The sequence below is a fragment of the Cupriavidus necator genome (assembly GCF_040578825.1).
In the GTDB taxonomy this organism is placed as follows: domain Bacteria; phylum Pseudomonadota; class Gammaproteobacteria; order Burkholderiales; family Burkholderiaceae; genus Cupriavidus; species Cupriavidus necator_E.
Window position 1 is genome coordinate 56,353 of the sequence record NZ_JBEFLI010000001.1, and the last position, 230,432, is coordinate 286,784.

Consider the following 230,432-nt stretch of genomic DNA (forward strand, 5'->3'; position numbering starts at 1 on the left):
TCGGACGACCATCTGGGGTAAGGGTGAAAAGCAATTCGCCCTCGATGGGGAGGGCCGCGCGCCGGGTACTCCAGGCCTGTAGGACCGGTACCGCGAAGCTAGCCAGGTGCATCGTGCGGGCGTCCCGGGGCCCATGTGCCCGCACGACGAGGTAGGGTGGGGTCGCGTCCAGCCTCAGATCCGCACAATGGGCAGCGCGCGCTTCCGCCGCGGTGATGCCGGTACCGAGGAATGCCGCGACGATTGCCTGGCTGCGCAAACTGGCCAGATCGACAGGAGGCAATTTGAGATACGCCTGCAGCCGCCCATCCTCAGCTTTGCTCAGGAACTGAGGCGTTGGTTCCTGGTCTGGCCAGCGTTCAGCTGTGAGCAGCGTAGCGGCAGGGTTGTCCTGCCGTACGCCGGCGAAGACCAGATGTCGGCACAGCCGGTCCAGCAGCTTCACATACCGCATACGGGTGGCCTGCGAGTATGTGCGGCCATTGGGGGTTTGCCAGAACGCATCGACGTCGGCCGTGCCAAAGGAGGCAATGGTCGTGCCTCGTGCCAGCAGGTGCCGACGAAAATGCTCGAACATTGCCTGATGCTGGATGATCGAGCGCGCCGAGAAGGGGCGGCGATCAGCGCCGGCCGCTTCGCGAGCCTGCCAGTCCTGGTACGCCTGGGGTGGGTTGCTGAACCAGAGGGAGTCCATTTGTGTCATGCACCCTGTTATATACTGAATTTGCCTCATCTCACACCACCGGCCACCGCTTCGCGGCGGATATCGCTTGCAAATAAGGGGGGCAGAACCGCGGCCGCCCATAAAGGTTGCGGCGCGCGGCGAGTCTTGCGCAGGTGCAGGCGTAGCGAGGGTAGGTGGCGTCCAGCATGTCCGCGATCCGCTCCAGGCGGTCCGCCTGCGTGAAGCAGCACGCAAGCAGGCATTCGCCGGCGCAGTAACGCATGACTTCTTGAAGTAGTGCATACCGCTTTTCGGGAGGGAACTGCAGATTGCCGACCTTCGCCCACGCTTTGAGCCCTGCATGGGCGAGCGCCACGAGTTTGTCGGGTGTTACCGGCCCGGTTTGGCAAAGCTCAACCGCATCCCGATGTAGCTGTCGGTCAAGATCACTCATGCCGGCACCTCGGTGGAAGGATGGAGATCCCGGACGCTGACCCAACGCTGGCAGACTTTTGCGCGGCCGCGCACGAAGTCTTCCACTTCAACGTCGGCGGTGGGGCCGTTCGGCCCCCTGAAGACCGAGAGCACGCGAGCCTGGCGCGAGGGAAGAGCGGGAGCGGCCCGGTAGAGCAGGGTGGCGAGGGCGCCGGCGTGGATCCATCCGTACGCGCGATAGAGCGGTGTGCCGTTAGCGTGCTGGCCGGTTTGGTCACGGAAGGCCGGCTTCAAGCGGCCGAGGAAAGCGCCGAGTTGCGACCGCTGCATGCCGATGCCACCAGTGGTTTCTTGCAGGGCAGGCAGTTGGGGACCGTACCGCGGGCCAGCGCGGCGCGCATGACGCGTCGATACTCGGCGCCGCCCGCCAGCATCACCAAGCCGACACGGTTTGGCCAGGCAGCGGGCTGCAGGTAGCGCGGCAAGTCGGCCATCATCTGGTCGGCGCGTTGCCGCGTCATGCGCACATCATAGGGTGCAGCCGCGTTTCTTCTGCCAGGCGCGGCATCCTCCGGTACCGCCAGCAGGTGTCAGCCAGGCGTCAGGTGTGGTGCGAGCATGTCGGCAGCAGTCAAGGGCAACCGTCCTGCGACCGTCATCCGGTCTCACGTATAATTTCACGATGGTGAAAGAAACGAGGGCCCGCCTTCTTGCTGGCTTTCCTTCCGCAATGAACATGCCCCATGCTACGACCACTCCCGGATCCGACACCGCCGTCACGCGCAACCATTCGTACCATTCTGCAACTGGGTAATCGCATTCGCGCCACGCGAGCAGGGGAAGGGATGCCCAATGACCAGGCAGCAAGGGGTTGCTGTGTGTCTGTGGGCATGCTGTCGAAGCTCGAGAACGGCAAGGGCGTCAATCTTGAGCAGGTCCTGCGTGTGCTGGACGGTTTAGGTTTGACGATGTTGGTCGTTCCGAAGGCGCATGGCCCTTGGCTCGAGCAGGCCGCTACCCATGCGGCCAAGCGCGGTGACGAGTCAGTGTGGGAGCCCCACGATTAACGGCCGGATGGATGGCGGGAGCAGCAGGGCGGGTTGCAGCGCCTCTGAGCCGTTGGGATCGCGCTTGCGGCGCCTTCTGGCTGGCAGTCTCTGTGCGCTCTTGTATCGACCGAGAGACCGCGGTGTGCTACCTGCCAGATTCACCCGCGATGAATCCTTGATGAGGCAAGCCCGGTAACGGTGGCGGCACCAGCCCGATTTCCATCACCAGCCTCGCCCCACGTCGCGAGACGGCTCGCCGTCGAACATACCAATGGGTCACTTTCGATGAGGGCCATGCTACCTTATAAAGTGTTGCGCTGCCAAGGAACTGATGCAGGGCCAGGGAGATGATTTAGGCGGCGGTGTCTGGAAGAAGCGCCTGGACAAGAACAAGCACCGCTCGATCGTTCTCAATAAAGTAGGAAAGCGGTGGATATTCACGTTCCTGTTCGCAAAGAAGGACCGGGACAACATCAGCGACAAGGAGTTGGTCGCGTTCAAGAAGCTCTCCAAGCATTACGCAGAGGCTTCAGCTCAGCATATGGCCGAGCTGATCCAGGACGGGGAGTTACTGGAGATTTGCCATGACTGCTAAACGATTCAAGAGGGACGCCTTCGAGGCAATTCACAGCGCTGCATCCGGTCTTCGCAAGGCGAAGGTCATCGACACGAAGACGATGCGGGAATATGAAGATCTCTGTCTGGAAGAGCCCCCTCACTTTGAGGCCAAGGACATCGTGCACATTCGTAAGGCGGCCAAGGTTAGCCAGCCCATCTTTGCCTTGTACCTCAACACCAGCACATCGACAGTTCAAAAGTGGGAAAGCGGCCAAAAGCAACCCAGCGGTATGGCTGCCAGGCTCCTGCAGGTAGTCAAGAAGCATGGCCTAGATGTACTCACCTGAACTGGTCATCGGCTCTGACAATGCGGGGCTGGGATGGGGTGGGGCGATCGGTGGAGGAGGCCTTGCCATGCGGACTCTGCTTAATTCGGTCGTTCCGCGGGGCGCGCGTGTTCGGTTCGTTTGCGCGACCTAGCGTACGTTCAGGCCTCGCCGTGCGACACCGCGTTTCGCATCCGTAGGCGAACGCAGGAGGCAAAGGGATCGTGGCAGCGTCAATCTGGTTGACATCGGATGAAGTGGCGTTCCTGAGCAATGAGATGACACCGATTCGTAACATCGAACTCATTGGTGAGGGCAACCACAATATCGATCTGCCCGGTTTGGCGTGCGAGCGGTGAGACACGGTCGGCTGCACGACGATGACGCACGTGTATCTGCATGTCGGGCGGACAAGAGAGATGAAATAGACAAACCACAGGAGTCACTCAGCATGAAACCGTCTCTTGCTCTCTCATCTCATGGGGAGGCCATTCGGCGCGTAGTGGCGACGCACCGGGCCAGTAATCCGCGCGTCTTTGGTTCGGTCGTTCATGGCGAGGACACCGAGGGCAGCGATTTGGACCTTCTCATTGATCCGACGCCAGACACGACGTTGCTCGACATCGGCGCGATTCGCCACGAACTACTTCAGTTGCTGGGTGTGCCCGTCGATGTGTTGACGCCAAAGGCCTTGCCGGAAAAATTCCGCGCCACCGTGCTTGCCGAAGCGGTGCCGGTATGAGACGCGCGATAATCCATAAAGTGCTTTATAAATAACATTTCGCATAACAATCGTTATGTTCAATGATAACTATCGTTGGGAGTGGTATCGCCACATGGAGAAAGCGACATATGCGACACCACAGGATGTGAAGGCAGAACTACGGACAGCCAGCATCCTCAAGGGTGGTCGCGTGGTATTCAATATCGCCGGGAACAAGTATCGCGTGATCCTGGCAATCGACTATGAACGCCAAATCGGGTGGGTCCGTTTCGTTGGCACCCATGCCCAATACGACAAAGTTGACGCGGAGAGCGTGTGATGGATATCAAGCCCATTCGTACCGAACAAGACTACGACACTGCAATGGACCGTATCGGCCAGCTATGGGGCGCGCCGGTCGGCTCGCCCGAAGCCGATGAGCTGGAAGTCTTGTCGATCCTCGTGGAACGCTACGAGGAAGAGCATTACCCTATTCCGCCATAAGCCGTTCATTGGTTCCAGTGGTCGCGTGTCTGAGGTTCTGAACCGCAAGCGCAAGCTCAGCCTGAGCATGGTCAAGCGCTTGCATGATGGCCTGCGCATCCCCTATGAAAGCCTGCTGTCGTAGGAGCGCGAGCGAAAAACAAAATCATGAAAACCGACGCGTCGCGGCCCTCAGAGGCCAAACCAGTTCGTCAGCCGCAAACCAGCCAATTCCGCAAAATCCTTGGTATTACGCGTCACCAGGGTCAGCCCGTGCGCGATCGCAACCGATGCAATCTGCCCATCCACGAATGGCAATGTGAATCCAGCCCGCTCGCGCGACTGGCGGAGCTCTGCGTGGATCCGCGCCGCGGCACCGTCATAAGGCAATATGGGCAACGTGCCAACGACGTCTTGCACAAAACGGCCAACAGCGTCCTTGCGTTGGCCCTCTGGCATGCGCAACCAACCATAGCGGAGCTCATGCCAGACTGGGGCCGGAATGGCTAGCTCACCATCGTAGCGGGCCAAATTCTCCATTACCGCGACCTCAGGTCTCGGCCGCATAGCCTCTGAAATAATGTTGGTGTCCAGCAACCAACTCACGGCGCTCACCATGAGAATTCCCTTCCTCCATCGGGTTGACGTAATTGCTCAAAGGGATCGCCCTCATCTTCCTCTGCTGCATAGCTTTTGCGCCACTCCGCTAAGCGCGCAGAAAAGCCAGATGACGAGCCAACAAGCTGCCGATATTGCGACCAAGACATCAAGACCCCGGCCGCCTGTCCGCGTCTGGAGATCATTAGTGGCTCTTGCGACACTTCCACGCCCCGGAGCGCATCAGCGAGGTGCGCTCTTGCCTCAGAGAATGGGATCGTTTGCATGGGATGGCGCTCCTTGCCAGAAATGTACATTTCAATTGTACATGCAGCGCGAGCAGAAGTCCCGAATCAACGGCCGATTATGCGGGCTGGCGGCGTAATCTTATTTTCGCCCTGCGACTCATCCAAGCCTTTCGGTAAGCCAATCTGGGGCGATGCGATAACAAAATGGGAGTGCAATCCTCCCAAAACGAGAGTGTCAAAGAACGACAGCCCGAACGCTGACCCGCGGTGGATCTGTCCTTCGTGCGCAATCGGGAACGCGCCAGTTGTTTCCCCAGCGACGCAGGCGCCCGACACAGTTAACCTGTTTCGTTGCGGTCTCGGCAAGTCGGGACGCTATTCAAGAAGTTTTCCTCGATAGTGGCCACGGCGCACGCGCCGAGACCGAAGAAGCGGCACGAACGATTACCCGGATAAGCTGTGGATTCGTGGTGATGACCGTGGAAAGCTCGTTGCACTCCCATTGCTTCGATGAGCGTGTCAATCGCATCGAACCCGTGCGGGTGGCAAGCCGGAGCTTCGTGGCTTACCAGTACATCCGCACGCTGACTTAATAGCGCGTTGTACGTCTGCGGGAAGATCGTGCTGCGATGGCGCCGCGGCAGAACGCCATGGACGGCCAGCGCAATGAGGCCATCGTCTACTTCGCGTTCGACCTGCCCTACTGGGAAGGCCGCGACCTGCGCAACGTACCGCTGGTGCAGCGCCGGGCAAAGCTGGCCACGCTGGTCGCGGACCACACGGAGCGAGTGCGCTTCAGCGAGGCCTTCGACGCGCCGCCCGCGCAGATGTTCCAGGCCGCCTGCCAGCTTGGTCTGGAAGGCCTGATGTTCAAGTGGGCAGAGTCCCCCTATGAATCGGCGCGCACCCAGAGCTGGCTGAAGGCGAAGTGCAAGCTGCGCCAGGAGTTTGTCATCGGCGGCTTCTCCGACCGTGAAGGTTCCCGCACCGAGATCGGCAGACTCTATCTGGGCGTCTACGCCGACGGCGAGTTGCGCTACGCCGGCGGCGTCGTGTTCGCATGACGACTCCGGATGCGACAGCAGCGCGCCCGCTGGTTTGTGATCGACGTGCTCGCCGGGCCTAGCCTTCAATCCCTTGCCCCGCTTCTACCCAATGTCTCCCATCGTCGTCCCGCTTCTGCTGAATTCCCTTTTCCCCCTTGACATCGTTCTCCCTTCGCCTAGACTAATGTAATCGATTGCATTTGCCAGTTTGGCCACCGCTCTGCGACTGTGCAATATTTTTTGAACTTAAATGTAATCGATTACATGCGACGAAAACCACGAAGGAGATATCGACATGCAGGAACGCCGTCGGAAGTTTTATGGCTGGGGCTACGAAGGGGACACCGTCACGCCGGAGGAAATCTCCGAGTTCGAGGCCGCGTGGAGCCGCCTGCTAGGCGTCGAGCATTTCGAGGCCATGCCCTTCCCCACTGCGGATGAAATCGAGCTCCGCGCCCCGCGCGTCCAGCCGCCTGCAACGCTGCGCGAGATCTGCACGACAGACCACTACGACCGCCTTTATCACACCTACGGCGCCGGTACGGTGGACGTGGCGCGGGCCATTCGGAAGGAGTTCCCGAACCCGCCAGACGTCGTCGCGTATCCCAAGACCGAGCAGGACATCGTCGATCTCTTCGACTGGTGCGGCCGCCAACAGCTCGCCGTCGTACCCTACGGCGGCGGCTCCAGCGTGGTCGGCGGGGTGACCCCCCCGGAGCACGACCGCTACCGAGGCGTCCTCACACTCGACCTAAAACATTTCGACAAGGTGCTGGAAGTCGACCAGACCTCGCAAGCCGCACGCATCCAGGCCGGCGTGCTCGGGCCGAGCCTGGAACGTCAACTCAAGCCGACCGGGCTGACCATGCGCTTTTTCCTTCAGGCATGGGAGTTCTCGTCGCTGGGGGGCTGGATCGCGACCCGCGCCGCCGGGCATTTCGCCACCGCCTACACGCAGATCGACGACCACATCGAAAGCCTCAAGGTCGTGACTCCCGCGGGCAATATCGAGTCGCGCCGCTTTCCGGTATCGGGCGCGGGCCCCAATCCCGACCGGCTGTTCCTGGGCTCGGAGGGCGCGCTTGGCATCATTACCGAGGCCTGGGTCAAGCTGCACCGCCGCCCGGTCTTCCGCAAGCAGACCACGGTGCGCTTCCGCGATTATGCGAAGGCCGTGGAGGCGACACGGCTGCTGTCCCAGTCTGGCCTGAACCCCGCGAACGCGCGGTTGGTCGAGCGCGAGGAGGCAGCCTACACCGGCTCCAGCGACGGCACCTACGACATCCTCGTGCTGGGCTTCGAGTCGGCGGATCACCCGGTCGATGCGTGGATGGCACGCGCGCTGGAGATCTGCGCTGAATGCGCCGGCGAGTGGGATACCGCTGCGGCAGCCAAGGAGGAAGGCGCCGATTCGGCTACGGCAAGCTGGCGCAACAAGTTTCTGCGCGGACCCTATCTGCGTGAGTACGCCATTGCGCGCGGCGTCATGCGCGAAACCATGGAAACTGCCGTCACGTGGGACCGCTTCGCCGCGCTTCACCAGCACGTCAAGGCCGAGACTCATCGCATCATCCGCGAAGTGACGGGCCGCCCGGGCTCGGTGACCTGCCGCTTCACCCACCTGTATCCGGACGGCCCTGCGCCCTACTTCACCTGGTTTGCCTATGGGGACAAGTCCCGCATTCCCGAGCAGTACATGGCAATCAAGCGGGTGGCGGAACAGGCCATGGTGGACGCCGGCGGCACCGTCACGCACCACCACGCGCTCGGACGGGACCATCGGCCCTGGTATGACAAGGAGCGGCCTGAGCTCTTCTGCACCGCGCTGAAGGCGGCCAAGCAAGCGTTCGACCCGAAGCAGATCCTGAATCCCGGCGTGCTGTTCGACCCGAGCTGAAGCTCTGCCATTCACAGGAGACAAAACCATGGCAGGACCTTTGGAAGGCATCCGGGTGCTCGACCTGAGCCGCATCCTTGCGGGACCGTGGAGCACCCAGTTACTGTCGGACCTCGGTGCCGACGTGATCAAGGTGGAGCGGCCCGGCAGCGGGGACGATACGCGCGCCTGGGGGCCGCCCTTCCTTGCCCGGGAAGACGGCACCCCGACGGCTGACTCGGCCTATTTTCTTTGCGCCAATCGTGGCAAGCGCTCGATCACCTTGGACGTCAGCAGCGAGGAGGGACAGGCCGTGCTGCGCGAACTGGCGAAAACGGCCGATGTCTTCGTCGAGAACTATAAATGCGGCGACATGCGGCGCTATGGTCTGGACTACGACACGTTGGCGGAGCTCAATCCACGCCTGGTCTACTGTTCGATCACCGGCTTCGGGCAGACCGGGCCGTACAGTCACCGGGCCGGCTACGACTTCGTTGTGCAGGCCATGGGCGGGCTCATGAGCATCACCGGCGAGTGCGATGACCTCCCCGGCGGAGGGCCGCAGAAATGCGGCGTACCTATCTCGGACCTGATGACAGGGATGTACGCGTCGGTGGCCATCGTCAGCGCCTTGTTCGAACGGGTCGAGAGCGCACGCGGCCAGTACATCGACATGAGCCTGCTCGACACGCAGGTCGCGTGGCTTGCGAACCAGGCTTCCAACTACCTGGTAGCGGGTTCCGAGCCACGACGTTGGGGTAACGCCCATCCGAACCTCGCGCCCTACCAATCGTTCGCGACCAGCGATGGCGCGCTGATCGTTGCAGTCGGCAACGACCGGCAGTTCGGCGCCCTGTGCGGCGCACTGGACCTGGGCGAACTGGCACGCGACGAGCGCTACGCGACCAACGCCGCGCGCCTGAAGCACCGCGACAGCCTGGTGTTCTTGCTGGCTGACCGATTTCGTGGCCGCGACACGGCAGCCTGGCTGGTCGTACTGGAAGCCGCCGGCGTGCCGTGCGGACCGATCCACTCGATTCCGCAGGCCTTGTCGGATCCGCAAGTGCGGTCGCGCGGCATGGTGTTCTCGCTTCCCCATGGAAGCGGAGCGATCGCGCCGCAGATCGCCAACCCGATCAAGTTTTCCCGCTCCACCGTCGAGTATCGGCGTGCCCCGCCAGTGCTCGGCGAGCATACGGACGACATCCTGAGACGCGACCTCGGCTTGTCCGCGGACCGGATTTCGGTATTGCGCAAGAGGGGAACGATTTGAACCGCAGGTAGCACAAGCGCGTATCCCGAAGCAGGATCGCATCAGGAGACAGGAGACCCCATCATGCATCGATATCTACGACAAGCGTCCGCCGCCCTGCTTTGCCTGGCAGCGATCTCAGGGTGGCAGCACGCTGCGGCCAAGGACTGGCCCGCCCAGCCGGTCCGGGTGGTCTTGCCCTATCCGCCCGGCGGCGCTTCGGATGTCACCGCCAGGCTGCTGAGCGCAAAGCTTAGCCAGGCTTGGGGAGAATCGGTCGTCATCGAGAACCGGCCGGGCGCCAACGGCATCATCGCTAACGAACTCGTGGCAAAATCGGCTGCGGACGGATATACGGTGCTGATGGCCAACCTTGGTCCGAACGCGATCAATCCTGCGGTTTATTCGAAATTGCCTTATGACCCGGTCAAGGATTTCGCGCCCGTGATCCTGGTGACCACGGTTCCGCTGATCATCGTCACGGCGGCGAACTCGCCCATCAAAGATCTGAGGCAACTGATCGCCATGGCCAAGGATAAGCCTGGCGAGATCACCTTCGGCTCGGCAGGCAACGGGGCGAGCAACCACCTCGCGGGCGAGCTGCTCAATACCATGGCGGGCATCAAGATGGCGCATGTCCCTTACAAGGGCGACGTACCCTCCTTGACCGACGTGCTGGGCGGGCAGATCCATGTCGCGCTGCCGACGGCCCTGGCCGGCATGCCGCAGGTCAAAAGCGGCAAGCTGCGCGCGCTTGCGGTCACCAGCAAGAAGCGCCTCCCGTCCTTGCCGGATGTTCCCACGGTAGACGAAGCACTGGGCATTAACGGCTATGAGGCCGTATCCTGGGGCGGCTTCATGGTGCCGACGGGCACGCCGCCGGTCATCATCACCAAGATGAATGCTGAGTTCAACAAGGCGTTGCAATATCAGGACATCCGGGAGAAGCTGCTGGCTCAGGGCGCCGAGATCGTCGGCGGCACGCCGGAGTCGTTCGACGCCTTCCTTCGCGCCGAACTCGCCAAATGGAAAAAGGTTGCGGACTCTGCGAAGGTGAGGCTCGACTAGCCGCGGCAAGCGCCGGCCGCATTGCCGCGACCGGCGCTTGCGTGGCGTTCCTGACCAGCGGACTCGCCCCCAGCGATACAATGCGTCGTCAGGCTGGGCCGCCAAGCCACCCCTGGACAGGCTCATCCTTCACTCCAACCTTGCTCTTCCCCCCGTTTTCGAGGCATGCCGAATATGGTCAACGTGAAACAGGTCGCTCTCCTTGCCGGCGTGTCTTCCGCCACCGTATCGCGCGCGTTGTCGGCACCGGAACTGCTGCGGCCAGAGACCCTCAAGCGTGTGCAGGAAGCGATTGCCAGCCTCGACTATGTGCCCTTTGCCGCTGCCCGGATCCTGCGTTCGGGACGGACCATGTCCATCGGCATCATTGCGCCGACGCTGATGAACGAACTGTACGCAAGAGCGGTGGACACCCTGGAGATGCAGCTCGAAGCGCTAGGCTATACCGTTGTTCTGACTTGTCATCGCGACAACAGCGAAATCGAATTGCGCTGTGCGCGGGAACTGCTGGAGCGGCGCGTGGACGGCATGGCCATCATCGGCTCGCAGCACCACCCCGACGTCTTCTCTCTTATCCATAAGCACAATGTCCCCTATGTGCTGATGTGGGCAACGGATCGCGAAGGCAGCCATCCGACGGTCGGCTACGACAACCGGCTCGCGATGCGGCGGCTGACCGCCTATCTGGTAGGCCTTGGGCACCGCGAATTCGCCGTCCTCCCGGGGCCGCTGAACACTCAGCATCTGTCGGTCCAGCGGCTGGAAGGCGTCAAGGACGTGCTCAGCGAACACGGCATCGCATTGCGCGAGGAGCTGGTCCTGCCCACTCCCTATGAGGTCGAGCCGGCCCGCGCCGCGGCGCGCGCCTGTCTGACCAGTCCACATCGGCCTACCGCACTGATCTGCATAAACGACTTCATCGCGGTCGCCGCCATCGCCGAGTGCCGCGCTCTGGGCCGGTCCATTCCGGCCGATATCTCCGTGACCGGTTTCGGGGACTGGCAGGTCGCGGAACTTATCACCCCTACCCTGACAACCATGCGGTCGAATCCCGTGCGTATCGGCGAACTGACAGCGAGGAACATCATTGCGCAGATAGAAGGCACGGCACGGCGGGAAGACCTGCAGAACGAGTTCGAGCCGGAGCTGATCGTTCGGGAAAGTGCGGCCCGCCTGCAGGCATTACCAAGGAGCCCCGGCGTCTCGCTTCCGCCATTGGCAAAACCATGAAACAGGGGCGCGGGCGGCGTGAAGTTGGGCTCGGCAATGGTTACGGCTAGCGGCCCGAAGTCGATTCGCCGGCATCGTCGGCATAGCGCCGTGCAACAGGCGGAGTGGTGTGGCCAGGCATGCCATTTCTCCCGCCAAGGCAGTCGCGGCCGTTTCGATGCTAAAGACTCTAGTTGGCGGCGGCGCATACGGAATTCTGCAACGCTCCTCGGAGGCCCAGTCCCTGCGCTTTCCAGAGTACCACGTGGCGGCGGGCCAAATCCGAGGGAATCCAACAAGGGCCCTTCGGCCCATAATCCACTAACAGCTGGGCCGGGATAGCAGCGATGCATTCCAAGCCGGAAAGACGCGACCGACTGTCCCCGGAGCGCTGCCGGCCAGCAGCCTCGATCCGCTAATACAGACCCCGACACAACGTTCGGTGCGCCAGAGCATGGCGTGACGCGCCGTTTCACGGCCGGCAATGTCAAGCGCTGGATGTCGCGCTCTCATCCCGCGACAACCTCACGCATGAGCAGTACAACACAAATTGATTGATCCAATGTATTGACAATAACCATCAATGTAATACATAAATGGCTACGTATTCATTTTTACGGTCCGCAAAGACCGAATGGGAAGGTCAATTATTGTGCGGCGCACCAAACTAGCGAGGGTCCGGTCATGGTATGCAGGGGAAACTACAGGCGATCAGCCAAAAAAGTACTGTGCCTGCCGACTCTCCCCAGTGGCGCGATCTGGTTCGTGAAGCGAAAGCCGCTTCTATTCGGCTTCGGTTCTGCCACCTTCCGCAGCACGCCGTATCACTGTCGAAAGGTCGGCGCCCGCAAGTCTCTGCGCGGCAGTTCGGCAATCGCCGGTCCAGAAGTCCCGTTCAGCAGTGAGAATCCGCTCCTCCGTATTGCGCATGTGGAGGAAGGCCGCTTGGCGGGCACGTTGCGGATCCTGGGTTTCGATCGCGGCACAGATCTCCGCATGCTCGTTGCGGACATGCGAAGCAAGATCACTTCGCCTTGCTTCATTGCCGCGCGTGAGACGAATTGCATCTCTCAAAGCCCGCGTCAGCATGCCGAGTAGCTCGGTGTAATGGGGATTGCCCGTGGCACGGGACACCGCAAGATGGAACGCCAGGTCTTCTTCGACGCCGTCGCCGCCCGCGCGCACTGCAGAGTCGATCTCGCGCAAGGCGTTCCGGATGTCGTCCATTTGGCTTTCGCTACGGCGCTCCGCAGCAAGTGCGGCCATTTCCGCTTCAATCCCACGGCGCAGTTCCAGGATTCGCACGACACCCAAGGCTGGGTCAGAACCGCCACGTCCAAGGCGGAATACCTCTGCGGTCGCAGGGTTGAGCACAACCGTACCGCTCCCCTGCCGGCTTTCCACCAGCCCCTCGGACTTGAGGCGGGAAATGGCTTCACGAATCACGGTGCGGCTCACGCCGTATTGCTCGGTCATGAATTTTTCCGTCGGCAGGCGAGCATTTACAGGGTACATGCCGCGACGGATCTGCCCAGCGAGGTGTTCGGTGACGCGATCGGCCAATGTAGGCTCAAAACCGCTTTTCCCCACCGGCTGCTGCTCTGTTGCTCCCAGATTTTCTGTCGTGCTCTGCAAGGTAATGCTCCACATGTCGTTGGCTTGGGCTGCGCGTCGGAGCCGCGGCATCGTCAGTACATCATAGCACCACGAACAAATTAGCTTGACAAACTAATCATATGAATTTGTAATACAAATCATAAGAACACAACGACTTCGTGCGACGCTGTCGCGAACCAACGAGGAGACTGCATCAATGACGGCCCAGGATCACAATCAGTCGCTTGAAAATGCTTACGTATGCAGACGCATGCCTGCGGAGATCGAAGCCGCACTGAAAGAGCGCTTCGTCGTAAAGCTGAACGAAAGCGATGAACTGACGGATTCCGCCACGATCATCGAGCGCGCGAAAGGCGCGAGCGTTCTGCTCGTGACCGCGACGGAACGCATCGACGGCAATGTGTTGCGCGCTCTGGCGCCAACCCTCAAAACGGTGGCCACGCTTTCGGTGGGTTACGACCACATCGACCTGGCCACGGCTCGGGAACTCGGCATCGAGGTTATGCATACGCCTGACGTCCTAAGCGATGCATGCGCCGAAGTCGCGCTGATGCTCCTCCTCAATGCCGCGCGGCGGGGTTATGAAGCGGATCGCATGGTCCGCAGCGGCCAATGGCCCGGTTGGGCACCCACTCAACTGCTGGGCAAGGGGCTGGTCGGCAAGCGGCTCGGCATATTCGGCATGGGGCGCATCGGCCGAGCCATCGCGACGCGTGCCCGCGCGTTCGGCATGCAAATCCACTACCACAACCGATCCCAACTCGGGCCAGACGACGCCGAGGGCGCCATCTACCACGCCACCCTCGATAGCCTGTGCCGACACAGCGAGATGCTGCTGGTCGCGGCACCGGGTTCACCACAACTCAAAGGGGCGCTCGATCAAACGCACATCCGCGCGCTGCCACCTGGCGCTGTCGTCGCCAATATTTCCCGGGGCGACATCGTCGACGACGATGCGCTGATCGAAGCGCTGAACAACGGCCATGTCTTTGCTGCTGGGCTCGATGTCTTCGCCAACGAGCCGAACGTCGATCCGCGTTACCGCGCGCTCGACAATGTCTTTCTCAGTCCGCATATCGGCAGCGCGACAGAGGAAACGCGCAACGCCATGGGATGGCTTCTGATCGACGGGATCGCGGCACTACGCCACGGCGAGCGACCTGCCAACCTGCTTTCCTGATTCTCCCTTTCAAGTCAAAGCGACCGGAGTTCCTTTTCATGCAGATCCAGAATGCTTTTCTCTTCCGCCAACAGTGCCACGTGAATGGCCAATGGGTAGACGCGGCTGACGGCGAAGTGGTGCCCGTCACAAATCCTGCAACAGGGCAACCGCTCGGTACTGTGCCTCGCATGACGGCCATCGACGTCCAGACAGCCATCGCCGCCGCGGACCGCGCTCTTCCGGCATGGCGCGCAACCAGCTCGCGCGAACGCAGCCGTCTGCTGCGTCGATGGTTCGATCTCTGCATGGCCAACCACGAGGACCTGGCAACGATCCTGACGCTTGAGCAAGGCAAACCGCTTAAAGAATCCCGTGGCGAGATTGCCTACGGGTCTGGCTTTATTGAATGGTTCTCGGAGGAAGCTCGTCGAATCTATGGCGACGTGATTCCTGCGCCGTCATCGGACCGACGCATCATCGTCATCAAGCAGCCCGTCGGCGTCGTCGCCGCCATCACCCCATGGAATTTCCCCAATGCGATGATCACGCGCAAGGCTGGCGCCGCTTTGGCTGCAGGCTGCACGATCGTGATCAAGCCAGCCTCTGCCACGCCCTTCTCTGCGCTGGCGCTCGCCGCCCTGGCCAAGGAAGCAGGCATCCCTGATGGGGTACTGAATGTGGTCACCGGTTCCGCCTCCGTTGTGGGCGGTGAGCTCACATCGAGCCCCGTCGTGCGCAAGCTGTCTTTCACGGGTTCCACCGATGTTGGCAAGACTCTCCTTGAGCAATGCGCCGGTACGGTGAAGAAAGTTTCTATGGAACTGGGCGGCAACGCACCATTCCTCATCTTCGACGACGCGGACCTCGACGCCGCCGTCGCTGGCGTCATGGCCTCGAAGTTTCGTAATGCCGGGCAGACCTGCGTCTGCGCGAACCGGATCTTCGTCCAGGACGGCGTCTACGACGCGTTCGCCGAGAAGCTCAGGATCGCAGTGGAAGCTCAAGTCGTTGGCGATGGCATGGCGCCCGGTGTAGATCTCGGACCGCTGATCGACGACGCGGCGATCGAAAAGGTTCGTCAACATATCGAGGACGCGGTCTCTCTGGGTGCTCAAGTGTTCACGGGCGGCAAGGGCCACCCCCTCGGCGGCCGCTTCTTCAAGCCGACGATCCTCACGGACGTTTCTCCGAAGGCGAAGCTTATGAACGAGGAGACTTTCGGTCCGGTGGCTCCCCTCATCCGCTTCAAGACCGAGGAAGAAGCCATCGCAATGGCAAATGACACGCCCTTCGGACTGGCTGCCTATTTCTACACCACCAACTACGCCCGCTCCTGGCGCGTGGCAGAAGCGCTCGAATGCGGCATCGTGGGCCTGAACGAGGGCCTGATCTCCACCGAGGTGGCACCGTTCGGCGGCGTGAAGGAATCGGGTGTTGGCCGGGAGGGATCCAAATACGGCATCGAAGACTACATCGAGGTCAAGTACATCTGCGCTGGCGGCCTGGCACTGCGCTAAGCCACAAGCCAACAACAGGAGACAGAAATATGAAAACTGTGGGCATGATTGGCATTGGCATGATGGGCCATGGCATCGCGACGAATGTTGCAAAGCATGGCTATCCCTTGGTGGTCCTCGAACATCCCGGTAACCAGCCAGTCGACGCGCTGCTGAAGGCGGGAGCAAAAACGGTACCGGCTATCTCGCAACTCGCCGGCCAAGCGGACATCGTCATTCTCTGCGTCACCGGCACGCCCGAGGTCGAGGATGTGCTTTTCAGCGCCCAAGGCCTCCTCAGCGCCTTGCGGCCCGGTACTATAGTCATCGATTGTTCGACCGCGATCCCCTCCTCGACCGAGCGCATCGCTGCCGCCGTGCAGCAGGCCGGTGGCAGGTTCATCGACGCGCCAATGACGCGCACGCCCAAAGAAGCCGCCGAGGGGCGACTGAACCTGATCGTCGGCGGCGACGAGTCGCTCTACCGAGAATGCCTGCCACTGCTGCAGAGCTTCGCCGAGAACATCACGTTCGCCGGGCCGGTCGGCTCCGGACACCGACTCAAGCTGCTGCACAACTTCGTGTCTCTGGGTTTCTCCGCGGTCCTGGCAGAGGCAGCCGCCTGTGCGGCACGCGCTGATGTCAGCCCAGAGGTCCTTGTAGACGTGCTGGCCAAGGGCGGCGGTGCCGGTGTCATCCTGGAACGCCTGCGTCCCTTCATCGAGCGGGGCGACAGCTCCGGGTTCCGCTTCACCATCTCCAACGCGCTGAAGGACATGACCTACTACGACACGATGGCGAGTGAAGTGGGCGCCAGTCACGCGACCGCGTCAGCGATCCGCGATACCTATGCCGGCGCCTATGGCCAACGGTCCAACGGCACCGTGCCGGAGCTTGTCGCGCTGCTGGCCGAACCGGCATCCGTTCGCTGACAGTCCACGGGAACCGCCACCATGATCACAAACCAGCAGTACAAGATCGCCGTCATTCCTGGCGATGGCATTGGCAACGAAGTGGTCCCCGAGGGCATTCGGGTTTTGGAGGCCGCCAGCGCAAAGTTCGGCTTCAAGCTCGCCTTCACGACCTATGACTGGAGCTGCGCCCGCTACCACGCTCAAGGAAGCATGATGCCGCCCGACGGCATCGAGCGACTACGCGACTCTGACGCCATCTTTCTCGGAGCAGTCGGGTTCCCCGGAGTGCCGGACCACGTATCGCTGTGGAATCTGCTCATCCCGATCCGTCGTGAATTCGACCAGTACGTGAATCTGCGACCGGTCAGGCTTCTGCCCGGTGTTCCCTGCCCGCTCGCCAACAAGGAGCCGGGCGACATCGACTTCTGGATCGTGCGCGAGAACACCGAAGGCGAATACTCTCAAGTTGGTGGACGCATGTTCGCCGGCACGGAACATGAATTCGTCACGCAGGAGGCCATCTTCACTCGTCGAGGGACCGATCGAATCATGCGCTATGCGTTTGATCTTGCGAGGAAGCTCGGGCGGAATCACGTTACATCGGCAACAAAGTCCAACGGCATCTTCCACTCCATGCCCTTCTGGGACGAGCGATTTTCCGCAGTGGGTGCGGACTACCCCGACATCCGCACCGACCAGTACCACATCGATATCCTGGCAGCGCGGTTCGCGATGTCCCCAGAGCGCTTCGACGTGGTGGTTGGATCGAACCTGTTCGGCGACATCCTCTCCGATCTCGGCCCGGGTATCACGGGGACGATTGCAGTGGCGCCGAGCGCAAACATCAACCCTGAGGGGAAATTCCCATCGATGTTTGAACCGGTGCATGGCTCTGCCCCGGACATTGCCGGACAAGGCATTGCGAATCCTATCGGTCAGATCTGGTCGGGCGCAATGATGCTGGAACACCTCGGACAGGCTGAGGCAGCAGCCGCGATCATGAAGGCCATCGAAGCTGTCCTTACGCATCCGGATCGCGTACATACGCCAGACCTGGGTGGAAGGGCCAGTACACAGGAAATGGGCGCCGAGATCGCGAGGGCGGTGCTCGCATGACACAAGCCTCCAGGGTAGCCAGTCGCCCGCTTGTACTTCTGACTGATCCCATCGCCCCAGAGGCGCACGCTCGACTGGCGGCTGACGCTGACGTCGAGTTACTGCCTCCAGGACTGATCGGCGAGGCAAGTGATCAAGCCCTTCGAGATCGCATTGCGCAGGTTGACGGTCTGATCGTCCGGCGACAACTCCCTGGCGACCTGTTCGAGCGCGAGCATCGTCTTCGTGCCGTCGTTCGCCATGGCGTTGGCGTGGACTTTATTCCGGTAGACCGCGCAACGGCTCACGGCATTCCAGTCGCCAATACGCCGGACACGAACTCGAACGCCGTTGCTGAATATGCGGTCTCTGCCATGCTCGCAATGACCAGAAAGCTGGCAAATTTCGACGATGCAGTGCGTAACGGGGATTGGAATCGCCGCATGATCGCGGGAGAGCAATCCAGGGAGCTTCGCGGCTCCACACTGGGGATAATTGGCTTCGGTTCCATCGGCCGCCGCGTCGCGGAGATCGCAGGCGCGGGCTTCGGTATGAAGCTGCTTGCGCACACGTCGACACCATCGAAGCTCCCGCTACACGTCGACCCGGCGGAACTCACCGAGTTGTTCGCGCGCAGCGATTACATCGTAATCGCGTGCCCTCTTCTCCCTGCAACAAGAGGCATGGTGAACAAGACGCTTTTGGGTCATGCGCGTCCGACAACTGTACTCGTCAACGTGGCACGGGGGCCGATCATCCAGCAGGCGGATCTGATCGATGTTCTGAGCAGCGGCACCATAGGCGGTGCCGTACTCGATGTATTTGAACAGCATCCGCTCCCAGACGACAGCCCGCTTCGAGCTCTGCAGAACGTCTTTTTGACACCGCATATCGCAGGTCTGACCCAAGACGCCTCCAGGGCCATGGGCCTGGCCGCCGTCGAGACGATGCTCGCCCTGCTGCGGGGCGAACGAGCACACAACATCGTCAACCCCGAATTCAACGCCGTCAACCAGGAGACAACCAAATGAAGATCACCCGCATTACCGCAATCCCCTTGTCCTATCGTCTGCCGGAAGGCAAAACGGTCACCATGGGCGTGGGCAGTACGCTCAAGCGTGACGCGATCATCATCCGCGTTGAAACGTCCGAGGGCATCGTCGGCTACGGCGAGTCGCATCCCGGGCGCAGTCCTGGCGCCATCACCAGCCTTATCCACAACACGCTGTCGCCGCTGCTGGTTGGCATGGACGCCACGGACGTCGTCGGCACCTGGCAGCGCGTGCACCGCATGCAGTTCTCCAGCCACGGTCTTGGCGCCGGCGCCGCGCTAGCGCATTCGGGCATCGACATGGCACTCTGGGACATTCGCGGCAAGGCGGCGAACATGCCGCTCTACAAGCTGCTTGGCGGCTCGCGTCGTCGAATTCCCGCCTATGCCGGCGGCATCGCGCTCGGATACCAGCCGGCGGCGTCCCTGGCCGAAGAGTCCCAGTCCTATATCGAGCAGGGCTACAAGGCCGTCAAGCTGCGGATTGGCGACTCGGTCAAGGCGGATATCGAACGCGTACGGCATGTGCGCCGCGTGGTCGGCGATGACATCGACATCCTGACCGATGCCAATACGGCCTACACGATCGCCGACGTGCGCCGCGTTATGCCTGTGCTGGCGGAAATTCAAGCGGGGTGGCTCGAAGAGCCGTTCGCCTGCAACGATTTCGCCTCGTATCGTGAGGCAGCCCGGATTTCTCCTGTCGTACCGATCGCAGCAGGCGAGAATCACTTCATGCGATTCGAATTTGCGCAACTGCTGGAAGCCGGGGCAGTCCAGGTCTGGCAACCCGACCTGTCCAAGACGGGCGGCATTACGGAAGGCATGCGCATCGCTGCTATGGCCTCGGCGTTCCGCATCCCCATCAACGCCCACAGTTCCGCTACGGGCCTCAATCATGCCGCGACGCTGCATTTCCTCGCTGCAACCGAGAACGCCGGCTACTTCGAAGCCTGCGTTTCCCATTTCAATCCGTTCCGGGACATGTTCGGCAAGACCTTCGAAATCGGCAGCGATGGTTGCGTGGTTCCGCCGGAAGAACCGGGCCTGGGCGTCGAAGTCGAAGAGGAGATCTTCAAGCAGTACCCCTTGATCGACGGTCCCGGTTACGTCGTCAAGTTCTGAGCAACTACGCTCTGCAGACACCAATCCACCACATATAAAAGATGGTGAAGGAGACAAACATGCCTAGCAGAAGAACCGCGTGCAAAAGGATTCTGTCTTCGCTGGCGGGCGCCGCTGGCGCGACTGCCTTCGGTAGCGCCATTGGCGCTGCGAGCGATGCATACCCGGACAAGCCCATTCGAATCGTCGTGCCATATACCCCCGGCGGCTTTAACGACACCCTCGCCCGCACCGTCGGAGAGAAGCTGACTAAACTCTGGAAGCAGCCGGTAGTCGTTGACAATCGACCAGGCGCCAACACATTGATCGGCAATTCAATGGTTGCGAAAGCCGCCCCCGATGGCCACACGTTGCTAATTACCCCCCTGCCGTTCGCCGCACTCCCCGCGTTATATGGCACGAAACTTCCCTACAACGCGACGAAGGATTTTTCGCCGGTCATCTGGGCGGCTAGCACCCAAAACGTGCTGGTGGCGCGCAACGACCTTGGATTTGCGACCATCAAGGAAATAGTCGATTTTGCCAAGAAGAATCCCGGCAAGCTGAACTATGGGTCCACTGGAGCCGGCTCCTCCAATCATCTGTCGATGGAACTCTTCGAGAAGATGACTGGTACAAAGCTGACGCACGTCCCGTATAAGGGCAGCGGACCGGCAGTTGTTGCTCTACTCGGCGGTGAAATCGACGTGCTGTTCGACAACTTGCCCAATGTGATGAACCAGATCCGGGCCGGCAAGCTCAAGCCTGTTGCCGTCACTGGTCAGCAGCGATCCACGCTGTTGCCAAACGTGCCGACCATCGCTGAATCGGGGGTGCCCGGCTACGAGGTCAACGTGTGGTTTGGCATTCAGGCACCCGCTGGCACGCCAAAGGAGGTCGTCCAGAAACTCAACCAGGAAATCGCGAAGGCATTGGCGGATCCTGAAATCGTGAAGCGATTCCGAGAACAAGGCGTGGAGGTTGTGGGTAGCTCCCCGACCAAGTTCGCCACGCTCGTGGAAGCGGAGATTCAGAAATGGGGAAGCGTAGTCCGCGATGCGAACGTTCGGCTGGAGTAGTTGCTGCGTCTAGAGCGTGTCCGCACGACAGCGAACACGCTCTGACCCGCAAGCACATGCTCTTCAATATCCCGCCGTATTTTCGGCGGGATTTTTGTTTTTCCTCGACCGATCCCGGGCGTTGACAGCGCGCAGTTGCAACGCCGCGCGGTCGCCTATTTTTACCTACCCCCAAGCTGCCGGCCCAAGACGCTCTCTGCGCAGGCCTTCACCCGAAGAGTCGCCAAAGATCCCTTGACCACCCAGTAGTCGAACGTGAACCAAAGCAAAAGGCCCTGCAAATTATGTTCGCAGGGCCTTTTGCTTGCCGTTTCGTCTTGCCGCATAGTTCGCGGAGGTTCCGTCCAGGGCCAACGGGCCAAATGCGCGCGGCCATTAAGAACAAGCGATGTCTCAATGGCCGATCACGTTCCGAGCTGGCTTATTCGGCGACAACGTTTGCCGACTTCGCGACAGCCCCCCACTTTTCGGCTTCGCTCTTGATATAGCCTGCAAACTCCTCAGGCTTTGTTGCCACCACTTCGGCACCGAGCGTCGCCAACTTGCTCTTCACCTCTGGCATAGCAAGTACCTTCATCAGTGCTGCGCTGAGTTGCTTGACGATTTCAGGCGACGTTCCGGCAGGTGCGACAAGACCGCCCCAAGAAGAGGCATCGAATCCCTTGATCACCGATTCATCGATTGTTGGTGCATTGGGAAACGCCGGCACGCGCTTCTTGCTCGCCACGGCCACGAGCTTGAGCTTGCCGCTCGTGACGTACGGACGTGCAGCAACTGCCGTAGTGAACATCATCGATACCTGCCCAGCCATAACATCGGTCATTGCTGGGCCATCACCCTTATAGGGCACGTGCATCATATCCAGCTTCAGCCCAGACTTGAACATCTCGCCAACAAGGTGGTTGGAGGAGCCATTGCCGGCCGAGGCAAATGTGTACTTTCCCGGGTTGACCTTGACTTCTGCTACCAGTCCCTTGATGTCTGTCGCTTTGACCTTAGGCCCGGCCACAAGGACGATCGGCACCGTGGTGGTTTGCCCGATTGGGGCGAAGCTCTTGGTGACGTCGTAGCCGAGGTGCGGGTAGATCGACTGGCTGATGGCATTCGGGCCGACGTTCGCCATCAGAAGCGTATAGCCATCTGCCGGCGACTTGGCCACCATCTCAGCCGCGATATTCCCGTTTGCGCCGGGCCGGTTCTCGACTACGAATGTCCCACCGGTGACTTCCTTCAGCTTTTCGCTCAGTAGACGTGCCGTTGTATCGGAAGCGCCCCCCGGCGGGTATGGCACGACAATGCGCACAGGCTTATCCGGGTAGGCTGCCATGGCGATGCCTGACGCCAGGGCTGAAGCAGCGATGATTGCACGCCACGCAGTTTTGATGAGTGATTTCATGAGTGTCTCCTTCAATTCTAGTTTATCGAGGATGGATGGGAATCAGTACCGCTCCTCTCGCCAGCGGCTTCACCGTCTTGCTATAGATGTTCAGCCAGCCCTGCTCCGTAGCGCCCTGGATCGGTGCTGCGTCGACGCGACGCGAAGCCATCTCGTTCTGGTCGACAAGCAGATTAATCTGCCGACCGGGAATGTCGATCTCGATCGCGTCGCCATCCTTGACGAGAGCCAACGGGCCACCCGCGGCGGCTTCGGGGCAAACCTGACCGACTGCGACACCGCGGTTTAATCCAGATAGCTGGCCATCCGTCACGACGGCGACCTTGCCGTTGAAGCCCGCACCTTCGACGGCTGCAACAAATGACGACGCCAACGCCACGCCCGGGCCGCCAATCGGCCCCATACCACGCAGGCACGCTACGGTCCCCTCCGTGATGCGTCCATCCGCCAACGCTGTGATAGCTTCTTCCTGAGAGTGAAACACCATCGCTTTGCCACGGAAGCTTTCCGCCTTCTCACCGGCATTGCCGAGCTTGAGAATGCTACCTTCGGGTGCAAGCGATCCTTTCAGGATGACCAGCGATGGCTTCGTGGAGATTGGGTTCTCCAACGTGCGCAGGATAGATGGCGATGGCGCCTCATAGTCGTCGAGAATTGCCTTCCAAGTCTTACCCGAGACCGTCAAGCACTCCTGCTCGATCATGGACGTTAGACGTTTAATCGTCGCAAGGGTGCCACCTGCCGCTTCTAGCTCTTCCGTACGGTGGGGACCGTTGGGCTTGACGGTCGCTAGCAGCGGGACTTCGCGTCCAAGCCGGTCAAACAGATCGTAGAGATCCACATCTGTTCCAGCCTCTTCCGCAACAGCTTGCAAATGGCGAAGTACGTTGATTGACGTCGACAGCGCCAACGCGACGCGCACAGCGTTTCGGAAGGCCGCCGGCGTCAGGAGGCTCCGGGGCGTCAGACCTTCATTGACCATCTCGATAATGCGGGCGCCGGCTGCTCGGGCCTGGTCGACCATCGAAGGCGAGTTGGCCAGTACGGGACTGGCGCCTGGCAGCGTCAGGCCCAATGCCTCGCAAACGATGTGCATGGAATTCGCAGTCCCAAGACCCGCGCACACACCGGGGCTGCGCACGGCTCGCTTACACATGCCGTCCAGGTCTTCAAAGGAGAGTTGCCCAGTCACGTGCATGCCGACTTTCTCGAAGACATCTTCGATGTCCACATGCTCGCCCTTGTACTGGCCGCTGGCCTGATAGCCGCAGATCACCACGAGTGTCGGAATGTTTAGCCGTGCAGCGGCCATCATTTGTCCGGGCGTTGTTTTATCGCAGGAAGCCAGGCAAACCATACCGTCGAGTTGTGCGCCCTCAACCTGCACTTCGATGTCGTTCACGATCAGGTCGCGCGACGGGAGGATATAGCGGCCCTGCTTGCCCGCGCTAGTGATGAAGTCGCTTGGTGCCGCAGTTCGAACCTCGAAAGGTACGCCCCCTGCTGCGCGGATTGCCGCCTTCACGTGGGCGGATACGCCATCGAGGTGACTGAAGCAGCTCGACAGCTCCGACGAGGTGTTGACCACCGCAATCTTCGGCTTGTCCAGGTCGGCGTCGCTCAGTCCCAGGGCTTGCCATTGGGCCTTGCGCAGTGCCCAACGGGTCGTACCCGGGGCGAAATTGCTACGGTATTTCGGGGAGTTCATTGCAAGGCTCCAAGGAAGGCACCATTGTTTTCCAGCACCTGCTGGATATCGGAGGCCGGCACATGGTGAACGCTGATACCGCGTGCCACGGCCGTTGCAGCGGTATGCCCAGCCGCTTCGCCCATGGCGAAGCATTGCGCGGTCACTCTGATCGAGGCCTGCGCGCCGTGAGTGGCCGATGCACACCGGCCAGCCACCATCAGGTTGTCGAAGCCTTCCAGCAGAAGCGAACGCAGGGGAATCTGGAAATACGTGCCAGGCGGCAACCAAATCCATTTGGTGGCCCTACCCGCAGCGTGGTCCTCCATTGGCCAGGCACAGCACGCGATGGCATCGTAGAAGCGCGCTCCTTCGAGAACATCCTTGTCCGTAAGGACGTAGCTGCCTACGGTGCGCCGACTTTCTCGGATGCCGATTACAGCGCCCGTATCCATGACGAAGGCAGACTCGAATCCCGGCACATACCTTCGGAATGCATTCAGGTACGTGCAAACTTGTTCCCGCCCTGCAATCTCTGCCCGTGACATGACACTGAGGTCGAACGGATTCGGCGATTTTCCGTCCACCGCCACTTTCGTGATGTTCAGATGCGCAAGCCCGGGACGTTCGGCAAAAACACCGCCCGCGGTGCGCGGAAGTTCGTAACCGTCGGCGACGGCCTGCTCAAGCCTTTCGCGAAGAGCCGGACGGCTCAAGCGGGCCAGCGAGTCGGTGTCTACACCGCCGAACCGCACCATGGTGGTAGGGAACTGAAGATCGCCTTCCGAAATTTCGCAAGGCGCGCCTGCGAAGTTCACCAGGTCGGCATCGCCAGAGCAGTCTACGAACGACTTTGCGCGGAGGGCGAGACGCCCTTCCTTGGTCTCGATCAGAACGGCGTCCAGTTCGCGCCCCTTCATGGCGACACCAACCACCATCGCATGAAACAACACCTCGACCCTCGCTTCCTGGACGAGCTGATCGAGAGCGACCTTCATGGCGAACAAGTCGTAAGGCAACGATGCCGTCTCCAGCCAGCGGGTCGGCTCACCGAGACCGTCAAGTGACCGCAGTCGATCGATGACCTCGTTGCAGAAGCCCCCCACAATCTGCTGCACGTCTGTATCGGTGACCGCGTAGAGGCCGCAGATGCTGCCCAGGCTCACCGACGTCAGGGTGCCGCCTAGAAAGCCCTCGCGCTCCAGAAGCAGTACCTTGGCACCCGTCCGCGCCGCCGAAATCGCGGCGGCCACCCCCGCAGCTCCGCCTCCGACGACGCAGACGTCTGCGGTGCGAAACACGGATGTAGAACGAGCTGGCTCGGACACTGCACCCAATGAATACGTAGTCATTTCCTCTCCGAAAAAATGCGTGATGCCGGGTCCCTACTGACACGGCTCACGCTTCCCTGCCCTTTTGGTTACGTAGTCATTATATGCGGAATCGAGAAATTGCCAAGCTCAAGCTGTTGTGCGTCGCAATACGAGGTCGTTAGGAAGCACAAACGTATGTGGCGCCAATTCCGGCGAAGTTATACGACGCTGGAGCCGATCTACAACCTGCTCGACCATGGCGGGCAGGGGCTGCTGGACTGTGCTCAAGCTGATGCATTCCCACCGCGCCATGGGAATATCGTCATAGCCGACGATCCAAATGTCCCTCGGAACTTGCTTGCCACTGCGTCGAGCAGCATCCAGGACACCGATCGCAACGATGTCATTTGTGCAGAACACTGCATCAACATCTGGGCGTTCTGTGACTAGTGTCTGCATCGCCCGGAAGCCGAACTCATAGCCAAAGTCGGCGGCATCAGCCCGCACAAACGTGTTGCCCTGGGTCAACTCGCCAAGGCCTTCCATAAAGCCTCGTTCGCGTTCGCGAATCGTGCTTGCCTTGGAACTCTTGCTTGACGCGGCGGAGATCAATCCAATGCACTTTCTGCCCGCGGACACGAAATAGTCTGCGACCCGCCGGCCGCCAGCGTAGTTGTCGCTCACGATCGTGTCGAACAAGTCGGTTCCGACAGAGCGATTAATCAGGATGATCGGCTTCTCGGCCGCGACCCGGCTCAGCATCTCCCTGGATTCATCCAGTGCAGCGGCAAAGATGACGCCATCGGTTGCGCTTTCGGCAAGTGCACGCACCGTTGCCTCGTCCATCTTTCCTTCAAGCTCCCAGACCGTTGTGCGGAAGCCCCGGCTAGCGAGCCGCTCAACTAGCAGTTGGAGCAGCAGTGGGTACAACGGGTTAGACAGGCTCGCGATGACGACCGCAACCGTCCCGCTGCGCCGCGTTTTCATCTGTCGTGCTGCTGCGCTCGGCGAATATTCGTGGTCTTGTATGACCTTCAAGACGCGCGCCTTGGTCTCCGGTTTCACCGATGGCAAATCCTGGAGTACGCGGGAAACGGTGGTTTGCGAAACCCCTGCCAGGTTGGCAATGTCGATGCTGGTAAGCCTCTTGCTCATGGTGAGGTCGGAATTGCGCACGTTAGTGTTAATGCCCCGGATTTTAAGTTGAGGGCAGCAGCGCTGGCAATGCCACTTGAGCGACCTCAAACTAAGAGCGGTATCGGACGTCTCGTGTAGCTGTGTGTTGAGCTTGTTTCAGGTTCTTCTCGCAGCCCGAGATGAGCCGTTGAATACTTCGTGTGCGAGGCATAGCTTGTTGAGGAGCCGCCTATGCCACGCAATAGGCATAGGGCAGCCCCACAAAGCTGCATCCCCAGCAGCGGCTTGAAGCCTCACAGGGCGGCTCGAGAGGCTAAGGGTGTGGCGAGACGTTACAGGCGCCAGGCTGACATTCCTCCGGAATGCTAAGGCGGCACATCTGGTGCCGCCAAGTCCCAGCTTCGCAAAGGCAATCAGTGAAGCTATCCGACCTGGCTCGCTCGCCCTGGCATTTGCTGCCGTTGCCAATGCCCCAATCGGAGCTTGCGACCCGTCACGTAGGATCCATCAGTCCGATGGCCGAGAAGGGTCCGGCAGCGGTCATTGGGGTTACCCCGTTTTATCGGACAGATCTGCATTTGAATCCGCCCGCCAGGCGCGACTGAAAATACAAGCCATCGATCCGAGGAAATGCCGCATGCAGCGCCGAACTCCACAGGTTCGGGCCAAGGTAATCAGTGACCAAAAATACACGAGCGTCCATACCAAGTGCAGTCAGCGGACCGGTAAGATCAGCGAGCAGGAGAGGCCGGCGATCAGCCACGGCGAGCCGGCAAATGCATCGGCTGCTCAGTTCATGCTCATCGAGCAGTAACGGCAGACGTTGTCCGTGGAAGCGCTCCCGAATGACCGCTTCGGCCATGCACGCGGCAAAGTTCGGAGCCGCATAAAGGACGCCGAACTCGCCGCCGGCCGCATCGAACCGGTAATGGGTCACGCCCGGCGCGCGGCAATTGTAGTAAATAGAGTCCAGGTGCGCGCGATGGATTCGCCAGAGCGCTACCCGCTCGAGATCGAGCGTCTTTGTGGCAAGCCGCCGGTCGGCCAGGTCGGCCGGCGGCAGCGGACACCCCAAATCTTCTGCGCTAAAGGTCATGCGGCGCCCTGCTCGTCGCGGTACCGCGCGTCGACGAGCCGCACAACGGCGTCTATCGGGGCCGCTGCATCAGCGATCCAATCCGCCGGCGTGCGTCCCGCCAGCCGTTCTTGCGGGCGATGCAGGAAATTATGGATCACCCAACTGCTCGCGTCGGCAGCCACGAACGGTGCAAGCACAGCAGTCAGCCGCTCGGAATCGACGTGGAACTGCCACGACGGATAGCGGAACCCTCGCTCGCGCCCCGGCAGCACGAGTGCATAGAGGCGACCCGTCTGGCGGTCCTGGTTGATGGCGCGGTCCGAACGTCCCGCATAAAGGGCGGCATCTTTCAGGGACAGGTTTTCCGGCTGTTCCCACTCCCGTGCGGATGCCAGTCGACCGCGTTCGCGCGCCTCCTGCAGCGGATCGGAATGCGCGGACCCGCCGGCATATGATGCCGCAGGCTCCCCGGCAGCGACGACACGACGCGCGCGCGGACGATTAGGCTTCGCAAAGATGCGGACGATCCGGCCAAGGGCAGCGTCTAGCTCATGCTGGACTTCGACGGATAACGCAACCTCACGGGACGCGTCATTGACGAGCGCGACCGCCGCCTCAATCAGTTCACCGGGCGTCGCGTGCTGCGGGTCGTGCGCAACCGATGCCGAGCGCCGGGCGCGGGCCCGAGCCATCGGGAGCTGCGCCGTTTCGAGCCTGACAGGGACGGCGGCGGACCGTCGCGAAGGGAGATACGACGGTGTAGGGTCATGAACTGACGATACTTCATGAAGTTCATGAGACCAACCGCATTTTGGTCGCACGGGGTGGCATGCGTGGCCTTACCTGCATCTTCGCGCTAGCTCAGCGGCTCGCCGCCCCCTGATCTACCCGAGACAGATGCTTTTCTATCCACTTATAATTCTGCAATCGACCCTCGCGCACTCTTGGCAGCGCTGCGCCGGGGACGACTAATGTTCGTCAGGCTAGCGGTTGGATGCCTGAGCTCAGGACTCCAGACAACGGACACGCGGTGGCGCGTCAGAATCCAACGCGCCTTCGGGGCGGCTGTGCATCGCCTCGCAGCGGCTCAACATAGTTGCCGCGGGCTCTTCGTCAGCGCCGCCAATGCCAGTTTCCCCGGCGACCTGCAAATAAACTTGCCGCGAGACAACGGCGACGATCACAATGATGGCGCCGACACCGAACGCCCGAACGATAATGGGGAGGTACTGCGCCATGGCGAATTTGCACTGTATAACCTGGAGCGGATTGGCTGTGAGACTACACGCGGCTGTCTCGCGACGCTCTCACGCTTTTGCAGGATTGACACAATCCTTTTCACCGCGCTAGGCGGGCTCGTGCGCAACGTGACACCATATGCCGGTGGTGAGAAAAATGGCCCGGAAATCGATTGAAGCCTTGCCGAGTGGCCATTTACTGGGCCGTGCCTCATGCGCCCTTCCCGCTGGACACGGGCAATGGTCACGATGAGGTGTTTCCCGGCGCCCATTGCCTCAGCGACGACAAGTGGGTCACCTTTAAAAAGACGAGAAAGAAGTCTGGGCGTGCAACGCCGTGTATGCCGCCGCCTATTTCGATTTTTCCCCCGTGTCCAACGCCTGCACCTCAATGCCCGACTCAGGTGCCAGCGAAGGTGACAGACATGTGGCCGCTTTCCGCATCAGGCATAACACCCCAGCAACCAGCAAATTTTCGCTCTACGGGCGTTATGTTAAGTATAAGGCACTAGCACATTGAGGTGCGCATGGCCGATATAAGCTATCATGCGCATAAGGACCAACACGGAGGTAGCCATGGGTCAAACGCTCGAAGTCCGGTCGCGCAAAGCGACCAACGTGACCTTGCCCGCCGACGTCTACGAAGAAGGCAAAGCGCTTGAACTGAACTTCTCGCGGGTGTTCGAACAAGCGATGCGCGAAGCGATCCGTGCCGAACGGGGACGTCGCTGGGCGGCCGAGAACGCGGATTTCATCGCCGCTCACAACGAGTTCGTCGAGCAACACGGCCTCCCACTGGCGAAGCATCGAATGTTCTGATGGCGCGCTTCGAAGTCTATGTAAATAAGGATGATACGGGCGTCGCGCCATTCCTGGTCGACGTACAGAGCGAGTTTCTGGCGGGGCTCAACACCACGGTGGTCGTGCCGCTGATTCGGGCCGAGTCGCATCCAGGGTCCAGGTTGCCAGCCGATCTGGTCCCGCCCTTCGAGGTCCAGGGCATCCGTTGCGTCTTCTACCCGCCCTTCATCGCCGCTGTCTCAAAGAGTGCCCTTGGCGCGCGAGTCGGATCGCTACGCAATGAGAGCGCACTGCTCGTCTCCGCACTCGATCGCCTGATGGGCGGCTTCTGATCGCCCTCATGGGCGCCCAAGGGGGCGCTCGGGATCGACGCTGGCTGGCATCCTTAACATTAGTCACTGACACCCATCCAGGAGATGTAACACGGTTCTCGTCGCCACTTAGCTACGGAGCAGCGATTAAGATGGTGTTAAGTTGCTTTCATGCATGAAAGTAGATTGCCCGTCTTTTTTCAAAGTGTCCGAGTTCTTATTTATACTCGGCGAGAAGCCAGAAGGTACGGGGAAGGTCCTCGCGAGTCTGTCCTCAGGCACTTGCCCATTTGCTTCGGCATAGCAGGCCGCTGAAGTACTCGCTGCAGACGGGGCAAAGCTTCCCTCTGCGCGACGCACATGCCTCGTATTTTTCATAATCCGGAAGCCGGGCGCCATTTCATCGATTTTTACGCGATTTGATGCCCATTTTTAGCTTCCTTGGTTCTGAGGACGGACTTGTCCTAGCGTTCGCATCCGCACGAGGTTGTAAGCGGCCATGCTAAGTACAAACATCTGGTCGACCTTCTTCAAGCCGCGCACCATCACCTGACGCATGCGCCCCACCGTCTTGACCCAGCCGAAGCCCTGTTCGATCAGCTTGCGCTTCTGCTGCGAGATGGCATAGCCGACGCCGCGGGCAATATCATCGGGCACCGCCGAGCGTCGCCCAGAAGTGTTTTGTGCAACGTGCGGAGTGACCTTCATCTCCAGGCAAGCGTGGATGAATTCCTCGGCATCGTAGCCCTTGTCCGCGCCAACAGTCGCGTGCGATCACATCGCGCTGAATGCGCGCGAACCAGTTCTCGACCTGATTAAGCCAGGACGTGTAGGTCGGCGTGTAGTGCAACCGCACATTAGGATGGTCCTCGAGGAAGGTCTGCACGCGCTCGGTCTTGTGGCTGCTCACGTTGTCGCAGATGACGTGGATTTCTTGCTCCGGCCGTTGACTGGCAACAACGTCGGTGAGGAAGGCCACGAACTGTTCGCTGGTATGACGTGGCGCAGTCTTGCCGATCACCTCGCCGGTTGCCGTGTTGAGTGCGGCAAACAGGCTGAGCGTGCCGTTACGCTTGTATTCAAAGCCGTGACTCTCGGCACGCCCTGGCGACAGCGGCAGCATCCGATCCTTGCGATCAAGGGCCTGGATCGCGGTCTTCTCGTCCACGCAACCGCTGCATGCGCGGGCGGGTTCAGATACAGCCCGATCACGTCTGCGGCCTTGGTCTCGAAGTTGGGATCGTTGGAGATCATGTGCCGCTCGCCTCCGTTTCGCGCCAGCGAAGCGGACCACACGTTGTGCGAGATCGCATTGCGCGACGAATGAGCACGATCACCTTCCCTACCGAGCAGCCCCTACTGGGCCACGCCACACACGCGCTGTCCGCTTGACGGTCCGAACGGCCATGACGAAGTCTTGCCGGGCGCCCACTGCGACGGCGACGGCAAATGGGGGGTACCTTGGGTAGTCTGTTCCATTACCTCTGGCCACCCCTTAAACTCCGGCCTGCCGTGTCGGCGCGCCACTCGATAAGGCCCCGTTTGGCCGCTGTCGCGGCGCGCTCATCCTCGTCGCCCTCAGCGAAGACGCTGCCCGTGCGGCACGCATTGAACGGCGGCAGGGCTTGTGGCGCAGTCCGGCGGCAGCGTGGTCGGTCTGATTGCCACTGAAACCCACCTGGAACCATTCCGGGGGCAGGGAAGAAGCCGGCCGATTCGCCGCGCTTGCCGCGAACTTTGCGCATGAGCCAGCTCTCACGACTCGACGACTTTTGTCGGACAGCTGCCGATACCGTTTTTTTGCCGGACGACCTATCACAGAATCATAACCATAGCGCGTGGAGACGATCCTGAGTATTGGAAGTTGCGCGTAGCATGACGAATTCCGGCCATCAAGTTGGACCGACGCTCAACCTTCAGGAGTTGATGACATCACTACTCTGCGCCGATGGGGCTGACACCGTGTATCCGGAGGCCGGTCGTGTTGTTCCACCTACGTATGTTTTTGATTGTGTTGGCCGTCAGCACGACGATGACGGCAACGGCTGGCGAATCCAATCCCGCTGTGCGGGCCGAGATTACGTCTTTGTTGGATCGCCTCGAGACATCGGGCTGCCGGTTCAACCGCAACGGAACGTGGTACTCAGCAGTGGATGCGAAGAAGCACATGCTCGTCAAACTCCGCTACATTGAGGACCGTACCACGCTGGCGAGTACCGAACAGTTTATTGACCTTGCAGGCAGCAGAAGCAGTATTACCGGCAAACCATATCTGGTTCAGTGCGGCAAGGCATCAGCGCAAATGAGCGCGACATGGCTGACAGGGCAACTAAGAGCGCTGCGCGCAGCCCGCACCGGTAGGGCGCGGTCGGCTTCTGAGCCAACGGCGCCCAAGCAACCATAAATGGCACAGGTTTGATCAACGCATTATCGAGTGTCGGTAGGGTGCGATCCAGTCCGCCGTCTTACACCGCAAGCACAACGTTATCGTGCCTTATTGCCGCGCCCTGGCAACGCCAGCGCTCGCCCGGCCCTGCATGCTGCGGCACGCCCCACCGCTTCTTACGGCCGTCAAAGTCTATAGCGTTGGCTTGGGGGAGATTCCGATTTGACTATGTCAATTGTTGACGTTAGTCCTTCGCTAGTCATGGAAAGCATCACGCTGGTAGTCAGAGCACCCGCGTCCAGCGCATTGCGCCGGACGTAGTCCATACCTCAATATCCGCGTGCTGGATCGATGATGTTGTCCGGCGATTCGCCGGCAGAAACCCGAATAATATTTTCCGCAATCTGTCTTGCCGCTGATGACGGAATCGCCACCGAAGCCAGGTGGGGTGTGATCAGCACATTGGGCATGCTCCACAGCGGATCCGCGGCAGGCAAAGGTTCGCGTTCGAAAACATCCAGGGTTGCCCCGCCGATGTGGCCGCTTTGGAGCAGGTCCGTAAGCGCCGCCTGATCGACCAGTGCGCCCCGCGCAACGTTGATGAAGGCCGCGCCGCGCGGCAGCCGCTTGAGTCGCGCCCGATCCAGGATGCCAGCCGTCTGCGGCGTGAGCGGCAGCATCACGACGACAATGTCCGCCTGTCCGAGCACGGTGTCGAGCGTTTCCAGTCCGGCAAAGCATTCCACGCCTTCGATCCGCGCCGGGCTGCGCGACCAGCCGATCACCTTGAGTCCCTGGCGCTGCAGCTCGTGGGCCGCTTTCGCGCCCAGCTGACCGAGCCCCAGAACCGCCACGCGGATGTCTTCCGGAGAACGGGGATGACGGTAGGCCCACTCACCCCGCCGCTGCGCCTGCTCGAAGTACGGGATGTCCCGGGCGTGCCGCAGCACAGAGAACAGCACGTACCCCGCCATCATGCGCGCCATCTGCGGGTCCGTGAGCCGTGTGATCGGAATGCCTTGGGGAAGATCCCGCCGCTGGACCAGCGAATCAACCCCCGCCCCCAGATTGACGATCAGGCGCAGGTTAGTCATCCCGGCAAAAAAATTCTCCGGCGGTTTCCAGGCGAGCGCGTAGTGAATGTCGGCCGGCCGGGTGATTTCGCCGGAGTGAATGACCTTCAGGTTCGGGAGCTGAGCCTGGAGCGCGCGCTTCCATGTGTCGAAGTCGTCGAATGCGCTGTAGAAGGCCAGCGCGCCCGAGGGGGTGTCTTCAGAAATTGGCATCTTGGCAACTGCATTGAGAATAATGGCAAGGACGGCAGCGAGAGTACATCTTGCTGCCGTTCCGCGTGCGCATGGGAAATCAGACCGCTGCTCTGCCCTTCTGCACCAGCCGCGTGACGGCCTCGATGGCAAACTCGTAGCCGTCGCCGCCCAGCCCGGCGATCACGCCATCCGCCACCTTGGAGATGTAGGAGTGGTGGCGGAACGGCTCGCGCTTCCAGATGTTGCTCATATGGGTTTCGATGATCTTGCCGGGAAAAGACAGCAAGGCATCGAGGATCGGAATCGACGAGTAGGTCAGGCCGGCCGCATTGATAATGATGCCGTCCGCCACGCCGCGCGCTTCCTGGATCCAGTCGACCAGCTGTCCCTCGTAGTTCGACTGCAAAAAGCGCAGGTCGGCATTCAGGGACGCGGCCTTTTGCTCGCATCGTGACTGCAGCACCGGAAAGCTGTCGCTGCCGTAGGTCTTGTTGGCGTCCAGGCCATAAAGATTGGCGTTGGGGCCGTTCAGGAACCAGATGGTGATCTTCTCGCTCATGTTCTGACCTTTTTTATCTCAACCTTCGTGGGGGCGCGTGGCCTGCATGGCGGGCAGGCTTTGGAAAGCCTCATTCCAGCGTGCCGCGTTGCCGTGTTGGGCGCGCCAGTCGAGTTCGGGAAACCGGAAGTCCAGATACCCCAGCGCGCAGCCGATGGTGATTTCACCGATGGTGGGCTGTTCTTCCACCAGGTCCGGTGCGATGGCGTCGATTGACTCGAGGCAGGCGCTGACTTTCGTCAGCAGCGCTTCGCGCCACGTGGGCCACTGGACTTCCTCGGGGCGCGCGGTCCGTTCGTAGCGCGCGAGCAGCGCGGCGTCGAGCAGCCCATCGCCGAGCGCCTGGCGGGTCAGGGCCGTCCACCGCGCGGGACCGGAGGCGGGAAAGATGTTCGCGGCGTCTGCCCGGCTGGCCAGGTACTCGCAAATCACCCGGCTGTCATAGATGGACTGGCCATTTTCCAGAATCAGCGTCGGGACTTTGGCGAGCGGGTTGTGGGCCGCGATGCGCGGGTCGCGCCGCACCGGATGGGCGGCGCTGTCCAGCAGCTCGATGGATTCGGCCTGCCCCGTCAGGTGTGCGCAGACCATGACCTTGCGCACGAATGGCGAGGTCGGAGCGAAAAGGAGTTTCAGCATGCTTGATTGGATGACAGGCTCTAGGGGATCAGGACCAGCTTGCCGAAGACCTTGCCGCTTTCCAGCATCTGGTGGGACGCGACCGCCTCCGCGAGCGGGAAGGTGGCGTGGATGCGCGGCTTGACCCGTCCGTTTTTCAGCAGCGGGATGACATGGCGGGCAAGGCTCTGGGCCATCCGGGTTTTCTCGTAATGGCTCTGGGGGCGCATGGTGGACGAGTGCAGGCTCAACTGGCGCTGCATCAGCGTCAGCAGTTCGACATTGACCGCCGAGCCCTGCATGAAGGACAGGCTGACATGGCGGCCGCCGAAGGCCATGGCGGCAAGATTGCGGCGGACATAGTCGCCGCCGACGATATCGATGACCACGTCGACCCCGCGCCCATCGGTGTACTCCAGGCAGGCCTTGGTGAAATCGGTGGTGGGCCAGCAGATCGTCGCATCGGCGCCCATGGCGCGCAGTTCTGGGAAGCGGCTTTCGTCGTTGTCCGTGACGATGACGGTTGCGCCGGCGGCATGCGCCATGCGGATCGTGAGCGTGCCGATGCCGCCGGCCGCACCGTGGACCAGGACGGTTTCACCCATGGCCAGGCGGCCCAGCTCGAACAGGTTGTGCCACACGGTGAACAGCCCCTCGGGCAAGGCGGCTGCCTCAACATCGGAAAGCGTGCCGGGCACGATGAAGGACTGATCGACTGGCGCCGTGCACCACGGCGCATAGCCGCCGCCGGGCACCAGGCTCATCAGCCGCTGGCCCATCAACTGGCTGTCCAGGCCGGGACCGCAGGCGACCACTTCGCCGCAGACTTCCAGGCCGAGCACGTCGGTGACGCCGGGCGCGGGCTTGGCGATACCTTGACGCTGCATGATGTCGGGCCGGTTGACGCCAGCGGCGAGCACGCGCAGCAGGACTTCGCCAGCACCGGGCTCGGGCATGGGGCGCTCGGCCAGCGTTAGCACACCGGCGTCGCCGGGTTCACGGGCGATGATGGCTTGCATGGAGCGGGGAAGACTGGTCATGGGTGTGTTCTCTCAGGCTGCGTTGTCTGACGCTTTGTCATGCCTTCGCGTTGCGCTCTTGCATCTGTTCTTACGTCCGCTTCTGCGGACTGAAAATGCTGACGCCCTCATCGGGCAGCGCAAGTCCCGCGACCGAGCCGATGGGCCATTGCTGCATGGCGCCCAGGCCCGCACTGCGCACCGTGACGACCTGACGGGCCGTCATCGGAATGTCCACGTCGATGAACGTATTGATGTGATCGCCCTGGTAGACGTGATGGATCACGGTGCCGCTCAACACCGATTCGGCATGCAGATTCTCCAGCTTGATGTGCTCCGGGCGCACGTACACGTCCAGCCTTTCCCCGTCGTGCGATGCGTCGGCCAGGCGGGCATGCGGGAAGCTGATGAGCCCCGAGCCCAGGCGCAGTTGCACATCCGTTGCCGTCTGGCCGTGATAATGCGCCGGCAGGATATTCACGTCGCCCAGGAAGGACGCCACGAACGGGTCTTGCGGGTTCTGATACAGATCGGCCGGTGATGCGATCTGCCGAATGGTGCCGTTCGACATCACTGCGATCCGGTCGGACATGGCCAGCGCCTCGCCCTGGTCGTGGGTGACGAATACCGTGGTCAGGCGCAAGCGGCGCTGGATTTCCCGGATCTCTACCTGCATGGAGCCGCGCAGGTTCTTGTCCAGCGCCGAGAAGGGCTCGTCCAGCAGCAGTACCTTGGGCTGGATCACCAGCGCCCGCGCCAGCGCCACGCGCTGCTGCTGGCCGCCCGAAAGTTCGCGGGGCTTGCGGTGCCCGAGGCCGTCCAGCTTCACCAGGTCCATCACCTGCTTCACGCGCTGTGCGATTTCATCCTTGCCCACGCCCCGCATGCGCAGGCCATAGCCGATATTGCGCTCGACGGTCATGTGGGGAAAGAGCGCGTAGTTCTGGAAGACGATGCCGATCTGCCGCTTGTGCGGCGGCTCGCAGGTCACCGGCTGGCCATCGATGAAGATTTCGCCGGTGTCGGCTTCCGCAAAGCCGGCGATGAGGTTGAGGAGCGTCGTCTTGCCGCAGCCGGACGGGCCCAGCAGGGTGAGGAATTCCCCGCGTCGTATCTTCAGCGAGAGCTCGTGCAGCACGGTGTGGTCGTGATACTTCTTGACCACCCTTTCCAGGCTGACTGCGGTATCGGGCTGTGCGTGGTGTTGCTGTGCGGCAGGCTCAAAGTTGGCTACGTTCATGGTTGTACGGAGATTGAGGAGTATGCCGTGCTCCAGGCTTGGGCCCAATGACATTGAGGCCGAGCTGGTACTGGCAAGCAGGATAAGTCAAACAGCCAGTATCGGGACTTTGCCGAAACTGATGCGGTCCCTCGGAAAAAACGAAATGCCCGTGTGCAGGCGCAGACGGCGCGGGTGCGATGGCCGGGAACGCCTTGTGGTGCGCGGGTGCGCGGGGCGGTGCGGCGCCCTTCGGCGGGCGCTTTACTTTTTCCTAAGTCCTGAGTTTGAAAAACGTGATTTTCAAACGAGGTGGGCTTCATCAAACTGGCCTCCGTCGATGAGCGATGTCTCCAGGGCGCCAGTACGCCTTGCCGTCGAAGCTTCCGTGCCGGGGCGACTGACCGGGGCGATTATTCTTAGGGAATTCAAATGTCAGTGGAAAAAATCAACACTGTGGTGGTCGGTGCTGGCCAGGCGGGCATCGCGATGAGTGAGCATCTCGCGCACATGGGTGTGCAGCATGTCGTGCTGGAACGCAGCCGAATCGCAGAACGCTGGCGTTCGGAACGTTGGGATTCCCTGGTCGCGAATGGACCGGCCTGGCATGACCGTTTTCCCGGGATGAAATTCGAAGGCATTTCGCCGGAGACCTTTCCGTCGAAAGAGCGCATGGCCCAGTATTTCGAGAGCTACGCCGCCATGCTGAAGGCGCCGGTCCGTACCGGCGTGGAAGTCAGGCAGGTGGAACGGCATCAAGGGCGTCCCGGCTTCAGGGTGACGACTTCCGACGGCATCATCGAGGCAGACAACGTCGTTGCCGCAACCGGCCCGTTCCAGACGCCGGCCTATCCGAAGATCGTGCCTGAGAGCGAAAAGATCCGGCAGCTGCATTCCTCGGCCTACAAGAATCCGGGCCAGTTGGCGCAAGGCGGGGTGCTCGTGGTGGGCGCGGGCGCTTCCGGCTCGCAGATCGCCGAAGAGCTGCGCCAGGCCGGCAAGACGGTTTATCTCTCGGTCGGCGAGCATTACCGCCCGCCGCGCGCGTACCGTGGCCGTGACTACTGCTGGTGGCTGGGCGCCCTCGGCCTGTGGGATGAAGTGAGGATCCGGCCCAAGAAGGCGCACGTCGCTTTCGCCGTGAGCGGCTATGAAGGCGGCAAGACCGTCGATTTCCGGCGCCTGGCGCACGCGGGCATCAACCTGGTCGGCCTGACCCAAGCCTACCAGGATGGCGTCATGACGTTCGAGCCAGGCCTGCCCGAGAACATCGCCGAAGGCGACCGCGCCTACTTCGACGTGCTGCGCGAAGCGGATGCCTATATCGAAGAGAATGGCCTGCCGTTTCCGCCGGAACCTGACGCCTGGGAGCTGCTGCCGGACCCGGAGTGCCTCAAGCACCCGATCCTCAGCCTCGACCTCGCTGACGCCGGCATCACCACGATTCTCTGGGCGACCGGTTTCAAGTTTGATTTCAACTGGCTGAACGTGAAGAATGCCTTCGACGAGAAGGGAGATCCGTTCCACAAGCGCGGCATCTCCGCGGAAAGCGGCATCTATTTCCTGGGCCTGCCGAATCTGGTCAACCGGGCGTCGTCCTTCATCTATGGCGTCTGGCACGATGCCAAATACATCGCTGACCATATCGTGCTCCAGAACGGATATATGACGTATGAGCGGTCCTGAGCCGGTTCCTGAGGCCGCACGGTGACCTGTCATTGGTAACGAGGTTGCCCGCACGAGCTGCCGGATCGGGTGATCCGGCAGCTTTTTGTATTTTCAAGGGAGTTCCCATGGCCGAGATGACGTGCATTGAAGACCTGCGCAGGCTGGCGAGAAAGCGCGTGCCGCGCATGTTCTATGACTATGTCGACGGCGGTTCGTGGACCGAATATACCTACCGTGCCAACGAGGCGGACTTTCAGCGTATCGAATTCCGCCAGCGCGTGGCGGTGGACATTACCGAGCGCAGCACCGCCAGCACCATGGTGGGCCAGCCAGTCAGCATGCCCGTGGCGATCGCGCCCACCGGGTTGACCGGCATGCAGCACGCCGATGGAGAAATCCTGGCCGCGCGCGCGGCGAAGCGGCACGGCATCCCGTTCACCTTGTCCACCATGAGCATTTGCCCGATCGAGGCGGTGGCGGAAGCGACCGGGCGCCATCCGTTCTGGTTCCAGCTCTATGTGCTGCGCGACCGGACGTTTGTCGAAAGCCTGATCGACCGTGCCAGGAATGCCAATTGTTCAGCGCTCGTGGTCACGATGGACCTGCAGGTCTTCGGCCAGCGGCACAAGGACAAGAAAAACGGTCTTTCCACGCCGCCCAAGCCGACCCTGCGCAACCTTGTGAACATGGCGAGCAAGCCGCGCTGGTGCATGGGCATGCTGGGTACCAGACACCGTCAGTTCGGCAATATCGTCGGGCATGCCAGGGGCGTCGACAATATCGGGTCGCTGGTGGAGTGGACTCAGGCGCAGTTCGATCCGCGGCTGTCCTGGCAGGATGTTGAATGGATCAAGAAGCGGTGGGATGGGAAGCTGATCGTCAAGGGCATCCAGGACCCCGAGGATGCGCGGCTGGCGCTGGCAAGCGGCGCCGATGCCATCATCGTGTCGAACCATGGCGGGCGCCAGCTGGACGGCGCCGCGTCATCGATCTCCACATTGCCGCGCATCGTGGAAGCCGTCGGGGATCGGGTGGAAGTCCATATGGATGGCGGCATCCGCTCGGGCCAGGATGTGCTCAAGGCCATCGCGCTCGGGGCGCGTGGCACGTATATCGGCCGCGCCATGATGTATGGCCTGGGCGCCCTCGGCGAGCAAGGCGTGACCACGGCCTTGAACATCATTCAGAACGAGCTCGATCTCTCCATGGCGTTTTGCGGCAAGACGGATATCCAGTCGGTCGACCGCAGCATCCTGCTGACTTCATTTTGATAGCGTCCCTGAAGCGTCCGGGCCGAAGTCCCAGGACGCCAGGACTCAGTGACAGAGAAACTCGACGAGGCCGGCCAGCATGCGGTCGCAGGCTTCGATCTGCGCCAGCTCCACATACTCGTCGGCCTTGTGTGCGACTTCAATGCTCCCGGGCCCGCAGATCAGCACTGGCGTTTCGTTCCAGCTCTGCTGGAACAATCCACCCTCGCTGCCATAGTCCACCTTGGCGCATGGAGTGCCCGGGGGGAGCAGCGAGGCGAGCAGGCCGACAGCGGGCGAATCCTCGCGGGTGTTCAGGCTGGGATAGCTGTTCGTCATCTGGATGTCTGGCAAGGGCGCCGCAGGATCCAGCGCCTCATTTTCGACGCGCCCGGCCAGGCGTTCCAGGACGCGCTTCAGGATCTCCTCGGGCTTATCTTCCGAGACGTTGCGAATCTCGAAGCTGACTTCGCATTCGCTCGGCACGATGTTCAAGGCGCGGCCGCCGTGGATGACGCCGGCGTGGACCGTGCTGTAGGGCACGCCGTAGCCCTCCTCTCCCGGGCCGCTTTGCGCCAGTTCACGCTGCACGTCCCGCAGGGATGCGACGAGGTCGCTGGCCATGTGGATGGCGTTGAAGAACCTGGGCGCCAGGCCTGAGTGGCCGGCCTGGCCGCAGCAGACCGCCCGGTAGGCAGCCTTGCCCTTGTGACCGGTGCCGATCCGCATCAGGGTCGGCTCGCCGACAATGCACAGGTAGGGTGCGGGGAGGCTGTTCTCCAGGCGGCGCAGCAGGTGGCGCACGCCAACGCAGCCGATTTCCTCATCGAAGGACAGCGCCAGGTGCAAGGGGCGCCGGAGCGGCTGCCGGGCGGCTGCCACCATGGCGGTGACGGCGCAGGCCACGAAGCCCTTCATGTCGGCTGTGCCGCGTCCGTAGATGCGGCCATCCCGGTGCGTTGCCTCAAAAGGGGGCGAAGTCCAGGGCTGGCCTTCCACCGGCACCACATCGGTATGGCCGGAGAGCAGGACGCCCGGAACGCCCACCGGACCGACCGTCGCAAACAGATTGGAGCGGCTGGGGTCTTGCGGGTCGGGCGCGAGCATCGATTCGATGCCGGCTTCCGCCAGGATGTCCTGGACCTTGTGGATGAGCGCGATGTTTGGCGTCAGGGAAACCGATGCGAAAGAAATGAGCGTTTCCAGGAGAGAGACGCTTGCTGAGGAGGCTTGATTTTCCATCTCTGGCCCTTCTTGATGGGGCATTGCCGCAACACGGCATGGCCGATGCGGCTGGCGCTTCAGGACGCCGATTTCAGCGGCGCTGCTATATGGGGATCGAAGAAACTTGGAGCGCTCATTCCGGGGATGTATTGGTCGGAGATATAAGCGCGGCAGCGTTCCATGAAGATTCTCGTCAATCTTGACTGTTTCATCGGCTTGTAAGTCGCCAGGCCGAGCAGCATGGGCCGATGGGTACCGGCAAGGCGGACCCGCACCATGCGTTTTCCATCGAGCGACTGATCGGATTTGGGGCGCACATTGAAGAGTGCGTAGCCAATGCCGTTGGCGACCATGGACCGGACCACTTCCGTGGACTGCGAACGCGCCGCGATGTTCGGCGTCACGCCGGCCTTTTCAAACAGGGAGGTGAAATAGTCCCGGCTCATCGGCATATCGAGCAGGACGTAGGGTTCGGGCGCCAGCTCTTCGAAGGAGACGACTTTCTGCTGCGCCAGCGGATGGACCTCGCTCACCAGCACATAGGGCGGCATCGTCGCCAGGCTCTCGAACTGGATGTCGTCCTCAAGGTGCAGGTCGTAGGTGATCGCCACGTCGATCTCAAGCGCATGGAGCTTGTTCATCAAGACTTCCTGATCGCCTTCGACCATCTGCAGCTCGATCTTATTGAAGGCGCGCGAAAAGCCGAAGATGACCTCGGGCGCAATCATTGCCGTGAGCGACTGGAAGCTTCCCACCCGCAAGGTGCCCTGGATGACGTCGCTCGAATCGGAGGCGATTTCATAGAGTCGGGACGACCGTCCGAGCATGTCTTCGCAGTGATGCAGGACCAGCTTGCCGATGGTGGTCAGGCCAATGCCCTTGGAAGAATGGCGCACGAACAGCTGCACGCCCAGTTCGGCCTCGATATGGGCGATCGCTGCGGAGATCGAGGGAGAGGAGATATGGATTTGCGTCGACGCAGCGGCGATGCTGCCATGCTTCGCCGTTGCGACGAAATACTCCATCTGGCGCAGGGAAATGCGATTGAGCATGTCGAGATCAGGAAAAGGGGAACGATCCAGTGTACTGGAGAAGGTTTGCCCTTTCGAGTGCCGGCCGCCTGGCCGGCGCTGTCACGCTTCATTCGATGCGTCGGACTGGTCACAGGTTTCCGGGAACGCCAAAGCTGGGCGCCGCACGGGGATCGAGCGCCCGCTTGACATAGTCCTTCAGCTGCGGCGCATAGACCTGCCAGGCGGCGTAGAGGGCCTCGACCGGATCGTTTTCTACCCAGTCCAGGCGCAGATCCACGACAGGCCAGTTTTGCGCATCGTACACCAGCAGGCCTGCCGAGTGCACCGGACCTTCCTCGCCGCCGGCGGCCTGGCCGGCGAGCATGGCCTGCATCAGCCGTTCCGCGAGCGCGCCTTCGGTTTGCTCGAAGGCCGACAGCATGGCCTGGGGCACCTCACGCGTCGCCAGCATGTTGCCCGCGCATGCGGCATGGGTGCCGACCACGCTTGCCAGGGTGCCCAGCGCCTTGGCACCCGTGAAAACCACCGGCGGGTTGTGCGCGTCGATGGCCATGAGCTGGCGATACTCGATATGGGGGCGCTTCTGCAGTTCCGCGAGGGCGCGTTCCGGCGTCAGGCCGCTGGCCATCAGGTCCAGCGCGAGGGGCCCCAGATCCGGGTCGGTAATATTCTGGCTCGCGGCTGCGCCGACCCCTTTGCGGCCGCGGATGCAGCGAGAGGCAACCGCCGGTGACGAGGACGCCACGGCGGCGCCGAACTGGCCGGTGGCCGGGCACCGTGCAATGATGGAAAAGGTCATGGCAGCTCAGTCGGGGATGACAGCGGTGGCGTCGATCTCTACCAGCCACTCGGGGCGGGCCAGAGCCGATACGACGATGCCGGTCGAGACCGGGAAGACACCCTTCAGCCAGCGGCCCACGACGCGATACACCGCCTCGCGGTAGCGCGGGTCGATGATGTAGATCGTGATCTTGCAGATGTCCTCGAGTTCGCCGCCGGCTTCCTTGAGCAGCATCGCGATATTGGCCATGGCCTGCTCCGCCTGTCCGGCGACGTCCCCGATGCACACGCTCTCCGAGGTGTCGAGGTTCTGGCCGATCTGCCCTCGCAGAAAAACGGTACGGCCTCGCGCCACAACGGCCTGGCAAAGGTCGTTGTCCAGGTTCTGTTCCGGGTAGGTGACTTTGGTGTTGAAGGTGCGGATGCGGGTATGCTTCATGGTCGATTCGGATCGATTCGGCAGGTGGCGGGAGGTTGGGGGCGATGCACCCGACTGCATGGTCATGTGCAGCCGCTGGCGGCGCCATTTGTATTTTCCTGCCGGCCGTTTAGGAATTTCCGAATACCACCGAACCTCACACGGCCGCTAACCTGCTCCAGACGGCGGAACCATCCACAACCCCATCGGGAAATGTGAGGCACCCCTACGAAAAAGCCGACTTGGCCGCCTGGTACGACTTTCACATCATAGGCTCCGTAATTCGAAGTCATTGCGTCAACGTCGTTGCGTCAGCAACGCGTCGCTGCTTGGGATTGCATTTCCCGGTGGCACGTTCCAGCGTATTTCCAGTTCTTTCAGATGTTTTATCTTTTCGATTGGGGGTTAAGTAAATGACGATTCGCAAGCTTTTGGCACTTTGCGCGCTCTCTGCCACGCTTGGCAGTACGGCGGCATGGGCCCAGGAAGCCTTGGTGGTGAGCACCTGGGGCGGCAGTTTCCGCGACCTCATCGATGAAAGCATCGGCAAGGAATTCACGCGGCAAACCGGGGTGCCGGTCAAGTACATCACGGGCGGCACCATCGACCGCCTGAACAAGGCGAAGCTTGCCTCCAAGCCCGAGAGCGACGTTACCTTCACGACTTCCCACGTCGGCTGGCTCTACGCCAACGGCAATCTCTTTGAAAAGCTGGATACGAGCAAGATTCCGAATTACAAGCATCTGGTCGAGCGCGCCAGAATCAGCCCGTATCACATCGGCAGCTGGGCCTATGTCTATACCATCGGTTATCGCGCCGACCTGGTGCCGCCCAGCGTCAAGTTCGAGAGCTGGAACGACCTGTGGAGCCCGGCCCTGAAAGGCAAGATCGGCGTGCCTGACTTCGATCCGAGCCATGTGGTCGCGGTTTCGGCCATGCTGTCGGGTGGCGATGCGCAAAGCTGGGAAAAGGGGCAGGACAAGCTCAAGGCGCTCAAGCCCAACTTCAAGGCGTTCTATACCAATGACGCCAATGCGCAGCAGTTGATCGCCACCGGCGAAACGCCCGTGCAGGTCATCCTGTCGATCAACGCCTATCACATGATCAGCCAGGGCGTTCCCGTCAAGTTGGTCACGCCCAAGGAAGGCGCTGTGCTCGGCATCGATACCATGGCCATCACGAAGGGCTCCACCAAGGCCGATCTGGCTTACAAGTTCATGAACATCGCCTTGTCCCCGGAAGTCCAGTCGAAGATCGTGGCCTTGAAGAAGGCCAGCCCCGTCGTCGACGACGCCAAGGTTTCGCCTGAAGACGCCAAGCTGCCCGGCGTGTTCACAACGAAGGAGCAGTGGGACAAGGCCATCCTGGTCGACCACAAGCTGCGCGCCGAGAAGACTGCGGAATGGCGCAAGTGGTTCACTGAGAACGTCATGAACTGAACCCGACAGTAAGAGGATGGAGGGAGGGTCGCCGCGGCAATGCACCGCGCCGATCCTCCCTCGCCGATTGAGCATCTGGAATAAGGTTTAAGAATGCGCCCCGATTCACGAGCCTGGTTGGTCTCCCCGGCAGTACTTGTCGCGCTGTGCATCGCAGTATCGTTGATTGCGGTCCTGCAGTTCAGCTTCCGGGCGTATGTGCCCGGCTCCCTCGATGTCGGCGGATTCACGTTGGCCAACTTCAGCGACTTGACCAAGTCGATTTATCTCGATGCGTTCTCCAACACCTTGTGGCTGAGCGTGGAGACGACCGTGTTTTCGCTGCTGGTTGCGTACCCGCTGGCCTATGCCCTGGTGCGCGTCAGGAGCCGGGCGCTCAAGTCCTTCATCCTCGTGGTGTCCATCACGCCCCTGTTTCTGGGGGAAATCGTCCGGACCTACTCCTGGATCGCCGTCCTGGGCAGCAATGGCTTCATCAATGGCACGCTGCGAAAGCTCGGCCTGATCGACTGGCCACTGGAACTCATGTTCACACACCTGGGCGTGCTGGTCGCGCTGGTGCACGTGACGATTCCTGTCGTGGTGCTGATGCTTGCCACGGCAATTTCGCATATCGACCGCGACTACGAAAAAGCCGCCCAGAGCCTGGGTGCCGGCCCGGTCAGGACCTTCCTCACGGTCACGCTTCCGCTTTCGATGCCGGGTATCCTGGCTGGCATCACAACCGCGTTCGCCTGGACCTTCAGCGCCTTTGCGACGCCTCAGATGATTGGCGGAGGCCGCGTGCCGACGGTTTCGACGCTGGTGTACCAGCTTGGCTTTGCTTCCATGAACTTCCCGCTGGCGGCCAGCCTGAGTGTCATGGGCTTGCTGCTGACGGCCGCAGCGCTCTTTGCCCTGGGGCTGTTCACCAAGCGGCTGAAAGCCGTGGGAGGACACTAACATGAGAATCAAAAGCGCTCTGCCCTTGCCGCTGCGTGTCGCGGGCCCGCTGCTCGTCGCCATCCTGCTTGCATTCGTGCTGCTGCCGGTCGTGGTGGTGACGATTGCCGCCTTCAACGAAAAGGCGATCATCACGTTCCCGCCTGAATCCTATTCGCTGACATGGTTTGCACGCGTCTTCAGTTATCCGGATTTCCAGGATGGATTCCGTGCCAGCCTCGTCATCACCGGATGGTCCTCGTTCATTGCGCTGGTGATCGGTACCTGCCTGTCGATTGCCGTCAAACGGCTGGAATTCCCCGGCAAGCAGACGCTGCTGGCCATCCTGCATTCCCCGCTCGTGGTGCCGCACTTCACGCTGGGGCTGGGCCTGCTCATCCTGGTGTCACAGGCCTCCATACACCGCTCATTTGACGTCGTCATCCTGTGTCACGTGATGCTGGTGCTGCCGTTCGTGCTGAAGAGCGTCTATGTTTCCATGGAAAACCTGGACGCAAGGCTGGAACAGGCGGCAGCAAGCCTCGGTGCGTCGCCGCTGAAGGTGCTTTTCACGATTACGATTCCGCTGCTCGCGCCGGGGCTGTTTGGCGGCTGGTTGTTTGCGGCGATCATGTCGTTCAGTGAATTCACCGCATCGCTTTTCGTCACAACGCAAGACACGCAGACACTGCCCGTTTCCATGTACAACTATGTCCGGGAGTTTGCCGATCCGACGCTGGCAGCGCTGTCAGTCGTCTATATTGCCGTGACCGCTAGCGTGCTTGCCTTTGCGAACTATTTCCTGGGCTTGGGGAAAATCCTCAATATCGAGGAAGGGCATTGACCGGCATGCGCTGCTGAAAGCCGTGCTGGCGGTATGGGCCGCTAGCGCGGCAGCTGCCATCCCCGGGGTCATCGTACTTTTGGTGCGAAATCTGGCGCTAGCAAGCCGGAATGCCACGTCAGGGCATACCAAGATAAGGGGAATCCGCTATCGCAAGGGAAGACGGCCACGGAGCGATCCGCGGTGGAAGCTGGGAAGCCTGGGAAGCCCTAGTCAGCTATCTGCTCCTGGATCCAGCGGATCGCGTCTGCCCTATCTAGGCCGCTGTCGGCACCCCTGTTCTTGAGCCTGCTTTTCGCCTTGCGCTTCCTGCTCGGTTGTCGCTTGGCCGCCGGCCTTGCGCCGTCGTGCCCCCCTTCCGCTCGGGTGGCGACATCCGTAATTCTGCCAGCAGCTGGCGCGCAGACGCCGCTTCGGCTTCGGCTCCCAAGAGCTGCGCCAAGCGTCTCCCCTGCCCCCGCTTTTACCAGATGCCCTTCGCCAGGAAGTGTGCCTGCCGCTCTGCAGCCAGCCCCGCCTGGTTCTCCTCGATGGTATGGCGCGCGGCGTCCAGTTGTGCGACGAGCGCCGCGGTGTCATCGCGCGCGGCCGCCGTCTCGGCGCGCGCCGCATCGCGCTCCGCTTCCGCGGCGCTGGCCGCCGCGCGCGCCTCGGCGCGCAGCGTGGCGAGTTCGCCGGTGGCGGCCTCGTTGGCCGCCTGCCAGATGGTCCGCACGGCCCCGGCCACCCCTCGAACTGCCCCTGACCTACGCCGTCGGCAAGGGTTGCCAACACGCCATGTTTGAGCGGCTCACACATGAGAGGAATGCTGCCATTCTTCTACGACGAAGCCGGGGACCAACGACATTTTCGTTCGTTGCACCACGAGACGATAGCCACCATGCGACGTGCGTACGTCCCGAATGCGACCGCAGGCTGGCGCCCACTAAGAACCGCCGGCGTCAGTTGTAACCCAAAATCGCCACGGTTGCGACGTCCGGACGATCGCGTGTTTCCATGAGGACTAATGTCGGTCTGTTCGGAATCCTGCTACTCAGCGACGCGTGAGCAGTGTCATGCATGTCTCTTCGTTTGCCCTCGACTGTCGCGCCGCTTCGGCGTGAACTGTGTACTGGGGTGCGGAGAAAGAAGTCATTGCCAGTCCTGAAGTTGATTGGGAGCATAGGTGGTTCTGAGTTTATGCTTGGCAATATCTAGATAGGACGCTACGCGCGTTCCCAAGCGCGCGCACGCGACGCTGAGGCTCGCATCCTCCGTTGAGCCGTCCAGAACAATATCCGGAGTGCAAAACCATCTTCCCCTTCGACATGTGGAAGCATGTCAGAAGGCGGATCTAGCTTGATGCCAAGCACAGCCGCACAAGCGTATCCAACCACACGCTCGCGCGCTGCTTTCGACTGAAGCCGTTTCTTGATCAAGCTGTACAGGACATCCCGATAGCCGCCATCGTCACGATTCACCAGGCTTGCAGTCCTGGCCTCCAGTTCGAGGCCTTGGGAGCAGCAGTTCACCTCCTGCAGCAAATCGAAGAGTGCTTCCTTCCGGGACCGAGAACTCGAAGCCATGACCTCAACTACTGAACCAACAATACGAAAGATGGTAGAACCCGCCATGAGGACCGGATAGGTAGATTGCCTACGAAATGGCCTCTTGATCGCCCCACATTTCCACCAAAAGTGCCCTACGCATCCCAGAAGTAGGGAGTAGCTCCCGCGCCGGGGGCGGCGAAACAACCGCTTCGTGACCACGCGTGGGAAAAAGGTACTCGAAATTCCTACGTGACATAGATATTCCCGCGCGCCGTTCGCTCATATGCTTCGACTGTGCCGGTACGACGAGCGCAAGCCTCAGGCTCCCGGCAGAGAAGCCAACTCTTCAGCGTCGGAGCGCGCATGTCAGACCAATACGTATCTCATCTCGTTGCAATTGTCGGCGCAGCAAACGTGCTGCTTGGGGACGACACACAGGCCTATGTGACGGACTACCGCGGGGTCTTCCGCGGGAAAGCGCTGGCTGTGGTCCGCCCGGGCTGCACCGAAGAGGTCAGTGCGGTCATGACGTACTGCTACAAGAACGGGATTCCCGTTGTTCCGCAGGGTGGAAACACATCGCTGCTGGGCGGCAGCGTTCCCGATGCAAGTGGCAAAGCCGTTGTGTTGGCTTTGACCCGGCTGAACCGCGTCCGGCATATTGACTCGGTCAATGCCACCATGGTTGTGGAAGCCGGCGTCACCCTTAACGCCGCGCGAACGACCGCTGAAGAGGCGGGGACGCTGTTCCCGCTCCGAATCGGCTCCGAGGGCAGCTGCCAGATTGGTGGAAATCTCTCGACGAATGCAGGTGGCACAGCGGTACTGCGGTACGGAAACATGCGCGATCTGGTCCTGGGCCTCGAAGTGGTGCTGCCAAATGGGGAGGTATGGAATGGTCTCAGGGCACTGCGCAAGGACAACGCGGGATATGACCTGAAGCATTTGTTCATCGGCACCGAAGGCACACTCGGGATCATCACGGCGGCTGTCCTCAAGCTCTTTCCGCGCCCTCATGCGGTCTGCGTGGCGCTGCTTGGCGTGGAAACCACTGACGCCGCACTTCAAACGTTCGGTTTGCTACGGAAGCGTCTGGGCACCGATGTCACGGCGTTTGAGCTGATTTCCGAGGATGCGATGGCCCTGGTGCTATCCCATCTCGGCCGTCAGACCTCGCCCCTGCCAAGCTCCCATCCATGGCATGTCCTTGTCGAGATGTCGTCGACTACCAACCAGGTGGATGCCGATGCGATCTTCGTGGCGGCGCTCAGCGTGGCTGCAGAGGAAGGCCTGATCTCGGATGCTGCCATTGCCGCGAATGAAAAGCAGGCCGCAGAATTCTGGCTCATCCGCGAGGAAATCTCGGACGCCCAGACACGAACGCGCGGCAGCGTTCGGTGCGACGTATCTGTGCCCCTCTCCAGCATTCCAGCATTCATTCGCGAAACCTCCGCGAAGATTCTGGCTGCAGCCCCCCAGACACGCATGGTCGTCTACGGGCACGTGGGAGACGGCAATGTCCATTTCAACCCGCTTCGCCCCGCCAACATGACGCCCGAGGCTTACCTGAGCCAGTATGGCGACAGCATTACCCAGATCGTCGACCAGGCCGCAATGGAGCTCCACGGCTCAATTTCGGCAGAGCATGGCGTCGGCACGGCCAAACGCGATGAACTACTGAACGTGCGCAGTCAGGTCGAGCTTGAGATCGGCTGGCGCGTTAAACGAGCCCTGGACCCGCTCAATTTGCTCAATCCCGGCAAGGTTCTTCCCGAGCTGCCCACGGCCAGCTGAGATACGCTATCCACGGAGCTTCACATGATCGATACAACCTACCTGGTCGAACAGGACAAACGCCACTGGGTCCACCCCGTGGTTTCCCTGCGCCAGCACGAATCGAAAGGTGCCCGGATCTGGGCCAGCGCCGAAGGTGTGCACCTTATCGACACGGAAGGCCGTCGAGTCCAGGATGCGTTTTCCGGGCTTTGGTGTGTGAATGCCGGCTACGCCCAGCAATCTCTCGTCGAGGCTGCCACGCGACAACTGCAACGGTTGCCTTACGGGACGGGCTACTTTCACTTTGCCAACGAACCCGCGGTGCGGCTTGCGTCGCGTCTGGCAGAGCTGGCGCCCACCGGGCTGACTCGCGTGCTTTTCGGCCAGGGCGGCTCAGACGCCGTTGACACCGCCGTGCGTGTCGTACGCTATTACTTCAACGCCACGGGCCAACCTGAGAAGAAGCATTTCATCGGCTTGCAACGTGGGTACCACGGCTCGTCCAGCACTGGGAGCGGGCTCACCGCACTTCCGGCATTTCATCGCCACTTCGACGTGCCGGGCCCGCAGCAGCATCACATTCCGTCGCCTTATCCATACCGGCACCCTGATGGACCGGACCAGAATGCCGTCCTCGACAGCACCATCCGTGCTCTTGAGGCGAAGGTCGAGGAAATCGGGGCCAACCGTGTAGCCGCCTTTATTTGCGAGCCAATCCAGGGATCCGGAGGCGTTATCGTGCCACCGGCCGGCTTTTTGCGTGCAATGCGTGATGCTTGCGACCGTCTCGGGATCCTGCTGATCGTCGACGAGGTCATCACTGGCCTTGGCCGTACCGGGCCTCTGTTTGCATGCGAAAGCGAAGGCGTCAGTCCGGACGTGATGACCCTGGCCAAGGGCCTTACGTCAGGCTACCTTCCGATGAGTGCAACCTTGATCAGCGAAAAGATCTACCAATCGATTGCTGACGCTGGCGACGATGGCGCCGTCTTCGGCCATGGCCAGACCTATGCTGGCCATCCGGTCAGCGCGGCGGTCGCCAATGCGGCGCTCGACCTGTATCTCGAAGGCGGACTACTTGCGAACGGCGCATCGGTCGGCCAGTACTTCCTTGAGCAACTGGGAACGCTCGCGGAGCTTCCCTATGTCGGGGAAGTCCGCGGTCGAGGCCTGCTAGCCGCCGTCGAACTGGTCGATGACAAGCAAAGCAAGCGAAAGCCGCCAAAGAGCAAACGACTCGGGGAGCGTGTCCTGGCGCACGCTCTGGAAGAGGGGCTCGTGTTCCGCGCCTTCTCTGACGACATCCTCGGATTTGCGCCGGCTCTGAACTACACCAGGGCGGATGTGGATTCGTTGATTCAGATTCTGCGATATTCCTTGGACAAAGCAGTCGCAGAGACATATTAAACAGGAGCTATCATGAAACTGACTGACTTTAAAGTTCTGACCTTCGACTGCTACGGCACGCTGATCGATTGGGAGAGCGGCATCTACAACGGCCTGAAGCCGCTGATCGAGAAAGCGGGTTATTCCGAAAAGAGCCGGGATGAAGTCCTGGAAAACTATGCAAAGCACGAAGCCGACCAAGAACTGCTGACACCCAGCCTGGCCTACTCGGTGCTGCTGAGCGTGGTCTACCGCCGCCTCGCCAATGAGTGGAATGTCGGCGTCACGGACGAGGAAGCCAATACCTTCGGCGCGTCCGTTCCCGACTGGCCTGCCTTCCCGGACTCGGTCGAGGCGCTCCGTTACCTCAAGCAACACTACAAGTTGGTCATCCTTTCGAACGTTGACCGCCTGTCGTTCCGCGGCAGTAACGCCCGTCTTAATGTGGAGTTCGACGCGATCTACACCGCGCAGGACGTCGGTGCCTACAAGCCGAGCCCGCGCAACTTTGAATACATGCTGGGACGCCTGAAGCGCGACTTCGGCCTGGAGAAAGGCGATATCCTCCATACGGCGCAAAGCCTCTTCCACGATCACGCGCCGGCAAACGGCTTTGGCCTGGCCTCGGCCTGGATCGACCGCCGGCATGCAGACAAGGGTTGGGGCGCCACCATGGCCCCTCCGGGCACACCCAAGTACGACTTCCGCTTCGAGAGCATGATTGCGCTGGCCCGTGCGCATCAAGAAGAGTTGAAGGCCTGAATCTCCCGTGCTGATTCCCGCCGCCAGAGCGGCGGGTCTTTGCATCATTCTCCATTGATACTCTCGCCGGCGCTGCATGCAAGGCGCCGACGCGCACACACGGCGCGCATGTTCGTCACCGGCAGTTTCGCAGGGCAATTTGACATGAATCTCCTGAAGGATACAACGCTGCTGCGCCAGCACGCCTATATCGGCGGCCAGTGGCAAGCTGCCCGGTCCGGCAAGACGCTGGATGTGATTAACCCTGCAACCGGTGCAGTGCTAGGTACCATTCCCGACTGCAATGTGGACGACACCCGGGCAGCGATTGAGGCCGCAAACCGCGCCCTGCCGGCCTGGAGCGCCCTGACGACTCACCAGCGCGCTGCCCTGCTCCGCAAATGGCATGACCTCATGCTGGCTCACGCTGATGACCTGGCGTTGCTGATGACCCTTGAGCAAGGAAAGCCGTTGGCAGAAGCTCGCGGGGAAATCCTTTACGGCGCCTCGTTTGTGCAATGGTTCGCCGAGGAAGGCATCCGCGCCTATGGCGAGACAATCCCGGCCACTCAGGCGAACCGTCGGATTATCGTCCGCAAGGCGCCCGTAGGGGTATGCGCGGCGATCACGCCGTGGAATTTCCCCAACGCGATGATTACCCGCAAGCTGGCGCCCGCGCTCGCCGCAGGCTGCACGGTCGTGGTCAAACCTTCGGAGCTCACTCCCTACTCCGCCCTCGCGCTCGCCGAGCTCGCCGAGCGGGCGGGAGTCCCTGCCGGGGTACTCAATATCGTAACTGGCCTGCCCAAGGCGATCGGTGGAGAACTCACTTCGAATCCTATCGTCCGCAAGCTGACCTTCACCGGATCTACACCGGTGGGTAAGCTCTTGCTGCGCCAATGCGCCGACACGGTAAAGCGGGTGAGCATGGAACTCGGCGGGAATGCTCCTGTGATCGTGTTCGACGACGCCGACCTGGAGCAGGCAATATCAGGCGTGATGGCCAGCAAGTTCCGGAACAGCGGACAAACCTGTGTCTGCGCGAACCGCATTTACGTTCAGTCCGGCATTTACGATCGCTTTGCGAAGCGCCTGGCCGAAGAAGTCCGCAAGCTGCGTGTTGGCGGTGGTACCGAAGTGGGCGTAACTATCGGCCCCCTGATCAACGAATCGGCGGTGAAAAAGGTTCTCACCCACGTCGAGGATGCGCTGAGGCAGGGTGCCAGAGTGGCCGCGGGGGGCGAGTTCTCCGAACGAGGCTCTCCGTTCTTTATGCCAACTGTCCTGACCGACGCCCGCGACGGGATGCTGGTAGCCAGCGAAGAAACATTCGGGCCTGTGGCCGCATTGTTCCGCTTTGAGACCGAAGCAGAAGTCATCCGGCGCGCCAACGATACCCCTTACGGCCTGGCCGCTTATCTGTTCTCGCGTGATGTGAATCGCGTGTTCCGGGTGGGTGAGGCATTGGAGTACGGCATGGTTGGCCTGAACACCGGAGTGATCTCCTCCGCGGTTGCGCCCTTCGGTGGTGTCAAGGAATCCGGACTCGGCCGGGAGGGCTCGCACCACGGCATCGACGAGTTTCTTGAGGTGCAAACTTTGCATCTCGATCTAGCGTAACGGGACTCCGTGTCAAGTCCTGCCATAGGTTGACACCTTTCTGCAGCGCGCTTGGCCGATCAGGCTGAGGTCATAAACGCCCGAGGGATTTCATCGGGCGTTTTGTATTTCAGGGCCTGGTGCGGCCGTTCTCGGTTGTAGATCTGCACCGACTGTTGGACCCTGCCGCGCGGCTTGTTGTAGGTCGGCACGCCGTTGCAACAGGAATTCACTCTTGAGGATGCCGTTGATGCGCTCGGCCATGGCATGTTGATAGCAGTTGTAGCCGTCGGTCATGGAGCAGATCAGGCCGTGGCGCTCGTGGATGGCTTGGTAGTAGGTCAGCAATACTGGATCCCTCGGTCCGAGTGATGGACCAGCGGCTGCCGGGTACGGCGTCCTCACTTTGGCGTCGCGTGCTATTTGCCGGATCTCGCTGTGCTGGCGCTTGTAGTACGCCTGGCGGCTGATGGCCATGTGGCGGCAGGCCCTGCTGACGCTCAGCCCTTGGACGAGCTTTTGCGCGAGGATCTGCCCGAAGGCTTTTTTACGACGCGCACCCCGTCTTCCTTCTGAATCACGTCTATCACTGCTTCGAACAGGCGTGCCTTTTCCTGGGCCTCCCGCAATTGCACCTCCAATTCCTTGATGCGCTGCTCGGGCGTGAGCGGTTCTTTGGGCTTGCTGGATGGATTCCCATTGTGGTTTTGGCCGCCCCTGGCGAGGCGCTCCGGTCCTGGAGTCCGTGCTTGCGTAACCATACCAGCACGCTCGAGCGACCTTAAATGCCATAGCGTCGCTGTGCCTCTTTGTAGGTCAGCTCGCATTTTCCCACCTGCTCAACCACTGCCAGCTTAAAAGCCAGCGTGTAATCTCGCTGTGTTCGCTTTTGTACCGTCTCCAAGGGACTCTCCTTCTCCTACTGGACCTACTGGAAAAGTGTCAACCTTATTCAGGACGGGTCACCGCGAACAAATAAGCCGGCCTGTGGCCGGCTTATTTTTGAAAGCTACCTACGGTCAGAACACCTTGCTTCCGTTAGGAACGGTGCCGTCTACGGTGAGCAAGTTCACGACTGCAGACTCCGATTCCACCCCCATGACGAGGACTTGCGACAGGAAGCCGCCAATACGACGCTCGCCGAGATTGGTCGCGCACACCACCACCTTGCCAACCAATTCGTTTGCTTGATAACGGTTCACGTACTGACCGCTAGAGGTCATCACGCCCAAGTCACCGAGATCGATCCACATCTTGTAGGCGGGGTTGCGCGCCTTGTCGTTCAACTCTGCCTTGACGACGGTGCCGACTCGCATATCAATGCTCGAAAATGCTTCATAGGGACTCATGCTTACTTCTACTCCATCAATTGCCATGAAATTCGGGGCTGGTGCCCATGACCACCGGCATCATTCTTCCGCCGTCAACTTGTACAGGGCGACTGCGACCTGAAGTTCGAAGCGGTTCGCCTGATCTTCCAGGGGTGTCCCCAGCATCGACTCAATGCGCTCGAGACGATATCGCAGCGTACTAATATGGACGCCGAGACGCCTGGCCGTGTTCGCCAACTGGAATCCTTCTGCGCAAAGCGCTTCCAGTGTCTCTAAAAGCGCCTCACCCTTCCGATCGGACAGCAGCGGCCCCAGCTTGCTCTGAATAAATAGTTCCCGAGCATCAGCGTCGCCCATCAATGCCCGCGGAAACATGACTTCCTGGAAGTGATGGACCTTTCCGGGCTTGAGCAGCGGCAGCAGCGATTGGACATCGCTGCCTCCTTGCGCCATGCCAGCGATGCCGCTGTGCAACCGGCTAACCGCCAAAGCCGCACCGCGGCTGCCCAGAACTCGCCAGAGTGGCTCAGGTTCTGCGTCGCGGGCGAGAAGAAAGGTGATCTGGTTAAGAGAGGCAAGGATGAGCGGGGGTTGCCCTATACCGTCCAGGTATTTCCTCAACCGGTCCACCCACCGCTCGCGTCGCAGGAACCCTTCCCGTGACAGGGGTAACGGCTCATCGAGCAGCACCAGGCAAACTCGGTAGTTACCCGCGGGATCCCAGCCGCTCAGGCGGGCGCGCTCCAGCGCCGATGGGGTCTCTTCAAACTTGCCTTCAAGCAGCGATCCAACCAATGCATAGCCGAGGCGCTCTTCCTGCAGGTGAAGCGCCCGCATATGGGCCAGGTGAAGCGCACCAATGATTGAAGCATGTTCCGTCGCCCGGATGTCGAGTTCCCCCAAGGGGCTGAGGCCTTCGTCAACAAAGATGAATGCCGCGATTTCGCCGCGAATCCGGATCGGGCATCCGAGCCGGCGCGGCACGTCGACGTCCGGTTGGGCTTCCAGCAAGATAGGGCTGACACTGTCCTGAATCTGACGAAGGATGATCCGGTTGTTCAGCAGCCGCAGGTACTCGCGCTCCTTTTGACCCAAGGCTTCGCCGTCCTGCGCCGTCTCGCTCGTGCCGAGCAGCAGCCCATCGGGATCGACGAAATTCACAGCCCGACCGAGCAAGCCGCCGAGCGCGCGCGCCAGATCGCCGAGCGTGTTGGCCATCACCGCCGCAGTCGTGAGCGCGCGATGAATCTCATCGGATCTCTCAATCAGCTCTCCTTGACGCCGGATGATGCTGGAGTGAATTTCCTCGGTGATGGTGCTGAATGGAACGGCCCAATCGATCTCGAGCAAAGGCAGCCCGATATCGTTTGCGGCGAGGACCGACGAACGCGGAAAATGCTCCAGAAAGTTTGGCACCGCGAGCACGACGCCCGCCAGTCCCCTTTCGCTCAGGTCACGTATCAGCTGGCTTGCCTTCTGGTCGTCTCGCGGCCAGTTATAGCCGGTCGACAGCAGCAGTTGGCCGGGCTCGACCCAATCCACAATATCCGGATGGTCGATCATGTGGACCCACCGGATCTCATTGCTCAGGCCAGCGTTCCCGGCTACCACCCTGGCGCCGCGTAGTACGGTCGACTCCAACGCGGTAGAGATGTCCATAGTCCTCCGTGTTCCACATCCGCCTACAAGACTCAGGCGGCAAAGTGCACTAGCCCTTCAGGATTGCGTTAGCGAATGACTCCATGTCGTCAAACGCTGCGTCCGGTACGGCATTCGCCTTGGGGACGGCACCGAAGCCCGGCTTGCCTTTGCGGCGGTCTATCCAGACAGTCTGCAGGCCGAGCGCCTGCGCGGGGACATGGTCGTGGAATAGGCTTTGGGCGACGTGCAGGATTTGCGAGCGTGGCACCTGTATGCGGCCAAGCGCAACGTGGAAATTATTGAGTGAAGGCTTGTAGCTTCGTGCCTGTTGGGCAGTAATCGCGTAATCGAACTCGACGTCGAGCCGCTTCTTGGAAAGCGCAAACGACTCGTCGTCGCCATTGGTGATCACTGCGAGCTGAAAGCGCTTTTGCAGCGCAACCAGCGCGTCATGCGAATCAGGGAATGCGGGCCAATCGCCGGCGGAATGGGAGAACGACTCGAGCTCGGCCTCTGTGGGCGAGAAGCCAAGATCGGCTGCGATCCGCCGCAGCGCCTCTTCGAGGATCTCCCGATAGGTCATATAAGGACCCGCTTCCAGCGCCGACTCATGCCAAGCGTAGCGCTCTAGCATTTCGTCTTCGCTCAGCACGAGGCCGTGGTCGCGAAAGATGAATCCCAGGGCATCGGAGATGCCCCGCTCCCAATCGATCAGCGTTCCGTAAATATCAAGCGTCAGTACTGTCTTGCCGGCAAACTTTGCCGCAATATCGCTGTCCATTTTGTCCTTCGCTGTGGTGAGCGGGGCGACGCCTCAACCTATTACGCTGCGCGCGCCGCTTCGATCGCGCGAGCCAGTATCGCCAGGGCCTCGTGCGCATCGTTCCTCGATGTGGTCAGGGGCGCCAAAAGGCGAACGATGTTGCGGTGCACCCCGCACTTAATCACAAGCAGCCCACCTTCCCGGCAGCCATCGATGACGCGCTGCGCAAAGGCGGCGTCCGGCTGCATCGGATCACGATGCTTGACGAACTCAAGCGCCAGCATAGCGCCAACACCCCGAATAGTACCAATCTCGGCAAAGCGTTCGGCGAGCGCGTCGAGACCGTCGCGTAGCACCGCAGCGAGCTCGTTGGCTTGTTCGAGTAGTCCCTCGTCCTGGAACAAATCGAGGACCGCCAGAGCTGCAGCACAGGCCAGCGGATTACCCGCGTATGTGCCGCCCAGCCCACCCGGCTCGGGTGCGTCCATGATTTCGGCACGACCCACCACCCCGGACAGCGGCAGACCCCCGGCGAGGCTTTTGGCCACGGTCACCAGGTCCGGCTTGATCCCTGCCTGCTGGAATGCGAACAGTTCGCCGGTACGGCCAAAGCCTGTCTGGATTTCATCCGCAATCAACACAATCCCATGACGGGTTGCCAGTTCGCGGAGCTTCTTCAGGAAATCGGGGCCGGCAGCCAGGAAGCCCCCGTCGCCCTGAACGAGCTCGATGATGATTGCAGCAACCCGCTCTGGCGCAATCTGCGTGGCGAACAAGTCTTCCAGCCCTTGCAGCGCGTCGTCGGCGGAGAACCCCCGATAGGGATCCGGATAGGGCGTGTGATACACGTCGCCGGCGAACGGCCCGAAGTTCTGCTTGTATGGCGCGCTCATGCCGGTAAGCGTCATGCCCATCAGCGTCCGACCGTGGAAGCCGCCACGGAATGCAATGACACCAGGCGCGTTGCGATAGGCGCGCGCAATCTTAATGGCGTTCTCCACGGCCTCCGCGCCTGTGGTCAGGAAGATCGACTTGTACGCCTCGTCGCCACCAACTAGCCGGCTCAAACGCGCCGCCAGTTCGACATAGACGTCATAGGCAGCCACCTGGAACGCGGCATGGCTAACGCGCCCGAGCTGTTCCTTCACTGCCGCGACAATCCGCGGATGGTTGTGGCCGACGTTCAGCACGCCAATGCCCCCGACGAAATCCAGATACCGGCGACCGTCAACATCCCATACATGTGAGCCTTCCGCACGTTCGACAAAGATCGGATGTGCGGTCACTACACCGCGTGGCACATGACGGGTGCGTGCCTCTGCAAGTACCTTGTGTTTGTTCTCCACTACCATTTTCTGTCCTGTCGTCTGCTGTATGTTGCTATGGCCGGTTTCGACCGCCGCGCCTCTCGCAACGAGGGGCAGTGCCATCTTAGGATGGCGACCTAGGGCAGACCACCTACTTTGAATAGGGAAAATACGCGGCAAAGTTGTACTACGCGTATGCAGCCTCAGCCTCGCTCATTTGAGTGCCCTAAGCACAGGAACTGTGCAGGCGAGGCTTGCGTCCATCCGCCGTTCTCCGGCGCGCAGGCCTGAATCTTTGCTTAGAGTTGGCTCTTGAGCTTTCCATGGCCCCACGACTTATTCAGCACAACATTTGCGCAGAGTCACGCACTAACTTAGGGCCCCCTACAAAGCGAGGGACGGAGCCACGCAGCCTTCCTGCGAAAGATAGATAGGAAAGGGCGTGCCGGTGCGATTGAATGGACTTCAGCTGCGCCATTCGAGCACAGACAGTGGACCAGGACAGGTATTGGTCCACGGACATTGATACGGCCAAGACAAAGGAGAGTGGAAATGGAGATTGCAGCAACAATGACCTCATCCGAGGATGAGGTCAAACGGCGGCGGCGGGCCATCACGGCCACGATTCTGGGGAATGGATTCGAGTGGTTCGATTTTATGGTTTATGGATTTTTTGCCATCACCATCGGCCAACTTTTCTTCCCGACAGGCAATGACCTGACATCGCTTTTGTTGTCCGTGGCGACGTTTGGCGTCGGCTTTGTGGTCCGACCCATCGGCGGCGTTCTCATCGGCATGTATTCGGACCGCGTCGGCCGCAAGGCAGCCCTGTCCCTGACGATTCTGCTTATGGCGGGCGGCACAGCGCTCATCGGGCTGGCGCCAACTTATGAACAAATTGGCATTGCCGCGCCGATCTTGATCATTTTCGCCCGCCTGATGCAAGGCTTCTCGGCAGGCGGCGAAATGGGAAGCGCAACTGCCTTCCTCACCGAGCATGCGCCAGCAAACCGGAAAGGCTACTACGCCAGCTGGATCCAGAGCAGCATTGGATTTGCCGTCGTCCTCGGCGCCGCGGCAGGCACCATCCTGACGTTATGGCTGACGCCGGAGGAAGTCAAGGCGTGGGGATGGCGCATCCCATTCCTGCTGGGCATCTTGATTGGTCCAATCGGCTTTTACATCCGCAGCAACGTTGATGAAACGCCGGCATTTCTCGCGACGAAGGAAAAGGTCAAGAAGCCCTTCTCCGAGGTGATGAAGAACTACCCGCGCGAGACCTTTACCACGTTTTCGATGGTCATTCTGTGGACTGTCTGCATCTACGTTCTGCTGTTCTACATGCCGACGTACGCCGTCAAGACATTGAAGATGCCTCAATCGATGTCCTTCATCGCTGGCGTTATCGGTGGACTCATCATTACCGTCCTCTCTCCCTTCGTCGGTGCGTGGTCGGACCGGATCGGCCGCCGCAAGATCCTGGCATTCAGCTCGGGCGGCATTCTCTTGCTCGCCTATCCGATGTTTGCACTGGTCGTGTCGTCGCCCACGCAAACGAGTCTGATTCTGTTCCAGGCGATCTTTGGCGTACTGATCGCAGGCTATACCGGCCCGATCCTGGCAGCCTTCTCGGAGATTTTCCCGACCCGAGTACTCTCGACTGGCCTCTCTGTCGCATACAACGTCGCGGTCATGACCTTTGGCGGATTCGCATCGCTGATCCTGACCTGGCTCATCGCGACAACCGGAAGCGCGATGGCGCCTGCAATCTATGTCATTACTGCTGCAGCGATCAGCTTTCTTGGCGTCACCCTGGGCTTCCGCGACCGACCGGCCCAGCAATAAACAATGAACGGGAGCATTCATAGCATGATCAAACATCGTTTGTGTTCGTCCGCGCTGGCGGTAGCAGTGCTTTTTGGGAGTTCTTTGGCAGTTGCCCAAGTCCAGGATGTAAAGCTCGGCTTCGCTGCCCCGATGACCGGCAACCAGGCGCAGTACGGGAAGGACATGCAGAACGGGGTGACGCTCGCCCTGGAAGACTTCAATGCGACGCGGCCACGCATCGCCGGGCGGGAGGTGCGGTTCACTGTGGCCGCCGAGGACGACCAGGCCGACCCTAAGGCGGGGTCGGTCGTCGCACAGAAATTGGTTGATGGTGGCATAAAGGGCATGCTCGGACATTTCAACTCCGGTACCAGCATTCCCGCCTCTGCAGTATATAGCCGTGCCGGTATCCCGCAAATCGCCATGGCAACAGCACCGGAGTACACGCGGCAAGGGTTCAAGACGACTTTCCGAATGATGACTTCGGACACCCAACAGGGCAGCGTGGTCGGAACCTATGTCGTCACCAAACTCGGCATGAAACGGATCGCGATCGTGGACGATCGCACGGCCTATGGCCAGGGGTTGGCCGATGAGTTTGAAAAGGCAGCCAAGGCGGCCGGCGCCACCATCGTCCGGCGCGAATTCACGAATGACAAAGCCGTGGATTTTAAGGCCGTCCTGACCAACCTGAAGCGTCAGTCCCCCGATTTGATTTTCTATGGCGGCGCAGAAGCACAGTCGGCGCCCCTGGCGAAGCAGATGCGCGAACTCGGCATGACAGCCGTGCTGGTGTCCGGCGAAATGTCCAAAACTGAAAACTTCATTAAACTGGCGGGAACAGCGGCGGAGGGAACGCTATGTTCGCTTGCCGGCCTTCCGCTGGAGCAAATGCCGGGGGGATCGAGCTACAAGCAGCGCTATGAAAAGCGTTTCGGCAGCCCCGTGCAGACGTACTCTCCCTATGCCTACGACGGCGCCATGGCGATGATGAAAGCAATGACCCAGGCGAACTCGGCAGAACCTGACAAGTACCTGCCAATCCTGGCGGCCACTTCGATGGCCGGTGTGACATCCAGGCAGATTGCCTATGACAGCCGAGGCGACCTCAAGGAGGGTGGGATCACCATCTACAAGGTAGTCTCAGGGAAATGGCAGCCCGTTGAAAGCCTGGCGGGTCGCTAGGCGAGGTTGCGTTGCAGGCAAGCCGGGCGACTCGCCCGGCTTTTTTCTTGTGCGGTACTGCATTGTGCCCCGGGGGGGAGCGGGAGCCATTAAGACTTAAGGCGCATGCCTGAAGTCTGCTGAGGCGGCGCCTACGCGCCCGATCTCGTCGGCCACTTGCTGGCAAAGTATGGGAGGAACTGATATGGGGCGCGGCTCGCGCAGGCTCCGGGTGCCAGCATCGCCGGTGTCGCTGTGCGCGGCATCCGGCTTCGTCAAGATGGCCGGGCCAAGTGGACCCTTTTCATGGCCCCAGGTGACTGCAGCATGGCGAACCGTGCGGCAGGCAGGACTGGCTGGATAGCTTCGATCTCAGCAAGATCCGTGTCCCGGGAGATAACGACGAGGCTTGACACCGATTCCCGGCCTGGCACCCGACGAGGCGTATCGAAATGTTGCCCTACGCCTTGGATCAAAATGGGTTCGTCGGCCCCATTCAATAGCACCAGGCCCTTGACCCGCAAGAGTCTGGTATCAAGGTAGCCGGCGGCATTCTCTAGCCACGCAGCCAATGTCGGCCAGTCGAGCCTTTCATCCCACTGGATCGCGAACACGCCTATACGTGGATGGCCGCTTCCCTTCAGCGCCACAAGTCGTTCGGAACGGCCGGGAGATGGCATACCAGCATTCGCCGTCGCTAAGGCAGCTTTCGCGCGCTCGCGGCGATCTCGCTCCATGACCATGCTTGCCATGGGTCCCAATACTTGCACGAATGCCAAGGCCCGGGTGATCTGCTCGCTTGTTGCGAGATCGAGGCGCGTCAGGACGATGACGTGCGCGGCGCACAACTGGGCGGCAGCCAGGGCGAAGTCGTCGCCGCGAACAAGGCTGTCACAGGCGTAGGTCGTGACAACCCGTACGCGCATACCGAACGCTGACAACGGACTTAGGCTGCGCAGCACGCCACCTGGCTCAGACAGGCCGCTGCATTCCAGAATGATCTTAGTGAACGGAGCGCCCTCGGCACGTTGCCGCTCGAGAATTAGCGCCTCGATCGTGTATGGGAGATCGTTTGTTAGGCTGCAGCATACACATCCGTTGCTGAGGGTCGCCATTGGCACGCCGCTTTGGACCGCGATCAAAGCGCCATCGATATTCACCTGGCCTATGTCATTGACGATCACCGCGATGCCGCCGTCGCTTTCCGCCGCCAGCAGGTCTGTCAGCAGCGTGGTCTTGCCGCTGCCCAGGAAACCCGAGAAGACGATGAAATCGTGTGGTACTTCCATTATGCTTCAGGGCGCCCGGCATGGCGCCGCGCAACCATCGCCTCGACATCATTCAGCAGTTCCATGGCGTCGAAGACCAAGCCATCCTTGATCGTATAGCGCAAGCTTCGTTGCCACATACCACGCTGCTCCGCTTCGTTCAGACGCAATGCACCCGTGCCGTAGAGCAGCTTGAAGTCATCAAGCGGATTGCTGTCGTGGACAAGCAAATCGGCTCGCTTTCCGACTTCGACTGTGCCCGCTTCCTCGTCTATGCCCATTAGCGCCGCACCTTGGCTTGTCGCGGCGCGCAGCACCTCGAGAGGTGTGAAACCGGCTTCCTGCAGAAGTTCAAGCTCGCGCACGAAGCCGAAGCCGTAGACCTGGTACATGAAGCCGGAGTCGCTGCCAGCACATACTCGGCCGCCTCGATTCTTGTAGTCTCTGAGGAAGTGCATCCAGATCCGGAACGTTTCGCGCCATTCGACTTCGTTCTGCGTGCTCCACCGGTACCAGTAAGAGCCGTGCCCGCCACGATGCGGCTCAAAGTACCGCATCAGGGTGGGGTCGGTAAAGCGATCATGCCAGTCTGCCCGCCGCGTGCGCATCAGGTCCCGGTTGGCGTCGTAGACGTTCAGCGTTGGCACAAAGGTATGGCCTGCTTCGATGAACGCATTCAGGACGTCATTCCACTTTGCGCTATCGGGTTGCGCAGCTTGCAGGAATGTCGTGCCAGACGTTGAAAATCGCAGATACTCATCGTTGTAGTGATACCCCGACGGGAAAGACTGGATCGTCCTGTCTTCGAACAACGCTTCCGCCAGGCCATAGAAGTGCTCAGAGCTCGTGAGCCCCCATCTGGCGGTGGTGAGCGCGTTCATCCGGCTCACCGCGAGCGTTGCATGGTGGCAGCAGGTCCGCAAACCAACCAGCTTGGCCTCATCCAGTGCCGCTTCCATGATCGCTGGCGGTGCCCCAAAGAACTTGACACCGTCCGCCCCCTTGCCCGCGAGCCGACGAATCCATTCCCTGGCGGCGGCCGGCGTGTGGATAGTCTTCAGGTAGTCATTGATTGCGGGAAAGTATGCGTATGCGTAGAGATGGGGGGCGGCGATTGCATGCGACGCAGACGCGCTCTTTTGCTGCAATGTCCAAGCTAGCCCGTTGAAGCAGCCGGCTTCTCGCACCGTAGTCACCCCATGTGCCAGCCAGAGCTTATAGACATAATTGGCTCCTGGCATTTCACCACCGGCTGCATGGAAAGGTGCTCCAACGTGCGCGTGACTGTCGACGAACCCCGGGGTGACAAACTTCCCTGCGCAGTCAATTTCCGCGTCCCCGGCCGCGGGGCGACGCTCCGGCCGGATCGCCAGTCCGGGGCAGCCGACGCTGACTATATCGGCGATGCGGTTTCCTTCCACCACGATGTCGACCAGTCCCCACGGCGGGGCTCCTGTGCCATCGATCAGTGTCGCACCGCGCAAGATCAATCTGCCATATGGTCCTTCTCCGCGATCACGGCCGGACGCCGGCGTGACACCAGGGAGGTTATATTTTGCGAATCCGTCGACGATCTCTTCCCCGATCTCGATGGTTCCTGCCTTGGTGCTTGTTTCTTTGTCCATTTGACTTACTGCCCCGATAGAAAGTTGTCAGTCCGAATCCGCTCATGCACCGGCGCGCTTCCCAGACGCAACCGCAAACGTCACCAGGACGGCACCGGCCATCGTGGCTGTGTCGACACCGCGGCCAAGGAATAGACTGACAAACAACGTAGAAGCGACTGGCACCGCGTAAGCCAGCACAGCGATTTCCTGGGGATCCCCCTTTTTCATTGCGTGATCCCAAAGGTAAAATGCGCCGCCAAGGGGCCCGAGGGAGAGGTAAGCGAGCGTCAGCCACTGTTCCAGCGTAGGCGATTGCAGCACGCTGCCCAAGCCGAGCGAATCTTTCGAAGAGTCCGCATGCAGCGCAAAGTAGGCCACCAGCGAAGCGACGCCGGCAAGCAGGCAATAGAGCGACACTGTGGCGGTTGGCACCTCCGGGTAGCGCCGCGACCACACTGAGTAATAGGCCCAGATCGCCGCCGACAAGAGAGCCAGCCCGAAGCCGATCCATGCCGAGCTGCTGACCGATGAAATAGGGCCCAGGCAAATGGCGGCACCAAGGAATCCGAGGAAGCCGGCGACCAGATGGCCACGCTTTAGCGTGCTGTCACGCAACATCAGCGGGGAGATCAGGATGATGAGCAGAGGCCAGAGGTAGTGGAGCAGGTTCGCCGCAACCGGGTCAGCGGTTTTGAGGCTCAGGAAATACAGGGCGTGGTACCCCAGCATCGCCATGGTGCCCACCAGCACAGCGCGAAGCTTCAGCGTTCGCCACGAGACCCACGGAAGGCCAACCAGCCCTCCGCCAGCTAGTCCCACACCGGTCGTCAACAACGGAGAGAGATTCGAGAGGCTCACCACCGAAACAGCCAGTGTGCTCCAGATCAGCAGAGCAATTACGGCAAGGACGATCGCAACCGCCCTTCGGTTTGGTGTCTTCTCAACGCAGCGGCTCGTGTCCTCAGCGTCGCCGGCGCGCTTCTGCAACTCGATCGCGGCTTCCGGGCTCATGCCGCGTGCTCTCCAGCCATGACGAACACCGCAGCGGCGCAGGGCACGAGCCTCTGGATGGCCGATATCGCTTCCAGGCCGATCTCCTCTTGCGCACACAGCATGGCAAAGGCCCCAACGGTTCGGCGACACACGACCACGGGCAGGTTGATGAGTGTGCGCGTACCCAACGACCGAAGCAACGCATGATCGGGGAAATAGCGCGCCAGCGCATTGTTGCCAGACGCGACCAGAACTTTTTGCTGCTGCAGTACATGGCTGGCCCATTCGCTGCCGCTGAGATGCTTCCAGCCACCGACTGGATAGGCTGCAGGCACCGTAGAGAAGATTCTTCGAACATCGCCCGCGCTATCACCCGCGGCAGTTGATGCCGGCCCTTTGGCGACCAGGGCCGTCATATGAACGAAAGGCAGGACCTCCGCAGCAATCGTTCCCCAGCCGTCCAGGGCAGTCTGTACGGAGTCAGCACTTCTAATCGCATTGGCGGCACTGTCAAGCCGACCCGTGACTGCAGCGCCGCTTCCCTCGCTCAACCCGGTGGCCCGTGCACTCTCTGTGCCCACGGTTGGGGCCAAAGCTGCCAGTGCTGTAGCCAGAGTGAAATGACGACGATTCATGAAGAGCCTCCCCATATGGTTGTGCGATTGAGGATAGGCCTGCAATCCCGCGCCTCGCATCCCAGGAAAGGTAGGAAAGGAAGCAGCAATCTTGCTTGGGGTGATAGGAAACCGATAAAGGTTGCCGACGACGCGGAGCTTCCCCACTACGCAACATGCCGTGCGTCTCGTAGCAGAACGACCTCAATCTTTCGTCTGAAACCTGTGATGCCAGCACAGCAGGCCGCGCCGTAGTATCGGCACAGCTATTTCACCGTAATGCCTGGTAAGCGCATGGGATCGGGTAGGCGTCTCGACCGTGAAATCTGGTGGGCTGGCGGTTCCCTGTCAGGGTGTAGGCAGGGCCGCCAGATTTTCTATAGCGCCTCTGACAGAACCTTGAGCCTGATCCAGCCAGGCGCCCGCATACCGTCGCCGCCATCCTCCGGAACGGCAGGAGCGGACGAATCCACAGAACAAACGATAATTGTAAGGAGACCTAATGAGCATTTCCGGGCACACACTCACACATGGCCTCAAGCAGCGCCATATCACCATGCTTTCAATAGGAGGAGTGATTGGGGCGGGCCTCTTCGTTGGCTCGGGGCACGCGATCGCTGCGGCCGGCCCTGCAGCGCTGCTTGCCTTCGTGTTTGCCGGGCTGCTAGTGCTGATGGTGATGCGCATGCTCGGTGAAATGGCAGCCGCATCGCCGGATACGGGGTCGTTTTCCACCTACGCCGATCGGGCGATTGGCCGCTGGGCCGGGTTTAGTATCGGCTGGCTGTACTGGTGGTTCTGGGTCCTCGTCATACCACTGGAGGCGAATGCCGCTGCGACCATCCTGCATTCGTGGTTCCCGGACGTGGCCATGTGGGTCTACGCCCTCGCGATCACGCTGCTGCTCACATTGGCCAATCTTGCCAGCGTGCGCAACTATGGAGAATTCGAATTCTGGCTGTCCTTGTTGAAGGTCGTTGCCATCATCGCGTTCCTAGTTATTGGAGGGGCTGCCGTATTAGGCGTACTGCCTCATAGCGGGGTCTCCGGTGTTTCGCAGCTGCGTGCCGATGGAGGACTCTTGCCCCATGGCATGGGCGCTGTCTTTGCCGCAATGCTCACGACGATGTTCAGCTTCGTTGGTACCGAAGTGGTGACCATTGCAGCCACAGAATCTCCCGACGCAAAACGCCAGATCATCAGGGCCACTAATTCGGTAATCTGGCGGATCTGTATCTTCTATCTGGGGTCGATCTTCATCGTCGTCTCGCTCGTGCCATGGCAAGATCCTCTTTTGCCTGCCCATGGGTCATATCAGCGTACGTTGGAACTTATTGGTATCCCTTACGCCAAGGTCATTGTCGACGCGATCGTGCTGGTTTCCGTTGCGAGCTGCTTGAACTCGGCGCTTTATACCGCATCGAGAATGCTCTTTTCTTTGGCTAGCCGGGGTGATGCACCTGCCTTGGCTCGACGGACCAACACGAAGGGAACGCCGGCCTACGCCGTACTCGGTTCCACTGCGATAGGGTTCCTCGCAGTCATTGCGAACTACATTGTCCCCGAGCGCGTCTTTGCCACGCTAATGGCTTCTTCCGGTACGATTGCTTTGCTCGTATACCTGGTGATCGCTATCTCGCAATTGCGCATGCGGCATCAATCGACGCGGCTGGGCAAGAATCCGGAGTTCCGGATGTGGGGTTTCCCTTGGCTAAGTTGGATGGTGATTCTGTTCATCTGCGCGGTCCTTGTGTTCATGGTATTCCGGCCGGAACATCGTTTGGAAGTCGGATCCACCGGAGTACTGGCCGCTTTCGTCGTTGCGGCTGGAATGTGGCGGAGCGCCCGCACTATTCGACCAGCGGTCGCGCCTCAGTCCTAAGTTAGATTTGAGCTGAGTTTTCAAGACGGGACCGGTTTCAGACGGCACCTAACGTAGGCTACTTTAAGAATTTCCTCGCTGTCTGGGTGGATGAGGATTAGTGAGCGGCCGGCGAGGTCCCACGGAACCGGCATCGGTCGGCTTTGCTATCGACGCGACGCACCGGCTGCACACCCTCCCTCGCGCGAGGCCGCCGTCTCGGCGCGCCGGGTCGCGTTCGGTCTCAGAGGCGCTGCCGCATGGTGCACCTCGGCGCGCAGCCTAGCCACTTCGCCGGTCGCGCCATCATTGGCCGCCAACCCTCAGTAAGCGTAGTTCTTCGTTCGACGGGGAATAGTAGTTATTCGTGATAGTACCGAACTGCTGGCCGAACTGGCTGACCAGGCGTGCCCAGGCGGACTTCGTCATCACATAGCCGCCGTCGCTGTGTCCATAACTCAGACGTTCAAGCGCTTCGCGCAGGACACCCACGTGCCCCTCGATGGTGATCCGCGCGCTGTCGTCAGCGTGTTTGTACAACACCGGCGCCCCGCTGCTGGACGCATAGCGCACGCCCGGCAAGATCGGTTTGGCGCTCGATGCAACAGCTGGGACGATCGGCAAGTTCGCCAGCCTTTGATTTTCCAGCGCGCGATTGTGCGCGAGTCGCGCCTCCAGTGCCGCTTCTCGCATTCCGCCTCCAGCCTGCTGGCGACGTTCGGTTTCCTTCGCGTTCACCAGCCATTTCTTGCGATCGTCTTGGTCGAACAGATGAGCCTGTCCCGTCTCTTGGGGTTCGATCTGTGCCCACGGCTGGCTCACTTGCGCGACCGGCGCCTGCATGTGCCCAGATCCTATGACGTGCCGAACGAACTGGCCGCCGTCACTGACGACGATGTGCGGCTGAATCTCACTGCTGGAATGAGTTGGTCCGCATTGCCGCATCCGTTCAAAGTGGGCGGTGTACGGCCGTCCAGGCGCTGACGCGCTTCGGTGCGGCGGCACGCGGGCAGCCCGTCTACGAAGCCGGCGTACATCTCGGCCGGCTGTTTCGCACGATCTTCCTGATCGACTATTTCACCATTCCCGCCTTTCGCCATGAGATGCAGCACGCGTTGAACCGCGGCGAGGCCGTCCATGTGGTCCAGCGGGCGATCCATCATGGCAAGATTCCGGTCGAATTGACGCGACACGACGCATCGCTGGCTGCCGTATCGTCGTCCCTGACCTTGCTCTCCAATGCGTTGATGGCCTGGAATACGATGCATAGGCAACGCGCGCCGGATGAGATCGAGGCCATCGGGGAGAAAGGATGCGTGCCGAAGACCTACGCCAAATCGGCCCGACAAATCTGGACGGCATCAATCTGCGGGGCACATTCGAGTTTCCGATCGCGCGCTATGCTCACCGGCTCATGCCAAGTGCAACGGGTCTGCGGGAGCCGCCACCCTTGCGCAGCCAGACTGGTTAGGGGGCGAACTCCTCCCACATAGGATGCGCAGCCGTCGCTACCGGCCACACAATTTGACCGGCATCACGCGGAAAATGAGGAGACTCCCCCGAAATGGAGCGCGAATCAGCTTGACTACTGTTCGGGCCGAATCAAACGTAGGAGTTGCGGCAGTCGCTTAGCCACAGCGAGTTGTGCGTCGCGCTCGATGGCACGGTAAATGGCCAGCACCTGCTCGCCTGTCGGTGTCAGCTGAGCGCCGCCCCCGGTCACACCACCGCGCGTCTTGAGCACCAGTGGCTCAACAAAGTCTTCATTCATCGCGGCTACCAGAGACCACACGCGCTGGTAGCTCATACCGAGCTGCCGCCCAGTCTCGGCAAGCGAACCAGTCTCTCCGATGGCTTCAAGCACGTCGGCCTTGCCAGGGCCGATCGCAACCGCGTGTTTGATCTGGATGCGAAAGCGCGTCTTTTCTTCGAACGGCGAGGTGCTTAGGGTCGGTTTCATGGTGCGCCGTATTATCCACTGCCTTACAGGGTTGCGATATACTCCGGGACCGATATTGCTCACAAAAGATATCGCTCGACTGATCAGCATATCAGGTCATCCATGCCCACGCCTCGCCGCCGCTTTGTCTTGTCGCTCGTTCCTGCATTGCTTGCCATCGCGCCGCTGGCACCGCTGCGTGCGCAGGCGCTGCCGACCGTGGCGGCCGCATCGGACCTTAAGTTCGCCATCGAAGAAGTCGCTGCGCGCTTTGAGCGCGATACCGGACAGAAGCTGAAGTTGGTCTTTGGGTCTTCCGGCAACTTCTATTCGCAGATCTTGCAAGGCGCGCCGTTTCACCTGTACATGTCCGCTGATGAGAATTTCGTGTTTCGGCTTGCCGATGCGGGCAAGACCGTAGACCGCGGTCGACTGTACGCCGTTGGCCGCATCGGTGTCATCGTGCCACATGGCTCCCGTCTGAAGGCCGACAGCGAACTTAAAGACCTTGCCTCGGCATTGAAGGACGGTAGACTGCGGAAATTCGCCATTGCCAATCCGGAGCACGCCCCCTATGGCGCGCGCGCCAGGGAGGCACTGCAGCATGCCGGGCTCTGGGAAGCGGTCCAGCCAAAACTGGTGCTCGGCGAAAACATCTCGCAGACGGCTCAGTTCGCTACGTCCGGCTCAACAGAGGGCGGCATCATTGCCTTGTCGCTAGCCAAGGCGCCGTCCGTGGCAAAGCTTGGCGAGTTCGCCCTGATACCGGAGGCATGGCACCAGCCGCTGAGGCAACGCATGGTCCTGGTCAAGGATGCACCGCCCGCCGCGCGCGCGTTCTATGACTACATCGCTACACCGCCAGCGCAGGAAATTATGACGCGCTATGGGTTCTCGATGCCACAACAGCAATGAGACGGGGACGCACTCATGGATTGGCAGGCACTGAAGCTATCGCTGGAGCTTGCGGCAGTCACCCTCATCGTGCTGCTGCCCGCCGGCCTGTGGCTGGGTCGCTGGCTAGCCTACACGGACTTCCGCGCAAAGGCGTGGATCGAGGCTCTGGTCATCCTGCCGCTGGTATTGCCACCGACCGTGCTCGGCTATTACTTGCTGGTGTCCCTTGGCGGCGCCTCGCCGTTGGGTCGTTGGGTGGCGCAGAACTTCGATCTCCGCCTGACGTTTAATTTCCTTGGCCTGGTGCTGGCCTCAGTAGTTTTCAACGTGCCGTTCCTTGTGCAGCCGGTGCAGCGTGCTTTCGAGGCGATCCCGCGCCAGCTCGCAGAAGCGGCGGCAGTCAGCGGGCTTGGAGCATGGCAAACGTTCTTGCGCGTTGAGCTGCCGCTGGCGTGGCCAGGTGTGCTGTCGGCAATGGTGCTGACTTTCGTGCACACTTTGGGTGAATTTGGCGTGGTGCTGATGATTGGCGGCAGCATTCCGGGCGAAACCAAGACGATTGCGATCGCAATCTACGACCGCGTGCAGGCCTTCGACCTCAGCGGCGCGAATCGCATGGCCTTGCTGTTGCTGGTGCTGTCCTTCGGTGCCGTAGGCGCATCGTTATTTGCCTCCGCGCGACTGAGCGGCAAGCGATGAGCGCATCGGCCTCCTTGCCTGGCGACTTGGCGCTGGACGTCGATATCGCGCAGACCCAGCCCATGGCGCTGGTGGGCGCTTTCCGGTGCGAGCCAGGCGAACTGTTGGCGTTGGTGGGGCCGTCCGGCGCTGGCAAGACTTCGATGCTGCGCGTGATCGCAGGACTGATGCGGCCGGAGCGCGGACGCGTGACCGTGGGCGGTGAAGCATGGTGTGACACCGCGCGTGGCATCTGCCTGCCTCCGCAGCGCCGGCACGTCGGGCTGGTCTTCCAGCACTATGCTCTGATGCCTCACCTGAGCGCACAGGACAATGTCGCGCTGTCGCTGCTGCAACTGCCGCGTCGCGAACGGCTGGCGCAGGCCCGCAAATGGCTGGAGCATGTGCACCTCACGTCGGCGCAGCAATCGCGCCGGCCCGCCGCGCTCTCCGGAGGCCAGCAACAGCGCGTAGCGGTGGCGCGCGCGCTGGCGCGGGAGCCGCGCCTTCTGCTTCTCGACGAACCTTTCTCGGCAGTCGACCAGATGAGCCGCCAAGCACTGTACCGGTTGCTGGCTGATCTGCGGCGCGACCTGTCCATCCCAATCGTACTGGTGACGCACGACCTGAACGAGGCACGAATGCTGGCCGACCGGCTGGTGGTCATGGATGCCGGCCAGGTGCTGCAGCAGGGCTCGCCTGGCGCCATCCACCGTTCCCCACGCAATGCCCGCGTGGCCGACCTGGTGGGCATACACAATCATTTCCGCGGGCAGTGGATGGGTCCGGCCGACCAGCCCGGCTGGGGCTGGCTGCGATGGCCGCATGGCACGGCTCCCGACCTTGGGCCGCTCCTCAGGGTCCGGGATAAGGGCCGGATCCCTTCCGGCCAGCCAGTCAGCTGGGTGATTCCGGGCGAGGGCATTACGGTGCTCGACCGGGAGCCCGAGCGTGCGGGCGAGTTCCGTGCCCAGGTGGCGGAGGTTCGGCAGCTCGGCGAGATTACGCTTGCCACGCTGACACTGACAGATGTGAGCGCCACGCCGTTGCGACTGATGTTGTCCGGCCCCCAGCCGCTGCGTTTCAGCGTCGGCTTGACTGTATGCGTCCACCTCGACTTGGACCTCATCCACGTCATGCCAGTGCGGCATCGCTGACCCCAAGCCGCCTTTAGATACGCCCTCGGCCCGGTGCGTGCCATGCTGCGAATAGCCCATAAGCACCCCGCGCAAGCCCGAGTCCGACCAGGCCAACTGCAAATACCGGGCTCGTGGCCACGTCCACTAAGCGACCGCCTTTGCGATCGATCATCCTGTCGGCGGAAGATCCGAGCAGCGCCGAGAGAGTGAAAGCGCCCTTGACAGCGTCAAGCTGTCATCACTCTGACTTCTTGCGCAGGTAACCTTGAAAGGCAGCTCGGCATGCCTCATGAGGCGCAAGCGAGGACAATCGCCCGGCAATACTTCTCGCTTTTCATGCGCCCATGTTTCTAGTATTATAGAAACATGGAACAAAACGATGTTGTCCGCTCTCTGGCTGCGCTTGCCCATAGCGCGCGACTTCAGATTTTTCGCCTGCTCGTTGTGGCCGGCCCAAATGGCATGACGCCTGGCGCTATCGCCGAGCGACTCGACATACCGGCCGCCACCTTGTCCTTCCATCTGAAGGAAATGACACACGCCGAACTCGTGACGCAGGAACGTGATGGTCGTCATTTGATCTACCGAGCCTCGTTCGAGCACATGCGCACTTTGCTCGACTATCTGACCGCCAATTGTTGTCAAGGCCTCGAAGAGGCGGCGGTTGCCTGCCAATGTTAATGGAGATGTTCCGATGAAGCGCTTCCACGTCCACCTTCATGTCGACGACCTGAGCAAGAGCATCGCTTTCTATACCAAGCTGTTCGCGGCCGAGCCGGCACGCGTTGAGTGCGACTACGCAAAATGGATGCTTGAGGACCCGCGGATCAACTTCGCGATCTCCACCCGTGGCCTGGGATCGGGGGTTGATCACCTCGGCTTCCAGACGGACGACGCTGCCGAACTCGCCGAGCTGAAAACACGCGCCGAGGCCGCCGACATGGCGCTGCTGGACCAGGGTGAGACCACCTGCTGCTATGCCCGCAGCGAAAAGCACTGGGTGACCGACCCCCAAGGCATCGCGTGGGAGCACTTCCACACGCTTGGCGACGTCCCTGTCTTCGGTGAAGGCAAGGCAGAGCCAGCTTCCGCTGAGGACTCCGCTTGCTGCGCCCCCCGGGCCCCCCGCGGCAAGCCGATCGGCATTGCGGTGAATTCCAAATCGTCGTGCTGCTAAGGACTTGCCATGAGGAATAGCGCGTACAACGTTCTCTTTGTCTGCACCGGCAATTCGGCGCGCTCGATCCTTGCGGAAGGGTTGATGAACCATCTCGGGGACGGCCGCTTCCGCGCCTACTCGGCAGGCAGCCACCCGACTGGCGTCGTCAACCCGTTCGCGCTGCAGGCGCTGGCAAAGCTGGGCCTGCCGACAGACGGGTTTCGCAGCAAGAGCTGGGATGAATTTGCCCGGGACGGCGCGCCGGTGCTCGACTTCGTCTTTACCGTATGCGACAAGGCCGCGGGCGAGGTCTGCCCGGTCTGGCCAGGCCAGCCGATGACCGCGCATTGGGGGGTGGCGGATCCAGCGGCGGGCGAGGCGTCCGACGAACGTCGGCAGAAGCTCGTCCGAGATGCCGCCGTGATTCTCACGCGACGCATCGAATATCTGCTGGCCCTCCCCATCGACAAGCTGGATGCCGTCGGCCTGCAGCAGGCCGTGCGTGACATCGGACAACGTTAAAGCAACTCTGAAACTTCTTCTCCATGACTACCAACGTTCTGATCCTATGCACCCACAACTCCGCTCGCAGCGTGCTGAGCGAAGGGATGCTCAACCACTGGGCCAAGAAACTCGGCAAGGATGTGCGCGCCTTCAGCGCCGGTAGCGCACCGAGCGGGCGCCTGAACCCGTTCGCACTGGAAGCGCTGACCAATGCCGGTGTCGATGTGGCCGGCTACCGCAGCAAGAGCTGGGATGAATTTGTCGACGACAACGCCCCGGAAATGCGGGTCGTGATCACGGTTTGCGATAGCGCCGCGGCTGAGCAGTGCCCCTATTGGCCGGGCAGCCCGGTCAAGGTGCATTGGGGCTATGCGGATCCGTCGAATGCCCTGGGCGGCGACGAGGGCAAGCGCCTGGCGTTTGAGCTCACACGCGAGGCCATTGGCTACCGCATGCTGCAACTGCTGGCGTTGCCGCTGGAAACCATGAGCAACGCGGCGCTGCAGGAAGCGCTCAACGCCATCGCGAAGAACTGAGTCCCCCGGGACCTTCGCATCATCCCGGTAAGGAATGCTTCAATGAATCAACACGCAACCACCCACGCACCCATTTCGACCAAGCCGGCCATTGGCTTCTTTGAGCGCTACCTGACTATCTGGGTGGCCCTTTGCATCATCGTCGGCATCGCCCTCGGGCAGGCCATGCCGGGAGTCTTCCAGGCGATCGGCAGCATGGAGTACGCCCAGGTGAACCTGCCGGTCGGCATTCTGATCTGGGTCATGATCATCCCGATGCTGCTAAAGATCGACTTCGGCGCGCTGGGTCAGGTGAAATCCCACTGGCGCGGCATCGGCGTAACGCTGTTCATCAACTGGGCCGTCAAGCCGTTCTCGATGGCGCTGCTCGGCTGGCTGTTCGTGCGGCACCTGTTCGCGCCAATGCTGCCGGCCGATCAGCTCGACAGCTATATTGCCGGACTGATCCTGCTGGCCGCGGCACCGTGCACGGCAATGGTGTTCGTCTGGAGCCAGCTCTGCAAGGGCGATCCGTATTTCACGCTGTCGCAGGTGGCGTTGAACGATGCCATCATGGTGGTCGCGTTCGCACCGGTGGTTGCGCTGTTGCTTGGTCTGTCGTCCATCACGGTGCCGTGGGACACGCTGCTGACGTCGGTGGCGCTTTACATCGTTGTGCCGGTGGCGATTTCGCAGGTGCTGCGCAAGATGCTGCTGAGCAAGGGCGTGGCGCACTTCCAGCGCGTCGTAGCCAAGCTCGGACCGTTTTCCATCGCGGCGCTGCTGCTGACGCTGGTGCTACTGTTTGCCTTCCAGGGCCAGGCCATCATCGAGCAGCCGCTGGTGATCGCGCTGCTGGCGGTGCCCATTCTGATCCAGGTCTTCCTGAATTCCGGACTGGCCTACCTGCTGAACCGTAAGCTCGGCGTCGCGCATTGCGTGGCGGGCCCGTCGTCGCTGATTGGCGCGAGCAATTTCTTCGAGCTGGCCGTAGCGACGGCGATCAGCCTGTTCGGCTTCAAGTCCGGCGCGGCGCTGGCAACCGTGGTCGGCGTGCTGATCGAGGTACCGGTCATGCTGCTGGTCGTCGGCATCGTCAATCGGACACAATCCTGGTACGAGGCCGGGGCGAAGTCCTGACGCCTGGTCTCCGGCAAACAAGAAAAAAAACGAGTTCAACGCCCGGCCCTGTTCCGGGCGTCTTTGTTTCTGCCCAAGGAGAGTCCGGTATGCGTAGCGCCATTGGCAGCCATCAACTGACCGTATCTCCCGCTCCATCTGTGCGGCTCGCCGTCGTGATCCCTGCTCTAGGGATTGCACAGATCGCATCGTGGGGCAGCCTCTACTATGCATTCGCGGTTCTGTCCGGGCCGATCCAGGTCGAGTTGAATATCGATCAGCCGGTCTTGTTCGGCGCCTTCACCCTGGCGCTGTTGGTATCCGCCTTGACCGCACCTCGAACGGGAAAGGCGATTGATCGCTTTGGCGGCAAACGCATCCTATGCGCTGGCTCAGTCATCGCAGCGTTGGCCTTGGCCGCCCTCGGGCTAGCCATCAACGTCCCAATGGTCTACGTGGCCTGGATACTGGCGGGGCTAGCGATGCCCATGGCACTCTATGATCCGGCCTTTGCCACATTGCACCAGCTTGCCCCGGACCGATACCGCAAGAGCGTTTCAGCGCTGACCCTTTTTGGCGGCTTTGCAAGTACGGTTTTCTGGCCGATTACCGCCCTCCTGAATGCAGAAATTGGTTGGCGCATGACCCTTGTGGCGTTCGCCGCGGTGCAACTCTTCATCTGCCTCCCGCTGCACGCGCTGGTGCTACCCGCATTTCCCCGCCGTGCGTTGCCAAGCGAGGTCGGCGAGCCCAAGGGGTTGTTGACCAAAGCGGCTGACACGATGCCGGGTATGCGGTTTTACCTACTGGGCGGCGCATTTGCCGCCGCACTGTTCGTCTTCGGCGCACTATCTGTACATCTGCTCAGCTTGTTGCAGCTCGGTGGCCTTACCGTGGCGCAGGCGGTGATGGTCGCCAGTGTCATCGGACCCATGCAGGTAATGGGCCGCACGATGGAATTGGCACTCGCCAGCAGGTTCCAACCCAGCCAGGTGGGACGGTTTTCTCTGGCACTGCTCTGCATCGCCCTGGTCCTGCTGTCGATGACGGCGGGCAGTGTTGCCGGCGGCTTTGCCTTCGCTGCGCTATATGGGCTGAGCAATGGACTTCTGACGATCGTCAGGGGTACCCTGCCCGCCGATCTCTTTCCGGCCTATCCGCTAGGCGGCTTGCTCGGGCGGCTGGCCAGGCCCGGGTTGCTGGCAATGGCGCTAGCGCCGCTGTCCTACGCATTCATGGCCTCGAGCGGCGCGACCTTTGCATGGCGGGCCTTCGCCATGTCGGGACTGGCGGCGCTCGCGTTGGTATTGCTGTGGGCTGCGACGTGGAGACACCGCCAGTTGGCCAAGCCGGTCTCCACCCGGGATAGCGAGAGTATGTAGCAGGCAGCCCTCGGCGGGTCGTGTTGGTGGTGCCAGCTTCAGGCCAACAATCGATAGGCCCTTTCGAGCAATTGCTCGCCATGTGGCCGGCAGGCCAGGGCTTCCAAAATTCGGAGAAGATGGTCTGCCAACTCCAAGTCGCCCTGCCGGCAAGCCTTTGCGAACAGGATTAAGACCTCTTCCTGCGGTGTCGGATGAAGCAAGCGTTCCATCCTGCATCCTTCCATCTGGGACCAACACCAACGCCTCAATTGGTAACTATGAACCTTCCCAATGGTGCAAGGTCAAGCCATTCTTCACCATATTGAACTCTGCATTTCCGGAATTGTTTAACCGAACTGTCATCAAGGCGACGTCTGCGCTTCATGCGATCGCGGTGGCGGCGGTGATGCGGCGATTGGCATCGGTTGCCGGCGGCGGCGACCTGTACGATCGATGGGACGTCAGCGTTAAGGCGGGGGCTGCGGAGCTCGACTACCGCAATGCCGCCAATACCTTCGGCTATGTGGTCGAGATCGATCCCTACAACAAGAGCTCACGCGCCCGCAAGCGCACGGCGCTTGGCCGCTTCGCGCACGAAAGCGCCGCGGTGTCGCTGGCGGTGGAAGGAAAACCGCTTGCGTTCTATATGGGCGACGATTCGCGCAACGAGTACCTCTACAAGTACGTCTCGGCGGCGGCATGGCAGGCATCTGACGCCAGCGCGATGGATCGCCTCGCCGTGGGCGACAAGTATCTGGACAACGGCAAGCTGTATGTCGCCAAGTTCAATGCCAATGGCACGGGCGAATGGATCGAACTGACCATCAGCAACCCGCAGATCCAGGCTTATGGCGCCTACGCCTTTGCTGATCAGGGCGACGTCTGCATCCATAGCCGGCTGGCTGCCGACGCCGTGGGTGCGACCAAGATGGACCGCCCCGAATGGTGCTCGGCGCATCCCGGCACTGGCGAGATCTACTTCACGCTCACCAACAACAGCAACCGGCGTGCGGCGCCGTCTAGCTCGTCGCAGGCCGCAGTGGACGCTGCCAACCCCCGCGCCTACACGGATATGAAGGGCTCGACGACGCAATCGGGTAACGTGAACGGCCACATTATCCGCTTGGCCGAAGCCGATGCGAACCCGGCGTCGCTGACGTTCAAGTGGGACATCTACCTGTTTGGCGCGGAGGCCGGCGCGGACGAGGCGACCATCAACCTGTCGGGCCTGACGGCGGCCGATGACTTCTCCAGCCCAGACGGACTCTGGTTCAGTCCCAAGACCGGTGTCTGCTGGATTCAGACGGATGACGGGGCATTCACCGATGTCACCAATTGCATGATGCTCGCGGCATTACCTGGCAAAATCGGCGATGGCGGCAACGTGACGCTGACCTACAACGTGTCGGGTGGCACCAAGTCTGTCACCACACCAGTTGGCAAGAAGGCGGCGGAGTCGACGCTGAAGCGCTTCTTGGTCGGACCGTCGGGATGCGAGGTGACCGGGGTTGCTGAAACGCCCGACGGCAAGACCTTGTTCATCAACATCCAGCATCCCGGCGAGGAAACCGCCGTGGCCGACCTGGGCACGCCAGCCAAATATGCGAGTCACTGGCCGGACGGTGGCTCGGCACGCCCGCGCTCGGGCACGGTCGTGATCACCAAGGACGACGGCGGCGTGATCGGAAGCTGAGGCCATCGATGGCGAAGCACCCTGGGCGGCCAGATCGTCCAGGGTACGCCCCGCTCAGGCTGTCTGCGATTCGGTAGCGAGATCGCGTTTGGCCGCTTTGGCGGCCGCTTCCTTGCGTTCGCTGTAGCGATCGGTCAGGTAGTCCGACTTATCGCGCAGCAACAGCGTGAACTTGTAGAGTTCCTCCATCACGTCCACCACCCGGTCGTAATACGACGACGGCTTCATGCGGCCGGCCTTGTCGAACTCCTCGTATGCCTTAGGTACCGACGACTGGTTCGGGATGGTGAACATCCGCATCCAGCGGCCAAGCAGTCGCAGTGTATTGACCGAATTGAATGACTGGGAACCCCCGGAAACCTGCATCACGGCGAGCGTCCGTCCTTGAGTCGGCCGGATGCCGGCACTCTCCAGCGGCAGCCAGTCGATCTGCGTCTTGATCACGCCAGTGAGGGCGCCATGCCGCTCAGGGCTGCACCAGACCTGACCTTCCGACCATTCCGAAAGCTTGCGCAGTTCGACCACCTTGGGATGGTCTGCTGCAGTCGCATCCGGTAGCGGCAGGCCGCGGGGATCAAATATCCGCGTTTCGGCCCCGAGGGCGCGCAGGATGCGGGCGGCTTCTTCAACCAGCAGCCGGCTGTACGAACGCTCACGCAGCGAGCCGTAGAGCAGCAGAATGCGAGGGGCGTGATCAGAAAGCTGCTGCGAAAGCCGTTCCGTCGAGATTTCGTGGAGTGGCGTTGGGGCAATGTTGGGAAGCGTATCGGTCATCATGACTTCGATGATACTGAAATTATAGAAATGTTGTTTCTGCGTCTGGAGACAAGCAGTGGCGAGCGTGTAGAGGACTTCCTCCTCGCCGAAGAGCCGAAGGCTGGACTTCTCGGGGGCGCACATTAGCGTATTGGGGTGGGGGGCGGCGCTTGGTTCCGTCGCTGTTTCACCGGACGCCCGCGGCTGGGTGGCATGGCGGGCTGCGGAGGGGGCTGCCCGGCGGATACCGCGCAACCGGCAATCCTCAATGGTCGCCCGGAAAGCCCGGTGCCGCGGGTGACGTTGTCCAGCATCGGTTCATGCCGGTCGAGCGCAGCGCCGTGCCACCATCTGCTGGCGCCGCGCAGATCCAGCGCTTATCACCGCAACCGCGATGCTCCGACGGTTGTAAGTCAGGCTGGCTCGGTGGCAGGGCGGCGGCGCTTTGCCGCAGTGGGCTTGCATTCCACCTTGGCCACCCCGCAGGCCTCCGGATGGCCCTCACAGCAATGCTCCATCAGAAAGGCGATGAGCTCATTCATCTTCTCGAACTGAGCCCGGTAAATCACAAATTTGCCTACCTGCGTGTTCTTGATCAGGCCCGCATGAAGCAGTTCCTTCAGATGAAAAGACAAAGTGGCAGGTGGCACGCCCAAGGCTTCGCGAATGCGGCCGGCACTAAGACCCTCCATACCTGCCTGGACCAGCAAACGGAATATCGCCAGACGGGATTCCTGGGCGAGTGCAGCAAGCGCTGCTACGGCGGTTTCATTCTTCATTTCTCGAACTGTAGAGGCATTCGTGGGATCGGCGCAAGTTTGCGTGGCTGAGGTTTCACGCAAGTGTCATGAACCGTCATCTCACTGTCATATTTCCATCTCATGATTCGATGTGACTAGATTTCTGGAAATGTAGTTCATAATCTGGCCCTGTTCACCTTGCCCACACCCACAGACCCAAGGGAGTTCGAAATGCGCTTTGCCCCTCATGCCGCCACAGCGTCAAGATCGACGGCTCCAGCACTGTTTATCCCGTGACTGAAGCGGTTGTGCCCAGTTGCTGGTGCAGACGAAGAGGATTGAAGCTCTTATCGCTCATGGTTCGGCGGAACCATCAAATTTGGAAGGCTCACCCCCCGGCTGCACGTCGGCATGAGCGGCGACAGCATTTGCCTGAGTTCCCAGCGTGCCCGCGTGACTGGCAGGCCGCGCTCGATCAAAACCGGTCGAGCCTCACGCGCGCGAACGGCAGCAACGCCACCTTGCCTGCCTTGGCACCCTTGCCGACCAGGCTGAGCCAGTGGTAGCCAGGGGTATCGATTTATGCCACCAAGGTTCGCGCTGACGAGTTCGCTGGCGCGAAGTCGAGTCCGTTGGCGAGCTTGCGCACCAGCGTCCAATCCCCTCGGTGAACATTGCGACGTATCCAGCGGTGCGACACGCGCTCTGCCGCTCACCTTAATGCCCGCGAACGGATTGGCCAACAAATAGCGTTGTTGGATCAGCCACCGGAACATGGGCCCCAGCACCGACAAGGCATAGGCCGTTGAGCGCGGTGACAGACCCTGCGAGAATGGGCGCGATTCGCTTGAGGTGCGTGGCCGAAGTGGCCCCAGCCAACCCTTAGCCTGCCTGATCGCTCGGCCGCCCCGTGCTCGAACAAGGCCGCTACGTCCTGGCGTTGGCGGCGGCGCGCGAAATCGGACAACTGTCGCCGGATGTGGCCGAGGATGCCGCGCGACGACTGGCCGCAGGCCTTTCGCTCGCCCAGGTAGCGCACTACCGCGTCGCGGGCCGATAGAGCTACGGCAGAAATGCCGGGGATAGCAGACGAAGGCCGATCGTAAAGAACCGTTCTCCCGTGCCGCCACCGAACACATTGCCATAGGTGGTGTCGACCTGGACGCGGTCCTTCACCACCCAGAAGCGCAATCCCGCCTGGAAGGACGGATTGCCCTTGTTTTGCCCAAAGGTCTCCGCAACCAGGTACACACGAGGGTGAAGTTGGGTCTCGGTGCCGACGCCCCAGGTCAAGCGGCTCTGCTTGTTTTCCGTGTCTCGATTCGCGCCGACATTCAAATGCGTGACAAAGCGATCCTCGGCAAAGGAGAACGACACCGGCACATTGACATACAGGTTGCCGAACAACTTTCGCTCTTCGGCATTCGGGTGATGCACGACCCCTGCCGCCAGCGCGATACCGTAGCCGTTCGTTTCCAGCGGCTTAAGCAAGGTCTTTCCCTGGAACTGCACGTTGGTGGCATCCGGATTGCCATCCACCCGTTGCAGGGAGCCGCCCAGCGTGAGCTCGAGATTGCCGGTCGGATTGCACCCGGGCAATGCCCAGAACTCATTGCCGCCAGACTGGAATTGCATCCATGACTCCAACTGGCAGGACTTGGGGTCGACGATCCGAGCATCGTCAGTAATCAATGGGCGAGCCGCCATGGCCGGCTGGCTCGCCGTCACCACGAACGCCGCCAGCGCCGCGCGCCTGTATTTCATATGTGTATCCTTGAATCGTCGCATTTTATTGCCGCCCATAGCGTCTTGCAAAGATGCCTTTCATCAGTTTCGTCATGGTCATGTAGGCGAGCATGATTGCCGCAGCCAGGGGAAGTAGCCCGGTGGCAGCGCCTGCAGCTTGAAGTAATGCGCGAGCGGGCCCATCGGCAGCGCGATGAGGAACCGTGCGAGTGTGAAATGTATCTGACTTGTGCGCAGTTCGTGACGACGCCCGCATACGTGCCACGTTTGCGGGAGCGTAGGAAGGTAGAAATGGCGCTGGCAGAAGATGCGCAGGCACACGGCTGGCCTAAGGAACGGCAGCGGCATCGGTCAATTGCGGATCGCCTCACACGGCTTCTGACCGATCTGGGAGAACCTGAAGACGATGCTCCATGTCGTTGATTCGGCGGAGTGCACGGTGGTGCCCTTCACGCTGCTGATCCTCTTCGTGTTGCTGTATCTGGTGTTCGGCCGTCTCGATGGCTTAGGCTGCGATTGGCGCGTCAGCATGTTGCGTCGGGCCGCTTGTGCTGCTCGCGCTCGGCATCGGGGGATCTTGGATGGGTAACTTGAACGCAATGGAACCGTACCGCCCCGTCTTCATCGGCCTGACCTACTGTTTCTCGGACTGGCCTTCCGCAAGCTCTACCTGGTGCCGCGGACATGCGCGTCAGGCGCGGGCTGCGCCGATGCCCGCAGAATCCAGCGGCAGCGGCTCATGTTCTGGATCGTTGCCGTGCTCCTGCACGGCTTGCTGGCTGTGCCGCGGCTGGCCCCACTGTTCTACTGAAAGGAGGGTCCCGATGCGTCAACTACTGGTATGGGCACTCGTCGCCCTGTCGCTGGAGGCACTGGCTGCTCCCCTGCAAACCATCGCCCTCGACGTGCAAAACATGAACTGTGAACTGTGCCCGGTCACGGTCAAGAAGTCGCTGGAGAGGGTCGCTGGCGTCAGCGCCGTCACGATCGATTGGCAGGAAGACCGCCACCGTGACCTACGATCCTGACAAGACCGAACCGGCGCGCCTCACTCAAGCCACGACGAACGCGGGCTATCCGTCCGCCGTTCGGAGGTAACCACGATGAGCGCCATCATTCTCGAATCCACACTGACGTGCCCGCACTGCGGCTTTGCCAAGCAGGAGCCTATGCCCACGGACGCCTGCCAGTTCTACTACGAGTGTCCGAACTGCAATTCGCTGCTGCGGCCGAAGCCGGGCGACTGTTGCGTGTTCTGTTCGTTTGGCTCGGTGCCGTGCCCGCCGATTCAGCAACAGCGGTCGTGTTGCGGTTAAAGGAATCGCAGCGGACGTAAGGGTCTGCGCTTCCCGGACCGAGAGCGCCTTCGACACAAGCGTCATGCCAATGGTCCTGCCATGGCCGGACCGGCCCACTCAGCTATGGCAGCTTGTCGGTAAAGGTGGCCGCGACAAAGTCCCGCAGCTGGCTCAGGTCCGTCCTGGCGTAGGCAGCGGTCGTCTGTACCGAGGCGTGCCCAGGCAACGCTTGCGCGGCGGGCAGCGACACCTGGTGATCGACCACCAGCGTGCGCGCGTAGGCGTGGCGCAGCCAGTGCGGGGAGGCCGCGCGCAGCAGCATCGCCTGCGCCGCCTCGTGGTCCGGCAGACCGGCCGCCACCGCCGGTCGATGTCCTCGACGGTCCACTATCGTGTGGAACACAGCGTCCGCTTACGCCGATCAAGAATGCAACGGGTTCGGCTTCTCCGGATCGATGCCGTATTTGCGAATGGCTTCCGAGACGCGGGCGAGCGGGATGGTTCCCTCATCCGCAAGCGCCTTCAATGCGGCGACCGCGATCCATTGACGATCCACCTCGAAGAAATGCCGCAATGCCGCGCGTGTATCTGAACGCCCAAAGCCGTCGGTGCCCAGCACCACGAACTTCTGCGGCACATAGGCGCGGATCTGATCTGCGAGCGCACGGATATAGTCGGTCGCGACAACGACCGGTCCGCGAGAATCGCTGAGCAGTTGCGTCACGTGCGGCACGCGTGGCGGCGCCTCGGGATGCAGCAGGTTGTGTCGTTCGGCCGCGCGGCCGTCGCGGGCAAGCTCCGTCAGTCCGGGCACGCCCCACACGTCGGCTGCCACGCCCCAATCCTGCTGGAGCAATGCGGCTGCCGCGATGACCTCATTGAAAATCGTGCCGGCACCCATCAGTTGCACACGCGGTACGGATGGCGCGGCTTCCGCCTTGCTGAACGCATACATGCCCTTGAGGATATGCTGCGCCACGTCCGGTCCCTCCGGCATGGCTGGCTGCGCGTAGGATTCGTTCATGACGGTGATGTAGTAGTAGACGTCTTCCTGCTCCTGCACCATCCGGCGCAAACCATCCTGCACAATCACGGCCAGTTCGTATGCGAATGACGGGTCATAGCTGATGCAGTTCGGCACTGACGATGCCCACAGCAATGAATGACCATCCTCGTGCTGCAGGCCTTCGCCGTTGATCGTCGTGCGTCCGGAAATACCGCCGAGGAGAAACCCGCGCGCGCGCATATCGGCCGCTGCCCAGGCCAGATCGCCCACGCGCTGAAAGCCGAACATCGAATAAAAGATGTAGAACGGCACCATGGGCTCGCCATGCGTGGAATACGACGTTGCCGCCGCGATCCAGTCCGCCATGCCGCCGGCCTCATTGATGCCCTCCTGCAGGAACTGGCCGGTGGCCGACTCCCTGTAGGATGTCAGCGCGTCGGCATCCTGCGGGGTATAGCGCTGGCCGTCCTGGTTCCAGATGCCGATCTGCCGGAAGAGGCCTTCCATGCCAAACGTGCGCGACTCGTCCGGCACGATGGGCACGATGCGTTTGCCCAATGCCTTGTCCCGCAGCAGCGTGCCAAGGATGCGTACGAAAGCCATGGTGGTCGACATGCCCCGCCCTTCGGGTGTGGCCTTGAGCAGAGCGTCGAATGCCGACAGGGCGGGCACCGGCAGCGATGCGGCCTTCTGCCGCCGCGCAGGCAGGTAGCCGCCCAGCGACTGGCGGCGTTCGCGCATGTACGTGAGCGCCTTCGATCCTTCAGGCAAGCTGATATACGGCACGTCCTCGATATCCGCATCGGCAACGGGCAGCGCATACTTGTCGCGCAAGGCCAGCAGGGCTTCACGCTGCACCTTCTTCTGCTGATGGTTGACGTTCGAGGCCTGCCCCTGGTCGCCCATGCCATAGCCCTTGATCGTCTTGGCAAGGATCACGGTCGGCACGTCGCTGCCCCGCGCCGCCTCCGCGAATGCCGCGAAGACCTTCTCCGGATCATGGCCCCCGCGGTCCAGGCTCCAGAGATCGTCGTCGGTGTAGTCGGCCACCAGCGCCTTCAGCGCCGGTGTATTGAAGAAATGCTCGCGCAGGTAGGCGCCGGACTTCGAACGGTAGGTCTGGTATTCGCCATCGACCACTTCCATCATCCGCTGTGCCAGCGCGCCACTTGTGTCGCGTGCAAACAGGTCGTCCCAGCGGCTGCCCCACAGCACCTTGATCACCCGCCAGCCGGCCCCCAGGAAGATGCGCTCCAGTTCCTGCACGATCTTGCCGTTGCCACGCACCGGTCCGTCCAGGCGCTGAAGATTGGCATTGACCACGAACACGAGGTTGCCCAGGCGTTCCCGGGCCGCCATACCGATTGCGCCCAGGGATTCGGGCTCGTCCATTTCGCCATCACCGAGGAACACCCAGACCTTCCTGTCGTCGGTCTTCGCGATGCCGCGCGCCTGCAGGTACTTCATGAAACGGGTCTGGTAGATGGCCATCAACGGGCCCAGTCCCATCGATACGGTGGGAAACTGCCAGAAATCGGGCATCAGCCAGGGGTGAGGATAGGAAGACAGCCCTTGCCCGCCCACCTCGCGCCGGTAACTGTCGAGCTGCGCCGCATCCAGCCGGCCCAGCAGGAACGCCCGCGCGTAGATGCCCGGTGACACATGGCCCTGTACGAAGACGAGATCGCCGCCGTGCTCCGGCGTGGGGGCGCGCCAGAAGTGATTGAAGCCCACGTCATAGAGCGTGGCTGCCGAAGCGAACGAGGCGATATGCCCGCCAACGTTCGAAGTCTTCCCGGCGCGCACCACCATCGCCATGGCGTTCCACCGGGTATAGGCGCGAATGTGGCGCTCGATCTCGCGGTCGCCTGGCATGCGGGGCTGCTGGTCAACGGCGATGGTATTGATATACGGCGTGCCGGCCGAGTGCGGCTGCATCTGGCCGCGCAGACGTGCATGCGCCATCTGCCGCTCGATAAGGTAGTGCGCACGGGCGGGACCGACATTGCCAAGAACGCCGTCGAGCGCTTCCAGCCATTCCGCTGTCTCCCGAGGGTCGTCATCCCGAGGATCATTGGTCGTTGCGAGCTGATCAAGTTGCGCGGCAGTCATGGCAGGTCTCCTTCGATGCTATCCGGTGAGAACAGTCTAGGCCGTAACTACGACTTGTCTAGTCGTTGTTAGTAGACGAATGCTTCGGGTGATCCGGGCATGGCTCATGTGGGGTGCGAAACGTGGACGTTGCGTCTGCGATGTCACCTACCCCCGCCGCTCAGGCGCGGGGGCAGAGCGTGCCGAATGCATCCATCGGGCAATCGGCACACGCATCCTGGTTGCACAGGCGGCATACGCTCATGGCCGACGTGGCATCGCTCGGCATGCTGGCGAGCATCGTCTCCACCAGCCGCTCCAATGCCGCACGATCGGCGAGCGAAACGTGGCTCAGCACCGATTCGATCGCGGCGCGACGGCCTTCCAGGATGGCGGCCCGTTCCGTCTCGCCCGCCGCCGTCAGGTGCAGGGCGATGGCCCTGCGATCGCTTGCGGCGGGGGTGCGTTGTGCAAAACCGGCTGCGACGAGCCGGTCCACCAGACGCACCGCGCCGGGATGACTCAGCCCGGACACCTTGCCCAACTGGTCGATGGACAATCCCGGCGCGTGGCCGATCACGATCAATGCGGCCGCCGCCTCGCCCCGCAACGATGTGCGGTGCTCTACGGCTGCGTGAATACGATCGGAAAGCCCTGTCGCCAGGGCACCGAGCATGTTTGCGAGTCGCGAAGGGTCCTTGTTCATTCGTCCTTGCTCCGATGAAAACCGTATCCTATTATATGCATGACTCATGCATATATGTAAGAGTTGTTGTGATGAAGGTGTAACACCTTCGAAGTTGGCCGCTGGACAGCCTAGGCACTCAGCGATTGACGTACATCCCTAATCTGTTCAGGAGCAACACCATGCACTCGATGTCTTCCATTGCCGCGACGCATCCTCAGGCGGCCGTCCACGACCGTACGGTTTTCCTGCTGCGCTGGTCTCTCGTGGTTGTCTTTCTCTGGTTTGGTGGAATGAAATTCACCCTCTACGAAGCGCAAGGCGTCGCGCCGTTCATCGAACACAGCCCCTTCATGAGTTGGTTACACACTGCCTTTGGTGTACGTGGTGCCAGCGCCGTCATCGGCACGCTGGAACTCGCAACAGCCGCTGCGCTGGCAGTGGGCGCCTTTCACCGTGGCGTTTCCGTGCTGGGTGCCGCGATGTCCTGCGCTACCTACGCCATCACCCTGACGTTCTTCTTCACGACGCCTGGTGTCGCTGAGCCGACTGCCGGAGGATTCCCGGCCATCTCCGCGCCGATCGGTCAGTTCCTGCTGAAGGATCTGGTGCTGCTGGCTGCGTCTGTCGTGCTGCTGCAGTCGTCACTGGCGCACTGGAAAGCCCGAGCGTAACCCCTACGTTGCTCGATGACGATGGCGCCACACGGCGCCATTTTATTTGGCATGGCAACTGGTGGATTCGCCGGTTCGCGCGGACCCGCTCCGACATGGAAAGTCGCCAAGGCGAACCTTGCTGCCGCGTCTTCGCTGGTGTAGGCTTTCAACTACGATTAAATCTATCCGAGTTGAATATGTCCCATATCAGCACGGGCGTGGAGTATGGTCTGCACTGTCTGCTCTATCTTTCCCGCTCGAACATGGCGGTGGAAGAAGCCAGCGTACGCGACCTCGCAGAGTTGCAAGGCATCCCCAACGAGTTCCTCGCCAAGCTGTTCACCAAACTTGCGAAGGCAGGGCTTGTGGTGGCCACCGAAGGCATAAAGGGCGGTTTTCGACTGGCGCGTCCACCTTCGCGCGAACTGACGCGCAAGGGCGCGGACGTGCAGAAGCTCGCCCTGGTGCAGCTCTGGCATGAAGCGGGAGATCTGTTTTCCGTGCGCGAGAAGGCGGCACTTGCCTGGGCGGAAACCGTCACACGTGTCGCCGACACGCACGTGCCAGACGACGCATTCGCAGCCGCTGCCGCGGTCTTCGAAGAGAAGGAACTGGCCGACCTGACCATCGCGATCGGCCTGATGAACGCGTTCAATCGTCTCGCCATCAGCTTCCGGCGCGCGCCAGCAAAGGCCGTGTAACGACGGATTGCCGTCGCCCGCCGCATTGCGACGGGCGTCGGCGCAAGAGCGCGAAGCCTTATTTGGAAGGCGTCACCAACGGCGCGCCCTTCTTCACGATGTACGTCGCCAGCTCCGATGATTTTCCGCTACCCACGTTGCGGGCCGAATGCGCCACGCCTGCGGGAATGAACAGCGCCTGACCGGCCTTGCGCGTCACGGGCGGATTATCGCCGAGCTGGTACTCGAGCGTGCCCTCGAGCACGTAGGCAATTTCTTCGCCCGGATGGACGTGTTTTGGCGCAAATGCGCCAGGTTCGAAATCGACTCGGACCTGCACCCCTTCGAGATGCGCCGTACTCAAATCGTGCTTGACCAGATCCGTGCGCTGGTGCCAGGTGCCTGCGCCTGGGCCGTTGAAAGCGCCATCGCGCCGGTCAGCGCAAGCGCTGCAAGTGAAAGTGCCTTGTTCATGTTTATCTCCAATGAATGGGATGCGGGATGCGGAACGACAGGTCAGACGACCTGTATTTCCACGTCGATGTTGCCGCGCAAGGCTTTCGAGTACGTACAGATCTGATGCGCGCGTGCCGCCAGGGAGCGCGCGAGGTCGGCATCGATGCCGGGCAGGGACACGTTGAGGCGGGCTGCCAGCAGGAAGGCGTCGCCGGCGCGGCACAGATCGATTTCCGCTTCGACCGCCGCATCCGCAGGCAGGGTGACGTCGGCAGCCTGCGCGGCCTTGCCGATCGCGCCCAGGAAACAGGCAGACCAGCCGGCACCAAGTAATTGCTCGGGATTTGTGCCGGGACCGTTGCTGCCCGGGCCGGGAAGCTCGACCGCGAGGCGGTCGTCAGAACTGCGGGAGCGGCCGTTCCGGCCTCCCGTCGTGCGGGTCTTGCCGGTGTAGATCACGGTATCGATAGCTTGAGTCATGAATATCAGGGATGCCAGGAGTGTTCGCCACTTATGGAATACGACGGACCGTGGTGGCGACACGGACCACGCGAGATAACTCAAGGGGAGGAAGGCGGCGCGGACTTCGTCCACTGTCTCGTCTGGACGCTGGAGGTGCGGGTAATGGCCCGTGGCAGGCAACATCGCAATGGCGCAGCGGTCCTCCGCGAGAACTCGACACCCATCTCCTTATTGATATAGATGTCCTGTTCGCCCCACACAACACGCACCGGGGTTTTCAGCTTCGGCAGCTGCGCTTCCAGTACATGTTGGTCTCGCGTGAAGTGCGCCTAGTAGTGAGCAAACGCATCGGCGGTCGAAAGGTGTCCGTTCTGCCAGCCGCGTGCCATGTCAGCCTGATACTGGGCATCAAGCGCATAGCGTTGCCCTCGCGGCAACCCGCGCGTAAATGCGTTCATTAGTATCTCGTCGCGCGAGGCGTTGAAGACCATTCGCACAGCTTCGGCCGACGCGGGCTCCTTCAGCGCCTGCAGGCGCTCCTGCATGTATTGCGGCCGGTCGAACGGCGCGAAATCTCCCACAACAATCATGCGGGCAATATCCGGCCGATTGACGGCAGCAAGCAGCGCTGGCAAGGCGCCGATATCGGTCGCATAGATCACCAGGCGACTACCGCCGATGCCCGCAGTGTCGATGTAGCGCGTGAGGACCGTGGCGTAGTCGCGAGGCGAGTAGGCGAAACGCTCTACAGGTGGACGCGACGCGTTGCCAAATCCGGGCCAGTCGAATGCATGAACCTCGTATTCACGGCCGAGCGTCCTGGCAATTTCTTTCCAGGCGAACATGGTCTCGGGAATACCGTGCAGGAATAGCACGGTGCCCTTCGGCGCTGAGGGCCGGACCACCATGCGCCGCAAGCGCAGATCGGTGCCGGCATCCACATCGCTCACTTCGAATGCGAACTCGGCGACCTCATATGGCGTGGCGATGGCGGTTGACGCGCTGCCATCAGCGCTGCCGCCGCACTGGCTGCAGTTGCCGCCATGCGTGCATACCGACGCATTGTTGCTTGCGTACCCATCTCCGTTCCTCCTGTTGCCAGTGTCTTGGCGCGCTATGTTGCATATGCAGCATTAGAGCAGCCGATGTATCTGTCCTGTGAGGGGAGTCGGTTGAAACGTATCGCTATGTGTGCAGGAGTCAGGCGGATACATGCCCGTACAAAAACGCAGCGCGCCTACTATTGCTTCAAGGCATCATCGGCGCCCATTGATGTTGTTATCCGCTTCCAGGAGTCAGACATGAGAGCCCTCACCCCCCTATTCGCTATCGCCATGCTCGCGGTGTTGCCGATCCCGGTTATCGCACAGACCGCTGCCGACACGATTCGTCCACCGGCTGTCCTGCCGGTCGAAGCGGAGCCGGCGCCACGAATTGCGGCCTACCCGGCGTTGCCGGAACCGCTTGCCAGGGGCGTGGTGATCGTGCAGTTCCGGACTGAGAATTTTCGTGTGATCCCGGTGTTCGGCAAGGCTGCCACGCAGGTTTCGCCGCGCGCCGGCCATCTGCATGTGACTGTCGACGATGGCCCTGCCACCTGGGCACACACCAGCGAGGATCCGATCATCGTGGTGGGATTGCCGCCCGGACCGCACCGGGTGCGCCTGGAACTGGCCGACCCGACACACAGGATTCTGGCGACGGAAACCGTTTCCGTGACCGTCCCCGATACGCGGTCGCCGGGCACTACCGTCGCGCCGCCAGCACACCGCCACTGAGTGCAGTACGCTGGCGGTACATCCCTGCGTCACGCATGACATGACTTCCAGAAAGCGTTCCCCGTCTGGCACCACAGGCGCCGATATCTTCCAGCACTGCGTGATGACGCGCACCCGGCAGATCCCGCGCGTGCTGACCGCCGCCTACGATTCAGGCCTTGCGCCCTTTCGGCATCAGCGCCACGCAGTTCACGCTGCTGGTGCTCGTTCATGAATTAAGCCCCATCAGCCGCGCCGATCTCGGTCGGCGGAATCACCACGATCGATCCACGCTGACATGCAACCTGCAGCCCCTGCTAACGGAAGGGTGGATTACAGAGGACGTGGCGGAGGCCGTGGATGGTCGGTCGCGCCCGCTCTCAGTGACCCGCGCCGGGAAAATGTTGCTAACGGACGCCGGGCCGGCGTGGGCGGAAGCACAGGCGATGGCTACAGCCATAATCGGGGAGGACGGCGTCGCGGCCATCATGGGGATTGCGGGGAAACTTCCGAAGCGACGTGGATAACCCACGGCAGGATTGAAGGGCGTGCTGACCGCACTCCACGCGCCAAGCTACGTTGTAGCCTAAGAGTTTCGGCAAAAGCGCTCGGAAGGTGGACGTCCGAGATGGGCCATGAAGCGTCAGTCGCCTCTGCCCGACGCGCGACGTTCGGATGTCGGCTCGGCGTCGGTTATCGGACCCTCGCCTACGATGCGACGTACTTCATCGCTAGGGGGCGGCCGGCGACCATCCCAATAGGCGGGCCCAGCTTTATATTTCCAGCCAGCTTACGGAGCTTCGGGGCGACACATGTCATGCGAGCCAGATCCGTTAGGCCTAAGCCGAAATTCGCATTTCTCCGAAGCAGTTGCTTGAAGTAGATTATTGGGTGTCCAGCGGCGGCCCGGCCAAAGTCGCAGTCTCGGCGCCAGTTGTCCGGCCGCCGCGCAGAGGGCACAGTGGTCATTGCACCTGACGGAAGAAAAGCACGCTGACATCGTCATCGGCGCAGGGTTGCAGTTACTTCAGCACAGCAACTCAGTATCCGGTTCCCCGCCCCCGCTTCTCCGAAGATCGCTTTGGGATCCCGTTGCTGTCGGTCGCCATCGGCAACTCACAGCAGGTGTGAGGCCAGAATTCAGTCTTTCACAGGCGTGCCGAACGAGCCACCACGGTCCCCGAAGATCCGCTGACCCAGCGTCACGACAATCATGAGAGTTGCGCCGTTAGAGCGCGCAGTTCCTCGAGAAGCTTGATCGAAGGACCGGGCAGCATGCCGGCCCTTCGACGGAACGCAGTGAGAACTCTCTTGTCGCTGGCGCCTGGTATCTCCAGAGCGTCGATGAGCCCCGCCTTGCGCTCAGCGTCGTACATGGGCTCGGGCATCCAGCCGAGGAAACCCGAACGGCCAATCAAGCTCTTGAGCGCAGTGACGGAGCGTGTCTCGACGACGACGTTGGGCAAGGTCAGGTTCTGTCGCGAAAACACCCTCTTCATGTGCTCGAAAGGCCCTGTTCCCTTCGGAAGCATGGCCCAACGCTCTTGCAGCGTATCAGCGAGCGTGAGATCGCGCTTTTTTCGCAGAGGATGGCGCCGACCAGCAACCACGTAGCTGGTGTCCTCCCAACGGCAATCCTTGACAGCGACGATTTCGTCAGTGTCCTCAACGTCGACCCCCAGCGCCAGATCGATTTCGTGCGAGACAAGCGCATCAGCAAGGCGATCCCAGACTCCTTCGATGATCTGGACTTGAAGATTTGGCCACTTCTTGCAGGTGCTACCGATTGCCAATGGAAGCACCAGGCAGGCAATGCTGCCGACTGCGCCGACGCGAATCGTTCCTTTTGCCAAGCCCAGCATCGCCTTGATGTGCTCATTTGCATGCTCAGACTCGCGTTGCAAAAGGAGCGCGTGGGGCTGCAACGCCCTGCCCACATCCGTCAACTGCATCCCCTTTGAGTGACGCTCGAACAGAGGTGCGCCAACCTGCTCCTCGAGCCGGCGAATCGTGCGACTAAGAGCCGGCTGCGTCACATTCAAGGCGTCAGCCGCGCGACCAAGGCTTCCGGACGAAACGATGGCGTTGAAGGCGACAAGATATTGGAGATCGAAAGTCATGCCTAACGGTAATGACTTTCTCTCAAAAAAGCAATTTTCATGAGGGCGATGAACTTTCACACTTGCGCCATCGAGATAAGCGCTGCGACTCGTCCAGCGTACAACAGAAGGAAAGCGCGAAATGACCGGACCCATACCCCTCGCCGTCGTCGAAGCAGCCAAGCAACCCAGCACCGTCACCGTTCGCGACGCCGTCGTCGACCTCATGCGTCGTTTCGGCATGACATCCGTGTTCGCGAACCCCGGTTCGACTGAGCTGCCAATGTTTCGCGATTTCCCAAACGACTTCCGCTACGTCCTCGGTTTGCAGGAGGCTACCGTGGTCGGCATGGCGGATGGCTACGCCCAGGCAACGCGAAACGCTTCCTTCGTGAACTTGCATTCGGCAGCAGGCGTGGGCAATGCGATGGGCAACATCTTTACCGCTCACAAAAATCGCACGCCGATGGTCATCACGGCAGGCCAACAGGCGCGTTCGATCCTCCCTTTCGACCCATTCCTGTCTTCCACCCACGCCACTGAACTCCCCAAGCCCTATGTGAAATGGAGCATCGAGCCAGCGCGCGCTCAAGACGTGCCGCAGGCCATCGCGCGGGCGTACTACATCGCGATGATGCCGCCCCGTGGCCCCGTGCTCGTGTCGGTGCCGGTAGACGACTGGGACCAGCCAGCAGAGTTCGTGCCGGCAAGGGTTGTGAGTACGGAGCTTCGCCCGCAGCCTGCCGTTCTGGCACAAATCGGCGACGCGCTGGATGCAAGTCATCGACCCGCGATCGTCGTAGGTGCCGCGATCGATCGGGACAACGCGTGGAACGAGGTCGTTGCTCTGGCTGAGGCGCACAACGCCCGCGTGTGGGCGGCGCCGATGTCAGGCCGGTGCAGTTTCCCCGAAGATCATCGATTGTTCGCTGGCTTCCTGCCCGCAATGCGCGAGCGGATCGTCAAACTGCTTGGTGACCATGACCTGATCCTGGCCATTGGTGCGCCCGCGTTCGCGTATCACGTCGAAGGCTCGGGACCACACATCCCAAGCGGTGCTACGTTGTGCCAGCTAACCGAGGACCCGGATACCGCGGCTTGGACGCCGGTCGGAATGTCGGCTGTCGGCAGCATCCGCCAGGGAGTACTTGATCTGCTCGCCCGCCCGGCGCCCCAGTTTCGAGCCGTGCCGCCGGCCAGGATCAAGGCGCCACGGGCAGAGCCTTCGCCGTTGATGTCGGTTGCCTATGTCCTTCAGACGTTAGCGGAAGTGAAAGCGCCCGAAGACATCGTGGTCGAGGAAGCACCGAGCGCGCGCCCGGTGATGCAAGCCTATCTACCCATCACCCGCAGCGAAACCTTCTTCACGATGGACAGCGGCGGTCTCGGCTACGGCATGCCGGCAGCGGTGGGCGTAGCGCTCGGCAAACCGGGCAGCCGCGTCATCTGCCTGATGGGCGACGGTTCTAGCATGTACTCGATACAGGCGCTGTGGACCGCAGCGCAACTCAAGCTGCCGATCACTTTCGTGATCCTGAACAACCGTCGGTACGCTGCGCTACAGGATTTCGCGCCTGTGTTCGGGTTCTCTGCAACCGATGTCGTTCAGGGAACGGAACTGCCCGACATCGATTTCGTGTCGCTGGCAAAGGGCATGGGATGCGCTGCCACACTCGTCAGCGATCCCGGCGATCTGCGGGCGGCTCTTGACCTTGCCATGGCCGGCAAGGCGCCAAACGTCGTGGAGGTTCAGGTCGGCTGAGCACACCGCCCGCTCCCGCTTCCCTTCAAGACCCTTCCGGAGACAAACCAATGAAGATTTCGATGTTGATCAACGGCGAGCAAGTCCAGGCCCGCAACGGCGCCACCTTCGAGCGGCGCAATCCGCTTGACGGCAGCGTTGCGACGGTCGCGCCCGCGGCCACCGAGGAAGATGCGGTCGCGGCCGTCGACGCTGCCGCTGCGGCCTTCAAGACATGGTCGCGCACTGGCCCAACCGAGCGCAGAACGATGCTGACGAAGGCCGCACAAGCGCTTGAAGCGAAAGCCGAGGCCTTCGCGGCTGCCGTGGCGTCCGAGACCGGCGCATCGGCGATCTGGGCAGGCTTCAACGTTCACCTTGCGGCCGGTATGCTTCTAGAGGCCGCATCGCTGACCACACAGATCGGCGGCGAGATTATTCCTTCCGACGTGCCGGGCAACCTTGCCATGGGTGTGCGACAGCCTGCGGGGGTCGTTCTGGGCATCGCCCCCTGGAACGCGCCCGTGATCCTGGCTGTACGGGCCATCGCGACGCCACTGGCTTGTGGCAATACGGTGGTGCTCAAGGGCAGCGAGATCTGTCCGGCGACACACGGCCTCATCATCGAGGCGCTGCAAGAGGCCGGGCTACCCAATGGCGTGGTGAACTTTGTCACAAATGCGCCGGCCGACGCGGCTGCTGTAGTCGAAGCCATGATTTCGCACCCGGCTGTGCGACGAGTCAACTTCACGGGGTCCACCCACGTGGGCAAGCTCATTGCCGCGACCTGCGCGAAGTACCTGAAGCCCGTGGTTCTCGAACTCGGCGGCAAGGCGCCGCTGGTCGTCCTCGACGACGCCGATGTCGATGCCGCCGTCAACGCGGCCGTGTTCGGTGCGTTCGCCAATTCGGGACAGATTTGCATGTCGACCGAGCGGATCGTCGTCGATTCGGCCATCGCCGATGAGTTCGTTGCCAAGCTGAGCGCACGTGCATCGAGTCTTCCGCTCGGTGATCCCCGTCTTGGCCGGGTGGTCCTCGGCTCAGTCGTGGACATGAGCACGGCAAAGCGCTGCAACGAACTGATCGATGATGCGCTTTTGAAAGGCGCGAAGCTCGTAGCGGGTGGCAAGGCGAACGACACGCTGATGCCCGCGACCCTGCTCGACCACGTAACGCCGGACATGCGCATCTTCCGCGAGGAGGCTTTCGGCCCCGTGAAGGGCATCGTGCGTGTCAGTGGCGTCGAAGAGGCGGTCGCTTGCGCCAACGATAACGAATACGGCCTCGCAGCCGCGGTCTTCGGCCGTGATGTGGCCCGCGCCATCCAAGTAGCGGGACGCATCGAGTCCGGCATTTGCCACGTGAACGGACCCACGGTGCACGATGAAGCGCAGATGCCATTTGGCGGCGTCAAAGGCAGTGGCATTGGCCATTTCGGCGGGAAAGCCGGTGTCGAGGCCTTCACCGATCTGCGGTGGGTGACCGTTCAAACGACCCCGCGTCACTACCCCTTCTGAGAGAAACACCGGAATGAAAACAAAAGTTGCCATCATCGGTGCCGGCCCGGCCGGGCTTCTGCTGTCCCACATCCTGCACCTGCAAGGCATCGAGTCGATTGTCCTCGAAACCCGCAGCCGCGAAGCCATCGAGGCCACGATCCGCGCCGGCGTGCTCGAGCAGGGGACGGTTGATCTCATGAAAGAGATTGGCGTTGGCGCGCGTATGGAGCGCGAGGGCTTTCGGCACGAAGGAACGATCCTGCGCTTCGACGGGATTGACCGCCGCATCGATTTTCCAGAACTCACTGGTGGCAAGGCTGTGATGGTCTATGCACAGCACGAGGTGATCAAGGACTTGGTGGAAGCGCGCCTGGCGACGGGTGGCGACATTCGGTTCGAAGTGACCGATGTCAGCATCCACGACCTCGACTCGACGTCACCGAGCGTGCGATTTCGTCAATTGGGCGGCGATCTGCAGACAATTGAGGCCGACTTCATCGCCGGCTGCGATGGCACGCAAGGGGTTAGTCGCCCATCGATTCCGACAGGCGTACTTAGCGGCTTTGAGCGGCTCTATCCATTCGGATGGCTCGGGATCCTGTGCAAGGCACCGCCGTCATCAGACGAACTGATCTACGCCTTGAGCGATCGCGGCTTTGCTCTCGTCAGCACGCGTTCGCCCGATGTGCAACGCATGTACTTGCAGTGCGAGCCGACCGACAAAATTGAAAACTGGTCCGACGACCGTATCTGGAGTGAATTTCGCGAACGTCTGGCAACGCGTGACGGCTGGGTCCCCAAAGAGGGCGAGATATTCAGCAAGACCGTGGTCGGCATGCGCAGTTTCGTGACGGAGCCGATGCAGTACGGCCGCCTGTTCCTGGCGGGAGACGCGGCGCACGTAGTGCCGCCCACGGGTGCCAAGGGTGCCGACGTACGAGTGCTCGCACGGGCCATCGGCAATTTCTACAAGAACGGCCGTCAGGACCTGCTCGAGCGCTACAGTGAAACCGCACTGCGGCGCATCTGGAAGGCGCAACGCTTCTCGTGGTGGATGACCTCGATGCTGCATCGCTTCCCCAACGCGGACGAGTTCCAGCACAAGGTGCAGGTCGCCGAACTCGACTACGTAACCGGCTCGCGTGCTGCTTCAACAGCGCTGGCCGAGAACTATGTCGGCTTGCCATTCGACGCACTGGACGACTGAGACTCAGTCCGTCAGACCGCCCGGCAAGAGGCGGAAGGCTGTCAGAAAGCTATGTGGTGAGGTATGCCGTTTTCTCAATAAAGCAATTTTCCGGCAGGCCTATATGTTGGACCCTGCGACTGCTACTAACAGGGCGCTAGGACGCCAGAGCGCTCAATCAGGAGACAAGACATGATCGATCGAACCCCGTCAGCCGTTGGCTCGCAAGCTTTTCCATCGCGCGGCCAATGCCAGCGCATGCTGCCCACGACCTGCAACTTGGGAGTAAGCGCATGAGCCCCCAAGCGGTTCCCTTCAAGGGCAATGCCGACATCGGTCGTCTGCTCGACGATGGCGCCTATACGGCCATGCAAAAGTTTGTGGTCTTCCTGGCGGCCCTGTCCATTGTGATGGACGGCTTTGACGGCCAACTCATCGGCTTCGCGATTCCATTGATGATCAAGGAGTGGAACATCACGCGAAGCGCCTTCGCCCCAGCGGTCGCCGCTGGCCTCATTGGCATGGGAATCGGCAGCGCCTGCGCAGGCCTGTTCGCGGACCGATTCGGCCGTCGGATGGCGGTCATCTCCAGCGTCTTTGTCTTCGGCGCAGCGACATGCGCCATTGGCCTCGCGCCCGATGTCCTGACCGTGGCTGCACTCAGATTTGTCGCCGGCCTGGGCATTGGTGGCGCACTGCCGAGTTCGACCACAGTCACGGCCGAGTTCACGCCGGCGCGCCGCAGGACGCTCGCCGTCACGGCCACGATCGTCTGCGTACCGCTCGGCGGCATGCTGGCGGGCCTCTTTGCCGGTGAAATCCTGCCGAGATTCGGCTGGCGCGGACTGTTCTTTATCGGCGGAACTTTTCCAATTGTGCTGGCTACCATTCTTCTGTTCACGTTGCCAGAGACGCCTCGATTCCTTGCACGCCATCCGGCACGCTGGGATGAGTTGAGCAAGCTGCTAGGGCGTATGGGCCATCCGATGGCTGCCAATGCAACGTACACCGACGCCGCGGAACAGGTCGTAGAAAAGCGGGCCGGATTTGGCGCGCTGTTCTCAAACGGTCTGGCGCGCGACACGCTGGCAACCTGGGCTGCGTTCTTCCTGTGTCTTACCGCCGTCTACAGCGCCTTTAGCTGGCTGCCGACGATGTTGGCATCAGAAGGATTGTCGATGGCCGTCGCCGGCTCGGGGTTGACCGCCTACAATCTCGGAGGCGTAATTGGCGCATTGGTCTGCGCTGTTGCAATAACGCGATTCGGGTCACGTTGGCCCTTGGTGCTGTGCTGCGCCGGGGCAGCCGCCAGTGCATTCGCGATGCAGACCCTGAATGTCGGGCAGGACACGAATCTGTTGATCTTCGGCTTCGGTGTGCATGGCATGTTCGTCAATGCAGTGCAGTCCACCATGTACGCGCTGTGCGCGTTCATGTACCCCACCAGCGTCAGAGCGACCGGCACCGCGTCCGCGCTGGCCTTCGGACGACTGGGTGCGATTCTCAGTGCTTTCGCAGGGGCCGTTGTCATTACGGCCGGTGGTGCGATGGCTTATCTCGCACTACTTGGCACCGCGATGGTCTTTGCGACGCTCGCGCTCCTTGTCGTCAGGCATCACATCCCGAGGCGGGAGGGGCTGGTAAAGCCGAGTTCCGCGGCGGCAATCACTAGCTGAAATCCTGAGGGCAATCATGAAAATTACCATCGTCGGCGCTGGCGCCATGGGCTCAATGTTTGGCGGCTTGCTAGCTGAGTGCGGCAATGATGTCACTCTGATCGACATCAACGATGCGCACATCGGCGCGATCCAATCTGATGGCTTGCGATTGGTCACGGACAATGGGGATCGGCGTGTTAAGACGCTGAAGATTTGCCGACCTGAGGAAGCTCGGGAGCTACCCGAGTTGCTGGTGATCTTTACCAAGACCCTGCACACTGGCGCCGCGCTCCAAGGCGTCAGGCACCTGATTGGTCCGGAAGTCCATGTGCTTTCCCTGCAGAACGGGCTAGGCAACGTCGAGAAGATCAGCGAGTTCGCCTCGACAGAGCGCATCCTCATCGGCGTGACCACCTGGCCGGCCGACATGGTTGCGCCTGGCCACGTGCACTCACATGGCCAGGGTATCGTTAGACTCATGACCGCTGACGGCAACGTCCGACCGATCGTCTCCGCAGTCTCCGAGACGCTTTCGGCCGCCGGTCTCCAGTGCAGTTCGGATGCCACCGTATGGGCTGCGATTTGGGAGAAGGTCGCGTTCAACGCCGCGCTCAACAGCATCTGCGCCGTAACTGGGTGCACAGTCGATCAACTCGGTACTACGCCCGAAGGTAGCCGGCTCGCAGAGCAAATCGTCGTTGAAGTACTGTCGGTCGCACAGAGGCTCGGTATCGAAGTGAATCCAGCTAAGTGCAAAGCCAATGTCGCAGGCGCCATTGCCCAGCACAAGGGGCACAAGCCATCGATGTTGCAGGACGTTCAGGCCGGACGCCGCACCGAGATCGAAGCGATCAATGGAGCAGCGGTCGCCACGGCCGATAGCTTAAACATGAAGCTGCCCACAACCGAAACGCTGCTGTCGCTCGTGCGCCTCGTCGAGGCGCGGGTAATTGCCTGGCATCAGGCCGTCTCTCTCTCTTGAACGCATCAGGATGCAACCCCATTCAAGCGTTTGAATAGGCGGCCCGCGTCGCTCACTCCGATGATGGATTCCCGCTTTACCAAGGTGGGGCACAGATGAGGTGGTGGTGGCAACGCTTGAGGTGCGTCGTGCCTTGGGAGCCTGGAATGGCTGCCTGCATGCGGGGACGGTCACCTCGCTTGCGGATACATACTGCGGTTACGGAACCGGCGCAACGGCTTTGAAGCGAATCTGGTGCGCTGAACACTTCTCCTATTGGATGACGCGGTTGATGCACCGTCTCGACGACGCGTCGCCTTTCGAGCAGCAGTTGCAGCTTGCCGAACTCGAACACGTCACTACGTCGCGCACAGCAGCGAAGTCCATGGCCGAAAACTATGTCGGAAGCGTTGTCGTCTAGACGGGGCTGCCCAGGACGGACGTAATGCGTTTCCCGCTTTTCAGTTCAATCACGCAAGACGCAATCATGACAAGAGCATTTCACGGTTTCTTCTCCGTCGGTGACTATCGTTCTGAGGCTAGGCGTCGGTTACCAAGGATGGTATTTGACTATCTGGAGGGCGGGGCGGACGACGAGTCAGGCCTGAGGCACAATCGTGCTGCCTTTGATAGATGGGAATTGCGTCCCCGGCGTCTTACCGATGTGAGCAAGCGGGAGCAGTCTACCGAGCTTCTGGGAAGACAAATCTCCTCGCCGCTTGTGATAGCGCCGACAGGCCTTAATAGCGCGTTCTGGCCCAAGGGAGACCTTGCGCTTGCACGCGCTGCGAGCAAGGCAGGGATTCCGTTCGCACTCTCTACCGCGTCGAATATGTCCATCGAAGAGATATCAAAGGGAGCGGACGGAGACTTGTGGTTTCAGTTATACGTGGTACATCGGAATCTGGCGAACAGCTTGGTCAGCCGAGCGCGAGCGGCTAACTATTCGACGTTGATCCTAACCACGGACGTTGCGGTGAATGGGTTTCGGGAGCGTGATCTGCGAAACGGGTTCGCTATGCCATTCAAAATCACTGCACGAGGAGCTCTCGATGGCATTTCACATCCCCGTTGGCTCTGGTCCTACCTAACGAATGGCATGCCGCAGTTGAAGAACTTAGCGACCGACGACGCGTCTGATACCGCGTCGCAGGCTGCGGTGCTGCGGCGGGAAATGGACGCGAGCTTCGGCTGGGACGACCTCCGTCGCTTGCGCGACGACTGGCCTGGAAAACTGCTCGTCAAAGGCATCCTGACGGCTGAGGATGCCGAACGATGCGTGGAAATCGGCGCCGACGGTATCATAGTCTCAAATCATGGCGGACGACAGCTTGCAGATCTTCCTGCGCCGATTGACTCGTTGCCGAGCATTTCTGATAGGACTCCGACCATCAACCTCATTCTGGACAGTGGTATTCGAAGAGGGGGCGATGTGGTAAAGGCGGTCGCATTGGGTGCGACGGCCGTAATGCTCGGACGCGCCACCTTGTACGGGCTCTCCGCGAAAGGCGAGACTGGTGTATCTGACGTCGTCACAATGATCAAAGAAGAAATCGACCGGACGCTCGCTCTAGTCGGGTGCAGTTCGATAATGGAAGTCAATCGGAGCTGTGTCACTCGGCGGCCTGTGTAGCGAGGGGGTACGCGGGCACATCGACGTGATATTTCCCGCGCGTAATCGTCCCACACTGTCCATGACATCGGGCAACCAGATGGCGGATTTGTTATGAATAAGATTCGACACTCTCACGGTTGCAGACGTTTGAGGCAGCCGCGCCGAAAGTCGGCAACGGCCGACGATGCGCCCGCGACAAAGCGAGCGAGTGGTCGTAGCACTCCGTCAACCGACGCTCGGCGTACCAAAGGTGGAGCGGCGGCAGTGGGTCGGACAGCGACCGTTACAGCAGGCGCAAACTGGCTCTCCCTTACCAGAAAGGAGCTTGTCATGGACACGCAAACCTCCCCCGCCGCGCCTCACGTTCCTTGGAACAAAGGGAAGCTTACGGGTCAGAAGCCGCCCTTGAAGCTCAAGGAAATCTGGGCGATCCGCACCAGACTCCAAATGTCCTCGAATGCTCGCGAGCTTGCGCTATTCAACTTGGCCATCGACAGCAAGCTCCGAGCTTGCGATCTGACTCGATTGCTGGTCCAAGACATATGCCACGGCGATCACGTGGCCGCCCGAGCCACAGTCACTCAGCAAAAAACCCATCGACCGGTGCAGTTTGAGATCACCGAGCAGACCCGTGAGAGCGTTGCTGCCTGGATTCGGATACGAGGGCTCCGTTCATCTGACCACCTTTTCCCAAGCCGACTTCACGCCTCTGCCCATCTTTCGACGCGGCAGTACGCCCGCCTAGTGCATCGATGGATCGCTTCGATCGGCCTCGATGACTCGGCGTACGGCACACACACGTTGCGCCGAACGAAGGCATCGTTGATCTACCGGCGCACGAAGAACCTGCGCGCAGTACAGTTGCTGCTTGGACACGCTAAGATCGAGAGCACTGTCAGATATCTTGGCATCGAGGTCGACGACGCCCTTGAGATGGCGGAACAGACTGAAGTTTGATGACAGCACGGCCGGTGAGCGGTCGCTTGCCGGCCCAGTTCCGGCCATTGGAGTGGGGCCCGCGACCGGCTGAAATAGGTCCGCAAGCCGCCTTGGATCGAATGGGTCCATGAAATCAAGCTGCGCATAAGCTGCTGCTCGTATTGCCCGTAGAAATCATGGACCTTCATGTTGAGGATCGTTACTCGGCCCGGATGCCGCCTTGCTTGATAACCTTGGCCCATTTCGCGGTCTCGCTTTCGACGAACTTTCGGAAGTCCTCGGGCCGCGAGCCCGCCGGTTCGGCGCCGATGGCGGCGAGTCGCTGAGAGACCTCTGGAGAGTTGAGCACTTCCCGCGTCAGCGCGCTGAGCCGGTCGACGATCGCCTGGGGCGTACCGGCCGGGGCAAAGAGGCCGTTCCATTCGTAGACCTGATAGCCCGGCAATCCGGATTCGGCGATCGTGGGCGTGTCCGGCAACGCGGCAGACCGCTTCGTTCCCGTCGTGGCCAGCACCTTGAGCTTCTTGCCCGCGACTAACGGGTATGACGCCGCCATATTGCTGAACATCATGTCGACCTGGCCACCCATCAGGTCGCTCAGCGCCGGCGCGCCGCCCTTGTAGGGCACGTGCAGCAGGTCCAGCCCCGACTGTTGCCGGAACAGCTCGGCCGCCAGGTGCTGTGCCGTGCCCGGCCCCGCTGAAGCATAAGTCAGCTTGCCCGGCTTCGCCTTGGCCGCGGCAACGATATCCTTCGGCGACTTGAATGGAGAATTGGGCGGCACCACCAGCAGGTTCGGCACCAGCACCACCAGCGAGATGGGGGCGAAGTCTTTGGCGGTGTCGTACGGCAAGCGCGCCTGCAAGCTCGGATTGACGGAATGCGCGGTGGCATCAAGCAGCAGCGTGTAACCGTCGGGCGCGGCCTTAGCCACGGCGCCAGCGCCGATCACGCCGCTTGCACCGGGCCGGTTGTCGACCACGATGGTCTGTCCCAACTTGGCGCCGAGCGGTGCGGCCAGAGTGCGCGCAACCGTATCGGCGGCACCGCCCGCGGGATAAGGTACAACCAGACGGATGGGCCGGTCGGGATAGGTGGCGGGGGCAGCGTGAGCGGCGTTAGCGGAAATGCCGAGGCCAAGCAATGCGAGCGAAAGCAGCCGGGCAGTGATGGGCTTGAACATGTCTCTACTCCAGATTCTTATGTGATGAAAATCAAACGGTAGCGATGGGAGTGGCCGGGGAACCGACGGCGCCGGGCAGGCGCAGCGGTGGTGCCGTCAATAGGAAGCGGCTACGCTGCTGTGCCCGCAGCCACCGCGCCAACGGCGTCAGATGCCACAGTTCGCCCAGGTGGATGCCGTTCTTGAAGAGGCAATGCTCATGGAGCGGCAACCGGGGGCCACGGATCGGCGAAGGTGTTAGCGGCTTGGGCACGACAAGCTCAACGGCTGGGTTATCAGCGAGCAGACAAGCGAGCCGCACGTCCGTGATCCAGTTGAGCAGCTTCCTATCGTGGCCGTCCAGCCCGGTTCCGGTTTCGTGCAGCACTCGCAGGTCGGGCATCTTGTTCATCGACAGCAGGGTGTCCGCAAAGCCGGTATGCAGGCACACCATGTCGCCCTGCTCGACCACTACCTTGTCGGCATCGAGGATGCGCATCAATTCGTCATAGCCGACGGCGTGGCGCTTGCGACCGATGTGGTGCTCAAGGTCGATCATGACGCCGCGCCCCTGCACACCATGCTCGGCCAGCACCGCAATGCTCAGCGCGCGCGCTTCGGGACTCTCGTAGCGCGCCCACGGCTCAGTGGACTGCGTCTCAATGCCCGCGATGACATCCTCGCCGCCCCGGTAGCCGTTATAGAACACCGGCTCTTCCTTGCCATCGCCATCCGCGTCGAAATGGCTGCCGACATGCGCAAGACTGTCCCATTGCGTCGAGTACTGCAGGCTCATCAACACCACGTCGTCGTTGACGACATCGGTCAGGTCGGGGTCTTCCGACTGATAAGACCAGCAGAAGCCTTGCTGCCCAGCGCTCTTGCCGTCGCGCAGCACGGCAAAGCGGCGCGGCGGTTGGCGGCGGACATTCATCGTTTGCCCGCCCGGATAGTCGAGCGGCAGCGACAGGCAGAACGTGACGCCCTCGCGTACTTCCGCCACACCCTGGAGCACCTTAGCGCGGTCGACGAGGTTCATCCGGCCGCGTTGGTCATCGGGGCCGAATTCGCCCCAGTGACCGCCTTCGGGCTGCCGCTTCCAGCGAGGTTGTATGGAGTCCATGCCCGGCTCCTTATCGTTGCCCGCTCAGCACCGCCAGGGCATTCGTCGCGGCCGCCACGCCCATGTTGACGTAGGCGTCGCTGGTCACGCCGCCGATATGCGGGCTGAGCACGAACTTCGGATGACGGAAAAACGGATGATCCGGAGCAGGAGGCTCCTGTGCCAGCGAATCCAGTCCGGCTGCTGCAACCTTGCCGCTCTCCACTGCCGCCAGCAGTGCCGTCTCGTCGATCAGGCCGCCACGCGCGGTATTGATCACGATGACGCCGTCCTTGCAAGCGGCCAAAGCCTCGGCACCGAGCAAGCCCTTGTTGTCAGCAGTCAGCGGGCAATGGAACGACAGGACATCGGACTCGCGCCAGATCGTATCCAGGCTGACCGCACGGATATCGTCCGGTACCTCTGTCGCGAAGGGGTCGTAACCCAGCACGTTCATGTCCATGGCAGTTGCCATGCGGGCAAAGCGGCGGCCGATGGCGCCCAGGCCGATGAGGCCCAGCGTACGCCCCTTCAATTCAAGGCTCTGGTGCGTTGCCTTGTCCCAATGCCCCGTGCGCGTGCGCTGGTCCAGGTGCACCACGGATTTCGCGCAGGCAAGCAGCAGCGCCATGGCTTGCTCGGCCACGGCCGCAGCGTTGGCGCCGGCGGCCGCCACCACCTTCACGCCACGCGCCTGCGCGGCTTGCTGGTCGATGTTGTCGATGCCGCTGCCGTGCTTGGACAACACGCGGATGGACGGCGCCGCGTCGAGCGCCATGGCACCCACCTTGCTGGTGCGCACGATGATCGCCACAGGCGCATGGCGGCGACACAGGTCGGCCGTTTCCTCTTCGCTGGCGGCCTTGCCGGCATAGATCAGTTCGTAATCGGATAGCAAGGCGACGGCTTGCGGGGCGAGATTTTCCGCAGTCACCACAATGACAGGCTTGCTGGCGGCGCTCACAGTGCCTCTCCCGCCTTCAGCACGCCCGCTGCGCGCAGCGCGTCTTCCAGCCATGCCGGACGCAAAGCCTTGCCCGACTTGATTCCGTCGATGCGCTTGCGCTCGCCGGCAACTTTCTCGGCCGCCGCGGCGATCAGGGAAGCCGCCTTATCGCGTTCGATGACCACGACACCGTCTGCATCCCCGATCACCAGATCGCCCGGGCATACGCTGACGCCACCGCATTGGATCGGGTGGTTGACCCGGCCCGGCACGAACTTGGTCGGGCCATTGGGGTTGGTACCCACGGAATACATCGGGAAGCCCGCCTCCCGGATTTCGTCGGCGTCCCGCGACGCGGCATCGAGCACGACGGCGGTCACGCCGAGCGCGATGCACTGCTGGACCATGATGATGCCCATCAGCGCGCTGTTCTGGTCGCCTTTGCCATCGACCACGATGACGTCGCCCGGGCGGGCCAGCGCCATGGCCGCGTGGATCATCAGGTTGTCGCCCGGTCGCACTTCAACCGTCAGTGCTGTGCCGCAGAAGCGGCTGGTGGGGCTGAGCGGCGCAATGCGGCCGTGCATGCCGCCGCGGCGTCCGGCCACGTCAGCAAAGATGGACGAGGCGAACTCCGAAGCCTGGCGGACGATCTCTGCCGGTACACGTTCAAAATCACGGATGACATCAGGGAGGGTCGGTTGCGCGGACATGGTTGCTCCTGGAAAAGTGCGAATGCATCCCACTGCCCGCCCGGTTTCCCACGGCGGGAAGTTCTACAGTGATGCGAAGCGGTTGGAAAGTGCTTGGTGGCTGAAAGCGCGCCAGCGCTCAGTCGATGGTGGCGCCGGAATCCTTGACCACCACGCGCCAGCGGGCCAGGTCCTTCTGCATCAACGATGCGAATTCCGTGCTGCTGCCGCCGAGGACACGACCGCCTTCGGCTTCGATCTTGGTTTTGACGTCAGGCGTCTTCAGGGCGCGGTTCAGTTCGGCATTGAGCTTTTCAAGGATCGGCGCAGGCGTGCCAGCGGGCGCGAGCAGGCCGAACCAGGTATCGGCTTCAAACTGCCTCACACCGGCTTCCGTGACCGTAGGCGTCGAGGGAAGCTGCGGAGAGCGCTTGGTCGAAGTCACTGCCAGGCCGCGCAGCTTGCCGTTCTTGATCTGCCCCATGACGGTCGGCACGGAACCGATATAGATGGCAACCTGACCGCTCAGCACGTCGGTCAGTGCCTGCGAAGCGCCTTTGTAGGGGATATGCTGCAGCTTCACGCCGGCCTGCTTTTGCAGCAGTTCCATGGCGAGGTGGGCTACCGTGCCGTTGCCAGGCGTGCCAAAGGTGACGGTGCCGGGCTTGGCCTTGGCTGCCGCCAGCACGTCGCCAAGGTTGCGGTATGGGGAATTGCCCGCGACCACGAGCGCTAGTGGCGCGGAGGCAATCAGCCCTATCGGCGCCAGATCCTTGCCTGGGTCATACGGGAGTTTCTTGTATAGCGAGGGATTGATGGCCAGGTTGCTGGTCTGGCCGAACACGAGCGTATAGCCGTCCGGCGCCGCCTTGGCCGCGGCTTCGATGCCAAGATTGCCGCCGGCGCCCGGCTTGTTCTCAATAACAACCGTCCACTTCAGGTCGTGGCTCATTTGGTTGCCGATGGCGCGCGAGAAAGCATCCGGCGCACCGCCCGGCGGGAACGGCACAATCAGGCGTATAGGCTTTGTGGGATAGGTCTCGGCCGCTGCGGACAGCTGCAGTAGGCCGAAAATGGCGCAGGCGGCCAGAAGGCGGGTAGTCCGTTTCAAGGTTGTCTCCGTGGTTTGCCTTGTTCTATGCGCTAACTATAGGGAGTCGTTGCGACGTGTACAATCGCGTTGCCTACTACGGAACGCATGCCATGAAACGGAACACTTCGCCCGCTTTGGAAGACCCCAACGAAAGTGTTGATAAAGACACAATCATCGCAGTGACGCGGGCATTGCAGATCCTGGAAGCGTTTTCGGCGGACGATACCGCGCTCACGCTCGCTGAACTCAGCCGACGCGTCGGCATGGGCAAATCGACCGTCTTGCGCACCGCGAGGACGCTAGCTCAATCCGAATATCTGGTGCAAAGGGATGATGGCCAATGGCGACTCGGCGCAGCGTCGGGATGGCTCGGTGCACGCTATCAGGCGGCATTTCGCGTCAGCGATACGATCGAACCCGTGTTGCGACGCATCTCGTACGAGACACGAGAGAGTGCCGCGTTTTATGTCAGAGAGGGCGACACGCGGGCCTGCCTGGTGCGTGTTGAAGGGCCCGGCGCGGTGCGACATCACGTGCGCGTAGGTGAACGGCTGCCGTTGATTGGCGCCCCCGGTCGTGTCTTGCGAGCCTTTGCCGGTGAAATGGGCGAGCCTTACGAAACGATCCGCAAGGACGGATACTTCATCTCAATGGGAGAACGCGAGCCAGAAGTTTCCAGCATTGCAGTTCCTGTGTTCGGCATCAACTGGACACTAGCAGGCTCGCTATGCATCTCTGGCCCGATCAGTCGCCTGACCCGCGACAAGCTGGGCGAATATATCGAACTGATGCTGGCCGCGGGTCGCGAAATGTCGTATCTGATCTCCGGCTCACGCGGGCAGACCGCGAAGCCATCGACTTGGCATCCTTGAGGCAATTGTTCGGGAAAACGCCACTGATTTGCGCAGTCGAGTGGGACTCGTCTTCATTGAAACCCATGTCGGCCATCGGCTGCAAAGCAGCCACTGGAACTACCCGCCTCAGTGGCAGAGATGGGTCGTTCTGAGCCATCTGGTTTGGGTCGACAAGGCGCCGCGTCACCTGCACAACTGGCCCCGCCGGTGGGGCGACGGAGCCAACGATCTCAATCCATAGTCTCCCTACCGGACTGAGGAGCGCGCCGGCGGCGCGCAATCGCAAGCCACTGCGGCAGGCCATGACCCAGCCGCCAGGCGAGCACGCGTGACGGGCCTGCTATGCAGCTACAGCCAGGGTGAGCAGCAACCGGCCGCGGCCCGCCAGCGAGCTGCGACTTTCTATGGGTTCGTGCGGGCCGCGCTCGGGATTGCGCTGCCATGACAGATCAGCGATACGCCGGTCCAACAGATCGTCACGGCACATCGTCAATCAGTAAGAGCGCCTGCCCCCGGCTCGCGTGCCTGCAAGCTATCGGCCACGGCGGCAAAGATCGCCTTGACCTCCCGGTACAGGCCTGCTTGCTGCAGCGCTTCGCCCTTGTTGCCGTGAATCACCGACAGCGCCTCGTGCACCGGCGGGTCGGCCGGCAGGCCGCGAGCACGCCGGTAGGCGCGGAGCACCGCCACGCACGGGGTCCGCAGCGGGATGGCCCGCGCCTTGCGCCCCTTGCCGCAGACAAAGAGCGTCCAGCGACGGGGGGCCTCCGCCTCCAGCCTGGGCAGACCAGGCCAGTTCCGCCAGGCGCACGCCGGCGTAGCGGTACAACGCCCAGATCGCGCTCCGCCGCAGCGCCGGAAGCGAATCGTCGCACCCCGACGCGTCGAGCCAGGCATCGCACGCGCCCAGCAGCACTGGCGGGATCAGCCGCGTCGGCGCGCAGCGTGGGTGGCGAGCGCTCGGTCCGGTCGCGCAGTAAGAGCGCCAGCGCCTGCACGTCGTCGGCGGCGCCCAGCGTGTTGGTGGCAGCGTGCGGCTGGGCGAAGCGGCCGGCGCGCGCGAGCCACGCGTGGTCAGCATGGCCGTGAGTGGCCAGCCACGGATTCGCTGCGACCAGCCCCGTTTGCCTGCGCTGCCGCCGGAACCGCTGCTTCCTTCCCCGAGGAGGCGGTGGACCGGAAACGACGGCGGTGCGTGTGCAGCAGCGGGGTCAGCACCGTCGCCGGGCTGGGCGCTTCGTTGGCCGGCACCGTATACAGGCGCCCGCGTTTCCAGTACTCGATCGCCCCATCGTGTGCCAGCAGCAGCTTGAGCACCGCCGGCTGCGCGGCCTTGCCTCGGCGAGCGACCCGTAGCGCCGCTTGAGGCGCGCGAGCGTCCAGTGCGCGTAGGCCGCGTGCCCAAGCGCCTCGGCCACGTAGGTCAGCGCCGCCTCGACACTGTCCGGCAGCCGGCGTGGCGGCACCGTCGCCGTGTCGATCCAGTCGGCCGGGTTCATGGCTTGGCCGTCGGCTTACGCGTCGACTTGGGCACACGCGGTTTCGGTGCGGCGGCCAAGGTCGCACGCAGCAGCTCGTCGAGCTGGGCGCGCTGGCTGGCGGTGACGGCCTTGAGCGCGCTTGCCTCGCCGGCGGCGGTCTGGCGCGCCGCCCGCTCGCTGGATAGGTCCGCGTCGAGGCGCGCGCGCTCCTGCTCCAGCGCCGCGAGGCGCCGCTCGACGAATTTGAGCTGCGCGGCCAGTTGGGCGCGCTCGGCCTGCACCGCGTCGCGCTGGTGCGCGGTTTCCTGCAGTAGCTGCTTGGACAGCCCCTCGTAGCGGGCCTGGATGGTGGCGACCGCCTCGGCATGGGTGCGCTCGCCCGTCGTTGCGCGTTCCTGCGCGGTCGCCAGCGCCGCCTCCAGTTCTCCACGGCGTGCGGCCTGCTCATCGGCGCGCGCGACTGCCGCAGCCTGTGCGGCGCGCGCTTCGGCGAGTTCGGTGTCGCGCGTGGCGAGGGCTTGGCGGGTCTCCGTCAGTTCCTGGCGCAGCAGCTCGATGCGCAGCTCGGCCTCGGCGCGCGCGGCCTGCGCGGTCTCGACCGCCGACTGCGCCTCGCGCTTCAAGCGCACCACCTCGTCGAGCTGCACCGCCACCGCGGCCTGCCACAGCGCACGCATTTGTTCGGCGATCTCGACGGGAATCTCGGGCAGCGCCAGCTCGGCCAAGCCCGCGCGTACCACGCCTCGATGGCGTTGAGCGTGCGCGACAGCGTGGCGGGGTCGCCGCCGCCCAGGCGCGCGCGCAGCTTGCGCACCGACACCACGCGGCGGAAGCGCGTGGGTCGGTGGCGCCGCGTCGCCGGCCTCGGTCAGCATGGCCAGCACGGTGGCGCGGATCTGGTCGGGTGTGGCGGCAAGGCGGGACATGGGGGCTTCCCATCGTGATTTTGGCACCTATCTTACGCACGTGCTAACGTTAGAGAAGCCATTTCATCATGGAGCTTGAACAGCTAAGACGGATAAATCCAATTATCCGACCAAAAACGGGCCGCGAAGGGCCGTCGGGCCGAGCCAGACGATGGGAACGTAGAAAGACGGCGGGAAAAAGCCCAGTCAGCCAGTGATTGATTTGTTGGGGTTTCAGTGGGGAATCGCCCGGAAACCCGCATGAAATGCTAAGGGTGGCTACCGCAGTAAATTGCGCGGAAATCAAAGGGACCCCTATATCGATCTGGTGGCATCGGCCGTGATTCTGCAGAACACGGTCGACATGATGCGGATCATGCACCCGCACCGCCTGCACAGCGCCCTGGGCTATCTCTCCCCGCGGGAATTTGAAAAGCTACCTGTCGGTGTCATGAATCCGCCGCTACACCGGGCCTACACCGCCCCATCACAAGGAGAAAACCCATCGACATAAAATTCAAATGCAGATTTGTCCGATAAAACGGGGTAACCTCAAAGCCCGAATTCGTTGGACTGCTCCGCGCCAATGGCTCACTGCCTCGCGCTGACCCGAAACGGCCATCAGTATTTACCGAAAGCAGAAGCCCACGCACGTCGTTGCACGTCCGTGAGACTCAAGTCGCCCGCCTACACGCGACGCGGCAGACGCACCTCAAACGCGGTCTCTGCCTGGTCGGACCGCGCCTCGATCGATCCGTGATGGGCCTTGGCAATTTCGCTCGCGATATACAGTCCGAGTCCGAGGCCGTCCGCGTTTTTGTTCTCCTGATCTGGGCCTCTCTTCAGCGGGTCAAAGATCCGCTCCAGCGTCAGCCGGTCAATGGCGGGACCGCTGTTGCTAACCTCGAGACTAACTTCCGCGTCATGACCGGTGACTACAACGCGGACCGGCTTGTCCGGCGCGCCGTACCTTATCGCATTGAGCACCAGATTAGAAAGCAGCTGCTGCAGGCGCAAACCGTCCCAAACACCCTGCACGTTGCCCTTCACCTCAAGCTCGACGCGGCAGGCCGGATGAGCTGTACGCAACTGGTCCACGGTATCGCCAACCACCTCCGCCAGATCGACATCGTCAGGAGCGATGTTGATACCCAAGCCGAGTTTCGTTCGGTTGAAGTCGCACAGATCATCCAGAAGAGAATTCATGCGGGCACCACTTCGAATCAGTCGGGCTGCAGCGTCCGATACCTTCTCCCCGGCGTTCAGCGCCGCCAGATACGAGGCGGCGATCTGGATGGTCTGCAGGGGACTGCGCATATCGTGCCCAAGCATTCCGAGCAACAGGTTGCGCGCCTGCTCTACCTGCGCATCGAAAAAACCCACTGATTCCGCCACTGCCTGATCGATAGCCTCGTTGAACCGGATCATGTCGTCCAGATCCGGGACGACCGACTGACATTCGTCTATCCACAAACGCAGCACGCTGGCGCGCAGCGCCCGGTACTCCGCGACCATCTGGTTGATGTTGAAGCCACCACGCGCCCGCATGAGGGCGTGCGTTTGTGCGGCAGTGTCTGGCGCACCGAGTGGAGTGTGGGCTCGCCCCATTGATTTTTCGCGTTTGAGCGTCACTCGTTTGCGGGGTCGATAAATCCCTGGCCACGGCCTGCAGGATCTCCTGTGCGTGGTCGCGCAGTGCGCGGGAGTCCAGATTGCTTGCGGCTGGCATCAGGGTGCTCGCAAACTCCTCCCAGGCCGCCACAATGCGCCCCATGTCCCGCAGGATGAAGTCAGCTAGTCGCATATCTGCTCCTGAAGAAATTGAGCGAGCCCAAAAGTAGGAACTTAATCCTACGCTGGTTGCCGGCGATTCCGTGAATGACGTTTCGGCACTAACGCCGGGGATCTGGATGGCGATGGGGAATCGACCTCGCGGCAGCAGTCGTAGTTCGTTTCTCCAAGCCACGACAACGCAGGCCACTTATGCCAAGCCCGCATGAAATCGCCGCGCTACTGCTGCTTGGCGACGAGCAGGAGATCGATTGGGCACCTTGTTGGTGCACAAGCTGGACACGATAGAGCATGGCCATGATAGCGCCAATGCCTATCCTCGTCTGACAAGTCAGGGGCATTCCGTGCTCGAAGCGGTGCGAAGAATTCGGTAAGCGCTAGGCCACGGGTTCGGCCACGTGCATCCGTCTGCAGTTTGTCGCGAAGTGCAAGTGGCCGGGGCGCGCAGCCGGTTAGTTTCCAAAGTGCTGGGAGGCCACAGGCGTCGCTTCCGTTGGCGTCGCTCTGAACGACGCCGTACACAGGCGTCGATCTGGAGAGGACATCGAACAGCAGCAAAAGGGGGGCTCTTCAATGTCCTCAGCCTAAGCTTCACGGGGTGCTGCATTCAGCGTAACGCGCCGCTCAAGCATGATCTCCGCCGCCGCGAGAGACACGCCCTCGCCTACCGACGAACGCAAGACCTCCATGTCGGCACCACGCTGATGACTTGGCACTTCCCTTGGAAGCGGCTCCATTTTCGTGGCTGAGCCGTTGGCAGCGTCGGTGGCGATGCACGAAAACCACATGAAGGTTTCTGTTTTCAACAACCATTCCCTCTTCCTCCAAGGTCGAAACTAGCGGAAATCAGAGCGTATTTTCTTCTAACGAAGAAAATTGGAGAATGTCGCTGTCAATTAAACGCTGATTTCTTGGCCGTCGCAAAGAAGTGGCTTCCGAGTGATTTTCTAAGCAAGTTAGGCAGGTGTTTCGGCCGTCACACCTCGCCGCCAGCTGAAACAGGCCGGGATTCGTCCTTCGGCTTGATGATCTCGGCCATCTCCGGGCGCGAGACTTCGACAGTATCATTCACCTCAAGACCTTCGGCATACGTAACCGACTCTTCACCGCGCGCAATATGACAGATCGTGCCTCGCCAGCTGCCCGCGCCTTCTCCCGGACCGCAAAGGCGGATACCAAACGTCACATCCTGATCCAGAACGCGAACGTCCACCAGATCGCCAACCCCAATCTGAATACCGTCAACGACGTATTCTCGGGCGGTCACCGTGACGGGCCGTTGCGTGTAGTCTCTGGCAAATATCGCTCGCATTTTTCGCTCCCGCTGAACATCGCCCCAAGCTGCGGAGACAACAGAGATGTCCACGATAGGAGTGGACGCTTGTTTCCTGCGCTTTGACTGCAATGCATCGAGTTCGTTACGCTGCGACGGCGAGGTTCAGCCCAGCCACAATGACCAGCCCAGCAACCAGCGCCGTGGGATGGGTGGCCGGGTAGGTGAGAAGCGTGGCGCTTCATCGCGGTTAGCGTGCAGAAGACTATGAGTTAAGCATAGGCCTCTGAGCGGAGAACCGCTACGGCACGCCCGGACGCCTTTCGGTCTTTTCTCGGAGCCCGCCTCAGGGCGGGCTCTTTTTTGTCAGACGGCGCTTGATACCGTCACCGCGCACCTAGGCCGAGATGGCTCTATAACCTTCGGGAGGCGGCCATGCCAGGCAAGAATATTCACGTCATGCCCGTAGATGACTGCTGGGCTGTTTGGACTGAGGGCAGGCTCGGCCGGGATACCTTCGACACCCAGGAAGCGGCCTTCGCTGCGGGCACCGAGTGGGCCATTGAGAAGCAGGTCGAGCTATTCATCCACGGCCGCGACGGCCAGATTCGCGAGCGCAATTCGTTCATTCGTTCAGCAACGACCTGCGCGACACCAAGGGCTACGGCTGATCGATATGAGTTGTCGTCCTACATCTATTGCTCAAACGCAGGCCTAGACTCGACTCATAACCTGACTGGAGGCCCCCATGATGCGGCACATACACGTCATGTCGCACCTTGGCATTTGGGACGTCTGTCGGGACGGCAACCGGAATATTCCCTACGCTACGCGAGGTGAAGCAACCAAGGCCGGCTGGGAAGCCGCTTGCGCCGAATCTGTCGATCTCTATGTCCACTGGCTGGATGGGACAATGCATCGATACGACCCCCAGATCCGGGGGAACAATCCAGACGGCGACGAAGAATAGCGCCGCAGGCTACTACTATTGCGAGTCCGCCGCGTCTTTGAAATAGCACCCCATTCTTTTGCCGCTTCGACCAGGCTTGCGCGGCGCGTGATCCTGGCTGACGTAGGTCAGGTGCATCTTTTGTGCTCAAGGCCATCGCTAGCGCCGGCCATATCGGCTCCCAGTACTCAAGGAGAGTCTCAGTAAGTTGCAAGCACCAGCAATATTCCCAGGTGGTCCTTAGCCAGCGCGGTTGCGGCGTCGATTGCTGGCTTCAGGGAGTCGAACTGTGAGTGGCTCCCGAACAAACGGCATTGTCCGCGACCAGGATTTCAAGGAGACCCCGTTCGAGCCGGATCCAGGCGACTCCGCCTGGCTGCGCCGCCCGCCTCGGCAATGAAGAAGGGGCTCCGCTGAATGCGCAGCCCCTTTCTTCCGCGAGTCTTATTCGTGTTATCAACTCGGCACAAATTGCACGCTAGCCCAGCTAATAAAATCCCTCCCCAAACGGTACGTAGTCCGGCTAATTCCGGTTTCCCACAAGAAGCCCGGTTCTTTATTACCTTCAGGCTTATTTGTCATTTCTAGCTTTATCCCGGCATGGCCCCTTTAAGGAATGTCAGCGGTCATTCGCTCTCATCCATCTCATGGGAATGCAAGGGATGACGGCCATACTATCCCTACACTCGCTCTCACGGCTGCTGCTGCGACTTCGTCTTGTTGACTCCAGCAGCCAGCGCTTCATATATCGAACGCTCGTGCGTGACGAAGTCGTTGAATTCCTTCGTCGACATGTAATGGATGGTGAGGCCACGGCTATTCATGAAGTCGACGAAGGACTTCTCCCGAACACCCTTAGCGAACGCGTCATGAAGAGTCTTAACGATTTCGTCCGGCGTTCCCGCTGGCACGCCGATACCACGCCACGTGCCGATCGCCAGGCTGATCCCCTTTTCCTTCAGGGTCGGCACGTCGGGAAACGCTGCACTGCGCTTGTCGGCCATCACTGCGATGATCTTTAGCTTACCTGCCTGAACATAGGTAGCGACCTCCGGCGGACTGGCGACGAAGGCATCGATGTGTCCGCCGAGAACCGCCTGCAATGCAGGGGACGAGCCATTGTATGGGACGTGCAGCAGCTCTATGTTCGCCTTCTTCTCGAACGCCGCGGCGGATAGGTGCCAGATGTTGCCAAAGCCGGAGTTGCCCACGGTTACCTTGCCCCGCCTAGCCTTGGCCTCTGCGATGAACGCATCGAGGGAGTCAAGCTTCGAATTGGCCGGCACCACCAGGCAAGCGGGGTCTTCATTCACAAGAATGACGGGCCGGAAATCATTGGCCGAGAATTTCACCGGCTGAAAGATGGGAAGCGTAAAAATCTCAGAAGTGTACGAACTGAGGTTCAGTCCGTTGGCGGGCTTGCTAGCGGCTTGAATCAGCCCAACTGCGTTGCCTGCGCCTGGCACGTTGAGAACTACGATGGTGCGACCGAGGTGCGGCTTCGTCGCTTCCGCAAGCGCCCTGAATGTAAGGTCGGTTCCTCCGCCCGCAGCGACGGGCACAATGAAGTTGACATGGCCGTCCGGCAACACTGCGGAGGTCTTGCCCTCTGCGCTTGCATCGCTGGCGGGGCTCATAGCAAGCAGCAGCGCCGTTATCAGCGAGGCGACCAGCGGCGACTTGATCCGCCTGCTCGTAGCTTTCCGCTGCGGTGGCTGGCCGCGGCGTCGGGCCAATGACGTAAACAGGGAGGCGATAGTTTGGGGGAAGTTGTTCATGGTTGTCTCCTACTAATATTGTCGCCTACGCTACGCGAGCAGGGCCACGTGACGCGTAAGTTCGCGCATTAACAAAGGCGGGCTGGAAAGCACGGGACAGTCCAATTCAGCGGCCAAGCTGTCCCGTAAAGGGGCTAGAGACGCTTGGGCCAGCACCAGGACGTCGACATCGCGGGATAGCCTGGCGGCGGCATCGTGCACTAAGGCATCGTGCGTGACACGGTCGCCAGCCATGAGCGCCCTGTACGCGTCGGCATCGACGTGCGGATGAATCGCGACCGTTCGGCTCTGCAGTTCGGCATGTGCAAGTAGCAGTGAGGTGCTAGGGGCCACCGTACTCGTTGCCGTACAGAGCAGGCCGATACGCGGGCCGCAGTTGACGGCTTCGGCGGCCATTGGATCGTCGATCTTGAGTATCGGCCGATTCGCCGTCTGACGCGCGATATCAATAGCGGGTGAGGTTGAGGAACAGGTCATCACAACCAGATCAGCGCCGGCGTCGATTGCCAGGTGTACTTGGCTGACGACACGGCGGTGAATCAAAGTAGGCTCACTGCCGCGCAGCAAGTCCTGCAATAGGCTCTCGTTGAGTATATGAAAGCAATCAATGCCAGGCAGTTGCGCCCGCATCAAGCGCTTGAACTCGTCAACGAGAAAGCCAACGGTGTGGACAAAGGCGATCCGCGCAGCCATCGCGCCTCACTGCTTAGTCATGCGCTTGACCAGAGCAGTCGCGGCGCGCGTGATGATCGAGGTATCGGTGGCCACGCCAACGAAGTCGACGCCGTCGGCGATGCGGCGTTCAGCTTCGCTTTCATTCAGGGTAAGGTAGCCGGCCGGCTTTTTTATCTCGCGTAGGCGCCGGAAAGCATCATCGACGGCTGCTTGTACTGTGGGGTGCTGGCCATTACCGAGATGCCCCATTGAGGCCGCGAGATCGGCTGGTCCGATGAATACGGCATCGACGCCCTCGACCGTGGCAATGGCTTCCAGGTTCTCGAGCCCCTCGACAGTTTCGATTTGCACAATGACACACAACTCTTCTTCGGCGCTGCGCAGGTAGTCGGGATTTAGCCCATAAGCTGCGGCGCGCGTGCTGCCTGATACCCCACGCACACCGCGTGGCGGATAGCGCGTATAGCTCACCGCGGTGGCGGCTTCTGCTGCGGATTGGATGCAAGGAAAGAGCAGCGTTTGCGCTCCCGCATCAAGATAGCGCTTCACTAGCACCATATCCAACCACGCGGGCCGCACGATGGGACTAACTTGGAACGCCGACATCGCCTGTAATTGCGCGATCACTTCGGGCATATCGTTGGGCGAATGCTCAGTGTCAAGCAAGATCCAGTCGAACCCGCAGCCCCCTAGCAATTCAGCGAGCATGGAGCTGCCGAGCGTGGAGAACATGCCGATCTGCTGACGTTGGTGTAGTAGTCGCTTAAATCGATTGGAAGGCGTCTTCATGGCAATTTGAATTTGATCGGAATGCGAACATTTGTTGTGGAAATTGGTTGTATTGTTCGATGGTGTACACGACGAAGTCAAGGCGAAGTGCGGACGGTGTTTACCCGGGGCAGACGCCGAGCCGCGCTGCGACGATCATTGCCGTGTTCACAACAAATGTTCGCATTCCGATTCCGCGCAGCCGCACGCAGTTGGCGTCGGGTTGAAACGGGATGCAAAACCACGCAATGGATTCTGCATTCGAAGGACTGGTGGCCGTGGTCACGGGCGGCGGCGCCGGCATAGGTCGTGCGGTGGCCGAGGCGTTGTTGGCGCGCGCTGCGCGCGTCGCCATACTGGACCGCGATCCCGGTGAAGTTCCACACGGAGCGACCGCACTTTGCGCCGATGTGACGGACGACGCAGCGGTAGCGCAAGCCATAGGCGGTTTCGGCGCGTCCCACGGCCGCATCGACATCCTCGTCAACAACGCCGGAGTTAGCTACCCGGCAACTGTCGAGGAAGGGCCGCTTTCCGATTGGCAGCGGCTGTTCGACCTCAACGTGCTCGGCTACGTGCGCACCACGCGCGCAGCCCTTCCCTTCCTGCGCCGGTCACGCCACGCGGCAATTGTCAACATGTCGTCATGTACAGCTAGCACCGGACTGCGCAGGCGCGTCGCGTACTCCGCCACCAAGGGCGCAATTGAGTCGATGACGCGCGCCATGGCGGCCGATCTCCTCCATGAAGGCATCCGGGTCAATGCCGTGAGCCCGGGCACCGTGGACACACCGTTCATCCGGACGCTGATCGCTCAAGCGCCAGACCCCGCTGCGCAAGAGCAGATCTACCACCATCGACAGCCAACAGGTTTAATGCTGCGCGCCGAGGAAGTGGCCGAGGCGGTTCTCTACCTTGCCCATCCAGGCGCTCGATCCACGGTGGGTACGGTGTTGACGCTCGACGGTGGTCTGGCCTCCCTGAGGCTTTTCAGCTCGTGAAAGCATTGCCCATGAATAAAGCCAGCGAAGTGCGCAAGACTGGGACAACGAGGACTATTGCCAAGGCAACCGGGACGCAGGACCACACTGCGGCGCCGTCGCCGGCAAGCAATCCGAAGAACGTCGTCAACTCGGTGATGAAGGCATTCAGCGTGCTACACGCCTTTACACCAGAGATGCCAGCCATGACGGTGAGTGAACTTGCCTCCGCCACGGGAATGGACCGCGGTACAACATTCCGCCTGATCCACACCTTGCTCGCGCTTGGGTACTTGGTGCCCGTCGATGTGCGCCGCTTTCGCCTAGGGCTGAAGTGCCTGGAGCTCGGCTACCAGACCTTGTCGTCGCAAGATCTCTGGTCGCACGCGGCGCCGCTGCTCCAGGCGTGCGTGCCAGACGTCGCGGACGCCGCTTCGCTTGGCATGCTTGACGGAGCAGACGTCGTCTTCCTGCAACGCGCCGACAATAGCCTCGCCCGCCGCAACGTAGACCGCCGGCCGGGTAGCCGCGTTCGTGCCTATGGTGCGGCGCTGGGACATGCCATGCTCGCTTGGCTACCCGCGCACGAGCAAGTGGGAATACTGGAAAGTACGGAGCGCGTGAAGCTGTCCGAGCGAACGCTGACGGACGTCGATGCTCTGCTAAAACGCTTGCACCAAGTGCGCAAGCAAGGGTATGCCGTCTCAGATGGCGAGAACGCCTATGGCTTGCGCACGGTTGCCGTACCGGTGTTCGACGCACAGGGCGCGCCGGTGGCCGGCGTAAGCCTCACCGTCGACGCCGATCGCATGTCGATTGCCGACCTTGTAGCGTCCGGGGTGCCGCGTGCCCGAGCCATCGCTGACGAACTTGCTCAATTTGTCCGCTACTGCGCCGTCCCGCTACAGCGCTGATTTTTCGCGAGGAGAAACACTCTCATGTGGGAACCCCATGTCGGCTATCCCGATCCTGCTGTACAGGTGCTGCACCCGAGCTTCGAACGCTACCGCATAGTGCTGGCAGCAGTAGAGCGCCTGGCCACCGGCTTTCGCTTCACCGAGGGGCCGGTCTGGTTTGGTGACCATCGTTGCCTATTGTTCAGCGATATCCCAAACAACCGGATCATGCGCTGGGATGAGCAGTCCGCCGCAGTCAGCGTCTTCCGATCCCCATCAAACTTCGCAAATGGCAACGCGCGCGACCGCGAGGGCCGCCTAGTAAGCTGCGAGCACGGCATGCGGCGCGTCACGCGCACCGAACACAACGGTTCGATCACGGTATTGGCCGATTCCTATGAAGGAAAGCCGCTCAACTCCCCCAATGATGTAGTGGTGAAGTCCGACGGCACGATCTGGTTCACCGACCCCGCTTTCGGTATTTCGAGCGACTACGAAGGCAACCGCGCCGAGCCCGAATTGCCAACGTACCTTTACCGCCTCGATACACGATCGGGACGGCTTTCTGTGGCCGCCGACGACCTTCTCTCACCAAACGGTTTGGCGTTTTCGCCCGATGAGAAGCGGCTCTACGTCGTGCAAAGTCGCGCAACACCCTATCGCAACATCGTGGTTTACGACGTCGTTGACGACGGCTCGCGCCTTAATCACCAGCGAGCGCTGATTGACTGTGGCCCAGGCATCCCCGATGGGCTGCGCTGCGACGAAGATGGCAATCTCTGGTGCGGCTGGGGCATGGGCGATCCCGAGTTAGACGGCGTAATGGTCTTCTCGCCGCAAGGAGAGCGCATCGGTCGCATCCGACTACCCGAACGTTGCGCGAATCTATGCTTCGGCGGTCGACATCGCAACAGACTGTTCATGTCTGGCAGCCAGTCACTCTATTCGCTGTATGTGAACACCCGTGGTGCCCTCTGATTCGCAGCGGCATACTCAGACAATGTGAAAGCCTTGCTGGAACCGACGGCAGGACGTTTGCCCAATCGAGCGTATGAGGGGCCAGATAGGTCCTCTGCCCATGCTCAACGGGACGACCATCGCCTGATAATCCCGCCCACCGTCGCATTGCGATTTTTAATTCGAGTGACGCTTCTTTGGAGCGGCCGCTGGCTCGAAGTTCTCGGATATCTCGGAAGTGTCGGCTACAGTGCATCGCCGGCAGCTTCTTCGGCCCCCAAGCAATCGGGCTCGTCCCGGGCCATAACCGGACCTTCAACAAGTATCTCTATACCCGAGACGATAGCATTCACTCGGAGCGTTGTTGACTGGTCGTTCAAAAACCTTCACACCGGCGTTGTTGAACAATCGTTCCATAACAGGTGAATGGTGTTGCATGGCTAGGCCAAGAACGTTCGATGAAGACGTTGTTATCGCCTGCGCGGCGGAGGTTTTCGGTCGTATTGGCTACAACGCCTGCTCGGTCGACGACCTGGTGGAGGCCACGGCGTTGCATCGAGGCAGTCTGTACAAGGCATTCGGTTCCAAGCGCGGTCTATTCGAAAAGGTGCTGGACCGAGTCCTTGTCGGCGAATGGTACCGGGACCCGGCCGCACTCGATCTTCTCATCACCGCCCTGCGCGAACTCGCGCCAACCGATCTGCCGATCGCTGCCCGTTGCCGGGACGCCTTGCAGGCTTATGGAGAAGACGCTGCCGAACTGCTCGGCGCGCGTCTGCTCGATCAGCTGCCCACTCACGATCCCAACAAGGAGTAGCAATGCCTCGACTCGAATTAACCGACCGCGAACTTGTTGTCCGTTTGACACCGTGGGAATCGATCTTGTCGCTGCGCCGCGGCTTTCGCGTGCCGCTTACGCAGGTTCGCGGCGCTACCGAAGACAATGGCTTCGGTGCCCGAGCGCTCGGACTGCGCCTTCCGGGCATCTACTTCCCGGGCCTTAAAGTGGACCCCTCGGTCAAGACAGCTTTCAACCGAATTTAAGCTGCATCCATTTCTTCACATGCAGCGGAACAGCGCTGCCCTGATTGTGCGCGGGGAGAATCCCCTGCACAGCGTAGCGGAGCAGGGGATTCTCCCCGCGCACCGCCGAATTTATCGACAATCATTGCCCCGCCGCCCGGCCTCACCTCGTCCTGACCCGCACGCTGTGCCTAGCCGTTTCTGCTCCCGAGTGAGAAAGCAACGGCAGTGGCCGGCCAGGAGCCGACTTTCGATGCGGCGGGATGGCTGACCGCTTCTGTTAAGGATTGTTCGACGCCTGCCCACAGGCGCCACCGCGTCCCACCGCCCTGCAGACGAGAGCAGGCATCAAACAATCCTTAACACTAGCCGCCATCTGGCATCCCCTTTCGAACGATCGATTTTCGTCCATAAGCGGTCGCTCAGGCTTGCCGTGTGTGAGTCAATGCGATCGTTACTCAATCGACAGAAAGCAAACGTCCGCCAATAGCTCGCAGCGTGCTTCTGTCACGACAAAGCAACCCAGTCTCATCTATTGGCCGCGTTGCCTCCAGGCAATCCTCCAACAAGAAGATTGATCACGCGTGTCGTCGCCCGCCGGAGATTGTTGCCGTTCGGTCAACATACTGAACGCCCCCGCGAATCTACTGCCAATCGCCCCTCCTGCCTACACTCCGTTGCAACGATGGTTGCGCAAAGCGTGCGACGGTCGAGGAAGATGTCCGCACAACGAAACGGACCTCGCCTGCCGCATAGTGCGGCTTACCCACCCAATTGACAGGACTACAGAAAATGAGCGAAACAACCCGCAATGTGCAGCCGGTTACCGTCAACCTTGGCAACGCAGGTTCTGGCGAACTCGTTCCCTCCCGCTACGCCGTGCGCGTGGGTGACGTCGACGTCGTGCTGATCAGCGATGGCATTCTGCCGCTTCCGACCACTACCATGTCGACCAACGTGAGCCAATCGGACCGCAACGAATGGTTCGATAGCCACTTCCTGCAACGTGACATGTTCGACTGGGCGCTGAATATCGCGCTCGTGCGCAGCGGCGAACGCCTGATCCTCGTCGATTCGGGCGTCGGTGACGGATTCGAATACTTCTCGCGCGCCGGTCGGTCGGTGATGCGACTGGAATCGGCCGGTATTGATCTGGCTGCGATCACCGATATCGTGATCACGCATATGCACATGGATCATGTCGGTGGGCTGAACGTGGATGGTGTCAAGGCCAAGCTGCGCCCGGACGTACGCATTCACGTAGCGGCCGCGGAAGTCGAATTCTGGAAGAATCCGGACTTCAGCAAGACAGTCATGCCGGAAGCGGTTCCTCCCGCCCTGCGCAAGGCGGCCGACAAGTTCGTGGAACTCTACGGCAAGAACCTCGTGTTGTTCGATCAGACCGTGGAAGTCGCAGCGGGCGTGTCAGCGCGTGTGACGGGTGGACACACCCCTGGGCACTGCGTCGTGGACGTTGCATCGAAGGGCGAGAAGCTGACCTTCGTAGGCGACGCCATCTTCGAAGTCGGCTTCGACAATCCCGGTTGGCAGAATGGCTTCGAGCACGAGCCGGAAGTAGCTGTGGACGTGCGTATCGCGCTGCTTAACGAAGCCGCCGAGACCGGCGCTCTACTGGCCGCAGCGCATGTCGCATTCCCGTCCATCGGTCACATTGCAAAGAACGGTGAGAATTTCCGATTCGTTCCGGTGCAGTGGGATTACTGATTGATACTGGACGAACAACCGTCATCGTATCGATTGCGACGATGATGGCGAGAAACGCGCTGGGGGTTCAAATGACCCGCGGCGGTTTTCTTCCCATTTACGGTAGCGTTGTTGGCCGGCCCCAACAGCCGGGCCGTTTGCAGTCAGCAATGTCAGGTCAGCGCGATCCCACCATCGACGCGCAGGTTCACGCCGGTGATGAAGCTGCCTTCCCCACTGGTCAGCATCAGTGCCGCAGATGCAATCTCGTCGGCACGCCCAAGGCGACCAAGCGGAATGGCACTTGCCACGCCTGCCTCGAAAGCTGGCCTGTCATCCTCGGCAACGCCGAGCTTGGACAGGATCGGCGTATCGACGGGACCTGGGCTGATTACGTTCACCCGAATGCCACGCGCCTTGAACTCGAGCGCCCAGCTCTGCGCAAACGCTTCAATCGCCGCTTTAGTACCTGCATAGACGGCGTGTCCATCGAGTACCTTGGCGCTGGCAATCGAACTAACAAGGAGAACGGAGCCGCCGTCGCGTAACACCGGCACGATCTTCTGCACGCCGAAGAACACACCTCGCGTGTTGGTGGCGAACTGTGCGTCGTATTCGTCGATGTCAACCTGGCCGGACGGCCTGATCTGGTTCATGCCCGCGTTGGCCACGTAGATGTCGGCTCCGCCAAACCGCTCGGTGACCGCCGCCGACACACGATCATGCGTGGACGGATTGGCGATATCGCCTGTCAGGCCAATCGCCCGCGGCCCCAGTTCGGCTACCGTCGCGTCAACGGCGTCACCTCGCCGGCCAACGATGAGCACCTGGGCCCCCTCGTTGACGAACCGCCTTGCCATCGCCAATCCGATACCGCTGTTCCCACCCGTAATGACCGCGACCTTTCCTTCAAGCTTGCTCATCGTGTACCTCGACATTCCTGTTGGATGAGGTTGAAAATCTAAAGGATCCGTCGCAAGCGGGGCAGCCCTACAATGGACGCATTACTTGTGCCAAATTGTCTTCTATGTCGATAGAACGTCTCCATGGCTTTTCAGCCTTTGTCCGTGCGGTGGAAACGGGTTCGTTCACCAGTGCCGCCAGGCTCCTCGGCACTACGCCTTCGGCCATTTCGAAGAGCGTGTCGCGACTTGAAGCCAGGTTAGGTGTGAAGCTCTTTCACCGATCTACCCGCGCCTTCGCATTAACCGACGAAGGGACCGTCTTCTACCGACGCGTCGCGCCGCTGGTACGGGGGCTCGAAGAAGCAAGCGAGGGGTTAGTCGCGCCGTCGGAGATGGCTGTGGCAGGTCATCTTCGCATCAGCATGCCGGGCGATCTGGGCGCCACATTGCTGGCCGCGATCGCGGCGAAACTGATGCCGCGCCATCCGCGTCTGTCGCTGGACGTCAGCTTCAGCGACCAGCACGCCGATCTGATCCGCGAGGGGTTCGACCTGGCCTTTCGCGCCGGTCACGCACCTGACAGCGGCCTGCATGCACGGCACCTGACAAACCTTCCTCTGGTGCTCGTGGCGTCGCCTGCGTACCTGGAAAGTTACGGGGAGCCTCGCACGGCGGCGGACCTGCTGCACCATCGCCATGTGCGTTATCGGCTGGCCGGACAAGTCATGCCAGTCGCGCTTGCCGACGGCACGCGGCTGCAGACAAAGGGATCGTTCGATGCCGACAATGGCGCTGCGATGCGCACGGCAGCGCTCAACGGCCTGGGTATCGCGCAGCTGCTGCAGGTCGCCGTGCAGGCTGACCTCGATGCTGGCCGGCTGCAGCGCGTAGTGCCCGCCTTGGCGCTACCCGCGGTACCGCTGCAGGTGCTGCACGGATTCGGTCGACGTATCCCAGCGCGCGCAAGCGTACTGGTGGACTTTGTCGCAGCGGAGCTTGCCGGCCAGGCCGAACGCTGGACAAACGCTGCCCGTCAATAGGCAGCCATTAATTGGGGGTATGTCTGCTGGGAAGACCTAGTCGCGCTGCCCGGGGCTGCCATGGCAAAGTGCGACGGCATGATAGTTGTTAGTCTAGAAAGCCCGGCATGGCGTAACAAGAAACAACGGCGGGAAGCCACGTTTCCGCGCACGCACCAGTCTCCGTGCCATCCAGACAACAAGAAAAGAACCGACGCCCCCGGAGGTGGGAGCCGCCGGCAAGCGGGACCGAACAAGGATCGATACGTGTTACGCGTACTGAATATCAGGATCGCCGGCGGCCAGTGCCTGCACGCGATCGGGGGCTGGCGGGTAGATCCACTGGAGATCTGTGCGCGACCTCGTGTCCGTAGTCGGCTTCCACCATCGCCAAGGCCAGGTCGATGCCGGTGGTCACGCCGGCCGACGTCCAGAGGTTCTGCTGCTGCACGAAGATCGCGTCGGGATCGAGGTCCAGCGCCTGCAGAGCATTCGCACCAATTGGTGCAAAGCGGTCATCGAGGCCGTACCGCCCTGCCCCTCCGATGACGACGACTTCTCCGTCGGCGAGGTCGGTGGTACCAACCGTTCCGCGAGACATACCCCGGCATTATCTAAACTCCCGTCGACCGCTCGCTCACCAACACCACTTTTAGGGGTCATCGTACCTTTCGTGCAAAAAGTGGCGGTGATCAGCCGGAGAGCCGCCTGCAGCATGGCTTTGCTCCTTCCCGCCTTTCGCACGACCAGCGATATTGCAACCGCTTGATTCGTAAATCGTAAATTCTTTGGGGATCAGACCGCCAGATTTCACACGAAAGGTACGATCACCCTGCAAGCCAACTGTGCACCGCACGTGGGACAAACGCTGGTCCGGGCAACGGCCTCGGCAACCTGTGCCGCGACCATAGTCCGCTGCAGCCGCCCAACAATGATTTCGCCTCCTCCAGATGCAGACCCAGCGAGCCCACATCAAGGCCGCCTCTCTCGAACTGGGCTATTTCGGTGATGGTGGCTGGCTCGCCTCCCTCATCGTGCCCTACAAGTTGCAAGCTGATACGCATGGCCGCCATCCTCCCGTGGAAGCTGCAGCGGCCAGTCTACCCCTCGAGCCCTCGCAACCGATCATTGACGATCTGACGGTCAAAGCGAGGATCCAGCCAAGTCAGCCACCGGTCGAGTTCATCGCGTAAGTCTTCCAGCATGATAGGATCCTCGCGCAGCGACTCGATCCAATCGAGGAACTCGTATTCACTGTGTTCGTCTCTGGCTTCCATATACCTCTCGATCCCGCCAATGTCCTCGGGCGGGCATGGCCCGCAACCCGCCACACAACGCGGCAACTGGCCAGGCTGTTGCCGCAGCATACGCCGCTCCATGCGTATCGCGTGGCGCCACCACGCGTTGAAGTCATACACGTAGACGAAGCCTTCGTGTTCGCGGAGATGAAACGCGGTCAGCGGCAGTTTGTTCGCGACTGTGCAGAACTGCAAGACGCCCTCATGCGCTTCGCCGTAACGCCTGCCACGAATGCTGAACGTGTGCAGATGTTCGTCGGCCCAGCCCATGACGACCTGGATGACATGGTGCAATTGTCCGAGCGTCAAATGCTCGGGAACGAGTACGCGTCGCCAAATCGGCGGGCTCAGGCCGCGCAGTGCAATTCGAAGTTGAAGGACGGAGGTCGCCGGCCCAGGATCGGAAGCCGTGCGTGCATTGTAGGTACCTCATTGGCCGCTCGGCAGCGGTCCGGTCGTCTGCCCCCATTTTGGCGCAAGTTCCTGCTTTCTGCGCTACGCTTTGTGAACCGAACTGAAATCGGCGATGAATCAAAGAATCGGCCTAACGCACAAGCGGGGGTTTTGCTGCTGGACGAGAGGTGGCGTTGAGGATCAGGACAGATCCCTCGACACAATTTTCCAGTCTCCACGTGGCCGGCAAGGAAATTAGCTGTGGAATCATTGTATTCAGGGGCTGGTCGAGCAATGGTTGTTGTGTGAAGGCTCGATCCCTCGTTAGGCTGCTTGTCATATCCTGACCGCCAACGAACTGGACGAGTGTATTGATGCCTTTTAACACGTTCCCGGTGGCGTTCTGCGAATCAAGTTTGATGCCGGAGACTAGGAAGGTGGTTTGGCCGACATGAATTCTATCCCTCGGTGTCGACGGCAGATCGATGACAGTGCGCGCCTCCATATCGAAGTTTAGCGAGAACTCCGGCTCGGCCCAGGAACCGAGGGGGCAGCTAAACGAGCTGAAGCAGTTGCTGCGCAATCAGGTCAACCCCAGGATGTCGGAAGGCGTCAGTATCCGATCAGATGCACGCATGCAACTGACTACGATCTGCAATGCCCGGACGGAGATTCTCCAGGCTTGCGGTAATCGGGTAACACTACGAGTAAAACTGCCGAAAAATCTATTCCTCTTCCACATGACGACACCAACAGTGCGAGCTCAGTTGCGAACAATGATTGCGTATCGCGCTCGTCAGCATTCGCGCTGTTCTCGGAAGACTGTTCCCGCGCATCCGGTTGCCAAATCGGTACGCACGTCGAAGCTCTGCGGGCAGATCCGAGCATGTTGCAACCGCGCAGCGAACAAAATCGCACTTGAGAGAGCGTTCCCTCTCAAGTAGCCCCGCTGGTGGCTTTCGACCGAGCTTGATAAGCACAACGTTATCGGACCTTATTTTCGTTCCCCAGGGACCCCGCCTTCGCGTCGATGGTACGACCGGCCGTGGCGGGCTAACCGCCCTGCCTTCTTAAGGCCCGCGCACATCGGACTGATGTGTTACTGGCGAAAACTGCATACGCGCAATTGTCACAGCCGGCCGTGCTTCGCTCGGTCGTCGCTTGCCGGCTACCGTCGCAGTAAACTGTTACCGGATGGACAAGCGCGTAGCGCGGGCGTAGGGTGCTCTGCCGCGGGACGGGACCGTTGCCGGCGCACGTATCGGTAAGCGGCCGTCAGCTGGCCGCCTTTAACATCGTAATATGAGCGTTCTCTCCCTTCAATTGGAAGTACCGCGATGCAAGTACTGGTTGACGCAGACGCCTGCCCGGTTGTCATCAAGGAAATGTTGTATCGGGCCGCGCAACGTGTCGAAGTGTGCGTCACGCTGGTAGCGAACAAGTATATGCGGACGCCGCCTTCCCGCTTTATCAACGCACTGCAAGTGCCGGCGGGCTTCGACGCCGCCGATGACCGTATCATCGAATTGCTGGGCAGCGGTGACCTCGTCATTACAGGGGACATACCCCTTGCTGCCGCTGCCCTCGGCAAGGGTGCTTACGTGCTCGACCCGCGAGGAATCTGGTTTAGCCGTGAGAATGTCCAGGAGCGCCTAACAATGCGTGAGGTGATGGACCAGCTCCGCGGCTCAGGCGTTGATACCGGCGGTCCGGCACCGTACACTCCTCAGGATGGCAAGGCGTTCGCTGCACAATTGGACCGATTCCTGGCACGCCATGCACCGCCGCGTACGCTTGCCTGAAGCGTGCTAGCCACAGAAATCAATAGTGGACCCGCTCTGATGACGTCGCTCTGCCAGTCGCTTCCCGGCCAGCAACGGAAACTGGCTTACGGCTTCACACGGACATTCGACCGTCGACTCCACGCAGATAGCGGGCTTCCAATTACGAAACAGGGCTGGGCCGTTCTCGGCCCAGCGCACTAACGCCGAAGATACTCCTGATTGCCGCAGACCCAGCCCAAATGAAGTGCGACGCCCTCGTGCTCGCACGCCTGATAGCTCTGGTTTGGCTTGGTTAGTGCCATGGCGAAGCCCGCTTGTGGACGTACCCTCGATGGGGGGTAGGATCCTCGCGCAGGCCCGCACACTTCAGGAGAACTCATGTTTGACCACGTCAAATTCGGTGTCAGCGACTATGCAGCGAGCAAAGCGTTCTTCCTCAAGGCACTCGAACCGCTCGGCGTAGCTGTTGTCTCGGAGGGACCGCCGACGTACGGTGTCGAGCTTAGCGCAAAGGGTAAGACTTCATTGTGCCTGTACCAAACTGGGGAGAAGCCAGCGCATCTTCACCTGGCGTTCACGGCCGAGAATCGCCAGCAGGTCGAAGCTTTCTATCGCGCGGCTCTGGAGGCGGGTGGCAAAGACAATGGTGCGCCCGGTATGCGACCGCACTACGAAGCGAACTACTATGCAGCTTTCGTCATTGGTCCGGACGGTCACAACATCGAAGTGGTTTGCCACGAACCCGGAGCCCTGACGTAATGTATCCCGCAGAACCTGCGGGATAAGTTGGACTGCGATGGGGCAGAAGCCCCCCAATGTTGGCAGCTCACGAGATCGGCGCCGCTTTCCACGAAATCGATCGGCAGTCCGCCGTGTCGAACTTCCGCCAGATCACCGACGCATCCGCAACAGATCAGCGTAAGAGACCAGCTTGCGTTTCTCATTAGCAAGCGTCTTTCGTTTGGCCGCCGAGCGAGTTGGTTGGCCGCGCTCGAACTTGGCGGCGGCGCGTACGTCCTCCCGCGTGTAGGTCCGCGCGGCCTTGGCTTCCGCCTTCAGGCGTTCAGCCTCTAGCCGCGCAGCAGTGCGCTGGTCTGGTCGCTACAGAAGTAGACCCATTGCGGAGCGTGCCTCCGCCAGAGCGCCGCGGCCGGGCAGCAAGAACGCGGACTCACCCACGCCGCGCGGCGCGGGACTATCGCGCCGCAGTCGATTCGCGTTCGAACTCGCGGATCACCGGGTTGCCAAGGATGGCATCCCTTCCCGCTTCGATCAGGCGATCGACGTCCCTCTCGGGCAGTCGAAGTCTGGTCGGCAGATCGTTCAGACTTACAGCACGCTCCTTGTCGAGGGCCTCAAACGAGATCCGCGTGACGAAGAATTCGACTTCGTCGCACCGCCAGCCTGGGAGGCGTGCAGCGATTTCCTGCTGCCGAGAATGCGGCATCCCACACCGATACGCCACGAGGTCGTCGCGCCACTGCTGCATCATGGGAACGAAGGCGTCATAGCTCATTCGAACGTTGGTCGCCATTGCCGCGTCGATGGCTGCGCTTGCGACTTCGATTCCGGATGGGCCAGCCTGGCTTTGGTTCCAATCGCCACGCGGACCCTGACCCGCGTCAACAACGATGAAAAGCAGCCGCCGCACCTTGATCGCGTCGTTCTCGCTCATGGGACCGTAAGCCGTGCCCAGGAGCAGGCGAGATTGCAGAATGGTAGCCAGGCCGTAGTTGTCGGTCACCCCGCCGTCTACCAGCTTGATGTACTTTCCTTTCGAAGTGTCCCGGTGACCGCGAACGGCGGTTGCCAGCGCGCCAAGCAGCAGCGATTGCCCGGGCCTCTGGGCGTGGTCAAGGTTCGGCAGCGGTGTACTGCAAGCCTCGGGATATTTTTGAAGGACGATCGGTGCGAAGAAGAGCGGGACCGCCATGGATGCGGCGACGGCTTCGGAAACGGGAAAGCTCGCGAGATCACTACATAGCGCATCGAATGCCAGCTGGCTGAACGGGAACGCGACCCGGTAGTAGACGTTCGTGGCGTTGATCCAGACGAGCGGCTTGCCGCGGCGGAACATGTCGGCGTACGTCGCTCCCTTGAACACATCTTCGTCGAGCCATGTCTGGAGATCTTCCCGATCGTTAAGGCCCCCCGCGAAGAGGCGCGCAAGGTTGACCGGATTCAGGAGACTGAACCGAAGTCCCACCTCTCCGTCCTTCAAGAGCACTGATCGAAAGGTCGCCAGGCTGGCCTTGCCGTGCAGACCGTAATACGCAGCGGTGATGGAGCCTCCGGACACGCTACTAATGAATGCGACGTCCTCGAGCAGGGACGCGCCCCCAGGACCTCTCATGGCGTCGAGCCCCTGCAGCGCGCCGAAGGCGAAGGCTGCGGCTCGCGTGCCACCGCCAGAGAACGACATGGCAACGGTTGTCTGGCCGCCGACGTCAGTGGGTTCGCGCATGGCCGCGGATGCGCTGCCCGCCGCGGCCTGAGGCAGATTGCGCGGAGCATTGTGAGGAAGCGACCCGCAGGCACTGAGTCCCGCAAGTAGAAGCAGCATCAGAGTGCGGCAGGCCCTGCCGCAGGCGAGTCGCTCTCTCCCTGCCCCGCCCATTCGCCAAGGCAGACTCTCTTGCGGCGAAGAGTATGGTCATGTCGAAACTTCCACATTGGACTAGGTCAGGAACGTGCTCGGCGTGGTGATGGCCCGCAGGAAGTGAAGGTCGAGTTTCGTGCCGCCAGGATCCGGTGTGTCCGGGTCCCTCGGAATATTACGGCATCTCCATGGGGGCTGCACGACCCGCAGATAGCGCCTGAGCATCTTCGGGAGAAAGTTGGAGGGCGGACGAAGTCGATCAGGTACTGAATGCCAACTTGACCGACCTTGGTTGGTTCGCTTGGTGCCACGCCGCTAGCGGTCATTTTCAATCTCCTCCAAGTTATTGGAGCCGCCACAGGCGGAATGGGTCTATTCGAGGTGAATGTGCCTCCCGGCGCGGATGTTCGACCGCCGCATTGCCACACACTTACCTCGAGACGAACTTCCGCGTCATGACCGGTTACTACAACGTGGATCGGCTTGTCCGACGCGCCGTACATTATCGCATTGAGCACCAGATTAGAAAGCAGTTGCTGCAGCGCAAACCGTCCCAAACACCCTGAACATTGCCCTTCACCTCAAGATCGATGCGGCGGTCCGGTGCTCTGCACGCAACTGGTCCACGGTATGAGGAATAGCGGTCCCGCCATTGACCCGCTGAGTAGAGGCCCAGATCAGGAGAACAAAAACACGGGCGGACTCGGACTCGGGCTGTTTATCGCGAGCGAAATTGCCAAGGCCCATCAATGATCGATCGACGCGAGGTCTGACCAGACAGAAACTGCGTTTGACGTGCATCTGCCGCGTCCCGCGTAGCGGACGATTTGTGCCTGGACGGACGTGCAATGGCGTGTGTGCGGGTATAGGAAGCGGCAGCGAGTGCAGAAGTAAGAGCAACAAGCAGAAACCTTTCGATGCCCGGTCTTGGGGTCTCGACGCGCTTAACTCCGAATGATACGTGTCGCGCGCCTGTTTTTATTGAACGCGCTACTTCGGTGTGAACAGCGCCGCATGGACAGCAGCGCGCTCTGCCGACTTTGCTCCGTAGCGGTGCCGTGCCGCGGCTACCTCGTCGCGGTGTCCAAGGCCCACTGTACAGCATCTGCAACGGCTCCATCAGGCTGCGGCCGAGGTCCGTCAACTCATAATCCACGCGCGGCGGAATCGTCGTGTACATGGTCCGGCTGACCAGGCCATCCTGCTCCAGTGCCTTGACGGCAGCCTCAACATGCGCTGCGAAATGCTGCCCACCTGGGCGCCGGAGTTCGCTGTATCGCAGCGTACCTTCGCGCAGCGTGCCCACTACCATGACCGTTCACTTGTCGCCAATGCGGGCCAGCATGTCTACGAACGAAGCGCTGACCGAGGGTTCATGGCCGCGAACTCGACAGCCGCGGGGGGCCACCGGCGAGCAGTTCGGGTTGCGGCCTAATTGCCGTCGGAGTGGTGCCATACCTCGTTGCCGCGGTGGCGGGCCCACGATGGCGTTGCGATTCAGGCGGTCGTAAGCCAGCTTGGTTCCACGCTGTCCTGCGTTCGAAGAATTGACTCTTGATTCAAATTTTTTGATGAACTGATTCTCCTAATTTACCCGATCAACACAGACTTACCGCCTATCATTCAACCCGTCGTTGAGAAAACATTGTTCGATTTTATTGATCGACTACCTGGCAAACTTTGACGTGGAGCACAAACTATCATGACCTCGACTCTTTCCCGCCTCTACCCCATCGGCCGCGCTTTTCTTGGCGCAATCTTCCTGATTTCAGGGGCACTCAAGATTGGCAGTTTCGCGGGCACTGCTGCTTGGATGGCTAGCGCCGGATTGCCGCTGGCCAGTCTGTTGCTCGTGCTGACCATAATGATTGAAATTGGCGGCGGCCTGACTCTGATCACCGGCTGGCAATCCCGATGGGGGGCGTTGGCTCTGGCTGTGTTCCTCGTGCCCGTGACGCTAGTCTTTCATGGCTTCTGGAGCGCGGATGCGGCAAACTTCCAAAACCAGCTCAACCACTTCCTGAAGAACATCTCGATTCTGGGCGGCATGTTGGTCGTGTTCTCGCTGGAAACATTGCGCGAGCAACCTAAGAGCTTGTAACAGAGGCCGATGCAAGGGACGCGAGTGCGTGCCTTGCAAAGCTGTCCGTAGCCATTCACCACTTCCGTCGCACGAATCCGGCCTGCCCCCTATGTGGCATGGAAAAATGGCACGATTCCGAAACCTTTGAATATTGCGACCCCAACTCCACGGCTTATGGTGGCAATGTGATGCGAGGCAGACACACGAACCTTTAAGGCGTCCCCGTGGCAAAATCGCTTCGCTCGGCCGTCGTGACCAGCTGGTACGTACGACAGTTGCGGAGGCATTATGACTGACGCATCCGGTCCAGAAACACACCAAAGGCGGTTACCGACTTGAGAGCGGAACACGGCAGATGAACTCATTGTTTTCCTTTGGCACTGAGACGAGCGTTGGCTTCCAGGTCGCGTGGGAGGACGGCGATCGCGTTGTCGGTCGAGGCTGGCGCCTCGGCCCAGACGGCGAACCGAAGGCCGTGCTGGCCGTGTGGCCCGCAGCCGAGCATCCGCTGCCCTCTAGCCTCGCTCGCCTCGCACACGAATACGGCTTGAAGGGTGAGCTGGACGGCAGCTGGGCGGTGCGGCCGCTAGAGCTTGTGCGGGAACATGGTCGGACTGTTTTGCTGCTTGAGGACCCCGGCGGCGAGCCGCTTCCCGCGCTACTGGGCGCCCCTATGGAGGCGGGCCGTTTCTTGCGTCTGGCCATCAGCATCACCGCAGGCCTGGACCAGCTTCACCAGCGGGGTCTTATACACAAGGATCTCAAGCCGGCCCATATCCTGGTGAACGAGGCCCTTATCGAGGTGCGGCTCACGGGCTTCGGCATTGCCTCGCGCCTCTCGCGCGAGCGCCAGGCACTGGCGCCACCGGAAGAGATCGCCGGGACGCTGGCCTACATGGCCCCAGAGCAGACAGGACGGATGAACCGGTCAATCGACGCGCGGAGCGACCTCTATTCGCTCGGCGTCACACTCTATCAAATGCTCACGGGCGCGCTACCCTTTGCCACCGACGACCCGATGGACCTGTTGCACAGCCATCTCGCCCGGCAGCCAGTGCCGCCGGCGGAACGGGTACCATCGATCCCCGCCTTGCTTTCCGCCATAGTGATGAAGCTACTCTCCAAGACGGCGGAGGAGCGCTACCAGACGGCAGCCGGGCTGGAGGCCGATCTACGGCGCAGTTTGGCCGCATGGGAAAGCCAGGGAAGCATTGACACCTTCCCGCTCGGCGAGCACGACCTGCCTGATCGCCCATTGATTCCGGAGCGGCTCTATGGACGGGAGCGCGAGATTGAGACCTTGCTCGCTGCCTTCGATAGGGTGGTGACCCAGGGCACGCCAGAGATTGTCCTGGTCTCCGGCTACGCCGGTATCGGGAAGACCTCGGCCGTGCTTGCGTTGCGCAGCGCACTGGCTCTCAGGAATGGCCTCTTTGCCTCGGGCAAGTTCGATCAGTACAAGCGAGACATCCCGTATGCGACGTTGGCACAGGCTTTCCAGAATCTGATCCGCCCACTACTGGGCAAGAGCGAGGCCGACTTGGCGCCCTGGCGCGCCGCACTGGCGGAGGCGCTGGGCCCGAATGGCGGCCTCATGGTGCCGCTCATACCCGAGCTCGGGCTGATTCTGGGGCCGCAGGCGCCGGTGCCGGAGCTGCCGCCGCGCGACGAACAGCACCGATTCCAGATGGTTTTCCAGCGCCTGCTTGCCGTCTTTGCCCAACCCGCGCATCCGCTGGTACTCTTTCTCGACGACCTGCAGTGGCTGGATGCGGCAACACTTGATCTGCTCGAGTATCTGGCGACCCAGCCGGAGGTACGCCACGTGCTACTTATCGGAGCCTATCGGAATAACGACGTCAAGCCCGGACATCCGTTGCTACTGCGATTGTCGGCAATCCGCCAGGCCGGGGGGCGGGTAAATGACATCGCACTTTCCCCCCTTGGGTTCGAGGATGTAAGCAGACTCATCGTCGATGCCTTGCGTTGCGCACCTGGGGACGCCGCACCTCTGGCCCGCCTGGTGCAGGAGAAGACTGGCGGTAACCCATTTTTCGCCATCCAGTTCCTCACCGCCCTGACCGAAGAGGGGCTGCTCGTTTTCGATCATCGTGGCGCGCGCTGGTCTTGGGACCTTGAGCAGATTCGGGCCAAGGGCTTCACCGACAATGTGGTCGATCTCATGCTCGCCAAGCTGAGGCGCCTTCCCGCGGCGACCCGTAACGCCCTGAAGCAGTTGGCGTGTCTCGGCAATGACGCGGCGATCGCTACCCTGGCCATGGTCCAGGATGCCAGCGAGGCGGAGCTGGACGCGGCTCTGTGGCCGGCGGTACGCGCCGGACTTGTGTTGCGTTTGGGAAATATCTACCGATTCCTGCACGATCGTATCCAGGAGGCGGCCTACGCGCTGATTCCTGAAGGCGCGCGGCCGGCAGTGCACCTCGCTATTGGCAGACGGCTCGCTGCGGGCACGCCGCCTGAGGCAATAGCGGAGCGTGCCTTCGAGATCGTCGGCCAGCTCAACCGCGGCACCGACCTCATCACCGCGGCCGAGGAGCGGGAGCAAGTGGCTGAGCTGAATCTGCTCGCCGGCCAGCGCGCCAAGGCGTCCACGGCCTACACCTCGGCGCTGACCTATCTCACCGCCGGTGCAGCGCTCGTGCAGGGGGACGCCTGGAATCACCGGCCCAAGTTTGCTTTCGCGTTCGAGTTCCACCTCGCCGAATGCGAATTTCTGACCGGCGCGTCGGCCGCAGCGGACGCGCGCCTGGCCGAGCTTGCGTGCCGTGCCGCCAGCCTCCCCGATCTGGCCTCCGTCACCCAGCTGCGGCTGGAGCTGTTTCTGGCCCTAGGCCAGCGCGAGCGCGCCGTCGAGGTGGGCCTCGACTACCTGTACCGCGCCGGCGTCCAGTGTTCGGCACACCCGACAAATGAGGAGGTTCTGCAGGAATACGATCGGATGTGGCGGCAACTTGGCGACCGCCCAATCGAGGCGCTGCTCGACCTGCCGAGGATGACCAATGCGGTCGCGTGCGAGACCATGGATGTCCTGACCGCGCTGATGCTGCCGGCCTGGTACACCGACGTGAACCTGGGCTCCCTCATCATCGGGCGGATGGCAAACCTCAGCCTCGAGCATGGCAACAGCGACGCGTCGTGTCTCGCCTATACCTGGCTCGGCATGCTCCTGGGGCCTCGGTCCGGCGACTACAAGGCGGCATTCCGCTTCGGACAGCTCGGCCTGAATCTGGTCGAGCAGCGCGGGCTAGACCGCTTCAGGGCCCGCGTCTACCAGGCTTTCGGCGGCCACGTGATGCAATGGACGCAACCCATCCGTGCCGCACGCAGCCTGGTGCGGCGCGCTTTCGACGTGGCCAGCAAGCTTGGTGACCTTACCTACGCGTCCTTCGCGCGCAACAACCTTATTACGCAGTTGCTCGCCTGCGGCGATCCGCTTGCCGAGGTGCAGAATGAAGCTGAGGCCACGATCGGCTTCGCGCGCCGGGCGAGCTTCGGTCTCGCCGTCGACCGGGTCACCCCACAGCTCCAGCTAGCGCGAACTCTGCGCGGACTGACCCCGGTGTTCGGCGTCTTCGATGATGATGATTTCAACGAGGGGCAGTTTGAGCGGTATCTGGATGAGGCTCCGGGCCCCGCCCTCGCCGCTTGCTGGTACTGGATCCGAAAACTGCAGGCACGCTTCCTCGCCGACGACCACGCCGCCGCCATAACGGCGGCGGACAGGGCAGAAGGTCTCCTCTGGACGTCGCCATCGTTCTTCGAGCAGGCGGAATACCACTTCTACGCAGCGTTGGCGCGGGCCGCATGCTGCGGCACGGCCGCCGCGCCAGAACGGACGCGGCACCTGGCGGCATTGGCCGCACATCATCGCCAGCTCCTTGTCTGGTCCGAGCATTGTCCGGGGAATTTCGAGAACAGAGCCGCATTGGTTGGCGCGGAAATCGCCCGCCTCGATGGGCGCGAAGTTGATGCAATGGGCCTCTACGAGCAGGCCATCCGCTCCGCGCAGGACAACAATTTCATCCATAACCAGGCACTCGCCAACGAGTTGGCCGCGCGATTCTATGCTGAGCGTGGCTTTGAAAAGGTTGCCCGCGTGTATTTGCAGGATGCCCGCCATGGCTATCTCCGCTGGGGCGCCGGCGGCAAGGTGCGGCAACTCGATGCGTTGTATCGGCCCCTCTGGGGGGAAGAGCGAGCACCCGCACCAACGACGACGATCGGGGCGCCGGTCGAACACCTAGACCTCGCCACCGTGATTGCCGTGTCGCAAGCTGTGTCCGGCGAGATCGTCCTGGACAAATTACTCGACACACTCATGCGCACCGCGATTGAACAGGCCGGCGCGGAACGGGGACTGCTGATCCTGCCCCGAGGGTCCGAGCAGCGCATCGCAGCAGAGGCTACGACCGGTGGCGATATTGTCACAGTGCAGCTCCGCGACGAGAGCGTGACTGCGACTGCGCTGCCGGCATCGGTGCTCCACTATGTCCTGCGCACCCGCGAGAGCATCATTCTCGACAATGCCGCGACACAGAAGCCATTTTCCGACGATCCGTACACTCTGCAGCATCATGCCCGATCCATTCTCTGCCTGCCATTGATTACGCAGACCAAGCTCGTCGGTGTGCTCTACCTCGAGAACAACCTCGCGCCACGCGTCTTCGTGCCAAGCCGCACCACCGTGCTGAAGATGCTCGCCTCGCAGGCGGCGACTGCGCTGGAGATTACTTGTTTGTACCGGGATCTCGCACAACGCGAAGCGAAGATCCAGCGCTTGGTCGAGGCCAACATCATTGGGATCTGCATCTGGCACCTGGACGGCCGAATTCTCGAGGCCAATGACGCGTTCCTCCGCATGCTGGGCTACGACCGCGAGGACCTCGCCTCGGCCCCCTTGCGCTGGACGGACCTGACGCCCCCGGACTGGCGCGAGCGTGACGCACGGTTGCTCCAGGATCTCCGGATCAGCGGGACCTTGCCGCCGTTCGAAAAAGAGTTCTTTCGCAAGGATGGAAGCCGCGTGCTCGTCCTGCTAGGGTGCGCGACATTCGAAGCGGGTGGCGACCAAGGTGTCTCCTACATACTTGATCTAACCGAGCGCAAGCGCGCCGAGGAGGCGCTGCACCAGGCACAGGCCGAACTGGCACACGTTACCCGCGTGACGACGTTGAACGCGCTGACCGCCTCGATCGCTCACGAGGTCAACCAGCCGCTGACCGCCATCGTCACCAACGCCAATGCGGCCCTGCGCTGGCTCGCTCGCCAGCCGCCCGATCTCGCCGAGGTGCGAGAGACGTTGGGGAGCATCGTTCAGGATGGCCATCGGGCTGGCGCAGTGATTGGAGGCATGCGTGCGCTGCTTAAGAAGACGGCCGCCGTCACGGCGTGCCTTGACATGAACACCCTTATCGAAGACACGATTGCCCTCATCCAGGGAGAGGTAGGCCGCCATCATGTCCTGCTCCAGACGGAGCTGGCGCCTAACCTGCCGCCGGTTGTGGGTGACCGGGTTCAGTTGCAGCAGGTGCTCCTGAACCTGATGATGAATAGCATCGAGGCAATGAAAGAGGTGGCAGAGCGGCCGCGGGAACTGCTGATTCGGTCGCGCCTCGACGCATCGGGGGCTGTGCTGGTTGCCGTTCAGGATGCCGGCATCGGGCTGGAGTCGCAAGATCTGGAGCGGGTTTTCCAGACCTTCTTCACTACCAAGGCGGAGGGTCTGGGCATGGGCCTGGCGATCTGCCGGTTGATCGTCGAGGCACACGGAGGGCGGCTGTGGGCGAACCCCAATGTGCCTTGCGGGGCCGTGTTTCAGTTCACCCTGCCGCCTCAGGACTAGATTCCTCCCGCCGACCGCGGGGGGCTACAGGGACTCAATGCGGCGCCTCGCAAATGCCGAGTTGCTGTGCCATCAATACAAGCTCGGCAAAGGTGCGCGCCTTCATCTTGCGCATGGCCTGGCCGCGATGAATTTTCACGGTAACCTCGCTGATACTTAGCTCGCTGGCGATCTGCTTGTTCAGCAGACCCGCCGCCACCATGCGCATGACCTCGGCCTCGCGCGGCGTCAGGCTCTGGTAGCTGGCTCGCAGTTCATCCAGCTTACGCATGCCATGGCGGCGATGCTGATCCTTTTGCAAGGCGGCCGCCACGGCATCGAGCAGGTCCTGCTCACGGAATGGCTTCGCCAAAAAATCCTCAGCACCAGCCTTCATAGCCGCAACGGTCATGGCGATGTCGCCGTAGCCAGTCATGAAAATGATCGGGATCTGGATGCCCATTTGGGTAAGCCGTGTCTGCAAGTCGAGGCCGCTCTGGCCGCGGAGCCTGACATCGAGCAAAAGGCAAGTGGGTGCGTCCGGAAACGCAAACGCGAGCAGTTCCGCGGCCGACGCGAACAGAGCGACCCGCATCCCGACCGATCGGAACAGATTCTCCAACGCGCTGCGAAGCACCGCGTCGTCATCAACGATCAGCACCATCGCTTCGTCAATCGCACTGTTGTCCGCAGTTACGAAGCTGTCGACTGTCACAGTCTCTTCTCCAGTGCACCCATCGGCGCGCGAGGTTAGGACAGGCCCATCCACGCCCAATGTGGCATGACCCAAAAAAATCTTCCATTGCATCACACGGCTGAGAATCTGAACACTTATACCATGTGGTTAGTCCAGCGTTGCTCTTGCAGACGGCACCGGCCAGCCCACATGTAGGCCACCGCACATCAAGGTCGCACGCAGCCGTCCCCTCCCCACGCGATAAGTTCTGGCGAAGCCATCCCCCGTTGCTGTAGCACCGCTAGCGGCGTCGTGATGAAACCAAGGCAGCGGACGATTAACACGAATCGACAATGGCCACAGCCGAGAGCACGGACTATTCTTGCTTCAGGTTGCGATTTGGTCATTTGCGCCTATCGCGGCCCGTTTTCAACGCCGCCAGACACGGCCCTGTCGAGGCGCAAGCCGTCGCAACAGCCAATTCTTCCCCACTTAGGAGCGATACGATGTCCAACCCCAAGCTTGAAGTCCTGACCCCGCAGAACAGCCAGCTGATCTTCATCGACCACCAACCGCAAATGGCGTTCGGCGTCCAGTCGATGGACCGCCAGGCGATGAAGAACAACGTCGTCGGCCTGGCCAAGGCGGCAAAGATCTTCAATATCCCGACGACGATCACCACCGTCGAGAGCGAGTCGTTCTCGGGCTTCACTTATCCGGAACTGCTCGACGTGTTCCCGGACCAGAAGACGCTGGAGCGAACCTCGATGAACTCGTGGGACGACCAGAAGGTGCGCGATGCGCTCAAGGCCAACGGCCGCAACAAGGTGATCGTGGCCGGCCTGTGGACCGAGGTCTGCAACACCACCTTCGCGCTGTGCGCCATGCTCGAAGGCAACTACGAGATCTACATGGTCGCCGACGCTTCGGGCGGCACCAGCAAGGAAGCCCACGACTACGCCATGCAACGCATGGCCCAGGCCGGTGTGGTGCCGGTGACCTGGCAGCAGGTGCTGCTCGAATGGCAACGCGACTGGGCCCACCGCGACACCTATGACGCCGTGATGAAGCTGGTGAAGGAACACTCGGGCGCCTATGGCATGGGTGTCGACTACGCCTACACGATGGTCCACAAGGCCGCCCAGCGCACGGCTACGGGGCACGAATCCATCGCACCGGTGCCCGCACGCTAAACAGCTGATCAAAGAAGAAGATAGTCATCGGCCTACGCACGATTTCCGTGCATAGGCCGATGCAACCAGCGATCTCATTCATCCAGGATTCCGAGCCAACTTCCGGCTAGCCCTAATCATGCAAATAGAACACACCCAGGAACAAGGTCACAACATCGATGCATCGCGCCGGCAACTGCTGGTAGGCAGCACTGTTGGCGCTGCGGCCGTATCGGTGGCGTCGCTTGCCGCACTGACGCCCACGGCCGCGGAAGCCGCGCCGGCCAGCAGCCGCGCCACGAAGCAGGGCCACTACGTCACGACCAAAGACGGCACGCGCATCTTCTACAAGGACTGGGGCACGGGCAGCCCGGTGGTGTTCTCGCACGGCTGGCCGCTCAATGCCGACGCCTGGGACGCCCAGATGCTCTTTCTGGTCCAGAAGGGATTCCGGGTGATCGCCCATGACCGGCGCGGCCATGGCCGTTCGGACCAGCCCGCGCAGGGCAACAACATGGACACCTACGCCGACGACCTGGCCGCGCTGCTGGACGCCCTCGACATCAAGGGCGCAACGCTGGTCGGCCACTCCACCGGCGGCGGCGAAGTGGCGCACTACATCGGCCGTCATGGCACGAAGCGCGTGGCCAAGGCGGTGCTGATTGGCGCGGTGCCGCCTATCATGCTCAAGACCGCGGCCAATCCAAACGGCCTGCCGATGGAAGTGTTCGACGGCATCCGCAAGGGCGTGGCGGAAAACCGCTCGCAATTCTACAAGGACCTGACCACGCCGTTCTTCGGCTTCAACCGGCCCGGCGCCAAGGTTTCGCAAGGCACCATCGATGCGTTCTGGGCACAGGGCATGACCGGTGGCCTCCTGGGCCAGTACGCCTGCATCAAGGAGTTCTCGGAAGTGGACTACACCGGGGCCCTGAAGAAAATCACCGTGCCGACGCTGATCCTGCACGGTGACGACGACCAGATCGTGCCCATCGACAATTCGGCCCGCCTGTCGGCCAAGCTCGTCAAGAACGCCACGCTCAAGGTATATCCGGGTGCATCGCATGGCATGTGCGTAATCAATGCCGACCAGGTCAATGCCGACCTGCTGGCCTTCCTGAACGCATAAGCCGAGATGTCCATTACCCGCCGGCACTTCATCGCCTCGACTGCCGCCCTCGGTGCGGCAGCCTCTTCGGAACTATTCGCCATGTCACCGAACCCGACTCCCGACCTCATTCTCGTCAACGGCAAGTTCGCCACGCTCGACCGTGCCAATCCGCAGGCCGACGCCGTGGCCATCCAGGACGGCCGCTTCGTGGGCGTCGGTACGCGCCAGGACATCATGAAGCTGGCGGGAACGCAGACCAAGGTGATCGACCTGAACGGCCGGCGGGCCATTCCCGGGCTGATTGACAGCCACATGCACATCATCCGCGGCGGCCTGAACTACAACATGGAGTTGCGCTGGGACGGTGTGCGTTCGCTAGCCGATGCCATGCGCATGCTCAGGGATCAAGTGGCACGCACCCCTGCACCGCAATGGGTGCGCGTGGTGGGCGGCTTCACTGAGCACCAGTTCGTGGAAAAGCGCCTGCCGACCATCGACGAACTGAACGCCGTGGCGCCCGACACCCCCGTGTTCATTCTGCATCTCTATGACCGCGCCATTCTGAACGGCGCCGCACTGCGTGCCGTTGGCTACACCAAGGACACGCCGAACCCTCCGGGCGGCGAGATCGTACGCGATGCGCGCGGCAACCCCACCGGCCTGCTGCTGGCCAAGCCCAATGCGACCATCCTCTATGCCACGCTGGCCAAGGGCCCGAAGCTACCGCCCGAGTACCAGAAGAACTCGACGCGCCACTTCATGCGCGAGGTGAACCGCCTGGGCGTGACTGGCGTGATCGACGCTGGCGGCGGCTACCAGAACTACCCTGAGGACTACAACGTCATCGAGGAACTGCACCAGGAAGGCCACCTCACGGTGCGCCTGGCCTACAACCTGTTCACGCAGAAGCCCAAGGAAGAACTGAGCGACTTCAAGACCTGGACGTCGACCGTCAAGCCGGGCCAGGGCGATGACCTCTATCGCCACAATGGCGCCGGCGAAATGCTGGTCTACACGGCGGCCGACTTCGAGGACTTCCGCGTCGAGCGCCCCGACCTGGCGCCGTCGATGGAAGCCGACCTCGAGCCGGTGATCCGCCTGCTGGCGGAAAAGCGCTGGCCGTGGCGGCTGCATGCGACTTATGACCAGACCATTACGCGCGCGCTCGACGTCTACGAGAAGGTCGCAAAGGACATCCCGTTCAACGGTCTGAACTGGTTCTTCGACCACGCCGAGACAATTTCCGACCGCAATATCGACCGCATCGCCGCGCTCGGTGGCGGCATCGCGGTGCAGCACCGCATGGCCTACCAGGGCGAGTACTTTGTCGAGCGCTATGGCGCACGCGCGGCCGAAGCCACGCCGCCGGTCAAGAAGATGCTGGAAAGAGGCGTGAAGGTCGGCGCCGGCACCGACGCCACACGCGTGGCCTCGTACAACCCGTGGGTATCGCTGTACTGGCTGACCACGGGCAAGACCGTCGGCGGCATGTCGATGTATCCACAGGCCAACCTGCTCGATCGTGAAACAGCGCTGCGCCTGTGGACCGAGGCCAACACGTGGTTCTCATCCGAAGTGGGCAAGAAGGGCCAGATCAAGGTGGGCCAGCTGGCCGACCTGGCCGTGTTGTCGGCCGACTACTACTCGGTGCCGGGCGACGACATCCAGGACATCACGTCGGTGCTGACCGTGCTCGGCGGCAAGGTGGTCTATGGCGACAGCGAATTCGGCAAGCATGCGCCCGACATCCCGCCCGCGATGCCCGACTGGTCACCGGCCCGCCACGGTAGCCAGTACCAGCCGCGCCCGCAGGCCCAGGCGCGCGCACTGGCGCTGAACACCGCGTGCGGCTGCGCCAGTTCGTGCGGCGTGCATGGCCATGCGCATGCCAATGCGTGGACCTCGAGCGTGCCGACGTCGGACGAAAGCACGTTCTGGGGCGCGCTGGGCTGCTCGTGCTGGGCATTCTGATCCACGTTGACCACATCGGAGAGCGGCCATGACCATCTCGACGCCCCCGCTAGCCACGGCCGGCAACAACACCCACCGGCTGCCTCGCTGGCTGCGCTGGATCGCCCTGCTGTTGCTGTGCGCAGCCTACCTGCAGGGCGGATTGGTCAAGCTGTTCGACTTCTCCAGCGCAGTGACAGAGATGCAGCACTTCGGCCTGTCGCCCGCCGTGCCGCTGGCTGCGGCGACGATTGCGCTGGAGCTTGGTGCGTCGGCAATGATCCTGACCGGCTTCTGGCGCTGGCTAGGCGCACTGGCGCTGGCGGCGTTCACGCTGATGGCCACGTTCCTGGCCAACCGGTTTTGGAGCGCACCGCCCGAGGCGCAGTTCATGATGGCTAACGCGTTCTTCGAACATCTGGGCCTGGTGGGTGGGTTCCTGCTCGTGGCGTGGGATGACCTTCGCACGCGGAGACAACCATGACGCCATCTGCCATCTCGGCGGCCAAGCCTGCATCGGGCGGCACGTTTGCCCCGCTGGCCCAACCCACGTTTGCGGTACTGTGGGTGGCCACGATCCTCGGTAACATCGGCAGCTTCATGCGCGATGTGGCCAGCGCATGGCTGGCAACCGATCTTTCCACTTCACCGGCAGCGGTCGCCACGATCCAGGCGGCTGCCACGCTGCCAGTCTTCCTCCTTGCGATTCCGGCCGGTGTGCTCTCCGACATCCTCGACCGGCGCCGCTTCCTGATCGTGATCCAGATCGGACTGGCCATGGTCAGCGGCACGCTGATGCTGCTGGCGTGGCGCCAGGCGCTGACAATCGAGATCCTGATTGCGCTGGCGTTCGTCGGCGGTATAGGTGCGGCGATGATGGGTCCGACGTGGCAGTCGATCGTGCCCGAGCTCGTGCCGCCGAGCACGCTGCGACAGGCCGTGGCACTGAACTCGCTGGGCGTGAACGTCGCCCGTGCGATTGGACCGGCTACCGGGGGTGTGCTGCTCGCGGCATTCGGCGCGGCTGCCACGTATAGCGCAGACCTGCTCAGCTATGTGTTCGTCATCGCTGCGCTGATCTGGTGGAAGCGTCCCGAAAAGCCAAGCGATCCGCTGCGCGAACACTTCTTCAGCGCTTTCCGAGCAGGCTTACGCTTCACGCGCGCGCACAGCAAGCTGCACGTAGTATTGGCGCGCGCCGCCGTGCATTTTGCCTTCGGCAGCGGCGTATGGGCCTTGCTGCCGCTGGTAGCCCGTCAGCTGTTGCATGGCGGTGCCGGCCTCTATGGAATGTTGCTGGGCGCAGTGGGCGCTGGCGCGATCCTTGGCGCGCTGACGATGTCCAGACTGCAGCAGCGGCTCGATGCAGATGGCTTGGTGCTGTTGTCCGCGATCGTCACGGCGGTCGTCATGGCGGCGCTGTCGAGCGCACCACCCATATGGCTGGCATTGCCGCTACTGTTGCTGCTCGGCGCCGCGTGGATCATGGCGCTGACCACGCTCGGCGGCGCGGCGCAGGCGATTCTGCCGAACTGGGTGCGCGGCCGCGCGCTGGCGGTCTACCAGATGGTGTTCAACGGCGCGCTGGCCGGTGGCAGCCTGGTCTGGGGCTTTGTGGCGGAGGCACTGGGCACACCGCATGCACTGCTGATCGCCGCGGCGGGGCTGGTCGTTACCGCGCTGATCCTGCGCCGCATGCGGCTGCCGCGCGGCGAAGAAGACCTCGGTCCCGCACGTCACTGGCCCGAACCGGAGATGGCCGGCGAGATCGCGCACGACCGCGGTCCGGTGATGATCCTGATCGAATACTGCATCCCCCCCGCCAACCGCGATGCGTTTCTGCATGCTGTGCACAAGCTGTCGGAAGAGCGTCTGCGTGACGGTGCGTTCAGCTGGGGCGTGATGGAAGATCCGGCCAACCCCGAACTGCTGACCGAGTGGTTCCTGGTCGAGTCGTGGGCCGAGCACCTGCGCCAGCACCGGCGCGTGCCCCACGCCGATGCCGATGTGCAGCGCGACGTGGCCGGCTTCCACGTGGGCGCCGAGCCGCCCCACGTGCGACACCTGCTCGGCCTGGGCTTGCCGCCGGCGTAACATCGCACCGATTTCCCCCCTCCAACCTTGTCTCATATGAAGCTCTATCTCATCTCCCTTGGCGCCGGCATTCTGGTCGGCATCATCTATGCATTGATGCAGGTCCGCTCCCCTGCGCCGCCCGCAATTGCTTTGATCGGGCTGCTAGGCATGCTGATTGGCGAGCAGGTTGTGCCGCCGGTCAAGCGCATGCTGGCGGGCGAGCCAGTAACCATTGCATGGTTCCGCGGCGAATGCGTCCCGAAGATTACGGGTACACCGCCCAATGCGGACACGACCGTTGAACCGTCGGCATCCCTCCCCGCGCGTAGCAAAGAAGGGAATCAGTAACCGCATGAGTCGTTTCCGGAACCAGCCCGAAGCACTTACCAGCCGTACTAACGCAATCGCGCCCCGGCGCATTCACGTCGCCTTGGCAGCGTCGTTGTCCGCGGCCGCGGCACCTGCCGTGGCGGACAACAATTTCGCGATCTATGGTCGGCTGAACACGGCAATCGAGTATGTGACCGTGACCACCGCAACCGACGGCACCAGATTAGGCAATACGGCGCGCCTCACGAATAACCGCTCCGTGTTCGGCATGCGGGGCGAGGAACAGTTGGCCAATGGGATCAAGGCGATCTGGCAAATCGAAAGCGCCCTGTCGATTGACAACGGCACGGGGCAAATCGCCGCGCGAGATACCCGGCTCGGCCTTCAGAGCCCGTACGGCACCCTCTTCATGGGCAACTGGGACACACCATACACAAGTGCGACCAAGAGCTACGACCCGTATTACCCCACCACTCCGGGTTACATGGCGCTGATAGGCAATGGCGCTGCCTCTACCAGCGACAATGTCCAGAACACCAGCTCATTTGATCGACGGCAGAAGAACTCGTTGCACTACCAGTCGCCGAAGTGGCACGGCTTGAGCGGCGCCATCGCCTGGGGACTGCCGGAAGAAAAGACAACGGTGCCGCGCAATCCGGCGCTATATTCCTTTGCCACCGCCTATGATCACGGCAACCTGAACCTGACGCTTGCCTATGAAATCCATCGGCACTATCAGACCAGCGGACGCAACGACGACGCAATGAAGGCGGGAGTTTCCTACCAGTTCCCGTCGACGCGCATCAGTGCCCTGTATGAACGCCTGCACTATCGCACCGCCACTGGAGACCTTACGCGCAATGGCTACTATATCTCGCTGATACAGCAGCTTGGCACCGGCAGCATACGCGCAGGCTTCGCCTTTGTCGGCAATGGCACCGGCACAGCCGCAGAAACGATTGGCTCCGTCCACAGCGGTTCGGAGACCGGCGCATTTCAGGTGACCGTCGGCTATGACTACCCCCTTTCCAAGCGAACCGCGCTATACGCTTACTACAGCCGCATCAACAACCGCAGCAACGCGACCTATGACTTCGCCATCAATAACATCGGTATCAAGGCCGGCGCCGATCCCCAGACGTTCGCCATTGCCATGCGGCACAGCTTCTGACCCGCAGCTGACCAACCTTTGTGAGAGACCGCATTGACACCCACACAGCTTCCCGACACGGGCCGCCGCGCTGATCTTTCGTGGCCTGCGTTCGGCTGCATCTTAGCCTTCGTCGCTGGCTATGTAGACGTGGTCGGGTTCATTTCACTATTCGGCCTATTTACGGCGCACGTGACAGGAAACTTCGTCATGATCGGCGTCGACATCGCCGGTAATTCGACGGGCCTGCTCGCCAAGCTGCTTGCGCTGCCGACTTTTGCCTTCGCGGTTGCGGCCACAAGACTAACCGAGTCACGCATCGTACGGGACAAACAATCGGCACCCTCACTGTTGCTATTTGCCGAGGCCACGGCGCTGGTTCTTTTCATAGTTGCCGGGGTCCACGCCTCTCCCATTTCCGATCCAAGTACGCCTGCAGCCGCCGGCGCTGGCATGCTTGCCGTAGTGGCCATGGCTATTCAGAACTCACTGTCCAGGACGTCTTTGTCAGACCTCGGTCCCACCACGATCATGACGGGAAATACCACGCAAATTATCATTGACCTGGTGGACTTACCATCCGCATCTGAAGTGGAACGCAAAGCCATACGCGGTCGACTCAAGAAAATGGTACCAGCCCTCGCGGGTTTCGCATTGGGCGCCGCTCTCGGCGCACTTGGCTATTCGATGCTTTCGATCTGGTGTGTAATACTGCCAGCAATATTGCTGACCGCACTCAGTTTCTTGACCTGGCGCAATGGCGCGAACAGCCTGCAGAAATGAATTGATAGACGAATGATCGAGATTACCGCGCCTTGCTGCGCTACATAACTTGCAATCGACATCGGATAACTGAAACGCAGTGCCGTAGCTGTGCTGCTCCGACGTCCTGGCACGGCTCAGAAGCCCAACGCCGACAGAAGCTTCCAGAAACGGTGCGAACGACCATCCCCGCCTCTCAACCCAAAGGATCGGATCGGGGAGAATCCGAACTCGGTAACGTTGGGCGGTTGGAGCCGCCGCGCGAGTTCCACTGTGCGAGCTCTGCCTCCCACTGTAGTTATTGCTTGCCAGCTCTGAGGCTCATCCAGGCAAGTCCGGATTCCCAGTTGACGCCAATTTTATACTTGTCCATATTGTGCAACGGGTGACGGCAGATAGCCGCGTGTATCGCTGGCTCTGCGTAGGCAGGTGCCCCCATCGTTGCAGTGGGCATCACCGAGGTGTAGTTTGGTGAGCCTAAGGAATAATGTTAGCCATTGGCAATGGTTGACCGACCTCACGTTGCCGCTGCCAGTACCGAGCTGAGCAAGTAACGTTCTAAAGCCCGCGGCCAGGCCGAAGCTGCAGCCAGCTAATACGAACAGACAATGGCCGTAGCCTGCATCGCCAATTAATCTCTCTGGGTTACGCAGGATCACCACACTTTGCAATTGACTTTGACCTGAATCGGCGTCCGGAAACCTGTCTGGCTACCTTGCTGTGGGGGCGCCGGAGTTCGTTCCCAAACATCGGTTGGCTATAGAGAGATCTCGAGAAGCCGGCGCATGCACTGTGCTGAGGACAGTCCTGCGCGGGGGACGGGCGGCTCATCGGCTGCTTCCTCTGATTTCGCATCCGTGTACTGGATTTCCGGCACGAAGGTCCCCCGAACCTCCTTCACCAACAAGAAGACTCACATGAACAGAGACACCCTCACCACCGCCGCTGGTGCACCGATCGCAGACAACCAGAACTCGCAGACCGCCGGTCCGCGCGGGCCGATGCTGCTGCAGGATGTCTGGTTCCTGGAAAAGCTCGCCCACTTCGACCGCGAGGTGATTCCCGAGCGCCGCGTGCACGCCAAGGGTTCGGGCGCGTACGGCAGGTTCCGCGTGACGCTCGACACCACGAAGTACACGAAGGCGTCGTGCGGGTGCAGATCGAACACTTCACCAAAGCCGATCCGGCCTATGGAGAAGGAGTGAACTGCCTAAAGTAGGCCGACCGATCCGCCGCTGCCCTGCTCAGGAGGGCAGCGGAAGCTTGAGGCAGCACGACCAAGGCTAGCACTCGCCTGTGGGCGGCGATGGAGCAACTGGTGTCACCAAAAAAGCCACCATAGTCTGTGCCTTCGAGCGTTTCAGCAAGATAGTAACCATGTCGACCCGGCTAAGGGCGCTGCTCCCTACTATAGCAGCTTCGACAACCACAATAGCGCCGTCTACTATCAATTATTAACGGATGCGGCGCCGTCCCACCCCTGTACAAGGACTTTTGAAAGATGCGGCGCAATTTCGAAACAGCCAAGCAGGTAATACCTTGGTATGAATTGGACAGAATAGCCTGCTCTCTCAGTTCCCCTGAGGCTCGGATCCCTCTGGCCGGCGTGACTTCGTCGCAACGCGCCGTGAGACGTGTCGCCGAGGAGTCGGCAATACCACCGTATGGTAGGTTGCGCACCAGTTTGGTATTACTCTTCCAAGAGAGCATTGCCAGCGCTCAACGCCTATACAAGGAGTCAGTGTGATAGCTCGCCCCACGATCGCAATAGTTGACGACAATGTTGCCGTGAGAAATGCCATGGGTAGGCTGCTGCGTTCCCTCGATTTTGGCGTGCAATTGTTCGGAGGAGGTCAAGAGCTACTGCGGTGTACTTCGCTGCGTTGCCTGTCCTGCGTGATCACAGACGCGAAAATGCCCGGCATGGACGGCTTCGCTCTGATAGAGGCGTTGCGTGCACGCGATCTCGATATGCCTGTCATTTTCATGACTGCATTTGCACATGAGGGATTCGACGAGCGTGCCATTGCAATAGGTGCGACGTGCGTCCTTTACAAGCCCTTTCAGGACACGGACATGATCCAATGCATTGAAAAAGCATTGAGTCCGCGCAAGAGGGGCTCTCCACCGTCGTGAGTGTGTCGATGAGACACCCTTACATCGCCTTCGCCCTCTGCAAGCTGCCTGATGCCGTCCCTACGCTATGGTTGCGGTTCTAAGGTCTTGAGACCGCAGCCGGATGGCAGGCTGCTCATCAGTTCCGGACTGAGAGGGAAGCAGAACGAGACCGAGAGTTTTCGCAAGAAGCACCAAATCGGCGAAACTCCGAGCCCTCATTTTTCGCATTGCCTGGCATCGATGAACTTTGACAGTCACCACACTGATGCACATAGCGGCGGCAATCTCCTTGTTTGTCAAACCTGACGCGGCATGCGCCATGACCTCACTCTCCCGCGGCGTCAGGGAGCGGTAGCAGTCGCGCACTGCAGCCAACCGGCGCTCGCGCTCGCGTCGCAAGCTTTCCTTCTGTATTGCCTCCGTGACGGCATCGAGCAGTTCCTGTTCACGGAACGGCTTGGAAAGAAAGTGTTGTGCTCCCGCCTTCATAGCGGCAACCGTCATCGGAATGTCCCCGTAGCCGGTCATGAAGATGATGGGAATATGAATACCGAGCTCTGCCATGTGGGCTTGCACATCCAAGCCACTTTTCCCCTTCAGGCGCACATCGAGAACCAGGCAACAAGGCGCATCTGGGAAGCCGAAGGCAAAGAGCTCGGCCGCGGAGCCGAGCAGCACGGCTTGAATGCCGACTGAACGGAATAGGCTTCCCAGCGCGTTCCGCACCTGCAAGTCATCATCAACAACAAGGACCACCGCGTCGTCCTGCGACGCTGATTCGGTGCGCATCGGTAATACAGCTGTCACGGTAGGGGCCTCCACGTGGCATCGACATCAGAGACGCGAATCACCCGCAGGCTCCATGTGGGGAGATACGGCGCGCCCGACAGCAATGTAGTGTGACACCAGCCCTTTGGCTTGAACGCTTGTGCGCTCTATGGTCTTTTTGTGCTCAGGTTGGGCCAGATGGCTGGCAACCAGTCGGGCCTAGTCCTGCCGACCACTCCGCCAGTCACCCGGCGTCAGGCCAAGCTTCTTAGAGAAGCTGCGTGTCAGATGGCTCTGGTCCGCAAATCCGCACGATGCGGCAATCCCAGCTATCGGAGAGTCCGTGGTGCGCAGCAGTGCCGCCGCGCGCTCGAGGCGACGCTCCAGCAGCCATTCATGTGGTGTCTTGCCAGTACTCTGCCGAAATGCCCGGGAAAAATGGCTTCGGGACAATTGACACGCATCAGCGACCTCGGCAATGGACACGTTTCCGTCGTCAAGTCGCGCCGCGAGGAACTCCTGCGCTCGCGCAAGTATGCGAGGCGAAAGTCGGCCCATGGAGTGAGTGCGTGCCCGATTGACACGTCCATAGTTTTCGACCAGGTATGTGCCAATCGCGTGTCCGAGTTGATCGATAAACAGCCTGCTGGCGCCTTCAGGCCGCGCGAGCGCAGGTAAGAGTGCCTGTGCGAGATGGGCCAGCACGGCGTCCGTCTGCGCCGCGGCATGTCGCAGTTCAAGCCCTGCGGGGCAGCCGAGTTCTAGGGCTGTACGCTCCATGAAGGGGCGCGGCAGTTCGATGAGTACGAAATCAAACGTCCCATACATATCCGCCTTGTAGTCATCCTGGAAGTTCCGCAGATAGATGGAACCTGCCTCGAATGCATGCATGTTCGCCTGATTTGGACGTAAAATGCGTCGACGATGGCCTTCCATCAGAGAGACGCCAACCAGAAACCCTCGTGCTGAAGCTGGGGTCACTACCTGACTCATCCGCTCAATCACGGAACTCTTGCGGTAGAAATGGAGATCGCCGGCGGCAAGCGCCTGATCGTATCGCAATGCCTCCGAAAAGCACCCCAATGAGTCGCGCTGAATGGCCAGCTTGGCAGATTCGTGAGTAGATGTGGAGAGTCGCATGGCCAGGTAGTCATGATCGTCGCGCCAAGCCAGACACGACCGGGCGACCTTGCGTTACTGAAAATACCATTGACGCTGGCAGCTCGAAAAAGCGCCCGCCTTCCTGCAGTCAGCCGACTGCTTGAAGAACATACTATCATCGCCAACCATAAAAGAATAAAGTGCTGATTTCGCCGTTCGTCAGGCAGGTCGCGATACTCTTGCCGGCCTGGATGCAGAAATAGAATGCGCCTCTTACGCCACCGTCCGCCCCCCCGCAAATTTGCTCGTAGCCGGACTTTTATCGAAACGAACGTGTTGCGGTGGTCCGGGATTTCCATAATTGCTCCGACTTCCGATGAAGTTTGCTTCCGCGGACGACGCGATTTCAGGTAGCGTCAAGCGCTTATGCTCCAGTCCTTTCCGGTTACGGACGCGCCAAGCGTGTAGGCCAGTCATACCAGAAGACGATGGAAACTGTGGTCTCATCCGAATAAAGTGCCCAATCGCCGGCACTTGAGACAGACGCGGGATGAGCAAACACGGAGAGTCCATGAATGGCAACATCTGCTTAAAGATGGCCCAGCTCCAAGCAGCGGCCCATGCCAATGAACAAGACGCGACATTGTGGCGCTGGTTCTCAGATCAGATGGAGGACCAGACTATGAACTGCGAACGCAAAAAGGGGGACTGGATCATTTGCGTGGCCGGTCGCGAGCTGGCGCGTGACCCGTCTTTCGACCTGGCGGTTCGCGCCGCTCACCTCCTTAGCCGCGCACTGAGAGCCCTGTAGACGAGCCGGTGACGATGTATGCGCTGCGGCTCTCCTCGATAATTGACGCTCCTGCCGCTGCCGGCAGCATTGCACCCCGATGGATTGAAACGCACTGCGACGACCTACTGCGATAGATTAGTAAGGGCATGTTCCCGCTGCCGACACCCGGCACACCATTCCCGTCGACCTTAAGCAAATCCGGCACAGATCGGCGCCGCGTGGGCGTTGCACCTGGGTAGAAGCACTCCCAAATCGTTCGCATGCGCACGGTATCGCCCCCAAGCGGTGGTCTGTCACCCGAGGGGCGACCGATGGGCAGCATGCCGCTGCGGCTTTTTCCTGCGGTACGGGGGTTTCGCACTGCTGCGCCGCAGCTACTTCGACGCTCTCGACGTGGCGCATCGCCGGTGGCCGGTTGCACTTCTTCGGCGGCTACTCTGGTCATCCTTCCCTCTTCACGCAGTGCCTTGCATACGTACATGTAATTGGGTGTCTACATCGGTCGGTGGGGACCTGAAGGGGTGCTCCCCTATTTGTCGCGCTATATCGGTCGCGCGGCGATTTTCAACAAACGGCTGGGCACCCGGCGTCCTGAACAAGGTACGCACTCACAAGACGAAGACGCTCCAGACAGAGAGGTCATGTGGAAGTTCTTCCAAGGCGATAGATCCAGTAGGACAGAGTCCTCTCGCGCCTCGAAGATTCAATTATTTTGAATAACTATGGCAGAGATAGGTCGCTTTCTCGGATGCGGCAGCCGGTATAGTTCTGTACATGGATAGCGAAACGGCGACGGAGAGAATCTGCGTTGCCAGCTAAAACTTAAATCGTTGAATCAAATTTTTTGGATAGAAATCATGTCGAACGCTAAACTGCAAGTCCTGACCCCGCGCAACAGCCAACTGATCATTATCGACCATCAGCCCCAGATGGCATTTGGCGTGCAGTCAATGGACCGCCAGACCATGAAGAACAACGTCGTGGGCCTGGCCAAGGCGGCCAAGATCTTCGACGTGCCGACGACCATCACCACGGTGGAGAGTGAGTCGTTCTCCGGCTTTACCTATCCAGAGATCCTGGACGTGTTCCCCGGCAAGGAAACGCTGGAGCGCACCTCGATGAATTCCTGGGATGACCAAAAGGTGCGGGACGCGCTGGCCGCTAATGGCCGCAAGAAAATCGTCGTGGCGGGCCTATGGACCGAAGTCTGCAACACCACGTTCGCCCTGAGCGCGATGCTCGAAGGCGACTATGAGATCTACATGGTGGCCGACGCCTCAGGCGGCACGACCAAAGAAGCCCACGACTATGCGATGCAGCGCATGATCCAGGCCGGCGTGGTACCGGTAACCTGGCAGCAGGTGCTGCTCGAATGGCAGCGCGACTGGGCACTCCGCGATACCTATGACGCCGTGATGAAGCTCGTCAAGGAACACTCGGGCGCCTACGGCATGGGCGTTGACTACGCCTACACGATGGTGCACAAGGCGGCGCAACGTACCGCGACCACGCACGAATCGATCGCGCCCGTGCATGCACCGGTGATCGAGCACTAAACAACTTCGGTCTGCGCCGAAAACCTCCTGCAGTTTTCGGCGCCATACAACCTTCGGCTGCAAAGCCGCCACGGCTCACTGGAAAATGACACACGACAAGAAGATCGCCACGAAGTGGGAAATGGCGGCGTTTGCATTCCTTACCGGCTTTAATGCACACGCCCACACGTCTTCGTCACTGGGCGTTGCTTCTGGCACGCTCGCCGTTTGCGCGCTGATTGCGCGGGCCATGCATAGCTGGGGAGAACAGCCCGCTATCGCGAGCGCCGCTCTCCCGTAAAAAAGCGCAGTCCTACGGCGGCACTTTCATCCGCCAAAACCCTGCTTCTCGGACGATTCCCATGGATACCCCATTTCACCAGTTTTCCGACCTGTTCGCCCAGCTCGGCCTGCCATCCAATAAAACGGACATCCTTGCGTTCGTTGCGAAGCATTCGCCACTACCGCAAGACTTCAATCTTTGGGAAGCACCATTCTGGACGCCTGCTCAGGCAGCCTTGCTGCGCGACGAATTTGCCGGGGATGCAGACTGGGCACAGGCTGTGGACCAATTGAATCTTGCGTTGCGCGCACCTGGCTGAAGGAGCGCTGCTGGAGACCGGCTCCAATATCTGACTGAGGCCAATCCTGTGGGCTGCACGGAACCGGTGCACTGAAATCGAACGATGCTCCGGTCGCCGCAGGGACGCTTTCTCGATAGCAAGTGTGAGAACTGATTCACTGGCAAGCCCCCCGAATTAGCCCACCGCGTCGTAGCCTGGCCAGCCAGGTGCCCCCCAGATCGATCTCCCTTTGTTTTCGCAGTAGCTTACCGGGGTAGCCAGCGCAACTTGCAGTGGATTCGCACGGCATTACAGATTTCGCGATGAGTCTGTCACGGCTGTTGGGCTTCGATCTCTGTCCGCGACTGTCCCACCTGCGCGACATACGTCTGCATGTTCCCAGGCATCATAATGTGCCGAGCCAACTGGTTGCCGTCACCGACGCCGATGTTCGACTGAGCCTCATTGAGCGCGCTTGGGACGAACTGGTACGGATTGCCGCATCCGTGCAAAGTGGGCAATGCACTGCAGTCCAGGCACTCACGCGCTTTGGGGTGGCGGCGCGTGGACAGCTCGTCTATGAGGCCGGAGTGCATCTCGGACGGCTGTTTCGTACGATCTTGCTGATCGACTATTTCACGAATATCGAATTTCGCCATGAGATGCAGCACGCGTTGAACCGCGGGGAAGCGGTGCACATTGTCCAGCGGGCGATCCATCACGGCAAGATACCGCTTGAGCTGGCGAGACATGACGCGTCGCTGGCGGCCGTGTCAGCGGCCTTGACCTTGCTATCCAATGCAGTAATGGCTTGGAATACGATGCACATGCAACGCAGTTGGGAAATCCTTGAAAGGGCCGGGGGTGAGACAGTGCGTGCTCAGGACCTGCGGCATATCGGGCCGACCCATCTCGAGGGGATCAATCTGCGAGGCACTTTCGAGTTTCCAATCGCGCGTTATGCGCATCGGCTCATGCCTTCCGCAGCGCTCCAGCCCAGCCCACTTTCGCAGTGGCGTACGGCATAACCATCCGGCTTCGAAAGAGCGGCGCCCATAAGTTCATACCTCTGGGCCCGCGATATCCGCATCAGCGTTGTACTCCTTCGGCTGGCGTGGACTCAGGGCCACCCGTTCGGCCGCCATTCGGCAATTCGGAAGCTCCTCCCTCCCCGCCAGCCGCCTCCCTCGCCAGGTCAGAGGACGCGGAGGGCAGTCAGCACGGGCTTGATTTCATTGTCATTTCTCATGGTCGCTTCCCGGAAACCCGCATAAATACTAGGGGCAGCTACCCCGGTAAATTGCAGCGGAATCAAAGGAGTCCCGCGTTGGGGCGCCCCGGCCGCTCCGATCCGGCGGTTGTCAAGATAGTTGACGGTGTGCCAAGAAGGAAAGCGACAGTACGTCGCTGTACATGCTGTATCCGTGATGAGGGTAGGCCCCTCGGTTTCGCCGATCAGGCGGTGATACCAAACCACCCAGAGCTGCTTCCGTTAAGAGCGGTTGTGGTGAGCGTCTAGGGAAAAGGCGAGATGAATCTCGTCAGGTAGGCAGGAAGGAGGCGAACGCAAGTGAACCATCGAAGAAGTGTCGATAATTGCAATGGTGTCAAAACCGAGGGCTCGACAACACCTCGGGATAAGTCAGACGGCAACCTGGAGGTGGGTCTGACGGCATCCGGCATAGAGATGGCGCGACCTTCCTGCAGGCATGGATACGGAACTTGGGAACCTGTCATCTCGATGCTAAGGGAGAAGCTCAAGCGGAGAACCCGTGAGAGCCAGAGTACCAATGCGAGGCACAGGGGCGGAGTCATGCGTAGTAGCGTTGAAAGGGTTGTAATGACCTCTGGAGCGAAGGCATGACCTTGTCCGGCGGAGATCATAGAACAACCGCGATGCGGGAGGATTCCGGGGTCGACGCCAAGTCGTTCGAAATACCCAAGCGATTAATCTGGGAAGCCTGGAAGCGCGTGGCCGCCAATCAAGGAGGGCCGGGCGTGGACAGGGAAAGTATTGAATTATTCCGAAATCGTTTGGCGAGAAATCTATACGCCCTGTGGAATCGAATGAGTTCGGGGAGTTATTTTCCTCAGCCGGTCAAAGAGGTGCTGGTCCCGAAGGGGGATGGGTTCCGCCCTCTCGGGATACCGACGATCACGGACCGAGTGGCTCAGATGGCGGTCAAGTCAATGGTTGAGCCGGGAATCGACGCGATATTTCATTCATCGTCGTTCGGTTATCGTCCTAACAAATCGGCGAAGCAAGCTGTGGCGCAAGCGAGAAGGAACTGTTGGCGCTACGACTGGGTAGTCGATATTGACTTGAAATCTTTCTTTGACACCATCGACCACGAGCTTCTCAGACGTGCGGTAGAAAAGCATGTCACGGAGCCATGGGCACGACTCTACATTAGACGCTGGCTAGAGAGCCCGGTGCAGAAGCAAACCGGGGAACTGGTTGCTCGGGATAGAGGCACTCCGCAAGGCGGGGTGATCAGTCCATTGTTAGCTAACCTCTTTCTTCACTATGCGTTTGATCGATGGGTCCAGACTGAGCATCCGGAGGTGCCGTTTGAACGGTATGCCGACGATGTCGTCTGTCACTGCAAGACGAAGCAGCAGGCGGAAAAGTTCCTGTCTGTCTTGAGGGAGCGGCTCACCGCTTGTGGGCTTTCGCTGCACCCAGAAAAGACACGCTTGGTCTACTGCAAAGATGGACGACGTCGAGAGGAACATACCCACACTAAGTTCGACTTCCTTGGATTCAGCTTTCACGCTCGGACGGTACAAGACCGAGAGGGAAACTTGTTCACCGGATTCGGACCTGCGGTAAGTCAGAAGGCGCTAACGCGAATGTCTAAGGCCATCAAAAGCATGGATCTCAATCGAAGTACCTCATTGACGCTGCCCGAACTGGCGCGGCGCATAAACCCAATGGTACGGGGATGGGTGAATTACTACGGTGCCTTCTATCCGGAGCCGCTAAAACGGTTCTTGATCAGAATAGACTTACGGCTTGGTAGGTGGGCGCGAAACAAGTACAAGCGGTTGAGAGGACACAAACGACAATCCTGGGCGTGGCTCAAACGTCTTTCCGGCGAATCGCGACGCGGACCCGCATGCCGGCATGGTTGGTTCAATGCACCTCACGGGACCGGAGCGCGCGAAATGGGTGAAGCAAGCCGGCAGCGCCACGAATTGCGGATGCTTGGGCGGCATAACTTGCGCGTGGAACCCTACAACCTACAACGACGCCGAGGGCACGGCTCAGGACTGGCTGGCGTCGCAGCCGCAATGAGGAAACGTCCTCGAGGGCCAATCTCGAATGGGAACGCCACAACAACGCGCCAGGCTACGGCTCCGTCATCAAGCTACGTGTCCATGATGATCATCGGCAGCATCATAACGTGGACAAAAGATCAGCTCTCGCTGCCGCAGTTAAATCTTGCAACTTAACAAAATTAACATTCATACGGATTCCTGCGCAAAACCGCGCTAATAAAAGGCTGCCGGTTGGGAAGCGCCGAGTTTAATGTCAGGGACTGAAAATCTTTGTAAATTCTCGTCAAAATTCAGAAATATCCTATTTTACAGCCGTAGACACATTTGATATTGTCGCGCCGGAGCTCAGTGCGACGGCAGTGGATATTCCCCTTCCCTCCCCTCGCATAACCAATAGGACGGGAGTGGGTCGCGGTGTCATTCGGGAAGACCAAATCGAGGCAGTCCAGCCGACGCGCATGCCGCGTGCTGCGCCCGTCTGCGCTGGCGGCAAGTGCCATGCTCATGGCTGGTACCAGCCTGGCTGCCGGCGTGGTGCCGGACGGAGGCACCGCCACTACGGCTACTACGGCAGCCAGTGGCCGGGTCACGGTGAGCGTGGCCACTCCAGTGGGTGGTGTTTCGACCAATACCTATCGGGATTTCAATATCTCACGTGCGGGCGTGGACCTGGACAACAATGCTGCCCGGGCCCGCACCATCCTGAACAATGTCACCAGCACCAATCCCTCCCTCCTGGAGGGAACTCTGAGCGTGCTTGGCCCCCGTGCCAACGTGATCCTGGCCAATCCGAACGGCATCAGCGTCAATGGCCTGACGGTGCGCAACGTCGGCAACCTGGCCCTCACCACCGGGCAGGTGATTTTCAATGATTTCACTACGGCCAACGGCCAACTGCAGCGCAACCTGATCCTCAGCACGAGCCAGGGCGCGATCGACATCGGCGCCGAAGGCCTGTCAGGCACGCTGCTGAATCTGGAGCTGGTAGCCAAGCAGATCCGCGTGGCCGGTAAGGTCGAGAACCTATACGGCGATCCGAATGCCCGCATCCGGGCCGTCGCCGGTACCAGCCGGGCCGAGATCGACACCAGCGTCTCCCCTACCGACAACCTGACGCCCTGGATCACCTATGCTGCCCCGGCCGTCAATCCCGGCCAGCGCTTCACGCTGGATATCACCGCGGCCGGCAGCCTGACCGCCGGGCGCATTGAGCTGCTGATCACCGACCAGGGCGCAGGCGTGCGCCATGCCGGTGCCGCCTATGCGACGGCCGGCGATTTTGTCGTGTCCGGTACCGGCGACCTGCAACTTGCCTCCGGCCGGATTAGTGCCAAACAGGACGTGCTGATCGGCAGCGGCGGCCTGACCGGCACCGGCGCCATGGAGGCCGGGCGTCACCTGCAGGTCTTCTCGGACCGGGTGGATCTCACTGGCAGCACGCTGGCGGCCGGTGCGAATACGTCCGGGGATCTGGTCCTCGGTGCCAGCGGCCAGGTGCACAGCGCACCGGTACGGTTGTCCGACTCGACGCTGACGGCAAACGGCGGAATCGGCTTGTTTGATGCCGGCGCCGGCATGGTGCTCTCTGGTGTCCAAGCAAACGCCACAGGCAACCTGATCGTCGAGGCTGCGAGCCTTACGACGGCCGCAGGCACGCAACGCACCACGCTTGCCTCCACTGCGGGCGCGGTCACCATCACCACCGGCGACGCGTCGCTCTTGGGCACCGACGTCGACGGCGTGGCCGGTACCGCAATGCAGGCCTACAACCTGACTCTGCAGGACACGACCGTCCGATCGTCAGGCGCGGGGGTCGCCATCGATGCCGCGGGCAATTATTCGCATACCGACAGCCACGTGCTGGCGGCGACGAATGTGAAGCTGCATGGTGGCTCCGTTTCCCTGGCGTCCACTTCGGTCCAGTCGACCCTTGTCGCCAACGGTGGCGGGGTGCTGGTGCAGGCCGATAGCGACATGGTCAACTTCGGCGCGCTGGTACAGGGACAGACCCGCATCGCAGGCGATCCGTTGTCCACAGGCTCGGTCACTGTGCTCGCCGGTGGCAGCGTGCTCAATGATTCCACGCCGCAATACCTCGGCATCCTGTTCGGTGCCGCCGATGACGTGACGGTGCGCGCCGGTGGCGACGTGGTCAACCGGCACGCCCGCATGCTCTCCAATGGCTACCTGGACATCCAGGCCACGGGCGACGTGATCAACGAGATCACCAAGGTGGCCGGCGCCAACGGCGAGCAGCCCGCCATCTATTCGACCTCGGGCAGGCGCTGGCTGGTGCTGTCCAAGCGTAGCAGCGGCCTCGATATCGACTACGGCGAGGCCGACCGGCCTGGCCAGGTGGCCTACCTGCTCTCCGACAAGGGCACGGTGCTTGCCGGGCGCAACGTGATCAACCATGGCGGCGCGATCTACGCGAACAACGGCGGCATCACGGTGCGCGCGACCGACACTTTCGTGACCGAAGGCGTGACCTCCGGCAGCGCTCACTATTCCCGCTCCTGCCTGATCTTCTGCCGCACCTCGGCGTCTTCGACCACCGCCGTCAGGGGCGGCCTGCTGTCGGCTGGCGGCGACATCGACATCCAGGCCGGCAAGAGCGCCGCCAATATCGGCGGGCGCGTGCTGGCGCTGGGCGACCTGACCGTGACAGCGCCGGTGACTTACGCCAGCGGCGTGACCGGCTATACCGCGTTGTCTCGCGACCGGGGCTTCAAGGCCTTCTTCGGCGACACCTGGGCGCGGCTCTACGCCATGGACGTCGGCGGCAGCTGGATGGCGGCGGGCAAGACGCGGATCCTGGGCGACACCGTCATCGACGGTGGCAGCTTCGAGGGCGATGTGACCATCGCCGGTGCCAGCACGGTGAGCCGTCCGCGCCAGCGCGATCCCGTCAGGATCGAGAACTATCTGGGTCTCACGTCGTGGCTGTGGTGGTAGGCCTACCAATGGAATCCGTCATGAACCCGTATGCGCTCTCGCTCGCCCGCAACGTCGTAGTGCTCTCGCGCAAGTCCTGGGTGGCCTACCTGCCAGGGGCTCTGCTGGCAATGCTCGGCTGCGCTGTTGCGTTGGTGGTGGGGCAATGTCATTGGCTAGCGGGGTGGGCTGTTGCCTGGGTTGTCGTCCTCGCGGCGTTTGCTGCCGCCCTGCACCTTGGCAGCCTCGTGCTGTGCGCGGACGACTTGGGCGTCTGGTTGTGCCGCGGCATGTTGCCGTGGGACTGGGACATCGCCGTGACGGGTGTCAGCTGGCAGGACTTCGGGCGTGCCGAGTTCCAGGCCCGCTTCCCTGACTGGCTGCAGAACGCCCACACGATCCGCATCGTGAACCGGCACGTTTCTTCCGGCTCGATGAGCCTGACCCACATGCGCAACAGCCGGGCGGTGGTGATTCGGCTCAACGAGCTCAAGGCAGAGCGAACATGAGCACACGGCCCCCTACCCAGATTACACCGCATGGCGCACTGCGCTTGGCGGCCTGCCTGCTCGTCGGTGCCGCCTTGCCTGCCGTGGCGCAGGTTGTGCCCCCTGCGCGGCAACAGGCGGCGCCAGAAGACGCCGCGCAGCGCCTGCTGCGCGAGCAACGCCAGCGCGAGCGCGAGCGGGAGGCCACGCAGCCGCCCGCTCGAATCGAGGCGCCGATGGGTCTCCCGGCCGATCAGGCCGTGGACGAGGTCATGGAAACGGCGGCCACCTTCGACATCCATCGGATTGCAGTTCACGGCAATACCGTGCTGTCCGAGGCGCAGGTCGAGGCGATCGTCGCGCCATTCGTTGGCAGGCAGCTGGGCGCCAACCGTATCAACCTGCTCTTGCGCCGCTTCACCGAGGCCTTCGTCGCCGAGGGCAATATCACCACGCGCGCCTACCTGGGCGAACAGAACCTGAGCACTGGTGTGCTGGTGGTGACCGTGGTGCCGGGCAAGATCGAGTCGATCCGCCTCAACGACCGCTCGATCCGGCCCAACGAGGGCGGCCTCTTCGATACCGTGGGCGGCGGCTGGCTGACCGACGCCGGCACCGCCAGGCAGTTTCCGGCGCCGGGCGACACGCTGCGCCTGCCGGACCTCGAGCAAGGCGTGGACCAGATCAACCGGCTGCGCCGCAACCGCGCGGAACTGCAGATCCTGCCGGGCCAGGCGCCGGGCAGCTCGGCCATTGCGCTGACCAACCAGCCCGGGGACCGCTTTCGCTTTGCCGCCGGCATGGACAACTACGGCAGCAAGGCGACCGGCATCTCGCGCACGCGGCTGGGGATCGATGCCGACAATGCGCTAGGCTTCCAGGAAGCCGTGTCGGCCAGTTTCGTCGGCACGCGCGACACCAATGCCGCGGTGCTGTCCGCCGCCGTGCCGCTGGGCTACCACACCTTCAGCTACACCGCTTCCGTCTCCGAATACCAGAGCGCGATTGGCGATACCGCGCTGCTGTATGGCCGCACTTTCGGCCACACGCTGGGCTGGAACTACGTGCTCACGCGCAGCCAGGCTTCGCGTCAGGCCTTCGATATCACTCTCACCCACCGCAAGAGCGAGCGTGAGATCAACAACCTGCTGCTCGGTCCCCAGCGCCTCACTGTCCTGCGGGCCGCCTGGAGCGGGCTGCGGCGCTTTAGCGCCAATGGCCAGCCGGGCTACGCCACCGCCGAGGCGGGGACCTCGTGCGGGCTGACAGCCATCAATGCTACCCGTGACCCGGGCGACATCCGCACGGATGAGGCCCACGCGCAGTTCACCAAGCTCGATGCCAACGCCACCCTGCAGATGCCCCTGCCGCGCGCGTTCGACATGGCGCTCCTCGCCTGGCGCGCGCAGCTGGTTGGTCAGTGGACCAACGTCGCGCTCTTTGGCTCCGAGCAGGTCTACGCCGGCGGCATGAGCACGGTGCGAGGCTTTCGTGAGGGCGTGATCGCCGGCGACCGTGGCGCCTACCTGCGTAACGAGCTGGTCTGGGCCAACGCGCCGACGCTCGCCGGCATCCGCATGGAGCCGTACCTGTTTCTCGATGGCGGCCAGACCCAATCGGTTGCCACCCACCGCTGGCAGGCAGTTGCCGGTACCGGCGCCGGGGTGCGACTGCAGGCCCAATGGGCCAGACAGACCTTTTCCAGTGAGCTGCTTGTGGGCATCCCGCTCGCCCAGCCGAGCGCTATTGGCGCCAAGCGCCCGATCGTGCTGGCCACGCTCAACTGGCTCTATTGATCAAATTCTCCAAGGAATTTCCATGAAAACCAATATCTCGCGTCTGATTATCACCTCCGCCCTCGCCTTCGGCCCGCACGGGGCCAATGCGCAAGGTGTCGCCGGTGTGGGCCCAGTTGCCAGCGTCAACGGCGTCGCCATCACGCAGCAACAAGTGCAGCAGGCCATTCAGCAGGCGAAGCTGACCGACACGCCGCAGGCACGCAGCGCCATCAAGCAACAGCTGATCGCGCGGGAATTGTTCCGCCAGGAGGCCGCCAAGGACAAGGGCCTGGAGGCTCGACCCGACGTGCAGCAGGCCCTGCGGGAAGCCAAGGCCAATATCCTCACCCAGGCCTGGCTCAAGGAGCACATCAAGCCGGCGCCGGTCGCTGACGCGCAGGTCAAGGAGCGCTACGACACGATCGTGGCGAGCCTCGGTGAAAAGGAATACAAGGCGCGCGTGATCGAGCTGGCTGACGACAAAGCCGCAACCGCCGCACTCGCTCGCATCAAGGGGGGCGAGGATTTCAGCAAGGTCGCGCAGGCGGTCAGCCTGGCACCCTCGAAGGCCGCGGGCGGCGCGATCGACTGGGTCAGTTTCAAGGTGCCGGCGCAAGAGGGCAAAACACAGAGCCTGCCGCTGCCGCTCGCGCAAGCCATTGCGAGCCTGCCGGCCGGCGCGGTCAGCGCGGCGCCTGTTGCCTGGAACAACCGCAGCTTCCTCGTGAAGGTCGATGAGGTGCGTCCGACCCAGGTGCCCACATTCGACACGGTCAAGCCTGGCATCCAGCAGGCCCTGCAGGCGCAGGCGCTCGAGCGTGCCACCGCCGCGCTGGTGACCCAGCTGCTCGCCAAGGCAAAGATCACCCAGTAACGCGAGCCTCCTGCTCTCCGGCGGCAGGCAGCAACGCCCTGCCGCACCCGACGCCATACCAACAAGCTGTTAAGCATCGTCAGGATTCACCATGCATCGCGACCGACCGGCCACGTTGTCTTCTGCCACCTCGCAGTCCGCTGACCTGCCAGACATGGGGTCGGAGGAACTGTCCATGGCCGAACGCGGACGGCGCAGCGTCTTCGCACGCACGCTTGCCGGGGTGGTGGCGGTCACGGTGTGGCTGGGGCCGTTGCAGGTCTCGCTGCAGCAGGCCAAACAGGCGGCGGGCGTGCTGGCCGCTGGCGCCAGCGATCCGGCGAGTCTCGCGATCCAGTCCGGTGCTGTCAGGCAGGGCCTCCTGCGCTGGGCCATGAACCACCTACCGGTGACGGTCAGCTTCGGCCCGACGGCCACCCTCGCGGCGCCGATCACCGACCCGAACGCGCCGGTGCGCTTCACCCCGACCCTCACGACCACCACCGGCGCCGGCGCGCCCGAGGGCGGCGTGCCGGTGGTCGGGATCACGACGCCCAATGCGCAAGGGATCTCGCTCAACCAATACCGGTCGTTCGTGGTCGACCCGATCGGCCTGATTCTGAACAACAGCACGACCGGCGGCGGCACGTTCCTCGGCGGCCAGGTGGGCGCGAACCTGAATCTCGCGGCCACCGGCCCCGCCAACCTGATCATCAACCAGGTGACCAGCCAGACGCCGGCACAGATCAATGGCACCGTTGAGGTGTTCGGCGCGCCCGCGGGCGTGGTCATTGCCGCGCCCGGGGGTGTCTATACCAGCGGCGCTGGTTTTACCAATACCACGCAGGTCACGCTCACGACCGGCACGCCGCAATTCCTGTCGACCGCTGGTACGGCCACGAGCTTCGATGCGGCCGCAGCTGTGGGCTTCCTTGTCGAGGGCGGGCGCGTGCAGATTGCTAACCCGACGCTGGGCAACCCGAACGGCGTGGGGATCGAGGGTACGGTCGGCAATATCAACCTCATCGCCGAGTCGATCGGCGTGGACGGCACGCTATACGCCGGCAACCAGATCAATCTGGTCGCGGGCCGCCAGCTCGTTGTCCCTGCCAACGGTACGTTTGCCACCGCGGCCACCGGCCCGAACAATGCCACCACCAACACCACGGTGACCAACGGACTGGCGATCGATGCGACCGCCTTTGGGGCGATGACGGCGGGCCAAATCAAAATCGTCAGCACCGCCGCCGGGGTCGGCGTGCGCACGGACGGCAACCTGGCGGCCTCGGCGGGCAACCTGACCATCGACTCGGCCGGCAACCTGAAGGTCGGCAACACCTATGCCAAGGAGGCAGTGAGACTCAACGCGGCCGGCAATGTCACCGCCTCGGGCAATGGCCAGGGTGAAGGCGGGTATGCGATCAATGCGGGCCGGGACGTGTCGCTTGGCGGCGCGCTCGACTCCGGCAAGGCCGTTGCCGTTAGCGCGGGCGGCTCGATTGTCGGTGCAGGTGGGGTTAAGGCCCAGGAGGCGGTGATGCTTGCCGCTGGCGGCAGCGTCGATGTGGGTGGCGCGGTCAGCGGCAGCCAGGTCACCGTGTCGGCCGCCGGCAACGATGGCAGCGGGGACATCCGCCTCGGCGGCGATGTGACCTCCCCCGGTGCGATTCAGCTCAACGCCGCTCGCGACACCACCATCAATGGCAGCGTGGTGTCGGCAAGCGATCTGAATCTTTCCACTCAGCGCAACCTGACGATCAACGGCGCGGCGGGCAGCACTGGTGGCAATGTGTCGCTGACCGGCGTCACGGGCAGCGTCACTACGGCTGGCAACGTGGTCTCGCCCGGCTCGCTCACCGTCACGGCTGGGACCGATGCCTATCTCGGCGGCCAGGTGCTGGCCAGCGGGCCCGTCAGCGTCACGGCCCAGACCGGCAGCATCACCACCAGCGGCCAGATCGGCAGCAAAGCCAACCTGACCCTGACCGCCGCACAGAATGTGACCATCGGCGGCCAGGCGCAGAGCGCAGGCAACACTGCCATTACGGCGACTGGCGGCAGCGCGCTGATCAATGGCACGCTCACCAGCGATGGCGACACCACCATCACGGCCGGCGGTGACGCGACTGTGGCCGGCAGCCTCTCCAGCGGCGGCAATACTGCCATTCAAGCCAACGGCGGCTCGGCCACGGTCAATGGCACGCTGCAAAGCATGGGCGATGCCACGGTGTCGGGGGGCCAGAACGCGACGCTGGCCGGCAGCGTGCTCACAGGCGGCAATCTCTCCGCCAGCGCCGGACAGACGCTGAACGTGGCTGGCCTCGACTGGGTCGGCGGCAATGCCACGCTGCGCGGTGGGAGCGTCGTGATCGTGTCGGCCTCCGGCGCCACCAACGTAGTCAATGGCACGCTGGATGCCGCCGCTACCGGCAGCCTCGCGCTCACCGGCGATACGCAGGCAACGAACGTCAGCCTCGTCGGCGCCACGGTCTCGAATATCGGCACGACCGTTGCCACGCAGCAGCTGAGCGTTGCCGGCGGCGCCGTGACGAACACCGGTCTGCTTGTCGGCAACCAGGTCAGCGTCAACGCGAGCGATCTCACCAATCGCGGGACGCTTGGCGGCCAGACCGCCACGGTGAACGTCGCCAACAGCCTGGACAACGCCCAGGGGCTGCTGGTCGGCGCCCAGAGCCTGAATGTGACGACCGGCACCCTCGTCAGTAATACGGGCGGCACGATCTTCGCTGGGGACGTCTCGGGCCAGAGTCCGACCACCGGCGATCTGGCCTTCACGGTGACCGGTGGCGACGGCAGCTTCAACAACGCCGCCGGCCAACTGCTGGCAGGCAGCAACCTGACCCTGAACACCCCGAACCAGACCTTCGATCCGTCTGGTGCTGCCACTGGCACGCTCAACGCCAACGGGACTATGACGCTGGCGGCGCTGGCGATCCGCAACACGGGCACCTGGGACGTGCCCGGCAGCAACGTCGTGCTGCAGGCAAGCCAGGGCATCAGCAACACCGGCACGATTCAGAAAGCCGGCGACCTGACGCTGGCCACCGCCGGCACGCTGGACAACAGCGGCCAGATCGTTGGCGGCAGCAACCTGACCTTGTCCGCCGGCACGCTGACCAACACCGGCACGGTGCACGCCAATGGCAACCTGGCGCTCTCCGGCAACGTGGTGAACCAGGGTACGGCCGAGGCGCTGGGCGATATCACCATCACCGGTGCCAACTATGACAACCGCGGCGGTACGACCCAGGCCGGTGGCGACATCAACGTTGACATTGCCGGCACGCTCAACAACATCGGCAGCGTGATCGGCGCCAACGGCAATATCCACATTGCCGCGCAACAGGTCATCAATGACCGCACTGCGCCGATCGACGCTGGCAGCTCGACCGTCAAGGCTGCCAACGACAGCCTGCTCGGCACCACCGTCATCGGCTCCTACATACCGTGGGTAAGCTGTGGCAGCGGCGACGCATGCTCGGGCTACGTCCAGGGCACGGTCCAGTCGATCACGCTCGCCGATGTGATGCGCAAGTCCGATGGCAGCGTGCCGCTGGCATTTGGTCCAGAGCGGATCTATGTCGGCGCCGAGGGCTCCGCATCCGAAGGCTATTACTGGCATCTGCTGCCCGCCAACACGGATCCGACTGCGGTCCCATACCTGGCCGACCTGCCCAGCATCGCAGGCGTGCCGACCATCGACCGCACCACCGTCAGGCAGGCCGACGGCACCGCCGGCCAGATCATTGCCGGCGGCAATCTCGACATCAGCGCCGCGTCGCTCTCCAACAAGGGCGGGGTCATTTCGGCCGGCCAGAACGTGGCGCTCAACGCCGGCAGCCTGGAAAACGGCCGCTCGGCAACGCTCGTCAATAGCGTCACCGATACGGTGAACCAGACCGAGCTGTCTGCCTTCCTGGCGCAACTGCAGTATTACAGCGAGAAACGCACGGGGCCGCTCTGGTCGGAGTCCGGGCCCCTGGTGTATGGCGTGCCGCCCAGCATGGATAATTGCGACAGCTGCACTGCACCGCCGCCATGGTCCGAGATCTATCTGGCGGGGACCGTCACTGGCCCGCAGGCGAATGCACCGACGCAAGCCACTGTTAGCTACCAGCTCGGCAAGGCTGGCCACATCAGCGCCGGGGGCAACCTGAGCCTGACCGGTACCGGAGACCTGACCAATGCGGGCGACCTGGCCGCGCTAGGCAAGATCGCAATCACCACGCCCGGCACGTTTACCAATCAGGGTACGTACGACAGCAAGGTCACGACGACGACGGGCTGTGTGGACGGGGCCTCCGACTGCCCGGGCGACACCAACCCGCATGTCGACACGCTGGCATGGCAGCAGACCCCCAACACCGTGGCGGCAGGCCAGGCGCTGACGATCACGGCCGCCAATATCCAAAACCTGAACGGCACGCTGGCAGCCCAGGGGGACGTGAGCCTAACGGCGACAAATAGCGTCACCAACCAGGCCGGCGCCATCCAGTCGCTGGCAGGCGACGTATCGATCACCGCGCCGACCCTGGTCAACAAGACCATGGATCCGGTCAAGCTGCACAAGAGCTATGGTGGCCAGAATCCGCCGTACGCGGGTGGCTGCAATCCCGCTGGCACCTATGGCAACAGCCAGTGTGCGGCAGACGAGGACACCGAAGCCGGCCCAGCCGGGGTGATATCCGCGGCGCGCGACGTCAACCTGTCGGGCACGACGCTGACCAATAACGGGGCACTGATCACCGGCGGCCGCAACGTGACGGTCAACATGACCGGCGCCGTCGACAACAGCAGCATCCCATTGAACGCCGACTGGGTCGGCCACTGGCAGGAAGACCGCACCGGTGGCGACCGTTGGCACGACACCAGCGGGCGCGCCACCATCGGCAGCCTGGAATCCGGCATCCAGGCCGGCAACGCCCTGTCGGTAAGCGCCAGTGGCCACGTGCTGAACACCGGCAACCTGATGGGCAGCATGGTCGACGTCTCTGCTTCGGCGCTGGTCAACGGCTACACCAGCCCGAACCAGCCGACGCCGCCTTCGACGGCAGCCAAGCAGGTGATTCCGCTCGGCCCGGCGCCGGTTCCGGCGGGCTCTGTGCCTGCGGCCACCCCAGTCATCAATCCGACCCAGCCCTGGCAGTTCAATCCGGTCATTGTGGCGACGCCGAGCGTGCCAACGACGGGGACGGCCACGAGGGTGGACTGGCATTTCAATGCCAATCTGGGCGGCAATGCGGTAACGAGCCCCACCGCCACCGGAGACCGGGCCCCATACCTGAACGTCAGCCCGGCCACGGCCGTGCTGACCGGTGTGACGCCCGACTACCTGCTCTCGCAGTTGCCGGCCGAGTTGCGCCCGGGCAGCGTGAGCTTCTACTACGACCCCTACACCGAGGGCCAGAAACTGCAGCAGGCGGCACTGCAGCAAACCGGACAGGCTAGCTTCATCAACGGCCTGGCCTGGGACAATCAGTATCAGCTGTCGGTGACCGATCAGGAAAAGCTGATCCTGTACCGCAATGCGGCCGACTACGCCAAGGAACACAACCTCGCGCTGGGCACGGCGCTGACCCAGCGGCAGATCAACGAGCTGGACAAGCCGCTGCTGTGGTACGTCGAGCAGGCGGTACCAGACCAAAACTGCAACGCCATCGCCGGCGCGGCCTGCCCTAGCGTCAACGCGCTCGTGCCGCAGGTGTACCTGCCGGAGGGCTACGCGCAGGCGCTGACCAAGCCGACCGGCGGCACGATCACGGGCGAGAACATCAGCCTGGACGTTGCCGGGCAGCTCCGCAACAGCGGTGTGATCTCCGCGGCCGACACGCTGAACGTGAAGGCTGGCAGCATCGATGCGGCGCCCAATGTGGTGGACATCGGCACCTCGGCCTATCGCGTGCAAGGCGGCTGGAATGTACTGACCGGCACAGTGGTGCAGCCGGGCGGGTTCATGAACGCGATGCACATGAACATCGAGGCGGATGCCATCAACGCTGTCAATGATGCGTTTCTGGTCCGCAATGCCGATGGCACGGTGGACGAAGCGGCCACGCTCGCGTTCGTCAACCAGCTCAAGGCCAACCTCGGCGTGGAGTACGCCGCGGAGACCGTGGCCGACGATATCCACACGCAGTTCATCAAGGAGAAGAAAGGCTTCGGGCCGCTGGTCCAGATTGTAGCCATGGTGGCGGCGGTCGTCGTGTCGATTGTGACGGCAGGCGCTGCGGCAGCTGTAATTGGCGTGGCGCTGGCCGAGATGACTCTGGCGCAAGCTATGGTGGTGGCTGCCCTCTCCAGCATGGCGGGCAGCCTTGCCAGCCAACTGGTGACCGGGCGGGTGGATTTCGGCAAGATCGCCGTGGCGGGTCTGGTCGGCGCTGCGACGGCAGGTCTGACCAACGGTATCACCTTCGATGGCACAAGCTTCGGGGTGAACGGTTTCGATACGGTCCTCAAGGGAACCAACAGCCTGGCCAACCTGGCGGGAACCAACACGCTTGGCGGCGTGCTGCAGGCCGCCCAGGACGGCGCCTCGAGCACCATCGCGCAGCAAGCCGTGGGCATGGTAGGGACGGGCCTGATCAATGCCACGCTGAGCACAGTGGCATATGGGGGGGGCTTCGGCAAGGCGCTCGCAGGCAACTTGGTGGCGCAGGCCGGGGCACTGGGAGCCAATGAGATCGGCGCGACGACCGATGCGCTCTCTTGGCAAAACATTGCCGAGCACGCGGTGCTGGGCTGTGCCGCCGGAGCGGCTAGTGGTGCCAACTGCCAGTCGGGGGCGATCGGTGGTGTGACCGGAGCGGTAGTGTCGCCACTGGTGGGCGGAGCGCTAGGCATTGGGACCAATGCCGACCGGGCAAATCCGGTCAATCAGGTGGTGGTGACGGCAGCTGCCATGCTTGCCGGCGGTGCGTTGGCCAATACACTCGGCCAGAACGGAATCGCTGCAGCAGTTGCGGCACAGAACGAGGCGGCCAATAACTATCTGAGCCCCAAGGATCGGCTGGCGTTCGAGAAGGCTAAGCGGGAATGCGCGAACGGCGTCTTGTCGTCGTGTGCGACCGCCAATATCTATGCGGCAACGGATCAAAAGAGCAATGACATCCTGGCCGCCGGGCTCACTAGCTGTGAGGGATCCCGTTGTCAGTCGCTTGCCAACTGGATCCAGGATCAGAAGACCGCCTATGGTTGCGGCTCGGCTGCAGGCTCCGTGGATTGTCAAGTGCTGGACAAGAGCTGGCAGATTGCCCAGGCCAAAGCACAGGGTCTTGAGCTACCGGCCTTCTCGCCGGATGATCTGATCGGCACGGGTCTGCTCAAGGGGGCGCTCAAAGGTACGCTGAAAGGCTCAGCTCTCTTGGGGGCGACGAGGTCGGTAGGCAATGATGCTGCTAAGGCTCTCGAGGGGCAGTTCACGACTCTATATCGGGCTGTGAGCCCCGAGGAGTACCATTCAATCATGAAGTCTGGTCAATTTAATTTCGGCCCGGCAGGCAGTGAAATGAAACAATTTGGCTTCAACTTGAATGAGGTGCTTACCTACGCGAATTTTTCAACGGATTATGCTGCCCTCGTTAAGGTAACTATCCCAAGTAATGCGATTTATAATTTCGGTGTGTCGAAAAATATTGATCCATTTATATTTAGGAGTGGTGTTCTTACGGTGAACGGGAAAAGAGGGTTGGATTTATTCAATTCCGTGGTAAAGAATGTTGATCACGCTTATTGAGGGAGGTGAGATTTGCATCACATACTCGCTACTTTTTTTATCGCGGACGACGTTGATAACCCGAAAGTGAAGGGCGTGCGTAGTGGATACGCACCCCACCACAAATTTGCATCGGTTGATTACCTTGCAAGCGGCGTTCATTCGTATGCTGATAACGATCTTCACTACCCTGGGGAGACTATTAAAGTAAGGATTTGTTTCCCGAGTTGGGAGTATTTTCGCAACAAGGTAGACGTTGGGGACCCATTTGATGTTTTTGAGCTTGATAGGGTAATTGGGCGTGGGAGGGTGGACGAGATTTTATAGTGGAAGATCTCAGGTGCAGGTTGAAGAAAAGGGAGCTACTGCTTCGGCACGCGGTGGCTGGGCCCATCCCCACCTCTGCTCATAGCAATAGGCGGGGTTGGCTCCAAGATCGAGGACTAGGGGAAATTCCCCCTGACCAAACTGACTCTTTTAAGATCCCGAAAGGCTGGTCCATGCTGAATGTCGTTCCTACGCCAGGCGTGAATGGTGTTGGCCCTCAGCAGATCGTGACAGGGCGAAATGGCGAAGTTTATTACACCCCCGACCATTACAAGACGTTCGCTCCGGTGAAAAGGTGATTATGATGACGAATTTCAGCCCGTTTCGTTACGTTGACAAACCGCGCCGGTATCAAGTCAATGACGCGTTCATTGCCGTGTTGCCCCGCGCCATCGAATCAAAGAGTGCTTTACTCGAGGCGCTCGCGTCGCTACTCGTATTCCCGACCTATTTCGGCTTTAATTGGGACGCACTGTTTGATTGTGTTCGGGATTTCAGTTGGCTCGACAAGCACAACATTGTGCTTATCCACCCTGAACTTCCAAATTTGACTCGGCCGGAGCTGGAGATTTATCTGCGCTTGTTGCGGGACGCCGTCCTTGATTGGCATCCCGGGGAGACTCATCGATTCGATGTCATTTTCGCTGAATCGGACAGGGGTGCCGTCGAATGCTTCCTGCAGGATGGATAATTGACGCGCTACTGATCTGCGCGGCGCAGAGTTTGGCGGGCGGATTGCGCCGACGGTGCGATTGGTGGGGCAGCCAGTGCGCTGGCGGCGCCGCTGATCCGGGATGGGCTGTTGTTTGTCGGTCGATGGAACTTGGTGAGACGGCGGTTCGCCGCTGGGTGGCGCAGTACGACGCAGAGCGTGCCGGCGGGCCCGGCGAGGGTAAGCCGCTGACGGCGGAACAGCAGCACATTCAACAGCTCGAAGCGGAAAACCGGCAACTGCGCGAGGACAACGCATTGCTAAAAAAAGCCTCGGCCTTCTTTGGCTTCTATAACCCAGTGCGCTTGCACTCAACCCTGGGGTATCTGTCGCCCACTGCCCACAAGGCGAAATCGACAGTGAAAACCTATCCGCCTGTCCGAAATAACTTGACCACCATAAATGGAAGCTGGTACTAGAGGGATGGAAGCGCTTTCTTGCTATGCCACAAGATTCAATTGTCGAGGTGTTCCTGTAGATGCGTCGATACTATCGCATGGGCTTGAGGGCAACGAAGGCGGCCTTATCGGTGAGGTCGCGGTATTCGTTGACGCGAGGCGAAGCCAGCATACCAGAGGCACAACGCGCAGGCGCTCAACCAGCATTCTCTTGGGGAGACGAGAGCTTCTGGGCAAGAACGATTAGCATCGTATGTGCGCTCCTTTGCACCCTGCTGTTCGCGGGATGCGCGACCTCGATCGACGAAGCCGTCGAGCCACCGAAATGCACAAAGCCATCGCCCTTCTATCCCTCTCAAGCACGGCGCCTCGGCCAGCAGGGAACCGTTACCGCCCGGCTTCAAATCGACGTGAAGGGTCACGTCGAGCGCATCGAGATCGTGAACTCTTCTGGCTTCGCTCGTCTTGATACCGATGCAATCAATGCATGGAAGCAAAAGCGTTGTCAGCCGGCGCGAGATCGTCGTACAGGCGAGCCGGTGGCTGTAACCATCGACGATAAACTCATTTTTCAGCTCAAATGACGAGAAGCCAGGGATGGTTGGAATGAATACCTGGACCATCACAACTTTCTGTGTTCGCGACCGAAACGCCCTTTGAGTTAATGTACAAGGGAGCTCATGTCGATGATCAGAAGGTTGAAACCGAGGCACTGGTGACGGCAAAACGACGGTCAGTGCTTCCTCCAAACGGAGATCCTCTACCATACGACTCGGTCATGAACACGTTTGAGCATCCCTGCCCTGCTGTGGCGGCTTTACGATCGATGAGCTGGGTATCTACGAGATATGTACGGTCTGCGGGTGGGAGGACGACCCCGTGCAATCAGCAGATCCCGATTATGCTGGTGGGGCAAATTCGTGCAGCTTGAGAGAGGCGCAGCTTCTTTGGAGGAAGAGAAAACCCTCAAAACACAAAATAGGAGCGCATTCCGACCTCGTCGAAACCATTGAGTACAGTAGAGGCGACGGCGCCGTTCAGCGCAAGGAATTGTTGTTTTTGCTATTTTCTACAGGGCGTCATTGCCCGGGCCATACTTGCTAGACGTTATTCATGTAGCGGAAACCGGAAGGTAAATCACTACAGGATCGCCTTCCCTCCGAGAATTAGATGCTAGAGGTATTTGGAAGCCGCGCGGATTTGTGTCCGAGAAAAAATTTCGCCCTACGGGCGTTATGTTAAAGGCGGCCGAGCCATCATGAAGATTCTGACGCGCGGGGCCCGTTACACCATCATTACCGTGGATGTTGTTTTGGGACCAGACTCTCGGACACCACCTGCCCTGCAGAACCCACGCGATGTCCAAATCCCAACTTTCGCACGGCGGTGTGGTCAGCCAGTGCGCGGCGTCGTACATATTAGATGGGCCGTTGCACTTAAGATCGGCGTTGAATGGCACAAACGGCACAGAACAGGACCAGAAAATGGCTGCTTTTGACACGCTGAAGCTCGCGCGAATCCTTGAGGGGACAGGTGTACCACGTGAAAACGCAGAGGCTTTTTCCTTGTCGCTCAATGAGGCGTTGGAAGATTCCGCAAAAAATGGGATGTCGATCCAAAGTCTGAGCACGGACCAACTTACGGACTTGGTTATTGAGATTTCGAAGCAGTGCGGCTGCCCTCTACAAACAGGCTTTGACCAGAACGCCACTCCAGAAACGTCGACCTAAACTCGCCGCGGCGAGCGCCGCGACGCTTCAAGCCGGGCGACGACTTCGACCTGCGCCCCTGTCAAGTCGCGGGCCTCTCTGCGCGCCGCCCACTTCGACGCATAAGTCTTCAGCCGTGCGATCGCACTTCTGGCGCGCGGTACGCTCGGCGTCCGTTTCGCGCAGGCTGCGTCGCTCGCAGGCCTCGGCCGGTCCTGGACAATAATCACCTCGTCGCGCTCGAGCTCCGTCGAGATTTGAGTCCGCAGCTTCACCTCCCTCGCCCGCCCCGGCTCTAGGGTCGCGGCGTAGCCCCGGCGCTCTCTGGCGACGCTCATGGAGGGGCGTTCACAAGCGAAACACACTTCTGGCCGATATGGCATCGCAGGGTCCTCCACTATCCTCGGGCTGCCAACAACAACAAGGGGAGAGGGTCATGAGCGGACGTTTCTTGCTGAAAATTGTGGCGACGCTGTCGGTTATGTGCACCGGCTGTGCGTCCATTGTGGGCGGCACTTCGCAGAACATCTCGGTGGAGGCGCGCCAGGACGCGAAGTCAATCGCCGGTGCGGCATGCACACTTTCGAACGACAAGGGGAAATGGTTCGTTACGACACCGGGATCTGTCGGGATCCAGCGCTCCTATGAAGCCATGAATGTTACCTGCACCAAGACAGGCTCGGAGCCGGGGACAACGGCCGCACAGTCGACAACGAAGCCCATGGTCTTTGGCAACCTCATCTTTGGCGGCCTGGTTGGCGCGGCGATCGATATAGGGAGTGGGGCGGCCTATGAGTATCCAAATTTGATCGCGGTCGAGATGAAGGCACTCGAGATGCCGAAGCCGGCAGAGCTAGGTTCGCAGGCGCCCGCAGCTCCGATGACCATCGCCTGGAAGCCCGTATCGAAACCTGCCCCTGGGCCTTTTACCAATATTGCCGAGGCGCTTGCTGTGAAAGACATGTGTACTCCCGTCGGGTACGCGGTCCTCACTGGAACTGGCCATGAAGGGGATACCTACCGAGTGAACTGTATGGGCGGCATGACGAAGGAATATGCCTGCGCTGGCCAGAGTTGCTCACCGGCGCGCTAAGCGTTCCCCGTGCCGAAACAGGAACTTTGAACGAACCGGCAGGGGTAATCGTCCTTCGCGTGCGAATTGATACCATTGAAGGGAAAAGGCTGCGCTACATCAATGTCTTGCGATAACAGTCGCAGTGCGGTTCTTTCCGATGCCGTAAGTCGTCGATGGCATACGAATTTTCGCATCCCAGCGTATCAATTTGCACGGAAAGCACGATCCCACTTTGAAGGGAAAATCCATGTCTGAGCACGAGTCCGAACATCGCGGGGGCGTAGCTAACCTGTGGAACTCCACCGACGAACAGGAGTGGCTCTGCGCAGAGACGATCGGCTACTGGGAGTGCGTAGGCCGGGCTAACATCGGGCTAGAGCGGGAAATGGAAAGGCTGGACCCTCAAGCAATCGCTGGACTCGACGCGCATGCATGGTACGAATTCCTCTTGAACAAGTACTTCCGGTGGAAATACACGGCTGCAAACCGATATGGCTCCACGACGAAATTCCTGAGGCGCCATGGACAGTATCCCGAGCTCGGCTGAGCGTAAAGGATCTCATCTTCATGTGGGCCAGCGAGGATGATACGCGTGAAACACTCTTGGCTGCCAAGAAAACCCCTGGACTTGGATTTGCTGGGGCCTCAGGCCTCTTAGCCCTACTGTACCCGCAGAAGTTTGGCACGGTCGACCAATTCGTGGTGAAAACACTGCGCAATGTCCCAACACTTCCTACCTGGGAGCGAAAGGCGTTGGGCGCATGACTCCGCAAAATCTGACGCTGCCGGATGCGATCATTCTCACTGAGATTATGCGGGCGAAAGCACAGTCCCTCAATGAGAGATTCTCAAGCTCATATTGGACACCGCGAAGAATTGATAAGGTGCTCTGGAGCATTGACCGACGATGTAAGTAGGTGAGCGTCAAGCCAAACGCGATCGGCACGAATGGCTTCGTTTGGGAAAGCGTGACCGTCGCGCGCATTCGGAGCCAATGCGCAAACCGCAGCTCTGCCCCGCATTAGCTGCCCGCTTCAGCCAAGACGGCATGTCGCCCTGCCCGTTCCAGCTCAGTCCCTCGGCGTTGCGGTAGCAGACCACTGGCGGTGGCGCTGGTGGCGGTAGCGGAAGGGCCGGCGGATCGAAGCCCACCCCGCTTCCCCCTCCTCCGGCCTCGCAGGCCTTGATCTTGTCGGCATGGCGCAGGGTCAGGCCGATATCGTCGAAGCCGTTCAGCGGGCAGTACTTGCGGAACGGGGCGATGTCGAACTCGTAGCCCTGGCCCGACCGCGTGATCACGGCCTGCTTGTCCAGATCGATGGTCAGCTGGTAGCCGTTGAACGCGTTGGTCTCGTGGAACTAAGCGAGACCGAAGCTCGGCGGCCCATAGTAGTGGTCGATATTGGGGTCTTGTGCAGAACCTGGCGATCGGTGGCCTGGAAAGCCTGGCGCAGCAAGGGTTACTCGTTGCTGAGCAACTTGATATAGCAGGAAGTACGAGCCATTGGATTACATAACCTTCTCGATGTAAACCGTAAGAATTCGCACAAAGAATACGATGACCCTGAGTCAGCGATCCGCCTGATGGCCTTGTCCCAGCAGCTTCTTTTTTTGCTCCGCAAATTCGGCCTCACTGAGAAGTCCAACCTTCAGAAGTTCCGCCAGCTTTTGGAGCTCATCCGCCACACCGGGTAAAAGATACTTGCGTATACTTTGTACTTGAATCTATTTCAACAGAAGCGCGTTTAATTATTACAGTAATCAGGCTATGCCAGCGCCGCGCTGTGTGAAGGCTTCCCAAATAGAGATAGTCTTTCTTGGTTTCTCCTATTATGAATCTAATGGTATGAACGGGATGCTCCGTATCATTAATCGTAAGCTGAAGAGCGAGATTAGTCGCAGTACCTATTGTTTTTTTTTGTGCCTGAGAGGGCACCGGCGAGCGCACCTACACCACCAAAGGCCAGCCCGCCAACCAGTGCACCACCCAACTGACTGCTGCGATTAGTTGAGACTATGGAATTTCCGTCTTCAATAATTTCACACGAAATAACATCCTTGACCTGAACGACCTTTAGAAAAGCCGGTTTCAGGCTCTTATCAATGAGACAAAACTTGAGTCGTCTCTCATCAATAGCCAAGCCATCGTAACCAACACCAAAGATTTCATGATCGCAGCTAAATTCAGGAAGCTCTGCGAGACTTGCCACTACGGATTTTTGCGTATGGTAAGCAACGCGTGAAGCACGCATGGCGAGGATGAGCAAGATTAGCCCCCCAATCAGGGCGGTAACCATAATTTCATTCATAAGACTGCTCCTATTGTTGTTGAAGGATTCCCTCTCGAAACGGCTTTACTGGAACGGCGTCTTTCCATAGGCGCCATCTCGCCCACCAAGCTCCTCACGTGGCACTCAATTCCAGCAGCCGAGGACCGACCTTCTCTGCGACGTAGAGGGAGATTCATTTTCGAACGCACCCAGTCGCCGCCTTGGAGACACAGCGCAGAGCTCGTAGACGGCCTCACGCTGCGATGATTGCAGGTTGTCGTGTCGAAAGATCCAGGCGAGCTTTATCAAGGCACACTCGTATCCGGTGAGCTCGCCATCGGTGTCCATCTCCTCCTTCTGCATGCGGACCATCGCCTCCTCGGCCAACTTGTTCCCGAGTTGTGATGCTAGCTGCCGGCAGACGTTGTAACCGACTTCCATCACTATGACGTCGTCTGTGTATTTTTTCGACAAGGTGACCGCGGCCATCTTCGTGGCGGATCGGGTCAGGAAATTCATCAGTCCCATGAGCTCTCCCCCTGGGCGCCTGCGTGGCGTTTGTTCCAGACTATGGGCGGTCGGCGTGGCAGGTGCAATCGCCTAGATGGATGATCTGGGAAGAGCTTTGCCAGGCTCGGCAACGGGTGAGGCCGTGGTCATGCGCGCTATCGGCCGTGGCGGGTTGAATGCGTCTGCGCAAGCCATTTCCTGCGCCGAGGTGCCCGCCACAATCGCATCGGCCAAGCGGAATGCAGAACGCTGGCCTTCGAGGTTGCCCTAGGACATGCGGATTCCTCACATACGTTCTTCGTGACCGGCGCCGGCGCCCATCGCCGCAGCTCGGCCGAGAAGCGGTGTAAGAGCGGGTGCATCCTCGCAAGTCGTGTCGATGCGCAGGAGCAGGACAGTTGCCGCTACAGGTCGGACTATCGTCCGCGCGCAGAGGCCGTCACGTGATAGTGGTCTGCCGTGGCCGGGAGCCTCTTGCTACCGTTCTGATCCATTCCACTGCGCATTGCCGAAGGACCGAGTCGGCCGACTGTTCGCCGATCAAAAACTCGCTGGGGCGAGCGGCAACTGCATCTCGGAAGCGGTTGGCGCGCCAGCTCGGGTCCGGAAGGCGGCTCAGGGTCGGGAAGAAGACCTGAGAGAGGCGGAGATCGCTTGCCCTCGCTGCGCCGCGCTACCCTTTCGGTGACTAAAGCCTTTGCCAGCGGAAGGTCGGCCATGCCGCAGACCGCGCGTCAAAATTTCGATGATGGAAAATTATGTCAAATGATTTAATGGCAATTGACGTCAGGCACCCTACCCAATCTCAAACCGAGTCGAGGGCAGCACACGGATGAAATTGCAGATCAGCTGGATTTCACCGGAGCTGTCTGGCGGGCCGCGGGGAAACGTCATGGCGCTGGTCATTATGGCTGTTCGTGCAGTAATACCGTTCTGCGCCGCTCGGGCAATGATCCCAAGTGTGGTATTCCTGAGCGGCCTGATATGCTTCGAGTTTGGCCACATATCTAACCGCTACGCATTGCCTTGTCGCCGGGATCTGCAACGCAGGCTGGCCTTACGCCCACGCGGTATGACAACTTCCAGATGTGACCAAAACTCTTGAGAACTGGAACCAGTCCACCTGTCCTGGCTATCCAGATAGTGGTTCGGGACCGTGCCCTGCCATTCACGTAAGGTGGCGTGACTCAGCTCTGGCAGCGACCTGAGCCCCACCGCGGTTCCGCATACTGCAGTTCACGAACGAGACTGCAAGTGTCGCTGCGTATCCAAGCCCCATGGCGTCGAAGTGGACACACCCAGCCTGATCCGTTTCACATCCCAGTGGATAAGCGTTACGTGCAGGTCGTGCTGGCTGATCGCCAATTCTCGCTTTAAAAAATAAGGTATAACCCCGCCCCGCTCACCCGAATCAACTGCCAGATCGAAGGTTAACCTCGAAAAAAAGCATGTAATTCCGACTCGCTCATTCACTTCAGAGGGCCGGACATTTCAACATCCGAAGTCGGGGAACTATTTCCAGCGTTTTAGCAGAAGCGCTCCATGAAGGATGAGGAACGGGGCGGAGCCAATTCCACTGCAAGAACCGATACGCGCGAGTGTACAAGCCAAAGTTGCGTGGCGTGGACGAGAAAATCGCCCCGTACGCAACGCAGTTTCGGCTACCTACAGCGAAACAATCGAGCTAGGAAACCCTACGAAAGTCGGTAGTCAATTGCCTACACGCGCGCCGTTACTCGCCGTTTTGGTGAGAGATACGAAACAATGACTTGTTGATGCGACATTCATACGATATGTGTGCTCAATCTAAAATCAGGTGTTAAAACATTTCAATGCGGGATGAGGGCAGTATGGCATACTCCGCCAATTCATTTTTTACAAAACATCGACTACGTCTCGGGGAATAAATGGGGCAATTTTTACAAAACGTTTGGCTAGATTCTTAAACCACGAACTCGAACTCATACCATCCGCACGATCGTTGGGATCCATTGTGCAGGCACTTCTACCACGCTCGGATCAGTTCGCCAGCCTCTTACCGCAAACAGTTCGCGATGCGTTTCGCAGTCCGATGATAGTTCACCGGTAACGCCACCAGTCCCTTTCTGCCGCCTATTAATTCATGCTAACAACATCGCCCGCCTGACTCAGTCCGGACCGCCTATCTGACAACGCCCGGATACCAAAATAGACAACGGAGTAAGAATAATAATGGCCTCGGAATTAGCAGGAAAGGTTGCCTTCATCACTGGTGCAGCGCGGGGAGTAGGAAGGGCCACGGCGATGATTTTTGCGCGAGAAGGCGCAGATGTTGTGCTCGTCGATGTGGCAACAAATATCGACGGAGTGCCATACAGCTTGGCCACTGAAAGCCAGTTGCGCGCCACAGCGGAACTGTGCGAGGCGGAGGGAGCGGCGGTCGAAGTCGTGCTCGCGGATGTACGCAAGCAATCCGACATGGGGAACGCCGTGCATCGCGCAATGAAACGCTTTGGTCAAATCGACATCCTGGTAAACAACGCCGGTATTGCAGGGCCTTCTGGAGCCATTGTGCATGAGGTCAGGGAGGACGAATGGCAGCTCATGCTGGATATAAATCTGACCGGGGCTTGGCGTGCGATCAGGGAGATCGGTCCGGGCATGGTGGAACGCAAGTCTGGAAGCATTATCAACATCTCGTCTACTGCCGGCGTTGTTGCATATCGGCATTTTGCTGGTTACGTCGCGGCAAAGCATGGTCTGATCGGATTAACCAAGGCTGCGGCACTGGACTATGCGCCGCATCGTGTCAGGGTCAACGCCATCTGTCCGGGCTCTATCCGCGACGACTTCCGGGTCGAAGGAATAATGCTCTCAGAGATCGCTCGCGCGCTTGATGTCGACCAGGACGAATACGAGTCTGTGTTTACCCAGTCACAGCCAAACAACGAGCTGCTCGCGCCCGTTGACGTTGCCCGAGCGGCACTCTGGCTAGCGTCGGAGCAGTCCGTGAAGATGGTGGGCGGTGTGATCACGCTCGATGGCGGATTCTCAATAAAATAGGCGGGTGAATACGCATGGACAAGCAAGGCGGCTCTTCTCGCCCGAATAAGGGCGAAGTTTTTTTCGCATGGTTGGATCGTGCATGGTTCAAGGACCATGGTTGGAAACTCCAGGAACTGATCCGTACCTTGGATGGCGTGGACGATCAGATGCCGGTGGACTGCTTTGAGCGCAGGTTACCGTTTTCTTCGGATACAGAAGCTGTGCGCATGGCGGTCTGCCACGAGGCTCGGCGTCTGGTGACACTTGGTGGCGAGGACAGGAACCGAATCGTCCTTGTCGTCTGTCATTGCAACGACGGACGTAGCATCCTTCTTCTGAGCAATGACATCCGCTTGAACGATCAACGACTCCAGCAGTTCTTTCAAGACACTGTGTCGATAGCGCGTATGCACGACACACTGCTGCTGGAGGCAATTCCGCATCAGATGGCGATCCCTGCCATTGTGCTGGCGGCCAGCGCCACAGCCCGCTACGAGCGCATCCGCTTGCACCGATTCGAGGCGGCCGAGCGGCCCCTTTCCGGTAACGAACTGTATCGACGCCATCCGTCGATCGATCTTGAGGTCGGCGCCACACAAGACATCGAGACCATAATTGCCGTCAGCCAGAATATCGAAGCCGCTCCCGTTGGTGTGCAACCAGAGGACGCATCAGTATTGCCGGTCCACATCGAATTGCTCCGGCATGGCCCACGTCCGGTGCTGCAATATCTCCCCGATCCACAGTCCCAGGGATGGCGCCTGTTGGTCGAAGAGCGAGAGGATGGGCTGGTAAACCTGCATGACACCCAGTTTGGTGTAGAGCGGGTTGCGCGCGCAGACCTGTTAAGCGTGGTGACGTATCTGCGATCTGTGTGCCACGAGGAGGGCGCACGTGCCGCGGCGCAGCCAGCACCACCAGTATTGCCTGAGGCTAGACAGACGCATGCCACCGATCACCCGCAAGAAGGTGAATTGATCGAACGATTCAATCAAGTGGCTGCTCTGCAGCATGAAGCGACGGCCCTGATCTTCGAAAGCAGCAAGATCAGTTATGGCACGCTCGTGTCTCAAGCCGAAGTGCTGGAGCAACGGATCCGCGTATGCGGAGGGGCCAACCGGTATGTGGCGATCTGCATGGAACGGACGCCGGCGTTCATCGTCGCGATCATTGCTGTATTGAAAGCTGGATGTGCTTACATCCCCATCGATCCGGCAACGCCGATGCAACGCCGGACAGCGATCCTAGAGGACAGCCAGGCTGACTTGATGCTCACGGACGCCAAGAGCATCGAAGGCGCGCAAGCGCTGTCCGATAACATCACCATCCAGCGACTCGATCATGCCGCCGATGCGGCGGCCGAACCCGACGGCGTTGCCTATGTGATCTATACCTCTGGCTCGACTGGCGTTCCCAAAGGCGTGGCTGTACCGCATCGTAATGTGGTTGGGCTGGTGGATGCCTGCCAGCCACTGTTCGATCTGCGTTCGGACGATGTCTGGTCGCTCTTCCACTCGATGGCCTTTGACTTCTCAGTCTGGGAGATGTGGGGCGCATTGCTTACCGGGGCGACACTGGTCATGGTTCCATACTGGACAAGCCGCGATCCTGAACTTTTTACGGAACTGGTACGAACACAGCAAGTGACAGTATTGAGCCAGACGCCGTCGGCGTTCTATCAGTTCGTTGGGGAAGCCATTGCCACCGATGCGGAGCTCAATGTTAGGCTGGTTTTCTTCGGCGGCGAAAAGTTGGTGAAGGCTAAGCTGATTCCTTGGTTTGATCGTTTCCCCGAAAGCCGATGCCGCTTGGTCAACATGTATGGCATCACTGAAACCACCGTGCACGTAACCTATGAAATCGTGACAAGGCGCCAAGCACTTGACGACAGGTCGAGTGTCGGTGTAGCCCTGCCAGGATGGAGCCTAGGCATATGCGACAAGGCGGGATTGCCATTGCCAACCGGGCTGACTGGGGAAATTTGCGTGTATGGCATCGGGCTTGCGCGCGGCTATCTGAACCGCACAGAACTTAGCGCCAGCCGTTTTGATCTCGATCCGGACAGCGGGCAGAGGCGTTATCGCTCCGGCGATCGTGGGCGCCTGGACCAGAATAGGTGCCTATTTCACTACGGACGGATTGACAACCAAATCAAGCTGCGCGGCTTTCGCATCGAACTCGGGGACATTGCGGCACAGATTCGCCAGTTGGCTGACATCACCGACGCAGTGGTCCTGCTCGATGAAGGGGACGGCCAACCAGGCAGCGCCGTGCTTCGCGCCTTCGTGACAGGCGCCGGTGTACGCACGGCGACTATCCGCAACAAACTCAACGAGCAGTTGCCAGACTATATGCGGCCATCGTCCATCTCAGTGGTCGAGAGCATTCCAATTAATAACAACGGAAAGCTCGATGGCAAGAAACTACTGGCCGAATACCGTCCGGAAGCCGACCAGTCGGCCTGCCTCGCAGATTATGCCATAGCCGCTGATACGGGGATGGAGGAGCGGTATCGCGCGGTGTGGATGGAATGTTTCGGGACGTCAGTGAGCGCTCACGACAATTTCTTCGACTTGGGCGGAAATTCCCTGATCGCTATCAAAATCAACCAGCGCTTGCGTGCCCTGCGACTACCGGAAATCTCGCTGAAAGACATCTACGTCCACCAAAACATCGCCTCCATCGCAAATGCCATGGCGATTCAATAGCATCGGGAGAAATCATGACTCCACCCGTACAGACTGCGCGGCTTTTCCATCAACTCGCCTCGCTCAATGCGGCATCGCACCCAGATGACGAAGCGCTGGTCCATGCTGACCGTTCGGTTAGCTATGGGAAACTTTGGCGCTTGGCGTTGCACTACCGTGATGCGGTTATTCGGGCAGGTGCAGGAAAGTCAGACAGGGTGGCATTGCTCGGTGAAAAGAGCATCGATGTGGTTGCCGCTATGTTGGGGGTGAGTCAGGCCGGTTGCATCTTTGTGCCGGTCAATCCGGTCTTGAGAGAGCGCCAGGTCGAACACATCCTTAAGGATTGCGAGGCCAAGGTACTTATCACTTCCGCCGACCGCAAGAGAATCCTACAAGCCCGCTGCGAGCCACTGGAGAGCCTGCTTAATTGCGTCCTATTTGAGGAGGTGTCGGACATCGGGGAGCCAGCGCCAACGCATTCCGGCAACCGCACGATCGACGCCGATGCCGCCGCCATCCTGTATACATCGGGAAGCACCGGCAGGCCAAAGGGCGTGGTGGTCTCACACCGGAATCTGGTTTCTGGCGCCGAAATCGTCGCGGGCTATCTGCACAACAACAGGCATGATCGGCTGCTCAGCGTATTGCCGTTGTCTTTCGATGCGGGACTGTCTCAGCTGACCACTGCGTGGTGGGTCGGAGCAACGGTAGTGCTGACCGATTCGCGTTCACCTGAAGAGATCCTGTCGATACTCGACTTCGAACAGATCACCGCGATGACAGCCGTGCCGCCAATATGGATTCAGTTGTCACAGCTTAAATGGCCTGGCTCGATTACCAGTAAGTTGCGCTACATCGCAAACACCGGCGGAAAGATGCCCCACGCAGTCCTGCGCAGGTTGCAGTCCAACGCTCCGCAGACCAGCGTGTACCTGATGTATGGCCTAACAGAAGCGTTCCGAGCCACCTATCTGCCACCCGACCAGATCAATATCCGGCCGGGCTCAATTGGCAAAGCCATACCTAATCAGGACGTGCTGGTGCTGCGTGCCGATGGCAGCGAGTGCGACCCGATGGAGCATGGCGAGATCGTGCAGCGGGGATCGCTTGTGGCGATGGGATACTGGCGTGACAAGGACCGTACCATGAAGCGCTTCCGTAGACTGCCCGAGGGCCTCACCGTGAGCAATGTGGTAGACGAAACCTGCGTGTTTTCAGGTGACATCGGCTACAAGGATGACGAGGGATACCTCTATTTTGTCGGCAGGAATGACGAAATGATCAAGACGAATGGCTATCGCGTGAGTCCGGTCGAACTTGAAGAGATCGTCTATCACTTGTCTGCGGACCTGGAGGCCTGCGCATTCGGCGTGGAGCACCCAGAACTTGGTCAGTCGATCACTCTCGTGGTTTCTGCTGGACGCAAGATGGCAGACTTTTCAGAGTCCCAGATTCGCAGCCATTTCTCCACCATTGCACCACCTTACATGATGCCGAAGACTCTGAAACTGACTGATCAGGTCTTTCCGCGCAACCAGACCGGAAAGCTGGATCGGGTACAGATCAGATCCTTGTTCGGTAATTGAATCCATTTAATCGATAGGTTCCTCACCATGTACGTCCAATCGCAGTTGCCTTTTCTGATCTGCCTGCCTTACGCCGGTGCCGGTCCGAGTGTCTTCAACACATGGCGGCCGCTGCTCCAAGACAGCGTCCAGATGTTGCAGCCTTCCTTGGCCGGCAAAGAGAAACGATTCGCGCAAGCTCCACTGCGGGACACCGTCGCGCAAGTAACCGACATCGCGGCTCAGCTCCAAGAGCAATTGGACAGGCACGCCGAGACGCCGGTAATTGTCTTTGGCCATAGCCTCGGCGCGATCCTGGCGTACGAATTGGCGCGCCTTTTGGAGCAAGGGTCAGCGACACGTATCGTGCATCTAGTCGTCAGTGGTTCGGCATCCCCGTTGCTCAAGCGTCGAGGCAAGGCAACCGGTCTGTCCGACGACGAATTCGTGCGCGAGGTCGAATCTCTCGCCGGTTATACGCATCCTGCCTTGGCCAACATGGATATGCGAGGGCTGCTGCTTCCGGCCTTGCGTGCCGATGTGGAAATGCACGAAAGCTATCAGCATGTGTGGGCTGCCCCATCTTCCATCAACATCACATGCCTGCACGGCAAACACGACCAGGTGGTGTACGCCAATGAAGCGCTGCAATGGCGTGAAGTCACGCTGGGCAGCGTCGATTTTCTTGAGATCAATGGCGGTCATATGTTCTGGGTCGACGAGCCGGCACTGCTGATCCCTACGATAAAGACAATTGCCTCCAATCTCGACGTGCAGGGAGTCAAGGATGCCGCTTGAGGCGCGTGTTCAGGATGTCCCGGTCATCTATGTAGACATCGTGTCTGCAATGGCATCCTTCCTGAAGGAAAAAGCCGGTATGGTCGATGTCGATATCGACCGGAGCGTTCGCGAGAATGGTGGGGACTCACTCGCGGCGACGTTGCTTGCCGCCCATCTGCGTAGCGGCTTCCAGGTCGATTGCAGTGCGGCCAAGCTGCTAGGGGAGCAGTCACTGGTACAGGTCTCCCGCAATCTGGAGCAGGGAGTCGGCGGCACGATCGCACCGACAGCAAAGTCAGATGCCTATCCGCTGAGCGATCAGCAAACCGGGGTCGCCTTTGACCAGATTCGCACACCGTTGGGGAAACAGTACAATTTACCGCTGTATGTCGAGACAGGTCCGCAATTCGAGATCAGGCGATTCAGCCGCTGCATCATCGCGGTCCTGAAGCGACACGCCGGCTTGCATATGCGCCTAGTGCTGCGGGATGGCAATCTGCAGCAACAGATTGCGGCATTCGACGAAACCGAGCTGGATATCGTCGATCGCGGCGTCACCGATGACCTGCAGGAAGAACTGGTCCGGTTCTGTCAGCCCTTCGATCTTGAACACGGACCGCTGTATCGCTTCGCCAAGGTCTCTTGCGCCGGTAAGCACTATCTGCTGTTCGATATGCATCATATCGTGACGGACGGCTATTCCAAGAAGCTACTCTTCGCGCAGATCGATGCGCTGTACAGCGGCCGCTATCCCGCACTTCCAGATCTGACCTACACCGATTACTGCTGCTGGGTGCAAGCGCCGAAGCTAGAAGCAGAGCGGGCCTCCAGCCTGGCGTACTGGAAAGCCAAAATATTCCCATTGCCGCAACCATTGGCACTGCCGGTCGATCGCGCATGGCCACCTGTGCGTTTGGTCGACGCCGGTTGCGTCAGCGCGTTCGTGGGGGCAGAGGACGTCGCCCGGCTGAGCGAGGTGGCGCAACATGGTGGTGCTACCTTGTATGAAGCTCTCATCGCCTCGTATGGGATTGCCGTATCTTGCATCACCGGCAACAGAGACTTCATCTTGGGAAGCCCGGTTCTGGGCAGAACTCTGGCCGGCACGGAAAATGTCATCGGCATGTTCGCCAGCACTGCATGCTACCGGCTTGATATCGATATGCGGGACAGCTTTTCTAGGCATCTCGCGAAAGTGGCTGATGAGGTCCGCGCCACCACCCAGCAGAGCTTCTTTCCGCTTAATGAAATGGTCGAGATGGCTGCGCAGGAAAGGCCAGACAGAATGTCACGCCATCCAATATTCGACCTGATGCTCGCTTTCCACGCCCGCCAGCTAGTCGAGGTGCAGCTGGACAGCCGTCCGGTTATATGGGAACCAGCAGCGACAAGGTGCGCCATCTTCGATCTGCACATGCATATCTTCGAGCGCCCGACAGGGCTGGATATCCGTCTTATCTTCAACAGCTCCCTGTTTTCCGGACAGACAGCGTCGGACTGGCTGTCGGCCTACATGGAAGTGATAAGCGCATTGTCCCGGGTGCCTGGGAATAGTATGGAATCGGTGCTCTAAGCGCCGATTCCATCGGCTTACAAACCTCATATAGCCAACACAATGAATTCGCCTGTTGCTGTTTCAAGAAACGATGCCTTACGTCGCCTAGCGAAGCGATCCAAGTCCCGACAATTTTGGGACGAAGAGTTTGACTCTGGCTGGATGCGCGCCGAGTTACCAACGGACACTTTTGCCGACGGCAAGGTGTCGCCGCATGTCCTGCATCGCAAGTTCAGTTATGAACTTTATACCTTCCTGCTCGACCGGCTGGCTGCGCAAGGCGGACATATAAATACCTTTCTGGATACTATCGTCGCACTGGCGGTTTCGCGCCTTACGGCGCAGGACAAGCTGGTTCTGGCATATGCAGAAGGTCCTACGGCGTCGCCCTATCCGCTGATCATGGATTTTTCCATGCTGACTCGGTTTCGCGATATTATGGAACACGTCGGATCAAGACGCGCAGAATTGGGCGAGCATGCCGTAGCCGGGACGTGGCAGCATTATGTCGCGTTGTGGCAGCAGCGCGGCAATGCCGACTCGCCCGCCGCCATTTGCCTAGCCCATGGACGCGCCGAGACTGTGCATGCGCACGCCGGTCTGGGAGAATTTCCGGCCGTGATTGCCATCGACGTCATGGAAGATTCGTTGGAGCTATCTTTACGTTATGATGCAGCGGCCATGGATCCCCGCACGGCTGCGTCTTTCCTGAACGTTCTGGAACATATCACCAAGCTGTGCAGCACCAATTTCGATATCACCCAACGCGAGCTGGTCTTGGCGTCCGGGCAAGACATGGCCACTGTGGCCGCCATCAATGCAACTGACGTCGCTTTCCCCGACACGAGCCGAATCGAGGATTTTCTGGTTGAGGCAACAGCACGGCATCCGGAGCGGGTCGCACTACGCGCATCTGCGGGCGACTGGTCTTATGCTGATCTTCTCACCAGGGCTAATGCGGTGGCCGCAGCGTTGCAGGAGAACAGGGTTGCCCCGGGAGACGTGGTGGCCATCATGGCTGAGCGTTCGCCCAACATGGTGGCTGGCATCTTCGGCGTGCTCATGGCGGGAGCGACCTATTTACCGGTGGATCCAGGATATCCGCCGGCCCGTATCCGCTACATGCTCGACGATAGCGGCGCCAGGCTGGTGTTGCTTGGAGACGCCGACCTCGCGACACTGATCCCACAAGCGGTGGGCAGTCTGGCTCTAGCCGATGCCATCAGTCGTGCTAGGCCCGCTTGCGGCTACCGCCCGCCGGCCGACCTCCTCTGCACCGAACCCGCCTACATTATCTACACATCAGGGTCAACCGGAAATCCCAAGGGGGTCGTGGTCGAACACCGCTCGGTGGTCAACCGCTTGCAATGGATGCAAAACAGCTACCCGCTCCACGCGGACGACGTCCTGATCCAGAAGACGTCGGTGTCTTTCGACGTCTCTGTGTGGGAGCTATTCTGGTGGAGCTTCGCCGGCGCATCGCTTTGCGTTCCGGAGGCAGGTGCAGAGCGAAACCCAGAAAGGCTGGTTGCCGAGATCGCGCGCCATCGGGTCAGCGTTATCCATTTCGTACCGCCCATGCTTTCCGCTTTCCTCGACTATGTCGGCAGCCAATCGGCGAAGGTGGCCTCCCTCAGAGTGGTATTTGCCAGCGGGGAAGCAATTAGCCCTGGGCACATCGAGTCCTTCAATGCGCTGGGAGATGCGGCTGCGCGGCCACGATTGATCAACCTGTATGGACCGACCGAAGCCACCGTCGATGTGACTTGCTTCGATTGCAGCAACCTTTCGCCGCAGCGTGCGCGGGTGCCATTGGGCAAGCCCATCGACAACACCCGGATTTTTGTGCTCGACCGATTCTCTCGCCAGTTACCGGTGGGCTTCTTTGGCGAGATATTCATCGGCGGTGTGGGCGTAGCCAGAGGCTATCATCGCCGTCCTGAGCTGACTGGTGAGCGGTTTGTGCTTATGGAGGACGAACGCCTGTACCGCACTGGCGACATCGGGCGCATCGCCCCTGACGGGTTGATCGAATATGCCGGACGGACAGACCATCAGGTCAAGGTGCGGGGATTCCGGATCGAACTCCAGGAAGTCAGCACGGTGATCGAGTCGCTGCCCGGCGTAAAAAATTGCGTAGTCCTGACCGGCGGCGTCGCAGGTCAGAACGATACCCTGCTAGCGTTCGTCAAGGTGGCAGAGGCGAGCGTGACAGTGCACCAGCTAACTGAGCAGGCAGCGGCACAGCTCCCTGCGCACCAATTGCCCAGCCAATTCATCCTGCTCGAAGCGTTTCCCAATCTGCCCAATGGCAAGATCGATCGCAAGGCCCTGTTGCGTATTGCCGATGATTTCAGGTCATCGGCGCAAGCGGCCGTGGCCCCACGCGACGAAGTAGAGGCACGCCTGCTGGAGATCTGGAAGGCGGTACTTGGACGCGACGATATCGGTGTCACCGACAACTTCTTCGCCGTCGGCGGCAACTCTATTCATTTTGTGTCGATCCTTGGCCGGTCGCGCCAGGTGGGACTGGGGTTCTCGTTCCAAGACATGTTCCAGTCCCCTACCGTCGCCGAACTGCGCATGCGTGTCAGTCTGGGGGAGATCACAGGCCAGGGAGGTAGCGATGCTCAACCGGTGCGACTGGACCTGTTAACATCGGGCGACCGTGCCGAATGCGCAGCGCGCTTCCCCGATTGCGAAGACGCTTATCCGATGACAGCGCTGCAAGAAGGTCTGGTCTTCGAAAAGGAACTCTATATTGCTGCGGCGCAATACCACGACGTATTTACCTACACGATCGAAGGATCGATTGACCCAGAAACTTTCAAGGCGGCAGCGCAACTGCTGGTGGATTGCAATCAGATCTTCAGGACCAGCTATCACATGAGCGGCTTCGCGCAAAGCGTTCAAGTCGTTCACAGGAATGTCGCGGCACAGGTTTTCATCGACGACCTACGAGGTTTGTCAGCTGCCCAAAGGCAGAAGTGGTTGGATGACTGGCTGGATAACGAGCGAGCCTATCTCTTTCAATGGGAACAGCCGGGCCTGGTACGTTTCCATGTCCAGATTCTAACTGACGACCGCTATCTGTACACGCTAAGTCAGCACAATTCGGCGCTGGACGGGTGGAGCATTTCATTGGTCCACACGGAATTGTTCAATACCTATTTCGATATGCTGGCCGGCAAGAAGCCGGACAGTACAATCAAGAAAAACTATATCCGTGACTACGTGGCTCTGGAAAAACAGGCCATAACCGACGATGCGCAGTGCTCCTATTGGGATAGCGTGCTGACCGCCAGCTCGCAGACATTGCTGCCGGTGCAACAGCGACCTGGCATCGGCGAACGCTTTACCGTGAAGTATCACCCAGTAGACATCGGCAAGGAGCTTTCCGATGCCCTCATCGGCGTGGCCGATCGCCTCAAGGTTCCGGTGAAATCGGTGTTGCTTGCGGCCCATATCAAGGCATTGTCCCTTCTGGGAGACACCGATGATGTCTTGACTGGATACGAGCACAGCGGGCGCCCGGAGGTGGACGGGGCCGCCGATGGCATCGGCCTGTTCCTCAACACGGTACCGTTCCGGGTTCGCCTGGGGCAGGAGAGCTACGCCGAGCTGATCAGGGAGGTGTACGCCACCGAGGGAGAAATGCTACCCAATCGCAGGTTCCCCATGGCGCGCATGAAAGAGCGCTCGGGAATCAAAGAGATACTGTTCGAATCGGTTTTCAATTACACCCATTTCTATCGCCTCAAGGAACTCAAGAAACATCAGGACTTCTCACTGATCGAAGTCGAGGCCAGAGGCGAAACCGAGTTCGCGCTGAGGGCAGAGTTTTCTAGGCACTTCTTCGGAGACAACGTCAAGCTGAACCTGCATTACCACGCAGAAGCCTTTGGCGAGGATTTCATCGCAACGGTGGCAGCTGTGTACACCAAGGTACTGCGGGAGATCACCAGGGATGTGCAACGTGCGCACCAGCAGATGGACTTTGTCACAGGTGACATTCTGCAGTCGCTACTGGCGCAAGGACGGAAATTGGTTCAGGACATCCTGCCGTTGGGCCAAAATGCATGCGCGGTGGTAGTCAATGCCGCCGGTTATCTGCAGCCGCCGGGTGCCTATGGTGAACTTGCGACGTTGTCGGAGGCAGCATGCCAGGCCATGATTGCGAGCGGGCACGGCAGCCTGCCGGATCAAGGCGTCGCCAGAAGCGGGGTCGTCGGCAGGATCGACCTGGCCTCCCAGCGGTTTCTTGTGCGCCAGATCTCCAGCGATCCGAGCGAGAATACGCTCCCCTCTGCCTCGGCAGAGGCGGCACTGCCGCCAGAATCAATGACTGCGGCAGAACTCATTGCGCAAAGCTGGAGCCGGGTGTTGCAAGTACCGAGAGCGTCCATTTCGCTCGAATCCAATTTCTTCGACCTGGGCGGTACCTCCATCCTGGCCATGAAATCGGTGCTCGAGTTGCGTGGTGTGGTATCGCTGGTGCAGCTGCTCACCAACTCGACACTCGGCCCGCTAGTCAGGTCACTGGCTGTCGCCAGTGACGAAGGCAAGTTGCTGCATGCTCTAGCCCAGGGTAGCGAAGACGAGGTGGCACTGGTCTATTTTCCCTATGCAGGCGGGAACGCCATCAATTTCCGCGATGTGGCCAATGCATTGCGATGCGCCTGGCCACAACTGAGCATTTATGGCGTGGAGCTGCCCGGCCACGATTTCCAGGGGAACAGTGCCAGCCTACTGGCGCCGCAGGACATGCTGTCCGAGCGCCTGGCCGACGAGCTGCACCGCTTGCCACACAAGCGCCTAGTGTTCTGGAGTCATTGCGTCGGCGCTGCTTTGTGTCTGGATACCTTGCAAAGGCTTTCCGCAAACGTACTGGTGGATAAGGTGTTCATCGGAGCAAAGATATTGCATGGTGCCCAGCATGATCTGCAGTTGGCCGAACGGATGGAGTGCCGCAGCAACGGCGACATCATCGGCCTGCTCGACAAGCTGTCCGGCGCCGAAGACTTTACTCACGTTGCAGCGGATTCGCACGGGGCGATCGCGGCGGCGTTCCGACATGACGCAAGCGGGGCCAACCGCTTCTTGTCGCGCATGCAGGAATCCCCCCCTTCGTTACGCGATGTGCCCATGATCAATGTGGTTGCACAAGACGATCCGTTGACAGAAGACCATGTCGCCCATCATGAACGGTGGCGCATCTTCTCGCCCTCGCTGGCCTTGGAGGTACTGGAATCCGGTGGGCACTTCTTCTGCCGGACCCGCCCAGAGCAGGTTGCCAGCGTGATCCTGAAATATTGCGGAGTGCCACATGATGCAAGCTAGTCACTTCCGTTTAGTCTGGCTCAAGAAAGGTGGCGCCAGCATGCTTCCGTTTTCCGTGACCGCATTTACTAACGGACTGCTCGGTGGTGCGCTAGCAATCACGGCCGGCATGAGTCCGGCTGCCGCCCTATTCATGGCGGTCGCCCTTAACTCGGGATCGGCACAGTTTGTCGTCACCAAAATGATCCAAGAAGGGATGCCCTTCGTCACGATCGCCTTTGCGGTGTTTATTGTCAGCTTGCGATTGCTGATCTATGCGGCCGAAATGCGCTCACACATCAAGGGGGCGCCCCTGAGATGGCGATTGTGGCTGGGGTTCAGCCTGATCGATGCGATGTTTTTCACGGTGAGAGATATGCGTTCCAGCCAAGCGCAAGGTGGCCAGTCCGGCCTGCTCTGGTTCTGTCTCGGCGCGTCCCTGACAATGCTGTCCATATGGACGGTCGCGACCGCGCTGGGCGCGTGGGTGGGCAAGGCATTGACTGAATACATCGTTTTCGGTCTGGATTTCCCGATCCTAGCCATGTTCGCGACCATGCTGGTCGGCTCCATCTCCAAACTACGCCACGTGGTGGTAGTGTCAGTGGCCGCTGTATCCGCGATCTATTTTCATGACTTGCCGTACAATGCGGGATTGATGGTGAGCGCCTTCATCGCGGCAGCGGTTGGAGTCACGTTGCAACACCTTCATGCTGCCAGGGTAGCCACCGATGGATGAAGCAAACCTGTACTTGAAGCTCTTGGCATTGGGTGCCGTCATCTATTTGATTCGCGCCGTGCCGCTGCTTTTCTTGTCAAGATCGGAACTACCTGGAGCGGTTAAGCTGTGGCTGGAATATCTCACACCATCGATATTGGCGGCCATGATATCTCCCTCTTTGCTTGTGGCCGCGGATGGTGGGCGCCTCTCACAGGTGTCCCTGCCCCATCTGATGGGACTGCTAGTCACAGGAGCCGTATTCTATTTTTCACGAAAGCGTATCCTGTCTTTGCTGCTCGGCGTGATCGCTTTCTACTTTGTACATGTCCGCGTCGGATAAGGTGCCCCTGGTCTGGCTCGATTGCTCTGCAATCCCGAAGTCAGGCCGGGCGCATGCCGCCATAGGCTCCAGTGTCTCTGTCCTTGCCGCCGTCAAAGGCTTTGAGTTTCTCGATGCTGGAGTACGACATCGGTTCGACACGCTCAGGCGTGAAGCCGACCGACAGGATTTCCTCGCTGCACGGGTCCTTGCCAAGTTCGTCATGAGTAAGGTGACCGGGCTACCGCCCGCGATTGTTTCGATCGAGCAATTTTGTGTCGACTGCAACCGAGCGGGACATGGCAAGCCTTTTTTCCCCTCACACCCAGAGTTATCCGTTTCGTGGAGCCATCAGAACGGCATCGTCATGGCAGCAGTATCGACTTTTGATATTGGCGTCGATGTCGAAACACTCAGCTCTATCCCAGTCGAGCCCGATTTCGCCGAGAATGTGCTAAGCGATACAGAATTGACCATCCTCAATAAACTGCCTGCGGCCAGTTTCGATGGGACAAACTTGAAGCAGTTGTATGTCGCGCGGCAATGGGTACGCAAGGAGGCCATCGTAAAACTCGGTGATTGCTCGCTGGATAACCTGTCGATGCTGGACTTGGGACAATTAGAGTTTCCAGATTTTTATTTTGACACTTTTCATCGGATCAGTTCCGGATGTGATTACGAGATGATAGACATTTCCATCGCGAATCGAGCATGCCTCGGCGCGCTGGTATGGCGGACAGGAACACACGATATATCATTGACTACGACTAAAGAGAACGCAATCCATGAAAATCAACATCCGAATGGCCGCCGCTCAAACTGTCGATCAGTGTGATTTTCGTGCCAATCTTGTTCAACATTGCCGCTTCATTGAGGCAGCCGGCCGCGAAGGCGTGAAACTGCTCGTTTTCCCAGAACTGTCGCTGACAGGCTACCATCGGGAACGAGCAAGCGCGAATTCCGTTGAGCTGACATCCCCTAGTCTAGAAGCATTGCGCCGTGCGTCGGCAAACGCAGACGTGGTTGCCGTCGCTGGCATCCCGCTTATGATCGACGGGCGGCTTTTCATCGCATCATTGGTCATCAGGCCCAATGGAACCATGACCTCCTACCATAAACAGTACTTGCATCCTGGCGAAGATCTTTTCTTTCACCCAGGCACTGGAGGACCCGCCAGCCTTGAAAGTATGGGGGTAGCATTGGCAATATGCGCAGATACAAATTTCGCCGAACACGCTGCCGCAGCCGGCGCGTTAGGTGTAAATGTCTATGCCGCTAGCTGCTTGATCACCAACGGCGGCTATGATCACGATTCAGCGCAGTTGAGCGCATATGCGGTGAAACATGATTATGCGGTCCTACTGGCCAATCACGGTGGTCCCACCGGAGGATTCGATGTGGCCGGTAAGAGCGCCATTTGGGATGAGCGGGGTAATTGCGTTTCTGCCGCGCTTAGCACAGGAAATCAGCTTGTCATTGCTGAACGTACATCGGGAAAGTGGACTGGCCGTGTAATTCCACAGCCTTTTGAGTGAACACATCCGGGTGCTGTGCCGTCTTCAGGCACTCGTTAGGCCCCAAGTACTTCGTGGGCGGAACACTACCCCTGCCCTACTTCGCGCACGGAGGTATGGCAGCACCCCCAAAAATCCAAACATGACGGCTGGAACCCAGGCTAAGGACTGGCTCAACACGGAAATGCCCCTCAACACAGGACTCGACGCGAAAACCGCTGGCACGACGCCCACGAAACACAATGTAGGCACCCACGGCCTGTGCGACGGATACCCACCATGGCGCATCCATCAATACCTCGCTAAAGCGACGGCTCCTTTCTCCTGCGACCCACGTTTCTACCAATTGTTGTTCTTCACGTCATTGCCCCGCGGCATTCCGCTCACGACAAATCTACCCGATTTGACATACAAGGCGGTTGCATCAGAGCAACACCCCACCGGACTAACGGGTGGCAGAGCAGTCGGCATTCGGCTGCTGGTGAGTCTACGTAACCCGCAGTATCCCGGCCTCGCCTCATCCCTTAAAACTTGGGCCTCCAGCAAGACAGACGAGAACCATGAAAAAAGCAGGCCGGGTCAAGACATGGCATGCAGACAAGGGCTTTGGGGTTTATCGACGTCCACGCGGACACGAAAGATGTGTTCTTCCACGTCACGGCGGGCTACAAACATGCACGGTGACGCCCAAGCCTGGCGACCGCGTGAGCTTCGAGGTCGGCAAAAGGCAACGACGGCCGGGTTCAAGCGCTAAACGTCGCAATTGTCGGGGCACCGAAGCCGCAATCGAACGCAAGCCTCTTGCCGGTGCTCGCCGGTCTGGTGGTCTTGGGCCTCATAGCCGGCGGCGCCTTTGCTGGTTACTTCCCTCGAGAGGCCGGCATTGTCAGCCTCTCGGCAAGCATCATTACGTTCCTCGCTTATGCAGACGACAAGACGCGAGCAAGCCGAAACGCCTGGCGAACTTCTGAGGCTACACTGCATCTACTCGCGCTCTGCGGTGGTTGGCCGGGCGCGCTTGCCGCACAGCACTTGCTTCGACACAAGAACCGGAAACGGGGGTTTCAGTTCGCGTTTTAGAGTATCGTCGCCTTAAACATTGGCGCAATGGTTCTTTGGCAGACCGTCATTGCGGCTCGATGAAGCGGCAGCTGACGGCTTCGGCAACAAACGATGTCCAGCGGCAACCGTCACCGGCTTCGCTAGCGGCAGCGTGCCGGCCAGCAACCGATTGAGCCGTTGGCAAAGGAACAAAATTACGCCAAACATCGGCCAAAGGAACAATGTTCTGCAAAATTCTTTGCATAAAATTGTTCCCGGAAGCGCAGGACGCCGATGCTGTCATCGAACTCGTCGACTGGTACCGAGCCAGATGGGAAGTGGAGATGTTTTTCCACGTCCTGAAGACAGGCTGCAAGGTCGAGGCGCTACAGCTATCCACATGGATCGTGTGGAGCGGGCCTTGGCGTTGTATATGGTGGTGGCGTTGCGCATTGCCCGGTTGATGCGGTTGGGCAGAACCTGCCCGGACCTGGATGCGTCCCTATTGTTCGACGCCGACGAGATTCGGGGGGCATACGTGCTCGCCAAGAAAGCGCGCCCGAAGACACCGGTCACACTCAATCAGATGATTCGGCTGGTTGCTTCCCTGGGCGGGTTCCTTGGGCGCAAGAGCGATGGCGAACCCGGCGCCAAGACGATCTGGATCGGCATGCAGCGAACCATGGACGCCGCGCTCACCATTCAAGCACTGCAGCACGACTTCCACCTCGGACGCCGCGAGCCGATCGGCCAGCGCCGCGGCCCGGGCTTCGAGCCTGACACGGGCCTCGGCCTGCGCCACTGCCGCCGCAACTTTAGTGAGGCGAGCGATCAGTCCAGCGAGAAACCACCGTCCAAAGGCTCCGCGTAGTTGGCGTCGGAGGTTAGCGCATTGAACTCAGGCATGTCCCCGAACCGCGTCACTTGCACCTCGACTTGACGCCGCCAGTCCTCCAGCGAGCAGGATTGGATCGCCAGCGCCGAGTAGCTTTTGTGCTTGCGAGACGGATAGCGGAAGCCGATGGGCACGAATTCTCCCGTAAAGCCGTTTAGCACTTCGAACATGCGGAGGCCAAACCATTGGCACCAGCCGTAATTATGGTCGTGGATCCGGTCGTAAATGCCCAGCTTGCTGAGAACAGTACCGTCTAGATCGAGAATTGGGATATCCGCCTGCAGGGTGAAGATTGCGACCAAGCCCGTCTCCGCAATAGCTCCGGGAATATAGAACGTTCCCGGCTGCGTGTCGTCGTTTATGCAGAAGCCCGATTCCCACAGCGCAGTCATGAGATCCTGCGCTGCATACATCCAGTAGGTCGAAAAACGACCGTCGGCCCCGGCAAACCGAGGGGGCGGTCCGAAGCGGTAGGTGCCGTCGACATACGGCGGGATGACCCCCTTGGGGCCCCGGACACACCGAAAAATTCGAGTGCCGGCAGCCAACATGGTGACGCCGCCAAGAGCCTGCCGCAGGCGCGTTAATGAAGGAAGGTTTTTGTCGATGGAGGGCGGAACAATGATTTTTGGCGTTGACATCAACTGATCAGATCCGAACTGCGCGAGGGCAGCCAAGCCAGTTGCGTGATCACCCTGCCTTGCCGCTGGTTGGCGGCTTGAGCGAGGTGGTCCCGCTGCGCGACGGAAAGCGCCGCACGCGTTTCGAACGCCCTGCCCGCCAAAAGCTCGGCCGGTGTCAGGTCGTCGAACGCGTCGACCGGGGTTACCCAGAACGCATGGATTTCGCTGCTCGGTAGATCCTTCATCTGCCGCAGAACCGGAGCCAACAGCTCCGGCACCGGCGGCGAGAATTGCCAGGCTGGGAACGCGCGGCCGATCGCCTTGCCGCGCGGAGTGACACAGTAAAAACGTGCATCCTCCACTGCGCGGTACAGCGTCGCCTGCGACATGGTCACCAGGCCCTGTGCAATGACCTCCGAGGGCTTCAGATATGACACGGCGAGGCGGTCTTCGGCAGCCGCCGGTGCAGCGGAGCATGAGAGCGTTGCCGTCAGGCACTGCCGCACGATGGCCATCACGCGGGCGCGTTCGCCAGCATCGATGGTGTGCTCCAGTTGCTCGTCGATGTCGTGGACCAATTTCTCGACCAGTTGGGGGCCGGCCGCACTGGCGGTCGGCACATGGGTATGCGGTGTCATATCGAATTCCTTTCAGATTACCGCGGCCGGTGGGGCGAAAGCCGGGTGGATCGTCGCCTCTCGGTCAGAGAGATGGCAGGCCACCACACGTCCCATCAAGAAAGATCTGGCCCGGGCAACCAACTCGCAAAGGCGGTGCGCTCGGCGGGATTCCTCGATGGAGGCGTATAGATCCTCACGCACTAGCTGGCGGTGCATGCGCCGCAGCTTGGCGGGGACGCGCCCTTGCAGCAACTCCAGAAATAGATGGCTGCGGCGGTCCCCGGTGACATACCCCTCGTAGACCTCCTTTAGGAGACGCAGGTAACGATGGGCCACCGTCAGGCGGACATTGGTGACAGCCTCACCTGACGGGATGTACCGTACCTTCGGATCGTCACCTAGGTTGCCCACCAGAATGACGCGATTAGCCTTGAGCTTGGTCGGCGTCTCCGCAATGGGATTCGCCTCCGCCCGCACTTCGGCGGCTATCTCGATGGCGCGAGGGCCGAGCAGCTTGCGATAAAGCTCACTGAGCGCGGCAACGTCTGCGTCGTAGACCGGGTCACGGGCGTCGGCCTTATCCACCCCAGCCTCGTGAAGCCGCTCAAGCAATGCATCCGGCTCGATGCGCATGCGGGCGGCCAGGTCGGCCACACTGGAATAGGAACACATGGTCGCAAACGACTGGTTGATCGTGACTCAATCTTACTCAACCGTAGCAAGATTCGCAAGTTTCTCAAACGACAGGAGGTGTTACCTCCCATGTACTAGGGAAATGGGTTACGCGGCACCCAGTCTCGGGGAATCACCAGCATATAATGTGACGCATCCGCGCGGATGCCTTGTCGGAATTGGGCTGGCGCGCCGCGCGGGCCAATCACCGATGAGACGGCATGGCCCCCGCGCGCGACCCCAAAGCCCTGCAGAAACTGACTCCCGCCCACCTGCTGGCTGCGGCCCAAGCATGGGACTCGACCGGGAGGATCTCCAACTTCAAGTCCAAGACGCCTCGCGAGGTCATCATCGGCGGCCGGCGATATCCGACCAAGGCGATCATTGCGCTGGCGCACGAGCTGGCGGGCCTCGGCACACTGACAAGCCAAGAATTGGCCGGCAAGGCTGCCCGGCGTCGCCTGGAAGCCCTCGGTTTCGACCTCGCTGATGGGCTGGCGGTCGAGCCGTGGAGCGCGGAGGGCCTACGCCTTGCTGCCACCGCATGGGCCACTGATGCCGCGGCATGCCAGTCTGGTGCTAGGCAGGGGGCCGAGGACCCGGTACAAGTCGTCATAGACGATGTCGAGTATCCGGCTGGCGCGGTGTTGGGCCTGCCCGCCGGGCCGGGGGCTTCCCGCAGAGGCGGTGCTGGCCATCCGAGAGGCAGGATTCGCCTTGCGCACCGCGCCTGACGCCGTCGAAAGCGAGCTCGCGGCACTGGTCGACAGCGAGACCCTGTCGACCGAGGCCAGGCGCGAGGTCACCGCCCGCCTTGGCCAGGGGCTATTCCGCGCGGCGCTGCTTGCCCTGCACGGCCGCTGTGCGCTGACCGGGATCGCGGAGCCGAGTGTTCTTCGCGCAGCCCACATCCACCGTTGGGCCGACAGCAGGGACGAACCACGCGCGCGGCGCGATCCAGAGAACGGGCTCCTGCTGACGGCGAACCTCGACTGCCTTTTCGAAGGCGGGTTGATTGCCTTTGACGATAAGGGGGCATCCTGATTTCGCCCGCACTAGATGCGCAGACTCGGGACAGTCTGGGCCTACACGCTGGCATGCGCCTGGCCGAGGCCCCGTCTACGGCGAAACAGGCCTCCCTCGCCAAGCATCGGCATCGCACACGCACCGCACGGGCGGTTCACGCAGATGGCACCCTCCTTCGCACTGATCACGAGGAGGAGGCCACGTGACCAGCCAGCGGCAGCAGAAACGCCTCGTGAAGCGGGAACACGTCGACGCCGCTGCGGCGGTCATCGACAAGGATGGCCTACCTACTGGGTTTCGGCAGACGCCAAAATGGATGGTGGATGTAGGCGGAAGCTGGTATTCCCTCCGAGCGATTGTGGCGCTGGCGTGCGAGGTAGTCGGACTGCATGCCGTCGCCCAGAGCAAGCTGGATGGCACGGAGTACCATGCGTGGCGGCGCCACTTGCGCCGGCTGGGCTACCGGCTCAATCGGCCCGCGTGGCGCGAAAGTGAAGGTGTCCACGAAGACCTTCCGGGCGCATACGACGCAGCCTACGCGGAGAAAATCCGGCGCTTAGGCCCGACCCTCCCGCAGGAAGACCTGGAGATATGGATTGACGGTGGCTACTACCCAGCGCGCTGCGTGTTGGGCTTGCCGCCAACCACTAGTCTGTCTGCGACGCTGGCCGCCGCACAAGCGGCGCAGTTGGACTTTCGCATTGCAGAAGATCCCGCTGATGCCGAGCTTGAGAAATTGCTTGCCAGCGGTACGCTATCCACGGAGGCTCAACGGGAAGTTATGGGGCGGCTGGGACAAGGACGCTTCCGCACGGCACTGTTGCAACGACACGGTAGCTGCACGGTGAGCGGGGTCACCGTCCCTGCAGTGCTGCGCGCAGCGCACATCCACCGCTGGACTGACTGCGCTGATACTCCGGAGGCGCGCCTGGACCTCGACAACGGCTTGCTACTAACGGCAAATCTGGATGCCTTATTTGAACCCGGACTGATTGCCTTTGACGACGACGGCACCATGCTGTTGTCACCACAGTTGACGAACGCGGACCGAGCCGCGCTCGGCATCACATTTGGCATGCGGCTGCGCCATATCCCGTCAGCTCGCCAGCAGGCCTATCTGGCCAAACATCGACTTCGCACCCACTCTATGCATGAGTCTCCAGAGGCTTCCGCATGAGCACGGCGGCTGGCGCGACCGTCGTGATGTCGGTTGGGGCGAAGGGCCAGCCTTGTTTGCGGATGACTGCTGGCCAGTCTGCCTGCCGCCGACGATGATGAGGACCGAAGCGGTGACCAGGACGCGCGGGTCGCGCGCGCCTTCGCGGCGCATTCCAAGGTGCGGCGGCTCATGGCCCGGCTGCGCGAGGCACTGTCCGCGGTTTCCACCCGCGCACAGCGTGGGCACGACGCTGCCTTCATGAAAACCCACGCCGAGTCAATGGGCCGAATGCAACCTTGTAACGGGCAGATGAAGCGATTCTTCCGCGCGGTCGAGCTCGCACCCGTCGACGTCTGCGGCGCCGAACGGCTGGCCGCCACAAGCACGTACTGGATGCGCCATAGCTACATTTACACGCTTTGGCGGGGGGCGCATCTTTACGCCGTCAAGCAGAATGCTGGCCACGCGCCTCGCTCGACACCACCACCCGGTATGTAACGACCGACGACGCGCGGGGGATGGGCGATGAAGCGATTCTGGGACCCTAGCAGCCTCAGAACATGCCGACAATTAACCTGAGATGACTATGCTCAACGCTTGCTTCAAGAACACGCCCAATGCACGAGGCCTTCAACCCTCCCATGAAGAGATTACTGAGCCGCTCAAAGGTGTTAGTTTTGAAACCCGCGCATTTAATGCTCTGCTCAAGAACAAAGGGAAGCTGGGGATCAAGCAGCTTTTCAGGTGTCGTGCGTCCAGGATGGACGGCTACTTGATCACGACTCAAAGGAAAATTATTCTACTGGAAATGAAAGAACGCCTCGGATGGGGTTCTGTACAGGCTGCGGGCTTTCAGTTTCTCGCGGGAAGGCAGCTCCTAAGACTGCAAGCCGACAGAGGTATCGTCGTGTTTGATCGGATTTCTAAGGAATGGAGCCAGATCAAGCCAAACGGTGGTTGGGGTCAGCTTGCCCTTCATTCACAAGAACTGTCTCCCCATATCGAAATCGGCGCCCTGCAGGTTCTTGAGAGTGGACATATTCGCACCCAGCCTCCCAGGCGTGCGCGGCAAGGCGGGTGAGCGTTTCTGGCCTGCGATTTCGATTTTGACATCTGGAAGCGGTGGCTGCCAGCAATGTATCAGTCTCCTGCGTCGGTTCCGTCCACACCATAGATGCGTTTGTTTTCATCGCGAGTATGGCTGCGTAGACCAATAGCAATTCGCTGCGGGAATGCGGCTCCCTCCCCAGCAAGAGCCAACTGAAGTGCGTGGCGCTGTCGATCTCGAGCAGGATCTCGGGAAGTTGGCCGCCAGGGTGCCGTTCGAACAGTGCGCGTCGCAATGTCTCCACCGACGCGGGCGTAGCGCTCGCCACCAAGGGATCGATGTGGATCGCATCGTCAATTTTGAGCTTCCCACACAAAACAGCGTCCCTCAGCTTGACGAGGCCTTCGTCCAGATGCGCGATCACCGGCGCCCCAATGCCTGAGCATCCTGCGGCAACTTGAGATGGCCATAGAAGTGGTTGCGTTTGGCCTTCCAATCGCCGGCGCCGATCAAAAGCGCCGCTTGGCTTCGGAAGGCAAAGCTGTGCGCAAGAAAGACTGAGCCGTTGCGCAGTGCCACCCATAGAGCGAATAACGTGCCCCACTCGAAGGCGGCCAGCGCCCGCTGACGGTCCTGTCCCTCCATAGCAGGTTGCCAGGCACGGCCAAGTCGAACCGTGATGTGGTCGGGAAGAGAGTCGGCCTTCCTCGCGTAGAGTTCCTGCAGCACGGTCAACGCGTCAATCAACGGGTGTGCCGACTGGGCGGAGAAGGGCAGCAGAACCAACTTGCCGAGCAAGGCTCGGGCCTGGCGCCCCCGTGACAGGAGCTGCATGCGGATCAGGCTGGCACGGCTGGGCGCACGCCGATTGAGCGCTGCATCGGCCAACGCCGACAGCTGCTGGCAGAGTGCTTCACGGGTTAGCACCTCATCCGCGGCCAGCGTTTTGACAGTGGTCGCGAACTCTCGCATCTGAGTCTCAGGGTCTGGTCGGCCAGCGTCAATCAGGCGCCGAACGTCGTTGACGGATTTCTGAATCCAGTGTCGCAACATGGTCGCCAATTGGTCCGTGGCGGCGCATAAGGCGTAACGCAGAAAGCAAGCAGCTTCCAAGCGGCGGGGTTGCTGCGCGACTCGCTTGCTCACTGATGCCGGACGATTGGCACAGCGCCTGGCGTAGTAGCGTACCAGCGCTTCATTGCACGCCTCCGGCCAGTTTCGATGGATGCCCATCTTGTAAAGGAGTTCGACCTTGTCGAATAATTCCCCCATCTGATGGGTCGAGGTTCGCAACGGGACGGTCCATAGCCATTGTTGCAGACTGGCGCGGCCACCATGCGGGTGCGCCAGCGATGTGCCCCAAACGTCCAGGGCGGCAGCCCCATAGGCGCGCACCAGGGCGACGGCAAGCGCCGTTTCCGCCGTCGCGACGGCCGGGCTGATCAGTCTTTTTAGTGCCCGGTCATGGGGTATCAGGATTCGATGTTCGTACAGCCAGCACTTCAGTTCATGAAACAGTTCGGTGCGACTAGGCTGACCCGTCAAACGTTCCTTGAGCCAGCGCGTGACATAGCGGCGCTGATGCTCAGCCATCGGACTGAAGCCGAGGGCTTGATAGGCCAACATTTGATGGTGTGCCAATGTATCTGTACGCCCGTCGTAGAGGGCGTTGAGCGTGCCCATATCCGGCAGTGTCACACCGACCTGCGCACCGACATGCGCCCAGAGAAATCTGGGCACTTGCTTGCAGGCATCCAGCGTGCGTCCCGTCATGCGGATAAAGCCGATGTGTACGGCAACGGCCAGGCGATACCAGGGGCTGCGCCGAGCCGAGCTTGCCACGTTCTTCACCTACTCCCCCAAGGAACGGGCGCTGATTGATGCGTTTCCTTGCCAATCGCCGTGCAACTCGACCGATCCGTCGAGGTAATTCATCCGATCCGGAAGGGTCGCCATTCCGAAGGCAATCCGCTTAGCGTGAATCAGCTTATTACATGCGCTTCGGAAACCCAGACTGACCTCCGCCCTCGTTCCCTCTTTAAGTACCCCGACTCCGATCTCAGGCCGAACATCGCCTCGAGCCCCATGAATGACATCCAGTGGCCAATGACCGCCGTCGAGAAGGTTTCTTAGAACTACAGCGACTTCAATAAGCAGTTTGGTTGCTTGCGTAACTTCGTGGCGCACCCGGAGCTTGTCGAACTCGTCGCGGTCATCCCCAGTCGAGAGACGGGCCAAACCCTCACTCCCGAAGACAACCGCTGCAAGATTATATAGCGACGCGTAGATGAGGGGATGTTCTATCAGCAGTGTTGTTGGAAAGGAAGAGCAATCGTTGAAGGGAGCTGCCTAGTGTAGACTGTATCAATTCGCAGGACGGCGTTGCGGTCTTGCGCGGGAAGGTGGTTCAGCGTCGACGACAGCCAGATGCCGTCGTCTCAGATCGGGCAACGGTCGTTCGGGAACCTTGACGAATTGTCCACTGCAGGCTGAACTGCGACTGTAGGGGAACGTCAAATCAGCTTCAGCCATCTATCCTCCAGTCTGTGGTTTTAGCCCATCCATTGCGGCGCACTTGGTTGCCAAATTTGGTCATCGTGCGATTTCTGCCGAGATTGAGCAGCATTTTCATATGAATGCCTTTTCCTCCAACCTCGACGCCGACGAAAACCTCGAAGTGGCAATCCGGCTACCGGACGGCTTTCCGGTCGAAGATGTCGAACAGATCTGCTCCCTATTAGAGGAAGGGGATCCGTTCGTTCCGGCCTTCGAGCCTAATGCTTTCGGTCTCTACAGCTTGGCTGGCCAAGTTTGGTCGCTCACATTCGAAGAAGTCGAAACTGTCATCCTGCCTGATCGTAACATCGCCTCCCGCATGGCCCAAATCGCCAGGGGCGAGGCCATTGGCAAGAGCGCCCAGATCATTGCGGCCATCACTGCTTTCGCCCACTTTTTCGACATCATGATGGAGCCCGGGATCGCGTTCCACGAATTGGCTCCGCGGGAGGGCAATGGGGCCGCTCTTGATGAGCTCTCTTGGTTCCGCGCTGCCGACCACGGGGACAAGTTCGATTGGCTCGAAGTGGCTCTGGGCCGGCGCGATCGGCTGAGCCGCCCGGGCGTCCCGCGAGGGCATGAATCCTATGACTTGGCGAAGACGCTACGGGACTGGAGCACCAACTACGGTGCCGTATTGAAGATTGCCGAGATCGAGCTTTGCCATCCTGGGACGCCCTTTGAAAAGATCATGGCGCTGCTCGACTGGCTGCATCGCGATTACTTCTTCGCCGGCCAAGTGGCGACGATGGCATGCATCTATTTCGGCCCCGTCAATGCGCCGAAAGCTGGGCTAATGAAGGGCCTTCGCTCCCCTGATCGAGAGCGGGCCGTCGCCGGAGCGAAGAACGCTGCATGGGATGCACTCTATCTCAGCGCCCTCAATTCCATGGTCAACAAAGCTGCCGGGGGCCCCAAGCGGTTCATCTATGCGAGTCTGGACCGGCGCGCACGGTTGATAGCCCGCATGGCATTCGCCTTCGGGGGAGATGGGCCGCATCGGGACGTTATGCTTGGCATTCTGTCTCAATGGTGGACAGCTCGCGAAGCGACGACAATCGCAGACAAGCTGAGCCAAATCGCTTTGGACATCGACCTTCCGCACATGGAAGAGAAGCGCCGCAAGGCAGCAGCAGCAAAGCAGGAAATCATCGCTCAAAGCGAACATGCCGTGCGAAATTGGAGCGATAAGGGCAAGACTCCGATGGAGTGACTTCAAGCCCCTGGTTCTGGGAATCGCGTTTTTCGCGGTATCGGTCAAGGGGACCTCGTGCCATTGGAACAGCAGAGGCGCCCGCTTCCTCGTCTCGTGGGCGGTGTCCCTGACCTTGCAAGGCGGATTGCAGCCGGCCGAAACCGGCTGCACAAACGGACGTTCGCCGAGACGTCCCCCATCGTTAGCAATCGATGTGCATCTCGTCCGTTGTCGAGCCGGACCATCTAGTCGTGCAGACACTGCACATCATCCGCTCGACGTGACCGGCGGCACGTTGCCGAACGTATTCCGGCTCTAGCCGCGACCTGGTCAGGGCAGGCCAAAATCGCCCCCACGTCCCGGTACGGGTAGGCCGCTACATGCTTCATCATGAACGACTCACTCGCGCGTGCGGGAAGACGCAGACGAAGTCTAACGCCTCGTAAATGGACTGGCACGGCGAGACGAACGTCGCTTGCGTTAGTATCCGATCATCAGACCAATCGGATACTAGGAATAAATAATGACCAGGGCCGTTATCGAGAGAGTTATCAGCGAGTTCCTTGACAGCAAGAAGCCCGAAGTTCTCGCGATCAGCGGCAAGTGGGGCGTAGGGAAAACGTACGCGTTGAAGGAAATGGTCAGGGCTTATAACGGCGAGAATGCTCTGGCTTGGTATTCTTACGTTTCCGTGTTTGGGGCAAAATCGATCGGCGACCTTCGTTCGATGATTCTGGTCAAGACGCGACCGTTCCCCGTTAACAAAGACAGAGTGGGCGACGCTGTCGAGGAAGCCGAATCGCTCTTTGCAAAGGGGCGGGGAGGTGCTATCTACAAGGCGATAATGGCTCTGCTGGAGAAAATCCCGTACGGTGGAAAGCACATAACGGTTCTGCTCGAAACAATCGCGACTTCGCTTATTCGCAAGACGGTCGTATGTATTGACGACATCGAGCGCCTTGGCTCAGGCATCGCGATGGATGAACTGATGGGCCTCGTTTCCGAACTCAAGGTCGAGTCGCAATGCAAGATCATCCTGCTGTTCAACGAAGAACAGCTAGGTGAGCGAGCGAAGCAGTACGAGCGAGCCAGCGAAAAGGTCGTAGACAAGAAGCTGGCGTTCGTGACGACCACGAGCGATGCTGTCGACCTCGGTTTGCCCGCGGATACTCCGCTGCGAGAGTACGTGGTTCCCTGTGTCGAAAAACTCGGTATCAGCAATATTCGAACCGTCCAGAAGATCGCAAACGGCCTCCGCACCGTCCATAGTGTCATCCCAAACTGTTCAGACGCAGTCAATCACCAAGCTGCAATTGCGGTAGCAGTATTTGCTGGGGCCTTGTACGAGGGAGGAATCGGCTTTCCGAATGCTGAACAGGTCGTCAGCTATAACTGGTATTCCATCGCCATGGGCGTGGGTAAGGACACTATCGAGGAGTCGTGGCGCGAGAAGCTGCACGCGTGCGGATTTTTGGCATGTGACGAGTTCGATGCCGCAGTGCTGTCTGTATTAAGGAACGGCTACGCTCACGGATCGGAGCTTGCAAGGTATGCACAAGAGTTAGATGAGGTTGCAGACCGAGCAAGGCTGGATGGCATCTTCACTGAGGCGTGGAACACGTTTCACTACAGGATTGACGGAACAGCCGAGGAATTGATGCGTAAATTTCTCGGCGCTGTCGAAGTCGCAGCGACAGTGATATCGCCGCTCAATCTGAATAGCACGGTAAAGCTACTTCGCGAGCTCGGCTTTAGCGCCGAGGCCGATGAAGTCATCGAGAAGTACGTTGAACTCAATGCGGGCCGCACCGGCCTGTTCAGAATTGACGATTCGCGCTGGAGTAAAGATATAGACGACAATACACTCAAGCAGCGATTCGCGAAAGTGATAACGGAAGAAGAAGGCCCACTCGATCTGGCGACTGCGGCGACACTACTGATTGAGGGAAAACGTTGGGACGACAGGATGCAGGCAACCTTGTTGAATGCATCGGCGGATGACTTCGTCGCTCTGTTCAGGGAGAACCAGGGTGATGTTATGCGGACGCTAATCGATTTTCTCTATCGCGCGGCGCATTTTCGGGGAGCGGAAACAGCACCAATTGCCGCCACGGTAACCGCTGCGCTAGATAAGATCGCGAAAGAGTCGAAGCTCAACGAGATTCGCGCAAAGCGCTGGCGAACGTAACAGGCCAGGTCGACGAAAGGTTTATCGAGGATCGTATGCCCCCATGACCGCTTCCGAGAATCTGAAGGCCGCTTACGGGTCGCGAAGAGACGACGGACAGAGGGCGGAGATCCGTGACTTGCCGCACCGCCCTGCCCCTCCGATGACGAAGACTTCTCGCCGGCGCCCCGGTCGGTGATACCGTACCGCGAGACATACCCGGCAATAATGTCTAAACTCCCGGCTGTCTGGGTGTGCCGATTGCTGCGCATTTGCTCGCCGCACTTCTTTATCCCGGACCAAAAAGCCGGCGAAGAAAGCACTGGCTCAAGCTGCCGAGGCTACGGAACTGGCCCCAACCAACCATTGCAACCCGAAGTGAGAACCCGTACGCGACCTCGTGCAAGGCGCTGCCTTGCACTATACCTTTGCCCTTGGTATCTCGCCTTGCCACGGCGACCTGACGGGCTTCCGTCGACTGCTCACCCACCAAGGCCACTTAGAGACGCCACATCCTGAGAAGGCGCCAAGCAGATTGGCGGATGTGCTCGGCGAGGCGTCGAAGGTGAATTAGAGCCGATTCTCGCCTTGCTGGAATTGCTTAACCACGCCTTTGCTGTTGAAGCGTAACGTAAGCGAAGTCTCCTTCATGCTGTTGCCCATCGTGTTAGCGAACGGCACGTACGCGAGCGCGCTTGTGCTTACGTTCTGATAGGACCAGACTTGTTCGCCTTTTTCTAGGTACTGCACGTCGCTGGGACGACCGAAGATGCGCTCCACGTCCTTCGTGGTGGTTACGCCAGGCTTGATCATAGCGACCTTCGTTGGGTCGGTTATGGTGCTTTTGGATCCAGTGTTTGTGCAGCCGGCTAGGGATGCGGCCATAGCCAGGCCGACAGCAAGCATGGTCATCGTCTTCATTATTCGCCCTCTTTCCGTCTCACATTCTCCGGGATTTGTCAGACGACAAATGGACCCGTGAGTATTTTCATCATCCGAATATGTATCTGCTTGCTTTGTAAATACCGACAAACAAATGCCCTCGGAGGTTTTGGCAGGTTGACTTCTCGGATAACGGCATGAATCAAGGATTCTTGAGGCAGTCGCCATGGCTCGACATACATTCCCTACTCTCTGCCGAGATTCGGAAACATTCGCTGCCAGCGTATCGGTCAGTCCTGCCAGGGAAAGGTCGCGATACTATTTGAACGCTGCTCCTTCGCGAAATTCGCGGGCGGCAGGGCCGCAGGTACATAGCGCGACGATGGCGGCAGGCTAATGTCCGTTGAAGTTCCCCGGCCTACCGTTAGGCCGCGCGCACCGTAATTTTATTGCCGTTGACGTCGAGAAGCACTTGATCGTTTTTGCGGAACCAGCGTCAGCTAGTGCATGCGCAAGCTTCATTCGCTCGCAAAGCCTCGTCCGAATATCAGGGCAAATCCACACGTACAGATTATTTGGTGTGGCGCGCACGCCGGCGTGATACTGCGTGCCACTAACAGGCCGCTGAAATACCTCCAGCGGACGTCAGCGCGACGACTGGCTGAAGCGTTGATTTGAGGATTCCATCCAATCCCACATTCATGCGCGGCGTAGACACCTTTACCGAAAGCTTGTTCACCATGCGGCGGCTGGATGATTTCGTGCCGAAGTCCCAGCCGCTGCGCTCGATCCGCACCATGGCCAACCAGGCGCTGGTGAAGATGGACCGGTTGTTCGCGCAGATGTACGAGGCTGATATCAAGGGTGGCCAGCCTAGCATCGCGCCGGAAAAGCTGCTGCGAGCCATGCTGCTGCAGGTGCTCTACAGCATTCGTTCTGAACGTCAGCTCATGGAGCAGACCCAGTACAACCTGCTGTTTCGCTGGTTCATCGGGCTGTCGATGGACGACAGAGTTTGGGTGCCTACGGTCTTCACCAAGAACCGCGAACGGCTGATCAAGCACGATGCGGTGATCGAGTTTTTCAACGAGGTGCTGGCCATCGCGCAGAAGAAGGACTGGCTGTCTGGAGAGCACTTTAGCGTCGACGGCACGCTAATTCAGGCGTGGGCCGGCCACAAGAGCTTCGTGCGCAAGGATGGTAGCGACCAAGACGATAACGACGGCGGCAACTTCAGAGGTCGCAAGCGCAGCAACGAGACGCATGAGTCCAAGACCGATCCCGATGCCAAGCTGTACCGCAAGGGCAAGACCGCCAGCGAGCTGCGCTACATGGGCAATACCCTGAGCGACAACCGCCACGGCCTGGTGGTGAGCGCTATGGGCGCTATGGTGACAAATGCGGACGGACACGCCGAGCGCGAGGCAGCGAAAGTCATGCTCAACGATGCCAGGCAGGTGATTGAAGACCTGAATGTGGAAGTTACCGTGGGGGCAGACAAAGGCTACGACGCGCAGGAGTTCATTGAGGCGTGCCTGGAGATGAAAGTGACTCCGCATGTGGCGCAGAACACTTCGGGCCGGCGCTCGGCAGTTCCTGATGCCATTGCTTGCAGCGCCGGTTATGCCGTCTCGCAACAGAAGCGCAAGCTGATCGAGCAAGGCTTTGGTTGGGCGAAGACTGTGGGGCGCATGCGCCAGGTCATGGTGCGCGGACTCAAGAAGGTCGACCAGATGTTTGTGCTGAGCATGGCTGCCTACAACCTCGTGCGCATGCGCTCGCTGGGACAAATCTGTCCGCAGTTGCAGTAATCGCGGGTAATGAGGCGGAAATGGGCGCCAAAACGCAGAAAAAGTCAGTGCAGTGAGGCCCGCCTTCCGGATTGTGAAAAATAGAGAACCCAAACGCTTTGCGGGGGAAGCCTCATCGCGTGCGCGCTGAGTACTTCAGCAGCCTGCTAATGTCCAGTAGCACCGGAATACGGATGTTCATGGCGTGCGGCAAGGTCTTGGCGTCGTCCACCCTGACATGGATTTCCATGCGTTCCGTACCATCGACGTAAGCCGTACCCAGCCCGCGAATCACCTCAAAAACTGCTGCCCCCATGATCACTCTCCTGACGATAGCTCGGTGCTCAGTTCCTCGAATTTTGATGGTTGATTCGTGCTCGTCAAGCCGCGTATAAGCTGGCGAGGTGTGCAAGCACTCATTCCGCAGTCCGATCTCGGAGACCGCACCAAACGTTTAACGATGGGTATCCATCCATCTCAGGAGAAAAAGACCGCCTTGCCCAGCTGGTGACAGCGCACAGCGGTCTGGATCTGGAGCAGATTGCGCGTGTGCCGAGGCCGCCAGCCCATCTCTTGCCGTTTGACGAACCGGATTGCTAACCACTTGGTTGATTGCTGACTTGCAAAACCCGACCAAAGAGACTCTTCATGACGATAGTGGTCACCGCCATCACGCGTGGCGCAGTCAGTGGACCCATGTTGTTCGGCCTCTTGGCCATGTCCGCTCTACTCGCCTTAAGGCCAAATCACATACCAAGCGGTGGACGAACTGCCTCGTTCATGGCCGCGCGCCGGAAAGACTTCGTTGCCACGAATGACAAAATGAGGTGTTGAGGAGCTGCCTTTAGGGTGCCCGCGAGCGGGACACAGCTCGTCTCCGCGTAGCTCGTAATGGGGAACCGAAGAACTACCGTTGGGATGGCCCCGTGCCGGACAAACGTCTTTCCCATAGATCTCGAAATGCGGCACCGACGAACTGCCCCTGGGATGCCCGCGCGCTGGAAATAGTTCGCTCATAGTGGTCTGCTCCATTGTATTTTCCGTTTCCAACCCTTGCCGGCTCGTTTCAGCGCCCCAAAAACCCCCACGCAATCCGGATCGCCACACTCGGCCATGCACGCCGGGCGAGCATTTCCGACCACGTGATGCGCTTGACTAGTGGAGTGCGAACGTCTGGTAGTCTTCGAGTTGCTGCGACACCTCATAGCACTTCCCCATGGAAGTCGCTGGCGGGAGGCGGCCGATAGAATTTGCGATAGCCAATGTAGCAGCCGGCATACAGGAGCGCGATGCCTTCACAAGCGGCCAGATTCGTGTGTTTGCGAAATGGGGCCATATAGGCGAGTTCGATGGATTCGGCAGGCTTCCCCAGCTGTCGTAGAAGGTGTACCAACCGAAGGCAACAATCACCAGCGCCAAGGTGGCAAGCCACCACAGTACGGAAAAAAATCGATGCTTCATTGCGGCAGGTCCGTTCGGAAGTGACACGGCTTTGACTCAAGTTGACGTAGTGAGGGAATATTACAGCTTTAATTTCCCACTGATCGCCGAGCGTTGCCGATCAGAAATCTTGGCAAAGGCGGCGCCAACCTTGTGTGGGTAACCGGGGCCTCCCCATCGCGATCGAAGGCGGCTTGGACCTGGTCGATCGAGAGCGAGCCAACTCCATAGGTGCCGCAGCGGATGGCAAGATCGTCGGAGGCAAGAAGCTCGGGAGGTTGCCGAGAGTCGACGGCCAGCGCCGCACTGCCGCCTCGGCGGGAGAGGCCAAGCGGCGTCCCGCCCGAATCGAATAGGCACTGACCGCCCGCTTCTGAAAGTTGGCTTTCAATGCCTCACCCATCATTCCGCCAGCCGGCAGCGCGAAAAAACCAAGGATTATCACTCACTACTGCAGGCAAGCTATTGCATGGCCAGTGCCCTATTGGAATGTGTTCTGACAATGAACTGCCCATGCAACCATCTATGGCCCATCGGTGCACACACGGAGTTCAAATCCCGGACGATACTCTGCGATAATAGCGATTATACGGGCCCCCGGGGCCCTGACGAAGCTGAAAGGGGCGCCTTCAGGCTATGCTTGAATGAACGCTGATCCGCGTCCCTCCCTTGAAGCCTTACCGCATCGATCGAAGAGACCGCCACCACATGACCGTCGCGACTGGAACTAAGAGCTATAGCTTGGGCACAGCACCGTGTTCTGGCGGCGGTGTCTCTTGGACAGCGGCCGAGCTTGACATCGCGATCGATGGCCCAGTCGTGAGGATCGTCTACGACGATGCGGGCAAAGCTGACATAGCCGCCCTTCTCTCCAGCGTCGCAGAGACTGAATTCGAAAAGCAGGGCGTTGCACGCATCCTCGGCAACCCCAGGGCGGTGGAAAACTGGCGCGTCGGTGAGGCCATTGCCGAGTCTTTTGTCATCGCGCATCGCGGCGGCCTCTTCCCTTGGCCAGACGGGCGCGACGAGCGAAAGGAGGGCTCCAGTCTGCCGGGTGCCGATCTAGTTGGGTTCCGCGGCGCCGCCAATGAGGCGCGCTTCGCGTTCGGTGAGGTGAAGACTTCTGGGGAAAACGTGCACCCGCCTGGGGCTATGCACGGCCGCACGGGCCTGAAGCAACAACTCGAAGACCTACGCGACAACACGACGATCCGTGATGGTCTCGTGGCGTATCTCGGGTACCGAGCAGTCACGTCCTCCTGGCAGGGTCACTACAAGAGCGCAACCAGGCGGTACCTCGCCAATCCTTCGCAGGTATACGTCTTCGGTGTCCTGATCCGGGATGTGACCCCGCATCAGGACGATCTACGCGTGCGCATCACGAAGCTATCTGTGGGCCGGCCTGATGGCACGGAGATCGAACTCTTCGCCATCTACTTGCCGAATGGCAGCATCGCCCAGCTCGGAGCAAAAGCACTGGCAGCTCGGACCAAGATCCGTGGTCAACAGGAAAAAGGAGGCGGTGAATGACCGTCTCCATGCTCGCCTTGGAGGGGCTCTCAGCACATTGGGCTGTAATGGCCATCAGCGCGGAAGACCGAGCGCGTGCGGTACGCGTCACCAATGAACGCCTTGCAAAGAATGCATTGGGAAACCTGATCGACTTCGCCTTTGCTGAGGAGTCCGGCGACGACGCGTTATTGCGCCGCGTAGCGTTGGCCTATGAGCTAGGCGCGATCGAGGGTCTTGATGCTCTCAGTCGGGCCAGCGGTGGTGACCCGGCTCTTCGAGACCAATGCAGCGCAGCAGCTTTTCGTGTCTTCGACATTCGTAGATTAGCGCCTGTCCCGGACGACACTCATGCGCGCATCCTGTTTGTCCTGCATTTGTCCGCCCTTGCCTATTGCGGCGATCGTGCAACCGATTTGCGGCGTTGGTACCAGGAAAATCCACTAGCCCTGAAGGCCCCGTCAATCGCCGATCGGCCATGGGACGAGCAGCTCCTGTTTCGCATCTTCGAGTGTTGGATCCGATTGTTCCGCAAGGATGGCTGGGACGACTTGCACGGTATCCAGGAGATCATAGCCGGTCTGCGGGAGGCGCAGAGTGAGCACGAGGCAGCCAGACTAGACAACGGATCGCCGGATGCCGATCGTGCCGTGGCGCTTCGACTAGTCGCACTCTATCATTGGGCCAAGGCGACCGAAGTGCTCGCCCAATACATGATGCAAGGCGGCTCTCCGGGTGTCTTCGCTCTGATCGACAAGCACTTCGAGCCAGCTATCGCTGCGGCAACCGCATCTGGGGATGCGCAGCATGAAGTCATACTGCGCTGGCTCCATGCCACCGCGCGCCTCATGGTCACAGGCTCGCTTTGGTGGGCTACGCGCGGTGTCAGCGCGCGTATTCCGGAGTTCGTGCACGCACTCACAACCCGCGAGCATCAAGCGATGTTCGAGCTGCTTCCGCCTCAGCGTGCCGCGCTGCTGGAGCAAGGTCTTCTCGACCAAGCAAAGACCGCCATCGTCGTGGACATGCCGACGTCCGGGGGGAAGACATTGCTCGCCCAGTTTCGCATCCTTCAAGCCCTCAATCAATTTGACGCGGTGAAGGGTTGGGTTGCCTATGTTGCGCCGACGCGGGCCCTCGCTGCTCAGATCACACGTAGACTGCGTCGCGACTTCGATCCAATCGGCCTTCGTGTCGAACAGCTAAGTGGCGCCATTGAGGTGGACGCCTTCGAGGAAGAGTTGCTCGCCGATCAAGCGCAACCGTTCCACGTACTAGTTGCTACGCCCGAGAAGCTATCGCTAGTGCTGCGAAACAAGAAGGTGGAGCGCCCGCTCGCGCTACTTGTCATGGACGAGGCCCACAACATCGAGTCTGAGTCTCGAGGATTGCGCATCGAGCTACTTCTAGCAACCACCAAACGTGATTGCTCGCAGGCTAACTTCCTGTTGCTCATGCCGTATGTCGAGAGTGCCGACACCGTTGCGCAATGGCTTGCTCAAGACGTCAATGCCGGTAAATCGATCAGTTTTGGCACCACGGCGTGGAAGCCAAATGAGCGGATCATTGGCATATACCAAGCTGAGGAAGACGACTCGAAACGCGCTGGTTGGAGACTGACCTTCGAGACGCTTTCGGCAACCGAGAAAGCACTGCAATTGCGTGGAGAGCACCGCGCCGGCGGCGTTAAGCCGCTAGACATTCCGAAGAACAAGGTTTTGTCCAACGGCAAGCAGAAGGGCCTGACGCTTCAGACGGCCGCAATGGCGTGCATTCTTTCAGGCCGGGGAACAAGCATTGCTGTTGCCAACCAGATCGACTGGGTCTGGAATATGGCTCGCCACGCCGCTGGAAGCCTGCCTGTTTTCGAAGCTGTGCCCGAAGATGTTCGGCTTGTGCAGGATTTCCTGCGCACTGAGGTTGGGAACGATTTCGAGTTGACCTCCATGCTTGACCGTGGCGTTGGCGTGCACCACGCTGGCCTTTCGGACGAGATTCGTTCTCTGATGGAGTGGCTCGCCGAGTCCGGAAGTCTTCGGGTACTGTGCGCGACGTCAACGGTGGCCCAGGGACTCAATTTCCCCGTTTCTTCAATTTTCCTGGCGTCTCATTATGTTCCGAAGGATGCGAATCGCTCTGAACCGATGTCTCCCCGGGAATTCTGGAATCTCGCAGGTCGTGCTGGGCGGCTTGGGCACGACAGTGTAGGCGTCGTTGGTCTTGCAGCTGCCAATCGACGCGAGGAGATCGTCACATTTCTGAGCACCAGCACGGGCGCACTGGCTTCCCGCCTTGTCGAGCTTCTCGACGAGTTGGAAGTGAGTGGAAGGCTAAACGACCTTGATCGGATAATCTACGCCCCTCAGTGGGAAGACTTCCGCTGCTATGTGGCGCATCTGTGGGCTGAGAAAAAGAATCTTGATGCCGTCCTAGCCGAGTCGGAGCAGCTATTGCGACAGACTTTCGGCTACACAACGCTACGAAATGACCCCGCGAAACGTGCCAAGGCCGATACCCTCCTCCAGGCAACTCAGTCCTATGCACGTAATCTGGCCGAGAATCCCGGTTTCGCTGCGCTTGCCGACTCCACTGGCTTCTCGCCGGAAGGTGTCAGGGAAGCTCTGAAGGGACTCGGCGGGCTCGAGCAAAAACTCACGACAGCAGATTGGACACCAGCGAGTCTGTTTGGCCACGCAGGAAAGATGGCTGACCTCTTTGGTGTCATGCTCAAAATTCCTCAACTTAAAAAATCTCTCGAAGAAATTGGTGGCGACGGCTTCGACCATAAGTACCTGGCCAATATCACGAAGGATTGGGTCAATGGCAAATCCTTGCAGGATATCGCTAGCAGCTACTTTCTCAAGGATGAGTCTTCTACGGCCACCGATGCCTTTACGAGTGCATGCAAGGCGCTCTATCGCTCGATCGTCAATAACGGCACGTGGGGCATCTCTGCGTTGAATCGCATGTCCGGTGTTGACTTTGAAACGTTATCCGACGCCGAACGCAGAAGTATGAATGCGTTGCCGGCCATGATCTATCACGGAGTGAAAACGGAGGAAGCCGTTCTCATGCGCATGAATGCTGCACCTCGTAGCGCAGCTGAACGGCTTGGCGAGATGTACCGGCGAGAGGCGACTGGCGAGAAGGATCGCTACTCCGTCAGCAAGGCGCGTGAATATCTGCGTAACATGTCTGCAGCCGAGTGGGCTCGGGCAGTTCCAGAAGGGGTTGCGCTGTCTGGCGAAGGGTATCGTCGAGTATGGCGTGTGCTCTCTGGTGAAGGCGCGTAGCTGGCAATATGTCCTCCACCAATCTTGAAGAGCTTCCACCCGATTTGACGGCGGAAATCCGCGAAACGGATCGCATCTCTCGGTCCTACCTTCAAGGGCTATGGTTTATCGTGCAAGACACTGCACGTGATCCCTCCTATTTCTCGAACCATTTGCTGTCATTTTTTTCGCAAGATCTGTTGCAGTCTGCAGTATCGATCGCTTCGCTCACTACAAACGGACTTCTTAACGTCGCAAAGCGCGAACTTCGTTTCCTCATTGAAGTTTCCGTGAAGATCGCAGTGGCTCAACAAGGACTCTATGTCTCAACGATAGCGGAGAAGTTGAGCGCGTTCGATAAGGATTTTAGGTCTCCCTCTATTGGCATAAAGAGAAGCATCAATCTTTATCTTCTACTGGCGTTGTTGCATAAATCCGGGTTCGGTTGGGCTGACGTTTACGCGCAACGGCTGGAACGCTGGCTCTGTTAACTTCTGACGAAGTTGCGTAGTGTCTTGGACTTTTTTCGGGACGATGCGCAAGGATAACCGACAGCAAGCCGAGCCCAAGAGGGTCTACCGCGTCAAGAACTGGGCGCAGTACAACAAGGGGCTGATAGCCCGAGGAGATGTCACGATGTGGGTCGAGGGAGCTTGCTCGTGCCGCCGGCTAAAGCCCAGTCTCCCAAGCGTGGCCACCCGCTCGTCTATACGGATGCGCTGTCCAGGGTCTGCTCGCTCTCAAGCAGGTGTTCCACCTGCCGCTGCGCGCGCTGCAAGGCTTCGCGCAGAGCTTGCGCATCCTGGCCTTCCCAACGTTGCCAGTGCCGAACTACACGACATTGAGCCGCCGCGCGCAGAATCTGAACGTCGTGCTGCCCGTCTCGCGTACCGGCGAGCCGCTGCATCTGGTGATCGATAGCACTGGGCTGAAGCTTTACGGCGAAGGCGAGTGGAAGGTTCGCAAGCACGGTTGGTCCAAGCGACGGACCTGGCGCAAGGTCCATCTCGCCATGGACGCGAACACCGGCCAAATCTGTGCTGCACTGATGACCCACCAGGACGTTGGCGATGGCGAAGTGTTGGCCGACCTGCTCGATCAGATCCCTGCTGATACGCCGATCGATCCCATCGGAGGCGACGGCGCTTACGACAGTAAGCCATGCCACGCGGAGATTGCCGCGCGAGGTGCACAGCCCTCGATTCCACCACGCGATGGAGCGAAGCCTTGGTCTGAAAGTACGCCGGGCGCAGCCTGGCGTAACCAGGCCATCAATGTCATCGAGAAGAGCAGTCGACACGAATGGAAAGCCACCAGCGGCTACCACCGGCGCTCGCTGGCCGAGACCCTGATGTTCCGCCTCAAGACGCTGACGGGACACAGTCTGTGGGCACGCGAAATCGGGTCGCAGGCCACCGAAGTGGCCATCCGTGCGGGTGTGCTCAACCGCATGGTCGCGCTCGCTCGCCCGCAATCCGTCCGCATCGACTGAGTTCAGCATCACCGAGGAGCCTCTGTTTTCAATCTCGATTTATGCAACAACGCCTCTTCTACCTGAACCTTGCCGAGCTTCGTTTGATGAAGAAGTCGGCCGCCTCTACGGCTTAACCTCAAACTACGTCCATCTTAGTCCGATTCAGATTTTGCACTCGATCACAGCGTTCGAAAATGGCGCTTCCTCGGGCAGGGAACGCCCCCTCAGATGTGCAGAACCTGAACCGCCTCGTTGAGCGTTGCATGGCAGCATCGATGGTCCTTCTCTTTCATAGTGTACCGAGCCATGTTGCGGGTGAGTGGTTAGTAGAGCGCGATGGATCGAGCGCGAACTGGTATTTCATGAAATCGCGTTTCATCGCCGGGATGGACGCAAATTTCGACTACAAGTCCGAGCGACAGGACCGTCTGACAGAAATCCAGTATGCGCGAGCGGCGGCAATCATGTTCTAGAACTTCAGTGGACCGAAAAGTAGGCGTCGCGCCGGAACTATACAGAAGGTCCACGCCACCCGCACCTACGATCTGGTCTGCTGATTTATGCAAGTTCTCCGGTTCGTTCAAATACTGGACACGGGAGAGGAGTCTCGGCAACCAGCTTGGGGCCATCGTACTTTCCGTGAAAAAAATGGCGGTTGCGGACCACAGACCCGCCTGTAGCAAGGCTTTCCCCCGCAATAAATCACGCTGCCGGAGCATTTGTAAGCTATTGATGGATAAACCCTTTTCTGTGCATACCGCCAGAAAATGCACGGAAAGTACGATGACCCCTTCACGTAGCACATGGGAGGCGCGCAAGTTCTTGGGGAGCCCAACAGATACGGTGAAAAATGCAGACGCGGCAACAAAGATGAGACTCGATACTATCTAGCTGGCATCGCGATGAGCGCATCCCATGCAAGTCGGCATGTTCACAGTGCTGCGGGTCTCCCGAAATGGTGAAGGCATTCGCAACTCGGTCGAATTGCCCCTCTGCGCCAGCGACTCCTAATCTGCGAGCTGGCGGAAAGCTATGAAAGTCGCAAGTCGGACCAAAGGGGCTGACTGCCTTGTAGAACCAATCTTGGCCAGTGATAATCAAATACTCATTCTCAGCGTTACGCTCGCCAGTTCTGCGGGCGAGTTGAGGCCGCAATGGCGTCGCTGCGGCGGCGAGCGCCTCAGTTGAATCTATAGCGGCGGCAAACGCCTGAGCAATCTCGGGCTCGCGAATCGTGATCGGATACTGCTCGACCGGTAAAGCCGTGAGCTCCGTACGCCCGAGGGCCCCCAGAACACGCCGTTCGTAGGAATTGCCCTGATCGATAAGCCTGGTCAGGAAGGCCTCAATACCGTCGGCGTCGCGCGGCTCCTCAGCTGGCACTCCGTAGTAGTCCACGGCAGCAAATGCCCGATCATCAGTAATCAGCACAATAGCGGGATAGACGGAGCGCGTCGGATACTGTCCTCGTACGCCACCGCTCATCCGGGTAGCCACCACCACGCCACGATAGACCGCTTCCACGGCAGACGGATCGAGAACCTCCAGAATTTCCTGGAGCGTCAACGTGAGAGGAAGAGTGTCTGTGAGGCGCCTCCGCGCGAGCAGCCGGTAAATCTGCGAATGTCGATCGACAATCTCAGCCAGCGACGTGTAGCAATGGATTCCGCCAGGCCCAGGCGCTCCATCGTCGACGAAACAGGCGAGCGGGTCGGCGAAGATAATCAGCCATCGTCCTGCAGTTATCGCCACGCGCCGCAGCGTCGTCCGTTGTAGCAGACCTAACGAACGCACGTAGGTTTGCAAATCAGAAAGCCATTCGGCCCATTGCGCCAGCACTGCGGTTGGCCGGGATCCTGATTTCAGGATCCCGAGTGCCTCGCTAATCAGGACGGCCATCTCCTCGCCCGAGACATCCGGCGCACGCGGCGGTCGAGGTGCGTTTGCGTCGGCACCCTTGGCTTCCACGAGCAGGGTCGGAGCCCGCCGCTGATTGAGTCCCAGGTAATCGAAGTAAAGCCGGTCGCCGTTCTCTGCCCAGCTGCGCGCCTCTTCCGTAAGCTGGCGCGGGTCGTCGGGATCCCAGCCCAGCGCCCGAAGCATTGGATCGATGAGGAAACGGCGGGTCGGCCGTTCCAGCATGCTCTCGATATCGAGGCCATTCGGAACCGTCCCCGCTTCGACACTTGCAGCGACATCGGCCCTGATGATCGTCTCTTCCTGCTGGAACCGCACAAATGCATCCCGAAGCGCAGTTCCGAAGCTGTCGATCCTGGCAGTCTCGCTCATCGCAGGAGGTCCGGAAGTTCAAAGAGGAGCTTTAGTGCTTCCGGCCAGCCCGCGGAAGAAAAGAGCTCTAGCACGTGGACGAGCTCTTGTCGACGGCCTTGGTCTTCGAAGACGTCCCGGTGATCCGCAAGGTAACGACGAACTAACTTTACCAAGCTATCCAAGCCGAGAGGCTCAAACTGGTAGCCGTCTTCCGCTGCCGGTCCCAGGAGGACCTTAGCAAGCTTGTCAAAAACGTTTGCCGGGCCGCCCTCAACAAGGTACGCGAGTAGCTCCAGGAGGTTGTGAACGGTCCGGGCCTGGGCGTGCGTGGCGATGACGTCTAGTACGCCCCCGTAGTCCGCGAGGAAGCGTTGTTTCGCATGCGCAGTCTGGAGAGCAAGCTCACCGTCAGTGTTGGCTTGCGGCCGGAATGCGCCTGAACCGAAATACAGTTGACTGCACACCTGATCGATTAAACGATGTGCAGCTATGAACAGCGGCCGCCACACAGCCACTGTCTCTCCATCGGGGGTCCCCAATAGATGTGGGCGAGCCTCAACGATGGCCAGGACGGAGGTGCCTACTACTACGTCAAGCAGCCGTCGCCCCCGGCGGGCCATCTGCAATTGCTCGGGCTTTTGCGCCTGGTTATATGGAAAGAAGAACACCTGCCGCAAGCTGTGCAGTATGGCGTTGAGATAGACCTCACCTCGACGCAGGTCAGCAGCCCATCGTTCGATCCACTCCCACGCTTCGGCCTGCTCGTGCGCAACATAAAGAAGAGCCGTCAGATTGGCGTAGACTTCGGCGTCGCTGTCCCGCCCCGTGCGCTCATCGCCCGTAGTCTGGACCCATTTCCGCTCCAGCATTGGCGAGAAAAGACGAGCGCAGCGTTCCGGATGCTTGCGTGAAAGTCGCCCCATCGGGCCAGCAATAAAGAAGCGCAGGACACCTTGGTGAGTCTCGGAGATTGCAACTGCCGTGACTAATGCCCACATCCGCTCATGGGCCACATCCCATAACACGTTCAATGCCTGTGCGACCTGCAGTCGAACAGTCGGAACGGGATCCTGCAAGCAGGCTTGCATGCGATCGACAATATCCGGCCGCTCGGCGCCGAAACGTTGCGCCAGCGCTACGAGGCTCGACGCGGCGTAAACCCGCACGTCCCAGTTGCCCCAAGACATCTGGTCCGAAGGAGGGTCCGACGCTTCGGGATATGAACTAGCGGAGAGCCGGTCGATCAGTGCCAATAGCGCATCAATATCTGGCAGGCTGTCTGTCTTCGGGATGTATGCGGCGCTCTCCGCAATGCGTTCGACACCATTGCTAACCGCGCCCCAGCTCGCATGCACAAGTTCGGGGTGTGGCTCGGTGGCGGCTCCGGCATCGAGAGCCTCGACGAGTTCAAGAATGTCCCGCCATAGGGACGCAAGGGCCACGATGCCCTCTTTCTCCCTGCCCGCCCTTATTCGGTCCTCCACCTTACGGCTGGCAGCACGGATTTCACGGTCGGGGCTGCGCTCCAAGTCCGCGCCCCCAATCCGCAGCACGCTATCAACAATACTTTCCTCGGAGCCCCTCTCGAAGGTCATGCTCATGAAGGGCCGATTGCCAATGAGGTCGCCCGCCGCTTCCATCTGTGCACGTAACGCCTGCATTTCCGGCGTTGCCAATTGATCTGACGGGATGCTTGAGAGGAATCTCGCAATGACCGATCGCCACCAACTACTTTCTCGGCCTGACGGGAAGAGCCCTTCGGCTAGCGCCAAGGTCTCGAATGCCTCTCTGCGCTCTAAGGATTCTGTGCCATATGCGGCAGCCAGGAAGATGACAGCGTCGCGGGCAAGCCCCTGGAGCGCGACGAAATGCGGATTACTGACAAGTGGCCAAAGCAGGTCCGCAGCTATAGCGGGATGATCTGCCGCAACTCCTAGAATGCGGGCCCAGACGGCCGCATTCGTAGGAAGTTCGAGCGCCGTCGCCACCGCATCACGGAACGCTTCGCGAGGGCAGGATCTGAGGAACTCCACGAAGGCCTTTAGCGGCCCCTCTTCGCGCACGTCCTCCTCACGCCAGTCCTGCAACGAAAGGTAATCATCTACCACTTGGACGGCGGGGCGCCCCGGAATTTCAATCACCGTTGGTTGCCTGCGCTCCTCGAGCGAATGGAGCCTCTCCGACTCCAAGCCCCGAGCTGCTCCAACAACAGCTGCGGTACCTCCAGCGCTGTCAGATTCAAGGAAAGTCTTTAGAGACTGATTCAAGTGCCAGCGCGCGTGCTGATAGTCTTGCCGGTGCGTGGAGGTCAGCGGAAGAATACGGCTAGCCGCTCCGCCAACCCATGTTTGCCCCTCGTCCGTGACGTCCCTTGTGAAAATCGTCTCGTAGATGCGGGCGACGAAGCCTGGGTCATGCGGAATAATTGATGAGACTCCCTCCGCCAGCCAAGGCGCCTCCTGCGAGGCGTGTCTGTCGAAGCGGTCGCTGAGGATCCGCTCTAGCAAGGCTCGAGAAGCAGCCGGATCGGATCGATAAGATTTTGCGACAAACCGGATGCCAGCTGTCGTGAGTGGTGGCCTTTCAGGATTTAATGACCATGCGCTACGAAGAAGAGCACGTGCGGCTTCTCCAAACGCCGCCATCACTTCGATGTCGCTGAGATCAGCTTTATCGGCCAGCGTCATGAGCAGGACACGCGCCGCGTCGGAGAGGTACGGATCGGCGCTTTTGGCAGCCGCAATTGCCACTCCCGCCCAAGCCAATGACGCGGGACCCGAGAGGACCTTCTGCTCTGCTATCGCCATACCGGCGAATCGTGCCAGCTGTGCCAGCATCCTTGAGACCGCGTCGCCGCTGCTTGCTGTGCCAATGATCGCGAGGAGACCATCTACGTCTGCCTCATTCTCAACTTGCTCGGCGGCTGTGCGCAGTGCGATGCTAATGACAACCGGATCATGCTTCGGCAATGCAGCTAGGTCAGCCAAAAAGCGCCAAGTTGCGGCTCTGCCCGTTGCATCGTCTTGCCAGAGCCTCTCGAGAGCGAACCGAAGCGCAGGTCCCAGTAGCAGGCCAATCGACGATTCGCCTGCAAGCTGTCCGCGCAGTGCCTGCGTGTCGTCCCAGCTTAGGTAAAAGCGGCCGGCAATATGGTCAAACAATACGTGGTGGGCAAACGCCACGCGGTCACCAGCCGCGACGAGGACTCCCGCTTTGCGAACCTCGTCCACAGCATCGCTGTCGATGTCCACGGACCTGACGGTTAGTTGACGGCGACGTACCATAAGAGTCACGGCCGCTTTCACAGCCCGTTGCAATGTCTGGCTCGGCAGTCGAATGTCCTCGTACCGCTCGATAAGCTCCGATTGAGTCCCGACCGTTCGTATCGATTGGGCTTCGACGCCGGCGTCCAAAAGTTCCGCAGCCAGCGAGAGATTAAAAACGTTACGCAGCAGGTCACGAAGCTTCTGGGGCGCTGTTCTTTCCAGGTCGCTAAGTGAAGGGGATGCCGCCGACACCGCAGCGAGTTCCCCGGACGACAGACGCGGCACGCGGAAGTGCCGCACGTTGGCCATGCCCTCTTCGACAAAGCTTGCTATTGGAGGCGCGCCGGGCATAATCTCGCGGAAACGTTGACCGTTGCGCAAATCGAAGCTACGAATAGACGCGATAATGGACCACCGGGCTCCGACCTTCCGCACCGCATCTGCAATGAAGCCTGCAATCACAGGCTCGGATGGCCCGCCACGCGAGGCATCTAGTGCATCAACTATCAACACGCCCGGCTCGATTCCCGGCCAGGCGGCCAGAACCTCGATCAGATCGTGGTCTAGATTCAATTCGGTGCGGAAATCGCTTTGCTTGTTGAAACTGGAAAAGCGTTCGACAGACAGGAACACTAGCGGTCCGGAGCCCTTCGCCATGTGCTCTGCAAGGGTCAACAGAATTCCGGTCTTTCCAGCCCCTGGTTCGCCAGTGACTAGCAGGCTGCCCCCTTCGACTGCAGTCAATAGCGAATCCATACAGTCGCGTTGAATGGGGATTCCGTCGCCTAGAGGTAAGCGAGTATGCTTTTGCAGACGCGCTCGCTCGCTATCGGAATATGCTCCTAGTGCCGCTATGTCTGCGTCGTAACCCGGTGCAGCGAGGTCAACGTACCCCTCTCCCCGCAGAGCACGTAACAGGGGTCATGCCAAGATATGGGAATCCGCGATCATAAGCCTTGAGGTTATAAAAAACGGCATAAGCATTTCCAGTAGTTATAAATGGCGGCTGGATTTCCGGCATCTCCCTCAGATAGACTGGCTGGCCCTTCAGTGATTGCCGAGATCCTGTATGGCCAGCGTCGAGCGTACCGCTTACCCGCGTTTTCCGAAGGTCTTCTCCACCAAGGAATTGCAGGCGTGCTATACGCCGGACGTCGAGGAATTGCACTGGGCTGCCCGTTCCACCCGTGGCCAGGGTCCGCGCCTTGGCTTGCTGGTGCTGCTCAAGGTCTTTCAGCAACTGCGTTACTTTCCCAACCTCGCCAGCATCCCGACAGCCGTGGTCGACCACGTACGCGCTATTGCCGGTCTCGATCCCGATATTCCGTTCGGCTATAACCGCAAGCTGTCCCCCACGCTGTACCGCCACTGCACAGCGGTACGGGAGTTTCTCGGTGTCCAGGGCTATATCGGCACGGATGCCAACGAAGTGACGATCCGCGCCGCGCGGGAAGCTGCGGAAACGATGGACCAGCCGGTGGATATCATCAACGCAACCATCGATGCGCTGATCCTGCACCAGGTCGAACTCCCGGCGTTCTCCACGCTGGACACCATCGCCGAGCAGGTCCACACCCGCACGCAGACCGCGCTGTTCCGGCGTGTGGCGCGGCGCCTGTCTGACGAGGAGCAGCAGCGGCTGGACCGTCTTCTCACCCGGGAATTCACCAACCGCCTGACCGCCTACAACAACATCAAGCGCCATGCGCGCCGCCCATCACGCAAGCATCTCAACCTACTGATTGAACACCTGACCTTGCTCGATGGTCTTGGCGATTTCTCTGGCGCAATCGCCGGCGTGCCAGCCTCGAAGCTGCGCTCCCTGGCCAGCCAGGCGATGAGCCTGGATGCGGGCAATCTACGGGAAATCCTGGCCGAGAAGCGTTACACCCTAATCGTCGCCTTGCTCAACCACATGCGCGTGCGCACCCGCGACGATCTCGCTGAAATGTTCATCCGCCGCATGGGAGCCATCCACAAGCGGGCGAAAGACGAGATGGAACGCATCCAGTCCCGCCAGCGCGCGCAGATGGAAAAGCTCGTCATGCTGCTCGATGGCGTCGTCGACATCGTTGCAGAAGGGCAGGACGATGCGCAAATCGGCCAGCGAGTGCGGCGCTTCCTCTCGCCGTCCGGCGATCTGGATGCGCTGCGCGAAAGCTGCGCCGAAGTGCGGGCCTTCAGCGGCAACAATTATCTGCCGCTGCTGTGGCGACACTTCCGGGCGCACCGCTCGGTGATGATTCGTCTGGCGCAGGTGCTGGAATGGGAGTCGACCAGCCAGTCGCGGGCGCTGCTGGCAGCGCTGGACGTGGTGCTGGAAAACGAAGCGCTTCACCGCGAGTGGATCGCCGCCGAGGTGGATATCAGCTTTGCTTCGGAGCGCTGGAGGAAACTCGTGCGTCGCCCGCGCGACCAGGGCGCACCAACCAACCGGCGCTATCTGGAACTGTGCGTGCTCTCCCACATGGTGAACGAACTGCGCTCCGGCGACCTATGCGTGGTGGGCTCCGACGCCTTCGCCGACTACCGGGTGCACTTGCTGCCTTGGCGGGAATGCGAGCGGCGCCTGCCGGAGTACTGCGCAAAGCTGGACATGCCGGCCAACGCTAAGGACTTCGTGGCCAACCTGCGTCAGTGGCTCTCCGACACCGCACGCACACTGGATAGCAGTTTTCCCGACAAGCGCCAGCATGTCACCGTCGGCCAGGACGGCGAGCCGGTGCTCAAGCGCACCGTCGCCCGCGAGATCCCGACGAGCGCGGTGGCGCTGCAGCAGGCGCTGATCCGACGCATGCCCACGCGCAACCTGCTGGACGTGCTGGCGAATATCGAGCACTGGACCCAATTCACGCGGCACTTTGGCCCGCTGTCGGGCAGCGACCCGAAGATCCGCAATGCCGCCGAGCGGTATCTGCTGACCATCTTCGCCATGGGTTGCAACTTGGGTCCCACCCAGGCCGCCCGGCACATGGGCGAGCGGGTCACGCCGCACATGATGTCCTTCGTCAACCGCCGGCACCTGAGTCTGGAGCGGCTCGAGACCGCACAACGGGAATTGATCGAGTTGTACCTGGGGCTCGACCTGCCAAAGCACTGGGGCGACGGCAAGACCGTGGCGGCCGACGGCACGCAGTACGACTTCTACGACAACAACTTGCTGGCGGGCTATCACTTCCGTTACCGCAAGATGGGCGCGGTGGCCTATCGGCATGTGGCCGACAACTACATCGCGGTGTTCCGCCATTTCATTCCACCCGGCGTGTGGGAAGCCATCTACGTGATCGAGGGGCTGCTCAAGGCAGGACTGAGCGTCGAGGCCGATACCGTACATGCTGACACCCAAGGCCAGTCTGCCGCAGTTTTTGCCTTCACTCACCTGCTTGGTATCAACCTGATGCCGCGGATTCGCAACTGGCAGGACCTTAAGCTCTACCGCGCTGAGGCCAACGTGAGATACAAACATATCGACCGGCTATTCTCGGACACGGTGGATTGGGACCTGATCGCCTTCCACTGGCAAGACCTGATGCAGGTCGCGCTGTCGATCCAGGCCGGGACGATCTCCTCGCCACTGCTGCTGCGCCGTTTTGGTTCGGAAAACCGCCGGAACCGCCTATTCCTGGCCGCACAGGAACTCGGCAAGGTCGTGCGCACCGTGTTCCTGCTCGAATGGATTGGCAGCCGCGAGCTACGTCAGGAGATCACCGCCACCACCAACAAGATGTAAGCGCCTCGCGAGGACCGTGATGGACGTTGGGCATAGGGCACGGCATGCTGTCCGCTTTGGGGATGTTTCGTTACCCAGTAACGACAAGTGGTG

At 60.7% G+C, this 230,432-nt stretch carries 190 protein-coding genes and 20 pseudogenes (1 of these 210 running past the window's edge); 126 read left to right on the top strand and 84 right to left on the bottom strand.

Annotated features, from left to right (window positions below):
- The 4 genes in view from AB1I47_RS00265 to AB1I47_RS00280 are tightly spaced (at most 1 nt apart) and all read right to left on the bottom strand, a layout consistent with a single transcriptional unit that may run on beyond the window.
- On the bottom strand, positions 1–733 hold the 5' portion of the coding sequence (locus AB1I47_RS00265) for a tyrosine-type recombinase/integrase (RefSeq protein ID WP_354681795.1). Its footprint begins 251 nt before the window's first position; only the first 733 of its 984 coding nucleotides appear in the window; the start codon lies at positions 731–733; the stop codon falls past the left edge of the window.
- A gap of 1 nt (position 734) precedes the next feature.
- Positions 735–1,118: a hypothetical protein gene (locus AB1I47_RS00270; RefSeq protein WP_354681796.1), complete on the bottom strand. Its 384-nt coding sequence runs from the start codon at positions 1,116–1,118 to the stop codon at positions 735–737.
- Entirely contained in the window at positions 1,115–1,429 is a 315-nt protein-coding gene (locus tag AB1I47_RS00275) for a hypothetical protein (protein ID WP_354681797.1), read from the bottom strand. Before AB1I47_RS00275 ends, AB1I47_RS00270 begins: the two co-directional genes overlap by 4 nt.
- Entirely contained in the window at positions 1,390–1,620 is a 231-nt protein-coding gene (locus AB1I47_RS00280) for a hypothetical protein (RefSeq protein WP_354681798.1), read from the bottom strand. Before AB1I47_RS00280 ends, AB1I47_RS00275 begins: the two co-directional genes overlap by 40 nt.
- Before the next feature lie 324 nt (positions 1,621–1,944).
- Between AB1I47_RS00280 and AB1I47_RS00285 the strand changes: the two genes are divergently transcribed.
- The 7 genes from AB1I47_RS00285 to AB1I47_RS33790 all read left to right on the top strand — a co-directional run bounded on the left by AB1I47_RS00285 (position 1,945) and on the right by AB1I47_RS33790 (position 4,239).
- Positions 1,945–2,166: a helix-turn-helix domain-containing protein gene (locus AB1I47_RS00285; protein ID WP_354681799.1), complete on the top strand. Its 222-nt coding sequence runs from the start codon at positions 1,945–1,947 to the stop codon at positions 2,164–2,166.
- A gap of 286 nt (positions 2,167–2,452) precedes the next feature.
- Entirely contained in the window at positions 2,453–2,743 is a 291-nt protein-coding gene (locus AB1I47_RS00290) for a type II toxin-antitoxin system RelE/ParE family toxin (protein WP_354681962.1), read from the top strand.
- On the top strand, positions 2,733–3,053 hold the full coding sequence (locus AB1I47_RS00295; RefSeq protein ID WP_354681800.1) for a helix-turn-helix domain-containing protein: 321 nt from the start codon (positions 2,733–2,735) through the stop codon (positions 3,051–3,053). Before AB1I47_RS00290 ends, AB1I47_RS00295 begins: the two co-directional genes overlap by 11 nt.
- Before the next feature lie 203 nt (positions 3,054–3,256).
- The gene (locus AB1I47_RS00300; protein ID WP_354681801.1) at positions 3,257–3,391 is read left to right on the top strand and encodes a hypothetical protein; all 135 of its coding nucleotides are present in this window, start codon (positions 3,257–3,259) and stop codon (positions 3,389–3,391) included.
- Positions 3,392–3,483: 92 nt separating this feature from the next.
- Positions 3,484–3,774: a nucleotidyltransferase family protein gene (locus AB1I47_RS00305; RefSeq protein ID WP_354681802.1), complete on the top strand. Its 291-nt coding sequence runs from the start codon at positions 3,484–3,486 to the stop codon at positions 3,772–3,774.
- Between the two features lie 55 nt (positions 3,775–3,829).
- A complete protein-coding gene (locus AB1I47_RS00310) occupies positions 3,830–4,075 on the top strand; it encodes a type II toxin-antitoxin system HigB family toxin (RefSeq protein WP_354681803.1) in 246 nt (81 codons plus the stop codon).
- Entirely contained in the window at positions 4,075–4,239 is a 165-nt protein-coding gene (locus tag AB1I47_RS33790; RefSeq protein ID WP_407935777.1) for a hypothetical protein, read from the top strand. Before AB1I47_RS00310 ends, AB1I47_RS33790 begins: the two co-directional genes overlap by 1 nt.
- 171 nt (positions 4,240–4,410) lie before the next feature.
- Here AB1I47_RS33790 and AB1I47_RS00320 read toward each other — a convergent pair whose 3' ends face one another.
- Both AB1I47_RS00320 and AB1I47_RS00325 read right to left on the bottom strand, forming a co-directional pair.
- Positions 4,411–4,836 carry a type II toxin-antitoxin system VapC family toxin gene (locus AB1I47_RS00320; protein WP_354681804.1) on the bottom strand — a complete coding sequence of 142 codons (426 nt, stop codon included), beginning with the start codon at positions 4,834–4,836 and terminating at the stop codon, positions 4,411–4,413.
- Entirely contained in the window at positions 4,830–5,102 is a 273-nt protein-coding gene (locus AB1I47_RS00325) for a type II toxin-antitoxin system Phd/YefM family antitoxin (protein WP_354681805.1), read from the bottom strand. Before AB1I47_RS00325 ends, AB1I47_RS00320 begins: the two co-directional genes overlap by 7 nt.
- 611 nt (positions 5,103–5,713) lie before the next feature.
- On the opposite strand from AB1I47_RS00325, the gene AB1I47_RS00330 reads away from it, so the two are divergent.
- The 5 genes from AB1I47_RS00330 (at position 5,714) to AB1I47_RS00350 (ending at position 11,535) form a co-directional block, all read left to right on the top strand.
- Complete coding sequence (locus AB1I47_RS00330) at positions 5,714–6,127, top strand: ATP-dependent DNA ligase (RefSeq protein ID WP_475572019.1); 414 nt, start codon at positions 5,714–5,716, stop codon at positions 6,125–6,127.
- Positions 6,128–6,404: 277 nt separating this feature from the next.
- Positions 6,405–8,006 (top strand): FAD-binding oxidoreductase, encoded by a 1,602-nt coding sequence (locus AB1I47_RS00335; protein ID WP_354681806.1) that lies wholly within the window; start codon positions 6,405–6,407, stop codon positions 8,004–8,006.
- Between the two features lie 28 nt (positions 8,007–8,034).
- Positions 8,035–9,258, top strand: a complete 1,224-nt coding sequence (locus AB1I47_RS00340) for a CaiB/BaiF CoA transferase family protein (RefSeq protein ID WP_354681807.1) — start codon at positions 8,035–8,037, stop codon at positions 9,256–9,258.
- A 63-nt stretch (positions 9,259–9,321) separates the two neighbouring features.
- Positions 9,322–10,305, top strand: coding sequence for a Bug family tripartite tricarboxylate transporter substrate binding protein (locus tag AB1I47_RS00345; RefSeq protein WP_354681808.1), 984 nt, complete (start codon positions 9,322–9,324; stop codon positions 10,303–10,305).
- Positions 10,306–10,479: 174 nt separating this feature from the next.
- Positions 10,480–11,535, top strand: a complete 1,056-nt coding sequence (locus AB1I47_RS00350; protein ID WP_354681809.1) for a LacI family DNA-binding transcriptional regulator — start codon at positions 10,480–10,482, stop codon at positions 11,533–11,535.
- 762 nt (positions 11,536–12,297) lie between these two features.
- Here the strand turns inward: AB1I47_RS00350 and AB1I47_RS00355 are convergent.
- Positions 12,298–13,164: a FadR/GntR family transcriptional regulator gene (locus AB1I47_RS00355; protein WP_354681810.1), complete on the bottom strand. Its 867-nt coding sequence runs from the start codon at positions 13,162–13,164 to the stop codon at positions 12,298–12,300.
- A gap of 163 nt (positions 13,165–13,327) precedes the next feature.
- Between AB1I47_RS00355 and AB1I47_RS00360 the strand changes: the two genes are divergently transcribed.
- The 7 genes from AB1I47_RS00360 to AB1I47_RS00390 are packed head-to-tail and all read left to right on the top strand — an operon-like array spanning position 13,328 to position 21,032.
- The gene (locus AB1I47_RS00360; RefSeq protein ID WP_354681811.1) at positions 13,328–14,311 is read left to right on the top strand and encodes a 2-hydroxyacid dehydrogenase; all 984 of its coding nucleotides are present in this window, start codon (positions 13,328–13,330) and stop codon (positions 14,309–14,311) included.
- Positions 14,312–14,349: 38 nt separating this feature from the next.
- Complete coding sequence (locus tag AB1I47_RS00365; RefSeq protein WP_354681812.1) at positions 14,350–15,810, top strand: NAD-dependent succinate-semialdehyde dehydrogenase; 1,461 nt, start codon at positions 14,350–14,352, stop codon at positions 15,808–15,810.
- The gene (locus AB1I47_RS00370; RefSeq protein WP_354681963.1) at positions 15,783–16,721 is read left to right on the top strand and encodes an NAD(P)-dependent oxidoreductase; all 939 of its coding nucleotides are present in this window, start codon (positions 15,783–15,785) and stop codon (positions 16,719–16,721) included. Before AB1I47_RS00365 ends, AB1I47_RS00370 begins: the two co-directional genes overlap by 28 nt.
- A gap of 21 nt (positions 16,722–16,742) precedes the next feature.
- Entirely contained in the window at positions 16,743–17,819 is a 1,077-nt protein-coding gene (locus tag AB1I47_RS00375; RefSeq protein WP_354681813.1) for a tartrate dehydrogenase, read from the top strand.
- Positions 17,816–18,829: a hydroxyacid dehydrogenase gene (locus AB1I47_RS00380; RefSeq protein WP_354681814.1), complete on the top strand. Its 1,014-nt coding sequence runs from the start codon at positions 17,816–17,818 to the stop codon at positions 18,827–18,829. The genes AB1I47_RS00375 and AB1I47_RS00380 overlap by 4 nt, the downstream gene beginning before the upstream one ends.
- Entirely contained in the window at positions 18,826–19,974 is a 1,149-nt protein-coding gene (locus tag AB1I47_RS00385; RefSeq protein ID WP_354681815.1) for a mandelate racemase/muconate lactonizing enzyme family protein, read from the top strand. Before AB1I47_RS00380 ends, AB1I47_RS00385 begins: the two co-directional genes overlap by 4 nt.
- 59 nt (positions 19,975–20,033) lie before the next feature.
- Complete coding sequence (locus tag AB1I47_RS00390; protein ID WP_354681816.1) at positions 20,034–21,032, top strand: tripartite tricarboxylate transporter substrate binding protein; 999 nt, start codon at positions 20,034–20,036, stop codon at positions 21,030–21,032.
- 421 nt (positions 21,033–21,453) lie between these two features.
- Here the strand turns inward: AB1I47_RS00390 and AB1I47_RS00395 are convergent, their stop codons facing one another.
- The 7 genes from AB1I47_RS00395 to AB1I47_RS00425 all read right to left on the bottom strand — a co-directional run bounded on the left by AB1I47_RS00395 (position 21,454) and on the right by AB1I47_RS00425 (position 28,881).
- Positions 21,454–22,428, bottom strand: a complete 975-nt coding sequence (locus tag AB1I47_RS00395; protein WP_354681817.1) for a Bug family tripartite tricarboxylate transporter substrate binding protein — start codon at positions 22,426–22,428, stop codon at positions 21,454–21,456.
- A gap of 22 nt (positions 22,429–22,450) precedes the next feature.
- Positions 22,451–24,136: a dihydroxy-acid dehydratase gene (ilvD, locus tag AB1I47_RS00400; protein WP_354681818.1), complete on the bottom strand. Its 1,686-nt coding sequence runs from the start codon at positions 24,134–24,136 to the stop codon at positions 22,451–22,453.
- Complete coding sequence (locus AB1I47_RS00405) at positions 24,133–25,467, bottom strand: FAD-dependent oxidoreductase (RefSeq protein WP_354681819.1); 1,335 nt, start codon at positions 25,465–25,467, stop codon at positions 24,133–24,135. Before AB1I47_RS00405 ends, ilvD begins: the two co-directional genes overlap by 4 nt.
- A gap of 108 nt (positions 25,468–25,575) precedes the next feature.
- Positions 25,576–26,583: a LacI family DNA-binding transcriptional regulator gene (locus AB1I47_RS00410; protein ID WP_354681820.1), complete on the bottom strand. Its 1,008-nt coding sequence runs from the start codon at positions 26,581–26,583 to the stop codon at positions 25,576–25,578.
- 541 nt (positions 26,584–27,124) lie between these two features.
- Positions 27,125–27,661 (bottom strand): RES family NAD+ phosphorylase, encoded by a 537-nt coding sequence (locus AB1I47_RS00415; RefSeq protein WP_354681821.1) that lies wholly within the window; start codon positions 27,659–27,661, stop codon positions 27,125–27,127.
- On the bottom strand, positions 27,658–28,335 hold the full coding sequence (locus tag AB1I47_RS00420; protein ID WP_354681822.1) for a hypothetical protein: 678 nt from the start codon (positions 28,333–28,335) through the stop codon (positions 27,658–27,660). Before AB1I47_RS00420 ends, AB1I47_RS00415 begins: the two co-directional genes overlap by 4 nt.
- A gap of 312 nt (positions 28,336–28,647) precedes the next feature.
- Positions 28,648–28,881 (bottom strand): hypothetical protein, encoded by a 234-nt coding sequence (locus AB1I47_RS00425; RefSeq protein WP_354681823.1) that lies wholly within the window; start codon positions 28,879–28,881, stop codon positions 28,648–28,650.
- A 576-nt stretch (positions 28,882–29,457) separates the two neighbouring features.
- Here AB1I47_RS00425 and AB1I47_RS00430 point away from each other — a divergent pair.
- Both AB1I47_RS00430 and AB1I47_RS00435 read left to right on the top strand, forming a co-directional pair.
- Entirely contained in the window at positions 29,458–29,700 is a 243-nt protein-coding gene (locus AB1I47_RS00430; protein WP_114136489.1) for a type II toxin-antitoxin system CcdA family antitoxin, read from the top strand.
- Complete coding sequence (locus tag AB1I47_RS00435) at positions 29,700–30,014, top strand: CcdB family protein (RefSeq protein ID WP_354681824.1); 315 nt, start codon at positions 29,700–29,702, stop codon at positions 30,012–30,014. Before AB1I47_RS00430 ends, AB1I47_RS00435 begins: the two co-directional genes overlap by 1 nt.
- 411 nt (positions 30,015–30,425) lie before the next feature.
- Here the strand turns inward: AB1I47_RS00435 and AB1I47_RS00440 are convergent.
- A pseudogene (locus AB1I47_RS00440) lies at positions 30,426–30,758 on the bottom strand (transposase); the annotation flags it as partial.
- Positions 30,640–31,287: an IS630 family transposase gene (locus AB1I47_RS00445; protein ID WP_354681825.1), complete on the bottom strand. Its 648-nt coding sequence runs from the start codon at positions 31,285–31,287 to the stop codon at positions 30,640–30,642. The gene AB1I47_RS00445 and the pseudogene AB1I47_RS00440, both read right to left, overlap by 119 nt.
- A gap of 687 nt (positions 31,288–31,974) precedes the next feature.
- Between AB1I47_RS00445 and AB1I47_RS00450 the strand changes: the two genes are divergently transcribed.
- A complete protein-coding gene (locus tag AB1I47_RS00450) occupies positions 31,975–32,397 on the top strand; it encodes a YfeK family protein (RefSeq protein WP_354681826.1) in 423 nt (140 codons plus the stop codon).
- 311 nt (positions 32,398–32,708) lie between these two features.
- Here AB1I47_RS00450 and AB1I47_RS00455 read toward each other — a convergent pair whose 3' ends face one another.
- The 5 genes from AB1I47_RS00455 to AB1I47_RS00475 form a co-directional block, all read right to left on the bottom strand.
- Complete coding sequence (locus AB1I47_RS00455) at positions 32,709–33,665, bottom strand: 2-hydroxyacid dehydrogenase (protein WP_354681827.1); 957 nt, start codon at positions 33,663–33,665, stop codon at positions 32,709–32,711.
- 79 nt (positions 33,666–33,744) lie between these two features.
- Positions 33,745–34,206, bottom strand: coding sequence for a type II 3-dehydroquinate dehydratase (locus tag AB1I47_RS00460; RefSeq protein ID WP_010812539.1), 462 nt, complete (start codon positions 34,204–34,206; stop codon positions 33,745–33,747).
- 18 nt (positions 34,207–34,224) lie between these two features.
- A complete protein-coding gene (locus AB1I47_RS00465; protein ID WP_354681828.1) occupies positions 34,225–34,845 on the bottom strand; it encodes a glutathione S-transferase in 621 nt (206 codons plus the stop codon).
- A 20-nt stretch (positions 34,846–34,865) separates the two neighbouring features.
- A complete protein-coding gene (locus AB1I47_RS00470) occupies positions 34,866–35,864 on the bottom strand; it encodes an NAD(P)H-quinone oxidoreductase (protein ID WP_354681829.1) in 999 nt (332 codons plus the stop codon).
- 70 nt (positions 35,865–35,934) lie between these two features.
- Entirely contained in the window at positions 35,935–37,083 is a 1,149-nt protein-coding gene (locus AB1I47_RS00475) for an ABC transporter ATP-binding protein (RefSeq protein ID WP_354681830.1), read from the bottom strand.
- A 411-nt stretch (positions 37,084–37,494) separates the two neighbouring features.
- On the opposite strand from AB1I47_RS00475, the gene AB1I47_RS00480 reads away from it, so the two are divergent.
- Together AB1I47_RS00480 and AB1I47_RS00485 are read left to right on the top strand one after the other, a co-directional pair.
- The gene (locus AB1I47_RS00480) at positions 37,495–38,748 is read left to right on the top strand and encodes a flavin-containing monooxygenase (protein ID WP_354681831.1); all 1,254 of its coding nucleotides are present in this window, start codon (positions 37,495–37,497) and stop codon (positions 38,746–38,748) included.
- Positions 38,749–38,855: 107 nt separating this feature from the next.
- Entirely contained in the window at positions 38,856–40,001 is a 1,146-nt protein-coding gene (locus AB1I47_RS00485) for an alpha-hydroxy acid oxidase (RefSeq protein ID WP_354681832.1), read from the top strand.
- 45 nt (positions 40,002–40,046) lie between these two features.
- On the opposite strand, the gene argE is transcribed toward AB1I47_RS00485, so the two are convergent.
- The 4 genes from argE to AB1I47_RS00505 form a co-directional block, all read right to left on the bottom strand.
- Positions 40,047–41,222, bottom strand: a complete 1,176-nt coding sequence (gene argE, locus AB1I47_RS00490) for an acetylornithine deacetylase (protein ID WP_354681833.1) — start codon at positions 41,220–41,222, stop codon at positions 40,047–40,049.
- 59 nt (positions 41,223–41,281) lie between these two features.
- The gene (locus tag AB1I47_RS00495) at positions 41,282–42,256 is read right to left on the bottom strand and encodes a LysR family transcriptional regulator (protein ID WP_354681834.1); all 975 of its coding nucleotides are present in this window, start codon (positions 42,254–42,256) and stop codon (positions 41,282–41,284) included.
- A 109-nt stretch (positions 42,257–42,365) separates the two neighbouring features.
- Positions 42,366–43,037, bottom strand: coding sequence for a DUF1028 domain-containing protein (locus AB1I47_RS00500; RefSeq protein WP_354681835.1), 672 nt, complete (start codon positions 43,035–43,037; stop codon positions 42,366–42,368).
- 6 nt (positions 43,038–43,043) lie between these two features.
- Positions 43,044–43,457 carry a RidA family protein gene (locus tag AB1I47_RS00505; protein WP_010812548.1) on the bottom strand — a complete coding sequence of 138 codons (414 nt, stop codon included), beginning with the start codon at positions 43,455–43,457 and terminating at the stop codon, positions 43,044–43,046.
- A gap of 392 nt (positions 43,458–43,849) precedes the next feature.
- Here AB1I47_RS00505 and AB1I47_RS00510 point away from each other — a divergent pair, with 392 nt between their 5' ends.
- The 3 genes from AB1I47_RS00510 to AB1I47_RS00520 all read left to right on the top strand — a co-directional run bounded on the left by AB1I47_RS00510 (position 43,850) and on the right by AB1I47_RS00520 (position 46,640).
- The gene (locus AB1I47_RS00510) at positions 43,850–44,875 is read left to right on the top strand and encodes an ABC transporter substrate-binding protein (RefSeq protein ID WP_354681836.1); all 1,026 of its coding nucleotides are present in this window, start codon (positions 43,850–43,852) and stop codon (positions 44,873–44,875) included.
- Positions 44,876–44,968: 93 nt separating this feature from the next.
- Positions 44,969–45,817, top strand: coding sequence for an ABC transporter permease (locus AB1I47_RS00515; RefSeq protein ID WP_354681837.1), 849 nt, complete (start codon positions 44,969–44,971; stop codon positions 45,815–45,817).
- A 1-nt stretch (position 45,818) separates the two neighbouring features.
- Positions 45,819–46,640, top strand: coding sequence for an ABC transporter permease (locus tag AB1I47_RS00520; RefSeq protein ID WP_354681838.1), 822 nt, complete (start codon positions 45,819–45,821; stop codon positions 46,638–46,640).
- A gap of 463 nt (positions 46,641–47,103) precedes the next feature.
- Here AB1I47_RS00520 and AB1I47_RS00525 read toward each other — a convergent pair whose 3' ends face one another.
- Positions 47,104–47,355: a hypothetical protein gene (locus AB1I47_RS00525; protein ID WP_407935778.1), complete on the bottom strand. Its 252-nt coding sequence runs from the start codon at positions 47,353–47,355 to the stop codon at positions 47,104–47,106.
- A 1,177-nt stretch (positions 47,356–48,532) separates the two neighbouring features.
- Here AB1I47_RS00525 and AB1I47_RS00530 point away from each other — a divergent pair.
- The 4 genes from AB1I47_RS00530 to AB1I47_RS00545 all read left to right on the top strand — a co-directional run bounded on the left by AB1I47_RS00530 (position 48,533) and on the right by AB1I47_RS00545 (position 53,692).
- Positions 48,533–49,963 (top strand): FAD-binding oxidoreductase, encoded by a 1,431-nt coding sequence (locus tag AB1I47_RS00530; protein ID WP_354681839.1) that lies wholly within the window; start codon positions 48,533–48,535, stop codon positions 49,961–49,963.
- 27 nt (positions 49,964–49,990) lie between these two features.
- Positions 49,991–51,352: an aminotransferase class III-fold pyridoxal phosphate-dependent enzyme gene (locus AB1I47_RS00535; RefSeq protein ID WP_354681964.1), complete on the top strand. Its 1,362-nt coding sequence runs from the start codon at positions 49,991–49,993 to the stop codon at positions 51,350–51,352.
- Between the two features lie 12 nt (positions 51,353–51,364).
- Entirely contained in the window at positions 51,365–52,093 is a 729-nt protein-coding gene (locus AB1I47_RS00540; RefSeq protein WP_354681840.1) for a haloacid dehalogenase type II, read from the top strand.
- A gap of 108 nt (positions 52,094–52,201) precedes the next feature.
- Positions 52,202–53,692 carry an NAD-dependent succinate-semialdehyde dehydrogenase gene (locus AB1I47_RS00545; RefSeq protein WP_407935779.1) on the top strand — a complete coding sequence of 497 codons (1,491 nt, stop codon included), beginning with the start codon at positions 52,202–52,204 and terminating at the stop codon, positions 53,690–53,692.
- A 59-nt stretch (positions 53,693–53,751) separates the two neighbouring features.
- On the opposite strand, the gene AB1I47_RS33925 is transcribed toward AB1I47_RS00545, so the two are convergent.
- The 6 genes from AB1I47_RS33925 to gabT form a co-directional block, all read right to left on the bottom strand.
- Positions 53,752–53,940 (bottom strand): integrase core domain-containing protein, encoded by a 189-nt coding sequence (locus AB1I47_RS33925; protein WP_475572020.1) that lies wholly within the window; start codon positions 53,938–53,940, stop codon positions 53,752–53,754.
- A 231-nt stretch (positions 53,941–54,171) separates the two neighbouring features.
- On the bottom strand, positions 54,172–54,432 hold the full coding sequence (locus AB1I47_RS33930; protein WP_475572021.1) for a hypothetical protein: 261 nt from the start codon (positions 54,430–54,432) through the stop codon (positions 54,172–54,174).
- 258 nt (positions 54,433–54,690) lie between these two features.
- Complete coding sequence (locus AB1I47_RS00560; protein WP_354681841.1) at positions 54,691–55,020, bottom strand: tRNA-binding protein; 330 nt, start codon at positions 55,018–55,020, stop codon at positions 54,691–54,693.
- Between the two features lie 60 nt (positions 55,021–55,080).
- Positions 55,081–56,661 (bottom strand): PucR family transcriptional regulator, encoded by a 1,581-nt coding sequence (locus AB1I47_RS00565; RefSeq protein ID WP_354681842.1) that lies wholly within the window; start codon positions 56,659–56,661, stop codon positions 55,081–55,083.
- A gap of 49 nt (positions 56,662–56,710) precedes the next feature.
- On the bottom strand, positions 56,711–57,424 hold the full coding sequence (locus AB1I47_RS00570) for a haloacid dehalogenase type II (protein WP_354681843.1): 714 nt from the start codon (positions 57,422–57,424) through the stop codon (positions 56,711–56,713).
- A gap of 41 nt (positions 57,425–57,465) precedes the next feature.
- The gene (gabT, locus tag AB1I47_RS00575) at positions 57,466–58,758 is read right to left on the bottom strand and encodes a 4-aminobutyrate--2-oxoglutarate transaminase (RefSeq protein ID WP_354681844.1); all 1,293 of its coding nucleotides are present in this window, start codon (positions 58,756–58,758) and stop codon (positions 57,466–57,468) included.
- 507 nt (positions 58,759–59,265) lie between these two features.
- Between gabT and AB1I47_RS00580 the strand changes: the two genes are divergently transcribed.
- Positions 59,266–60,558, top strand: a complete 1,293-nt coding sequence (locus tag AB1I47_RS00580; RefSeq protein WP_354681845.1) for an MFS transporter — start codon at positions 59,266–59,268, stop codon at positions 60,556–60,558.
- 24 nt (positions 60,559–60,582) lie between these two features.
- Positions 60,583–61,725, top strand: a complete 1,143-nt coding sequence (locus AB1I47_RS00585; protein WP_354681846.1) for a branched-chain amino acid ABC transporter substrate-binding protein — start codon at positions 60,583–60,585, stop codon at positions 61,723–61,725.
- 254 nt (positions 61,726–61,979) lie between these two features.
- Here the strand turns inward: AB1I47_RS00585 and AB1I47_RS00590 are convergent, their stop codons facing one another.
- Genes AB1I47_RS00590 through AB1I47_RS00605 form a run of 4 tightly spaced genes read right to left on the bottom strand, consistent with a single transcriptional unit; the run spans position 61,980 to position 66,207 of the window.
- On the bottom strand, positions 61,980–62,993 hold the full coding sequence (locus AB1I47_RS00590) for a CobW family GTP-binding protein (RefSeq protein ID WP_354681847.1): 1,014 nt from the start codon (positions 62,991–62,993) through the stop codon (positions 61,980–61,982).
- The gene (locus tag AB1I47_RS00595; protein WP_354681848.1) at positions 62,993–64,597 is read right to left on the bottom strand and encodes an amidohydrolase family protein; all 1,605 of its coding nucleotides are present in this window, start codon (positions 64,595–64,597) and stop codon (positions 62,993–62,995) included. The genes AB1I47_RS00590 and AB1I47_RS00595 overlap by 1 nt, the downstream gene beginning before the upstream one ends.
- Positions 64,598–64,639: 42 nt before the next feature.
- Positions 64,640–65,590, bottom strand: a complete 951-nt coding sequence (locus AB1I47_RS00600; RefSeq protein ID WP_354681849.1) for a DMT family transporter — start codon at positions 65,588–65,590, stop codon at positions 64,640–64,642.
- Positions 65,587–66,207: a hypothetical protein gene (locus AB1I47_RS00605; RefSeq protein WP_354681850.1), complete on the bottom strand. Its 621-nt coding sequence runs from the start codon at positions 66,205–66,207 to the stop codon at positions 65,587–65,589. The genes AB1I47_RS00600 and AB1I47_RS00605 overlap by 4 nt, the downstream gene beginning before the upstream one ends.
- Positions 66,208–66,688: 481 nt before the next feature.
- Between AB1I47_RS00605 and gabP the strand changes: the two genes are divergently transcribed.
- Positions 66,689–68,068 (top strand): GABA permease, encoded by a 1,380-nt coding sequence (gene gabP, locus AB1I47_RS00610; RefSeq protein WP_354681851.1) that lies wholly within the window; start codon positions 66,689–66,691, stop codon positions 68,066–68,068.
- A gap of 285 nt (positions 68,069–68,353) precedes the next feature.
- On the opposite strand, the gene AB1I47_RS00615 is transcribed toward gabP, so the two are convergent.
- Positions 68,354–68,890, bottom strand: coding sequence for a hypothetical protein (locus AB1I47_RS00615; RefSeq protein ID WP_354681979.1), 537 nt, complete (start codon positions 68,888–68,890; stop codon positions 68,354–68,356).
- Between AB1I47_RS00615 and AB1I47_RS00620 the strand changes: the two are divergent.
- Positions 68,819–69,518: pseudogene (locus tag AB1I47_RS00620) on the top strand (Tn3 family transposase); the annotation flags it as partial. The gene AB1I47_RS00615 and the pseudogene AB1I47_RS00620 sit on opposite strands and share 72 nt — an antisense overlap.
- Before the next feature lie 114 nt (positions 69,519–69,632).
- Here AB1I47_RS00620 and AB1I47_RS00625 read toward each other — a convergent pair.
- Positions 69,633–70,007 carry a winged helix-turn-helix domain-containing protein gene (locus tag AB1I47_RS00625; protein ID WP_354681852.1) on the bottom strand — a complete coding sequence of 125 codons (375 nt, stop codon included), beginning with the start codon at positions 70,005–70,007 and terminating at the stop codon, positions 69,633–69,635.
- A gap of 102 nt (positions 70,008–70,109) precedes the next feature.
- Here AB1I47_RS00625 and modA point away from each other — a divergent pair, with 102 nt between their 5' ends.
- The 9 genes from modA (at position 70,110) to AB1I47_RS00670 (ending at position 77,379) form a co-directional block, all read left to right on the top strand.
- Entirely contained in the window at positions 70,110–70,901 is a 792-nt protein-coding gene (gene modA / locus AB1I47_RS00630; protein ID WP_354681853.1) for a molybdate ABC transporter substrate-binding protein, read from the top strand.
- Between the two features lie 15 nt (positions 70,902–70,916).
- Positions 70,917–71,582 (top strand): molybdate ABC transporter permease subunit, encoded by a 666-nt coding sequence (gene modB / locus AB1I47_RS00635; RefSeq protein WP_354681854.1) that lies wholly within the window; start codon positions 70,917–70,919, stop codon positions 71,580–71,582.
- Positions 71,579–72,718 carry an ABC transporter ATP-binding protein gene (locus AB1I47_RS00640; RefSeq protein WP_354681855.1) on the top strand — a complete coding sequence of 380 codons (1,140 nt, stop codon included), beginning with the start codon at positions 71,579–71,581 and terminating at the stop codon, positions 72,716–72,718. The genes modB and AB1I47_RS00640 overlap by 4 nt, the downstream gene beginning before the upstream one ends.
- A 348-nt stretch (positions 72,719–73,066) precedes the next feature.
- Positions 73,067–73,381, top strand: coding sequence for an ArsR/SmtB family transcription factor (locus AB1I47_RS00645; RefSeq protein ID WP_354681856.1), 315 nt, complete (start codon positions 73,067–73,069; stop codon positions 73,379–73,381).
- Positions 73,382–73,394: 13 nt separating this feature from the next.
- Entirely contained in the window at positions 73,395–73,877 is a 483-nt protein-coding gene (locus AB1I47_RS00650) for an ArsI/CadI family heavy metal resistance metalloenzyme (protein ID WP_354681857.1), read from the top strand.
- Between the two features lie 9 nt (positions 73,878–73,886).
- Entirely contained in the window at positions 73,887–74,381 is a 495-nt protein-coding gene (locus tag AB1I47_RS00655) for an arsenate reductase ArsC (RefSeq protein WP_354681858.1), read from the top strand.
- A 23-nt stretch (positions 74,382–74,404) separates the two neighbouring features.
- Positions 74,405–74,899 (top strand): arsenate reductase ArsC, encoded by a 495-nt coding sequence (locus AB1I47_RS00660; RefSeq protein ID WP_354681859.1) that lies wholly within the window; start codon positions 74,405–74,407, stop codon positions 74,897–74,899.
- Between the two features lie 42 nt (positions 74,900–74,941).
- Entirely contained in the window at positions 74,942–76,018 is a 1,077-nt protein-coding gene (gene arsB, locus AB1I47_RS00665; protein WP_354681860.1) for an ACR3 family arsenite efflux transporter, read from the top strand.
- A gap of 89 nt (positions 76,019–76,107) precedes the next feature.
- On the top strand, positions 76,108–77,379 hold the full coding sequence (locus AB1I47_RS00670; protein WP_354681861.1) for an MFS transporter: 1,272 nt from the start codon (positions 76,108–76,110) through the stop codon (positions 77,377–77,379).
- 38 nt (positions 77,380–77,417) lie between these two features.
- Here AB1I47_RS00670 and AB1I47_RS00675 read toward each other — a convergent pair whose 3' ends face one another.
- Positions 77,418–77,591, bottom strand: coding sequence for a hypothetical protein (locus tag AB1I47_RS00675; RefSeq protein WP_354681862.1), 174 nt, complete (start codon positions 77,589–77,591; stop codon positions 77,418–77,420).
- A 92-nt stretch (positions 77,592–77,683) separates the two neighbouring features.
- Here AB1I47_RS00675 and AB1I47_RS00680 point away from each other — a divergent pair, with 92 nt between their 5' ends.
- On the top strand, positions 77,684–79,054 hold the full coding sequence (locus AB1I47_RS00680) for a PhoX family protein (RefSeq protein ID WP_407935780.1): 1,371 nt from the start codon (positions 77,684–77,686) through the stop codon (positions 79,052–79,054).
- Positions 79,055–79,108: 54 nt separating this feature from the next.
- On the opposite strand, the gene arsH is transcribed toward AB1I47_RS00680, so the two are convergent.
- The 4 genes and pseudogenes from arsH to AB1I47_RS00695 form a co-directional block, all read right to left on the bottom strand.
- Positions 79,109–79,828 carry an arsenical resistance protein ArsH gene (gene arsH, locus AB1I47_RS00685; RefSeq protein ID WP_354681966.1) on the bottom strand — a complete coding sequence of 240 codons (720 nt, stop codon included), beginning with the start codon at positions 79,826–79,828 and terminating at the stop codon, positions 79,109–79,111.
- A gap of 395 nt (positions 79,829–80,223) precedes the next feature.
- Entirely contained in the window at positions 80,224–80,589 is a 366-nt protein-coding gene (locus tag AB1I47_RS00690) for an ArsR/SmtB family transcription factor (protein ID WP_354681863.1), read from the bottom strand.
- Positions 80,590–80,990: 401 nt separating this feature from the next.
- A pseudogene (locus AB1I47_RS33800) lies at positions 80,991–81,428 on the bottom strand (integrase); the annotation flags it as partial.
- A 184-nt stretch (positions 81,429–81,612) separates the two neighbouring features.
- Positions 81,613–82,314, bottom strand: a complete 702-nt coding sequence (locus AB1I47_RS00695) for a hypothetical protein (RefSeq protein ID WP_354681864.1) — start codon at positions 82,312–82,314, stop codon at positions 81,613–81,615.
- A 497-nt stretch (positions 82,315–82,811) separates the two neighbouring features.
- Here AB1I47_RS00695 and AB1I47_RS00700 point away from each other — a divergent pair.
- The 3 genes and pseudogenes from AB1I47_RS00700 to AB1I47_RS00710 all read left to right on the top strand — a co-directional run bounded on the left by AB1I47_RS00700 (position 82,812) and on the right by AB1I47_RS00710 (position 83,612).
- A pseudogene (locus tag AB1I47_RS00700) lies at positions 82,812–83,107 on the top strand (mercuric transporter MerT family protein).
- A gap of 13 nt (positions 83,108–83,120) precedes the next feature.
- A complete protein-coding gene (locus tag AB1I47_RS00705; RefSeq protein ID WP_475572022.1) occupies positions 83,121–83,324 on the top strand; it encodes a cation transporter in 204 nt (67 codons plus the stop codon).
- 75 nt (positions 83,325–83,399) lie between these two features.
- Positions 83,400–83,612: a GDCCVxC domain-containing (seleno)protein gene (locus AB1I47_RS00710; protein ID WP_354681865.1), complete on the top strand. Its 213-nt coding sequence runs from the start codon at positions 83,400–83,402 to the stop codon at positions 83,610–83,612.
- A 103-nt stretch (positions 83,613–83,715) separates the two neighbouring features.
- Here the strand turns inward: AB1I47_RS00710 and AB1I47_RS00715 are convergent.
- From AB1I47_RS00715 to AB1I47_RS00725, 3 genes and pseudogenes are all read right to left on the bottom strand, one after another.
- Positions 83,716–83,955 (bottom strand): annotated as a pseudogene (locus AB1I47_RS00715) (tyrosine-type recombinase/integrase); the annotation flags it as partial.
- 60 nt (positions 83,956–84,015) lie between these two features.
- Positions 84,016–86,712 carry a pyruvate dehydrogenase (acetyl-transferring), homodimeric type gene (aceE, locus tag AB1I47_RS00720; protein WP_354681866.1) on the bottom strand — a complete coding sequence of 899 codons (2,697 nt, stop codon included), beginning with the start codon at positions 86,710–86,712 and terminating at the stop codon, positions 84,016–84,018.
- A 160-nt stretch (positions 86,713–86,872) separates the two neighbouring features.
- On the bottom strand, positions 86,873–87,397 hold the full coding sequence (locus tag AB1I47_RS00725) for a MarR family winged helix-turn-helix transcriptional regulator (RefSeq protein ID WP_354681867.1): 525 nt from the start codon (positions 87,395–87,397) through the stop codon (positions 86,873–86,875).
- Positions 87,398–87,567: 170 nt separating this feature from the next.
- Between AB1I47_RS00725 and AB1I47_RS00730 the strand changes: the two genes are divergently transcribed.
- Together AB1I47_RS00730 and AB1I47_RS00735 are read left to right on the top strand one after the other, a co-directional pair.
- Positions 87,568–88,050, top strand: coding sequence for a YkgB family protein (locus AB1I47_RS00730; RefSeq protein WP_354681967.1), 483 nt, complete (start codon positions 87,568–87,570; stop codon positions 88,048–88,050).
- 179 nt (positions 88,051–88,229) lie between these two features.
- Entirely contained in the window at positions 88,230–88,733 is a 504-nt protein-coding gene (locus AB1I47_RS00735) for an Rrf2 family transcriptional regulator (RefSeq protein WP_354681868.1), read from the top strand.
- A 58-nt stretch (positions 88,734–88,791) separates the two neighbouring features.
- Here the strand turns inward: AB1I47_RS00735 and AB1I47_RS00740 are convergent, their stop codons facing one another.
- The 3 genes from AB1I47_RS00740 to AB1I47_RS00750 form a co-directional block, all read right to left on the bottom strand.
- Positions 88,792–89,076, bottom strand: a complete 285-nt coding sequence (locus AB1I47_RS00740) for a cupin domain-containing protein (protein ID WP_354681869.1) — start codon at positions 89,074–89,076, stop codon at positions 88,792–88,794.
- 152 nt (positions 89,077–89,228) lie between these two features.
- Positions 89,229–89,648 carry an Ohr family peroxiredoxin gene (locus tag AB1I47_RS00745; RefSeq protein ID WP_354681870.1) on the bottom strand — a complete coding sequence of 140 codons (420 nt, stop codon included), beginning with the start codon at positions 89,646–89,648 and terminating at the stop codon, positions 89,229–89,231.
- A 311-nt stretch (positions 89,649–89,959) separates the two neighbouring features.
- Positions 89,960–90,580, bottom strand: coding sequence for an alpha/beta fold hydrolase (locus AB1I47_RS00750; protein ID WP_354681871.1), 621 nt, complete (start codon positions 90,578–90,580; stop codon positions 89,960–89,962).
- Between the two features lie 351 nt (positions 90,581–90,931).
- Between AB1I47_RS00750 and AB1I47_RS00755 the strand changes: the two genes are divergently transcribed.
- The gene (locus AB1I47_RS00755) at positions 90,932–91,408 is read left to right on the top strand and encodes a DUF6130 family protein (protein ID WP_407935781.1); all 477 of its coding nucleotides are present in this window, start codon (positions 90,932–90,934) and stop codon (positions 91,406–91,408) included.
- Positions 91,409–92,598: 1,190 nt separating this feature from the next.
- Here the strand turns inward: AB1I47_RS00755 and AB1I47_RS00765 are convergent.
- Positions 92,599–93,507 carry a LysR family transcriptional regulator gene (locus AB1I47_RS00765; RefSeq protein WP_354681970.1) on the bottom strand — a complete coding sequence of 303 codons (909 nt, stop codon included), beginning with the start codon at positions 93,505–93,507 and terminating at the stop codon, positions 92,599–92,601.
- 121 nt (positions 93,508–93,628) lie between these two features.
- Here AB1I47_RS00765 and mdlC point away from each other — a divergent pair, with 121 nt between their 5' ends.
- From mdlC to AB1I47_RS00805, 8 genes and pseudogenes are all read left to right on the top strand, one after another.
- Entirely contained in the window at positions 93,629–95,248 is a 1,620-nt protein-coding gene (gene mdlC, locus AB1I47_RS00770) for a benzoylformate decarboxylase (RefSeq protein WP_354681872.1), read from the top strand.
- Between the two features lie 50 nt (positions 95,249–95,298).
- The gene (locus tag AB1I47_RS00775; protein WP_354681873.1) at positions 95,299–96,747 is read left to right on the top strand and encodes an aldehyde dehydrogenase; all 1,449 of its coding nucleotides are present in this window, start codon (positions 95,299–95,301) and stop codon (positions 96,745–96,747) included.
- A 13-nt stretch (positions 96,748–96,760) separates the two neighbouring features.
- Positions 96,761–97,936, top strand: a complete 1,176-nt coding sequence (locus AB1I47_RS00780; protein ID WP_354681874.1) for a 4-hydroxybenzoate 3-monooxygenase — start codon at positions 96,761–96,763, stop codon at positions 97,934–97,936.
- Between the two features lie 272 nt (positions 97,937–98,208).
- A complete protein-coding gene (locus AB1I47_RS00785) occupies positions 98,209–99,591 on the top strand; it encodes an MFS transporter (protein ID WP_354681875.1) in 1,383 nt (460 codons plus the stop codon).
- Positions 99,592–99,607: 16 nt separating this feature from the next.
- Positions 99,608–100,555, top strand: a complete 948-nt coding sequence (locus AB1I47_RS00790; protein ID WP_354681876.1) for a ketopantoate reductase family protein — start codon at positions 99,608–99,610, stop codon at positions 100,553–100,555.
- A gap of 211 nt (positions 100,556–100,766) precedes the next feature.
- Positions 100,767–100,955 (top strand): annotated as a pseudogene (locus AB1I47_RS00795) (4-hydroxybenzoate 3-monooxygenase); the annotation flags it as partial.
- 66 nt (positions 100,956–101,021) lie between these two features.
- Entirely contained in the window at positions 101,022–102,167 is a 1,146-nt protein-coding gene (locus AB1I47_RS00800; RefSeq protein WP_354681971.1) for an alpha-hydroxy-acid oxidizing protein, read from the top strand.
- Between the two features lie 312 nt (positions 102,168–102,479).
- A complete protein-coding gene (locus AB1I47_RS00805) occupies positions 102,480–103,106 on the top strand; it encodes a tyrosine-type recombinase/integrase (RefSeq protein WP_354681877.1) in 627 nt (208 codons plus the stop codon).
- 181 nt (positions 103,107–103,287) lie between these two features.
- Here AB1I47_RS00805 and AB1I47_RS00810 read toward each other — a convergent pair whose 3' ends face one another.
- The 5 genes from AB1I47_RS00810 to AB1I47_RS00830 form a co-directional block, all read right to left on the bottom strand.
- The gene (locus tag AB1I47_RS00810) at positions 103,288–104,271 is read right to left on the bottom strand and encodes a tripartite tricarboxylate transporter substrate binding protein (protein WP_354681878.1); all 984 of its coding nucleotides are present in this window, start codon (positions 104,269–104,271) and stop codon (positions 103,288–103,290) included.
- Between the two features lie 31 nt (positions 104,272–104,302).
- Positions 104,303–105,373 (bottom strand): cyclase family protein, encoded by a 1,071-nt coding sequence (locus AB1I47_RS00815; RefSeq protein ID WP_354681879.1) that lies wholly within the window; start codon positions 105,371–105,373, stop codon positions 104,303–104,305.
- 10 nt (positions 105,374–105,383) lie between these two features.
- Positions 105,384–106,316, bottom strand: a complete 933-nt coding sequence (locus tag AB1I47_RS00820; protein ID WP_354681880.1) for an NAD(P)-dependent oxidoreductase — start codon at positions 106,314–106,316, stop codon at positions 105,384–105,386.
- Positions 106,313–107,011, bottom strand: a complete 699-nt coding sequence (locus AB1I47_RS00825) for an RraA family protein (RefSeq protein WP_354681881.1) — start codon at positions 107,009–107,011, stop codon at positions 106,313–106,315. Before AB1I47_RS00825 ends, AB1I47_RS00820 begins: the two co-directional genes overlap by 4 nt.
- A gap of 118 nt (positions 107,012–107,129) precedes the next feature.
- Entirely contained in the window at positions 107,130–108,101 is a 972-nt protein-coding gene (locus tag AB1I47_RS00830; RefSeq protein WP_407935782.1) for a Bug family tripartite tricarboxylate transporter substrate binding protein, read from the bottom strand.
- Between the two features lie 92 nt (positions 108,102–108,193).
- Here AB1I47_RS00830 and AB1I47_RS00835 point away from each other — a divergent pair, with 92 nt between their 5' ends.
- On the top strand, positions 108,194–108,955 hold the full coding sequence (locus AB1I47_RS00835; RefSeq protein ID WP_354681882.1) for an IclR family transcriptional regulator: 762 nt from the start codon (positions 108,194–108,196) through the stop codon (positions 108,953–108,955).
- 471 nt (positions 108,956–109,426) lie between these two features.
- Here AB1I47_RS00835 and AB1I47_RS00840 read toward each other — a convergent pair whose 3' ends face one another.
- The 4 genes and pseudogenes from AB1I47_RS00840 to AB1I47_RS00855 all read right to left on the bottom strand — a co-directional run bounded on the left by AB1I47_RS00840 (position 109,427) and on the right by AB1I47_RS00855 (position 114,480).
- Positions 109,427–109,627 (bottom strand): hypothetical protein, encoded by a 201-nt coding sequence (locus tag AB1I47_RS00840; protein ID WP_354681883.1) that lies wholly within the window; start codon positions 109,625–109,627, stop codon positions 109,427–109,429.
- A gap of 805 nt (positions 109,628–110,432) precedes the next feature.
- A pseudogene (locus AB1I47_RS00845) lies at positions 110,433–111,344 on the bottom strand (DNA-binding protein).
- A 666-nt stretch (positions 111,345–112,010) separates the two neighbouring features.
- Positions 112,011–113,127: pseudogene (locus AB1I47_RS00850) on the bottom strand (ATP-binding protein).
- 963 nt (positions 113,128–114,090) lie between these two features.
- Complete coding sequence (locus tag AB1I47_RS00855) at positions 114,091–114,480, bottom strand: hypothetical protein (protein WP_354681884.1); 390 nt, start codon at positions 114,478–114,480, stop codon at positions 114,091–114,093.
- 366 nt (positions 114,481–114,846) lie between these two features.
- Here AB1I47_RS00855 and AB1I47_RS00860 point away from each other — a divergent pair, with 366 nt between their 5' ends.
- Together AB1I47_RS00860 and AB1I47_RS00865 are read left to right on the top strand one after the other, a co-directional pair.
- On the top strand, positions 114,847–115,227 hold the full coding sequence (locus AB1I47_RS00860; RefSeq protein WP_354681973.1) for a DUF2188 domain-containing protein: 381 nt from the start codon (positions 114,847–114,849) through the stop codon (positions 115,225–115,227).
- A complete protein-coding gene (locus tag AB1I47_RS00865) occupies positions 115,157–115,357 on the top strand; it encodes a hypothetical protein (protein ID WP_354681885.1) in 201 nt (66 codons plus the stop codon). The genes AB1I47_RS00860 and AB1I47_RS00865 overlap by 71 nt, the downstream gene beginning before the upstream one ends.
- Before the next feature lie 671 nt (positions 115,358–116,028).
- On the opposite strand, the gene AB1I47_RS00870 is transcribed toward AB1I47_RS00865, so the two are convergent.
- The 3 genes from AB1I47_RS00870 to AB1I47_RS00880 are packed head-to-tail and all read right to left on the bottom strand — an operon-like array spanning position 116,029 to position 118,578.
- Positions 116,029–117,114: a tripartite tricarboxylate transporter substrate binding protein gene (locus tag AB1I47_RS00870; RefSeq protein WP_354681886.1), complete on the bottom strand. Its 1,086-nt coding sequence runs from the start codon at positions 117,112–117,114 to the stop codon at positions 116,029–116,031.
- 30 nt (positions 117,115–117,144) lie between these two features.
- Positions 117,145–117,807, bottom strand: coding sequence for an aspartate/glutamate racemase family protein (locus tag AB1I47_RS00875; RefSeq protein WP_354681887.1), 663 nt, complete (start codon positions 117,805–117,807; stop codon positions 117,145–117,147).
- Between the two features lie 6 nt (positions 117,808–117,813).
- A complete protein-coding gene (locus AB1I47_RS00880) occupies positions 117,814–118,578 on the bottom strand; it encodes an HpcH/HpaI aldolase family protein (protein WP_354681888.1) in 765 nt (254 codons plus the stop codon).
- A 227-nt stretch (positions 118,579–118,805) separates the two neighbouring features.
- Between AB1I47_RS00880 and AB1I47_RS00885 the strand changes: the two genes are divergently transcribed.
- The 6 genes from AB1I47_RS00885 to AB1I47_RS00910 all read left to right on the top strand — a co-directional run bounded on the left by AB1I47_RS00885 (position 118,806) and on the right by AB1I47_RS00910 (position 124,138).
- Positions 118,806–119,558 (top strand): SDR family NAD(P)-dependent oxidoreductase, encoded by a 753-nt coding sequence (locus tag AB1I47_RS00885; RefSeq protein WP_354681889.1) that lies wholly within the window; start codon positions 118,806–118,808, stop codon positions 119,556–119,558.
- 11 nt (positions 119,559–119,569) lie between these two features.
- The gene (locus AB1I47_RS00890) at positions 119,570–120,451 is read left to right on the top strand and encodes an IclR family transcriptional regulator (RefSeq protein ID WP_354681890.1); all 882 of its coding nucleotides are present in this window, start codon (positions 119,570–119,572) and stop codon (positions 120,449–120,451) included.
- Positions 120,452–120,475: 24 nt separating this feature from the next.
- The gene (locus AB1I47_RS00895) at positions 120,476–121,411 is read left to right on the top strand and encodes an SMP-30/gluconolactonase/LRE family protein (protein ID WP_354681891.1); all 936 of its coding nucleotides are present in this window, start codon (positions 120,476–120,478) and stop codon (positions 121,409–121,411) included.
- Between the two features lie 343 nt (positions 121,412–121,754).
- The gene (locus tag AB1I47_RS00900) at positions 121,755–122,207 is read left to right on the top strand and encodes a TetR/AcrR family transcriptional regulator (RefSeq protein ID WP_354681892.1); all 453 of its coding nucleotides are present in this window, start codon (positions 121,755–121,757) and stop codon (positions 122,205–122,207) included.
- Positions 122,208–122,209: 2 nt separating this feature from the next.
- Positions 122,210–122,434, top strand: coding sequence for a hypothetical protein (locus AB1I47_RS00905; protein ID WP_354681893.1), 225 nt, complete (start codon positions 122,210–122,212; stop codon positions 122,432–122,434).
- Positions 122,435–123,205: 771 nt separating this feature from the next.
- A complete protein-coding gene (locus tag AB1I47_RS00910; protein WP_354681894.1) occupies positions 123,206–124,138 on the top strand; it encodes an MBL fold metallo-hydrolase in 933 nt (310 codons plus the stop codon).
- Between the two features lie 152 nt (positions 124,139–124,290).
- Here AB1I47_RS00910 and AB1I47_RS00915 read toward each other — a convergent pair whose 3' ends face one another.
- Positions 124,291–125,040, bottom strand: a complete 750-nt coding sequence (locus AB1I47_RS00915; protein WP_354681895.1) for an SDR family NAD(P)-dependent oxidoreductase — start codon at positions 125,038–125,040, stop codon at positions 124,291–124,293.
- Positions 125,041–125,060: 20 nt separating this feature from the next.
- Here AB1I47_RS00915 and AB1I47_RS00920 point away from each other — a divergent pair, with 20 nt between their 5' ends.
- Positions 125,061–126,062, top strand: coding sequence for a LysR family transcriptional regulator (locus AB1I47_RS00920; protein ID WP_354681896.1), 1,002 nt, complete (start codon positions 125,061–125,063; stop codon positions 126,060–126,062).
- 334 nt (positions 126,063–126,396) lie between these two features.
- On the opposite strand, the pseudogene AB1I47_RS00925 reads toward AB1I47_RS00920, so the two are convergent.
- Both AB1I47_RS00925 and AB1I47_RS00930 read right to left on the bottom strand, forming a co-directional pair.
- Positions 126,397–126,522: pseudogene (locus AB1I47_RS00925) on the bottom strand (AraC family transcriptional regulator); the annotation flags it as partial.
- Between the two features lie 619 nt (positions 126,523–127,141).
- Positions 127,142–127,705, bottom strand: coding sequence for a plasmid pRiA4b ORF-3 family protein (locus AB1I47_RS00930; RefSeq protein ID WP_354681974.1), 564 nt, complete (start codon positions 127,703–127,705; stop codon positions 127,142–127,144).
- A 1,364-nt stretch (positions 127,706–129,069) separates the two neighbouring features.
- Here AB1I47_RS00930 and AB1I47_RS00935 point away from each other — a divergent pair.
- Positions 129,070–129,534, top strand: coding sequence for a YaiI/YqxD family protein (locus tag AB1I47_RS00935; RefSeq protein ID WP_354681897.1), 465 nt, complete (start codon positions 129,070–129,072; stop codon positions 129,532–129,534).
- Positions 129,535–129,894: 360 nt separating this feature from the next.
- The gene (locus AB1I47_RS00940) at positions 129,895–130,275 is read left to right on the top strand and encodes a VOC family protein (RefSeq protein ID WP_354681898.1); all 381 of its coding nucleotides are present in this window, start codon (positions 129,895–129,897) and stop codon (positions 130,273–130,275) included.
- Between the two features lie 132 nt (positions 130,276–130,407).
- Here AB1I47_RS00940 and AB1I47_RS00945 read toward each other — a convergent pair.
- Together AB1I47_RS00945 and AB1I47_RS00950 are read right to left on the bottom strand one after the other, a co-directional pair.
- A pseudogene (locus AB1I47_RS00945) lies at positions 130,408–130,611 on the bottom strand (hypothetical protein); the annotation flags it as partial.
- Between the two features lie 100 nt (positions 130,612–130,711).
- Entirely contained in the window at positions 130,712–131,980 is a 1,269-nt protein-coding gene (locus tag AB1I47_RS00950) for a patatin-like phospholipase family protein (RefSeq protein WP_354681899.1), read from the bottom strand.
- A 771-nt stretch (positions 131,981–132,751) separates the two neighbouring features.
- Between AB1I47_RS00950 and AB1I47_RS33805 the strand changes: the two are divergent.
- A pseudogene (locus tag AB1I47_RS33805) lies at positions 132,752–132,865 on the top strand (sensor histidine kinase); the annotation flags it as partial.
- On the opposite strand, the gene AB1I47_RS00955 reads toward AB1I47_RS33805, so the two are convergent.
- Positions 132,834–133,427 carry a winged helix-turn-helix transcriptional regulator gene (locus AB1I47_RS00955; RefSeq protein WP_354681900.1) on the bottom strand — a complete coding sequence of 198 codons (594 nt, stop codon included), beginning with the start codon at positions 133,425–133,427 and terminating at the stop codon, positions 132,834–132,836. The pseudogene AB1I47_RS33805 and the gene AB1I47_RS00955 sit on opposite strands and share 32 nt — an antisense overlap.
- 390 nt (positions 133,428–133,817) lie before the next feature.
- Between AB1I47_RS00955 and AB1I47_RS00960 the strand changes: the two genes are divergently transcribed.
- Positions 133,818–134,216 carry a DoxX family protein gene (locus tag AB1I47_RS00960; protein WP_354681901.1) on the top strand — a complete coding sequence of 133 codons (399 nt, stop codon included), beginning with the start codon at positions 133,818–133,820 and terminating at the stop codon, positions 134,214–134,216.
- Between the two features lie 337 nt (positions 134,217–134,553).
- On the top strand, positions 134,554–140,061 hold the full coding sequence (locus tag AB1I47_RS00965; RefSeq protein WP_354681902.1) for a trifunctional serine/threonine-protein kinase/ATP-binding protein/sensor histidine kinase: 5,508 nt from the start codon (positions 134,554–134,556) through the stop codon (positions 140,059–140,061).
- 34 nt (positions 140,062–140,095) lie between these two features.
- Here AB1I47_RS00965 and AB1I47_RS00970 read toward each other — a convergent pair whose 3' ends face one another.
- Positions 140,096–140,704 carry a response regulator transcription factor gene (locus tag AB1I47_RS00970; protein ID WP_354681975.1) on the bottom strand — a complete coding sequence of 203 codons (609 nt, stop codon included), beginning with the start codon at positions 140,702–140,704 and terminating at the stop codon, positions 140,096–140,098.
- 518 nt (positions 140,705–141,222) lie between these two features.
- On the opposite strand from AB1I47_RS00970, the gene AB1I47_RS00975 reads away from it, so the two are divergent.
- The 10 genes and pseudogenes from AB1I47_RS00975 (at position 141,223) to AB1I47_RS01025 (ending at position 151,403) form a co-directional block, all read left to right on the top strand.
- Positions 141,223–141,909 carry a hydrolase gene (locus AB1I47_RS00975; RefSeq protein ID WP_354681903.1) on the top strand — a complete coding sequence of 229 codons (687 nt, stop codon included), beginning with the start codon at positions 141,223–141,225 and terminating at the stop codon, positions 141,907–141,909.
- Positions 141,910–142,027: 118 nt separating this feature from the next.
- Positions 142,028–143,017 carry an alpha/beta fold hydrolase gene (locus tag AB1I47_RS00980; RefSeq protein ID WP_354681904.1) on the top strand — a complete coding sequence of 330 codons (990 nt, stop codon included), beginning with the start codon at positions 142,028–142,030 and terminating at the stop codon, positions 143,015–143,017.
- 6 nt (positions 143,018–143,023) lie between these two features.
- Positions 143,024–144,970, top strand: a complete 1,947-nt coding sequence (locus tag AB1I47_RS00985) for an amidohydrolase (RefSeq protein WP_407935783.1) — start codon at positions 143,024–143,026, stop codon at positions 144,968–144,970.
- 28 nt (positions 144,971–144,998) lie between these two features.
- Entirely contained in the window at positions 144,999–145,433 is a 435-nt protein-coding gene (locus tag AB1I47_RS00990) for a DoxX family protein (RefSeq protein ID WP_013951981.1), read from the top strand.
- Complete coding sequence (locus tag AB1I47_RS00995) at positions 145,430–147,043, top strand: MFS transporter (protein WP_354681906.1); 1,614 nt, start codon at positions 145,430–145,432, stop codon at positions 147,041–147,043. Before AB1I47_RS00990 ends, AB1I47_RS00995 begins: the two co-directional genes overlap by 4 nt.
- Before the next feature lie 36 nt (positions 147,044–147,079).
- Positions 147,080–147,373: a XapX domain-containing protein gene (locus AB1I47_RS01000; protein WP_354681907.1), complete on the top strand. Its 294-nt coding sequence runs from the start codon at positions 147,080–147,082 to the stop codon at positions 147,371–147,373.
- Positions 147,374–147,377: 4 nt separating this feature from the next.
- Complete coding sequence (locus tag AB1I47_RS01005) at positions 147,378–148,526, top strand: porin (protein ID WP_354681908.1); 1,149 nt, start codon at positions 147,378–147,380, stop codon at positions 148,524–148,526.
- Between the two features lie 33 nt (positions 148,527–148,559).
- Positions 148,560–149,288 (top strand): YoaK family protein, encoded by a 729-nt coding sequence (locus tag AB1I47_RS01010; RefSeq protein WP_354681909.1) that lies wholly within the window; start codon positions 148,560–148,562, stop codon positions 149,286–149,288.
- An 896-nt stretch (positions 149,289–150,184) separates the two neighbouring features.
- A pseudogene (locus AB1I47_RS01020) lies at positions 150,185–150,412 on the top strand (catalase); the annotation flags it as partial.
- A 598-nt stretch (positions 150,413–151,010) separates the two neighbouring features.
- Entirely contained in the window at positions 151,011–151,403 is a 393-nt protein-coding gene (locus tag AB1I47_RS01025; protein ID WP_354681910.1) for a response regulator, read from the top strand.
- Positions 151,404–151,463: 60 nt separating this feature from the next.
- Here the strand turns inward: AB1I47_RS01025 and AB1I47_RS01030 are convergent, their stop codons facing one another.
- Together AB1I47_RS01030 and AB1I47_RS01035 are read right to left on the bottom strand one after the other, a co-directional pair.
- Positions 151,464–152,174 (bottom strand): response regulator transcription factor, encoded by a 711-nt coding sequence (locus AB1I47_RS01030; RefSeq protein WP_354681911.1) that lies wholly within the window; start codon positions 152,172–152,174, stop codon positions 151,464–151,466.
- Positions 152,175–152,372: 198 nt separating this feature from the next.
- Complete coding sequence (locus AB1I47_RS01035; protein WP_354681912.1) at positions 152,373–153,293, bottom strand: AraC family transcriptional regulator; 921 nt, start codon at positions 153,291–153,293, stop codon at positions 152,373–152,375.
- A 532-nt stretch (positions 153,294–153,825) separates the two neighbouring features.
- On the opposite strand from AB1I47_RS01035, the gene AB1I47_RS01040 reads away from it, so the two are divergent.
- The 17 genes and pseudogenes from AB1I47_RS01040 to AB1I47_RS01125 all read left to right on the top strand — a co-directional run bounded on the left by AB1I47_RS01040 (position 153,826) and on the right by AB1I47_RS01125 (position 177,983).
- Positions 153,826–154,065 carry a hypothetical protein gene (locus AB1I47_RS01040; protein ID WP_354681913.1) on the top strand — a complete coding sequence of 80 codons (240 nt, stop codon included), beginning with the start codon at positions 153,826–153,828 and terminating at the stop codon, positions 154,063–154,065.
- 839 nt (positions 154,066–154,904) lie between these two features.
- Positions 154,905–155,603, top strand: a complete 699-nt coding sequence (locus AB1I47_RS01045) for a hydrolase (protein WP_354681914.1) — start codon at positions 154,905–154,907, stop codon at positions 155,601–155,603.
- 341 nt (positions 155,604–155,944) lie between these two features.
- The gene (locus AB1I47_RS01050; protein WP_354681915.1) at positions 155,945–156,184 is read left to right on the top strand and encodes a DUF2789 domain-containing protein; all 240 of its coding nucleotides are present in this window, start codon (positions 155,945–155,947) and stop codon (positions 156,182–156,184) included.
- A gap of 242 nt (positions 156,185–156,426) precedes the next feature.
- Positions 156,427–157,173, top strand: a pseudogene (locus AB1I47_RS01055) (Tn3 family transposase); the annotation flags it as partial.
- An 832-nt stretch (positions 157,174–158,005) separates the two neighbouring features.
- Positions 158,006–159,601, top strand: coding sequence for a group II intron reverse transcriptase/maturase (gene ltrA, locus AB1I47_RS01060; protein WP_354681916.1), 1,596 nt, complete (start codon positions 158,006–158,008; stop codon positions 159,599–159,601).
- 324 nt (positions 159,602–159,925) lie between these two features.
- On the top strand, positions 159,926–162,382 hold the full coding sequence (locus tag AB1I47_RS01065; RefSeq protein ID WP_354681917.1) for a filamentous hemagglutinin N-terminal domain-containing protein: 2,457 nt from the start codon (positions 159,926–159,928) through the stop codon (positions 162,380–162,382).
- A 20-nt stretch (positions 162,383–162,402) separates the two neighbouring features.
- Complete coding sequence (locus AB1I47_RS01070; protein ID WP_354681918.1) at positions 162,403–162,870, top strand: hypothetical protein; 468 nt, start codon at positions 162,403–162,405, stop codon at positions 162,868–162,870.
- A complete protein-coding gene (locus AB1I47_RS01075; RefSeq protein ID WP_354681919.1) occupies positions 162,867–164,645 on the top strand; it encodes a ShlB/FhaC/HecB family hemolysin secretion/activation protein in 1,779 nt (592 codons plus the stop codon). The genes AB1I47_RS01070 and AB1I47_RS01075 overlap by 4 nt, the downstream gene beginning before the upstream one ends.
- A gap of 22 nt (positions 164,646–164,667) precedes the next feature.
- Entirely contained in the window at positions 164,668–165,501 is an 834-nt protein-coding gene (locus AB1I47_RS01080; RefSeq protein WP_354681920.1) for a peptidylprolyl isomerase, read from the top strand.
- 91 nt (positions 165,502–165,592) lie between these two features.
- Positions 165,593–173,236, top strand: coding sequence for a two-partner secretion domain-containing protein (locus tag AB1I47_RS01085; RefSeq protein WP_354681921.1), 7,644 nt, complete (start codon positions 165,593–165,595; stop codon positions 173,234–173,236).
- 610 nt (positions 173,237–173,846) lie between these two features.
- Positions 173,847–174,233 carry a barstar family protein gene (locus AB1I47_RS01095; RefSeq protein WP_354681923.1) on the top strand — a complete coding sequence of 129 codons (387 nt, stop codon included), beginning with the start codon at positions 173,847–173,849 and terminating at the stop codon, positions 174,231–174,233.
- Positions 174,234–174,346: 113 nt separating this feature from the next.
- Positions 174,347–174,527 (top strand): annotated as a pseudogene (locus tag AB1I47_RS01100) (transposase); the annotation flags it as partial.
- A gap of 205 nt (positions 174,528–174,732) precedes the next feature.
- Positions 174,733–175,236 (top strand): energy transducer TonB, encoded by a 504-nt coding sequence (locus AB1I47_RS01105; protein WP_354681924.1) that lies wholly within the window; start codon positions 174,733–174,735, stop codon positions 175,234–175,236.
- A gap of 214 nt (positions 175,237–175,450) precedes the next feature.
- Positions 175,451–175,756, top strand: coding sequence for a CPCC family cysteine-rich protein (locus AB1I47_RS01110; RefSeq protein WP_354681976.1), 306 nt, complete (start codon positions 175,451–175,453; stop codon positions 175,754–175,756).
- 254 nt (positions 175,757–176,010) lie between these two features.
- Positions 176,011–176,382, top strand: a complete 372-nt coding sequence (locus AB1I47_RS01115) for a CCDC90 family protein (RefSeq protein WP_354681925.1) — start codon at positions 176,011–176,013, stop codon at positions 176,380–176,382.
- A 415-nt stretch (positions 176,383–176,797) separates the two neighbouring features.
- Positions 176,798–177,454, top strand: coding sequence for a hypothetical protein (locus AB1I47_RS01120; protein WP_354681926.1), 657 nt, complete (start codon positions 176,798–176,800; stop codon positions 177,452–177,454).
- 229 nt (positions 177,455–177,683) lie between these two features.
- Complete coding sequence (locus AB1I47_RS01125; RefSeq protein WP_354681927.1) at positions 177,684–177,983, top strand: hypothetical protein; 300 nt, start codon at positions 177,684–177,686, stop codon at positions 177,981–177,983.
- A 623-nt stretch (positions 177,984–178,606) separates the two neighbouring features.
- Here AB1I47_RS01125 and AB1I47_RS01135 read toward each other — a convergent pair.
- The 4 genes and pseudogenes from AB1I47_RS01135 to AB1I47_RS01150 all read right to left on the bottom strand — a co-directional run.
- Positions 178,607–178,795: pseudogene (locus AB1I47_RS01135) on the bottom strand (3-isopropylmalate dehydratase small subunit); the annotation flags it as partial.
- A gap of 210 nt (positions 178,796–179,005) precedes the next feature.
- A complete protein-coding gene (locus tag AB1I47_RS01140; protein WP_354681928.1) occupies positions 179,006–179,122 on the bottom strand; it encodes an SHOCT domain-containing protein in 117 nt (38 codons plus the stop codon).
- A gap of 206 nt (positions 179,123–179,328) precedes the next feature.
- Entirely contained in the window at positions 179,329–179,745 is a 417-nt protein-coding gene (locus tag AB1I47_RS01145; protein WP_354681929.1) for a hypothetical protein, read from the bottom strand.
- A gap of 105 nt (positions 179,746–179,850) precedes the next feature.
- Positions 179,851–180,234 carry a hypothetical protein gene (locus AB1I47_RS01150; protein ID WP_354681930.1) on the bottom strand — a complete coding sequence of 128 codons (384 nt, stop codon included), beginning with the start codon at positions 180,232–180,234 and terminating at the stop codon, positions 179,851–179,853.
- A gap of 2,193 nt (positions 180,235–182,427) precedes the next feature.
- On the opposite strand from AB1I47_RS01150, the gene AB1I47_RS01155 reads away from it, so the two are divergent.
- The 11 genes from AB1I47_RS01155 (at position 182,428) to AB1I47_RS33810 (ending at position 198,783) form a co-directional block, all read left to right on the top strand.
- A complete protein-coding gene (locus tag AB1I47_RS01155; RefSeq protein WP_354681931.1) occupies positions 182,428–183,258 on the top strand; it encodes an SDR family oxidoreductase in 831 nt (276 codons plus the stop codon).
- 14 nt (positions 183,259–183,272) lie between these two features.
- Positions 183,273–185,948 (top strand): non-ribosomal peptide synthetase, encoded by a 2,676-nt coding sequence (locus tag AB1I47_RS01160; RefSeq protein ID WP_354681932.1) that lies wholly within the window; start codon positions 183,273–183,275, stop codon positions 185,946–185,948.
- Between the two features lie 14 nt (positions 185,949–185,962).
- A complete protein-coding gene (locus tag AB1I47_RS01165) occupies positions 185,963–187,516 on the top strand; it encodes an acyl-CoA ligase (AMP-forming), exosortase A system-associated (protein WP_354681933.1) in 1,554 nt (517 codons plus the stop codon).
- A 27-nt stretch (positions 187,517–187,543) separates the two neighbouring features.
- Positions 187,544–188,293 (top strand): thioesterase II family protein, encoded by a 750-nt coding sequence (locus AB1I47_RS01170; protein WP_354681934.1) that lies wholly within the window; start codon positions 187,544–187,546, stop codon positions 188,291–188,293.
- A complete protein-coding gene (locus tag AB1I47_RS01175) occupies positions 188,283–189,848 on the top strand; it encodes a condensation domain-containing protein (RefSeq protein ID WP_354681935.1) in 1,566 nt (521 codons plus the stop codon). Before AB1I47_RS01170 ends, AB1I47_RS01175 begins: the two co-directional genes overlap by 11 nt.
- 42 nt (positions 189,849–189,890) lie before the next feature.
- Positions 189,891–195,170, top strand: a complete 5,280-nt coding sequence (locus AB1I47_RS01180; RefSeq protein WP_354681936.1) for an amino acid adenylation domain-containing protein — start codon at positions 189,891–189,893, stop codon at positions 195,168–195,170.
- Positions 195,157–195,888: an AzlC family ABC transporter permease gene (locus AB1I47_RS01185; RefSeq protein WP_354681937.1), complete on the top strand. Its 732-nt coding sequence runs from the start codon at positions 195,157–195,159 to the stop codon at positions 195,886–195,888. The genes AB1I47_RS01180 and AB1I47_RS01185 overlap by 14 nt, the downstream gene beginning before the upstream one ends.
- Positions 195,881–196,210 carry an AzlD domain-containing protein gene (locus AB1I47_RS01190; protein WP_354681938.1) on the top strand — a complete coding sequence of 110 codons (330 nt, stop codon included), beginning with the start codon at positions 195,881–195,883 and terminating at the stop codon, positions 196,208–196,210. The genes AB1I47_RS01185 and AB1I47_RS01190 overlap by 8 nt, the downstream gene beginning before the upstream one ends.
- A 1-nt stretch (position 196,211) precedes the next feature.
- Positions 196,212–197,024, top strand: a complete 813-nt coding sequence (locus AB1I47_RS01195; RefSeq protein WP_354681939.1) for a 4'-phosphopantetheinyl transferase family protein — start codon at positions 196,212–196,214, stop codon at positions 197,022–197,024.
- Positions 196,975–197,724: a carbon-nitrogen hydrolase family protein gene (locus tag AB1I47_RS01200; protein WP_354681940.1), complete on the top strand. Its 750-nt coding sequence runs from the start codon at positions 196,975–196,977 to the stop codon at positions 197,722–197,724. The genes AB1I47_RS01195 and AB1I47_RS01200 overlap by 50 nt, the downstream gene beginning before the upstream one ends.
- 801 nt (positions 197,725–198,525) lie before the next feature.
- Positions 198,526–198,783, top strand: coding sequence for a DUF1294 domain-containing protein (locus tag AB1I47_RS33810; protein WP_407935785.1), 258 nt, complete (start codon positions 198,526–198,528; stop codon positions 198,781–198,783).
- 46 nt (positions 198,784–198,829) lie between these two features.
- Here AB1I47_RS33810 and AB1I47_RS01210 read toward each other — a convergent pair whose 3' ends face one another.
- Entirely contained in the window at positions 198,830–199,009 is a 180-nt protein-coding gene (locus AB1I47_RS01210; protein WP_354681980.1) for a hypothetical protein, read from the bottom strand.
- A gap of 13 nt (positions 199,010–199,022) precedes the next feature.
- Between AB1I47_RS01210 and AB1I47_RS01215 the strand changes: the two are divergent.
- Positions 199,023–199,465 (top strand): annotated as a pseudogene (locus AB1I47_RS01215) (IS4 family transposase); the annotation flags it as partial.
- A gap of 110 nt (positions 199,466–199,575) precedes the next feature.
- On the opposite strand, the gene AB1I47_RS01220 reads toward AB1I47_RS01215, so the two are convergent.
- From AB1I47_RS01220 to AB1I47_RS01230, 3 genes and pseudogenes are all read right to left on the bottom strand, one after another.
- A complete protein-coding gene (locus tag AB1I47_RS01220) occupies positions 199,576–200,316 on the bottom strand; it encodes an RES domain-containing protein (protein WP_354681941.1) in 741 nt (246 codons plus the stop codon).
- Positions 200,280–200,900, bottom strand: coding sequence for a hypothetical protein (locus AB1I47_RS01225; RefSeq protein ID WP_354681942.1), 621 nt, complete (start codon positions 200,898–200,900; stop codon positions 200,280–200,282). The genes AB1I47_RS01220 and AB1I47_RS01225 overlap by 37 nt, the downstream gene beginning before the upstream one ends.
- A 303-nt stretch (positions 200,901–201,203) precedes the next feature.
- Positions 201,204–201,338: pseudogene (locus tag AB1I47_RS01230) on the bottom strand (single-stranded DNA-binding protein); the annotation flags it as partial.
- Between the two features lie 437 nt (positions 201,339–201,775).
- Between AB1I47_RS01230 and AB1I47_RS01235 the strand changes: the two are divergent.
- From AB1I47_RS01235 to AB1I47_RS01250, 4 genes are all read left to right on the top strand, one after another.
- A complete protein-coding gene (locus AB1I47_RS01235; protein ID WP_354681943.1) occupies positions 201,776–202,288 on the top strand; it encodes a ScoMcrA-related endonuclease in 513 nt (170 codons plus the stop codon).
- Positions 202,272–202,598 (top strand): HNH endonuclease, encoded by a 327-nt coding sequence (locus AB1I47_RS01240; RefSeq protein WP_354681944.1) that lies wholly within the window; start codon positions 202,272–202,274, stop codon positions 202,596–202,598. The genes AB1I47_RS01235 and AB1I47_RS01240 overlap by 17 nt, the downstream gene beginning before the upstream one ends.
- Before the next feature lie 184 nt (positions 202,599–202,782).
- Entirely contained in the window at positions 202,783–203,757 is a 975-nt protein-coding gene (locus tag AB1I47_RS01245; RefSeq protein ID WP_354681945.1) for an HNH endonuclease, read from the top strand.
- A gap of 562 nt (positions 203,758–204,319) precedes the next feature.
- On the top strand, positions 204,320–204,820 hold the full coding sequence (locus AB1I47_RS01250; RefSeq protein WP_354681946.1) for a hypothetical protein: 501 nt from the start codon (positions 204,320–204,322) through the stop codon (positions 204,818–204,820).
- Between the two features lie 91 nt (positions 204,821–204,911).
- Here the strand turns inward: AB1I47_RS01250 and AB1I47_RS01255 are convergent.
- Positions 204,912–206,617: pseudogene (locus tag AB1I47_RS01255) on the bottom strand (DUF4158 domain-containing protein); the annotation flags it as partial.
- Between the two features lie 802 nt (positions 206,618–207,419).
- Between AB1I47_RS01255 and AB1I47_RS01260 the strand changes: the two are divergent.
- Positions 207,420–208,556: a hypothetical protein gene (locus tag AB1I47_RS01260; RefSeq protein ID WP_354681948.1), complete on the top strand. Its 1,137-nt coding sequence runs from the start codon at positions 207,420–207,422 to the stop codon at positions 208,554–208,556.
- A gap of 505 nt (positions 208,557–209,061) precedes the next feature.
- Positions 209,062–210,726 carry a P-loop NTPase fold protein gene (locus AB1I47_RS01265; RefSeq protein ID WP_354681949.1) on the top strand — a complete coding sequence of 555 codons (1,665 nt, stop codon included), beginning with the start codon at positions 209,062–209,064 and terminating at the stop codon, positions 210,724–210,726.
- A 549-nt stretch (positions 210,727–211,275) separates the two neighbouring features.
- On the opposite strand, the gene bamE is transcribed toward AB1I47_RS01265, so the two are convergent.
- Positions 211,276–211,626, bottom strand: a complete 351-nt coding sequence (gene bamE / locus AB1I47_RS01270) for an outer membrane protein assembly factor BamE domain-containing protein (RefSeq protein ID WP_354681950.1) — start codon at positions 211,624–211,626, stop codon at positions 211,276–211,278.
- Positions 211,627–212,288: 662 nt separating this feature from the next.
- On the opposite strand from bamE, the gene AB1I47_RS01275 reads away from it, so the two are divergent.
- Positions 212,289–213,398, top strand: coding sequence for an IS5 family transposase (locus tag AB1I47_RS01275; protein ID WP_354681951.1), 1,110 nt, complete (start codon positions 212,289–212,291; stop codon positions 213,396–213,398).
- 112 nt (positions 213,399–213,510) lie between these two features.
- Here AB1I47_RS01275 and AB1I47_RS01280 read toward each other — a convergent pair whose 3' ends face one another.
- Complete coding sequence (locus AB1I47_RS01280) at positions 213,511–213,693, bottom strand: hypothetical protein (protein ID WP_354681952.1); 183 nt, start codon at positions 213,691–213,693, stop codon at positions 213,511–213,513.
- A 1,943-nt stretch (positions 213,694–215,636) separates the two neighbouring features.
- Between AB1I47_RS01280 and AB1I47_RS01285 the strand changes: the two genes are divergently transcribed.
- The 5 genes and pseudogenes from AB1I47_RS01285 (at position 215,637) to AB1I47_RS01305 (ending at position 221,545) form a co-directional block, all read left to right on the top strand.
- A complete protein-coding gene (locus tag AB1I47_RS01285) occupies positions 215,637–216,347 on the top strand; it encodes a hypothetical protein (RefSeq protein ID WP_354681953.1) in 711 nt (236 codons plus the stop codon).
- On the top strand, positions 216,344–219,619 hold the full coding sequence (locus AB1I47_RS01290; RefSeq protein WP_354681954.1) for a DEAD/DEAH box helicase: 3,276 nt from the start codon (positions 216,344–216,346) through the stop codon (positions 219,617–219,619). Before AB1I47_RS01285 ends, AB1I47_RS01290 begins: the two co-directional genes overlap by 4 nt.
- Positions 219,620–219,627: 8 nt before the next feature.
- On the top strand, positions 219,628–220,089 hold the full coding sequence (locus tag AB1I47_RS01295) for a hypothetical protein (protein ID WP_354681955.1): 462 nt from the start codon (positions 219,628–219,630) through the stop codon (positions 220,087–220,089).
- Positions 220,090–220,132: 43 nt separating this feature from the next.
- Positions 220,133–221,090 (top strand): annotated as a pseudogene (locus AB1I47_RS01300) (IS5 family transposase).
- 245 nt (positions 221,091–221,335) lie between these two features.
- A complete protein-coding gene (locus AB1I47_RS01305) occupies positions 221,336–221,545 on the top strand; it encodes a hypothetical protein (RefSeq protein WP_354681956.1) in 210 nt (69 codons plus the stop codon).
- A 319-nt stretch (positions 221,546–221,864) separates the two neighbouring features.
- Here AB1I47_RS01305 and AB1I47_RS01310 read toward each other — a convergent pair whose 3' ends face one another.
- Both AB1I47_RS01310 and AB1I47_RS01315 read right to left on the bottom strand, forming a co-directional pair.
- On the bottom strand, positions 221,865–223,361 hold the full coding sequence (locus AB1I47_RS01310) for a hypothetical protein (RefSeq protein ID WP_354681957.1): 1,497 nt from the start codon (positions 223,359–223,361) through the stop codon (positions 221,865–221,867).
- A complete protein-coding gene (locus AB1I47_RS01315; RefSeq protein ID WP_354681958.1) occupies positions 223,358–227,365 on the bottom strand; it encodes a hypothetical protein in 4,008 nt (1,335 codons plus the stop codon). The genes AB1I47_RS01310 and AB1I47_RS01315 overlap by 4 nt, the downstream gene beginning before the upstream one ends.
- A gap of 313 nt (positions 227,366–227,678) precedes the next feature.
- On the opposite strand from AB1I47_RS01315, the pseudogene AB1I47_RS01320 reads away from it, so the two are divergent.
- Positions 227,679–230,336: pseudogene (locus AB1I47_RS01320) on the top strand (Tn3 family transposase); the annotation flags it as partial.
- Positions 230,337–230,432: the final 96 nt, after the last annotated feature.

Bases quoted from the DNA above. Each gene is read 5' to 3' on its own strand.
- AB1I47_RS00270 (WP_354681796.1), bottom strand. From the start codon at position 1,118: ATGAGTGATCTTGACCGACAGCTACATCGGGATGCGGTTGAGCTTTGC.
- AB1I47_RS00275 (WP_354681797.1), bottom strand. From the start codon at position 1,429: ATGCAGCGGTCGCAACTCGGCGCTTTCCTCGGCCGCTTGAAGCCGGCC.
- AB1I47_RS00280 (WP_354681798.1), bottom strand. From the start codon at position 1,620: ATGACGCGGCAACGCGCCGACCAGATGATGGCCGACTTGCCGCGCTAC.
- AB1I47_RS00285 (WP_354681799.1), top strand. From the start codon at position 1,945: ATGCCCAATGACCAGGCAGCAAGGGGTTGCTGTGTGTCTGTGGGCATG.
- AB1I47_RS00295 (WP_354681800.1), top strand. From the start codon at position 2,733: ATGACTGCTAAACGATTCAAGAGGGACGCCTTCGAGGCAATTCACAGC.
- AB1I47_RS00305 (WP_354681802.1), top strand. From the start codon at position 3,484: ATGAAACCGTCTCTTGCTCTCTCATCTCATGGGGAGGCCATTCGGCGC.
- AB1I47_RS00310 (WP_354681803.1), top strand. From the start codon at position 3,830: ATGTTCAATGATAACTATCGTTGGGAGTGGTATCGCCACATGGAGAAA.
- AB1I47_RS33790 (WP_407935777.1), top strand. From the start codon at position 4,075: ATGGATATCAAGCCCATTCGTACCGAACAAGACTACGACACTGCAATG.
- AB1I47_RS00320 (WP_354681804.1), bottom strand. From the start codon at position 4,836: ATGGTGAGCGCCGTGAGTTGGTTGCTGGACACCAACATTATTTCAGAG.
- AB1I47_RS00325 (WP_354681805.1), bottom strand. From the start codon at position 5,102: ATGCAAACGATCCCATTCTCTGAGGCAAGAGCGCACCTCGCTGATGCG.
- AB1I47_RS00330 (WP_475572019.1), top strand. From the start codon at position 5,714: ATGGACGGCCAGCGCAATGAGGCCATCGTCTACTTCGCGTTCGACCTG.
- AB1I47_RS00335 (WP_354681806.1), top strand. From the start codon at position 6,405: ATGCAGGAACGCCGTCGGAAGTTTTATGGCTGGGGCTACGAAGGGGAC.
- AB1I47_RS00340 (WP_354681807.1), top strand. From the start codon at position 8,035: ATGGCAGGACCTTTGGAAGGCATCCGGGTGCTCGACCTGAGCCGCATC.
- AB1I47_RS00345 (WP_354681808.1), top strand. From the start codon at position 9,322: ATGCATCGATATCTACGACAAGCGTCCGCCGCCCTGCTTTGCCTGGCA.
- AB1I47_RS00350 (WP_354681809.1), top strand. From the start codon at position 10,480: ATGGTCAACGTGAAACAGGTCGCTCTCCTTGCCGGCGTGTCTTCCGCC.
- AB1I47_RS00355 (WP_354681810.1), bottom strand. From the start codon at position 13,164: ATGTGGAGCATTACCTTGCAGAGCACGACAGAAAATCTGGGAGCAACA.
- AB1I47_RS00360 (WP_354681811.1), top strand. From the start codon at position 13,328: ATGACGGCCCAGGATCACAATCAGTCGCTTGAAAATGCTTACGTATGC.
- AB1I47_RS00365 (WP_354681812.1), top strand. From the start codon at position 14,350: ATGCAGATCCAGAATGCTTTTCTCTTCCGCCAACAGTGCCACGTGAAT.
- AB1I47_RS00375 (WP_354681813.1), top strand. From the start codon at position 16,743: ATGATCACAAACCAGCAGTACAAGATCGCCGTCATTCCTGGCGATGGC.
- AB1I47_RS00380 (WP_354681814.1), top strand. From the start codon at position 17,816: ATGACACAAGCCTCCAGGGTAGCCAGTCGCCCGCTTGTACTTCTGACT.
- AB1I47_RS00385 (WP_354681815.1), top strand. From the start codon at position 18,826: ATGAAGATCACCCGCATTACCGCAATCCCCTTGTCCTATCGTCTGCCG.
- AB1I47_RS00390 (WP_354681816.1), top strand. From the start codon at position 20,034: ATGCCTAGCAGAAGAACCGCGTGCAAAAGGATTCTGTCTTCGCTGGCG.
- AB1I47_RS00395 (WP_354681817.1), bottom strand. From the start codon at position 22,428: ATGAAATCACTCATCAAAACTGCGTGGCGTGCAATCATCGCTGCTTCA.
- ilvD (WP_354681818.1), bottom strand. From the start codon at position 24,136: ATGAACTCCCCGAAATACCGTAGCAATTTCGCCCCGGGTACGACCCGT.
- AB1I47_RS00405 (WP_354681819.1), bottom strand. From the start codon at position 25,467: ATGACTACGTATTCATTGGGTGCAGTGTCCGAGCCAGCTCGTTCTACA.
- AB1I47_RS00410 (WP_354681820.1), bottom strand. From the start codon at position 26,583: ATGAGCAAGAGGCTTACCAGCATCGACATTGCCAACCTGGCAGGGGTT.
- AB1I47_RS00415 (WP_354681821.1), bottom strand. From the start codon at position 27,661: ATGACCTTTAGCGCAGAAGATTTGGGGTGTCCGCTGCCGCCGGCCGAC.
- AB1I47_RS00420 (WP_354681822.1), bottom strand. From the start codon at position 28,335: ATGGCTCGGGCCCGCGCCCGGCGCTCGGCATCGGTTGCGCACGACCCG.
- AB1I47_RS00425 (WP_354681823.1), bottom strand. From the start codon at position 28,881: ATGGCGCAGTACCTCCCCATTATCGTTCGGGCGTTCGGTGTCGGCGCC.
- AB1I47_RS00430 (WP_114136489.1), top strand. From the start codon at position 29,458: ATGGGTCAAACGCTCGAAGTCCGGTCGCGCAAAGCGACCAACGTGACC.
- AB1I47_RS00435 (WP_354681824.1), top strand. From the start codon at position 29,700: ATGGCGCGCTTCGAAGTCTATGTAAATAAGGATGATACGGGCGTCGCG.
- AB1I47_RS00455 (WP_354681827.1), bottom strand. From the start codon at position 33,665: ATGCCAATTTCTGAAGACACCCCCTCGGGCGCGCTGGCCTTCTACAGC.
- AB1I47_RS00460 (WP_010812539.1), bottom strand. From the start codon at position 34,206: ATGAGCGAGAAGATCACCATCTGGTTCCTGAACGGCCCCAACGCCAAT.
- AB1I47_RS00465 (WP_354681828.1), bottom strand. From the start codon at position 34,845: ATGCTGAAACTCCTTTTCGCTCCGACCTCGCCATTCGTGCGCAAGGTC.
- AB1I47_RS00470 (WP_354681829.1), bottom strand. From the start codon at position 35,864: ATGACCAGTCTTCCCCGCTCCATGCAAGCCATCATCGCCCGTGAACCC.
- AB1I47_RS00475 (WP_354681830.1), bottom strand. From the start codon at position 37,083: ATGAACGTAGCCAACTTTGAGCCTGCCGCACAGCAACACCACGCACAG.
- AB1I47_RS00480 (WP_354681831.1), top strand. From the start codon at position 37,495: ATGTCAGTGGAAAAAATCAACACTGTGGTGGTCGGTGCTGGCCAGGCG.
- AB1I47_RS00485 (WP_354681832.1), top strand. From the start codon at position 38,856: ATGGCCGAGATGACGTGCATTGAAGACCTGCGCAGGCTGGCGAGAAAG.
- argE (WP_354681833.1), bottom strand. From the start codon at position 41,222: ATGGAAAATCAAGCCTCCTCAGCAAGCGTCTCTCTCCTGGAAACGCTC.
- AB1I47_RS00495 (WP_354681834.1), bottom strand. From the start codon at position 42,256: ATGCTCAATCGCATTTCCCTGCGCCAGATGGAGTATTTCGTCGCAACG.
- AB1I47_RS00500 (WP_354681835.1), bottom strand. From the start codon at position 43,037: ATGACCTTTTCCATCATTGCACGGTGCCCGGCCACCGGCCAGTTCGGC.
- AB1I47_RS00505 (WP_010812548.1), bottom strand. From the start codon at position 43,457: ATGAAGCATACCCGCATCCGCACCTTCAACACCAAAGTCACCTACCCG.
- AB1I47_RS00510 (WP_354681836.1), top strand. From the start codon at position 43,850: ATGACGATTCGCAAGCTTTTGGCACTTTGCGCGCTCTCTGCCACGCTT.
- AB1I47_RS00515 (WP_354681837.1), top strand. From the start codon at position 44,969: ATGCGCCCCGATTCACGAGCCTGGTTGGTCTCCCCGGCAGTACTTGTC.
- AB1I47_RS00520 (WP_354681838.1), top strand. From the start codon at position 45,819: ATGAGAATCAAAAGCGCTCTGCCCTTGCCGCTGCGTGTCGCGGGCCCG.
- AB1I47_RS00530 (WP_354681839.1), top strand. From the start codon at position 48,533: ATGTCAGACCAATACGTATCTCATCTCGTTGCAATTGTCGGCGCAGCA.
- AB1I47_RS00540 (WP_354681840.1), top strand. From the start codon at position 51,365: ATGAAACTGACTGACTTTAAAGTTCTGACCTTCGACTGCTACGGCACG.
- AB1I47_RS00545 (WP_407935779.1), top strand. From the start codon at position 52,202: ATGTTCGTCACCGGCAGTTTCGCAGGGCAATTTGACATGAATCTCCTG.
- AB1I47_RS33925 (WP_475572020.1), bottom strand. From the start codon at position 53,940: ATGCCATGGCCGAGCGCATCAACGGCATCCTCAAGAGTGAATTCCTGT.
- AB1I47_RS33930 (WP_475572021.1), bottom strand. From the start codon at position 54,432: ATGGTTACGCAAGCACGGACTCCAGGACCGGAGCGCCTCGCCAGGGGC.
- AB1I47_RS00560 (WP_354681841.1), bottom strand. From the start codon at position 55,020: ATGAGTCCCTATGAAGCATTTTCGAGCATTGATATGCGAGTCGGCACC.
- AB1I47_RS00565 (WP_354681842.1), bottom strand. From the start codon at position 56,661: ATGGACATCTCTACCGCGTTGGAGTCGACCGTACTACGCGGCGCCAGG.
- AB1I47_RS00570 (WP_354681843.1), bottom strand. From the start codon at position 57,424: ATGGACAGCGATATTGCGGCAAAGTTTGCCGGCAAGACAGTACTGACG.
- gabT (WP_354681844.1), bottom strand. From the start codon at position 58,758: ATGGTAGTGGAGAACAAACACAAGGTACTTGCAGAGGCACGCACCCGT.
- AB1I47_RS00580 (WP_354681845.1), top strand. From the start codon at position 59,266: ATGGAGATTGCAGCAACAATGACCTCATCCGAGGATGAGGTCAAACGG.
- AB1I47_RS00585 (WP_354681846.1), top strand. From the start codon at position 60,583: ATGATCAAACATCGTTTGTGTTCGTCCGCGCTGGCGGTAGCAGTGCTT.
- AB1I47_RS00590 (WP_354681847.1), bottom strand. From the start codon at position 62,993: ATGGAAGTACCACACGATTTCATCGTCTTCTCGGGTTTCCTGGGCAGC.
- AB1I47_RS00595 (WP_354681848.1), bottom strand. From the start codon at position 64,597: ATGGACAAAGAAACAAGCACCAAGGCAGGAACCATCGAGATCGGGGAA.
- AB1I47_RS00600 (WP_354681849.1), bottom strand. From the start codon at position 65,590: ATGAGCCCGGAAGCCGCGATCGAGTTGCAGAAGCGCGCCGGCGACGCT.
- AB1I47_RS00605 (WP_354681850.1), bottom strand. From the start codon at position 66,207: ATGAATCGTCGTCATTTCACTCTGGCTACAGCACTGGCAGCTTTGGCC.
- gabP (WP_354681851.1), top strand. From the start codon at position 66,689: ATGAGCATTTCCGGGCACACACTCACACATGGCCTCAAGCAGCGCCAT.
- AB1I47_RS00615 (WP_354681979.1), bottom strand. From the start codon at position 68,890: ATGCAGGCGCCGGTCGCGCAAGTGAGCCAGCCGTGGGCACAGATCGAA.
- AB1I47_RS00625 (WP_354681852.1), bottom strand. From the start codon at position 70,007: ATGAAACCGACCCTAAGCACCTCGCCGTTCGAAGAAAAGACGCGCTTT.
- modA (WP_354681853.1), top strand. From the start codon at position 70,110: ATGCCCACGCCTCGCCGCCGCTTTGTCTTGTCGCTCGTTCCTGCATTG.
- modB (WP_354681854.1), top strand. From the start codon at position 70,917: ATGGATTGGCAGGCACTGAAGCTATCGCTGGAGCTTGCGGCAGTCACC.
- AB1I47_RS00640 (WP_354681855.1), top strand. From the start codon at position 71,579: ATGAGCGCATCGGCCTCCTTGCCTGGCGACTTGGCGCTGGACGTCGAT.
- AB1I47_RS00645 (WP_354681856.1), top strand. From the start codon at position 73,067: ATGGAACAAAACGATGTTGTCCGCTCTCTGGCTGCGCTTGCCCATAGC.
- AB1I47_RS00650 (WP_354681857.1), top strand. From the start codon at position 73,395: ATGAAGCGCTTCCACGTCCACCTTCATGTCGACGACCTGAGCAAGAGC.
- AB1I47_RS00655 (WP_354681858.1), top strand. From the start codon at position 73,887: ATGAGGAATAGCGCGTACAACGTTCTCTTTGTCTGCACCGGCAATTCG.
- AB1I47_RS00660 (WP_354681859.1), top strand. From the start codon at position 74,405: ATGACTACCAACGTTCTGATCCTATGCACCCACAACTCCGCTCGCAGC.
- arsB (WP_354681860.1), top strand. From the start codon at position 74,942: ATGAATCAACACGCAACCACCCACGCACCCATTTCGACCAAGCCGGCC.
- AB1I47_RS00670 (WP_354681861.1), top strand. From the start codon at position 76,108: ATGCGTAGCGCCATTGGCAGCCATCAACTGACCGTATCTCCCGCTCCA.
- AB1I47_RS00675 (WP_354681862.1), bottom strand. From the start codon at position 77,591: ATGGAACGCTTGCTTCATCCGACACCGCAGGAAGAGGTCTTAATCCTG.
- arsH (WP_354681966.1), bottom strand. From the start codon at position 79,828: ATGACCGATACGCTTCCCAACATTGCCCCAACGCCACTCCACGAAATC.
- AB1I47_RS00690 (WP_354681863.1), bottom strand. From the start codon at position 80,589: ATGAAGAATGAAACCGCCGTAGCAGCGCTTGCTGCACTCGCCCAGGAA.
- AB1I47_RS00695 (WP_354681864.1), bottom strand. From the start codon at position 82,314: ATGAAATACAGGCGCGCGGCGCTGGCGGCGTTCGTGGTGACGGCGAGC.
- AB1I47_RS00705 (WP_475572022.1), top strand. From the start codon at position 83,121: ATGCGTCAACTACTGGTATGGGCACTCGTCGCCCTGTCGCTGGAGGCA.
- AB1I47_RS00710 (WP_354681865.1), top strand. From the start codon at position 83,400: ATGAGCGCCATCATTCTCGAATCCACACTGACGTGCCCGCACTGCGGC.
- aceE (WP_354681866.1), bottom strand. From the start codon at position 86,712: ATGACTGCCGCGCAACTTGATCAGCTCGCAACGACCAATGATCCTCGG.
- AB1I47_RS00725 (WP_354681867.1), bottom strand. From the start codon at position 87,397: ATGAACAAGGACCCTTCGCGACTCGCAAACATGCTCGGTGCCCTGGCG.
- AB1I47_RS00730 (WP_354681967.1), top strand. From the start codon at position 87,568: ATGTCTTCCATTGCCGCGACGCATCCTCAGGCGGCCGTCCACGACCGT.
- AB1I47_RS00735 (WP_354681868.1), top strand. From the start codon at position 88,230: ATGTCCCATATCAGCACGGGCGTGGAGTATGGTCTGCACTGTCTGCTC.
- AB1I47_RS00745 (WP_354681870.1), bottom strand. From the start codon at position 89,648: ATGACTCAAGCTATCGATACCGTGATCTACACCGGCAAGACCCGCACG.
- AB1I47_RS00755 (WP_407935781.1), top strand. From the start codon at position 90,932: ATGAGAGCCCTCACCCCCCTATTCGCTATCGCCATGCTCGCGGTGTTG.
- AB1I47_RS00765 (WP_354681970.1), bottom strand. From the start codon at position 93,507: ATGACTTTCGATCTCCAATATCTTGTCGCCTTCAACGCCATCGTTTCG.
- mdlC (WP_354681872.1), top strand. From the start codon at position 93,629: ATGACCGGACCCATACCCCTCGCCGTCGTCGAAGCAGCCAAGCAACCC.
- AB1I47_RS00775 (WP_354681873.1), top strand. From the start codon at position 95,299: ATGAAGATTTCGATGTTGATCAACGGCGAGCAAGTCCAGGCCCGCAAC.
- AB1I47_RS00780 (WP_354681874.1), top strand. From the start codon at position 96,761: ATGAAAACAAAAGTTGCCATCATCGGTGCCGGCCCGGCCGGGCTTCTG.
- AB1I47_RS00785 (WP_354681875.1), top strand. From the start codon at position 98,209: ATGAGCCCCCAAGCGGTTCCCTTCAAGGGCAATGCCGACATCGGTCGT.
- AB1I47_RS00790 (WP_354681876.1), top strand. From the start codon at position 99,608: ATGAAAATTACCATCGTCGGCGCTGGCGCCATGGGCTCAATGTTTGGC.
- AB1I47_RS00800 (WP_354681971.1), top strand. From the start codon at position 101,022: ATGACAAGAGCATTTCACGGTTTCTTCTCCGTCGGTGACTATCGTTCT.
- AB1I47_RS00805 (WP_354681877.1), top strand. From the start codon at position 102,480: ATGGACACGCAAACCTCCCCCGCCGCGCCTCACGTTCCTTGGAACAAA.
- AB1I47_RS00810 (WP_354681878.1), bottom strand. From the start codon at position 104,271: ATGTTCAAGCCCATCACTGCCCGGCTGCTTTCGCTCGCATTGCTTGGC.
- AB1I47_RS00815 (WP_354681879.1), bottom strand. From the start codon at position 105,373: ATGGACTCCATACAACCTCGCTGGAAGCGGCAGCCCGAAGGCGGTCAC.
- AB1I47_RS00825 (WP_354681881.1), bottom strand. From the start codon at position 107,011: ATGTCCGCGCAACCGACCCTCCCTGATGTCATCCGTGATTTTGAACGT.
- AB1I47_RS00835 (WP_354681882.1), top strand. From the start codon at position 108,194: ATGAAACGGAACACTTCGCCCGCTTTGGAAGACCCCAACGAAAGTGTT.
- AB1I47_RS00860 (WP_354681973.1), top strand. From the start codon at position 114,847: ATGCCCGTAGATGACTGCTGGGCTGTTTGGACTGAGGGCAGGCTCGGC.
- AB1I47_RS00865 (WP_354681885.1), top strand. From the start codon at position 115,157: ATGTCGCACCTTGGCATTTGGGACGTCTGTCGGGACGGCAACCGGAAT.
- AB1I47_RS00870 (WP_354681886.1), bottom strand. From the start codon at position 117,114: ATGAACAACTTCCCCCAAACTATCGCCTCCCTGTTTACGTCATTGGCC.
- AB1I47_RS00875 (WP_354681887.1), bottom strand. From the start codon at position 117,807: ATGGCTGCGCGGATCGCCTTTGTCCACACCGTTGGCTTTCTCGTTGAC.
- AB1I47_RS00880 (WP_354681888.1), bottom strand. From the start codon at position 118,578: ATGAAGACGCCTTCCAATCGATTTAAGCGACTACTACACCAACGTCAG.
- AB1I47_RS00885 (WP_354681889.1), top strand. From the start codon at position 118,806: ATGGATTCTGCATTCGAAGGACTGGTGGCCGTGGTCACGGGCGGCGGC.
- AB1I47_RS00890 (WP_354681890.1), top strand. From the start codon at position 119,570: ATGAATAAAGCCAGCGAAGTGCGCAAGACTGGGACAACGAGGACTATT.
- AB1I47_RS00895 (WP_354681891.1), top strand. From the start codon at position 120,476: ATGTGGGAACCCCATGTCGGCTATCCCGATCCTGCTGTACAGGTGCTG.
- AB1I47_RS00905 (WP_354681893.1), top strand. From the start codon at position 122,210: ATGCCTCGACTCGAATTAACCGACCGCGAACTTGTTGTCCGTTTGACA.
- AB1I47_RS00910 (WP_354681894.1), top strand. From the start codon at position 123,206: ATGAGCGAAACAACCCGCAATGTGCAGCCGGTTACCGTCAACCTTGGC.
- AB1I47_RS00915 (WP_354681895.1), bottom strand. From the start codon at position 125,040: ATGAGCAAGCTTGAAGGAAAGGTCGCGGTCATTACGGGTGGGAACAGC.
- AB1I47_RS00935 (WP_354681897.1), top strand. From the start codon at position 129,070: ATGCAAGTACTGGTTGACGCAGACGCCTGCCCGGTTGTCATCAAGGAA.
- AB1I47_RS00940 (WP_354681898.1), top strand. From the start codon at position 129,895: ATGTTTGACCACGTCAAATTCGGTGTCAGCGACTATGCAGCGAGCAAA.
- AB1I47_RS00950 (WP_354681899.1), bottom strand. From the start codon at position 131,980: ATGCGCGAACCCACTGACGTCGGCGGCCAGACAACCGTTGCCATGTCG.
- AB1I47_RS00955 (WP_354681900.1), bottom strand. From the start codon at position 133,427: ATGGTAGTGGGCACGCTGCGCGAAGGTACGCTGCGATACAGCGAACTC.
- AB1I47_RS00960 (WP_354681901.1), top strand. From the start codon at position 133,818: ATGACCTCGACTCTTTCCCGCCTCTACCCCATCGGCCGCGCTTTTCTT.
- AB1I47_RS00965 (WP_354681902.1), top strand. From the start codon at position 134,554: ATGAACTCATTGTTTTCCTTTGGCACTGAGACGAGCGTTGGCTTCCAG.
- AB1I47_RS00970 (WP_354681975.1), bottom strand. From the start codon at position 140,704: ATGGTGCTGATCGTTGATGACGACGCGGTGCTTCGCAGCGCGTTGGAG.
- AB1I47_RS00975 (WP_354681903.1), top strand. From the start codon at position 141,223: ATGTCCAACCCCAAGCTTGAAGTCCTGACCCCGCAGAACAGCCAGCTG.
- AB1I47_RS00980 (WP_354681904.1), top strand. From the start codon at position 142,028: ATGCAAATAGAACACACCCAGGAACAAGGTCACAACATCGATGCATCG.
- AB1I47_RS00985 (WP_407935783.1), top strand. From the start codon at position 143,024: ATGTCCATTACCCGCCGGCACTTCATCGCCTCGACTGCCGCCCTCGGT.
- AB1I47_RS00990 (WP_013951981.1), top strand. From the start codon at position 144,999: ATGACCATCTCGACGCCCCCGCTAGCCACGGCCGGCAACAACACCCAC.
- AB1I47_RS00995 (WP_354681906.1), top strand. From the start codon at position 145,430: ATGACGCCATCTGCCATCTCGGCGGCCAAGCCTGCATCGGGCGGCACG.
- AB1I47_RS01000 (WP_354681907.1), top strand. From the start codon at position 147,080: ATGAAGCTCTATCTCATCTCCCTTGGCGCCGGCATTCTGGTCGGCATC.
- AB1I47_RS01005 (WP_354681908.1), top strand. From the start codon at position 147,378: ATGAGTCGTTTCCGGAACCAGCCCGAAGCACTTACCAGCCGTACTAAC.
- AB1I47_RS01030 (WP_354681911.1), bottom strand. From the start codon at position 152,174: ATGCGCACCGAATCAGCGTCGCAGGACGACGCGGTGGTCCTTGTTGTT.
- AB1I47_RS01035 (WP_354681912.1), bottom strand. From the start codon at position 153,293: ATGCGACTCTCCACATCTACTCACGAATCTGCCAAGCTGGCCATTCAG.
- AB1I47_RS01040 (WP_354681913.1), top strand. From the start codon at position 153,826: ATGAATGGCAACATCTGCTTAAAGATGGCCCAGCTCCAAGCAGCGGCC.
- AB1I47_RS01045 (WP_354681914.1), top strand. From the start codon at position 154,905: ATGTCGAACGCTAAACTGCAAGTCCTGACCCCGCGCAACAGCCAACTG.
- AB1I47_RS01050 (WP_354681915.1), top strand. From the start codon at position 155,945: ATGGATACCCCATTTCACCAGTTTTCCGACCTGTTCGCCCAGCTCGGC.
- ltrA (WP_354681916.1), top strand. From the start codon at position 158,006: ATGACCTTGTCCGGCGGAGATCATAGAACAACCGCGATGCGGGAGGAT.
- AB1I47_RS01065 (WP_354681917.1), top strand. From the start codon at position 159,926: ATGCTCATGGCTGGTACCAGCCTGGCTGCCGGCGTGGTGCCGGACGGA.
- AB1I47_RS01070 (WP_354681918.1), top strand. From the start codon at position 162,403: ATGAACCCGTATGCGCTCTCGCTCGCCCGCAACGTCGTAGTGCTCTCG.
- AB1I47_RS01075 (WP_354681919.1), top strand. From the start codon at position 162,867: ATGAGCACACGGCCCCCTACCCAGATTACACCGCATGGCGCACTGCGC.
- AB1I47_RS01080 (WP_354681920.1), top strand. From the start codon at position 164,668: ATGAAAACCAATATCTCGCGTCTGATTATCACCTCCGCCCTCGCCTTC.
- AB1I47_RS01085 (WP_354681921.1), top strand. From the start codon at position 165,593: ATGCATCGCGACCGACCGGCCACGTTGTCTTCTGCCACCTCGCAGTCC.
- AB1I47_RS01095 (WP_354681923.1), top strand. From the start codon at position 173,847: ATGACGAATTTCAGCCCGTTTCGTTACGTTGACAAACCGCGCCGGTAT.
- AB1I47_RS01105 (WP_354681924.1), top strand. From the start codon at position 174,733: ATGCGTCGATACTATCGCATGGGCTTGAGGGCAACGAAGGCGGCCTTA.
- AB1I47_RS01115 (WP_354681925.1), top strand. From the start codon at position 176,011: ATGTCCAAATCCCAACTTTCGCACGGCGGTGTGGTCAGCCAGTGCGCG.
- AB1I47_RS01120 (WP_354681926.1), top strand. From the start codon at position 176,798: ATGAGCGGACGTTTCTTGCTGAAAATTGTGGCGACGCTGTCGGTTATG.
- AB1I47_RS01125 (WP_354681927.1), top strand. From the start codon at position 177,684: ATGTCTGAGCACGAGTCCGAACATCGCGGGGGCGTAGCTAACCTGTGG.
- AB1I47_RS01145 (WP_354681929.1), bottom strand. From the start codon at position 179,745: ATGAATGAAATTATGGTTACCGCCCTGATTGGGGGGCTAATCTTGCTC.
- AB1I47_RS01150 (WP_354681930.1), bottom strand. From the start codon at position 180,234: ATGGGACTGATGAATTTCCTGACCCGATCCGCCACGAAGATGGCCGCG.
- AB1I47_RS01155 (WP_354681931.1), top strand. From the start codon at position 182,428: ATGGCCTCGGAATTAGCAGGAAAGGTTGCCTTCATCACTGGTGCAGCG.
- AB1I47_RS01160 (WP_354681932.1), top strand. From the start codon at position 183,273: ATGGACAAGCAAGGCGGCTCTTCTCGCCCGAATAAGGGCGAAGTTTTT.
- AB1I47_RS01165 (WP_354681933.1), top strand. From the start codon at position 185,963: ATGACTCCACCCGTACAGACTGCGCGGCTTTTCCATCAACTCGCCTCG.
- AB1I47_RS01170 (WP_354681934.1), top strand. From the start codon at position 187,544: ATGTACGTCCAATCGCAGTTGCCTTTTCTGATCTGCCTGCCTTACGCC.
- AB1I47_RS01175 (WP_354681935.1), top strand. From the start codon at position 188,283: ATGCCGCTTGAGGCGCGTGTTCAGGATGTCCCGGTCATCTATGTAGAC.
- AB1I47_RS01180 (WP_354681936.1), top strand. From the start codon at position 189,891: ATGAATTCGCCTGTTGCTGTTTCAAGAAACGATGCCTTACGTCGCCTA.
- AB1I47_RS01185 (WP_354681937.1), top strand. From the start codon at position 195,157: ATGATGCAAGCTAGTCACTTCCGTTTAGTCTGGCTCAAGAAAGGTGGC.
- AB1I47_RS01190 (WP_354681938.1), top strand. From the start codon at position 195,881: ATGGATGAAGCAAACCTGTACTTGAAGCTCTTGGCATTGGGTGCCGTC.
- AB1I47_RS01200 (WP_354681940.1), top strand. From the start codon at position 196,975: ATGAAAATCAACATCCGAATGGCCGCCGCTCAAACTGTCGATCAGTGT.
- AB1I47_RS01210 (WP_354681980.1), bottom strand. From the start codon at position 199,009: ATGCAAAGAATTTTGCAGAACATTGTTCCTTTGGCCGATGTTTGGCGT.
- AB1I47_RS01225 (WP_354681942.1), bottom strand. From the start codon at position 200,900: ATGACACCGCATACCCATGTGCCGACCGCCAGTGCGGCCGGCCCCCAA.
- AB1I47_RS01235 (WP_354681943.1), top strand. From the start codon at position 201,776: ATGGCCCCCGCGCGCGACCCCAAAGCCCTGCAGAAACTGACTCCCGCC.
- AB1I47_RS01250 (WP_354681946.1), top strand. From the start codon at position 204,320: ATGACTATGCTCAACGCTTGCTTCAAGAACACGCCCAATGCACGAGGC.
- AB1I47_RS01260 (WP_354681948.1), top strand. From the start codon at position 207,420: ATGAATGCCTTTTCCTCCAACCTCGACGCCGACGAAAACCTCGAAGTG.
- AB1I47_RS01265 (WP_354681949.1), top strand. From the start codon at position 209,062: ATGACCAGGGCCGTTATCGAGAGAGTTATCAGCGAGTTCCTTGACAGC.
- bamE (WP_354681950.1), bottom strand. From the start codon at position 211,626: ATGAAGACGATGACCATGCTTGCTGTCGGCCTGGCTATGGCCGCATCC.
- AB1I47_RS01275 (WP_354681951.1), top strand. From the start codon at position 212,289: ATGCGCGGCGTAGACACCTTTACCGAAAGCTTGTTCACCATGCGGCGG.
- AB1I47_RS01280 (WP_354681952.1), bottom strand. From the start codon at position 213,693: ATGGGGGCAGCAGTTTTTGAGGTGATTCGCGGGCTGGGTACGGCTTAC.
- AB1I47_RS01290 (WP_354681954.1), top strand. From the start codon at position 216,344: ATGACCGTCTCCATGCTCGCCTTGGAGGGGCTCTCAGCACATTGGGCT.
- AB1I47_RS01295 (WP_354681955.1), top strand. From the start codon at position 219,628: ATGTCCTCCACCAATCTTGAAGAGCTTCCACCCGATTTGACGGCGGAA.
- AB1I47_RS01305 (WP_354681956.1), top strand. From the start codon at position 221,336: ATGGCAGCATCGATGGTCCTTCTCTTTCATAGTGTACCGAGCCATGTT.
- AB1I47_RS01310 (WP_354681957.1), bottom strand. From the start codon at position 223,361: ATGAGCGAGACTGCCAGGATCGACAGCTTCGGAACTGCGCTTCGGGAT.
- AB1I47_RS01315 (WP_354681958.1), bottom strand. From the start codon at position 227,365: ATGGATTCGCTATTGACTGCAGTCGAAGGGGGCAGCCTGCTAGTCACT.